215 protein-coding genes, 2 tRNA genes and 1 riboswitch (2 of these 218 running past the window's edge) are annotated in these 227,417 nt (G+C 64.6%); of the genes, 127 read left to right on the top strand and 90 right to left on the bottom strand.

Annotated features, from left to right (window positions below; translation table 11 throughout):
* From BUB39_RS18070 to BUB39_RS18090, 5 genes are all read right to left on the bottom strand, one after another.
* Positions 1–623, bottom strand: the 5' portion of a protein-coding gene (locus BUB39_RS18070) for a hypothetical protein (protein ID WP_139251530.1). The gene continues 85 nt to the left of window position 1, outside the view; 623 of the gene's 708 nt are visible here — the first part of the coding sequence; its start codon is at positions 621–623; its stop codon lies off the left edge, out of view.
* Positions 624–639: 16 nt separating this feature from the next.
* Positions 640–2,298: a glycoside hydrolase family 75 protein gene (locus BUB39_RS18075; RefSeq protein ID WP_073056201.1), complete on the bottom strand. Its 1,659-nt coding sequence runs from the start codon at positions 2,296–2,298 to the stop codon at positions 640–642.
* A gap of 338 nt (positions 2,299–2,636) precedes the next feature.
* Positions 2,637–3,281 carry a ThuA domain-containing protein gene (locus BUB39_RS18080; RefSeq protein ID WP_073056879.1) on the bottom strand — a complete coding sequence of 215 codons (645 nt, stop codon included), beginning with the start codon at positions 3,279–3,281 and terminating at the stop codon, positions 2,637–2,639.
* A 26-nt stretch (positions 3,282–3,307) separates the two neighbouring features.
* On the bottom strand, positions 3,308–4,402 hold the full coding sequence (locus BUB39_RS18085) for a Gfo/Idh/MocA family protein (protein WP_073056204.1): 1,095 nt from the start codon (positions 4,400–4,402) through the stop codon (positions 3,308–3,310).
* Positions 4,403–4,441: 39 nt separating this feature from the next.
* Positions 4,442–5,659: an ROK family transcriptional regulator gene (locus BUB39_RS18090; protein WP_073056206.1), complete on the bottom strand. Its 1,218-nt coding sequence runs from the start codon at positions 5,657–5,659 to the stop codon at positions 4,442–4,444.
* Between the two features lie 198 nt (positions 5,660–5,857).
* On the opposite strand from BUB39_RS18090, the gene BUB39_RS18095 reads away from it, so the two are divergent.
* The 3 genes from BUB39_RS18095 to BUB39_RS18105 all read left to right on the top strand — a co-directional run bounded on the left by BUB39_RS18095 (position 5,858) and on the right by BUB39_RS18105 (position 9,018).
* The gene (locus BUB39_RS18095) at positions 5,858–7,126 is read left to right on the top strand and encodes an ABC transporter substrate-binding protein (protein ID WP_073056208.1); all 1,269 of its coding nucleotides are present in this window, start codon (positions 5,858–5,860) and stop codon (positions 7,124–7,126) included.
* Positions 7,127–7,202: 76 nt separating this feature from the next.
* Positions 7,203–8,108: a carbohydrate ABC transporter permease gene (locus tag BUB39_RS18100; RefSeq protein WP_073056210.1), complete on the top strand. Its 906-nt coding sequence runs from the start codon at positions 7,203–7,205 to the stop codon at positions 8,106–8,108.
* Between the two features lie 88 nt (positions 8,109–8,196).
* The gene (locus BUB39_RS18105; protein ID WP_073056880.1) at positions 8,197–9,018 is read left to right on the top strand and encodes a carbohydrate ABC transporter permease; all 822 of its coding nucleotides are present in this window, start codon (positions 8,197–8,199) and stop codon (positions 9,016–9,018) included.
* A 10-nt stretch (positions 9,019–9,028) separates the two neighbouring features.
* On the opposite strand, the gene BUB39_RS18110 is transcribed toward BUB39_RS18105, so the two are convergent.
* Positions 9,029–9,307: a helix-turn-helix domain-containing protein gene (locus BUB39_RS18110; protein WP_073056212.1), complete on the bottom strand. Its 279-nt coding sequence runs from the start codon at positions 9,305–9,307 to the stop codon at positions 9,029–9,031.
* 188 nt (positions 9,308–9,495) lie between these two features.
* On the opposite strand from BUB39_RS18110, the gene BUB39_RS18115 reads away from it, so the two are divergent.
* Entirely contained in the window at positions 9,496–11,490 is a 1,995-nt protein-coding gene (locus tag BUB39_RS18115; protein ID WP_073056222.1) for an autotransporter family protein, read from the top strand.
* Here BUB39_RS18115 and BUB39_RS18120 read toward each other — a convergent pair.
* From BUB39_RS18120 to BUB39_RS18145, 6 genes are all read right to left on the bottom strand, one after another.
* On the bottom strand, positions 11,487–13,238 hold the full coding sequence (locus tag BUB39_RS18120) for a metallophosphoesterase family protein (protein WP_073056224.1): 1,752 nt from the start codon (positions 13,236–13,238) through the stop codon (positions 11,487–11,489). The two genes, BUB39_RS18115 and BUB39_RS18120, sit on opposite strands and share 4 nt — an antisense overlap.
* 98 nt (positions 13,239–13,336) lie before the next feature.
* Entirely contained in the window at positions 13,337–15,457 is a 2,121-nt protein-coding gene (locus BUB39_RS18125) for an ADP-ribosylglycohydrolase family protein (protein WP_073056226.1), read from the bottom strand.
* Positions 15,458–15,507: 50 nt separating this feature from the next.
* Positions 15,508–16,341, bottom strand: a complete 834-nt coding sequence (locus tag BUB39_RS18130) for a carbohydrate ABC transporter permease (RefSeq protein ID WP_073056228.1) — start codon at positions 16,339–16,341, stop codon at positions 15,508–15,510.
* On the bottom strand, positions 16,341–17,183 hold the full coding sequence (locus BUB39_RS18135; RefSeq protein ID WP_073056230.1) for a carbohydrate ABC transporter permease: 843 nt from the start codon (positions 17,181–17,183) through the stop codon (positions 16,341–16,343). Before BUB39_RS18135 ends, BUB39_RS18130 begins: the two co-directional genes overlap by 1 nt.
* Before the next feature lie 145 nt (positions 17,184–17,328).
* Positions 17,329–18,660 (bottom strand): ABC transporter substrate-binding protein, encoded by a 1,332-nt coding sequence (locus BUB39_RS18140; RefSeq protein ID WP_073056232.1) that lies wholly within the window; start codon positions 18,658–18,660, stop codon positions 17,329–17,331.
* Positions 18,661–18,694: 34 nt separating this feature from the next.
* Positions 18,695–19,711 (bottom strand): LacI family DNA-binding transcriptional regulator, encoded by a 1,017-nt coding sequence (locus tag BUB39_RS18145; protein WP_073056234.1) that lies wholly within the window; start codon positions 19,709–19,711, stop codon positions 18,695–18,697.
* Positions 19,712–19,876: 165 nt separating this feature from the next.
* Here BUB39_RS18145 and BUB39_RS18150 point away from each other — a divergent pair, with 165 nt between their 5' ends.
* The 6 genes from BUB39_RS18150 (at position 19,877) to BUB39_RS18175 (ending at position 24,766) form a co-directional block, all read left to right on the top strand.
* The gene (locus BUB39_RS18150) at positions 19,877–20,776 is read left to right on the top strand and encodes a ribokinase (protein WP_073056236.1); all 900 of its coding nucleotides are present in this window, start codon (positions 19,877–19,879) and stop codon (positions 20,774–20,776) included.
* 108 nt (positions 20,777–20,884) lie between these two features.
* Entirely contained in the window at positions 20,885–21,286 is a 402-nt protein-coding gene (locus BUB39_RS18155) for an AtzH-like domain-containing protein (RefSeq protein WP_073056238.1), read from the top strand.
* 11 nt (positions 21,287–21,297) lie between these two features.
* Positions 21,298–22,470 (top strand): amidase, encoded by a 1,173-nt coding sequence (locus BUB39_RS18160; protein ID WP_084527618.1) that lies wholly within the window; start codon positions 21,298–21,300, stop codon positions 22,468–22,470.
* Entirely contained in the window at positions 22,467–23,894 is a 1,428-nt protein-coding gene (locus tag BUB39_RS18165) for an amidase (protein WP_073056240.1), read from the top strand. Before BUB39_RS18160 ends, BUB39_RS18165 begins: the two co-directional genes overlap by 4 nt.
* 85 nt (positions 23,895–23,979) lie before the next feature.
* Positions 23,980–24,261 (top strand): hypothetical protein, encoded by a 282-nt coding sequence (locus BUB39_RS18170; protein ID WP_073056242.1) that lies wholly within the window; start codon positions 23,980–23,982, stop codon positions 24,259–24,261.
* Positions 24,262–24,418: 157 nt separating this feature from the next.
* The gene (locus BUB39_RS18175; protein ID WP_073056244.1) at positions 24,419–24,766 is read left to right on the top strand and encodes a response regulator; all 348 of its coding nucleotides are present in this window, start codon (positions 24,419–24,421) and stop codon (positions 24,764–24,766) included.
* 21 nt (positions 24,767–24,787) lie between these two features.
* Here the strand turns inward: BUB39_RS18175 and treZ are convergent, their stop codons facing one another.
* Genes treZ through treY form a run of 3 tightly spaced genes read right to left on the bottom strand, consistent with a single transcriptional unit; the run spans position 24,788 to position 29,622 of the window.
* On the bottom strand, positions 24,788–26,755 hold the full coding sequence (treZ, locus tag BUB39_RS18180) for a malto-oligosyltrehalose trehalohydrolase (protein WP_244540298.1): 1,968 nt from the start codon (positions 26,753–26,755) through the stop codon (positions 24,788–24,790).
* 20 nt (positions 26,756–26,775) lie between these two features.
* Positions 26,776–26,964 carry a hypothetical protein gene (locus BUB39_RS18185; RefSeq protein ID WP_073056253.1) on the bottom strand — a complete coding sequence of 63 codons (189 nt, stop codon included), beginning with the start codon at positions 26,962–26,964 and terminating at the stop codon, positions 26,776–26,778.
* A 54-nt stretch (positions 26,965–27,018) separates the two neighbouring features.
* Positions 27,019–29,622: a malto-oligosyltrehalose synthase gene (gene treY / locus BUB39_RS18190; RefSeq protein WP_084527620.1), complete on the bottom strand. Its 2,604-nt coding sequence runs from the start codon at positions 29,620–29,622 to the stop codon at positions 27,019–27,021.
* A gap of 197 nt (positions 29,623–29,819) precedes the next feature.
* Between treY and BUB39_RS18195 the strand changes: the two genes are divergently transcribed.
* The 6 genes from BUB39_RS18195 (at position 29,820) to BUB39_RS18220 (ending at position 37,232) form a co-directional block, all read left to right on the top strand.
* Entirely contained in the window at positions 29,820–30,803 is a 984-nt protein-coding gene (locus BUB39_RS18195; RefSeq protein ID WP_073056257.1) for a BMP family protein, read from the top strand.
* Between the two features lie 145 nt (positions 30,804–30,948).
* Positions 30,949–32,385: an amidase gene (locus tag BUB39_RS25815; protein WP_244540299.1), complete on the top strand. Its 1,437-nt coding sequence runs from the start codon at positions 30,949–30,951 to the stop codon at positions 32,383–32,385.
* Complete coding sequence (locus tag BUB39_RS18205; RefSeq protein WP_073056262.1) at positions 32,382–33,887, top strand: ABC transporter ATP-binding protein; 1,506 nt, start codon at positions 32,382–32,384, stop codon at positions 33,885–33,887. Before BUB39_RS25815 ends, BUB39_RS18205 begins: the two co-directional genes overlap by 4 nt.
* Positions 33,887–34,936, top strand: coding sequence for an ABC transporter permease (locus tag BUB39_RS18210; protein WP_073056889.1), 1,050 nt, complete (start codon positions 33,887–33,889; stop codon positions 34,934–34,936). Before BUB39_RS18205 ends, BUB39_RS18210 begins: the two co-directional genes overlap by 1 nt.
* Entirely contained in the window at positions 34,933–35,877 is a 945-nt protein-coding gene (locus BUB39_RS18215; protein ID WP_073056264.1) for an ABC transporter permease, read from the top strand. The genes BUB39_RS18210 and BUB39_RS18215 overlap by 4 nt, the downstream gene beginning before the upstream one ends.
* 62 nt (positions 35,878–35,939) lie before the next feature.
* Positions 35,940–37,232: a flavin-containing monooxygenase gene (locus BUB39_RS18220; RefSeq protein WP_073056266.1), complete on the top strand. Its 1,293-nt coding sequence runs from the start codon at positions 35,940–35,942 to the stop codon at positions 37,230–37,232.
* 12 nt (positions 37,233–37,244) lie between these two features.
* Here the strand turns inward: BUB39_RS18220 and BUB39_RS18225 are convergent, their stop codons facing one another.
* The 4 genes from BUB39_RS18225 to BUB39_RS18240 form a co-directional block, all read right to left on the bottom strand.
* Positions 37,245–38,288: an NAD-dependent epimerase/dehydratase family protein gene (locus tag BUB39_RS18225; RefSeq protein ID WP_073056268.1), complete on the bottom strand. Its 1,044-nt coding sequence runs from the start codon at positions 38,286–38,288 to the stop codon at positions 37,245–37,247.
* Between the two features lie 38 nt (positions 38,289–38,326).
* The gene (locus BUB39_RS18230) at positions 38,327–39,076 is read right to left on the bottom strand and encodes an alpha/beta fold hydrolase (RefSeq protein WP_139251531.1); all 750 of its coding nucleotides are present in this window, start codon (positions 39,074–39,076) and stop codon (positions 38,327–38,329) included.
* Positions 39,077–39,197: 121 nt separating this feature from the next.
* Positions 39,198–40,040 carry a xylose isomerase gene (locus tag BUB39_RS18235; RefSeq protein ID WP_073056271.1) on the bottom strand — a complete coding sequence of 281 codons (843 nt, stop codon included), beginning with the start codon at positions 40,038–40,040 and terminating at the stop codon, positions 39,198–39,200.
* A gap of 39 nt (positions 40,041–40,079) precedes the next feature.
* Complete coding sequence (locus BUB39_RS18240; protein WP_073056273.1) at positions 40,080–41,333, bottom strand: cation:proton antiporter; 1,254 nt, start codon at positions 41,331–41,333, stop codon at positions 40,080–40,082.
* A 137-nt stretch (positions 41,334–41,470) separates the two neighbouring features.
* Here BUB39_RS18240 and gnd point away from each other — a divergent pair, with 137 nt between their 5' ends.
* Both gnd and BUB39_RS18250 read left to right on the top strand, forming a co-directional pair.
* On the top strand, positions 41,471–42,448 hold the full coding sequence (gene gnd / locus BUB39_RS18245) for a phosphogluconate dehydrogenase (NAD(+)-dependent, decarboxylating) (RefSeq protein ID WP_073056275.1): 978 nt from the start codon (positions 41,471–41,473) through the stop codon (positions 42,446–42,448).
* A 102-nt stretch (positions 42,449–42,550) separates the two neighbouring features.
* Complete coding sequence (locus BUB39_RS18250) at positions 42,551–42,814, top strand: DUF2171 domain-containing protein (RefSeq protein ID WP_073056277.1); 264 nt, start codon at positions 42,551–42,553, stop codon at positions 42,812–42,814.
* Positions 42,815–42,869: 55 nt separating this feature from the next.
* On the opposite strand, the gene BUB39_RS18255 is transcribed toward BUB39_RS18250, so the two are convergent.
* Genes BUB39_RS18255 through ade form a run of 3 tightly spaced genes read right to left on the bottom strand, consistent with a single transcriptional unit; the run spans position 42,870 to position 46,578 of the window.
* Entirely contained in the window at positions 42,870–43,925 is a 1,056-nt protein-coding gene (locus tag BUB39_RS18255) for an ADP-ribosylglycohydrolase family protein (RefSeq protein WP_073056279.1), read from the bottom strand.
* A gap of 26 nt (positions 43,926–43,951) precedes the next feature.
* Positions 43,952–44,851 (bottom strand): carbohydrate kinase family protein, encoded by a 900-nt coding sequence (locus BUB39_RS18260; protein WP_073056281.1) that lies wholly within the window; start codon positions 44,849–44,851, stop codon positions 43,952–43,954.
* 14 nt (positions 44,852–44,865) lie between these two features.
* Positions 44,866–46,578, bottom strand: a complete 1,713-nt coding sequence (gene ade / locus BUB39_RS18265; RefSeq protein ID WP_073056292.1) for an adenine deaminase — start codon at positions 46,576–46,578, stop codon at positions 44,866–44,868.
* A 140-nt stretch (positions 46,579–46,718) separates the two neighbouring features.
* Between ade and BUB39_RS18270 the strand changes: the two genes are divergently transcribed.
* From BUB39_RS18270 to BUB39_RS18305, 8 genes are all read left to right on the top strand, one after another.
* Complete coding sequence (locus BUB39_RS18270) at positions 46,719–47,405, top strand: isochorismatase family protein (RefSeq protein ID WP_073056294.1); 687 nt, start codon at positions 46,719–46,721, stop codon at positions 47,403–47,405.
* A complete protein-coding gene (locus BUB39_RS18275; RefSeq protein ID WP_073056297.1) occupies positions 47,405–49,504 on the top strand; it encodes a hydantoinase/oxoprolinase family protein in 2,100 nt (699 codons plus the stop codon). The genes BUB39_RS18270 and BUB39_RS18275 overlap by 1 nt, the downstream gene beginning before the upstream one ends.
* Positions 49,501–51,258 (top strand): hydantoinase B/oxoprolinase family protein, encoded by a 1,758-nt coding sequence (locus BUB39_RS18280; RefSeq protein ID WP_073056299.1) that lies wholly within the window; start codon positions 49,501–49,503, stop codon positions 51,256–51,258. Before BUB39_RS18275 ends, BUB39_RS18280 begins: the two co-directional genes overlap by 4 nt.
* A complete protein-coding gene (locus BUB39_RS18285) occupies positions 51,255–51,851 on the top strand; it encodes an amino acid synthesis family protein (RefSeq protein WP_073056310.1) in 597 nt (198 codons plus the stop codon). The genes BUB39_RS18280 and BUB39_RS18285 overlap by 4 nt, the downstream gene beginning before the upstream one ends.
* The gene (locus BUB39_RS18290) at positions 51,848–52,549 is read left to right on the top strand and encodes a GntR family transcriptional regulator (protein ID WP_073056312.1); all 702 of its coding nucleotides are present in this window, start codon (positions 51,848–51,850) and stop codon (positions 52,547–52,549) included. Before BUB39_RS18285 ends, BUB39_RS18290 begins: the two co-directional genes overlap by 4 nt.
* Positions 52,546–53,547, top strand: coding sequence for an NAD-dependent epimerase/dehydratase family protein (locus BUB39_RS18295; RefSeq protein WP_073056315.1), 1,002 nt, complete (start codon positions 52,546–52,548; stop codon positions 53,545–53,547). Before BUB39_RS18290 ends, BUB39_RS18295 begins: the two co-directional genes overlap by 4 nt.
* The gene (locus BUB39_RS18300; protein WP_073056317.1) at positions 53,544–54,410 is read left to right on the top strand and encodes an alpha/beta hydrolase; all 867 of its coding nucleotides are present in this window, start codon (positions 53,544–53,546) and stop codon (positions 54,408–54,410) included. Before BUB39_RS18295 ends, BUB39_RS18300 begins: the two co-directional genes overlap by 4 nt.
* A 98-nt stretch (positions 54,411–54,508) precedes the next feature.
* Positions 54,509–54,754 (top strand): hypothetical protein, encoded by a 246-nt coding sequence (locus BUB39_RS18305; protein ID WP_073056319.1) that lies wholly within the window; start codon positions 54,509–54,511, stop codon positions 54,752–54,754.
* 16 nt (positions 54,755–54,770) lie between these two features.
* Here BUB39_RS18305 and BUB39_RS18310 read toward each other — a convergent pair whose 3' ends face one another.
* Positions 54,771–56,300, bottom strand: a complete 1,530-nt coding sequence (locus BUB39_RS18310) for a DUF1254 domain-containing protein (RefSeq protein ID WP_073056320.1) — start codon at positions 56,298–56,300, stop codon at positions 54,771–54,773.
* 226 nt (positions 56,301–56,526) lie between these two features.
* Positions 56,527–57,510, bottom strand: a complete 984-nt coding sequence (locus BUB39_RS18315) for an AraC family transcriptional regulator (RefSeq protein WP_244540300.1) — start codon at positions 57,508–57,510, stop codon at positions 56,527–56,529.
* A gap of 227 nt (positions 57,511–57,737) precedes the next feature.
* Between BUB39_RS18315 and BUB39_RS18320 the strand changes: the two genes are divergently transcribed.
* The 6 genes from BUB39_RS18320 to BUB39_RS18345 all read left to right on the top strand — a co-directional run bounded on the left by BUB39_RS18320 (position 57,738) and on the right by BUB39_RS18345 (position 61,431).
* Positions 57,738–58,508, top strand: a complete 771-nt coding sequence (locus BUB39_RS18320) for an alpha/beta fold hydrolase (RefSeq protein WP_073056324.1) — start codon at positions 57,738–57,740, stop codon at positions 58,506–58,508.
* 340 nt (positions 58,509–58,848) lie between these two features.
* Entirely contained in the window at positions 58,849–59,283 is a 435-nt protein-coding gene (locus BUB39_RS18325; RefSeq protein WP_073056326.1) for a curlin, read from the top strand.
* 91 nt (positions 59,284–59,374) lie between these two features.
* Complete coding sequence (csgH, locus tag BUB39_RS18330; protein ID WP_073056339.1) at positions 59,375–59,770, top strand: curli-like amyloid fiber formation chaperone CsgH; 396 nt, start codon at positions 59,375–59,377, stop codon at positions 59,768–59,770.
* A 44-nt stretch (positions 59,771–59,814) separates the two neighbouring features.
* Positions 59,815–60,228: a curlin gene (locus tag BUB39_RS18335; protein ID WP_073056341.1), complete on the top strand. Its 414-nt coding sequence runs from the start codon at positions 59,815–59,817 to the stop codon at positions 60,226–60,228.
* A 541-nt stretch (positions 60,229–60,769) separates the two neighbouring features.
* Positions 60,770–61,072 carry a hypothetical protein gene (locus BUB39_RS18340; protein WP_073056344.1) on the top strand — a complete coding sequence of 101 codons (303 nt, stop codon included), beginning with the start codon at positions 60,770–60,772 and terminating at the stop codon, positions 61,070–61,072.
* An 89-nt stretch (positions 61,073–61,161) separates the two neighbouring features.
* The gene (locus tag BUB39_RS18345; RefSeq protein WP_139251532.1) at positions 61,162–61,431 is read left to right on the top strand and encodes a hypothetical protein; all 270 of its coding nucleotides are present in this window, start codon (positions 61,162–61,164) and stop codon (positions 61,429–61,431) included.
* Between the two features lie 31 nt (positions 61,432–61,462).
* Here BUB39_RS18345 and BUB39_RS18350 read toward each other — a convergent pair whose 3' ends face one another.
* Together BUB39_RS18350 and BUB39_RS18355 are read right to left on the bottom strand one after the other, a co-directional pair.
* Positions 61,463–62,209 (bottom strand): SDR family NAD(P)-dependent oxidoreductase, encoded by a 747-nt coding sequence (locus tag BUB39_RS18350; protein WP_073056347.1) that lies wholly within the window; start codon positions 62,207–62,209, stop codon positions 61,463–61,465.
* A gap of 10 nt (positions 62,210–62,219) precedes the next feature.
* Entirely contained in the window at positions 62,220–63,017 is a 798-nt protein-coding gene (locus BUB39_RS18355) for a 3-hydroxybutyrate dehydrogenase (RefSeq protein WP_073056349.1), read from the bottom strand.
* Between the two features lie 165 nt (positions 63,018–63,182).
* Between BUB39_RS18355 and BUB39_RS18360 the strand changes: the two genes are divergently transcribed.
* The 4 genes from BUB39_RS18360 (at position 63,183) to BUB39_RS18375 (ending at position 67,479) form a co-directional block, all read left to right on the top strand.
* Positions 63,183–63,725 carry a Fur family transcriptional regulator gene (locus BUB39_RS18360; protein ID WP_073056351.1) on the top strand — a complete coding sequence of 181 codons (543 nt, stop codon included), beginning with the start codon at positions 63,183–63,185 and terminating at the stop codon, positions 63,723–63,725.
* 55 nt (positions 63,726–63,780) lie between these two features.
* Entirely contained in the window at positions 63,781–65,046 is a 1,266-nt protein-coding gene (gene ispG / locus BUB39_RS18365; protein ID WP_073056891.1) for a flavodoxin-dependent (E)-4-hydroxy-3-methylbut-2-enyl-diphosphate synthase, read from the top strand.
* A 22-nt stretch (positions 65,047–65,068) separates the two neighbouring features.
* Positions 65,069–65,632, top strand: a complete 564-nt coding sequence (locus BUB39_RS18370) for an AAA family ATPase (RefSeq protein WP_073056894.1) — start codon at positions 65,069–65,071, stop codon at positions 65,630–65,632.
* A 461-nt stretch (positions 65,633–66,093) separates the two neighbouring features.
* Positions 66,094–67,479: a hypothetical protein gene (locus tag BUB39_RS18375; RefSeq protein WP_139251534.1), complete on the top strand. Its 1,386-nt coding sequence runs from the start codon at positions 66,094–66,096 to the stop codon at positions 67,477–67,479.
* 283 nt (positions 67,480–67,762) lie between these two features.
* Here the strand turns inward: BUB39_RS18375 and BUB39_RS18380 are convergent, their stop codons facing one another.
* On the bottom strand, positions 67,763–68,959 hold the full coding sequence (locus BUB39_RS18380; protein ID WP_073056355.1) for a M14 family metallopeptidase: 1,197 nt from the start codon (positions 68,957–68,959) through the stop codon (positions 67,763–67,765).
* 106 nt (positions 68,960–69,065) lie between these two features.
* The gene (locus BUB39_RS18385) at positions 69,066–69,767 is read right to left on the bottom strand and encodes a L,D-transpeptidase (protein ID WP_073056357.1); all 702 of its coding nucleotides are present in this window, start codon (positions 69,765–69,767) and stop codon (positions 69,066–69,068) included.
* Between the two features lie 689 nt (positions 69,768–70,456).
* On the opposite strand from BUB39_RS18385, the gene BUB39_RS18390 reads away from it, so the two are divergent.
* The 4 genes from BUB39_RS18390 to irrA all read left to right on the top strand — a co-directional run bounded on the left by BUB39_RS18390 (position 70,457) and on the right by irrA (position 74,832).
* Positions 70,457–71,233 (top strand): phosphatase PAP2 family protein, encoded by a 777-nt coding sequence (locus BUB39_RS18390; RefSeq protein WP_073056359.1) that lies wholly within the window; start codon positions 70,457–70,459, stop codon positions 71,231–71,233.
* A gap of 72 nt (positions 71,234–71,305) precedes the next feature.
* Positions 71,306–72,523 carry an argininosuccinate synthase gene (locus tag BUB39_RS18395; RefSeq protein WP_073056361.1) on the top strand — a complete coding sequence of 406 codons (1,218 nt, stop codon included), beginning with the start codon at positions 71,306–71,308 and terminating at the stop codon, positions 72,521–72,523.
* A gap of 98 nt (positions 72,524–72,621) precedes the next feature.
* On the top strand, positions 72,622–74,202 hold the full coding sequence (locus BUB39_RS18400; protein ID WP_073056363.1) for an alkaline phosphatase D family protein: 1,581 nt from the start codon (positions 72,622–72,624) through the stop codon (positions 74,200–74,202).
* A gap of 180 nt (positions 74,203–74,382) precedes the next feature.
* Complete coding sequence (gene irrA, locus BUB39_RS18405; protein WP_073056365.1) at positions 74,383–74,832, top strand: iron response transcriptional regulator IrrA; 450 nt, start codon at positions 74,383–74,385, stop codon at positions 74,830–74,832.
* 110 nt (positions 74,833–74,942) lie between these two features.
* On the opposite strand, the gene BUB39_RS18410 is transcribed toward irrA, so the two are convergent.
* Both BUB39_RS18410 and BUB39_RS18415 read right to left on the bottom strand, forming a co-directional pair.
* A complete protein-coding gene (locus BUB39_RS18410; RefSeq protein WP_084527629.1) occupies positions 74,943–75,365 on the bottom strand; it encodes a GNAT family N-acetyltransferase in 423 nt (140 codons plus the stop codon).
* A 196-nt stretch (positions 75,366–75,561) separates the two neighbouring features.
* The gene (locus BUB39_RS18415; protein ID WP_073056897.1) at positions 75,562–76,071 is read right to left on the bottom strand and encodes an SH3 domain-containing protein; all 510 of its coding nucleotides are present in this window, start codon (positions 76,069–76,071) and stop codon (positions 75,562–75,564) included.
* A gap of 255 nt (positions 76,072–76,326) precedes the next feature.
* On the opposite strand from BUB39_RS18415, the gene BUB39_RS18420 reads away from it, so the two are divergent.
* Positions 76,327–77,322 (top strand): 2-hydroxyacid dehydrogenase, encoded by a 996-nt coding sequence (locus BUB39_RS18420; protein WP_073056369.1) that lies wholly within the window; start codon positions 76,327–76,329, stop codon positions 77,320–77,322.
* A 117-nt stretch (positions 77,323–77,439) separates the two neighbouring features.
* On the opposite strand, the gene BUB39_RS18425 is transcribed toward BUB39_RS18420, so the two are convergent.
* Positions 77,440–78,195: an SDR family NAD(P)-dependent oxidoreductase gene (locus BUB39_RS18425; protein ID WP_073056371.1), complete on the bottom strand. Its 756-nt coding sequence runs from the start codon at positions 78,193–78,195 to the stop codon at positions 77,440–77,442.
* A gap of 73 nt (positions 78,196–78,268) precedes the next feature.
* Between BUB39_RS18425 and BUB39_RS18430 the strand changes: the two genes are divergently transcribed.
* The 15 genes from BUB39_RS18430 (at position 78,269) to BUB39_RS18500 (ending at position 95,055) form a co-directional block, all read left to right on the top strand.
* Positions 78,269–79,306 carry a LacI family DNA-binding transcriptional regulator gene (locus tag BUB39_RS18430; protein WP_073056373.1) on the top strand — a complete coding sequence of 346 codons (1,038 nt, stop codon included), beginning with the start codon at positions 78,269–78,271 and terminating at the stop codon, positions 79,304–79,306.
* Positions 79,307–79,381: 75 nt separating this feature from the next.
* Positions 79,382–81,127, top strand: a complete 1,746-nt coding sequence (locus BUB39_RS18435; protein WP_073056375.1) for an IlvD/Edd family dehydratase — start codon at positions 79,382–79,384, stop codon at positions 81,125–81,127.
* An 11-nt stretch (positions 81,128–81,138) separates the two neighbouring features.
* Positions 81,139–81,825: an RraA family protein gene (locus tag BUB39_RS18440; RefSeq protein WP_084527636.1), complete on the top strand. Its 687-nt coding sequence runs from the start codon at positions 81,139–81,141 to the stop codon at positions 81,823–81,825.
* Complete coding sequence (locus BUB39_RS18445; protein ID WP_073056377.1) at positions 81,825–82,847, top strand: ABC transporter permease; 1,023 nt, start codon at positions 81,825–81,827, stop codon at positions 82,845–82,847. Before BUB39_RS18440 ends, BUB39_RS18445 begins: the two co-directional genes overlap by 1 nt.
* A gap of 31 nt (positions 82,848–82,878) precedes the next feature.
* Entirely contained in the window at positions 82,879–83,856 is a 978-nt protein-coding gene (locus BUB39_RS18450; protein WP_073056379.1) for a substrate-binding domain-containing protein, read from the top strand.
* A gap of 78 nt (positions 83,857–83,934) precedes the next feature.
* Positions 83,935–84,711: an ATP-binding cassette domain-containing protein gene (locus BUB39_RS18455; RefSeq protein ID WP_073056381.1), complete on the top strand. Its 777-nt coding sequence runs from the start codon at positions 83,935–83,937 to the stop codon at positions 84,709–84,711.
* Between the two features lie 17 nt (positions 84,712–84,728).
* Complete coding sequence (locus BUB39_RS18460) at positions 84,729–85,601, top strand: amidohydrolase family protein (RefSeq protein WP_073056383.1); 873 nt, start codon at positions 84,729–84,731, stop codon at positions 85,599–85,601.
* Positions 85,602–85,749: 148 nt separating this feature from the next.
* Entirely contained in the window at positions 85,750–86,517 is a 768-nt protein-coding gene (locus BUB39_RS18465) for a FadR/GntR family transcriptional regulator (RefSeq protein ID WP_073056385.1), read from the top strand.
* Positions 86,518–86,586: 69 nt separating this feature from the next.
* Entirely contained in the window at positions 86,587–87,570 is a 984-nt protein-coding gene (locus tag BUB39_RS18470) for a substrate-binding domain-containing protein (protein ID WP_073056387.1), read from the top strand.
* 74 nt (positions 87,571–87,644) lie between these two features.
* Positions 87,645–89,552, top strand: a complete 1,908-nt coding sequence (locus BUB39_RS18475) for a sugar ABC transporter ATP-binding protein (RefSeq protein WP_244540301.1) — start codon at positions 87,645–87,647, stop codon at positions 89,550–89,552.
* A gap of 17 nt (positions 89,553–89,569) precedes the next feature.
* Positions 89,570–90,550 carry an ABC transporter permease gene (locus BUB39_RS18480; RefSeq protein WP_073056390.1) on the top strand — a complete coding sequence of 327 codons (981 nt, stop codon included), beginning with the start codon at positions 89,570–89,572 and terminating at the stop codon, positions 90,548–90,550.
* Complete coding sequence (locus tag BUB39_RS18485; protein ID WP_073056392.1) at positions 90,547–92,484, top strand: D-apionate lactonase family protein; 1,938 nt, start codon at positions 90,547–90,549, stop codon at positions 92,482–92,484. Before BUB39_RS18480 ends, BUB39_RS18485 begins: the two co-directional genes overlap by 4 nt.
* 27 nt (positions 92,485–92,511) lie before the next feature.
* Positions 92,512–93,501, top strand: coding sequence for a D-erythronate dehydrogenase (gene denD / locus BUB39_RS18490; RefSeq protein WP_073056395.1), 990 nt, complete (start codon positions 92,512–92,514; stop codon positions 93,499–93,501).
* Positions 93,502–93,520: 19 nt separating this feature from the next.
* A complete protein-coding gene (locus tag BUB39_RS18495) occupies positions 93,521–94,282 on the top strand; it encodes an SDR family NAD(P)-dependent oxidoreductase (protein ID WP_073056397.1) in 762 nt (253 codons plus the stop codon).
* A 23-nt stretch (positions 94,283–94,305) separates the two neighbouring features.
* On the top strand, positions 94,306–95,055 hold the full coding sequence (locus BUB39_RS18500; protein WP_073056399.1) for an SDR family oxidoreductase: 750 nt from the start codon (positions 94,306–94,308) through the stop codon (positions 95,053–95,055).
* Here the strand turns inward: BUB39_RS18500 and otnC are convergent, their stop codons facing one another.
* Genes otnC through BUB39_RS18515 form a run of 3 tightly spaced genes read right to left on the bottom strand, consistent with a single transcriptional unit; the run spans position 95,056 to position 98,006 of the window.
* On the bottom strand, positions 95,056–95,700 hold the full coding sequence (gene otnC / locus BUB39_RS18505) for a 3-oxo-tetronate 4-phosphate decarboxylase (RefSeq protein WP_073056401.1): 645 nt from the start codon (positions 95,698–95,700) through the stop codon (positions 95,056–95,058). It abuts the gene before it with no gap.
* Positions 95,697–96,962: a 3-oxo-tetronate kinase gene (gene otnK / locus BUB39_RS18510; RefSeq protein WP_073056405.1), complete on the bottom strand. Its 1,266-nt coding sequence runs from the start codon at positions 96,960–96,962 to the stop codon at positions 95,697–95,699. The genes otnC and otnK overlap by 4 nt, the downstream gene beginning before the upstream one ends.
* An 18-nt stretch (positions 96,963–96,980) precedes the next feature.
* On the bottom strand, positions 96,981–98,006 hold the full coding sequence (locus BUB39_RS18515; RefSeq protein ID WP_073056407.1) for a LacI family DNA-binding transcriptional regulator: 1,026 nt from the start codon (positions 98,004–98,006) through the stop codon (positions 96,981–96,983).
* 113 nt (positions 98,007–98,119) lie between these two features.
* On the opposite strand from BUB39_RS18515, the gene ltnD reads away from it, so the two are divergent.
* The 4 genes from ltnD (at position 98,120) to BUB39_RS18540 (ending at position 102,591) form a co-directional block, all read left to right on the top strand.
* Entirely contained in the window at positions 98,120–99,040 is a 921-nt protein-coding gene (gene ltnD, locus BUB39_RS18520) for an L-threonate dehydrogenase (protein ID WP_073056409.1), read from the top strand.
* Positions 99,040–99,816 carry a 2-oxo-tetronate isomerase gene (otnI, locus tag BUB39_RS18525; RefSeq protein ID WP_073056412.1) on the top strand — a complete coding sequence of 259 codons (777 nt, stop codon included), beginning with the start codon at positions 99,040–99,042 and terminating at the stop codon, positions 99,814–99,816. Before ltnD ends, otnI begins: the two co-directional genes overlap by 1 nt.
* A gap of 270 nt (positions 99,817–100,086) precedes the next feature.
* Positions 100,087–101,499 (top strand): site-specific integrase, encoded by a 1,413-nt coding sequence (locus BUB39_RS18530; protein WP_073056415.1) that lies wholly within the window; start codon positions 100,087–100,089, stop codon positions 101,497–101,499.
* 579 nt (positions 101,500–102,078) lie between these two features.
* A complete protein-coding gene (locus tag BUB39_RS18540; protein ID WP_073056419.1) occupies positions 102,079–102,591 on the top strand; it encodes a BRO family protein in 513 nt (170 codons plus the stop codon).
* Positions 102,592–102,767: 176 nt separating this feature from the next.
* On the opposite strand, the gene BUB39_RS18545 is transcribed toward BUB39_RS18540, so the two are convergent.
* Both BUB39_RS18545 and BUB39_RS18550 read right to left on the bottom strand, forming a co-directional pair.
* Positions 102,768–105,077, bottom strand: a complete 2,310-nt coding sequence (locus BUB39_RS18545) for an AAA family ATPase (RefSeq protein ID WP_073056422.1) — start codon at positions 105,075–105,077, stop codon at positions 102,768–102,770.
* 528 nt (positions 105,078–105,605) lie between these two features.
* On the bottom strand, positions 105,606–106,355 hold the full coding sequence (locus BUB39_RS18550) for an AbiU2 domain-containing protein (protein WP_073056424.1): 750 nt from the start codon (positions 106,353–106,355) through the stop codon (positions 105,606–105,608).
* A 183-nt stretch (positions 106,356–106,538) separates the two neighbouring features.
* On the opposite strand from BUB39_RS18550, the gene BUB39_RS18555 reads away from it, so the two are divergent.
* Entirely contained in the window at positions 106,539–107,114 is a 576-nt protein-coding gene (locus BUB39_RS18555) for a recombinase family protein (RefSeq protein WP_073056426.1), read from the top strand.
* 23 nt (positions 107,115–107,137) lie between these two features.
* Here the strand turns inward: BUB39_RS18555 and BUB39_RS18560 are convergent, their stop codons facing one another.
* The gene (locus BUB39_RS18560; RefSeq protein ID WP_073056905.1) at positions 107,138–107,587 is read right to left on the bottom strand and encodes a DpnI domain-containing protein; all 450 of its coding nucleotides are present in this window, start codon (positions 107,585–107,587) and stop codon (positions 107,138–107,140) included.
* A gap of 102 nt (positions 107,588–107,689) precedes the next feature.
* Here BUB39_RS18560 and BUB39_RS18565 point away from each other — a divergent pair, with 102 nt between their 5' ends.
* The 10 genes from BUB39_RS18565 to BUB39_RS18610 all read left to right on the top strand — a co-directional run bounded on the left by BUB39_RS18565 (position 107,690) and on the right by BUB39_RS18610 (position 115,948).
* The gene (locus BUB39_RS18565) at positions 107,690–108,220 is read left to right on the top strand and encodes a Rha family transcriptional regulator (protein WP_280174670.1); all 531 of its coding nucleotides are present in this window, start codon (positions 107,690–107,692) and stop codon (positions 108,218–108,220) included.
* Between the two features lie 63 nt (positions 108,221–108,283).
* Positions 108,284–108,595, top strand: a complete 312-nt coding sequence (locus tag BUB39_RS18570; RefSeq protein WP_073056431.1) for a hypothetical protein — start codon at positions 108,284–108,286, stop codon at positions 108,593–108,595.
* 91 nt (positions 108,596–108,686) lie between these two features.
* The gene (locus BUB39_RS18575; RefSeq protein WP_073056433.1) at positions 108,687–109,040 is read left to right on the top strand and encodes a helix-turn-helix domain-containing protein; all 354 of its coding nucleotides are present in this window, start codon (positions 108,687–108,689) and stop codon (positions 109,038–109,040) included.
* Positions 109,041–109,045: 5 nt separating this feature from the next.
* Positions 109,046–109,372: a hypothetical protein gene (locus tag BUB39_RS18580; protein ID WP_073056446.1), complete on the top strand. Its 327-nt coding sequence runs from the start codon at positions 109,046–109,048 to the stop codon at positions 109,370–109,372.
* A gap of 195 nt (positions 109,373–109,567) precedes the next feature.
* Positions 109,568–109,891 (top strand): hypothetical protein, encoded by a 324-nt coding sequence (locus BUB39_RS18585; protein ID WP_073056448.1) that lies wholly within the window; start codon positions 109,568–109,570, stop codon positions 109,889–109,891.
* Between the two features lie 591 nt (positions 109,892–110,482).
* Positions 110,483–111,592, top strand: a complete 1,110-nt coding sequence (locus BUB39_RS18590; RefSeq protein ID WP_139251535.1) for a hypothetical protein — start codon at positions 110,483–110,485, stop codon at positions 111,590–111,592.
* A 192-nt stretch (positions 111,593–111,784) separates the two neighbouring features.
* Positions 111,785–112,252, top strand: coding sequence for a hypothetical protein (locus tag BUB39_RS18595; protein ID WP_073056452.1), 468 nt, complete (start codon positions 111,785–111,787; stop codon positions 112,250–112,252).
* Positions 112,253–112,400: 148 nt separating this feature from the next.
* Positions 112,401–112,835 carry a hypothetical protein gene (locus tag BUB39_RS18600; protein WP_073056454.1) on the top strand — a complete coding sequence of 145 codons (435 nt, stop codon included), beginning with the start codon at positions 112,401–112,403 and terminating at the stop codon, positions 112,833–112,835.
* On the top strand, positions 112,832–113,161 hold the full coding sequence (locus BUB39_RS18605; RefSeq protein WP_073056456.1) for a hypothetical protein: 330 nt from the start codon (positions 112,832–112,834) through the stop codon (positions 113,159–113,161). Before BUB39_RS18600 ends, BUB39_RS18605 begins: the two co-directional genes overlap by 4 nt.
* 66 nt (positions 113,162–113,227) lie before the next feature.
* Positions 113,228–115,948, top strand: coding sequence for a hypothetical protein (locus BUB39_RS18610; RefSeq protein WP_073056458.1), 2,721 nt, complete (start codon positions 113,228–113,230; stop codon positions 115,946–115,948).
* A 69-nt stretch (positions 115,949–116,017) separates the two neighbouring features.
* Here the strand turns inward: BUB39_RS18610 and socB are convergent, their stop codons facing one another.
* The 3 genes from socB to BUB39_RS18625 form a co-directional block, all read right to left on the bottom strand.
* Entirely contained in the window at positions 116,018–116,746 is a 729-nt protein-coding gene (gene socB, locus BUB39_RS25265) for a type VI toxin-antitoxin system SocB family DNA replication inhibitor toxin (RefSeq protein WP_073056460.1), read from the bottom strand.
* Positions 116,709–117,275, bottom strand: a complete 567-nt coding sequence (socA, locus tag BUB39_RS18620) for a type VI toxin-antitoxin system SocA family antitoxin (protein WP_073056462.1) — start codon at positions 117,273–117,275, stop codon at positions 116,709–116,711. Before socA ends, socB begins: the two co-directional genes overlap by 38 nt.
* A 172-nt stretch (positions 117,276–117,447) precedes the next feature.
* Positions 117,448–117,523, bottom strand: a tRNA-Ala gene (locus tag BUB39_RS18625).
* 145 nt (positions 117,524–117,668) lie between these two features.
* Between BUB39_RS18625 and BUB39_RS18630 the strand changes: the two genes are divergently transcribed.
* Both BUB39_RS18630 and BUB39_RS18635 read left to right on the top strand, forming a co-directional pair.
* Positions 117,669–117,959 carry a YggT family protein gene (locus tag BUB39_RS18630; RefSeq protein ID WP_073056464.1) on the top strand — a complete coding sequence of 97 codons (291 nt, stop codon included), beginning with the start codon at positions 117,669–117,671 and terminating at the stop codon, positions 117,957–117,959.
* Positions 117,956–118,294, top strand: a complete 339-nt coding sequence (locus tag BUB39_RS18635; RefSeq protein ID WP_073056466.1) for a DUF167 family protein — start codon at positions 117,956–117,958, stop codon at positions 118,292–118,294. The genes BUB39_RS18630 and BUB39_RS18635 overlap by 4 nt, the downstream gene beginning before the upstream one ends.
* Here BUB39_RS18635 and BUB39_RS18640 read toward each other — a convergent pair.
* From BUB39_RS18640 to typA, 4 genes are all read right to left on the bottom strand, one after another.
* Positions 118,282–118,782: a YqhG/Tai3 family protein gene (locus BUB39_RS18640; protein WP_073056468.1), complete on the bottom strand. Its 501-nt coding sequence runs from the start codon at positions 118,780–118,782 to the stop codon at positions 118,282–118,284. The genes BUB39_RS18635 and BUB39_RS18640 overlap by 13 nt on opposite strands.
* Before the next feature lie 2 nt (positions 118,783–118,784).
* Positions 118,785–119,315, bottom strand: a complete 531-nt coding sequence (gene ppa, locus BUB39_RS18645) for an inorganic diphosphatase (protein ID WP_073056470.1) — start codon at positions 119,313–119,315, stop codon at positions 118,785–118,787.
* A gap of 134 nt (positions 119,316–119,449) precedes the next feature.
* On the bottom strand, positions 119,450–119,962 hold the full coding sequence (locus tag BUB39_RS18650) for a GNAT family N-acetyltransferase (RefSeq protein WP_073056472.1): 513 nt from the start codon (positions 119,960–119,962) through the stop codon (positions 119,450–119,452).
* Between the two features lie 131 nt (positions 119,963–120,093).
* Entirely contained in the window at positions 120,094–121,917 is a 1,824-nt protein-coding gene (typA, locus tag BUB39_RS18655; RefSeq protein ID WP_073056474.1) for a translational GTPase TypA, read from the bottom strand.
* Between the two features lie 265 nt (positions 121,918–122,182).
* Between typA and BUB39_RS18660 the strand changes: the two genes are divergently transcribed.
* The 3 genes from BUB39_RS18660 (at position 122,183) to moeB (ending at position 124,165) form a co-directional block, all read left to right on the top strand.
* On the top strand, positions 122,183–122,635 hold the full coding sequence (locus tag BUB39_RS18660; RefSeq protein WP_073056476.1) for a MarR family winged helix-turn-helix transcriptional regulator: 453 nt from the start codon (positions 122,183–122,185) through the stop codon (positions 122,633–122,635).
* Positions 122,636–122,763: 128 nt separating this feature from the next.
* Positions 122,764–123,393, top strand: coding sequence for a uracil phosphoribosyltransferase (upp, locus tag BUB39_RS18665; protein ID WP_073056478.1), 630 nt, complete (start codon positions 122,764–122,766; stop codon positions 123,391–123,393).
* Between the two features lie 25 nt (positions 123,394–123,418).
* Positions 123,419–124,165 carry a molybdopterin-synthase adenylyltransferase MoeB gene (gene moeB, locus BUB39_RS18670; RefSeq protein WP_073056480.1) on the top strand — a complete coding sequence of 249 codons (747 nt, stop codon included), beginning with the start codon at positions 123,419–123,421 and terminating at the stop codon, positions 124,163–124,165.
* Here the strand turns inward: moeB and BUB39_RS18675 are convergent.
* Positions 124,147–124,347 (bottom strand): hypothetical protein, encoded by a 201-nt coding sequence (locus tag BUB39_RS18675; protein ID WP_073056482.1) that lies wholly within the window; start codon positions 124,345–124,347, stop codon positions 124,147–124,149. The genes moeB and BUB39_RS18675 overlap by 19 nt on opposite strands.
* A 150-nt stretch (positions 124,348–124,497) precedes the next feature.
* On the opposite strand from BUB39_RS18675, the gene BUB39_RS18680 reads away from it, so the two are divergent.
* Together BUB39_RS18680 and BUB39_RS18685 are read left to right on the top strand one after the other, a co-directional pair.
* Positions 124,498–125,562, top strand: coding sequence for a LacI family DNA-binding transcriptional regulator (locus BUB39_RS18680; RefSeq protein WP_073056484.1), 1,065 nt, complete (start codon positions 124,498–124,500; stop codon positions 125,560–125,562).
* Between the two features lie 332 nt (positions 125,563–125,894).
* Entirely contained in the window at positions 125,895–126,926 is a 1,032-nt protein-coding gene (locus BUB39_RS18685) for an aldo/keto reductase (protein ID WP_073056486.1), read from the top strand.
* Positions 126,927–126,996: 70 nt separating this feature from the next.
* Here the strand turns inward: BUB39_RS18685 and BUB39_RS18690 are convergent, their stop codons facing one another.
* The gene (locus BUB39_RS18690; RefSeq protein ID WP_073056488.1) at positions 126,997–127,398 is read right to left on the bottom strand and encodes a RidA family protein; all 402 of its coding nucleotides are present in this window, start codon (positions 127,396–127,398) and stop codon (positions 126,997–126,999) included.
* A gap of 104 nt (positions 127,399–127,502) precedes the next feature.
* Between BUB39_RS18690 and BUB39_RS18695 the strand changes: the two genes are divergently transcribed.
* Positions 127,503–128,336 carry a transglutaminase-like domain-containing protein gene (locus BUB39_RS18695; RefSeq protein ID WP_073056490.1) on the top strand — a complete coding sequence of 278 codons (834 nt, stop codon included), beginning with the start codon at positions 127,503–127,505 and terminating at the stop codon, positions 128,334–128,336.
* Positions 128,337–128,361: 25 nt separating this feature from the next.
* Here BUB39_RS18695 and BUB39_RS18700 read toward each other — a convergent pair whose 3' ends face one another.
* The gene (locus BUB39_RS18700) at positions 128,362–128,940 is read right to left on the bottom strand and encodes a hypothetical protein (protein WP_084527646.1); all 579 of its coding nucleotides are present in this window, start codon (positions 128,938–128,940) and stop codon (positions 128,362–128,364) included.
* A gap of 430 nt (positions 128,941–129,370) precedes the next feature.
* Here BUB39_RS18700 and BUB39_RS18705 point away from each other — a divergent pair, with 430 nt between their 5' ends.
* The 5 genes from BUB39_RS18705 (at position 129,371) to BUB39_RS18725 (ending at position 134,264) form a co-directional block, all read left to right on the top strand.
* Positions 129,371–130,762: a cytochrome ubiquinol oxidase subunit I gene (locus tag BUB39_RS18705; RefSeq protein WP_073056492.1), complete on the top strand. Its 1,392-nt coding sequence runs from the start codon at positions 129,371–129,373 to the stop codon at positions 130,760–130,762.
* Positions 130,763–130,774: 12 nt separating this feature from the next.
* Complete coding sequence (gene cydB, locus BUB39_RS18710; RefSeq protein ID WP_073056910.1) at positions 130,775–131,785, top strand: cytochrome d ubiquinol oxidase subunit II; 1,011 nt, start codon at positions 130,775–130,777, stop codon at positions 131,783–131,785.
* A 64-nt stretch (positions 131,786–131,849) separates the two neighbouring features.
* Positions 131,850–132,683 carry an alpha/beta fold hydrolase gene (locus BUB39_RS18715; RefSeq protein WP_084527649.1) on the top strand — a complete coding sequence of 278 codons (834 nt, stop codon included), beginning with the start codon at positions 131,850–131,852 and terminating at the stop codon, positions 132,681–132,683.
* Positions 132,684–132,759: 76 nt separating this feature from the next.
* Positions 132,760–133,173, top strand: a complete 414-nt coding sequence (locus tag BUB39_RS18720; RefSeq protein ID WP_073056496.1) for a DoxX family protein — start codon at positions 132,760–132,762, stop codon at positions 133,171–133,173.
* A 74-nt stretch (positions 133,174–133,247) separates the two neighbouring features.
* Positions 133,248–134,264 carry a DNA topoisomerase IB gene (locus BUB39_RS18725; RefSeq protein WP_073056498.1) on the top strand — a complete coding sequence of 339 codons (1,017 nt, stop codon included), beginning with the start codon at positions 133,248–133,250 and terminating at the stop codon, positions 134,262–134,264.
* 4 nt (positions 134,265–134,268) lie between these two features.
* On the opposite strand, the gene BUB39_RS18730 is transcribed toward BUB39_RS18725, so the two are convergent.
* Both BUB39_RS18730 and BUB39_RS18735 read right to left on the bottom strand, forming a co-directional pair.
* Positions 134,269–134,580 (bottom strand): hypothetical protein, encoded by a 312-nt coding sequence (locus BUB39_RS18730; RefSeq protein ID WP_073056500.1) that lies wholly within the window; start codon positions 134,578–134,580, stop codon positions 134,269–134,271.
* Between the two features lie 87 nt (positions 134,581–134,667).
* The gene (locus BUB39_RS18735) at positions 134,668–135,555 is read right to left on the bottom strand and encodes a DUF72 domain-containing protein (protein ID WP_073056501.1); all 888 of its coding nucleotides are present in this window, start codon (positions 135,553–135,555) and stop codon (positions 134,668–134,670) included.
* Between the two features lie 256 nt (positions 135,556–135,811).
* Here BUB39_RS18735 and BUB39_RS18740 point away from each other — a divergent pair, with 256 nt between their 5' ends.
* Entirely contained in the window at positions 135,812–136,159 is a 348-nt protein-coding gene (locus tag BUB39_RS18740) for a con-10 family general stress protein (RefSeq protein ID WP_084527651.1), read from the top strand.
* 64 nt (positions 136,160–136,223) lie between these two features.
* On the top strand, positions 136,224–136,607 hold the full coding sequence (locus tag BUB39_RS18745; protein WP_073056503.1) for a response regulator: 384 nt from the start codon (positions 136,224–136,226) through the stop codon (positions 136,605–136,607).
* Between the two features lie 33 nt (positions 136,608–136,640).
* Here BUB39_RS18745 and BUB39_RS18750 read toward each other — a convergent pair whose 3' ends face one another.
* From BUB39_RS18750 to zwf, 3 genes are all read right to left on the bottom strand, one after another.
* Positions 136,641–137,657, bottom strand: a complete 1,017-nt coding sequence (locus BUB39_RS18750; RefSeq protein ID WP_073056505.1) for a glycosyltransferase family 4 protein — start codon at positions 137,655–137,657, stop codon at positions 136,641–136,643.
* Between the two features lie 106 nt (positions 137,658–137,763).
* Positions 137,764–138,594, bottom strand: coding sequence for a Cof-type HAD-IIB family hydrolase (locus tag BUB39_RS18755; protein WP_073056507.1), 831 nt, complete (start codon positions 138,592–138,594; stop codon positions 137,764–137,766).
* On the bottom strand, positions 138,591–140,135 hold the full coding sequence (gene zwf / locus BUB39_RS18760; RefSeq protein WP_073056509.1) for a glucose-6-phosphate dehydrogenase: 1,545 nt from the start codon (positions 140,133–140,135) through the stop codon (positions 138,591–138,593). The genes BUB39_RS18755 and zwf overlap by 4 nt, the downstream gene beginning before the upstream one ends.
* A gap of 203 nt (positions 140,136–140,338) precedes the next feature.
* Between zwf and BUB39_RS18765 the strand changes: the two genes are divergently transcribed.
* Together BUB39_RS18765 and BUB39_RS18770 are read left to right on the top strand one after the other, a co-directional pair.
* Complete coding sequence (locus tag BUB39_RS18765) at positions 140,339–142,777, top strand: glucan 1,4-alpha-glucosidase (protein WP_073056511.1); 2,439 nt, start codon at positions 140,339–140,341, stop codon at positions 142,775–142,777.
* A gap of 20 nt (positions 142,778–142,797) precedes the next feature.
* Positions 142,798–143,496 carry an ROK family protein gene (locus BUB39_RS18770; RefSeq protein ID WP_244540302.1) on the top strand — a complete coding sequence of 233 codons (699 nt, stop codon included), beginning with the start codon at positions 142,798–142,800 and terminating at the stop codon, positions 143,494–143,496.
* A gap of 12 nt (positions 143,497–143,508) precedes the next feature.
* On the opposite strand, the gene glpD is transcribed toward BUB39_RS18770, so the two are convergent.
* Positions 143,509–145,023 carry a glycerol-3-phosphate dehydrogenase gene (gene glpD / locus BUB39_RS18775; protein ID WP_073056515.1) on the bottom strand — a complete coding sequence of 505 codons (1,515 nt, stop codon included), beginning with the start codon at positions 145,021–145,023 and terminating at the stop codon, positions 143,509–143,511.
* 173 nt (positions 145,024–145,196) lie between these two features.
* Here glpD and BUB39_RS18780 point away from each other — a divergent pair, with 173 nt between their 5' ends.
* On the top strand, positions 145,197–145,529 hold the full coding sequence (locus tag BUB39_RS18780; RefSeq protein ID WP_073056517.1) for a hypothetical protein: 333 nt from the start codon (positions 145,197–145,199) through the stop codon (positions 145,527–145,529).
* A gap of 2 nt (positions 145,530–145,531) precedes the next feature.
* On the opposite strand, the gene BUB39_RS18785 is transcribed toward BUB39_RS18780, so the two are convergent.
* From BUB39_RS18785 to BUB39_RS18810, 6 genes are read right to left on the bottom strand one after another with little or no spacing between them, the layout of a single operon-like run.
* Entirely contained in the window at positions 145,532–146,680 is a 1,149-nt protein-coding gene (locus tag BUB39_RS18785) for a M24 family metallopeptidase (protein ID WP_073056519.1), read from the bottom strand.
* Positions 146,681–146,719: 39 nt separating this feature from the next.
* Positions 146,720–147,673, bottom strand: a complete 954-nt coding sequence (locus BUB39_RS18790) for an oligopeptide/dipeptide ABC transporter ATP-binding protein (RefSeq protein WP_073056521.1) — start codon at positions 147,671–147,673, stop codon at positions 146,720–146,722.
* A complete protein-coding gene (locus tag BUB39_RS18795; RefSeq protein WP_073056523.1) occupies positions 147,670–148,665 on the bottom strand; it encodes an ABC transporter ATP-binding protein in 996 nt (331 codons plus the stop codon). The genes BUB39_RS18790 and BUB39_RS18795 overlap by 4 nt, the downstream gene beginning before the upstream one ends.
* Before the next feature lie 2 nt (positions 148,666–148,667).
* Entirely contained in the window at positions 148,668–149,549 is an 882-nt protein-coding gene (locus BUB39_RS18800) for an ABC transporter permease (RefSeq protein WP_073056525.1), read from the bottom strand.
* Positions 149,546–150,598: an ABC transporter permease gene (locus BUB39_RS18805; protein WP_073056914.1), complete on the bottom strand. Its 1,053-nt coding sequence runs from the start codon at positions 150,596–150,598 to the stop codon at positions 149,546–149,548. Before BUB39_RS18805 ends, BUB39_RS18800 begins: the two co-directional genes overlap by 4 nt.
* A gap of 18 nt (positions 150,599–150,616) precedes the next feature.
* Positions 150,617–152,212, bottom strand: coding sequence for an ABC transporter substrate-binding protein (locus tag BUB39_RS18810; RefSeq protein ID WP_084527654.1), 1,596 nt, complete (start codon positions 152,210–152,212; stop codon positions 150,617–150,619).
* 628 nt (positions 152,213–152,840) lie between these two features.
* Here BUB39_RS18810 and BUB39_RS18815 point away from each other — a divergent pair.
* From BUB39_RS18815 to msrB, 5 genes are all read left to right on the top strand, one after another.
* Entirely contained in the window at positions 152,841–154,118 is a 1,278-nt protein-coding gene (locus BUB39_RS18815; RefSeq protein WP_210187106.1) for a M20 family metallopeptidase, read from the top strand.
* Between the two features lie 145 nt (positions 154,119–154,263).
* Positions 154,264–155,160, top strand: a complete 897-nt coding sequence (locus BUB39_RS18820) for a dihydrodipicolinate synthase family protein (RefSeq protein ID WP_073056529.1) — start codon at positions 154,264–154,266, stop codon at positions 155,158–155,160.
* Positions 155,161–155,162: 2 nt separating this feature from the next.
* The gene (locus tag BUB39_RS18825; RefSeq protein ID WP_073056920.1) at positions 155,163–158,099 is read left to right on the top strand and encodes an FAD-dependent oxidoreductase; all 2,937 of its coding nucleotides are present in this window, start codon (positions 155,163–155,165) and stop codon (positions 158,097–158,099) included.
* An 84-nt stretch (positions 158,100–158,183) separates the two neighbouring features.
* A complete protein-coding gene (locus BUB39_RS18830) occupies positions 158,184–158,510 on the top strand; it encodes an NIPSNAP family protein (protein WP_073056923.1) in 327 nt (108 codons plus the stop codon).
* Positions 158,511–158,624: 114 nt separating this feature from the next.
* Positions 158,625–159,125, top strand: coding sequence for a peptide-methionine (R)-S-oxide reductase MsrB (gene msrB, locus BUB39_RS18835; RefSeq protein ID WP_073056926.1), 501 nt, complete (start codon positions 158,625–158,627; stop codon positions 159,123–159,125).
* A gap of 50 nt (positions 159,126–159,175) precedes the next feature.
* Here the strand turns inward: msrB and msrA are convergent, their stop codons facing one another.
* The 5 genes from msrA to BUB39_RS18860 form a co-directional block, all read right to left on the bottom strand.
* The gene (gene msrA / locus BUB39_RS18840; RefSeq protein ID WP_073056531.1) at positions 159,176–159,880 is read right to left on the bottom strand and encodes a peptide-methionine (S)-S-oxide reductase MsrA; all 705 of its coding nucleotides are present in this window, start codon (positions 159,878–159,880) and stop codon (positions 159,176–159,178) included.
* Between the two features lie 82 nt (positions 159,881–159,962).
* On the bottom strand, positions 159,963–160,739 hold the full coding sequence (locus BUB39_RS18845; RefSeq protein ID WP_073056533.1) for a molybdopterin-binding protein: 777 nt from the start codon (positions 160,737–160,739) through the stop codon (positions 159,963–159,965).
* Positions 160,736–161,617, bottom strand: a complete 882-nt coding sequence (locus tag BUB39_RS18850) for a cytochrome b/b6 domain-containing protein (protein WP_073056535.1) — start codon at positions 161,615–161,617, stop codon at positions 160,736–160,738. The genes BUB39_RS18845 and BUB39_RS18850 overlap by 4 nt, the downstream gene beginning before the upstream one ends.
* 110 nt (positions 161,618–161,727) lie before the next feature.
* Positions 161,728–162,015, bottom strand: coding sequence for a pentapeptide MXKDX repeat protein (locus tag BUB39_RS18855; RefSeq protein WP_073056538.1), 288 nt, complete (start codon positions 162,013–162,015; stop codon positions 161,728–161,730).
* A gap of 349 nt (positions 162,016–162,364) precedes the next feature.
* Complete coding sequence (locus BUB39_RS18860) at positions 162,365–162,847, bottom strand: hypothetical protein (protein WP_073056540.1); 483 nt, start codon at positions 162,845–162,847, stop codon at positions 162,365–162,367.
* A 253-nt stretch (positions 162,848–163,100) separates the two neighbouring features.
* On the opposite strand from BUB39_RS18860, the gene BUB39_RS18865 reads away from it, so the two are divergent.
* Entirely contained in the window at positions 163,101–164,090 is a 990-nt protein-coding gene (locus tag BUB39_RS18865; RefSeq protein WP_073056542.1) for a potassium channel beta subunit family protein, read from the top strand.
* Positions 164,091–164,135: 45 nt separating this feature from the next.
* Here BUB39_RS18865 and BUB39_RS18870 read toward each other — a convergent pair whose 3' ends face one another.
* Positions 164,136–165,293 (bottom strand): MFS transporter, encoded by a 1,158-nt coding sequence (locus BUB39_RS18870; protein WP_084527662.1) that lies wholly within the window; start codon positions 165,291–165,293, stop codon positions 164,136–164,138.
* 80 nt (positions 165,294–165,373) lie between these two features.
* The gene (locus BUB39_RS18875) at positions 165,374–166,384 is read right to left on the bottom strand and encodes a LacI family DNA-binding transcriptional regulator (RefSeq protein ID WP_084527664.1); all 1,011 of its coding nucleotides are present in this window, start codon (positions 166,382–166,384) and stop codon (positions 165,374–165,376) included.
* Between the two features lie 254 nt (positions 166,385–166,638).
* Between BUB39_RS18875 and BUB39_RS18880 the strand changes: the two genes are divergently transcribed.
* The 12 genes from BUB39_RS18880 to BUB39_RS18935 all read left to right on the top strand — a co-directional run bounded on the left by BUB39_RS18880 (position 166,639) and on the right by BUB39_RS18935 (position 178,731).
* Positions 166,639–167,952, top strand: a complete 1,314-nt coding sequence (locus BUB39_RS18880; RefSeq protein ID WP_073056935.1) for an extracellular solute-binding protein — start codon at positions 166,639–166,641, stop codon at positions 167,950–167,952.
* Positions 167,953–168,048: 96 nt separating this feature from the next.
* Positions 168,049–168,999 (top strand): carbohydrate ABC transporter permease, encoded by a 951-nt coding sequence (locus tag BUB39_RS18885; protein ID WP_084527666.1) that lies wholly within the window; start codon positions 168,049–168,051, stop codon positions 168,997–168,999.
* A complete protein-coding gene (locus BUB39_RS18890; protein ID WP_073056544.1) occupies positions 168,992–169,831 on the top strand; it encodes a carbohydrate ABC transporter permease in 840 nt (279 codons plus the stop codon). The genes BUB39_RS18885 and BUB39_RS18890 overlap by 8 nt, the downstream gene beginning before the upstream one ends.
* A gap of 44 nt (positions 169,832–169,875) precedes the next feature.
* Entirely contained in the window at positions 169,876–171,003 is a 1,128-nt protein-coding gene (locus tag BUB39_RS18895; RefSeq protein WP_073056546.1) for a glycoside hydrolase family 172 protein, read from the top strand.
* Between the two features lie 327 nt (positions 171,004–171,330).
* Positions 171,331–171,440, top strand: a riboswitch (guanidine-I (ykkC/yxkD leader).
* 198 nt (positions 171,441–171,638) lie between these two features.
* Entirely contained in the window at positions 171,639–172,481 is an 843-nt protein-coding gene (locus BUB39_RS18900) for an ABC transporter ATP-binding protein (protein WP_084527668.1), read from the top strand.
* Between the two features lie 29 nt (positions 172,482–172,510).
* Entirely contained in the window at positions 172,511–173,392 is an 882-nt protein-coding gene (locus BUB39_RS18905; RefSeq protein WP_073056943.1) for an ABC transporter permease, read from the top strand.
* Positions 173,393–173,445: 53 nt separating this feature from the next.
* Entirely contained in the window at positions 173,446–174,444 is a 999-nt protein-coding gene (locus tag BUB39_RS18910; RefSeq protein ID WP_073056548.1) for an ABC transporter substrate-binding protein, read from the top strand.
* 109 nt (positions 174,445–174,553) lie between these two features.
* Positions 174,554–174,982 (top strand): GlcG/HbpS family heme-binding protein, encoded by a 429-nt coding sequence (locus tag BUB39_RS18915; protein ID WP_073056551.1) that lies wholly within the window; start codon positions 174,554–174,556, stop codon positions 174,980–174,982.
* Positions 174,983–175,028: 46 nt separating this feature from the next.
* The gene (locus tag BUB39_RS18920) at positions 175,029–175,985 is read left to right on the top strand and encodes a nucleoside hydrolase (RefSeq protein WP_073056553.1); all 957 of its coding nucleotides are present in this window, start codon (positions 175,029–175,031) and stop codon (positions 175,983–175,985) included.
* Positions 175,982–176,764, top strand: a complete 783-nt coding sequence (locus BUB39_RS18925; RefSeq protein WP_073056555.1) for an N-acyl homoserine lactonase family protein — start codon at positions 175,982–175,984, stop codon at positions 176,762–176,764. The genes BUB39_RS18920 and BUB39_RS18925 overlap by 4 nt, the downstream gene beginning before the upstream one ends.
* Before the next feature lie 23 nt (positions 176,765–176,787).
* The gene (locus BUB39_RS18930) at positions 176,788–178,383 is read left to right on the top strand and encodes a gamma-glutamyltransferase family protein (protein WP_073056557.1); all 1,596 of its coding nucleotides are present in this window, start codon (positions 176,788–176,790) and stop codon (positions 178,381–178,383) included.
* A 201-nt stretch (positions 178,384–178,584) separates the two neighbouring features.
* Entirely contained in the window at positions 178,585–178,731 is a 147-nt protein-coding gene (locus BUB39_RS18935) for a DUF1127 domain-containing protein (protein ID WP_073056559.1), read from the top strand.
* A gap of 217 nt (positions 178,732–178,948) precedes the next feature.
* On the opposite strand, the gene BUB39_RS18940 is transcribed toward BUB39_RS18935, so the two are convergent.
* From BUB39_RS18940 to BUB39_RS18955, 4 genes are read right to left on the bottom strand one after another with little or no spacing between them, the layout of a single operon-like run.
* Positions 178,949–179,281, bottom strand: coding sequence for a cupin domain-containing protein (locus BUB39_RS18940; RefSeq protein ID WP_073056561.1), 333 nt, complete (start codon positions 179,279–179,281; stop codon positions 178,949–178,951).
* A 38-nt stretch (positions 179,282–179,319) separates the two neighbouring features.
* A complete protein-coding gene (locus BUB39_RS18945) occupies positions 179,320–180,561 on the bottom strand; it encodes a Gfo/Idh/MocA family protein (protein WP_073056577.1) in 1,242 nt (413 codons plus the stop codon).
* Positions 180,558–181,394: a sugar phosphate isomerase/epimerase family protein gene (locus BUB39_RS18950; RefSeq protein ID WP_073056578.1), complete on the bottom strand. Its 837-nt coding sequence runs from the start codon at positions 181,392–181,394 to the stop codon at positions 180,558–180,560. Before BUB39_RS18950 ends, BUB39_RS18945 begins: the two co-directional genes overlap by 4 nt.
* Positions 181,395–181,405: 11 nt before the next feature.
* Entirely contained in the window at positions 181,406–182,530 is a 1,125-nt protein-coding gene (locus BUB39_RS18955; protein WP_244540311.1) for a Gfo/Idh/MocA family protein, read from the bottom strand.
* 147 nt (positions 182,531–182,677) lie between these two features.
* Here BUB39_RS18955 and BUB39_RS18960 point away from each other — a divergent pair, with 147 nt between their 5' ends.
* From BUB39_RS18960 to BUB39_RS18990, 7 genes are all read left to right on the top strand, one after another.
* Entirely contained in the window at positions 182,678–183,364 is a 687-nt protein-coding gene (locus tag BUB39_RS18960; protein ID WP_073056580.1) for a TetR/AcrR family transcriptional regulator, read from the top strand.
* Between the two features lie 147 nt (positions 183,365–183,511).
* Positions 183,512–184,804 carry an ABC transporter substrate-binding protein gene (locus BUB39_RS18965; RefSeq protein WP_073056583.1) on the top strand — a complete coding sequence of 431 codons (1,293 nt, stop codon included), beginning with the start codon at positions 183,512–183,514 and terminating at the stop codon, positions 184,802–184,804.
* A 115-nt stretch (positions 184,805–184,919) separates the two neighbouring features.
* Positions 184,920–185,762: a carbohydrate ABC transporter permease gene (locus BUB39_RS18970; RefSeq protein WP_244540312.1), complete on the top strand. Its 843-nt coding sequence runs from the start codon at positions 184,920–184,922 to the stop codon at positions 185,760–185,762.
* A 109-nt stretch (positions 185,763–185,871) separates the two neighbouring features.
* Positions 185,872–186,645: a carbohydrate ABC transporter permease gene (locus BUB39_RS18975; RefSeq protein ID WP_244540313.1), complete on the top strand. Its 774-nt coding sequence runs from the start codon at positions 185,872–185,874 to the stop codon at positions 186,643–186,645.
* Positions 186,646–186,710: 65 nt separating this feature from the next.
* Positions 186,711–187,727: a Gfo/Idh/MocA family protein gene (locus tag BUB39_RS18980; RefSeq protein ID WP_073056589.1), complete on the top strand. Its 1,017-nt coding sequence runs from the start codon at positions 186,711–186,713 to the stop codon at positions 187,725–187,727.
* Positions 187,724–188,800, top strand: a complete 1,077-nt coding sequence (locus BUB39_RS18985) for a Gfo/Idh/MocA family protein (protein WP_073056591.1) — start codon at positions 187,724–187,726, stop codon at positions 188,798–188,800. Before BUB39_RS18980 ends, BUB39_RS18985 begins: the two co-directional genes overlap by 4 nt.
* A 9-nt stretch (positions 188,801–188,809) precedes the next feature.
* On the top strand, positions 188,810–189,892 hold the full coding sequence (locus tag BUB39_RS18990) for an ABC transporter ATP-binding protein (protein ID WP_073056593.1): 1,083 nt from the start codon (positions 188,810–188,812) through the stop codon (positions 189,890–189,892).
* Between the two features lie 114 nt (positions 189,893–190,006).
* Here BUB39_RS18990 and BUB39_RS18995 read toward each other — a convergent pair whose 3' ends face one another.
* A complete protein-coding gene (locus tag BUB39_RS18995) occupies positions 190,007–190,768 on the bottom strand; it encodes a GntR family transcriptional regulator (protein WP_073056595.1) in 762 nt (253 codons plus the stop codon).
* A 184-nt stretch (positions 190,769–190,952) separates the two neighbouring features.
* On the opposite strand from BUB39_RS18995, the gene BUB39_RS19000 reads away from it, so the two are divergent.
* The 4 genes from BUB39_RS19000 to BUB39_RS19015 all read left to right on the top strand — a co-directional run bounded on the left by BUB39_RS19000 (position 190,953) and on the right by BUB39_RS19015 (position 194,879).
* Positions 190,953–191,921 carry a nucleoside hydrolase gene (locus BUB39_RS19000; RefSeq protein WP_073056598.1) on the top strand — a complete coding sequence of 323 codons (969 nt, stop codon included), beginning with the start codon at positions 190,953–190,955 and terminating at the stop codon, positions 191,919–191,921.
* Between the two features lie 152 nt (positions 191,922–192,073).
* Positions 192,074–193,021 (top strand): NAD-dependent epimerase/dehydratase family protein, encoded by a 948-nt coding sequence (locus BUB39_RS19005; RefSeq protein WP_073056601.1) that lies wholly within the window; start codon positions 192,074–192,076, stop codon positions 193,019–193,021.
* A gap of 4 nt (positions 193,022–193,025) precedes the next feature.
* Positions 193,026–194,312 carry a styrene monooxygenase/indole monooxygenase family protein gene (locus tag BUB39_RS19010; protein ID WP_073056604.1) on the top strand — a complete coding sequence of 429 codons (1,287 nt, stop codon included), beginning with the start codon at positions 193,026–193,028 and terminating at the stop codon, positions 194,310–194,312.
* A gap of 6 nt (positions 194,313–194,318) precedes the next feature.
* Positions 194,319–194,879 (top strand): flavin reductase, encoded by a 561-nt coding sequence (locus tag BUB39_RS19015; RefSeq protein WP_073056607.1) that lies wholly within the window; start codon positions 194,319–194,321, stop codon positions 194,877–194,879.
* Between the two features lie 361 nt (positions 194,880–195,240).
* Here the strand turns inward: BUB39_RS19015 and BUB39_RS19020 are convergent.
* Together BUB39_RS19020 and cpdR are read right to left on the bottom strand one after the other, a co-directional pair.
* Positions 195,241–195,315 (bottom strand) — tRNA-Val (locus BUB39_RS19020).
* A 113-nt stretch (positions 195,316–195,428) separates the two neighbouring features.
* Positions 195,429–195,788 carry a cell cycle two-component system response regulator CpdR gene (gene cpdR / locus BUB39_RS19025; RefSeq protein ID WP_073056609.1) on the bottom strand — a complete coding sequence of 120 codons (360 nt, stop codon included), beginning with the start codon at positions 195,786–195,788 and terminating at the stop codon, positions 195,429–195,431.
* 200 nt (positions 195,789–195,988) lie between these two features.
* Here cpdR and BUB39_RS19030 point away from each other — a divergent pair, with 200 nt between their 5' ends.
* Positions 195,989–196,870: an N-formylglutamate amidohydrolase gene (locus BUB39_RS19030; RefSeq protein WP_073056946.1), complete on the top strand. Its 882-nt coding sequence runs from the start codon at positions 195,989–195,991 to the stop codon at positions 196,868–196,870.
* A gap of 324 nt (positions 196,871–197,194) precedes the next feature.
* Positions 197,195–197,974: a histidinol-phosphatase gene (gene hisN / locus BUB39_RS19035; protein ID WP_073056612.1), complete on the top strand. Its 780-nt coding sequence runs from the start codon at positions 197,195–197,197 to the stop codon at positions 197,972–197,974.
* Here the strand turns inward: hisN and BUB39_RS19040 are convergent.
* The 3 genes from BUB39_RS19040 to BUB39_RS19050 all read right to left on the bottom strand — a co-directional run bounded on the left by BUB39_RS19040 (position 197,971) and on the right by BUB39_RS19050 (position 200,342).
* A complete protein-coding gene (locus BUB39_RS19040) occupies positions 197,971–198,372 on the bottom strand; it encodes a hypothetical protein (RefSeq protein ID WP_139251537.1) in 402 nt (133 codons plus the stop codon). The genes hisN and BUB39_RS19040 overlap by 4 nt on opposite strands.
* 331 nt (positions 198,373–198,703) lie before the next feature.
* On the bottom strand, positions 198,704–199,648 hold the full coding sequence (locus tag BUB39_RS19045; protein ID WP_073056617.1) for an alpha/beta fold hydrolase: 945 nt from the start codon (positions 199,646–199,648) through the stop codon (positions 198,704–198,706).
* Positions 199,649–199,901: 253 nt separating this feature from the next.
* Positions 199,902–200,342: a hypothetical protein gene (locus tag BUB39_RS19050; RefSeq protein WP_073056620.1), complete on the bottom strand. Its 441-nt coding sequence runs from the start codon at positions 200,340–200,342 to the stop codon at positions 199,902–199,904.
* Between the two features lie 259 nt (positions 200,343–200,601).
* Here BUB39_RS19050 and BUB39_RS19055 point away from each other — a divergent pair, with 259 nt between their 5' ends.
* The gene (locus BUB39_RS19055) at positions 200,602–201,066 is read left to right on the top strand and encodes an Hsp20 family protein (protein ID WP_073056623.1); all 465 of its coding nucleotides are present in this window, start codon (positions 200,602–200,604) and stop codon (positions 201,064–201,066) included.
* A gap of 65 nt (positions 201,067–201,131) precedes the next feature.
* Here BUB39_RS19055 and BUB39_RS19060 read toward each other — a convergent pair whose 3' ends face one another.
* Complete coding sequence (locus BUB39_RS19060) at positions 201,132–202,181, bottom strand: threonine aldolase family protein (RefSeq protein WP_073056948.1); 1,050 nt, start codon at positions 202,179–202,181, stop codon at positions 201,132–201,134.
* 399 nt (positions 202,182–202,580) lie between these two features.
* Between BUB39_RS19060 and gltB the strand changes: the two genes are divergently transcribed.
* The 4 genes from gltB to BUB39_RS25640 all read left to right on the top strand — a co-directional run bounded on the left by gltB (position 202,581) and on the right by BUB39_RS25640 (position 212,993).
* Positions 202,581–207,317, top strand: a complete 4,737-nt coding sequence (gene gltB, locus BUB39_RS19065) for a glutamate synthase large subunit (RefSeq protein WP_084527672.1) — start codon at positions 202,581–202,583, stop codon at positions 207,315–207,317.
* Between the two features lie 9 nt (positions 207,318–207,326).
* Positions 207,327–208,748 (top strand): glutamate synthase subunit beta, encoded by a 1,422-nt coding sequence (locus tag BUB39_RS19070; protein WP_073056627.1) that lies wholly within the window; start codon positions 207,327–207,329, stop codon positions 208,746–208,748.
* A 200-nt stretch (positions 208,749–208,948) separates the two neighbouring features.
* Complete coding sequence (locus BUB39_RS19075) at positions 208,949–210,535, top strand: arylsulfatase (protein ID WP_073056951.1); 1,587 nt, start codon at positions 208,949–208,951, stop codon at positions 210,533–210,535.
* A gap of 244 nt (positions 210,536–210,779) precedes the next feature.
* Positions 210,780–212,993, top strand: a complete 2,214-nt coding sequence (locus BUB39_RS25640) for a tetratricopeptide repeat protein (RefSeq protein WP_073056630.1) — start codon at positions 210,780–210,782, stop codon at positions 212,991–212,993.
* A gap of 33 nt (positions 212,994–213,026) precedes the next feature.
* Here the strand turns inward: BUB39_RS25640 and BUB39_RS19085 are convergent, their stop codons facing one another.
* The 3 genes from BUB39_RS19085 to galE form a co-directional block, all read right to left on the bottom strand.
* Positions 213,027–214,268 carry an SGNH/GDSL hydrolase family protein gene (locus BUB39_RS19085; RefSeq protein ID WP_073056632.1) on the bottom strand — a complete coding sequence of 414 codons (1,242 nt, stop codon included), beginning with the start codon at positions 214,266–214,268 and terminating at the stop codon, positions 213,027–213,029.
* A gap of 143 nt (positions 214,269–214,411) precedes the next feature.
* Positions 214,412–215,662 carry a lytic murein transglycosylase gene (locus BUB39_RS19090; protein WP_073056634.1) on the bottom strand — a complete coding sequence of 417 codons (1,251 nt, stop codon included), beginning with the start codon at positions 215,660–215,662 and terminating at the stop codon, positions 214,412–214,414.
* 39 nt (positions 215,663–215,701) lie between these two features.
* Positions 215,702–216,694 carry a UDP-glucose 4-epimerase GalE gene (galE, locus tag BUB39_RS19095; protein WP_073056637.1) on the bottom strand — a complete coding sequence of 331 codons (993 nt, stop codon included), beginning with the start codon at positions 216,692–216,694 and terminating at the stop codon, positions 215,702–215,704.
* A gap of 149 nt (positions 216,695–216,843) precedes the next feature.
* Here galE and galU point away from each other — a divergent pair, with 149 nt between their 5' ends.
* Positions 216,844–217,728 (top strand): UTP--glucose-1-phosphate uridylyltransferase GalU, encoded by an 885-nt coding sequence (galU, locus tag BUB39_RS19100; RefSeq protein ID WP_073056640.1) that lies wholly within the window; start codon positions 216,844–216,846, stop codon positions 217,726–217,728.
* 72 nt (positions 217,729–217,800) lie between these two features.
* On the opposite strand, the gene BUB39_RS19105 is transcribed toward galU, so the two are convergent.
* From BUB39_RS19105 to BUB39_RS19145, 9 genes are all read right to left on the bottom strand, one after another.
* Entirely contained in the window at positions 217,801–219,204 is a 1,404-nt protein-coding gene (locus BUB39_RS19105) for a PepSY-associated TM helix domain-containing protein (RefSeq protein WP_073056644.1), read from the bottom strand.
* Positions 219,205–219,383: 179 nt separating this feature from the next.
* The gene (locus BUB39_RS19110) at positions 219,384–219,764 is read right to left on the bottom strand and encodes a DUF2946 family protein (RefSeq protein ID WP_073056647.1); all 381 of its coding nucleotides are present in this window, start codon (positions 219,762–219,764) and stop codon (positions 219,384–219,386) included.
* A 66-nt stretch (positions 219,765–219,830) separates the two neighbouring features.
* On the bottom strand, positions 219,831–220,418 hold the full coding sequence (locus BUB39_RS19115; protein ID WP_073056650.1) for an NAD(P)H-dependent oxidoreductase: 588 nt from the start codon (positions 220,416–220,418) through the stop codon (positions 219,831–219,833).
* A gap of 1 nt (position 220,419) precedes the next feature.
* Positions 220,420–221,001 carry an NAD(P)H-dependent oxidoreductase gene (locus tag BUB39_RS19120; protein WP_073056653.1) on the bottom strand — a complete coding sequence of 194 codons (582 nt, stop codon included), beginning with the start codon at positions 220,999–221,001 and terminating at the stop codon, positions 220,420–220,422.
* Between the two features lie 18 nt (positions 221,002–221,019).
* Entirely contained in the window at positions 221,020–222,435 is a 1,416-nt protein-coding gene (locus BUB39_RS19125; RefSeq protein WP_244540305.1) for an FAD-binding oxidoreductase, read from the bottom strand.
* Between the two features lie 2 nt (positions 222,436–222,437).
* Positions 222,438–223,754, bottom strand: coding sequence for a cytosine deaminase (locus BUB39_RS19130; protein WP_073056656.1), 1,317 nt, complete (start codon positions 223,752–223,754; stop codon positions 222,438–222,440).
* A gap of 1 nt (position 223,755) precedes the next feature.
* A complete protein-coding gene (locus BUB39_RS19135) occupies positions 223,756–224,616 on the bottom strand; it encodes an ABC transporter permease (protein WP_073056659.1) in 861 nt (286 codons plus the stop codon).
* Entirely contained in the window at positions 224,613–225,437 is an 825-nt protein-coding gene (locus BUB39_RS19140) for an ABC transporter ATP-binding protein (RefSeq protein WP_073056958.1), read from the bottom strand. Before BUB39_RS19140 ends, BUB39_RS19135 begins: the two co-directional genes overlap by 4 nt.
* 65 nt (positions 225,438–225,502) lie before the next feature.
* Positions 225,503–226,516 (bottom strand): ABC transporter substrate-binding protein, encoded by a 1,014-nt coding sequence (locus BUB39_RS19145; protein WP_073056661.1) that lies wholly within the window; start codon positions 226,514–226,516, stop codon positions 225,503–225,505.
* A 324-nt stretch (positions 226,517–226,840) separates the two neighbouring features.
* Between BUB39_RS19145 and BUB39_RS19150 the strand changes: the two genes are divergently transcribed.
* Positions 226,841–227,230: a RidA family protein gene (locus tag BUB39_RS19150; RefSeq protein WP_073056663.1), complete on the top strand. Its 390-nt coding sequence runs from the start codon at positions 226,841–226,843 to the stop codon at positions 227,228–227,230.
* Here BUB39_RS19150 and BUB39_RS19155 read toward each other — a convergent pair.
* Positions 227,175–227,417, bottom strand: the 3' portion of a protein-coding gene (locus BUB39_RS19155; RefSeq protein WP_073056962.1) for a LysR substrate-binding domain-containing protein. 693 nt of this gene lie beyond the right edge of the window; the window shows 243 of its 936 coding nt (coding positions 694–936); the start codon falls outside the window, past its right edge; its stop codon occupies positions 227,175–227,177. The two genes, BUB39_RS19150 and BUB39_RS19155, sit on opposite strands and share 56 nt — an antisense overlap.

The raw sequence follows: 227,417 nt of genomic DNA on the forward strand, positions 1-227,417 counted from the left end.
GTCCTGACCGCCGCGAGCCAAGCGAGGCCCGCGACGTCGCCGGCGCCGCGATAGGAGGTGAACTGCTCCCGTGTCGTGCCGGCGATCCGTGCGAATTTGCGGGCAGCGGTCGGCGCGGCAGTGAGCCCTGCCTCGGTCTCCGCAGGCGTCGGCGGGCCCGCCTTGCCGTTGGTGACGCCAGGAACAACCGCCGTCACACCATCGCGGAAGGCGAACTGGTTGGGGACGCCGTCGCCATCCATATCCTCCAGCACGATGCCGGCCACCGGAAACTGCGCCCCGCTCTGGTCACGGATCTGGCGGGCAAGTTTTCGCGCGCAGAAGATCAGATCATTGGTGCGGGCCGCGCGACAGGCGGAAGCAATCCATCGTGACAGTTGCGCGTCATCGGCATCGAGCAGGACCACCTGGGCCGGACGGCTGGCACCTCTGACGCTGTAGGTGCACAATCTGGTCGGATATCCTGACCATCCGGGTACGGCATGGTCAACGCAGGCACCTTCCATATAGCGTCCGAAGTCAAAACCCCTCAATGCGCCGCGCACCGTGTCGACATCCCCGGCCACGGCATGCCCCGCAGTGAGGAAAAAGGCTGCGACGGCGATCGTGCGAAGTCCGATCATGTTGTCCACCTGACGTTCAACGGCTGTTGGCCGCAAGGAAGCCTGCCGCCTTCGCCGCGCCCTCGCGGGCCGCGACCTCCGCCGCCGTCTGGCTCAACAGGGGGCGTGGCCTCGTTTTCGGAAAGACGACATAGGTAACGCCGGCTGCGATACCGATGCCTGAGCCACCGCGCAGTCTCTTGCAGGGATGTTCGTCCTGACGGGCGCATTGCGGATTGCCGAGATCGGCTTGAGTCCGCATCGAGGCCTCGCCGATCCGGAACCACGGGCCGGAGTCGCCGACCACGCCGAACGAGCATTTGTCACCCTTGATTGCGATGGCAAGATCCCCCGGCCCGATGCCGGTGTCGCGTTGGAACGAAATCTGCCGGTCAGGCGTCCTTTGCGGGACGACAATGAACGGGATTTCCTCCGCGTTGGCGAAGATGAACTCCGAGCCGCGATCGAAATTCAGCCAGGTTTGCACCTGGTTCGGCCAGCCCGAGCCGCCGATGACTGGTGAGCCGTCTGCATCGACCGACGCCTTGGCGGTGAACACAACGGTGCCGTCGCCCCATGTCTTGAGCGCAGCGAGGTTGTTCGGGTCCGTCGAGCATTTGAGCCGACGTCCGTTATAGGTCGGCAACGACCGGCCACCGAAGAGGTTCGTCCGGTCGCAGTCGGCATAGAGCTGCCTGAACGTCTCGCCGCCGCTGTTCGCCGCCACCAGTTCTCTGCCACCCGAAAGCGACGGCAGCCCCGCGACGAGGCGGCGGCACACCGCCTCGGGATCGGCGCCGGTTGCGCCCGTGGTCATCGGATCGACGGCAATGGCCGCCGGAGCCGCGTCGGCGTGCTGCGCGATTGCGGCCTGGACGGAAACGAGGGCCGCCGCGAAGGCCGCCATGTCGAATTTCTGGGGATCATCATGCGCGTCGCTGAGGCCCTCGTCGATGGCGGCATGAAAAGCCGGCACCAGCCAATTGCCCCGGCGCGCGCTCGCCACAGTATAGAGAAGCGCCAGCCGCTCATATTGAACCGGCGTGAAGCCGGGGTCGGGCGCGTCGGCGTCGATCAATGCGCGGCCAATGCGGATGGTCTTGCGCGGCTGCAGCAATTCGATATGCAGGAACAATCCCTTGGATGGCGTGCCGACCACCCGGCTCTCCAGCTTGGTGGCCCGCATCGGCACAGCGAAGCTGTTGGGCGCCTTCAGCGTGCCAATCCGGCCGACAAAGACATGCGCAGCCGTGCTGGAGATGGTGTCGACGGCGCGATCCTCGGGCCAGGGATCGGCCTGCGAAAGCGTCGGCGCGGACGTATCATGGATGACGAAATAGCGCGCCTGCGGCGCGCGGACATCGCCCGCACGCGCATGCGACAACGGATCGGCGAGCGGTCCGCCGACCTCCGTCTCGGTGATATTGCTGCGCGCCAGATAGGCTGCGATATCGGTCTTCGAAAGCGTCGCGGGCTGGCCGATCAGTCCCGCCAGCGATGCCGGAAGCACGGCCGGCGCCGGAGAGACTGCGCCGAGGCGACCAACCTTGCGCAGCAGGCACGCGGCCTGCTGGCTGTCGGTCCCCTGAAACGAAAGTGTCGCGGTATCGAAATGACATTTGCCGACGTTTGCGGCGACGGACGGGACCGGGCAGAGCCCTGCCGCGACCGCTCCGGCTAGAAGCAGCTGTCGCATGGCATTCCCCCAAAAGGGAGGCGCCGCCCCTCGCCCCGTTGCGAGACGTCACGGTACCTCGCGACGCCGATCATGGCATATCCGCAAAGTCCCGCAATAGACGAAATGCCACCACGGCCACCGCCTTGAGTATCTTCGTCGTGACCCCAGTGTCGACGGGAAGGACTATCCCGCCGTGATCTTTCTGGAGCGGCGCGCAGTCCGCAGTCGTTCTTCAGTCGGATCAGTTATCGCTAGACTATCGCTGGAAATTCCGGCCGTGCGCCGGGCAAAATTGCTAAGGAACGCAAAGGAATGTCGCCGCGGGCTTAAATCGTCGCCCGCGGCATGCCGCTCATTCAGCGCGCGGCCCAGAGCAGGCCGCGCCGCACGATCGTCTTCATCTCTGGTACTTCGAACTCGCTCGCGACATGGCCGAGCGAGGAATAGAACACGCGTCCCTCGCCATAACGCCGCTTCCAGACCACCGGCATTACAGTGCCGTCGATCCAGGACGCATGGTCGCCGTTGAACGTTGTCGTCGCGAGCACCTCGTTCGAGGGATCGACATGCATGTAGTACTGCTCGGAGCGATAGGGGAAACGCTTCGGAATGCCTTCCATGATCGGATCATCGGGCTTCACCACGTCGACATGGTAGTCGATGATGTTGCCGGGATGAGCGACCCACTGGCCGCCGACCATGAACTGGTATTCGGTCGCATCCCGGAACGCGTCGCCCATGCCGCCATGATAGCCGCCGAGGCCGACGCCGCCCTTGATCGCGCGGGTGAGGTTCTCGAGCTCTTCCTTCTCGATCTTCGACATGGTGAAGATCGGGACGATCAGCGAAAGATCGGCAATCGAAGGATCCGCGAAGGCTTCGGTCGTGTTTTCCACATAGACCTTGAAACCCTCCTCCTCCAGCATTCCCGAAATCACCTTGGCGCCCTGCTCGGGCTCGTGCCCGCTCCAGCCGCCCCAGACGATCAGTGCCTCGCGCATGGTCTTGTCCTTCCTGTCCGAATCCGTCATCCGAAAATTCCGGGGCCGACCGGCAGCGGTGCAGGCCGCTCCGGCCGGGTCGTCATGGCGATGTGCCGACCCTCGTCCGAGGAGCGCTGGAACGCCTCCATCACCTCGAGCACATGGAACGCCAGATCGCCGCTCGCACGATGCGGCCGGCCGGTGCGGATCGCATCCGCCATGTCCGCGACGCCGATGACGCGGAAATTGCCGTCCGCATAGGCATGCTCGGTCGGAACCGCTTTCCAGTCATCCGACGCCGTCGCCAGCATGATCTCGCCGCCAAAATGGTTCGGATCGGGCACCAGCAGCGAGGCGTCCGAGCCATAGAGTTCGATCGGGCTGTGACGATGGCGCGGCACGTCGAAGCTCATGGCGATCGAGACCACGGCACCCGAAACGAACTTCATCGTACCGGCGACATGGGTCGCGACCTCGACGGGGATCTTCGTGCCCTTCAGCGGCTCAGAGGTCACGAGGCGCTCGTCGCGCAGCTTGGTGGCGACGCCCGCGACGCTCTCGACGGGCCCCAGAAGATTGACGAGGCTCGTCACATAATAGGGGCCCATGTCGAGCATTGGCCCGCCGCCATCGAGATAATAGAAGGCGGGATTGGGATGCCAGCGCTCATGGCCAGGGCACATGAAGAACGCTGTGCCGCCGAGCGGCGTTCCGATGGCGCCCTCATCGACCAGCTTGCGCGAGGTCTGCTGGGCGCCGCCGAAGAAGGTGTCGGGAGCTGCGCCGATGCGAACGCCCTTGGCCTTGGCGGCCTCGACCAGCGTCTTCGCCTCGGCCGTGGCGATGCCGAGCGGCTTTTCGGAATGGACATGCTTGCCGGCGGCGACAGCCCGAAGGCCGACCTCGACATGTGCCTTGGGAATGGTGAGATTGACGATAATCTCGATCGACGGATCAGCCAGCATTGCGTCGATCGACATGGCCGTCAGGCCGAATTCCGACGCACGGGCTTCTGCCGCCGCGCTGTTGAGATCGGCGACGCCCCGCACATCGAGCAGCGGAAAGCCGCGCGCCGCCTTGAGATAGGCGGCGCTGATATTGCCGCAGCCGATGAAGCCGATCCCGACCCGATCCGTCATATCCTATTCCTCCCTCACAAATTCTATCGGCCGGCCGCTCTATCGATGCGGCGCAGGCCCGGTCGTTCCCCAGGGCGCGCCATAGAGATCACGCAGCGTCATCGCCGCCGCTCCCCGCGCCCAGATATCCTCAGTCCATTCATGCACCACCAGATCGGCGACATCGGCAAGGCTCGGCGGCAGCAGCGCCGCCACCGTCTCGCGTAGCGGGCCGACCAGCGCATCGCCGGCAGCAAGCGCCGGCCCGGCCAGGATCACCTTCGGCGGCGCGAACAGGACGATCAGATTGGCAATGGCGAAGCCAAGCGCCTCGCCGGCCGCGCGCAGCAGCGCAACGATCGCCGGATCGCCGGCCTTGGCGCGTTCCAGCACTTTTTCCATGCCGCGGCCGAGGCGGAAGGCATGCTCATGCTCGGTCCCCGCGAGCGCAGCACGCGCATCGGAGAGAAGGCTCTCTTCCGACGCGATCGACGCGAGCCGGACAAGGCCGTTGCCGTTTGGCGGCCGCGCGAGAAGGTCGCCGAGATCCGGGCCGAGCCCGTTGGCGCCACGAAACAGCTCACCCTTGTGAAGAATGCCGAGTCCGAGGCCGAGCTCGACCGAAACCACGAGGAAATCATCGAGACCCCGCGCCTGTCCGAACCAGTGCTCGGCCAGCGTCACCAGATTGACGTCGCTGTCGATGGTCGCGACCACGCCGTCCAGCCGCCGCGTCAGCTCGGCCGCCAGCGGAATGTCGCGCTCGCCGAACAGCGGGCTGGCGCGGCAGATGCCGGCGCCGCGCTCGACGACGCCGGGAAGCCCGACACAGACGCCCGAAATCTGGCTGAGTTCGAGGCCAGCATCGGCGACGCAGCGGCGGATGCCGTCCTCGATGAGGTCGACCGCCACCGGGACCGCATGACGTCCGACGCGCACGGGAAGCGTCAGGCTCGCGCGGACATCGGCACGAAAATTGGTCGTCGCGATCGTAATGCGGTCGGGTGCGATGCGAGCCCCTACGACATGGGCGGCGTCAGGATTGAGGTCGAGCAGTACCCGCGGCCGCCCCCGCGCGGCATCGCGGATGCCGCCGAGCTGTTGCGTGATCACGAGGCCGTCATCGAGCAGAGCGCCTGTGATCGCCGAAACGGTCGTCGCCGACAGATCCGTCCGGTCGCAGATCTCGACACGCGCAATCGGCCCGAAACGACGAATCGCGTCCATCACATGGAAGCGATTGATCGCACGCATCAATTCGGGATCGGCGGTTTTCATCGGGCGGGTGTCATTTAATCCGGGTCAGGCAGTTATTCTCATCCCGCCACGAACGTGTCAACGGCGCATTGCCTTGTTGCAGGGCAGCATTTTGCACCTCCCCTTGACAGCTTGCGGCAAACCAGCACAGATTTAATCCGCATCATTTATTTAAGTGACGCCCGGGTTGAGGAGCCCGGCCAGTCTGGGAGGACCTGCATGAAGCTCAAGAGCCTTTTGGGCGCGTCCGTCGCGCTTGCCATCTCGGCGTCGTCGGCAATGGCCGACGTGACCGTGAAGTGGATGCATCTGAATACCGATCCCGGCATCGGCGCGGCCTGGGACGAAATCGTCAAGAACTACGAGGCGGCGCATCCCGGCGTGAAGATCGAGATGCAGTTCCTCGAGAACGAAGCGTTCAAGGCCAAGCTGCCGACGCTGTTGCAGTCGAACGATCCGCCACATCTGTTCTACACCTGGGGCGGCGGCGTTCTGGCCGCCCAGGCGGCGACTGGCGCGATCAAGGACGTTACCGAGGCGATGGATGCCGACGGCGGCAAGCTGAAGGCCGTCTACAGCCCGGCGCTGGTGAACGGCCTCACCGTCGACGGCAAGATCTACGCCGTCCCCTACCAGACGGGTCTCGTCAGCTTCTATTACAACAAGAAGCTGTTCGAAAAGGCCGGCGTCGATGCCGCTTCGATCAAGACCTGGGACGATTTCCTGGCCGCGGTGAAGAAGCTCAAGGACGCGGGCATCACGCCGATCGCCGGTGGTGGCGGCGACAAGTGGCCGATCCATTTCTACTGGGGCTATCTCGCCATGCGCGAGGGCGGCAAGGCAGCGTTCGACGCGGCCAAGGCCAGCGAGGGTGACGGCTTCAAGTCTGAAGCGTTCGTCAAGGCCGGCGCGGATCTCGCGGCGCTCGGCAAGCTCGAGCCGTTCCAGCAGGGCTATCTCGGCACCAAGTGGCCGGTTCCGGTCGGCATGTTCGCCGATGGCAAGGCGGCGATGCTGCTCGGCTTCGACTCGACGGCCGTCCAGCAGCACACGCTCGCTGCGGATGGCAAGGGTCTCGACGAGAACGATATCGGCATGTTCCCCTTCCCGACCGTTGCGGGTGGCGCGGGCCAGCTGACCGACACGATGGGCGGCATCAATGGCTGGGTTCTGACCAAGAACGCCCCGCCTGAGGCGCTCGACTTCGCGGCTTTCCTGACCAACAAGGAAAACCAGACGATGATGGCGGGCAAGAACCTCATCATCCCGGCTGCGGTCGGCGCCGGCTCTGCGATCGAGCAGCCGCTGGTCAAGTCCGCCGCCGAGCAGCTTGCGGCCTCGACCTGGCACCAGAACTTCCTCGACCAGGATCTCGGTCCGGCGGTTGGTCGCGTCGTCAACGATGTCTCGGTTGAGATCGTTTCGGGCCAGATGTCGCCCGAAGATGCGGCGCAGCAGATCCAGGACGCCTGGGCGCTGGACCACTGACGGGCACACCGTCCTCGCGGGCGCCGCGCCTTCGGGTCCGGCGCCCCTTCTCCCCTCATGTGGAGGTGGCGCCTCGATGAGCTCCGCAATCAGTGCCGTATCGACCGGGCGGCGCATGGGCATCCAGGGCAAACTGCCCGTTCTGATCCTGTTCCTGCCACCCGCCCTTTTGCTGTTCACGCTCTTCGTGATCCTGCCGATGGGCGAGGCAGCGTGGTATTCGTTCTATGACTGGAACGGCTACGGCATTCCGGAGAAGTTCATCGGGTTCAAGAATTTCGAGACGCTGTGGCGCACCTCCGCCTTCGCGACGGCGCTCGGCAACAATTTCCTGATCATTCTCGTCTCCATCGTGATCCAGCTGCCGCTTGCGCTCTGGCTCGCGACGATGGTCTCCAATCGCATTCCAGGCGCAGTTGTCTTCCGCCTGATCTTCTTCATGCCCTATGTGCTGGCCGACGTTGCGGCGGGCCTTATCTGGCGCTTCGTCTATGATGGCGATTATGGTCTCTTCGCCGCCATCGCCAGCATGTTCAACGTCGCCGCGCCCTATGTTCTGGCCGATCGTCACCTTGCAATCTACGCCGTGCTCGCGGTGATCGTCTGGAAGTATTTCGGCTTCCACATGATGCTGTTCATCGCCGGACTGCAGAACATCGATAAGAGCTACTATGAGGCCGCCGAGATTGACGGGGCTTCGCGCTGGCAGCGCTTCCGCAATATTACATTGCCGCTGCTTGCCCCGACGATCCGCCTTTCGGTGTTCTTCTCGGTTGTCGGCTCGCTGCAGCTCTTCGACATGATCATGCCGCTGACCGGGGGCGGGCCATCGAACTCGACCCAGACAATGGTGACGTTTCTTTACTCCTACGGCATCACGCGCATGAAGGTCGGCTTCGGCAGCGCCATTGGCGTCGTGCTCTTCATCATCTGCGTGACTCTGGCCTTCGGCTACAGACGGATCTTCATGCGCAATGACTGACCGGACCCTCGCCCCCGCCGCGCCGAGCGCTCTCGGCGAGCCTGTGACCAAGCCCGCGCGCCGTGGCTCGGCCTTCTCGGCCCACCGGATGAGCTTCGTTACCTGGCTCTATCTCTATGTCAGCCTGTTCTTCGTGGCGGCCATCGTGCTGCTGCCGCTGATCACCACGGCGCTCGGCGGCTTCAAGACGCTCGGCGACCTGCGCGTCCATCCCTTCGGCCTGCCGGGCGAATGGCAGTGGGCCAACTATACGGACATCCTGCTGAGCGGCCGCTATTGGCAGATGCTCGGAAACTCATTCCTGATCGCCACGCTGACAGTGGCGCTGACGCTGGCCGTCGCCGCAATGGCCGCGTTCACCTTCGCGCATGTCACGTTTTTCGGATCGAGCTTCCTGCTCAACTACTTCCTGATCGGGCTGATGTTCCCGGTCGCAACGGCGATCCTGCCGCTGTTCATCCGCATCCGAGATCTCGGACTGCTCGATACCTATTGGGGCGTTGTGCTGCCGCAGGTCGCGTTCGGGCTCGGCATGAGCATCCTGCTGTTCCGCCGCTTCTTCCAGAACGTTCCGAAGGAGCTTTTCGACGCGGCCTTCGTCGATGGCTGCGGCTATCTAGGTTACTTCTGGCACATCACGCTGCCGCTCTCGCGGCCGATCCTCGCCACCGTCGGCATCGTCTCGTTCGTCGGCAGCTGGAACAGCTATCTGCTGCCGCTGATCCTGCTCAATTCCGACGCGAAGTATCCGTGGCCGCTCGGCATCATGGTCTATCAGGGCGAGTATTCGAGCGACTGGCAGCTCATCCTGGCCTTCATCACTCTGACGATCCTGCCGACGATCATCGTGTTCTTCGCGGCGCAGAAGCACATTGTCGCCGGCCTGACGGCCGGCGCGGTCAAGGGCTGACCGGCGTTCCTCAGCCGAGCAGGAGATCGTCGCGGACGCGGAGCGCCCGCGCGAGACAACGCAGGACGGCGGGTGACGTTTCATAACGCCGCTCAGCGCGCGCGATCTGCGTAATCGCGACGCCGGAGCGATCCGCAAGCTCGATCTGGCTGAGACCGCGCCACTCGCGGAGCACCTTCACGGGCGCTTCGCCGCCAGAAACCTTGGCTTCGACATGCGGCGGCAGCGCCCCGATATCGCGGGGACCGAGATTGCCCATATCGCGGACGGTCTGACCCTGGATGGACATAAGGCGTTCCTCCCTCGCTGTGTGCATTGAAGGAGAATGACCGAAGCCGCGTGCGGTTCCTTATTCCATATCAATCATTCGCGCCCGCTACATGCCGGATCACCCGGTGCAAGGCCCAACGCTCTGGACCATCGGCGGGCCCTGTGTTGACTGGGGAGGGCCGTGATTCGGATCGGGGGCGACACGACATGCGAGCGACAAAGCGCTTGACGCAGCTTGGCGCCGCTGTTGCGGCGCTTCTGGGCCTATCACCACCTGACATGGCGTCGGCGCAATCACAGTGGGATGCGACGATCTCCAATACGAACTGGTATGTCCCGGTGCCGCAACTGCTGGCCTATGGGTCCTCCAGTACCAGCTTCGCGAACCCCATCCCGCTGGGTGACCAGACCTTGTGGACACTTGGAACGGCCACCAATGGCGCCTTCACCGGCGCGTCGTCGGCGCAGCTGTCTCTGGGAAAAGCAATCACCACCTCGAGTCTGGCGATGTCCGGGCAAGTCGCGCCAGACGGGTCCGTCGTCATCGTATTCAGCAACCCTGACGGCTCGGACCCCGTCGTCGGTCTCGGCCAGATGAAGACGGTCGACGGCGAGCCGGCAATGCTCATGCAGATGATTACCGGGTCGGAACTGCTGGTCTCGCACTGGGCCTATATGCTGACTTACGACCCCGCGACATTCACGCCGCCTGCCCCACAGGCCATACCGGTCACTTTGTCGTCGTTCCAGTGGACGTGGACGGCAGGAACGCCCTGGCGGATTGTGGATCCCGCGCTTTTCGGGAGTAAAGCGCCGGGAACCTTCGTCATCACCAACTACACCAACGGCTATTTCTGGGGCAAAGGCATCGGCCCCGATGGCGATGCCGGTGTGACCTACACCCTGCTCGGCTCCATCACCCCGGATGGCAAGGTGCTGTACAACACGCTTCTCGATGGCAATCTCTCGAGCCTCTATGGCGACATCGAGGGTGACGCCTCAGCCGCCGAAATGATCCTGTCCGGCTATGGCGTCAACGGCGTGGATGCGATCCCATCCGCCTTCCTGTCGCTCGTTCGGCCCTATGCCGACACGGTGGCGGCAGCCGGCCTTACCGCGGCTGTGCCCGCCGCCCGGACGCTGTATGAGGTCGCGGGAACCGAGGCCGGCCTCACCGGCCCGCTGTCGCCGGCCATCCTCACGCTTAACGATCTCTCCGGCGCAGCTCTGGTCGCGGCCGTCGGCGAAACACTGCCCGTGCTTGCCGGTGCCGGCCCGCGCATCACCGCCGACAACCAGCGCATGCTGCAGCAGATCATCGCCGACCGGCTCGGCGGGATCGCCGGCGGCGCGGGGGATACGGCGCGCATGGGATCGTGGAATGCGTGGCTGCGTCCGCTTGGAGGCGGGCTCGCCCAATCAGGCCGCGACGGCGTTCCGGGCTACAGTGCGAGCACCGGCGGTGTGGCGATTGGATTCGATAAGTCTGTCGCCGCAGGCGTCTCGCTCGGCTCGGCCTTCGCCTATTCGCGTTCCAACGCTTCCGGCGACGCGGTCGATGCACCCGGCAGTCTCTCCATCGACAGCTACGTGTTCGGCCTCTATGGCAGCATGGCGCTGACGCCGTCGCTCGGTCTCGACCTGCAATTGAACGCCGGCATCAACGACAACAGCGCCACCCGCGCCATCAGCTTCATGGGCAGCACGGCCTCAGCCGATTATTCGGGATACACGTTCGAGGCCGGCATGCGGCTGAAGCAGCGCATCGACCTGTCGCCAAAGCTCGTCGTGACGCCCGCCCTCACCGCCAGCTATCTCCATGTCGCCGATGATGCCTATTCCGAGACAGGTGCGGACGGCCTCAACCTCCACGTTGCCTATCAAGCCTATGATGAGCTGCCCGTCGGGGCGGAGGTCGCACTAAGCTATGCGATCGCAACTGACATAGCGATCAACGCACATGGCGGCCTGACCTATAACCCGCTCGATACGGGGACGGCGATCACCGCGAGCTACGAAGGCGGAGGCGACGCCTTCTTGACCGAGGGCGACGATGTCTCGCGCTGGCTCATTTCCGCAGGCCTCGGGCTCGTCGGCCAGCCACGACCGGGATCGAGCCTCGGTCTCTACTATGACATGCAGGCCAGCCCGACCGGCTTTCTCAGCCAGGCCGGCTCGGTGGCGCTGCAGTTGAGCTTCTAGGATCGTCTCAGGCGCGGCTCGCCTGGCACGTCGATGCGGTGCGGCGGGTGCAGCAGGATGCCGCCCGACGTATCGCGGCCGATCTCGTGGATATAGAAATAAGTGGGCTCTTCGTCGGTGGCGTTCATGACCGGCGACGGCGCCGAAACCACGACGAGGCCGCCGCTTCGGCCGATCCAGTCGATATGGCGATGTCCGTGCATCGCAATGGCGGTTCGCGATATTCCCTGCAGCCGTCGCGTGAACCACGAGCCATTGACCAGCGCCGTACCAATCCGCTCCGACAGCGCCTTGGCAGCACGCGGATATTCGACGACATGATGGTGCAGCGCCACGATCCAGATCGCGTCCGGCGTCTCGGCGACGAGCCGCGCCATGGCGGCTTCCTGCTCGCGAGGCACGAAGCCGAGCGCGTTGGTGAAGGAGAAATGCGTCTCGGCGTTTGAATTCAGCATCAGGACGCCGAGCCCGCCCGTTGCCTCGGGCGGCAGCACCATCGGAAAAGCGGCTGCGAAGACGCTGCCGAGCTTCGCGCCGAGCCGCAGGGTGCCGGTGTCGGCGAAGGTTGCGATCTCCGAGGCATGAGGCGCAAGCGCTGCGGAGAGCGTCTGCCCGCGCATCCCCGTTGCAGTATCGACGACATGCACCCGGTCCCCCTGCAGCGCATCGAGCGCCGCCAGCAGCCGCATCTGGCGCAGCCGCTTGTTCGGGCTCATCGGCAGATCGAGACGTGCCGGGTTCGCGCGGTCGACAACATTCAGATCATGATTGCCAGGAATGCCGACCATCTTCCCGGCGAGTTCGGGGAATGCCGCGATAGCGTCGAAGAACTCCGCCCATTCGGCAGCGCGGCCCGCATCGGTCAGGTCGCCGCTGATCAGGATGAGATCGAGGCCCTCGGCCTTGTCGAACGCGTCGAGCGCGACGAGAAGCTGCGTCAGCCGGCCATTGCCGCGCGGGCCGGAGCGGCCGCTCTCGATGCGGAAGCCGTAGCGCTCACCGACGATATGGATGTCTGAAAGATGGGCGACGCGCCAGGTCCGGCCGCCTGGAACCTTGGGGGCGAAGGCGCCGAGATCACGCGGCTGGTCCATGGTCGCGTCCGCGACACCCCAGACGAGCGCCGCAACGGCCACATAGCAGCCGATGAGCACGATACAGTTGAAGAGCCCCGCCAATGCCAGACGGCCCGGCTCGGCAAGATCGCCGAGCGTTCCCGTCCAATGGGTATGCGGAAGGGCGAGCACGACGAACAGCATCGAGAGCCCGCAGACGAGCAACCCCGCCGCCGCGGCCGAGACGGCGCGAATGCGGTCGCGCCGGTCATCGCTCGTTGTCTCGGGCAGGTTGCGCTCGGCCAAATGGCGCAGCCCCTCGCGGGCAAGGGCATAGCCGGGCTGTACGGCCAGCGCGTTCAGCGACCAGAAATTCGCTTCGACGAGACGCAGGAATGGCCGGCCGCCGAACCATGCGGCCGCCACAAGCGCGGCCGCCACCACGAGTGGGATCAGGCCGTTGAAGAGGCGCTCCGCCGACGTCGAGGCGGCGCTGACCCAGATCGAGACCATCAGCGGTCCCAGCCCCAGCACGATCACCGGCAGCGCGACGAGGCTGACCCAGGCCGCGATGAGCTTCGGCAGGCTGATCTCGGCGAGCAGGCTGCCGGCCAGCGATGTCAGCGTGCGCCGCTTGGTGCTGGAGGCATCGTCCTCGATATCGCCACGGCGGGGGTCGAGGATCGGGAACACGCGATGACTCCGGCTGGTCGAGAACGCCGACAATCAGCTGGCAGGCGCGCCGAAGCAAGGGGTGCACCGGCGCGGATAGCGCCGATGCACTGTCGATATCAGGCAAGGGCCGAGATGCGGACCGTGTTGCTGGAGAGCGCCCCCTCATGCACGAGAAGGCCGATGCCGCCGTCGTGCAACGCCTCGGGGCTTTCGTCCGCGGCTGTCAGGCTGGTGTCGCCGATCCGGCAGCGCAGCGTCGTGCCGTCGGCCTCGACTTCCATGTCGTAGAGCGTTTCGAGCGTCCAATCGAAGGGCATTTCGGCGAGGACCGTGCGCGTCTCATCGCGCTGGCGGACGAGGCGGAGCTTGCCGTCGCGGGACAGCAGCGCCGCATAATAGCGCCGCAAGCCTTGCACCCGAACCGCGACGCCGGCCTCGTTGCCGAGATGGACCATCGCATCGGCCGCGACCTTGTAGTCCGTCCATTCGCGCGTGCCATGGATGATGATGCCTTCGCCGCGGTCCTGCGACAGGCGGAAGGATTGCGGGAAGCGCTTCGAGAAGAAACTCGCCCCATTGACCCAGGCCATGCGCCAGAAGTCGCTCGGCTCGTCCGGCCGGCGCAGTTGCAGCTCTGGCGTGCCGCCATAGCGCACATGATCGACAAGCACGGCGCCATCGGCCCGGCTGCCCTCGGCGCGGATGACGAAGCCGATCTCGGCGATCGGCTGGCCGCCGAAATCGGGCAGCACCCAGTCGAGGTGGCCCTCGGCACCGGGCGCGAGGCGGATGGTCGGCCCGTCGACGGTCTGGAGTACATCTTCGGCGCCATAGACCTTGAGACGGAAGCCGACATCGACGGCGCCTAGATTGCCGGCATCAGTGGCGACGGCCGCCTGCAGCTTCTGGCCCGGATAGACGAGCGGCGTCGCCATCAATTCGTAGGTGCGCATGGCAAGCACCTCGGGCGGCGAGAAGGTCGGCGTCGTCGCGGCGGCGATCTGGCCGGGCCCGAGACCGCGATAGGCGATGGCGAGCGCACGGCCGCCCGGCACCACGCGGTTCTCGAGCTCTGTCCGCTCGGCGAGGCCGTGGCCACGCTCTGGCCGGAAGCCCTGCACGCTACCCGGCAGCGAGAAGTGGAACTGCGCGCCGCCTTTCGGCGCCGCGGGCGCCTTGGAGCCGGCAAGGCTGTGCCCGAGCGCTGCCAGCCGGTAGCTGGTCCGCACCGCATCGTTGATGGCATTGCCGCCATCGGCCGAGGAGATCAGCAGCCGGTCGGCAACCGGCCCGCGCCAGTCGGGACCGGCATCGATGCCCTCAAGGCCGAGCTTGATGCCGAGCAGGCAGCCGACATTGCCGGCATTGCAGTCGGTGTCCCAGCCTGACGTATTGACGATCATCTGGGCGCGCTGGAAATCGTCGGGCGCGTAGAGGATCGCCATGATCATCAGCGCATGGTTGGGCACGACATGGCAGTTGCCCGGATATTTGTCATAGCCGTAATGGTCCTCGATCTTCTGCCGCGTGTCGCGCCAGTCCGGGAATTCTTTGTGCCAGCCGCGGATGTCGGCGATCAGCTTCGCAATCAGGCAATCCGCCGGGATGGCCGCGAGGCCGGTTTCGATGAGATGCTCGATATCGCCTGAGACGAAGGCCTCGGCTTCCATCGCGGCCCAGAGCATCGCGGCATAAACGGATTCTCCGTCATGGCTGACAAGGCCCGCCTGCTCGGCGAGCTTCGCCGCAAGCTTCGGCTGGCCCGGCGCCACCATCGCCCAGCCGTCGATGAAGATCTGCGCGCCGATCTGCTCCGCGACCGTCGATCCATTGACCGCGATCGAGCCGGAGGCCGGCGCGGGAACGCCGCGCTTCAGATTCAGCCATGCGGTGTGCTCGGTCGAATTGCCGTTGCCGCCCCACCACAGCACCGTCCGCTGCTCGACGAGATAATTAAGCCAGGCGCGACCGATATCCTCGGCCGAGAGATCTTCCGAGATGCCGTAATCCTCAAGCGCGCGCACGAAGGTGAAGGTGCCGGCGACATCGTCATCGGTGACGACGAGCGGCACGCCGAGACGGTCATGAACGTAATAGTCGACCTCGCCGAGCTCGCTCATGATCTTCTGGTAAGTCCAGCCCTCGAAGGGGCGGCCGACATAGACGCCGATCAGCTTTCCGAGCACGCCGGCATAGACGCGTTCGAGATAATCGTTCGGAAGGGGGGCGTTGCTCATGATGGACCCTTGGTTCCTCGGGATTTTCTTCGGATTTGGCGGGGCGCGGCTCAGCCCTTGACCGAGCCGCCGGCCATGCCCTCGATGAAGCGGCGCTGCAGGAAGACGAAAAGGACGACGATCGGCAGCACGATGATCAGCGCCGCGGCCATGATCTCCCCCCAGTCGGACGAGTACTGGCCGGAGAGCAGGAAGAACGAGACGACGGCGGTCAGCTTGTCCTGCCGTTGCAGGAAGGTCGTGGCGATCAGGAACTCGTTCCACGAATAGAGACCGATGATCAGCGCCACGGTCAGGATGCCCGGCGAGACGATCGGCAGCATCACCCGCGTGAACACCTGCCACGACGAGGCGCCGTCGATGATCGCGGCTTCCTCGATCTCTTTCGGCACGGCAAGGAAATAGGTTCGAAGCAGCATGATCGCGAAGGGCGAGTAGATCGCCGTGTAGACAAGCGAAACGGCGAAGACGTTGTTGATCAGGCCGAGCTTGGCGAAACCGAAATAAAGCGGAAACAGGAAGAGCTGGATCGGCGCGGTCGTGGTCGCCAGCAGGTAGAACGTGACCACCTTCCAGGCCTTGATCTTCTTGCGCGCGAGCACGAAAGCGGCGGCCGAACCGGTGCTGCAGACGAGGATGATCGTGAGCGCCGTCAGCATCGCCGAGTTCCAGAACGTCGTGCTGAAGCGGGCGTCCTTCCAGGCGCGGGCGAAATTGTCGAAGCGTATGACCTGCGGCAGCGCCAGCGGGTTCTGGACGATCTCCTGCGCGGATTTCAGCGAATTGAGGACGAGCAACACGATCGGGAACAGCGCCGTGAACAGGCCGATGCCGAGCACGACATAGGTGATCGTCAGCGTGGCGCGGCTTTCGACGAGCCTCATCAGACGCTCTCCCTCGACTGGATGCGGATATAGAAGAACGTTGCGACAAGGCCGAACAGGCTGATCACCAGCGCCGTTGCGGCCGCCTGGCCGACATTCAGGTCATAAAAGGCCTTGCGATAGGCGAGCGTCGAAAGGACCTCGCTTGAGAAGGCCGGTCCGCCCTGCGTCAGGATGTAGACGAAGTCGAAAACGAGGAACGACCAGATGACCGTCATGATCATCATGAGCATGATGGTCGGCCGGATGCCCGGCAGCAGCACATAACGCATCATCTGCCAGAAGCTGGCGCCCTCGATGCGCGCCGCTTCGATCTGCTCCTGCGGCACCTGGCGGAGCGCGGCGAAGAAGATCACGCAGAGGAAGCCCCACCAGTGCCAGAGATCGACGGTGGCGACGCCGAACAGCGCCGTCGAGGTCTGCGACAGCGGATTGACGATCGGCAGGCCGAGCTTCTGCAGATAGCCAAAGACACCGGTAACGGGGCTGTAGATCATGCCCTGCCAGACCCGCGCGGTGATCGCAGTCGCGATGATCACGGGCAGGAAATAGACGACCTGGAACAGCGTGGAACCGCGCCGGGGCACGACGAGCAGGAGGCTCGCCGCAAGAAGACCCATCCCGATCGGCACGGTCAGGAAAAGCGCCGTCCAGATCAGGTTGTTCTGAAGCGCCGTCCAGAACGGCCCGTCGCTCCAGAGCGCCGCGAAATTGCCGAGGCCGATAAAGACCGGCGCCGAGATGCCGTCCCACTGGAAAAAGGCCAGGGCGACCGTCAGAAGCGCCGGGATCAGGATGATCACGACATTGATGGCGAGCGTCGGCACGAGATAGAGCCACATGGCCGGTGTCCTTGCGGGAAGGAAGGCGTCTTGCGATGCGCGACGGGCTTCGGCCGGTCATCGCCGGAATGGATCCGGCGACGACGTGCCAAGCGCACCGTGTCGCGAAGCGCCCCTCCCCGCGCGGAGAAGGGCGCCCAGAACGTCAGCGCTTCGGAACGGCGGGCACCTTGCCGGCCGCCTTTTCTTCCTTGAAGGTCGCGTCAAGCTTCTCGAGGAACTGCGCCGTGGTGATCTTGCCGAGCCAGACCTCCTCCATGCCCGAGACGAGATAGGTGTCCGTCGCTGGCGGGAGGAACGTCCAGGTGGTGTAGCCATACTGGCCGTCGCTGACCGAGGCGGCGAGATTCTTCATCGTCTCGCCATAGAGCGGCAGGACGTCGGCGCCGATCTGCACCTTAGAAAGGTCTTTCAGCGGCGTGTTCCACTCGCCCTGCCAGACGGTGTTCATGTCGCCATAGAACTTGTCGCTGAAGACGTAGTCGATCACCTCGGCCGCCCCGTCGGGGTTCTGCGAGGAATTGGCGATCGAGAAGGTCGAGCCGATGCCGAGCGCATAGATCGGATAAGGCACGCCCTCAGCGCTTGGGAAGCCAACAAAACCGGGCACCGCGTTGTTCTGCGGGAAGTAGCGCGGCACGTTCTGGAAGTTCCAGGTGCCCGTCGGCGCCATGCCGGCCTGCCCTGTCGCGACCTGCGCAAAGGCCTGCTCGCCGGTCAGCGAGAAGTAGTTCGGGCCGAAATAGCCCTTCTGCCACCAGTTGTTGAGCGTATCGATCGCCTTGACGAAGGGCTCCGCCGTCCAGGGAATCTCGCCGTTCAGAGCCTTGTAGACATTCTCGGGTCCGGCGATCGAGTTGAGCACGATCGAGACATAGTGCTCGTTGCTCGGGCGCCAGTCGGCATTGCCAGCCGCGAAGGGAACGAGGCCTTTCGCCTTCATTGCGTCGGCGAGCGTTTCGAGCTCGGCGATCGTCTTCGGCGGCTGCCAGCCATTCTTCTCGAACAGCGTCTTGTTGTAGAAGAGGCCAAGCGTCTCGTAGGTCTTCGGCAGCGCGTAAAGCTTGCCGTTATATTTGCCGAGCTCCAGGAACACCGGCAGGACGCGGTCGTTCCAGCCGAGCTTCGCCGCATAGTCGTCGAGCGGCAGCAACTGGCCGGCCTGCGCCATCGAGGCGACATAGCTTGGACCTGCCGTATAGACGACATCCGGCCCGGAACCCGAGAGCATCGCGATGCGGAGCTGCTTGTCGAGCTCGGCGCCGCGGAAATCGATCGAGAGGCTCTCGCCCGGATGCGCCGCATTGAACGGCTCGACCAGCAGCTTTTGCAGCGCCTCCTGGTTTTCCGGTGCGGCGGTCTCATACCACCACGTGATCGGCTTCTTTTCCTCGGCCATGGCAGCGGTGACACTGGCCGATGCGCCGAGAGCAACCAGCGCGGCGCCTGCCAGAGCGATTTTTGCTCGATAACCCATTATTTTCCTCCTCCCGTTGGTTCAGCTCGATCGATCAGGTTGAACTGCGCTCGATCAGACGGAACGGCATTGCCTGGCTCGTTCCGGGTCCCGCATTGCCGCGCTGGAGCCGATCGAGCAGGACCCCGGCCGCCGTCGTGCCGAGGTCGTGTTGAAACTGCGAAATGGTCGTGAGCGCCGGCGTCACCAGCCGCGCAGCGAAGATGTCGTCGAAGCCGGCGATCGCAACGTCGCCGGGAACGGCAAGCCCGGCCTCGCGCGCTGCCGCCATGGCGCCGATCGCCATCATGTCGTTGGCCGCGAAGATGGCATCGGGCCGCGCGGACAGCGCGAACAATTGCTGGGCGGCGCGAAAGCCGCCCTCTTCGTTGAAGGCTTCGTCGGCCACGATCAGAGGCTTGCGGCCGGCTTCGAGAAGCGCTGCCTCATAGCCGTTGAGACGGCCTTCCTGCGGGCCGCCAAGGCCGGCGATCATGGCGATGCGGCGATAGCCGCGCCGGATCAGATAGCGCGTGACCTCGCCTGCAGCCGCCTCGTTGTCGATATAGAGATTGTCGACCGGCAGCGGACCGACCTTCTTCTTCGACGATTCGATCCTGACCACGCCGATCCCAGCATCGGTCAGCGGCTGGAAATCGGCGACGCGCAGCGTGAAGAACACCCCGACGACCCCATCGACGCGGCCTTCGAGGCTCCAGTTGAGGAAGCGCTGCTCGCGCTCGGCGGCGCCGTCGGTATTGATCGTGATTACATCATAGCCGGCGTGATCGGCGGCTGACTGCATGCCGCGCAACAGCGAGGGATAGAACGGGTTGGCAATATCCGGAACGACACAGGCGAGCGTCATCGTCTTGTTGGTCTTGAGCGCGCGTGCCCACCGGTTCGGCACATACCCAAGCTCGCGCATCGCTGCCTGCACGCGCTCCAGCGTCTCCGCTGGAATCTGGCTCGTCGGCGCGCCGGAAAGAACCAGCGAAACCGTGGTCTGCGACACGCTCGCCAAGCGCGCGACATCGCGCTGCGTGACCCTGCGAGGCCGTTCGACAGTCATGCCGGGAGTTTCCTGATACGTATTACTGATACGTACCTCTAGCTGATACCTCTCCGGTTGGCAACGTCTCCGATGCTCGTCCACAGGGCACCCAAGTCAGGCGCTTGGCGAAGGCGATGCAGCGCGCGCTATAGTCGTCCGGTCAAAAACGAAGCGGAGCCCTTCATGCGCGTTCTCGTCCTCGGCGCGGTCATGATCGACGAAGCCATGACGGTTGCGACCTTCCCGAACCCCGGCGCCACGGTCATCGCCGGCGCCCCGCAGCGCGACCTCGGCGGCAAGGGCGCCAACCAGGCGATCGTGCTGAAGCGTGCCGCGGTCGATGTCCGCCTGGTCGCGCCGGTCGGCGAGGACGCCGATGCGGAATGGGTAGCCGAGGCGCTGACCTCCGAAGGTATCGAGGTGGCGGACCTCGTTCCGCTCGGCCGGTCGACGGATCGATCGCTGATCTTCGTTGGCCCCGGCGGCGAGAACGCGATCGCCTCCATCATCGGCGCCGCCGAAGCGGTCGATGAACGGCTGGCGCGCGAAAGCGTGGACTTGCTCGGCCCGGGCGACCTTCTGGTCATGCAGGGCAATCTGACGCTCGATGCAACCCGGGCCGCGCTGGACGCCGCACGCGCTCAGGGCGCGGCGACGCTGCTCAACCCCTCGCCGATCCGCGCCGAGATGGCGGCGCTGTTTCCGCTGGTCGACTGCCTCATCGTCAATGAGGGCGAAGCACGGCTCCTCAGCGGCAAGGACACGCCACTCGAGGCCGCCATCGAACTGCGCGAAGACGGCCCCGGAACGGTCGTCGTCACGCTCGGCCGTCTCGGCGCCCTGGCGCTCGGCGACGACGGTCCGGTCGAGATCGCAGGCGAACCGGTGAAGGCGGTCGACAGCACCGGCGCCGGCGACACCTTCGCTGCCGTCTTTGCCGCCGCGCGCTATGACCGTGGCCTTTCGCTTGGCGACAGCCTCGCGGCGGCGACCCGCGCCGCGGCCATCACGGTCTCGCGCAAGGGAACGCGCGCCGCATTTCCGACGCGCGATGAACTAGCCGCGATCCTGCCGGGACGATGAGCGGCCCTGCCGCACCTTTGCGCAGCCTGCCGCTTCAAGCGCGTTTACAGGGTGAGCCGAATACCCCGATCATGCGCGCCGAAAAGCTGTCGAGTGAGGAGTGAGAGCGTGGTCATCAATGATCCCGAAACCGTCGCCGAGGTGACGGAAGCCTTCGGCCGTTACGAACAGGGGTTGATCGACGCCGATGGGCCGGCGCTCGACCACCTTTTCTGGGACAGCCCCTATACGGTCCGCTACGGCGACGGCCAGATCCAGCACGGCCATGCTCCTATCAAGGCCTTCAATGCAAAGCGCCGCAAGACAGGACCCGATCGCGCCTTGACGGAGACGATCGTCACCACCTTCGGCCGCGAATTCGCGACGGTCTCGACGCTCTATGTCGACGTTCCCCCCGGCAAGATCGGGCGCCAGCAGCAGAGCTGGGCCAAAATCGACGGCGACTGGCATGTGGTTGCGGCGCATGTCAGCGTCGTCGACCAGGTCGAGATCGAGCGGCAGCAGGCCTGAGGAACGAAACCATGCCCATCCATGATCCCTACGGCGCCTTCGTGCCCGGAACCGATATTGTCCTGCCGGCAACGGGCAGCGGTCTGCTCGACGGGCTGACCTTCGCCGCCAAGGACCTCTTCGACATCGCCGGCCATGTGACCGGCTGCGGCAATCCCGACTGGGCGCGAACACATCCGCCGGCCCGCCGCTCGGCAAAGGTCGTCGAACAGCTTCTCGCCGCCGGTGCGACACTCGCCGGAAAGACCATCACCGACGAAATCTCGCTCGGCCTGCTCGGGCGCAACCAATTTGACGGCACGCCGATCAATCCGCGCGCCCGCGACCGCTTTCCAGGCGGCTCGTCGAGCGGCTCCGCCGCGGCGGTTGCCGGCGGCCTGGTCGATTTCGCGCTCGGCACCGATTCCGGTGGCTCGGTGCGCGTGCCGTCAAGCTTCTGCGGCCTCTACGGCCTCCGACCGACGCATGGCGCCATCTCGGTCGAAGGGCTGATGATGCAGTCCGCGTCGTTCGACACGGCCGGCTTCTTCGCCGATGACGCCACGATCTTCGGAAAGGTCGGTATCGTGCTGACGCCAGACGCAGCGCCAGCAGCGCCGATCGAGGAGATCCTGATCGCGACGGACGCCTTCGCGATCGCCGACGAGGCGGTGCGCGCGGCGATCGAGCCCGCCCTTGCGCGCCTCGGCGCCATCGCGCCTGTCCGCGAGATCACGCTGGCGCAGGAGGGCCTCAAAACCTGGAACCAGTGCCAGATCACCGCGCAATGCAGCGAGTTCTCGGCAACGTTCCGCGACTGGGTGGACGCCGTCAATCCGCGCTTTTCCTTCGAGGTCGGCGCGACGCTCGCCCATGCCGCCCTGATTTCCGACAGCGCGCGCGCTGACGCCCTGCACTTCCGCGCCGATCTCAGCGCGCGGCTGGACGCCCTGCTCGAAGGCCGCCGCGTCGTGGTCTATCCGGCGGTGCCGATCCTGCCCCCGCATCGCGACGCGCCACTCTCGGTCATGGGCGCCGCCGGCGATCGCATTGTCGATCTGACCTGCATCGCCGGCCTCAGCGGCCTGCCCCAGGCCGGCCTGCCGCTTGGAACTGCGGGCACGATCCCTGTCGGACTCGCCGTGCTCGGCTGGCGCGGCGCCGATCGCACGCTGCTCGCCCTCGCCAAGAAGCTTGCAGCATGACGGATGTCTCCGACGATGCCTTGAGCGGGCTCGACGCGATCGGGATCGCCGAGCAGATCCGCGCCGGGGTTCTGACGCCCGACGAGGCGCTGGACGCCGCGATCGCCCGTGTCGACGCGCTCAACCCGGCGCTGAACGCCGTCGTGCACCGGCATGACGATCTTGGGCGGCGCGCCATTGCCGAGGGCCTTCCGGACGGTCCGTTTCGCGGCGTGCCGTTCCTCCTGAAGGATCTCGACCTCCGCCTCGCCGACAGCGTAACGACCAGCGGCAGCCATCTCTTCGACGGCATCGTCGCGGCGCGGGATTCGACGCTGACGGCGCGCTACAAGGCCGCCGGGCTCGTCATCTTCGGCAAGACGAATGCCGCCGAACTAGGACTGTCCTCGGCAACCGAACCGGCCGCCTTCGGCCCGACGCGGCATCCGCTCGATCCGGCGCTGTCACCGGGCGGCTCGAGCGGCGGCAGCGCTGCCGCGGTCGCCTCGGGGATGGTGACCATGGCCCATGCAACCGATGGCGCCGGCTCGATCCGCATGCCGGCATCGCTCACCGGCATCTTCGGCATGAAGCCGAGCCGGGGCCGCACGCCACCTGGCCCAGATGCCAGCGAGATCTTCTTCGGCATGTCGGTGAACCACGCCCTCACCGTGACGGTCCGCGACAGCGCCGCTCTGCTCGACGCGACCAGTGGGCCGGAACCCGGCGCGCGGCACAGCCTCGCGGCGGATGACCTGTCCTTCCTGGAGCAATCGCGCCGCGATCCGGCACCGCTGCGCATCGCGCTGATGACGGAAGCCTTTGGCGGCGAGCCGGTCGAAGCCGCCTGCTGCGACGCCGCGATCGCGGCGGCCCATCTTGCGGCCGGGCTCGGACACCATGTCGAGGAAGCGCGGCCTTCGCTGGACGGGATCGATCCGGCGCATTGCTTCCGCCGTCTTGCCGCGGCCCTCACCCTCGTCTTCGTCGAGGATGTTGCGGCGGCGCATGGCATCGCTGATCCCCGTTCACTGCTGGAGCCGGTGAATGTCGCCTGGATGGACGAGGCGAAGGGCCTGACGGCCGGCGACCAGATCCGCGCCATCGGCGAGATGCATGCGATGGGGCGCGCCCTCGCCCGCTTCTTCGAGCGCTATGACGTCCTGATCACGCCGGTGACTGCGACGAGCCGGCTGGCGCACGGCCATTTCAACGGGACGGAGACTGACGTCACCCGCTTTGTCGATCGCCTGACGGCCTTCGGGCCCTTCACCTTTCCGTTCAACGCCGCGGGCGCGCCGGCCATGAGCCTGCCTGTCTCACGCGTCGACGGCCTGCCGATCGGAGCCCAGTTCGCATCGGCGCTCGGCCGCGACGGGACATTGTTCGCGCTGGCGGGGCAGATCGAACGCGCGCGGCCCTGGCATCGGCTGACGCGCAGCTGAGCTACGGTGCTTTTCGCCCTGTGGATATCTTGACAGTGAGGCCAAAGAGAACAAAATAAGAACAGAACGAAAGCAGAGGACGCCGATGATGGAAACCGTCCGGGAAATGATCGCGCGGATCGACGCCGAGATGCAGGCTGCAGCCGGCTGGCTGGAGATCGAGCGCCTTGAGGACGGGCCTCATCTGGCAAGCAGCGGCGTGCGCTGCCAGGCCGATGCCGTCGAGTTCGATGACGACGCAGGGTTCACGACGCGGATCCCCTATGGCTCCGTGGTGGCCATTCGCTTCGGCCGTCAGGGCGAGGCGATGCCGCTGGCGACCCTTGCCGCGCCGCGGGTCGTTGTCCCGTTGCGCGCCACGGGCTGACGCCTTGGCGAATGGTCTGATAGGCGACGCTTCCCCCGTTTGGGCATTGCTGTAGGATGCACCCGTCCCGCACCAGTTTGATTGGGGACGTACCACGCCCTATGTGGCATGCGACAACAATCTACGCGCGGATCCTTCCGCCTGAGCGAGGCTGAAGATGCGGCTGCTGGTCTGCGAGGACGACTTCCTGATCCTGATGAACACGGCCGAGATGTTGCGCGAGCTCGGACACGAGGTCGAGGAAGCGGCCGATGGCCGCTCCGCGCTGGCCGCTCTGGCAGACGATGCCTTCGACGTCCTCTTGACCGATGTCGGCCTGCCCGACATGAACGGCGTCGAACTCGCGCACCGAGTCCGCGCCACAACCCCGGACCTGCCGATCATCTTTGCCTCGGGCCTCGGCGACGTCGAGGGATTTGGCGACGATGCCTCTGTCGCCTTCGTGCAGAAGCCCTATACGATGCCGGCGCTGGAAATGGCCCTCGCTGCAGTCACCCGGCGCTAGGTCCTCTCCGAACGCCTGCGGTCACGCCTCGGCAGGCAGAACTGCGATCGCCGCCGACCACGGGCCGAGCACCATCCGCTCGCCTTCGCGCCGGTGTATTCCCGTCGTTGCCATCGGCGCGAAGGCCGGCACTTCGATCGAGCCCTCGTCCGGCGCGGCATTCATCACCATCACAAGCCTTCCGCCGGCGTAGGTCCAGGAGACGGCCACGACCCGGCCGTCCTGATGCGCCTCTGCGCCCTGATAAGGCGCATCGGTCAACGGCCACAGATGCTCCCGGCGCAGCCGCGCCAGTTCGCGGAACCGGTCCAGCGCTTCCGCCCGCTCCGGAGCGGCAAATTCGTTCCAGTCGAGCTTCGCCATCGCCATGGTCTCCGGCGCCATGGGGTCGGGCACCAGTTCGTCAGCATGGTCGGATTCAAAGAACTCCTTCGCCTGCTGCGCCCGCCCCTCCCGGATCTCGGCGCTAAATTCTCCCTTGAGATCGCCGAAGAAGGGGAACGGCGCGCGGATATGCGCCTCCTCTCCCATGAAGAACATCGGAATCTGCGGCGACAGCATGATCACGAAATGCAGGAAATCGAGCCGCTCCGCATCGAGATCCTCGGCAAGCCGCCGCCCGTCTGGCTGGTTGCCGATCTGATCGTGGTTCTGGATGAAGGACACGAAAGCCGAGGGCGGCAGATGCGCCGACGGCTCGCCGCGCTCGATATCGCCGCGCCGCGGTACGGCTTCTCCCTGATAGGCGAAACCTTCGGCCAGCACCCGCCGCGCCTTCTCCACGGTCTCGTCTGCGAAGTCGCGGTAATAGCCGCTCCGCTGGTCGGTCGCGATCACATGCAGGACATGATGGATGTCATCGTTCCACTGCGCGTCAAAATAACGGGGGCGACCCGACGCATCTCGTTCGAGCCAACTGGCTTCATTGTCGAGATTCTCAAGAATCAGCATCGCGTTCGGCTTGATGGCGCGCGCCATCGCCGCCATCTCGCGCTTCATCTGCTGAGCGCCCGACGTGCCGAACTCATGCACCGCGTCGAAGCGGAGCCCGTCCATGTCGTAATCCTCGATCCACATGCGGACATTCTCAAGGAAGAACAGGCGGACCAGGGGATCGGCAAAATTGAGCCCGGCGCCCCAAGGCGTATGGACGTTTTCGTCGAAGAACGGCGCTGCGTAGAGGGGGAGATAGTTATCGACCGGGCCGAAATGATTGTAGACGACGTCCAGGATCACCGCGAGCCCATGCGCATGGGCAGCATCGACCAACGCCCGCAGGTCTTCCGGAGTGCCATAGCTCCGCTCCGGCGCGAAAACCAATACGCCGTCATAGCCCCAATTGTGCGAGCCCGGAAAATCGCCGAGCGGCATCAGTTCGATCGCGGTATAGCCGGCATCGGCGAAATGCCCGATCCGTTGCGCGAGCCCCTTAAACGTCCCCTCGGGGGTTGCGGTGCCGACATGCAGCTCGGCGATCACCGCCTGATGCCAGGGCCGGATTGTGCGCTCGCTCGCCAAGCCGAGCGGACCACGCACGACACTCCATCCACCGGTATCGTCAGCCTGGCCGCGCGAGGCCGGATCGGGGACGTCGATCCCCTTGACGCGGTAGCGATAAAGCGTGCCGGGGCCGGCGCCCGGAACATCAAGGCTGTACCAGCCATCGTCACCGGCCTGCATCGGGGTGGGGGCGCGATCGACTAGCAGAACCTCAACCTGATCTGCCGAGGGTGCGTAAAGCCGGAATCGAACGCCACCCTCGATCAATTCGGGACCGAAACGATAATGGGAGATGCGGTCGAACGACAACGGACCGTGCTCGTACTCTTCCGGCCCGGATCCGACGCGATCGCCGCGCGTCTCATCGGCGATGGCGAGGCTGGACCGCAGGATCGCCGGGTCTCCCGTGGGCGGCTGCCCTTCGACGAGAGAGTCGATGAGGGCGTGCCCGCCTTCGGGCCTGTTATCGGTTCTGTCCTGCATGGTCATGGTCGTCTCCTGAAAATGGGTCAACTGGGTGCGTCGGACTCCTCCGTCGGCAGCGCCCGGCCAAAATCGCGCTCCGCCGAATGACGGCGGCGCAGGCTTTCAATGGCTCTGAACCAGTGGTCGTAGCCGTGCGACCAAAGCGGGCGCCCCTCGGCTTCCCAGAGCAAAAACGCCTCGCGGCGGATGTCCTCATCGCTGAATTCGGTCATGTCGTCTCCCAGCGCTTGGCTGGCCTGTCGCCAGTGGCGGGGATCAACTCAGGGTCACGGGCGAGGTTCCGTGGCGCCGCCTTCGATCGCCCTCGTCAGGACGAGCACCGGTACGGTTGTGTCGATAAGGACGCGGCCGCCTTGAACAGCCGTCTCGCTGTCGCCGCCCATGGGATTTCGCCAGGAGCCATTGAGCTGATGATCGTTGAACACGACACTCTCGGATGCCATCGCCTCAGGCGTCAGCGGCACGGCGACGACGAGTTCCGCGGCGGAGCCGCGCCGGCTGAAGGCAAACCAGCCGTCGGAGACGCGTTCCGCCTGGTAGGGCGATGCGAAGATGTCGGGATTGCGCGCACGCAACGCGAGCAGGCTGCGTGTTGCGCTGAGCTTCGCGGCTCGCTCCTCGTCCTCCGCCATAGGAGGGACGGCCGAAACTGGCGAGGACAGCAGCGCCTCGCGACGCTCCCATGAGACAGGACGCCGATTGTCGGGATCGACAAGGCTGAAATCAGCGAGTTCCGTCCCGCGATAGATGTCCGGAATGCCGGGCAGCGTCAGTTGCAGCAGGGTCTGCGACAGGCTGTTCGTTGCAGCGATAGGGGCGGTTTCCGCGAGGAAAGCCTCGAGCTCTGCGCGGAACGGCGCGCCCTCGCTGCCTGCGATCAGCAGCGCGACGAAGTCGTGCAGCGCAGCCTCATAGGTCTCGTCCGGATCGGTCCAGCCGCTATGCCGCTTTGCCTCGCGCATCGCCTTCTCGAAATAGCCGCGGGCCCGGTCGACCGGCAGCGGCCAGGCCGCGAACAGCGTCTGATAGATGAACCAGAGATCAAGGTCGTCCGGCCCGGCTTCAGCCTTCAAGTCTGCATGCTGCGCTTCCCAGCCCTCGACGAGTCGAATCCAGCGCTCAGGGAAATGCGAGAGAAGATTAAGGCGCGCCCGCGTATCGGCGCCGCGCTTGGTGTCATGCGTCGCAAGCGGCGTCAGACCCCTCGGCCCAAAGGCGGCGAAGGCTGCATGAAGCTCGTCGTCGCTCCGCGGCGGCGCCACGAGATCGGAGCCGACCTCGTTCACCGAGGCGAGCGCGACGCTCCGATAGAGTTCAGTATCCTCGAACCCTTTTGCCATCGCGGGCCCGGAAAGTTGCTGGAACAAGCGGCGGAAGCGTGCGGCGTCGAGCCCGGGCGCCCGGAGTGCGGCTTCGACGAGGCGCACCAGGACCGGAGCCACGCCGGGCGCATCGCGTTTGGCCCGCGCCTCGGCCTCGCGCCAGAGCGCGTCGTCTTCAGGCGAAGCAGGCAGACCGACGAGATAGGACCGATAGACCGGAAACGCCGAGAGCAGCGCCACGACCGCCGCTTCGAGGACACTGGCAACCGGAGCGTCGTCCCCGAGCATCGCGGCAGCGCTTTCAAGGAGACGCGCAAGCTCCGGCTTGAAACTCTTCTCGACGACCTCGGTCTTTGCAGCTGCAATCCGTGCGAGGGGGCTGCCGGAAAGCCAGCCGCGCGCCTCGAGATAGGATTGAAATGCCGTGCGGCCGTTCGCCGAGACGAAGGCCTCGTTGATGAGATTGAGCCGCTCGTAACCAGTAGTTCCGTCGATGGGCCATGGCCGCAGGGCCTCGTCGTGGCCGAGGATCTTCTCGATGAGAATCAATGCCTCGGGGCCCGTGGCCTCGCGCAGCTGGACGCAATAGGCAGCGGGATCGGCGAGACCATCAACGTGATCGACGCGAAGGCCTTGCACCAGCCCTTCGCGCAGCAGCGCCAGCGGCAGGCAGTGAACGATCTCGAACACCGTCTCATCCTCGATGCAGACGCCGAGAAGGTGAGAGACCTCGAAGAAGCGCCGATAGTTGAGCGATTCCGTCTGCCGCCAGGGCACGGCCTGCCAATGCTGCTCGGCATGCACAGCATTGAGATCAGCCTTGTCGAGGGCGCGCTCGAACGAATCCGACATTGCAGCCGCGGCGGCCCTCAGCGCCACGCGCGCCGTATCGATCGCCTCTGGATCGGCCTTGCCACGGTCGACAACTCGCCAGGCCAACGCAGCCTCCATCGCGCCGACCCTGTCGAGCAGAGCGGCTATCGACCGGGGGCGCAGCGGAACGGCGTTGCCAGCAACGATGGCGGTGACGCGGCCCGCGGCCTCGTCATAGGCAAGCTTCTCGATCGCCGCAGCGTCATCGCCGAGCCATGGCAGCGCGATCCGGCGGGAAAAATCGATATCGAAGATCGGTGCAGACACGGCATCGGCGCCGAATTCGAGCACGTCGATCCAGTAGGGGTTGGCACCGTCCGCGGCCATGTGGTTCGGCACGATGTCGAGGATGATGCCGATACCGTTCGCGGCGAGGGTCGCCGCCATGCTGCGAAACCCGGCCTCACCGCCAAGTTCATCGCTGATCTCAGTCGGATCCACCATGTCATAGCCATGCGCCGAACCGGCGCGGGCGCGGAAAATCGGCGAAGCATAAAGATGGCTGATGCCGAGCGCGGAAAAATAGGGCGACAGGCGCTCAGCGTCTTCGAAGGTGAATTCCGCATTGAACTGGACACGATAGGTCGCCCTGACCAGCCCGAGAGGCGAGGCAAAGTCCGGCCCGGCATTGGCCGCGCCGTCCACCGGCCGAGCCCCTTCCATCCTTGACGTCATGAAATCCCTCGCTGATTGCACCCTCCCAACAGACGCGCGCGCCGTCAGTTCCCCTTTGGCGCCGGCAATCCCGAGGCCCAGGGTTTTGCACAGGCGATGGGCTTGACAATTAACTGGGCAAAAGATGGAATTTGACCGCTCAGACAAAAGACCGGCGCCATGCCGGTGCGCCCAGCGCGCTCCAGAGGGGAACAGTCATGTCCACCACGATCTCACGGCGCCGCTTCCTGTTTGCCTCGGCCGCCGGCACGCTCGCTCTCGCCGCTCCTCGCGCCTCCTTTGCCGCGGAGAAGCTGAAGGTTGCCGGCATCCACGCCTCGCCGGTAGAGAACGCCTGGAATTCGCGCCTGCACGAGGCGCTTCAGGCCGCTGCCAAGGATGGCGTGATCGAATACACCTTCTCGGAAGGCGTTTCCGGCACCGACTATCCGCGCGCGATGCGCGAATATGCCGAGGCCGGCAACAAGCTGATCGTCGGCGAATCCTATGCCGTCGAAACGGAAGCGCGCCAGGTCGCGGCCGATTATCCCGGCACCGCCTTCCTGATGGGCTCGTCAGGCGGTCCGGCGGGCGACAATTTCGGCACGTTCGGCACCTGGAACCACGAGGCCGCCTATCTCGCCGGCATGCTCGCGGCGCCGATGTCGAAGACCGGCACCTTCGGCGCGGTCGGCGCCATCCCGATCCCCGAGGTCAACATTCTCATCAACGCCTTCCGCTCCGGCGTGAAGGAAGTGCGCCCCGATGCGAAATTCCTGGTCGGCTTTATCGGCACCTTCTTCGATCCGCCCAAGGCCCGCGAATCCGGCCTCGCGCAGATCGATGCCGGCGCCGACATCCTGTTCGGCGAGCGCATCGGCACCGCCGACGCTGCCAAGGAGAAGGGCATCAAGTCGGTTGGCTCGCTGATCGACTACACGCCGCGCTATCCCGAAACCGTCTTCGCGAATGCGATGTGGTATTTCCGGCCGATCCTCGACGCCGCCATCAAGGACACGCAGGCCGGCGCCAAGACCGGCAAGGATTACAGCCCGTTCTCCTACATGAAGGAAGGCGGCAACGACATCGTCTTCACTGAGAGCATGGTGATCAAGGATTCGGTCCCGGCGATGGAAGCCAAGCGCAAGGCGATCAAGGACGGCACCTTCACCGTACCCGTCGATCCAGCCGAGCCGACCTGAGGATGTGACCACACTGTCATTGCCGGGGCTCGATCCGGCAATCCAGTCTTGCGTCCATCGGCGGCGTTCAGACCGAGCCTCAAAAAGGCTGGATTGCCGGATCGAGCCCCGGCAATGACATCCTTAAATGCATGGAACGCCAGCCGTGACAGAATCGTCTGAACCCGCCGACGGCGCCGCGCTCGCGGATGCGATCCGCACAGGCGCCACCACAGCGGGAGCCGCCATGGATGAAGCGCTCGACCGTCAAGTCGAGCTGCAGTCGCTGGGCGCGATCTCGTTTCTCGCGGCTGATCTTGGACGCGAGGGTGCCGCCGCCATCGACGCCGGCCTGAAACGACGGCCGAAATATTTCCGCCTGAAGCCGTTCACCGGCGTCCCGTTTCTCATGAAAGACCTCGGCGCCGCGGCGGCAGGACTGCCGGTCGTCTGCGCCTCCGCAGCGCTGCCTTCGATCCCGCCGGCAGAGGACGCGGAGCTCGCGCGCCGCTTCAAGGCCGGCGGCCTCGTGCCCTTCGGCGTCACCACCGTGCCCGAATTCGGCCTCTCGCTGTCGAGCGAGCCGGCCATCGGCCCGGTCGCGCGCAATCCGCTCGATCCGGCGCTGACGCCCGGCGGCTCGTCGGGCGGCGCGGCAGCCGCGGTCGCGGCCGGCATCGTCGCGCTCGCCCACGCCACCGATGCAGGCGGTTCGACGCGCGTCCCGGCCGCGTGCTGCGGCCTCGTCGGCCTCAAGCCGACACGCGGCGCCATGCCCGGCGGCCCGGATTTCGGCAATCATATCGGCGGCATCGCAGCCGAACTCGTCGTCTCCAGGTCACTTAGAGACACCGCGCTCGCGCTGGAGCATTTCTCCGGCAGCGGCGAAGGCTATTTCCCCGATCCCGATCTCGATCTGCCGCTCTCCGGGCGGCTCGACGAAGCCGTGACGCCCTTGCGGATCGGCATCGTCCTCGATGTCGCCGAGGGCCGAGCGATCGAGCCAGCACGCCGCGAGGCTGTCGCGCATGCCGGCGAGGTGCTTGGCCGCGCCGGCCACACGCTCGTCACACTCGATCCCGCCCGCCTGGCGCCCCTTCTCGCCGATTCCGAGATGGTCTTCGACCGGATCATCTGCACCAATCTCGCCCGCAACATGCCCGACCTTTCGAAGGTCGAGCGGCTCACCGCCGCCGTGGCGCGGCGCGGGCTTGCGATGACCGCTCGCGATTATCAGGCAGCGGAGTCGACTGCCGTGCGCGTGGCGCATGCGCTGTGGCGGCTGTTCGACGAAGTCGACATCGTGCTGACGCCGATGCTGTCGGGACCGCCACTGCCGATCGGCGCCTTCCCCTTCGATCACGACGATGTCGAACTGCAATGGCGGCGGATGAGCGATTTCGCGCCCTATGCGATGCTCGCCAATGTCGCGGGGACGCCTGCGCTCTCCCTGCCCCATGGCACCGACGGCGCAGGGCTGTCGCTGCCCATCCAGTTGATCGGGCCGATGGCGAGCGACGGGCTGCTGCTCCGCCTCGCCCGCGTCCTGCAACGGGCCGTGCCCTGGTCCTATCGCACGACCATCGCGGGTCTTCCCTCGTGAACGTCCCTGTCGTCCTTCGCCTTGAAGGGATCACCAAGCGCTTCGGGGCGCTCACCGCTAATGACGACATCACGCTGGAACTGCGGCAGGGCGAATTGCTCGCCCTTCTCGGCGAGAACGGCGCCGGCAAGACGACGCTGATGAACATCCTTTTCGGCCACTACACGGCCGATGCGGGGCGGGTGATCGCCTTTAGCCGCGAGTTGCCGCCGGGAAAGCCCCGCGCCGCGATCGAGGCCGGCATCGGCATGGTGCATCAGCATTTCGCGCTCGCCGCCAACCTGACCGTGCTTGAAAACGTCATCGCCGGCACGCGGCCGCTCGGCGCGCTCGGCCTTGGCAGCGCCGCAGCGCGAACGAGGCTTGCGGCGCTCTCGGCGAAATTCGGCCTCGCAGTGCATCCCGATGCCCGCGTCGGCGATCTCTCGGTCGGCGAGCGGCAACGGGTCGAGATCCTCAAATCGCTCTATCGCGACGCCAAGGTGCTGATCCTCGACGAGCCGACCGCCGTCCTGACGCATCAGGAGGCAGAGCAGCTCTATCGGACGCTGCGCGGCATGGCCGAGCTCGGACTTTCGATCATCTTCATCTCGCACAAGCTGCATGAGGTGCTGGCCGCGGCCGACCGCGTCACCGTCCTGCGCGGCGGCAAGGTCGTGGCGGAGCGGCGCGCCAGCGAGACCACCAAGGATGAACTCGCCGAGCTGATGGTCGGCCGCCGCGTCGCACGCCCCCACCGGGAAAGCCAGGCGCCAGGCGCCATCGCGCTCAGGGCCTCGGGCATCGATGTCGGCACGACTCTGAAGGCGATCGATTTCGAGGTCCGCGCGGGCGAGACGCTCGGCATCATCGGCGTCTCCGGCAATGGCCAGCACACGCTCGTCCGCCTCGTCTCCGGCCTCGAGCGGCCGACCGCCGGACAGCTGGAACTCTATGGCGCCCCAGCGCCGCGCCCCTCCCCGCGTGGCTTCGTCGCCGCCGGCATTGGCCGCATCCCGGAGGACCGCCACGCCGACGGCGCCGTCGGCGAGATGGCGGTTTGGGAAAATGCCGTGCTCGAACGGGTACGCGAGCCTCGTTTCTCCGCCGGTGGGCTGGTTCGCCGCGCCGCCGGCCGCGCCTTCGCGCGCGAGATCATCGAGCGCTTCGATGTGCGTGGCGGCTCAGAGGACAGCCCGATCCGCCTCCTCTCGGGCGGCAACATGCAGAAGCTGATCCTCGGCCGCAATCTCGCGGAGAGCCCGCGCATCCTGATCGCCGCCCAGCCGACGCGCGGCCTCGACGAGGGCGCTGTTGCCGCAGTTCACGGCGAGATCCTCGCCGCGCGCCGGGCGGGAACGGCCGTCCTGCTCATCTCCGAGGATCTCGACGAGATCCTGGCGCTTGCCGATCGCGTCCAGGCGATCGTCAAGGGCAGGCTTTCGCCGGCGATCCCGGTCGAGCAGGCCGATCCGCGCCGTCTCGGACTGATGATGGCGGGAAGCTGGGAGGATGCGGCGTGATCCGCTTCGAGCGCCGCACCCATGTGCCGTTCGGCCTGCGCCTCGCCGCGCCGATCGCCGCTGTCCTCGTCGCCCTCGCCTTCGCCGGCATTCTCATCGCCATCGCGGGAGCCCCGGTGCTCGAAGCCTATCGGCGCATGCTGATCGGCGCCTTCGGCTCGCGCCTCGCCATCACCGAGACGCTGACGCGGACCGCGCCGCTGATCCTGACCGGCCTTGCTGCCGCTGTCGCGTTCCGCGCGCGGCTGTGGAACATCGGCGCCGAGGGCCAGTTCCTCGTCGGCGCGCTCGCCGCCGCAGCGCTCGGCTCGCAGCATGGGCTGCATCTGCCGCCTGTGCTGCTGATCCCCGCGCTGATGCTGGCCGGCGCCGTCGCGGGCGCGCTGCTGCTGCTCGGACCGCTCGCGCTCCGCCTTCGCTTCGGCGTCGATGAAGTCGTCACGACGCTGCTGCTCAATTTCGTCGCGCTGTTGTTCGTCTCGATGATGATCGAGGGCGCGCTGAAGGATCCACTCGCTTTCGGCTGGCCGCAATCGGTGCCGGTCGTCGCCGATGCCATGCTGCCAAAGCTTGTGGCGCGGACGCGGCTGCATGTCGGATTGCTGGTGGCGATCGGCCTGGCCGTCGTCATCGCGCTCGTTCAGGCGCGGACCGTCTTCGGGATGGAGAGCCGCGCGGCGGGCCTCAATCCGGCGGCGGCCCGCTTCGCCGGCGTTTCGCTGACCGGTGTTCTCGTCAAGGTCGCCTGCATTTCGGGCGGCCTCGCGGGCCTTGCCGGCGCCATCGAGGTGCTCGGCGTCAAGGCCTACGTCACTACCGACCTCTCGCCCGGCTTTGGCTATACCGGCATCGTCGTCGCCATGCTGGCGGCGCTCAACCCTATCGGCGTCGTCTTCGCCGCGCTCTTCGTCGCCACGATGTTCGTCGGCGCGGATTCGATGAGCCGCGCGCTTGGCGTGCCGAGCTTCATCGCCGATGTGATCGTGGCGATGTCCCTGCTCGCGATGCTGGTCGCGCTCTCGCTCGCCAATTACCGGATCCGCCGATGATGGACGCGCTCGACATCTTCGCCTCGGCCGGCCTTTGGGCAGCGGTCCTGCGCATCGCGACGCCGCTGATCTTCGGCACGCTCGGCGCGCTGATCTCGGAGCGAGCGGGCGTGCTCAATCTCGGCATCGAGGGCATCATGACCTTCGGCGCGATGATCGGCTGGATGACGGTCTATCATGGCGGCGATCTCTGGCTCGGCCTCGCCGTCGCCGCCCTCTCCGGCGCGGTCTTCGGCCTTCTGCATGCCGCGCTCACGGTGCCGCTCGGCCTGTCGCAGCATGTAACCGGGCTCGGCATCACGCTGTTCGCGTCCAGCCTCTCCTATTTCATCTTCCGCCTCGCAATCCCGGTGTCCGGCTCGCCGCCGACCATCGTGCCGTTCCAAGTGATCAAGATCCCCGTGCTGTCCGATCTGCCGTTTCTCGGCGAGGCTGTGTTCAGCCAGACGGCTCCGACCTATCTCGCCATCGCGCTGGCCCTCGTCATCGCCTATGCGCTGGCGCGCACGCCGCTTGGGCTCGCCATCCGCATCGTCGGCGAAAATCCCCATGCAGCCGAGGCGCAGGGCATCGACCCGATCCGGGTCCGCATCGGTGCCGTGGTGTTCGGCAGCGCGCTGATGGCCATGGGCGGCGCCTTCCTGACGCTCGCAGCGTTCAATTCGTTCTTCCCGACCATGGTGCAGGGCCGTGGCTGGGTCTGCATCGCGCTGGTGGTATTCGCCTCGTGGCGGCCGGAACGGGCGCTCGGCGGCGCGCTGCTCTTTGCGCTCTTCGATGCCTATCAGCTTCGCCTGCAGCATGTCGTCGGCAAGGCGATCCCCTACCAGCTCTTCCTGATGATCCCCTACATCATGTCGATCCTGGCGCTGCTCGTCATGGCGCGGCGGGCCCGCGTGCCGCAGGCGCTGATGCAGCCCTTCCGCCGCGGCGAGCGTTGACATCGGCCTGGAGACACGCGAAGCCCTCAGCACGCACGTCGCTCTTGGGAGGGAGCACTGCCATGCCGAAAATCGCCGTCATCGGCGCCGGTCCATCGGGCCTCGCGACCGTCAAGACGCTGGCCGATGCCGGGCTGACGGATATCACCTGTTTCGAGGCGCAGCCGGAGCTGGGCGGCAACTGGGTGTTTCGCGACACCACCGGCCATGCCAGCGTCTATGAGACGACGCACATCATCTCCTCGAAGCGGCTGTCGCAATATTCCGATTTCGCGATGCCGGCCGACTACCCCGACTTCCCCTCGCACAAGCAGATGCTGGCCTATTTCGAGGCCTATGCCGCGCATTTCGGTCTCGCGCGTTTCATCCGCTTCGGAACCCGCGTCCTCCATGCCGCGCCCCTGCCCGAGAACCGTTGGCGACTGTCGCTGGAGGGACCCGACGGCCGCAGCGAGGAGAGTTTCGATCGCCTCGTTGTCTGCTCGGGCCATCACTGGGACCCCCTGATTCCCGAAACGCCGGGCGCGTTCGACGGCCGCGTGATGCATGCGCATGACTATCGCCGCGCCGAGCCCTTCCGCGATCAGCGCGTGCTCGTCGTGGGTGGCGGCAATTCCGCCTGCGATATCGCCGTCGCCCTGTCACGGGTCGCCAACCGGACGGCCATCAGTTTCCGCCGCGGCTATCACATCGTGCCGAAGATCGTGCTCGGCATGCCCGTCGACGTCGCCTATCGCCGCCTGCGTCATCTGCCGAAATGGCCGCGCCAGCGCCTGCTCGCGCTGATGCTGAAGCTGGTCATCGGCCCCTACAAGCGCTACGGCCTGCCGGAGCCGGAACGGCGCGTGCTCGAAATGCATCCGACGCTGAATTCGGAGCTGCTCGATCGGTTGCGCCACGGGACGGTCGCGACGCGGCCGGGCGTGGCCGGTTTCGAGGGCCCGAATGTGCGGTTTGCCGATGGCAGCCTCGAGACCTTCGACACGGTGATCTTCGCCACCGGCTATCGCACCCGCTTCCCCTTCTTCGACCCGGACCTCTTCGATTTCACCGAGGCGCTCGACGTTCCGCTCTATCTGAAGATGATGCCGGAGGCCTTCCCGACGCTCGATTTCGTCGGCCTGTTCCAGCCGATCGGCTGCATCTGGCCGCTCGCCGAACTGCAGGCGCGCATCGTCGCTCTGCAGGCGACCGGCCGCCTGGCGCGCCCGGCCGATCTCGAACGCCGCATCACCCATGAGACCGCCCATCCGCACTGGCAATTCGAGCGCACGCCGCGCCACGCGATCGAGATCGACGTCTATGATTTCGAAAAGGCGCTGCGGAAGGAACTCGCGGAGGCCCGTGCGGCCTAAACCTCGGGCGCTTCAGGCAGCATGTCGGGCATCAGCGCGGCCCGACAGGGACCGCGCCGTTTCGACGATCGTCTCCTCCACCGGGCGCCAGCGCAGCTTCAGCAGCGCCTCGGCCTTGCCCCTGCCGATCCAGCGCTCCTCGCCGATATCGAAGCGGAGATAGCTGAGGATTGAGAAGCTGTCGGCGAGCCGCCGCGCGCGCTCATCGTCGATCGGCCGGGGAACCGGCAGTTGTTCGAAGCCGCTGGCCCGGATGCAGGCGATCAGATCGGCGAGCCAAAGCTGGTCGGCGACGGCGAAGATGCGCTCGCCGACCGCTGCGTCCGAGAGCAGCGCGGCGACATGCAGCCAGGCGACGTCGCGGACATCGACGAGCGGCAGCAGGATGCGCGGCGCGACGATGGCGCGGCCGAGCAGTATCTCGCGGAAGATGTTGAGCGAAGGCGAAATTGAAGAGGTGAGGCCCGGTCCGAAGATGATTCCGGGATTGATCACCGTCGTGGCGAGGCCCCGCGCAGCTGCGACCTCCCACACCGTGCGCTCCGCCACCGTCTTGGCCTCCGCATAGACGGTCATCGGCGCCCGGCCAGGCGTTGACCAATCGGCCTCGGTGACGACGCGCGCGTCGGGGCGGTCCGCGCTATAGAGCGCGGCCATGATGGATGAGGTCATCACCATGCGGCGAATGCCCGCCGCAGCCGCCGCCTCGACCACCCGGCGCGAGCCCTCGCGGGCACAGGCGACGAGCGGCGCCGCATCCTCTGTCAGCACATGCGGCATCGGCGCCGCAACATGAATGAGCGCGTCCTGACCGGCCATGATCTCGGTCCAGCAGGGCTTATCAAGCAGATCGCAGGCAACGACCCTGAGGCGAGCCGGCTGGACACCGGACGCGATGAATTCGGCCGCGAGGCGCTGCGGATCCTCGCCTGGACCTGCCGTTGCGGTTACGTTCACGCCGCCGGAGGCCAGGATCGAGACGATCCAACCGCCGAGATGCCCGCCGGCACCGGTCACCACGACGCGCCTGGGCCAGTGGTCCCCCGGATCGCTCAAGCGATCGGTCCCCAGCGGCGTGGGAGGACGACGCCTCGTCATTTTGCCGAAGACTTGCTGGCTGGGGACTTGCTTGCCGGCGCCTTGCGGCCGAGCGCCTTCAGCACGGCCGTCATGATCTGCTGCTGCACGATGGGATTCTCGTCCATCGTGAAGTGATTGACGCCGGGCCGGTTGAGATCGGGATTGTCGCGGATATTGTCGTTGTCAACGCCGGTGCCCTTGGCGGCCAGCGCCGCACCGAGCCCGTCATTGGCCATGTAGATATTGAGGTAGCGCTTGACCTTGTCGGAGATCGGTCGCGACGAGGTCGGATCGACGGTGACGACGAGATCCACCGGCACGCCATGCTGGCCGAGCACATAGGACGCCTGAAGCGCGGCGTTGCCGCCGAGAGAATGGCCGATGATCACAATCGGCGCCCTCTTGTCCGGATGAAGCGCCGCCTCGGCCGTGATGTCGGCGACGACGCTCGGCCAGCCGGTATGACCGAGGATGCGCGTCTTCACGCCCTGAGCCTTGAGGCTGGCATTGAGGCGGTCCATGCCAAGCGAGAAGACGCCCAGAAAGCCGCGGATGAGATAAACGCTCGCGGCGTGGGTCGGGACCGTCGGCTGCGCAGATTTGCCGACGCGCTTTTGCGTCGCGCGTGGCGCAGTCGAGGCCTTTTGAACCTTCGCCTCGGGCACAGCAGCGCCCGCGGACTGCGGCAAGGGATTTGCTGTGGCGGCGAGGGGCTGAAAAAGCGCCAGGAGGGCGCCGAAGAGGACAAGAATTGGCAAACGCATGCTCTTCACCACCGAAGCGTTCCCTCCCACGCAGCCGTGATTCGACAGTTAAGATAACGATAGCCGGTGAAGAGGTGCAAGCAGGGCGGCGTGAAGGTCTTGCCGGGGCAGAGCCTGCTGCTCAGGCCGTTTCGCGCATGATCCTGTCCCAAAGTGCCGTAACCTCCTCGCGCATCATCAGCGCATCGCTCCAGCGGTCGGACAGATCATTGCCGTCCGGGCCGGCGATCGCATAGGGCTGAGGTCCAAGCTCGCAGACGAAGGATAGTTCCGCGTTGTCGGCCGAGCGGCGTCGCCATGAGCGCATGCCGTAGTCCCACCAGCCGAGGAAGAGGTCGAGCCATTTGCGGTGATGCGGGAATGATATCTCGATCTGAACCTGCTCTCGGCTAGCGACGCGGCCGTGCAGAGCCCATGAATTGTCGAGAACGCGGTGGATATAAGCGTGGTTCTCCGCGCTGACCGGATCGGCGAATTCGCGCCCGACCAGGAAATGCGAGAGATCGGCCAAAAGCTTCAGATCTGGAAAGCGGTCGAGCAGATCGAGCACGAAATAGAGGTCGGTCGTCATCCGGTCGCGATGCGTCTCGATATAGACTGGAAAGTCGACCTCTTCCGCGAGACGCATCCACCCCTCGATCAGCGGCACGCATTCCGCGACCGTCCGCGGGCGAACATCCGGCTGGATATCGAGATGATGCAGTCCGGTCTCGGTCGCGATCTCGAGCACCGGCTTGAGATCGTCGATGGTCTGCGGGAAACACTGCCCTTCCGCGACCATGCCATGCGGCTTCAGCATCGCCGCGATCCGCTTCGAGCGGTCCCGGTCACGCCAGTCGGTCGAGACGCCGTCATAGCGCGCCTCGATGATCATCTCGACATTCTTCTCAAGCGAGCGCTCGAGCCCGTCGGTCTGCCGCCGCTCCATCGCCCAGAGCGACTGCAACACGATCAGTTTCTGCATTCTCGTCCCCTCCCCAGGGTCTTCGTCCTGCTGCCGCCTTCAGTTCCTCGCCCGCAGCACGCGTCGCACGACGGCCGGCGTCGACAACCCCTGCACGATGACGGAGAAGATCACGACCGTGTAGCAGATGGCGGTCAGCGTCTCGCGATACGGGCTGTCTGGCAAGGCCAGCACCAGCGCGATCGAGATGCCGCCGCGAAGTCCGGTCCAGGTCAGCACGCCCACGGCGCGCGCGGTTTCGCCATGCGGCCGGTGTCCGAGAGCGAGCGGCACGGCAACGCTGACGAAGCGCGCCAGGATCGAGAGCGGGATCGCGGCGAGGACCGGCCAGAACCCGGCTGCCCCGATCGGTATCTCCAGGATCTCGAACCCCATCAGCATGAACAGCAGCGTGTTGACGATCTCGTCGACCATCGACCAGAAGTCGTGGATCCGGCGCCGCCAGATGGCATCGAGATCGCGCTTGGCCTGGAAATGGCTGAGCGTCAGTCCCGCCACGACGACCGCGATCGGCCCTGACAGTTCGAGCAGCGCCGCCATGCGATAGGTCGCGAAGACGAGCGCCAGCGAGATCGTGACGACGAGATGTTCCTCGCGGATGTGTTGCATGGCGAAGCGCGCGACGAGCCCGGTCGCGAAGCCGAGCAGCGCGCCGCCGCCGCCATCGACGAGGAATGTCAACAACAGGCGGCCATGGCCGACAACGGCTTCGTCGCCCGTCGCCGTGGCCAGCGCTGCGAAATACAGCACGACGGCGGCGCCATCGTTGAAGAGGCTCTCGCCGGTGATGAGATCGCGGATCTCGGACGGCATCTTCACCTTGGCGAGCAGTTGCTCGACGGCAACGGCGTCGGTCGGCGCGAGAATGGCGCCGAGCACCAGGCACCAGGCGAGCGGCACGGAGAAGCCCGCATAAGCGAGCACCGCTTGGATGCCGAAGGCGAAGATCACCATCGCGATGACCACGCCGAAGGTCACCAGCAGGAAGATGGGCCGCGCGCGCCGCCGCAACCCGGCGGCATCCGTCGTCAGGCTGGTGGCGAAGAGGAGCAGCGCCAGGACACCGTCGAGCAGGACATCAGACAGGTCAGCATTGGCGAGGCGGGCGCCGGTGCGCGCGGCGACATGGATGTGCGGCGTCAGCCAGGAGGCGGCGATCATGCCGAACGAGACGACGAGCGATCCGATCAGCAGCGCGATCACCCGCGGCAGGCGGCCGAACCGCTCATTGATCAGGCCGATACCGGCAGCCAAGACGAAGAGCAGCGAAATATAATCGAAACTCGTCAGCATGCCGCTCCCCTGGCGTCCCCGCTTCGCGCCGCGTTTGCTAGCATGGCGCGTACGAAGTCGTCACATCCCGTCAAGAAATTTGCTCTACTCCTGTTGGAAACACGTCGATCATCGATGTTTTGAGAGGGAACGGACCTATGCAGCTTGGGATCATCGGATTGGGCCGGATGGGCGGCAATATCGCCAAGCGCCTGATGGACGGCGGCCACACGACCGTCGTCTATGACCGCAGCACCGACGCGGTCAAGGCGTCCGTTTCGGCCGGCGCTACCGGCGCATCGAGCCTCGAGGATCTCGTCGCCAAGCTCGCCAAGCCATGCGCGATCTGGGTCATGCTCCCGGCCGGCGCGCCGACGGAGGACACGATCACCGCGCTCGCAGCCATGCTCGCGCCCGGCGATACGCTGATCGACGGCGGCAACAGCTTCTACAAGGACGACATCCGCCGCGCGAAAGCGCTGGCCGAGAAGGGACTTAACTATATTGACGTCGGCACGTCCGGCGGCGTCTGGGGCCTCGAGCGCGGCTATTGCATGATGATCGGCGGCGACGCGGCCGAGGTGATGCGCCTAGACCCGATCTTCGCGACGCTTGCCCCCGGCCTCGGAACCATTGAGCGCACGGCCGGCCGCACCAAGACCGACGACCGCGCCGAGCACGGCTACATCCATGCCGGCCCCGCCGGCGCCGGCCACTTCGTCAAGATGGTCCACAACGGCATCGAATACGGCATGATGCAGGCCTATGCCGAAGGCTTCGACGTGCTGAAGATGAAGAATTCCAACAATCTGCCGCCCGAGGAGCGCTACGACCTCGACATGACCGACATCGCCGAGGTCTGGCGGCGCGGCTCGGTCATCTCCTCCTGGCTGCTCGACCTGACGGCGCTCGCGCTCGCCAGCGACGCCGAGCTTGCGAAATATTCGGGTTCGGTCGCCGACAGCGGCGAGGGCCGCTGGACGGTCGAGGCAGCCATTGAGGAAGCGGTTCCGATCCCGGTCCTCGCCACCGCCCTCTTCGCCCGCTTCCGCTCGCGCGAGGAGCATACCTATGCCGACCGCCTGCTCTCGGCGATGCGCTTCGGCTTCGGCGGCCACGTCGAAATCCCGCAGTAAGCGAGACTTCACGGACGGCGGCCCTCGTCGCCGTCCGTCGATGCGCCTTTGCATCCTTCCATCGTCTGCCACGTTGAGAGGTCCTCAACAGGAGCAGACGTCATGGCCATTGCCACGCAGATCCAGGAACACGCTGACATCATCGGCGCCGACGGCGTTCATGTCGGAACCGTCGACAAGATCGAGGGCGACCGTATCAAGCTGGTCAAGAAGGACAGCGGCGAAGGCCACCATCTCGGCCATCACCACTTCATTCCGCTCGGCCTCGTCGCCGACGTCGAGAACGGCACGGTCCGCCTCTCGGCCAATGCCGACGTCGCCGTGACGCTGGAAGAAGAAGAGGGTGGCAGCTCGGTCGAGCAGTAGCCGCTGCAAGCTTCATTGGGCCCCGCGCTCGCGAGAGCGTGGGGCCCAATGCTGTTCAGGCACTGGCAACTGCGGCGAGATCGGCCGCGATCGCGCCGAGATCGATGCCGTTGACGAGTTCGAGTGTCGCCATGATGTCGTCGGGTGCCTTGAGGCTGTCCGACCAGGCAGCCACCATCGCGCCCGAGATCAGCGCCACCGTGTCGCTGTCGGCGCCCTCATTGGCCGCGGCGACGATGGCCGAGAAAGGGTCTTGTCCCACAGCGACGGCAAGGCCGACGGCGGCGGGGACGGCTTCCGCCATCGGAAGGCCCGCGCCGATCACGGCGCCGAGTTCGGTCATGCAGGCCTCGATATCGCCGCGATAGCGCTCACCGATCGCGACCGCGAGTTCCATCCGCCTGAACACGCTTGGCCCCGGCGCAAGGCGGCCGCGGGTCGCGGCAAGGCGATCACCCGCTTCGGCCCCCGCGAAGGCAGCCTCGGCAAGCGACAGGGTCTTGCCCGCTCGCGACACGCCGCCGGAAAGACCGATCGCCACGACGGCCGCGACCGCGCCGGCGCCGGCATAGGCGATCTGCGTGTTATGGGTCGGCGCCGAGAGTGTCGCCGCGACATCCACGGCCCCGTCGATATCGCCCGGGCGGATGCAGCCAGCGACCGGCGCGCGCATCGCAGCGCCGTTGGTGGTCCCCACCGCGACCGAATAGCGGGCCGGCGTCGCGACGAGACGCGGATCCTCGCCCGCACGCATCCGGTCGATGGCGGCCTGCGTCGAGGGACCCGCAAACTTGCCGAAGCCGCGCGGATCATCGGCCCAGGCGATCAGCGCCTTGGCCGCATGCTCGATCGTCGGATGGCCGCCGGCTTCGATGATCACCTGCGCCATCGCGAGGAGCTGCGTCGCGTCGTCTGTGAGAGATCCCGGAGTGGCACCGTTCGAGAACGGCGCCATCGGCGGCGCCGGCACGAAATGCGTGATGCGCCCACCGAAGACCTTGCGAATCTCGGCTGGGTGCATCGCCTCCGGCGGCGCCCCGAGGGCATCGCCGAGGCAGGCAGCCGCCAGCACGAGTTCGATCCGTTCGGCGAGATTGAGCGAGGCGGTCACGCGTTGATGCTCCTTGGAGAAATGGATCAGAGGCCGAGGCGGTCGCGATCGACCGAGCCGAAGCCGAGGAAATCAGCCGCAACGCGGGTCGCGAGCCGTGCGGCAGCAAAGAGGCTGTCGCCCCGATGGAGGCCGAAGGCGAGCCCGGCGAGGAAGGTGTCGCCGGCGCCGGTCGTGTTGAGCGGCTTCACCGGCACAGCCAGGATGTGCTCGGTCGCTGCACCATCGAACACGAGAACACCCTCAGCGCCGAGCGTGACGCAGACGCGCTGCCCGGAGATGGCGATCGCCCGGGCGAAGCGTTCGGCGCGATCGAGCAACGCGCCCGTGACCGCTTCGCGCGCCGACCATGCGTCGAGCGTCGTCTGGTTGGAGCACACGATGTCGGCCGCCGCCATGACGGCGAGAGCCGCCTCCCAGCCAAACACGCTGATGCCCGTCGCCTCGATATCGACAATCGTGGTGGCACCGCCGGCTCGGGCCCGCGCCAGCACACGCGCCATCTGCGCGGGATCGAAGAAGTTGAGCGTCACGATATCGCCGGGCTCGACGGTGAGCCCCTCGCCGAGGCGACCTCCGAGCTCGGGTGCCGCCGGCGCCAGGACGAGCGCTTTCTCGCCGGTGCGATCGACGAGAATGGCGCAGCTTCCCGTCGCGACGCCGGCAAGGCGCGCGATTTCGACGGAAAGTCCGGCAATGGCGGATAACTCGGCCACCACCGCAGCGCCGGTCGGATCGTCGCCGACTGTGCCGTGATAGGTGACGGCGGCGCCGAGTGCGGCTAGCGCACGAGCGACGAACACGCCCTGCCCGCCTGCGCCTTCATGAAAGGCAGCCGCGAACATCTTTTCGTCATGGACCGGCAGATGGTCGACCTCGAACACGCGGTCCATGTCGGCGGTCGAGAGGCAGTGGATACGCGCCATAATCAGGCAGGGTCCTAATCGGGGATCAGTTCGAAGCGATCGACGTCGAACATGCCGCGATCTGTGATCTTGAGATGGGGAATGACCGGCAGCGGCAGGAAGGCGATCTGCAGGAAAGGCTCGGGCAGTGTGCAGCCGAGCCCATAGGCCGCCTCGCGCAGGTGATGCAATTCCCCCCGCACCGCGTCAAAGGGTAGATCGGATATCAGGCCTGCGATCGGCAGCGTCAGCTCGGCGACGACGCGGCCATCGGCGGCAACGACGAAACCGCCGCCTGTCTTCCGCAGCCGGTTGACTGCGACGGCCATGTCGGAGTCGTCGGCGCCGATGACCGTGATGTTGTGGCTGTCATGCCCGACCGAGGAGGCGATGGCCCCGCGCTTCAGCCCGAAGCCGGTGACGAAGCCGCGGCCGATATTGCCATTCTTGCCGTGCCGCTCGACCACCGCGACCTTGACGATGTCACGGGCGAGATCGGGCACGCTGTTGCCGTCCTCGACCGGGAGGATTGCCCGCTCATGCCGCGTGATGATCAGCCCGGCGGTGACGCCGATGACCGGGCTTTCCTGGTTGCCGCGCCGCCCCGAGATGGCGAAGCTCTCCGCCGTGACTTCGTTCGCCTTGACCGACCCATAGCCGACCGGCGAAACCGTGCCGCGCGCCTCGAACAGCGCGTCTGAAACGAGCCGCCCGGCCGAAACCACATCGGATACGCTGCAGGCTTCGAGATCGTCGACGAGGACGAGATCGGCCCGCCAGCCGGGCGCTACGAGCCCGCGATCATGCAGCCCGAAGGCGCGCGCGGCAGACCAGCTCGCCGCACGATAGACATGGTGCAGCGGCCGCCCGCGCGCGATCAGCATGCGGATCAATCCGTCGAGATGCCCCTCCTCCGCGATATCGAGCGGATTGCGGTCGTCGGTGCAGAGCGCCATGAAGGCCGATGAATTCTCATCGAGAACCTCGGCGAGCGCCGCGAGATCCTTCGAGACCGATCCCTCGCGGATCAGCACCACCATGCCCTTGGCGAGCTTCTCGCGCGCCTCAGCGGCGGTCGTCGCCTCATGGTCGGTGCGGATGCCCGCGGCGAGATAGCCGTTGAGCGCCATGCCGCGCAAAAGCGGCGCATGGCCGTCGATATGCTTGCCCTGGAACGCGACGAGCTTGGCGATGACGTCGGGCGCAGCAGCCAGCACGCCCGGGAAATTCATGAACTCAGCGAGCCCGATGACCTTCGGATGATCGGCGAACGGCAGGAGGTCGTCGATGAGCAGCTCCGCCCCGGCCGTCTCGAACGCCGTAGCCGGGACGCAGGACGAGAGATTGACGCGGAGGTCCATCGCCGTCTGCTCGGCGCAATCGAGAAAATAGCGGATGCCCGCCGCGCCCAGCACATTGGCGATCTCGTGCGGATCGCAGATCGCCGTGGTCACGCCATGCGGCAGTACGCAGCGATCGAATTCGAGCGGCGTCACCAGCGAGGATTCGACATGGAGATGCGTGTCGATGAAACCCGGCACACAGAACCGCCCGCGCCCGTCGATCTCCGTCTGCCCCTGATAGCGGCCATGCGTCCCGACGATCCGGTCCGCGACGATGGCGATGTCGGTCTCACTGATCGCGCCCGTGACGACATCGAGCATGCGGACGTCGCGGATGACGAGGTCGGCCGGCTCCTGACCCTGCCCGGCCTTGATCATTCTCGTCAGTGTGGCCGCGTCCGTCATGCCAATCCGGTTCTCCGTTGCGGCGCCGACCGTAACGCAGCCAGCGCGCCTGTCCAGCGCCGCCGACCGGAGGCCAAGAACGGGCGTTGACTATGTCATACAATATGCCAATGATGAAGAACCGAGCATGAGGAATTTCGATGCAGCAGGACTTCGAACAGGCATTGCAGACCGCGTTTCGCGAATATGCCGCCTTCTACAAGGGCCGAGGCTTCATGCGCCGCCTTGGCTATGGATCGCGTCCGGCCATCGTTAATGTCGATCTCGCCAAGGCTTGGACGACCAAGGGCAGCGCCTTTGCCTGCGACGGCATGGATGTGATCATCCCGTCGACGCAGAAGCTGATTGCCGCCGGCCGCGCGCTCGGCATTCCGATCGTCTACACGACCTGCGCCTATGACATCGTCGAGGGCCCCCATGCCGATACCGGCCTCTGGGGCAAGAAGATCCCGCTCGAACATCTGAAGGCTGGCAGCCCGCTCTGCGAGATCGACGAGCGGCTCGAGCGGCGCGACGACGAATTGCTGATCGTCAAGAAGCGCGCCAGCGCCTTCCAGGGCACCGACCTTGCCGGCTATCTCACCAGCCTCGGCGTCGACACGGTGATCCTGACCGGCGTCACGCTCTCGTCCTGCGTCCGCCTCTCCTGCGAAGATGCGCTCTGGGCCGGCTTCCGGCCGATCGTCGTGCGCGAATGCGTCGGCGACCGGATCGCGGGCGCGGTGGAATGGAACCTCTTCGACATCGATGCCAAGTTCGGCGATGTCGAGCCGCTCGAAGGCGTTCTCGCCTACCTTGCAGGTCTCGCATCGGCGGAGGCACGCTGATGGCCTCGATCGGCGTTGACGTCGGCGGCACCTTCACGGACCTCGTTCTCGAACGCGACGATGACGGTCCGGGCGGCCGCCGCGTCTTCGTGCACAAGGTTCCCTCGACGCCATCGGACCAGTCGATCGGCGTCGTCGCGGGCATTCTCGCGATCTGCCGCATCGCTGGGCTTGATCCGAAGGCCGTACGCCGCGTCGTGCATGGCACGACGGTCGCCACCAACATCACGATCGAGAAGAACGGCGCCGAAGTCGGCATGCTGACCACGCGGGGTTTCCGCGACCTGCTGCACATCGCCCGTCACAAGCGCCCGCATAATTTCTCGCTGCATTTCGACGTGCCGTGGCAGTCGAGCCCGCTGGTCAAGCGCCGTAACCGCATGCCGATCACCGAGCGCATCATGCCGCCGGACGGGCGCATCGAGACACCGATCGATCTCGACGAGGTTCGCGCCGCCGCCCGCGAGCTGAAGGCGCGCGGCGTCGAGGCCGTCATCGTCTGCTTCCTGTTCTCGTTCCTCAACGACGCGCATGAGCGCGCCGCGCTCGAAATCCTGCGCGAGGAAATGCCGGACGCCTTCATTTCCGGCTCGTCCGAAGTCGCCAATGTCATCCGCGAATTCGAGCGCTTCTCGACCACGGCGATGAACGCCTATGTCGGCCCGCGCACGGCGCGCTACCTGCGCAATCTCGAAACCCGCCTCGCCAGCGAAGGCGTCGACGCTGAACTCCGCATCATGCAGTCGAATGGCGGCATCGGCACGGTCGCGACCTGTTCCGAGCGCCCGGTGACGATCCTGATGTCGGGTCCCGCCGGTGGCGTCATCGGCGGCCGCTGGGCCGGCGCGATGTCGGATGTCGACAATGTCATCACGATCGACATCGGCGGCACCTCGGCTGATATCGGCGTCATCGCCGACGGCAATATCCGCATCATGAACCCCCGCGACACGGTGGTCGGCGAGCATCCGGTGCTCGCCCCGATGCTCGATCTCGACACGATCGGCGCCGGCGGCGGCTCGATCGCCTTCCGCGACGAGGGCGGCGCCTTCCGCGTCGGCCCGCGCTCGGCGGGCGCTGCTCCCGGGCCGGCCTGCTACGGCAAGGGCGGCACGGAGCCAACTGTCACCGATGCGCATGTCGTGCTCGGCCGCCTTGACCCCGAACGTTTCCTCGGCGGCGACATGGCGATCGATCCGGCGCTCGCCGAAAGGGCGGTACGTGAGAAGATCGCCGAGCCCTTCGGCATGAGCCTGATCGAAGCGGCGCTCGGCATCGTGACGATCGTCAACGCCAATATGGCCCTCGCCATCCGCTCGAATTCCGTGGCGCGCGGCTTCGACCCGCGCCGCTTCTCGCTGATGCCCTTCGGCGGCGCCGGCCCGCTGCACGGCGTGGCGCTCGCCGAGGCCGTCTCGGCGAAGGACGTCATCGTCCCGCCGGCCCCGGGCATCACCGCCGCCATGGGACTGCTGGCGACGCGCCTCGCCTATGAGTTCACGCGTTCGACCCCGACACTCATCTCCGGTCCCGCCGCCGGGCCGTTCGAGGCCGCCAATGCGACGCTCGAAGATCTGGCGGCACTCGCCGCAGAGCGCCTCGCCGCCGACGGCATTGAGACGGCGGCGCACAAGTTCGAGCGTGTCGCCGAATGCCGCTACCAGGGTCAGGGCTTTGAACTCAGGACGCCCCTTCCCGACGGCCCGATCACGGCCGAAACGGCATCGGCAATCGCCGATGCCTTCCATGCCGTGCATGAGCGCGACTACGGCTATCGCTTCGACGACGCGGTGATCGAGATCGTGACGCTGCGCGTCATCGGCTTCGCCGAGGTGCCGCCGCTGACCTGGCCCGAACTGCCGGACGCGACGTCATCAGACCTTTCGCACGCGCTTCTCTATGTGCGCCCCACCACCTTCGACGACGGCAAGACGGTGGAAACGCCGCGCTATGACCGCGACAAGCTGGCGGCCGGCCATGTCGTTCCCGGCCCGGCGATCATCCAGCAGCATAATTCGACCACGCTGGTGCCGCCCGGATTCACGGCCCGCGTCCACCGGTCCGGCAACATCCATATCGCCCGTGAGGTGACAGCATGAGCATCGATCCCGTCACGCTCCAGGTCATCGGCGGCGCGCTGCACACCATCGCCAAGGAGATGGCCTACGTCCTCTACCGGATGTCCTTTTCCTCGATCATCCGCGAAAGCGAGGATCTCGGTGCCGGTCTCTTCAACCGCGATTTCGCGACGCTGTGCGAGAGCGACAACACCCCGCTGCATATCGGCTCGATCCCCGGCTACCTCCGCGGCATTGACGCCTCGATGACCACGCCCTGGCGCGAGGGTGACGTCGTCATCCACAACCATCCCTATTTCGGTGCCAGCCACTCGCCGGACATCGCGGTCGTGGTGCCCGTATTCTTCGAGGGCCGCCATGTCGGCTTCGCCGCCAACACCGCCCATCACGTCGATATCGGCTCGGCGACGCCCGGCCTCATCGTCGACATTCAGGACATCTTCGGCGAGGGCATGCTGCTGAAGGCGGTGAAGCTCGTCGAGGGCGGCGTCCGCAACGAGACGGTGTGGAACTATCTTCGCAACAACAGCCGCGTCGGCAAGCAATTGCAGGACGACCTCGGCGCGCAGATCGCCTCGGCGGAGCTCGGCGCACGCCGCTTCCAGGAGCTCTATGCGACCTATGGCGCCGCGACGGTGGAGGAAGCCTCCGCCGAACTGATGAACTACACCGAGCGCATGCTGCGCAGAAAGATCGCCGAGATTCCGGACGGCGATTACTACGCCGAAAGCTGGCTCGACGATGACGGCCGCAACCGCAATGTCCGCCTGCCGATCAAGGTCTGCGTGCGCATCCGCGGCGACGAGGCTGAGGTCGACCTGACCGGCTCCTCGCCGCAGGTTCCGACCGCCTTCAACGTGCCCTTCGAGGGCTCGACCAAGGTCGCCTGCTATGTCGCCTTCCGCTCGCTGCTGCTCGACGCCGCGACCTCGGCCGTGCCCGTGCCGGCCAATGAAGGCTCGTTCCGGCCGATCAAGGTGACGGCGCCGAAGGGCACGATCTTCAACCCGATCTTCCCGACCGCCGCTTCGGCCCGCTTCTCCCAATGCAACCGCATGATCGACTGCATCATCCGTGCGCTCTCGCCGGTGCTGCCCGAAACGTCGATCGCCGGTTCCTCGGCCTCGCTCTCCTTCGTCGCCTATTCGGGCCTTCGCCAGAGCGGCGACTATTGGGTGTTCATCGAGGTCAACGAAGGCGCCTATGGCGGCCGCCCGCGCTCGGACGGACCGGATTCGATCGACAACCTCATGGCCAACACCCGCAACAACCCGATCGAGGATCTCGGCATGCATCTGCCGATGATCTGTGACCGCTACGAACTGCGCGACGATGTCGAATGCGGCGCCGGACGCTTCCGCGGCGGCATCGGCGTCGTCAAGGAGCAGCGCCTGCTCGAAGGCGGATGGATGACGCACGAAGCAGAACGCCATACCGACGCCCCCTGGGGCCTTTTCGGCGGCCATGAAGGCGCGCCCGGCCGCGTCGACATCTTCAACCACGCAGACCCCATCGGCACCGCCGAGGCGCAACACGCCAAGATCTCGGGCGTCGTCATGAAGCCCGGCGATACCATGGCCTTCTATTCGCCCTGCGGCGGCGGCTTCGGCGATCCGCTGGAGCGACCGGCGGACCGGGTGCTCGACGATGTGCTCGACGGCTTCTGCAGCCGTGCCTATGCCGAACGTGCCTATGGCGTCGTCATCGACGAGCGCCTGACGCTCGACTCGGATGCAACGGCCGCGAAGCGCGCGGCGATGGTGGCTGCGCGATGACCCTCATTTCGGTTCCCGGCCTGCGTATCCGCCGGCAGTTCGTGCTCGCCGAGACGACGTCCGCCGAGCAGTCCATCGAACGCGATCCGCCGCTGCGCAAGGTCGCGGTGGTCGCGGTGCTCCATAACCCTTATGCCGGCCTGCCGGTCGGCCCGCTCAACGACTTCATCGCGGCCAGCGCCGCGCTGGGCCGCGCCATGGCGGAAGCGGGCGTCGCCGCGATGAAGCCCTTCGGCATCGAGAGCTATGGCAAGGGGGCCGTGATCGGCCTTGCCGGCGAGCAGGAACACGGCATCGCGCTGATCACGACGCCGTTCGGCGACGCGCTGCGCGCCGCGATCGGAGGCGGGCAGGCCTGGATCTCGTCCTTTTCCAAGCGTGCGGCGCCGGGCGCCACGATCGACATTCCGCTCGCCCACAAGGACGCGCTCTATGTCCGCTCGCATTATGATGGCATGACGGTTCATCTGCCCGATGCGCCGCTGCCGGACGAGGTCGCGATCATCTGCTGCTTCGCCAATCGCGGACGCCTCAACCAGCGGCTCGGCGGCCTTGACGCCGCCGCGGTCGCGGGCGTCGACGGGCTGACATGATGAATGGGGGTCTCTCACTCCTTTCCGTGCGCCAACAGGTGTCCGCCGCCATTCGTGCCGCGATCCATGACGGCGAGCTGCCGCCCGGTGCCCGGCTCACCGAGCGTCAGATCTGCGAGCGGGCGGGCGTCAGCCGCACCATCGCGCGCGAGGTGGTGCGCGAACTCGAGGCGGAGCGCCTGATCGAAAGCAATCGGCGCAACGGCTTCGTCGTCGCCTCGATGAGCCTCAAGGAGATCGGCGATCTCTATGACATGCGCATGCTGCTGGAAGCGCGCGCCTGCATGCTCTGCGCTAAAGCGATGACGCCCGACATCGCGCGCCGGCTCGATCTTGCCATGGCGGCGATCGAAAGCGCCGCCGGCGGCGACGACCGCGAGGCGCAGCGCACCAGCAACACGCTTTTCTATGAGACGATCTTCGAGGCCGCCGACAATGTCGTGCTGGGCCAGATCCTGCATTCGCTGCATGGCCGCATCTCGTTCCTGCGCTCGCGCTCGATGTCGCGGCCGGGGCGGCCGCAGGCGAGCCTGCGCGAACTCAAGGCGATCCTCGCGGCGCTGAAGGCCGGCGACGGCGAGGCGGCGGCGCGGCTCAGCACGGCCCATATCGAAGCGGCGCGCGCCGTGGCACTGGCGGCGCTCGGGGAACACGGCCGAAAGGCCCAGGCATCGGCACGAGAGGACGTCGGAGCATGAGCATTCTGGTCACGGGCGCGAGCGGTTTCGTCGGGCTCAACATCGTCGAGCAACTGCTGACGCAAGGCGAGCATGTGGTGGCGCTGGCCGATCGGCCCCTGCCGCCGATCGCCGCCTTCGCCTTTTCCGAGTTACCCGGCCAGCTCACCAGCATCTGCGCCGATATCCGCCATCAGGACGGCATTCGCCGCATCCTCGCCGAACAGCAGGTGACGCGCGTGCTGCACGCAGCCGCGATCACCTCGAATGTGGCGCGCGAGCGCACCGAGAGCGGGCTTGTCGTCGGCGTCAACATGGCCGGGCTTGCCGCGGTCGCCGCCGCCAGCGCCGCTCATGGCGTCGAACGCTTCGTCTTCGTCTCGTCGAATGCCATTTTCGGCGGCGGTACGCCTGACTATGCCATGCTGGACGAGGATTGGCCCAAGGATCCCGGCAATCTCTACGCGCTCTCGAAATGGACCGGCGAGATGATCCTGGACAAGATCGGCAATGCCACCGGTCTCGACTGGGTCGCCGGCCGCCTCGCCGGCGTGTTCGGCCCGTGGGAATATCGCACCGGCATGCGCGACACGATGAACCCGGTCTTCCAGGCGAACAGCCTTGCGCTGGCCGGGAGCCCGGCCTTCCTGCCACGTCCCGGCCGCAGCAACTGGCATTTCTCGCGCGATGCGGCCGCGTCGCTGATCACGCTGCTGACCACTCCTGTCCACCGCCACGCAATCTACAATCTCGGCACGCCCTTCATCTGGTCGATCGGCGACTGGTGCGCACGGCTCACCGAACGCTTCCCCGCCTTCCGCTACCAGATCGGTGGGGAGATCGGCGAAGCGACCGAGATCAATCTCTATGGCGATCACGATGGCGGCATTCTCTCCTGGCAGCGTTTCGCCGAGGAGTTCGGGCCGACCGGCATCGCCGATCTCGACGCCGCTTTCGATCACCTGATGAACTGGCAAGCCGCGCATGACGCCTTCGGCCTTGAGCGGAGCGCCGCATGACCCTCGTCTACCGCGACTACGATCAGGACGGCCTGGACAAGCAATATGAGCGGCTCGTCGCCGACGACAGCTATGCGATCTTCGATCGCTGGCGCGCCCGCAGCGACGCGAGCGCCGCGCTACGCCCTGTCGTGCTCGACATCGCCTATGGACCCTCGGCCACCGAGGGGCTCGATGTCTTCCCGGCGAAAGACCCTCGCGCGCCGATCCTCATCTATATCCATGGCGGCTACTGGATCTGGAAGGACAAGGCGGATTTCCGCTTCGTCGCCGAGGGTGTCGTCGATGCAGGCGCGACGCTCGTCGTCATCAACTATGCGCTGACGCCCGTCCATCACATGGATGAGATCGTGCGGCAGGTCCGCGCCGCCATCGCCTTTGTCTGGAAGAATGCCGGCGCGCTCATCCCGGGTGACCGCGACCGCATCTTCCTCGCGGGCCATTCCGCAGGCGGCCACCTCACCGCCATCGCCGCCGCGACCGACTGGCCGGCCTTCGATCCGGAGCTGCCGGCCGAGATCGTGGCGGGCGGCGTCGCCGTTTCCGGCCTCTATGACCTCGAGCCCATCCGCCTGTCCTATCTGAACGAGACGGTCGGCCTCGACGCAGCCATGGCGGCCCGCAACAGCCCGCTCCACGCCGTCCGCCCGAACATGCCGCCACTCACCCTTGTCGTCGGCGGCGCCGAATCCGACGAATTCAAGCGGCAGCAGGCAAGCTTCGCCGCGGCGCTCGCGGCGGCTGGCAACAGCGTTGAGAGCGAAGAAGTCGCCGGACTTCATCATTTCGCGGTGATCGAAACCATCGCCGATCATGGCAGCCAGCTCCAGCGCGCCGTGCTCCGGCGCATCGGCCTCGGCTGAGGCTGAGGCTCGCGTCCCTTTGTGCGGGGCCGCGTGAGCAACCATCGATTCCGGGTTAAGCTGTCTCTTCCTGGCGACAAGCCGCAGAAAGGGAAGCCATGACCCCGACAGCACGCATCGTCCCTGCCAGAGCGACAGGCGCGAAGGCGCTTGGCGCGTCAGCTATCGGCGCCTCGGCGATCGGTTCCGCTGCAATCGGCGCCGTTGCGCTCGGCGCGATTGCGGTCGGGGCCATCGCCATCGGCGCGCTCGCCATCGGCCGGCTGCGCATTCGCGATGCGCGGATCGACAAGCTCTCGGTCGGCACGCTGACCGTCGACCGCCTCGAAATCCGCAAGCGCTGACGGCAGCCGCCGCGGCCTATTCGACCGGCTCGATGTCGCCCGGCTTCCAGCTCTTGTCGAACCACGGCTCCAGCGGGCCGTAGAGGCGAAGCAGCGTGTTCCAGCCCCGCCCGGGCATAGTTTGCACCCAGTTATTCTCGGCGCCCGCCGGCGCCTTGGGCCCGAACCAGATCGTCACCGAGCCATCGGCATCGGTCTTGAGGCCGGGATGGTGGCTGTCGACGCCGGCGGTCTTCTGGTCGGTCTCGAGAAGCCCGCGGGTCTGGTTGTCATAGACGACGAAGGACCAGAACTCCTTGGCCGGCACCGGGCCGGGCAGCGTCACCTTGTAGGTCTTGCCGCCATCGAGCGCATCGCCCTTGGCATCCTTGAACGAGCCGGCATAGGCCGAGCCCGAGCCGACCTTGGCGAAGGACATCGCCGGCGTGATGCCGGTCGCGTAGTAGAAGAACATCATCTGCGCGTCGAGCAGCCGCTCGGCACCGTCGAGGAACTGGTAGCTGCCGCCGACAAAGGGCGTGAACCACTGCCGGTCGGGATAGAACCTGGTGCGCGGATCGCGGCTGTCGACGAGGTTCGTGCGTGCGGTCGCATTGCCGACCGCCACGGCATCGGTGAGGATCGCCTTCATGCGCGCATCCGGCGCGAAGGGCTGGCCTTTGCGGATGCCGATCGAGGCGAACAGGCCGACCTTGTCGGGATCGAGGAAATCGGCCGGCTCGGCCTGCACCACCTGGTTCAGCTCGTCATAGAAGCTGAAATCGTTGGCGCTGATCGTGTTGAATTTCTTGCCCGAGATATTGACGAACTCAGCCTTCGGCGTCTCGCCGCTCTCGGTGGTGGCGTTCAGCGGATAGACATTCGTACCCGCCTTGGCATGAGCGACCGAGCCGGCGATATCGCCGTCCTTGACGAAGACGCGGAAGAAGACGAGCAGCGTGTTGGTGCGCGGCGCCTTGACGAAGTAGCCTTCGGACGGCAACTCGCCCTTGTAGCCCGGCGGCACGAACAAATATCGGCCGCCGCGCCCGGCATCCGGCCCGGTGAGGCCGACATCGGTGACCCAGCGGAAATAGCCGTCGTCGACCGGGCCGAGCACGCCGGTCGGCACTTCGAGCACCATCGGCCCCGCGCTTAGATCGAGACAGGTGAGCGCATAGACGGTCGTCGTGTTCGGCGTCAGGAACAGCGAGCGGGCGTCTTCGAGATCGTCCGTGATGGCGATGCCCTGGTTGGCCTTGGCGCCGACGCTCTCGACGCCGTTGCACAGGGCGCGCACGGAGGTCGCCGGCATGCCCTGCAGGAACGCCTCGACGCCGCGCGAGAAATCGAGATTGTCATAGACAAGCTTGACGGTCGCCTCATCCGGCACGCCGTTGTGGAAGCGCAGCGTGCCGAGGCGCGTCTCAACGCTGTCAGGCGTCGTGATCTTGGCCGGCACATCGGCCGAATAAGTCGGCGGTTCAGCCGAAGCCGCGCCGGCAGCCGCGATGACGAAACAGGCCGCAAGCGCCACGCGGTTGCGGAAGGTGATCACCAATCCCATCCCAAATCCCCCGAAAACGATGTTGTCCTCCTTCTAGGACGCCGCCCCACCCTTGTCACGGGCGGAGCTGGGGCGGAAAACGACGGTTGAGAAATACACCCGCTCCGGGTTCCCAGGCGGAGCGGAGATGCTGGCTGGTCCGTTCGAAAAGCGCCCGTTTTCGGGGCATCTGTAGCGCGAGCCAGACTCGTCTCTCTGCGCCAAGAGCGGTGATCCGGTTCGACACTCACACCGAAAGAGATCCTAGCCTTTGCGTTCCGATGATCGGCAACCGGGCACCGTGACCGGTTGCCCTGAGATCGACGGGCGGTACACCGAACTGGGATTTAAAGGCGCGGCTGAACGCAGCTTCGGAATTGTATCCGACCTGCCGCGCCACATCCCCGACGCGCGCATTGGCCTGTCGTAGCAACTCGTGCGCCAGCGTCAGGCGCCAGCGGGTCTGGTAGGACAGCGGACCCTCCTTGACCAGCAGCGAGAAGCGGTCGGCAAAGCTGGACCGGGACATTCCGACAGCGTTCGCGAGGTCGGCGACGGTCCACCTCCGAAATGGCTCGTCGTGGATGCACTTGAGGGCCCGGCTGATGCGCGGGTCGGCCAGCGCGCCCAGCCAGCCGGCGTCATCGGGATTTCTCGTCTGCGCCCATGTCCGGATCACGCGGATGATCAGCACATCGATGAGACGGGAGATCATGACCGAAGAGCCCGGATAGACGGTTTGGGCTTCCATCAGCATGAAATGGGAAAGTCCCTCCAGCCATCCACCGGTCTGTCCACCCGACTTTTCGATATGGATGACGGCAGGCAGCGCCGAGACGACCCAAGGCACAGCCGTGCTCTCGAAATGGAACGCACCACCGATGAGCCTCGTAGGCCGCCCGTTGCCGCCATGGCGGAGAGCGAAGCGCTCGTTCGTGAACTGCACATCCATCATGTCGTCGGCGTTCGCCGGATCCGCGCCGCCGCCATCCGTCAGGACGTGGCCGACGCCGCGCGGCAGCATCACCAGGTCTCCCGCGATTGCCTCGACGGACGGTTCCCCGGCCACCTCGACGGTGAGCCCTCCCTCGAGAACCACGAAGAAATAGGCCGATCCCGGTTGGAAGCGCAGCCCCCACGGATGGCCGAGATCAATTGAGAATACCAGTTCGCCGCGCAGTCTCACCAGGTCGAGCATTTGCGACAGCAGGTCGATCCGGGCGGCCAGCATGCTCGCAACTCTGGACGATGGAGCATGCCTTGCGGGGTCTCGGTCATGGTCACTCATGGCACGACATCCTAGGTTACGGGTGTCTTCGGAAACGGATTAAGGCAAACAATTCAATTCATTAATGAGGTTAGCGGGATTTCCGCGACAACGGAAGGCGCTCCTCACGATATTGCAGATAGTCCGAACCGACATCAACCGGCGCTGAAGCGCCCACCTGGAGATTGACGATGAAGACCCTTCTCATGTCCGCCCTGATGCTCTCGACCGCCATGCTGGGCGCCGCCCCGGCCTCCGCCGCGACGACCCTGCCGGCGGGCACCATCAAGAACATCGTTCTCGTGCATGGCGCCTTCGTGGACGAGTCGAGTTGGGATGGCGTCGCCGCCATCCTCAAAGCCAAGGGCTACACGGTCACGGCCGTCAAGAACCCCCTGACCTCGCTGGCCGACGATGTCGCCGCCACCAACGCCGCGATCGACGCACAGGACGGGCCGGTGGTCCTGGTGGGCCATTCCTGGGGCGGCGTCGTGATCGGCGAGGCCGGCGACAACGCCAAGGTCAAAGCGCTTGTCTACGTCTCGGCCTTCGCTCCCGAAAAGGGCGAAAGCGTTTCGGCCTTGGCGGCGAGCGGGCCGGCCACGCCGGGCACCGCGGCGATCCGTCCCGACAGCAAGGGCTATCTGACGATCGACCCGGCCGTGTTCCCGGCCGCCGTCGCCGGCGACCTGCCCAAGGCAATCGGCGAGCATCTGGCGGCTCACCAGATGCCGATCAACCACACCGCCTTCGATGCACCCGCTACCGTCGCGGCATGGCACGACAAGCCGAGCTGGTACGTGCTCAGCACCAAGGACCTCGTTCTCGACCCACATGCCCAGGAATTCTTCGCCGGGCGCATCAAGGCCAAGGTGACGAAGGTCGACGGCAGCCACGCTTCCCTGGCCTCCCATGCCGCCGAGGTCGCCGCGGTCATCGAGACTGCGGCCGCTGCCAAATAACTGCAGCAACCAATGCCGCCGCCGGGAGGCAACGTCGCGCTCCCGGCGGTGGCTCAGGTTGGAAGCCAGCTCCAGTTGTTCAAAAAACGAACATTTTCAACGCATCGATGCTCATTCCGTTGGTCGACAGCGTTCTGATGCCAGAGCATTCGATAACCCTGTCGGAACTCAAATGTCCCGATAGCGCCAGCCGATCGCTGTTCCGGCAATCCCGCAGTGCCCTCCGTTCGGTCTCCCCTGAACGCCAGATAAACACCCCCTTCAGCATCCATTCCCCCTCGCCTCTCTAGAACGAACCTCATCGACAGCGCGGCTCCGGCCGCAATCAAGGAGAGGTTCCATGATCCGTTCGTTCGTGCTCGGCGCCGCCATCGCTGCTGGGGTTGCCTTTGCTGCCGCGCCGGCTTTCGCCAATGACCTCCGCATCGAGCAGTATGGCTGGGCGAATTCTTCCGGCGGCGCCCAGAACGGCTGGCAGAACCGCATCCGCGTCTATCAGGACGGCCGCTTCAACGGCGCGACGGCGCAGCAATATGGCGCGCGCAATCTCTCGGCGATCGGCCAGGAAGGCACGGGGAATTCCGGCGCCACTTACCAACTGGGCAACCGCAATGTCGCGGGTATCGGCCAGTTCGGCTCCGGCCACACCGCTATCCTGACGCAGGACGGCAATGGCAACATCGCCGCCGGCGTGCAGGTCGGCCATGGTTGCGCCGCAGACGTCAACCAGGGCGGCAGCGGCAATGTCGCGGCCTTCGTCCAGGCCTGCCCTTAAGCCCCGGCTCCTGAACGCCAAGGGGCCGGCAGACTGCGCCGGCCCGCCCGCTCTATTCCACCATTCCGGTTGAAAGACGAGGAGACCAGCCATGAAGACAGGAACAATCGCGATCGCGGCCGCGATGACGCTCAGCGCGATGGCAGCCGGCGCGGCGGTGGCGGCGGCGGGCCGGGGCGGCGGCGGAGCGGCGGCTGGGCCGCTTGCCTGTTCGATCGGCCAGAGCCGTTCCGGCGGGCAGATCCTCCTTGAGCCAAGCGTCCGCGCGGCACGCGCCACGGATGGCAGCTACAGCCTCCGCGTCAGCGGCGGCGGTGGCGGCAATGCGTCGGCCATCCGGCAGGGCGGCGATTTCTCGCTCGCGGCGGGAGAAACGGTTCGGCTCGGCAGCCTCAGCCTCAGCGGTGACGCCGCCACCTATGCCGTGACGCTCGACATCACAGCCGGCGCGGCCAGCACGCGTTGCACCGCCGTCATTGGCGGCTGATCGCCGCCGAACCTTGCAATCGCTTTTCCAAAGGACATCGCGCCATGCTTTCCGCCCTGAAGACCATCGCCAGCGTCGTTGCCCTCTCCGGCGCGATCGCCCTGCCCGCCGCGCCGGCGCTTGCCGGCGGCGCGATCGGCTTCACGCTTGCCCCGCGCACGGCCGAGGACGCCCGCGCCATGGATTTTGGCCTCCGCGCCTATGCGCTCTATAACGGGCTGCGCGACGCAGGAGCGCACATCGACCAGCGCGGCCAGAACAACGCCGCCGGCGTCGCGCAGCAGGGCGCTGGCAATGTCGGTGTCGTCACCCAGCGCGGCGACGGCCATGCGGCGACATTGCAGCAGGCCGGCAACGGCAATTCCTACGGCATCTTCCAATTCGGCCGGAACACCGACACCCGCATCGCGCAAGACGGCGATGGCAATACGGGCGCGGCGTTAACCTTCGGCTGGTGAGCCCGGGGGTCGGCGGCGCGGCGCTCATACCGGCGGCGGGAAGTGAGCGCAGCCGGGCCGTGTCCGAAAGCTCAGCAATTTGAAACACTTCGACATCAAATCCAGTGTTACCTCTGCCGCATTGAAACGTTCATCGCACGGGGGCTCATCGCCAATTTGAATTTCGGCTCTGGCTGGGCCGCGGTTCGACCTCGAAATGGAGGCCTTATGAAAAAACGACTTTTGACGGGCGCTGTCCTTGCCTTCGCCCTCGTCGCCACGCCTGTCCTGGCTCAGACGCCGAGAGAGCCCGCGCCGCAAAGCCAGGCGAAACCCGAGGTTGGCGCGCCGTCCAAGGCTCAGACCAAGGACTCCAAAACACACGCCAACGCCAAGTCGCACGCCAAGTCGAAATGCCGGTTGAACGGGAAGCGCTGCCCGGAATCCAAGGCCCGAGCCTCGAAGGCCAGAGGCGCCGAAAATCGCGGTTCCAAGACACACGGCTCCAAAGCGCCGACCTCCAGGAACCCTGCTCCCAACGCCCCCGAGAACCGGTGACCCGATGACGACACCACGCCCCAACTGGACCGCAAAGTTCATCATCGCGCTGGCGACCCTGACGATTGCTGCCTCGCCGGTCCTGGCCCAGACGCCCCCGGGCGACGCGTCGCCGCCGATTGACCAGCGCGACACGCGGCCGCCCAATAGCCAGCCTCACAAGCCGCAGCCCAAGAAAGCTTACAAGCAGCAGCGCAAGAAGTGCCGCGTTCCGCCGCCGCCTGGGCAAAAGGGCTGCGGCAAGCCGCATCGCGCTCACCCAGCGCCCCGCCCGCATGACGGGCCGCCGCCGAGCCCGGCACCGTGAGGCCAGCCTGACCAAACGAAGGGCAGCCAGCCGATAGGTCGGCTGCCCTTCGTACCGCAGCAACGAAGTTCAATCGCAGGAGACGGTGATTGTTCAGGTGTCTTCTAGTTGCCGTGCTGATGCTGGCGGCATGGCCCGCAAGCGTCGCGCTTTCGGCGGATGATTCCACCTTCGAGACGAGCATGCGGCCTGCCGATCGTGGAAGTGGCTATTCGATCTATAGCAGCCTGCCGCTCACATCCGGCAAGCAATATACAGTCTCCTGCAACTGCGCCGACTTTTCGCTCGACCAGAAGACCTGCGCCAACAAGACCTATAGTTGCTATTGCGTGCCGAAAGCTGTGCTGACCTGCCAATAGATCTTTGCCGAGGTGCTGGCGGAACGGGCGCTCACGCCATGACGTCTCCGCCATTCACATTCAGCGTCGCGCCGAGGAAATAGCTGCCCTCGTCGCTGGCGAGCAGCAGCGCCGCGCCGGTGATCTCGTCGACGCGGCCGAAGCGGCCGATCGGCAGGCCGGCGGAAATGCGGGCGCGGATGTCGTCCGGCACGCCTGCGCTCATCGGCGTCTCGATGATGCCCGGCGCGATGGCGTTGACCGTCACGCCCTCGCGGCCGACCTCATGCGCCAAGGCCTTGGTGAATCCGATCAGCCCGGCTTTGGCAGCGACGTAATGCGTCAGCTCCGGCCCGCCCTTCAGCGCCAGTTGCGAGGCGATGTTGATGATGCGGCCAAAGCCGCGCGCGCGCATCGCCGGCAGCACGGCCTGGACTGAGAGGAACGCGCCGCGGAGATTGACGCCCATGACGCGGTCCCATTCCCCGGCGGTCATCGCGGCGATCGGCACATCGCGCAGCACGCCGGCATTGTTCACGAGGATATCGACCGGTCCGAGCGCCTGAACGGCCTCGGCAAAGGCTGCATGGACCGACGCCTCGTCCGAGACGTCGCAGGCGACGGCCGCCGCGCGTCCCCCGGCGGCGATGATCTCTGTTGCCACGCGCGCCGCGGCCGCCGCGTCGCGGTCGAGCACGGCGACGGCCGCGCCCTCTTCGGCGAAGCGGAGCGCGATGCCGCGGCCAATGCCACTCGCCGCGCCGGTGACGGCGGCGACGCGCCCTGCAAGCTTGTCCATGTCGATATCCTCAGGCCGCCGTCCAGCCGCCGTCGATCACCTGCAGCGCGCCGGTGATGTTGCGCGCCGCATCGGTGGTGAGGAACAGCGCCAGCGCCGCGATCTCGTCAACGGTGACGAATTGCCGGGTCGGCTGAGCGGCAAGCAGCACGTCGCGCTTCACCTGCTCCTCGGTCAGCCCGCGCGCCGCCATCGTCGCGGGGATCTGCTTCTCGACCAGCGGCGTCCAGACATAGCCGGGCGAGATCGCGTTCACCGTGATGCCGCTTTCGGCGACCTCGAGGGCCACGGTCTTGGTGAGCCCGGCAATGCCGTGCTTCGCCGCGACATAAGCGGATTTATAGGGCGAGGCGACGAGCGCATGCGCCGAGGCGGTCGAGACGATGCGGCCCCAGCCCTTCTTCTTCATCTGCGGGATGACGAGCCGCATGGCATGGAAGGCGGCCGAGAGATTGAGCGCGATGATGAGGTTCCACTTGTCGACCGGAAACTCATGCACCGGCGCGACATGCTGCACGCCCGCATTGTTGACGAGGAGGTCGATCGCGCCGAATTCGGCCTCGACCTCGGCCACCATCGCCTCGATCGCGGCGACGTCCGTCATGTCGGTCGCGTGATAGCGCACCTCGACATCATGCTCGCCGGCGAGCGTTTTGCGCATCGCCTCGATCTCGTCGGCATCGCCGAAACCGTTGAGCACGACATGCGCGCCGGCCTTGGCATAGGCGCGCGCGATGGCGAGGCCGATGCCGGAGGTCGAGCCGGTGACCAGCGCCGTCTTGCCGCGAAGGTGACGTTCGTTCGACATGGCGAGTACTCCGCGCGACAAGAGGGGTGAGAAGCGGCGCGCCAGCGACTATATTGCAGAGAGGCTGGCGCCGGCGTGAACATGACCGGAAGGCATGGTAGAACGCGACGCTCCAGCATGGGAAGATGGCCCGCGACGACGAGCGGGCAAAATCGGGATCGCGCAATGAACGAGGCGACGACCGGCGAGACGGCAGGCACGGCGACGCCGCATGAGCATGGCGAGCACGACCATGGCCATTGCGAGCGCGACGCGATCGCCCATGCCGAGGCGGTGTCGGCGGCCTCGGGCCTCCGCTTCACCGACCAGCGCCGCAAGGTTCTCGCCGCGCTTGCCGAAAGCCATGTGCCGGCCAGCGCCTATGACGTCATTGACCGCCTCGCCCGCGAGGGGCCGCGCCCGGCGCCGGTCAGCGTCTATCGCGCGCTCGATTTCCTCGTCGAGAACGGCTTCGCCCACCGCATCGAGAGCCGCAACGCCTATATCGCCTGCACGCGCAGCCAGCGTGTCGGGACCAGTGATTCCAGCCACGGCCATGGCGCCGCGACGGTGTTCCTGCTTTGCGAGGCCTGCGGCGCCGCCGCCGAAGCCTCGTCCGAGGCGCTGACCGTCGCGCTCGATGCGCTCACCGAGGCCGCCTCCTTCGCGCCGCGCGCGCCCGTCATCGAGATCCGCGGCCTCTGCGCCCGCTGCCGGGCGAATGCCTGATGCGCATCGCCTGCTTCGCCTTCGCCCCTCTCTCCCTTTGCGGGACGCTTTGCTGATGAACCTCGTCGCTCCCCTCGCCGGTTTCGCCATTCCGGATTTTCCCGCCGGCCCGCTGCCGCGCCGCCAGGCCGTCTCCGTCCGCGTCGGCAAGGTCGATGTCGGCGGCGAAGCGCCCGTCGTCGTCCAGTCGATGACCAACACCGACACCGCCGATATCGACGCGACGGTGGCGCAGGTGGCGAGCCTCGCCATCGCCGGCTCGGAGCTGGTGCGCATCACGGTCGATCGCGACGAGGCCGCCGCCGCCGTGCCATATATCAAGGAAAAGCTGCTGCGCCGGCGCATCGACGTGCCGCTCATCGGCGACTTTCACTATATCGGCCACAAGCTGCTGACCGATCACCCGGCCTGCGCCGAGGCGCTCGACAAATACCGCATCAATCCCGGCAATGTCGGCTTCGGCGAAAAGCGCGACCGCCAGTTCGGCACGCTGATCGAGCTGGCGATCCGCTACGACAAGCCCGTGCGCATCGGCGTCAACTGGGGCTCGCTCGACCAGGAATTGCTGACGACGCTGATGGACGCCAATGCCGCCTCGGCCGCGCCCGTTTCGGCCAATGCCGTGATGCGCGAGGCGATCGTGCGCTCGGCCGTGCTCTCGGCCGCCCGCGCCGAAGAGATCGGCCTCGCGCGCGAAAAGATCATCCTGTCGGCCAAGGTCTCGAATGTGCAGGACCTCATCGCCGTCTATCGCGATCTCGCCCGCCGCAGCCCGCATGCGCTGCATCTCGGCCTCACCGAGGCCGGCATGGGCTCGAAGGGCATCGTCGCCTCCTCGGCCGCGATGGGCATCCTCTTGCAGGAGGGCATCGGCGATACGATCCGCGTCTCGCTGACACCCGAGCCGAATGGCGATCGCACACGCGAAGTCCAGGTGGCGCAGGAACTCTTGCAGACCATGGGCTTCCGCGCCTTCCTACCCGTCGTCGCCGCCTGCCCCGGCTGCGGCCGCACCACCTCGACCGTGTTCCAGGAACTCGCCAAGACGATCGAGGAAGACCTCCGCAAGGCGATGCCGCAGTGGCGCGAACGCTATCCCGGCGTCGAGCAATTGAAGGTCGCCGTCATGGGCTGCATCGTCAACGGCCCCGGCGAATCGAAGCACGCCGATATCGGCATCTCCCTCCCCGGCACCGGCGAAACCCCCACCGCCCCGGTCTTCATCGACGGCAAGAAAGCCGCAACCCTGCGCGGCCCAGCCATCGCCGAGGATTTCCGCCAGATGGTGGCGGCCTATGTCGAGCAGCGGTTCGGCAGCTGACGCGCATCGCCACGACGCCCCGATGCGCATCGCCGTCACCGGAACGCATGGCAGCGGCAAGACCACGCTGATCGAGGATTTCGTCGCCACCCATCCGGCCTATGAGGCCGTCGCCGAACCCTATTGGCGACTGGCCGAGCGCGGCATCGCCTTCAGCGCCAAGCCCACCGTCGCCGATTTCGAGGCGCAACTCGCCGAGAGCTGCCGGCTGATCCTCGACGAAGCCCGCGGCGAGAATGTCATCTTCGACCGCTGCCCGCTCGATTTCCTCGCCTATCTCGACATCGTCAGCACCGACGAAGGCTTCGAATGGCTGCCGCAAGGCAGACTGCTCACCCGCATCACCCGCGCCGTTGAGACCCTCGACCGCATCATCTTCATCCCACTCACCCAGCCCGACGAAATCCCGACCACCATCGAACACCCCATCCTTCGCCGCCGCGTGGATGCGCGGCTGAAGGCGATGATCCGGGGGGATGAGTTCGGGGTTTTGGCGGGAGGGGCGCGGGTCGCGGAGGTGACGGGGACGCGGGAGGAGCGCGTGGAAAGGATGGCGGCCGAGGCTGCGTCGACGCGAAAGCCTTGAGAGGTAGAGAAGCCGGTCGTTACCCTGAAGCCAGAACGGCGAACCAAGAATCTGACGAGTAGCGCTCCGGCCTGGGACGCGCGGCGCTGGCGATTGTCGAGGCGTTCAAGCGGATGGTGGCGGAGTGTGTGGAGCGCTGGTTTGGTGAGTCGTCCAGCATACGGTTTGCAGCTCTGATCTACACCGAATTCGGCGTAGCAGCTTCCACTTCGTCAGTGCATTCTTTGACTTATGAGCATACCGATTAATTCGAACCGTCGGCCCAAGACCATCTGGCATCGCGGCCCTGATCTTTTCCCGCGTTCAACACTGGCTTCGACTTCTATCCGCTGCCGTGTCGGCGTCTCTCAACGACATAGCCGTTGGCACCGGAGAAAGAATGCGTTTGGAGATGAGCTCACGTCTGGCGGACGCTAAACAACAGGGCTACCCTCCAAGGAATCAGAAAATAGGTTCGCCCAATGCCGACGGAAATCGATTCAGCATCACAACTTCCTGAAGCATCCGATGCCGGCATTCAGGCTGCGTTTGACGAGACATTTCCGCGACCACAAAATATCGAAATTAGCTTCTTCTCGCACAAGACCCGCCGTTCGACCTTACTGATAGGCAACGCCTCTCCAGAGAATAATATGAAGGCGCGGCGAGTCTGGCTCGATTTTGATTTTGTGGAGGTCATTTACGTTACAGAAATAATTGTGCATGCTAAAGAATACGAGGGTTATCATGGGATGGAGCTGAGCTATGCTCCATATCTCAGCGATAATGAACAGAAGACTTTTACAGATTATTTCAAAGACGGCCAGTTTAGGTTTTCAGTAAATGACTTTACCAAGGGGTTTGGTCTCCGCCCTACCGAATCCCTTTTCAAGTCAGCCGAACTCCTAAAGGTCGAAGTTTTCGGTGTCGAAAGGCAGCACATCGCCGGCATCATCAGGTTTGTCGACAGCATTGAGGCAGAGAAGGCCTCTGCAATTTCTGAATTCGAACGTTACTTTTTGAAAGCGCTTAAGACTTACGAAGAGATTCAGGAAAGCAAGGCAGAATTGGACAGGACTGAGAAGGAGCTCGAGGAAAGACGCACCGAACTGTCCGATCTTGACACTCAAATCCAATCCAGTGCAGCTGTTCACAAAAAATCCATCGAAGATATTGACGTGGCCGCAACGGTAGCAAAAGAGCAATCTAGTCGTGCAGATAATATTCAGCAGTCTATTGAAAAGATGACTGGGGAGAGGCGGATACTGACCGATTCAATCGTAGATGAGGAGCGGAAATTGGCGGAGATTAAGGCCAACATAAATTTATTCCCAACAGATCTTAATGGCTATGTCCGCCAAGGTGCCCGCAACGTCCGCTTGTATGCCGCACTCTGCATAATTCCGCTTTTAATTATCGTTTGTGTAACATTACGCCTTTTCAGCAATTCAGAACGTCTTTTGGATACGATATCTCAATTGCAAGGGATAAACATATTTGATTTTCTGTTATCAAGATTGCCTTATGTATCTGTTTCTTTGACTGTATTAGCGATATGCTATACGATCGTTAAGTATATGATATTTGAGGTTATTTCAATCAATCGCAGGAGGCAGGAACTATATAAAATAAGTATTATTTCTCAAGACGTTTCTTATGCGTCTCAGGACAATCTTGACCTCTCTGTTGAGGAAAAGTACGAGCTTCGTACGCAGACGAAAATGGAGCTACTTAAGGAGCATTTACGACAAAATGTGGGTGACGAGTACGTATATGCACCCAAGCGAGCATTCTTGGAGCATTTGCAGCGCTTCCCTCGAAGAAAGACTCTGACAGAGACAGGCGGCGAATCGGACCAACCGCTCTAGTATATTTGCGCGAGTGAGGATAATTATTTAATTGAGTTAGTTGGGATTCTGCCCCTTCTCTATTACGCTTCCAGCGGCCGATCAGCAGAGCCGAATGACATCTCGATCTATCAGTATTTACCCCCACTCGACAGCATCGCCACCTTCGTTTCAGCCGGCATCCTGTTGTCTAGGTCGATCATGTCCTGCCTGAGCAGGCCGATAAAGCCGGCGGCGACGCCCCCCCTGCCGATCGCAGCCGACGGACCTCGCGTAGATCGTCTGGAAGCCCTCCTGACGACAATCACTCCGGATACGTCTCACCCCCACCAGCCACATCCTGATGAAACAGAATAAACGCCAGCGGATTACCCGGTTCGGCCATTGCGTCGCTGCGCTGGCCTGTCACCACGCCTGAGACGCCGCTTTTATATTCCGCGACGACTTCGCCAAAGCTGTTGCGCTGGAGGGCGAGTTTCTGGCCGGGCTGCACCCTTTCGTTGAGCTTGACCAGATGCTCGACAAGGCCGCCCTCGGTGGCGAGGATCGGGAAGGCGCTGTTGCCGGTGAAGACGTTCACGTCCTTGCCCGTCCGCCCCATCGGGCCCGCCACGATGCCATGGTGCTTGAGGACGTTCATCGTGCCTTCGACGAAGAGCGCGATCATTTCGAGATCAAGCACGCGGGCGGCGCCGATCTCCGGCGTGAAGGCCGGGATTCCCTCGTCCATGAAGGCATTGTGCAGCACGCCCGGATAGACGTGATTGTCGTAGATCTGGTCGACGGGATAGAGCTCGATCATCGCCTTGACCGCCGGCACATCCAGGCCGCCGATATTGAAGGCCGCAACCTCGAAGCCGGTCGTCCCGGTATGAAAATCGATCGCGGCATCGGCGTTCGGCCGCAGCAAGCGGTTGAACAGCAGCCCGGCATGCCGGCTCGGGGCGGTCAGTCCGTTCTCGTTGCCGGGCCATTCCCGGTTGAGGTCGATCAGGTCGGCGCCGCGGCCGGCATTCGGCCATCGGCGCTGCATGCCCTCCATGGCCGCGCGGGCGATGTCCGTGACGGCCATCACCGTGCCCGACATATCCGCCGGATCGAGCTGGTTCATCACGGTCTGCACCGTGTGGACGGAACTCATCTCGTCGCCATGCACGCCGCTGGTCAGGACGACGCGCTTGCCCGGCTTCGTGCCCCTGGCGACGATGACGGACACATACCAGTGCTGGCCGGTCGGCATCTCGACGCCCTGGAAATAAAGGAGATGCTTCCGCCCCGGCTCGAGATCGTCGACATCGAGGGCGCTGACGACCTTGCGCCCCTCTATGACATCGCCCGTATAAACAGTCGCGCCGGATGCGGGCGGCGCGGCGGCGGCCGCCGGACCCGCCGCGTGGGCGGAAGGCGCCGTGGCCGCGAGCCCGGCCGAGGCGCCGATCGTTGCGACCGAGGCGATCAGGAAGTCGCGGCGACCAAGGCCCTCATCGACTTTGCTAGCCATGGCGCTGATCCCTTCGCTGTGACCGGGCGTCGCCCGAACAGTCCCGGCCGGTCCTGTCCGCCGCAAAAGGCGGGCAAGGCCGCTGCCTCGCCCATGTCGCGCGTCGCTAGGACGGCAGCATCACGACTTTCGTGCCCACCGGCGTCTTGTCGTAGAGGTCGATCATGTCCTGCGTGAGCAGGCCGGTGCAGCCCGAGGTGACGCCCTTGCCGATCGATTCCGGATGGATCGTCGCGTAGATCGTGTAGAGCGTGTAGACGCCGTCTTGGTAGAGATAGAGCGTGCGGGCGCCGAGCGGGTTGCCGAGGCCGCCGGGCATGCCCTTGGCATATTTGGCCGCTTCCGGCTGGCGCGCGATCATTTCCTTCGGCGGCGTCCAGGTTGCCCATTCGCCCTTGCGGCCGACAATGACGTCGCCGTTCCAGCGGAAGCCGTCACGGCCGACATTGGCGCCATAGCGCGTCGCCATGCCGCCCTCCTCGACCCGGTAGACATAGAAGTTCTTCGGATCGATGATGATCGTGCCCGGCGCTTCCTTGGTCTCGTAGCGCACGGTGCGGCGGTAATATTTCGGATCGACCTTCTGGATGGCGACCGCCGGTACGGGGAATTTCTCGTTCGGCAGCGGGCCATAGACGCGCTGCGCCTCGGCAAGGCTCATGCCGCCGGTGACGCAGCCGGCGAGCGAAACGGCAGCAAAGCTCGCGCCCGCGCCGATGAGGAAGGAGCGGCGGCTGACGAAGCCGGCCGGGCGCCGTGAGACGCTGTCCATGGTGCCGGCAGCGGCAGTCAGGCCGTGGATGTTCATGCGTAGGGACCTTCCGAATCGTGCGAGCCGGCGGGAGAATTACTTCAAATTGCGGCCGCTCTGCGTCTTTTCGCGGGGAAATAGCTCCCAGAGGGTGCGCCTTGCAAGGTTCGAACCGTCACGCGGCCAAAAATAACAATCCCCGTCGCTCCGGCCGGCCTTACACTTGGCTCATCCCCGCCTCTCGAAGAGGGCGAACCGGTCGTTCCGTTTGCGGGCGGGGGTGCGAAGGCCTCCAAGTGCCGGCGTCACGAGCCGGCACCAGGAGGCGGCCGAGTCTGAGGCGCCGGTCCGGTACACGCCGGGCAGCGGCGGCGTCCGGCGTTTGCGCCGGGCGTGGGCTTCGTCGTGGGGTGGCCGCAAGCAACGGGAACACCCAAGGTCCCTCGGAAGGAAGCCGTCAAACCTTCGCGCGCGGGGCGCCGGCCGCCATCATGGGCGGTTCGGGCAACTCCCCTCTCCTCCTCTCCGCCGGCGCGCCGCCCGTGCGCCTGGCGAGCCGAGCGCCCCGCGCGCCTCTTCCGCCATGCCATCGCCCGGGGCCCGCGCCGCCCGTCGCGCTGCCATGCCCGCATTTTTCTGGCCATCGCCGGCCGGCGCGTCCGCCTTGTCTTCGCCCGATGGAGCAGGTAGCGACGGGTCATCGGACAGCGGGTGGGATGGCGCGAAGCGTGACGAGGCGGCGGGACATGGCGGACGAGGCGGCCAAAGGCGCAACTGCGGGCGGATGGCGACGCGATCCGCTGATGCTGGTCGCGGTCTATCTCCTCGCCTGTTCGGCGCTGTTCCTGGCCGTCCCGGCGCTCGATATCAGGTTCGCCGGCCTCTTCCATGCGCCGGACGGCTTCCCGGCGGCCAATATCGCTCTGCTCGGCCAGCTCCGCCGCCTTGGCGACCAGTTGGTGATCCTCGTGCTGGTGGTGCTCGCGGCGAGCCTCCTCGGCAAGCTCGTCTGGCCGTTACGGCCGATCGCCATCCGCCCGCGTTCGACCGTGTTCCTGCTGGCGAGCCTGGCGCTCGGTCCCGGCCTCGTGGTCAACGCGCTGTTCAAGACGTTTTCGGGCCGGCCGCGCCCCTATCAGACCGATCTCTTCGGCGGCGCCTGGACCTTCGAGCCGGCCTGGCATTTTGGCGGCGCCTGCGTCTCGAACTGCTCGTTCATCTCGGGCGAGGCCTCGACGGCGATCTGGCTGCTGGCGCCGGTGCTGTTGCTGCCGCGCGAATTGCGTCTGCCGGTCGGTATCCCGGTCGCGCTCACCGGCCTCGCGCTGTCGCTGAACCGCATCGCCTTCGGCGGCCATTATCTGTCGGATGTGATGCTGTCCTGGGGCGTGACGCTCGCCATCGTCCTGGTGCTGCATCGCCTCATCGTTGTGAGCCCGCTGGGGCCGCGCATCGATGCGACGGTCGAAGGCGCGCTCGCCCGCGCCGGGCAGAGGCTGCGCGGGATCGGCGCTCCGAAGTGAGCTGCGGTTGCCGGCCGGAAGCGCGCATATTATAAGCCGGCCAGCCTGAAACCTCCGAAAGCGGCCCGCTCCATGTCCGACATCAAGAAGATCGTGCTCTCCTATTCCGGCGGGCTCGACACCTCGATCATCCTCAAATGGCTGCAGCAGCAATACCAAGCCGAAATCGTCACCTTCACGGCGGATCTCGGCCAGGGCGAGGAGCTCGAGCCGGCCCGCAAGAAGGCCGAGATGATGGGCGTCAAGCAGATCTATATCGACGATCTGCGCGAGGAATTCGTGCGCGACTTCGTGTTCCCGATGTTCCGCGCCAACACGCTGTATGAGGGCACTTATCTGCTCGGCACCTCGATCGCGCGGCCGCTCATCGCCAAGCGCCTCGTCGAGATCGCGCATGAGACGGGCGCCGACGCCGTCGCCCATGGCGCGACCGGCAAGGGCAATGATCAGGTTCGCTTCGAGCTTGCGGTCGCCGCGCTCGATCCGAAGCTGCAGGTGATCGCCCCCTGGCGCATCTGGGATTTCAAGTCGCGCACCGATCTCATCGACTTCGCCGAGAAGAACCAGATCCCGGTCGCCAAGGACAAGCGCGGCGAGGCGCCGTTCTCGGTCGATGCCAACCTGCTGCACTCGTCCTCGGAAGGAAAGGTGCTGGAGGACCCAGCCGTCGAGCCGCCGCCTTATGTCTATATGCGTACCATCGCGCCCGAGGACGCGCCCGACATTGCCACCTATGTCGAGATCGGCTTCGAGAAGGGCGATCCCGTATCGATCGACGGCGTGCATCTCTCGCCCGCAGCGCTCCTGACCAAGCTCAACGACCTCGGCCGCGACAATGGCATCGGCCGGCTCGACCTCGTCGAGAATCGCTATGTCGGCATGAAGTCGCGCGGCGTCTACGAGACGCCGGGCGGCACGATCCTGATCGCCGCCCACCGCGCCATCGAGAGCCTGACGCTCGACCGCGAGGCGGCGCATCTTAAGGATTCGATCATGCCCCGCTATGCGGAGCTGATCTATTATGGCTTCTGGTTCGCGCCGGAAAGGTTGATGCTGCAGGCGCTCATCGACACGAGCCAGACGCATGTCGAGGGGACGGTCCGTCTCAAGCTCTACAAGGGCAATGTCATCGTCGTCGGCCGCTCCTCGCCGAAGTCGCTCTATTCGGACGCCCTCGTCACCTTCGAGGACGATCGTGGCGCCTACGACCAGAAGGACGCGGCCGGCTTCATCAGGCTGAATGCGCTGCGCCTGCGCACGCTCGCCGCGCGCGACCACAAGCGCGACTGATCCTTCGCCGGCGCGTCATCGCTTGGTCACGCGCCGGCCAACCCCCTGTCACCGCGAGGCGGCATGCTGGAAGCATTCCAATCAAAAGGGAATGCGCCATGGGCATCCGCCTCACTGAAAACCGCCTGTCCCGACGGGCCTTCCTTCGATCCACGACGGCCACCGGGCTGCTTGCGCTCGGCGGCGGCCTGGTGCTGCCCGGCATCAGCCGCGCCGCCGATCGTCCGGTCGCCACGCATGGCGTCCAGTCCGGTGATGTCGCGGCCGATCGCGCCGTGCTCTGGTCGCGGACGGACCGTCCGGCGCGTGCCGTCTTCGAATGGTCAACGACCGAGAGTTTCGCCAACCCCACCCGGTTGCCGACGCTGACAGCGCTGCCCGAAAACGACTATGCCGTGAAGATCCTCGCCGAGGGACTGCCATCGGATCAGGAGATCTTCTATCGCGTGCTGTTCGCAGATCTCGCCGACCCGAACGTCGTCGCCGAGCCGGTCACCGGCCATCTCCGCACCGCCCCGGCCGGCCTCCGCGACGTCTCGTTCGTCTGGTCCGGCGACACGGTCGGCCAAGGCTGGGGCATCAATCCTGATGCTGGCGGCATGAAGGGTTACGCGACCATGCTGAAGCATGATCCGGACTTCTTCATCCATTCCGGTGACAACATCTATGCCGACGGCGTCATCAAGGCAGAGGTCGACCTGCCCGACGGCACCAAGTGGAAGAACGTCACGACACCCGAGAAATCGAAGGTCGCCGAGACGCTCGACGAATTCCGCGGCCAGTACCGCTATAACTTCATGGACGAGAACGTCCGCGCCATGTACGCGGCCGTTCCGGTGTTCACCCAGTGGGACGACCACGAGGTCACCAACAACTGGTCGGACTCGAAGGTGCTCGGCGACGCCTACACCGAGAAGAACATCCATGTGCTGGCCGCACGCGCCGCAAAGGCATTCCATGAATGGATGCCGATCGCCACGACGCTGGCCGAGCCACAGCGTGTCTATCGCAAGATTCCCTATGGGCCTTTGCTCGACGTCTTCATGCTGGACATGCGCACCTATCGCGGCCCCAACGGCGACAATCTGGAGCCTGTCGAGGGCGGCGTTGCCGCCTTCCTAGGCGCCGAGCAGCTCGCCTGGCTGAAGCGCGAACTGCTGGCATCCAAGGCGACATGGAAGGTCATCGCCGCCGACATGCCGCTGTCGATCGTCGTCTGGGACAACTTCAAGGACCAGAAGGGTTTCGAGGCCGTTTCCAATAACAATGCCGGCAAGCCGCTCGGCCGCGAGCTTGAATTCGCCGACCTGCTGCGCTTCATCAAGGCGGCCGGCATCCGCAATACGGTCTGGCTGACCGCGGACGTGCATTACACGGCTGCCCACTACTACAATCCCGACAAGGCGGCGTTCCAGGACTTCGAGCCGTTCTGGGAATTCGTCTCGGGCCCGATCCATGCCGGCACCTTCGGCCCCAACGATCTCGACATGACCTTCGGGCCCGAGCTGAAATTCGTGAAGGCGCCGCCTGAGGGCCAGCAGAACCTGCCGCCTTCGGCCGGCCTGCAGTTCTTCGGCCATGTGAAGATCGATGCGCAGAGCCGCGTGATGACCGTGACGCTGATGGACACGGCCGACACCGCGCTCTGGTCGGTCGACCTCGAGCCGAAGCGCGCCTGAACCATCACCAAAAGATAGACCACGGTGGCTGCCGGAGAGATCCGGCGGCCACTCGTCGTTCGCTTGGCGCAACGCGGTTGCTAAACCTGCGTAAGAAAGTTAGGTTAGCGCAGATTGGCTCAAACCCGCGCCATAAAGCTCTATGCTCCTGGCGGCGGACAGACAAATGGACGGCTTTTGATGCGTGTGGATCTGGCGAGGCGTGCAATTCGCACCGACAAGAAGGCGTCGGAGGTCAGGACCATTTTGCGCCATGCCGGCCTGCGCCCGACGCGCCAGCGTCTGGCACTTGCCGAGATCCTTTTCGGCGAGGGACATCGGCATATTTCGGCCGAAGGGCTGCATGAGGAAGCGATGGGCCACCGCGTGCCCGTGTCGCTCGCCACCGTCTACAACACGCTGCACCAGTTCACGGAGGCTGGCCTGCTGCGCGAGGTCGCGGTCGATGGGTCCAAGACCTATTTCGATACCAACACCGACGACCACCATCACTTCTTCATCGAAGGGGAGAACCGGATCGTCGACATCCCCTCCTCTGGTCTGCGCGTCGAAGAGCTTCCTGATCCGCTTGCCGGCATGGAGATCTCGCGTGTCGATATCATTGTCCGCCTGCGCAGCAAGGAAAGCTGAGCGGGGGTCTTCTGGACAACCTCGTCGGTTACCGATGGGGCGACATCGCTGGCGCCATTTTCGTTTTTACGGGCGCTAATCGCGAGCAGGGCTTGATCAACCGGCCAGGATCATCCGGTTTTGAAGCGGTAGATCGTCTCGCCATCGGCGTCGATCCGCTCCACGTCGCGGGCACCGACCTCTGCGATCATCTTCGGCCAGAATCGTTGCGCGGGCTCGTTTCGAGATATGATTCCGAGTTCCCATTGGCCGGAATGCATCAGGAAGATCTTCGCCGCGGCATCACGCCCGATGCCGGACCGCCGCGCGTGTGGCGCGATGTAGAACTCCGCCATCGCGAGATCGGTCCCTTTGCCGGATGGCGACCAGGCATTGATCAACGCAAAGCCACAGATATCCCGGTCCTGCTGCAAGAGATAAGGCCAGCGGCGCTCCTGCGGGTCCCAATAGGCGTCGAAAAAGGGATAGGCGATATCGACCTCGCCCCATTGGGAAAGTTCGGACAGGCAGTTTTCGAGAAGCCTGCGCATCATCGGCCTATCGTCGGCATTTGCTCGAATGATCTGCAGCCGCATCTCTTGGGACCTGTTGGCGGCCGGTCGCCTGGGCACCTGCGACCTGCCCTACCTCAGGCGGGGCAGAACCCGGACGCGGCAGGAGTCTAGGTCGTTTGGATACCTGGAAGCGACGGAATTAACCCGTTGCTGATCACCACGTCGGAGCGACCCGCTAATTGATCGTCTCGTCCGGATAGACGCCCCAGAGCCGATCCTGGCGGATCCAGCCCCTGAAGCGCGGATCGGCAAGCTGGCACCAACCGGCCTCGCACTCGTTGACCTTCGCGACGACCTTAGGCTGCAGATAGGCAGTGATGTCGCCTGTATCCTCAGGCTCGGCCCGAATCGGTAACGGATCGCCCTGCTGCCAGGGCGCCACGACCGCCGTGCGCTTCATGCCGAGCAGGCTGTGGAAGACCCAACCCTCGGTACCATCCGAATCGCGGATGCGGCGCCAGTTGTCGAACTCCTGGATCACCTCGACCGGCAGGCCTGACCGTGTAAACACCCAGGCGATGCGATAGTCGTTGCCCGGGCCGACGCGCACATTGACGCGGCCTGCCTTCAGCGACACGAAGCGGGGCAAAGGCAATCCGCTCGGGCCTAGCTTCGGCGCCGCTCCGGCCGCGCCCTGCGCATGAGCATCCCGACCGCCGGACAGCGGCAAAATGACGAGGGCCATGACCAGCAACGCCGCGGATGCGCCCTTCCAGAAGGCACGCCGGCCCGCTGCTGCGATATTTCCGAGGTTGCGATGATTCATGTCGATGCCCGTTCCGCGCTCGCCGGGGCGTTCTTTCCGCTGGCCGGCCGTGCGGCGGACTTGTCGTCCGGTCGCGTCGGGTAGAAGCTTCTGCGGAAGATGCGCCGTGCCCGGCTGTCAGAACCAAATGTGATGGGTCCGTAGTTAACGGGCCCTCAACGGGAAGGACGAGCGATGAAGAAGAGGCCGCATGTTGTCGTGACGCGCCGCCTGCCGGACGCGGTTGAGACGCGCATGCGCGAATTGTTCGACACCGAGCTCAATATCGACGATATGCCGATGTCGGTCGAGGCGCTCTCGGCGGCGGTACAGCGCGCCGATGTACTCGTCGCAACCGTGACAGACCGGATCGACGCGGCGCTGATCGCGACAGCGGGGCCGCAACTGCGCCTGATCGCGAGCTTCTCGAACGGCTTCGACCATATCGACGTCGAAGCTGCCCTGAAGCGCGGCATCACGGTGACGAACACGCCGGGCGTCCTCACCGAAGATACGGCCGATATGACGATGGCCTTGATTCTTGCGGTACCACGCCGGCTCGTCGAAGGCGCGCGCGTGCTGAGCCTCGAGCACGACTGGACGGGCTGGACCCCGACCTGGATGCTCGGTCGGCGCGTCACCGGCAAGCGGCTCGGCATCGTCGGCATGGGACGGATCGGTCAGGCGGTGGCGCGGCGCGCCAAGGCCTTCGGCGTCGCGATCCATTACCACAACCGCCACCGCGTCGCGCAGGCGACCGAGGATGCCCTCGAGGCGACCTATTGGGACAGCCTCGACCAGATGCTGGCCCGGATGGACATCATCTCCATCAATTGCCCGCGCACGCCCGGCACCTATCACCTGCTGTCGGAGCGCCGGCTAAAGCTGATGCGGCCCGAAGCCTATCTGGTCAATACGGCGCGCGGCGAGATCGTCGACGAGGCGGCGCTGATTCGCCTCATCGCCGGGGGATCGATCGCCGGTGCCGGCCTCGATGTCTACGAGCATGAGCCGATGGTGAACCCGAAGCTCATCCGCCTCGCTGAGGCCGGCAAGGTGGTCCTGTTGCCGCATATGGGGTCCGCGACGATCGAGGGCCGCCTTGAGATGGGCGAGAAGGTGCTGATCAACATCCGCGCCTTCTTCGATGGCCACAAGCCTCCGGACCGCGTCCTGCCCTCGATGCTGTGATCGGGATGGGCAGACCCGAGGCTCCTCAAACGAACAGCCTCACGCTCGTGACTGGCTGAAGCAGCCATGAAACAGTTTCAGCGGGAGACGATTCTGTCGCGAGACCTGCAGCACACATCACGTCCAGCCGCCGTCGACGACGAAGCTCTGCGCCGTACAGTGGCGGCTGTCTTCGGCGGCCAGGAACAGCGCCATGCGGGCGATGTCGTCCGGCACCATCTTCTCTGGCAGGCATTGGCGCTCGGCGATCCGCTTCTCGCCCGCATCGTCGAGCCAGAGCTTGATCTGTCGCTCTGTCATTACCCAGCCGGGAATGAGGCAGTTGACGCGGATCATGTCAGGGCCGAACTCGCGCGCCAGCGCCCGCGTCATTCCGTGAATGGCGCCCTTGGCGGCGACATAGGCGACGCATTCGGCTGCGGCCATCGCCACGACAATCGAGCCGAGATTGATGATCGAGCCGCCGCCAGCCCTCGCCATGCCAGCCCGTACCGCCTGCGCCGCGAAGAAGTGCGGGCGCAGGTTGATTGCCATCCGATCGTCCCAATAGGCCTGATCGACCGCCTCAACCTTGTGGCGATCGTCATTGGCGGCGTTGTTGACGAGAATGTCGACATGTCCCGCCTCTACCTCGAAGCTGGCAATCGTGGCCTGCAGCGCCGGGATGTCGCGCACGTCGCACCGGCGATAGTGAACCGGTAGCGGGAGGGTCTCGATCAGTGCTTGCGCCGCTCCGTCATCGATGTCGATGAAACCGACACGTGCGCCCTGGTGGGCGAAATGGGCCACCATCGCGGCGCCAATCCCCGTAGCGCCTCCAGTGATAAAAGCCGACTTGCCGCGCAGGCTCGGATAGTGAGCATAGGACGACATGATATCGTGATTCCGATCTCGTTTCATTTAACGATATATGCGAGGTATCATTGCTGGACATGGAGATGCAAGCATGACGAGAGAACCGCCGCGGCGACGGGCAACCATCAAGGACGTAGCCAAGGCGGCCGGCGTCTCGGCCATGACTGTCTCCAACGTATTGAACGGGCGGCTGCAATTCGTTAGTCCGGCGACCAAGAAGCGCGTCGAGCGCGAGATCGAGCGCCTCGGCTATCGACGCCAGGCCAATGCGCGCAGCCTGCGCGTTGCCGAGCAGCGGTCGATCGGCATGGTGATCGTCGACGAATCGCCCGCTTTTCTCGCCGATTTCTTCACCTGCCAGGTGGTCGCAGGCCTCGCCAATGTGCTGAATAGTGCCGACTTCACGCTCACGGTTCAGGGCATGCGCGGCGACCAGCTCTCGTCGTCAATGATCATGCGGAATTTCGAGGTGGCCGGCTTCTGCGCAATGATTGCAGGCCCAGATATGGAACGGCATCAGTCGATCCAGAAGCTTGTCGAACTCGACCAGCCGCTTGTGGTCTTTCAGGAGCCCTTCGAGAGCGCCGGCGGTGATCTCTGTATTGTGCGGCAGGATGATCGCGGCGGCGGACAGCTGATCGGGGATCATCTTCTGGCCCGCCGCGTGACGGATTTCCTCGCGATCATACCGGCGCAGGTTTGGCCGGCAATCGAGATGCGGCTTGCTGGCTTGCGGGAAAGCCTCGCTGCCAATGGAGGCGTAGCGCGGCTCACCGTCATCACCTCCAAAAGCGAGAGCTTCGCTGATGTGCAGGAAGTAGTAGCGCAGCATCTGGCCACGCACCCTTTGCCCGGCGCGATCGTCGGCGCCAACGACCCGATTGCCACGGCGGCCATGCTCTATCTGTTCGACCACGACGTCCGCGTTCCCGAGGACGTGCGCATCGTCGGCTTCAACGGCTTCGAGGCACATCGCTATGCGCGGCCGCGGCTGACGACGGTCGATTCCGCAGCCTATGCACTCGGCGAACGAGCAGGCAAGGCCATGCTGGAGCGGCTTGAAAGCGGCCGATTCGAGAGCGCCGAATATGTCCTTCCCGTGCATTTCGATGCCGGCGCGACCACCTGAAAATCGGCCGCGCGGAAGGGCTTGCCGACTTTTCGATTTAACGTTACATGTCATCTCCATTCGAGGAGCTCCCGCATGTCCGATACGTCTGAAGCCAAGCCCGCCAACGCGCAGTCCCGCCGGAGCGCCGAGTGGTTTGCGCGGGCCGGCAAATATGGCTTCATCCCGCGCAGCTGGATGAAGAGCCAGGGCTTCTCGCCCGAGATGTTCGACGGGCGTCCGGTGATCGGCATCTGCAACACCTGGTCGGAACTCACCAACTGCAACCGACATCTGCGTGACCTCGCCGAGCATGTGAAACGCGGCGTGTTGATGGCCGGCGGGTTCCCGCTCGAATTCCCGGTGACGAGCCTTGGCGAACCGCTGATGCGGCCGACGACGATGATGTTCCGCAATCTCGTCGCGATGGATGTCGAGGAGACGATCCGTGCCAATCCGATCGACGGCGTCGTGCTGCTCGCCGGCTGCGACAAGACAACACCGGCGCTGCTGATGGGTGCGGCGAGTTGCGACGTGCCTTCGATCCTCGTCTCCGGCGGTCCGATGCTGAACGGACGCTATCGCGGCCGCGAGCTTGGCTCGGGCACCGACGTCTTCAAGCTCGACGAGGACTATCGCACGGGCAAGATCTCGAAGGCAGATGTCGAGGCCGCCGAGGCGGCGATGAGCCGATCCGCCGGTTCGTGCATGACGATGGGCACTGCGTCGACCATGGCGTTGCTGACCGAGGCGATGGGCATCGGCCTGCCGATGAATGGCACGATCCCTGCGCCGGACAGCCGCCGCGCCGTGCTTGCCGAGCAGGCGGGCAAGCGTGCGGTCCAACTGGTACTGCAGGACATCCGCATCTCCGCGATCCTCACCCGGGCCGCGTTCGAAAACGCCGTGAAAGTCGCGGGCGCGATCGGCGGCTCGACCAATGCGGTGGTGCACCTTCTTGCACTGGCCGGGCGGCTCGGTGTGCCGTTCACGCTCAATGACTGGGACGTGCTCGGTCGCGACGTGCCTTGCCTCGTCGACCTGAAGCCGTCGGGCCGCTTCCTGATGGAGGAATTCTTCGATGCCGGCGGTCTGCCGGTCGTCATGCGCCGGATCTCCGACAGGCTGAACCTCGACGCACCGGCGATCGAGGGCGGCACGATCGGCGAGCGGGTCGCAGAGGCGGAAAGCTGGAACGACGAGGTGATCCGCACGGTGGACAATCCGCTGACTCCGCGGGGCGGCCTCGTTGTACTGCGCGGCAATCTCGCGCCCGACGGCGCCATCCTGAAGCCATCGGCGGCTTCGCCGACGCTGATGCAGCATCGCGGCAAGGCTATCGTGTTCAAGGATGCGGACGACTTCCGGGCCCGGATCGACGATCCCGATCTCGATGTCGATGCGGACAGCGTGCTTGTGCTGCAGAATGCCGGGCCCGTCGGCTATCCCGGGATGCCCGAGGTCGGCAGCATGGCGCTGCCGAAGAAGCTGCTGGCGCAAGGCGTCACCGACATGGTCCGCGTCTCAGATGCGCGCATGAGCGGCACGGCCTTCGGCACGGTCGTCCTGCATGTGGCGCCGGAGGCAGCGCTCGGCGGTCCGCTCGCGCTGGTGCGCACAGGAGACATCATCATCCTCGACACCGAGGCGCGTCGAATCGACGTCGATCTCTCGGCCGATGAGTTCGAGCGGCGGCGCCAGGCTTTTGTACCGCCAAAGCCGGCCTATGACCGCGGCTACGGCAAACTCTTTCTCGATCACGTGCAGCAGGCCGACAAGGGCGTCGATTTCGACTTCCTCGTCGGCGGCAGCGGCACGCCCCCCTCCAAGGTTTCCTTCTGAAGCGAGGCGAAATGTCTGCGAATACAAGCTTCCGGCCGTATCAGAATGCTCCGCTGCCTGCTGGCTGGGAGCAGCTCTATTCGGCGGTCCTTTCCGATGCGCTCGATGCGGTCGGCGTCACCAACCAGGCGTTCCCGCCCTCGATCCGGCCGCTCGACGAGCAGCTCAAGATGTGCGGTCGCGCGCGCACAGGCATCTATATGGAAGTCGCCTATGTCGAGGAGGGGGTGAACCCCTATGAGCTCGAAATCGCGGTCGTCGATGATCTGAAGCCCGGTGATGTCGCAGTCTTCGCCTGCGGCGGATCCTCCCGCATCGCGCCCTGGGGCAGCCTGCTCTCGACCGCAACGACGGTTCGCGGCGCGGCGGGCTGCATCACCGATGGCTTCGTCCGCGATATCCTCGAAATCCGGCGGCTGAAGCTGCCGGTATTCCATGCCGGCATAGCGCCGCTTGATTCCAAAGGGCGCGGTCAGATCCAGGCTGTCGATGTGCCGGTGATCTGCGCTGGCGTCCGCGTCGCCCCCGGCGATCTCGTCTTCGGTGATGCCGACGGCGCAGTGGTTGTTCCGCAGGCGGTCGAGGCGGATGTTCTCAATATCGCCTTCGAGAAGATCCGCGGCGAAGACCATTCCATGGATGAGCTCCGCGCCGGCGGCTATCTCCGCGACGTCTACGCGAAATACGGGGTGCTCTGATGGCGCATGCCGACAAGGGTCCTCCCAACAATCCGATCGCCGCATTCTTCAAGATCGAAGGCACGCCGATTGCCTTCGTGTTCCTGTTGCTGGTGCTGCTGTTCATGTTGACGGCGCCGCGGGCCTTCATGGGCTTCCGCGTCTATATGAGCTTCATGGCCAATGTGCCGCCGCCGATGATCATCGCGCTGGGGCTCACTCTGGTTGTCGTAGCTGGCGAGATGGACCTGTCCTTCCCGTCCGTCGTCGCCTTCGCCAGCTATGTGTTCTGCGCGCTCTACCAGAACTATGACATGACCTGGCTGGCCCTGCTGGCGGCGCTCGCCACCGGCACGGTGATGGGGTTCGTCAACGGCCTCGTCGTGACCAAGCTCGGCATTCCCTCGCTGATCGCGACCTTGGCGATGCTGTTCCTCTGGGGCGGGCTCGTCACGGTGGTCTCGAATGGCGCCTCGCTGGCGATTCCCGATATTGAGGGCGAGCTGATCCACAGCGTCTTCGCCGGCCGCATCGGCGTCTTCCCCGTGCAGTTCCTGTGGGCGCTCGGCGTCGCCGTCCTGATCTGGATGGTGCTGAACCGGCACCGTTTCGGCGAGAGCCTTCTCTTCATCGGCGACAATCTCAAGGTCGCCAAGGTGGTCGGCATCGCGATCGACCGCGAGAAGATCAAGCTGTTCACGCTGATGGGTCTGCTCTCGGCCTTTGCCGGCGTACTGCTGACAATGGAGACGACAACTTATTTCTCCCAGGCCGGCATGGGCTATCTGCTCACGGTCGTCGCGGCGGTGTTCATCGGCGGCACCTCGATCTTCGGCGGCGCTGGCAAGGTGGTCGGCACGGTGTTTGGCTCGCTGATCGTCGCCATCATCGAGGCAGGGCTTGTTGCAAGCGGGGTCGCAGGCTTTTGGACGCGATTCTTCATCGGCCTCGTCTTCATCGTCTCAGTCACCATGAATGCGGCAATCGAGGATCCGGACAAGGTCCCGTTGCTGAAGGATCTCCGCTCGCGCGCGAGAAGATAAATCCACTTCCAAGGAAAAAAAGGGGAACACCATGCGACATCTGATGAAGGGACTAGCCGGCCTTGCTCTTTCGGCGATGCTGGCAGCGCCGGTCGCGGCAATGGCCGCCGAGGCAGTCGATTCCGGCATGACCATCTATTTCCAGATGGGCGGCAATCCCGGCGACACGGCAACGCTCGCCCGGGAGCTCGGCGCCCGCGACGCGGCCCGGGTTCTGAAGGTCAATCTGATCGAGCAGCATGCCGGCTGGGATCCTCAGAAGATGCTGGTCCAGGCGAGCGAGGCGATCGCCGCGCAGCCCGACGCGATGGTGGTGATGGGCCATCCCGGCACCGACGCCATGAAGTCGGTGCTCGAGAAGGCCAAGGCCGACGGCATTGTCGTCGTGGTCAACAACAACGAACTGCCCGGCACCAGCCTCAGCTATTTCGGCCTCGACAATCACGGCGCCGGCCGCAACCTCGCCAATCTCACCATCGACAATGGTAAGCTGAAGTCCGGCAACAAGGTGCTGGTCTATGGCGCCTTCATCGAAGGCGCGCCGGGCGCGGACGTCGCCAAAGGCACCACCGAGGTGCTGAAGGAAAAGGGCATCGACTTCACCACGTTGCAGTGGTCGAACGAGGCTGTGCAGGATCCGGCGCTGTCCGTTCCCGTCCTCGTCGCTTATCTCGAGGCCAATCCCGACACCAAGGCGATCATCGTCCCCGGACATGGCGGCATCACCGCCGTGCTCGACAAGGTGCTGAAGCAGGCCGGCAAGAAGCCAGGCGAGGTCGTGACCTCAGGTTTCGACATCTCCTCGGGGGCGATCCAGGGCGTGCGCGACGGCTACATCACCGTCGTGCTTGACCAGCAGCCCTATCTCCAGGGCTTCATGCCCGTCGTCGCAGCCGTGCTGCAGAAGAAGTACGGCCTCGCCGGCCTGCAGCTCAACACCGGCGGCGGCTATCTGACCAAGGACAATGTCGACGCGCTCGCAGCGCTCGTGAAGGACGGCATCCGCTAAGGCTTTCGGGCGGCGCGGCCTCGCCGCGTCGCCCGATCCTCCGCCCGCTTACTGAAGCCAGGAACTGGATCGCGTTTCATGACCTCAACCCCGATCGTCCGCCTTGAGCATGTCGGCAAGAAATATGGCAAGGTCGTCAGCCTCAAGGACGTGACGCTTGAGATCGGCGCCAACGAGATCGTCGGGCTGATCGGTGACAATGGCGCCGGCAAATCGACGCTGATCAAGGTCCTGACAGGCGTCGAGCCGCCGACGAGCGGCACGCTTTATGTCCGCGGCCTGAAGATCGACGCTTCGTCCTACACGGTGAAGGAAGCGCACAAGCTGCGCATCGAGACCGTTTACCAGGACTCCTCTCTCGGGGAGAAGCAACCGCTCTGGCGCAATTTCTTTGTTGGCCGGCCGATCACCAACCGGTTCGGCTTCATCGACGTCAAGGCCGAGAAAAAGGTCGCCGAGCATATCATGCGCTCGACCATCGGCTTTCGCGGCGTCGGCATCGATGTCGATACGCCGGTCAGTCGTCTCTCGGGCGGCGAGCGGCAGGGCGTCGCCATCGGCCGCGCGATGCATTTCGACAGCGACCTGATCGTCCTCGACGAGCCGACCGTGGCGCTGGCTCTGAAAGAGGTTCAGAAGGTTCTCGACTTCATCCGTTCGATCAAGTCCGGTGGACGCTCCTGCATCTATATCGAGCACAATATCCACCATGTGCACGAAGTCTGCGACCGGCTGGTGGTGCTGGATCGCGGCGAGATCGCGCTCGACGCGCCGACCTCCAGCATGACCTATCTCGAACTCACTAATTTTCTGATGTCGCTGCATGGCCGCCGTCCCGCGGCTGCCGCGCACTGATCGGAGGACACGTCGCCATGACCACGCGCGCTTTTTGCGATTGCCACGTCAACATCTGGAGCGAGGAGCATGTTCTGCCGCTCTATGCGGAGCAACTCGCCCGCGTCCGCGCCGGCGAGATGGCGCCCAAGGCTGATGCCGACACGCTTTATGCAGAGATGGCACATGTCGAGAAAGCCATCGTCTTCGCGCTGCGCTATGGCGACAGCGTCGGTATCGAGAGCAATGACGAGACGACGGCCGCGGCTGTCGGGAAATATCCCGACAAGTTCGTCGGCTTCGCTTATGTCGATCCGCGGCGTGCCGACTGCATGGACATGCTCGTCCACGCCATCGAGGACCTGAAGCTTAAAGGCGTGAAGTTCGGGCCAATCTATAACGGCGTCGCGCTTTCAGATCCGCGGCTCGTGCCGGTCTATGAATATCTGCAGAAGCATAACATCCCGCTGACCATGCATATGGGCACGACCTTCGCCCGCAATGCGCCGATTGACATGGGACGGGCCATCCATGTCGAGCCTATAGCTCAGAAATACAAGGACCTCGTGATGGTGATGGCTCATATGGGCCACCCTTGGTACGAGGAATGCATCGTCGTCTCGCGCAAACAGCCGAATGTCTATTGCGAGGTCTCTGCGCTGAGCTACCGCCCCTGGCAGTACTACAATATCCTGATCTGCGCCCAGGAATACCGCATCGTCGACAAGATCTTCTTTGGGACCGATTTCCCATTTGCCCGTGTCGATGAATCCGTCGATGGCCTTCTCGGCATCAACGACCAGCTCGAAGGCACGAAGCTGCCGCGGGTCAGCCGGGAGACAATGGACCGAATCCTGCAGTCGGATCCCTTCGCTCACTGGTGGCATGGCGACAACCCGCTCGCCCGGTGAAGCCGGCGCGGCCATGCGCTGTGGCCCTTTCTCGCTGCTCTAGTTTCCATCGTGCCGCCTCTCATGGCACCCACAAGCGCGCTTGACAGACTCCATAGGGATCGCTTAGCTCAACTGGCCTTCTGGTCCGACCAGTCAAAGTGTTGCGATGCCACTGCAGCGAAAGTCCGGTGATACTGCGCATCTGACGGAGCTCCCGACCCTTCGGGAAGCGATCGTCAAGCGCCCTATTACGAATGTGATCGCCGACAAGCTTGCCGGGCTCATCGCGTCGGGCATCCTGCAGGTCGGCGACCCGCTGCCAAGCGAGCGGGAATTGTCGGTCGCGCTCAATGTCAGCCGCGACGCGGTGCGCGGCGGCATCCAGATCCTGGCGGCCCAGGGCATTCTCGAAATATCGCAGGGCGCACGAACACGCGTTCGCCGCAGCGACGTCGGGCCCGTGACGGTCGGCTTCGCCACAGCGCGCGCCGTTGACGCCTATAATCTCGATTCCGTTCATGCAGCGCGCCTGCTGGTCGAGCGGCAGGTCGTTGCCGACGCGGCGATCGGCATCGACGCCCGCAGGATCGCGCAGTTGGAGGCACTCCTTGCCTCGCAGAAGAACGCGCTTGACGATCCGGTCCGATTTCTGATCAGCGACCGCGAGTTCCACGTCGCGATCTACCAGGCATCGCCGAACCGGCTTCTCGCCGATTTCAGCACCGATCTCTACGCCTACATGATGGAGTACCGCCGCGAGGCCGTCGGCCGGCCCGGCGCCATCGCAACGAGCTATGCCGATCACGTCGCTATCGTGGAGGCTCTCAAGGCGCGCGACCCCGTCGCTGCCGCCGAGGCCTTTGCCGTCCATACCGGTCGGATCTACGCGACGACCCAACTCCTCATGCAGGGAGAATCCGGACCGTCCGCTTGAGGAAGCGCCGGCCCGTCAACGCACGAACAAACCTCGGCCAACATTGGCTGAACCAACGGGAGGAATTTTATGGAACGCAGGTCATTTCTGAAGCTCGCAGGCGGCACGACACTGGCCCTCGGCACCGGTCTCGCCGGGCTTCGCACCGCAGCGGCTGCTGGCAAGGACATCGTCTATCTGACGCCCGGCCTCGACCTGCCCTTCTGGCGTTATCTGTCGAAGGGCGTCGAGTCGGCTGCGACCAAGGGCGGCTTCGGCTTCCAGGCACTCGATTCTCACAACAGCGCCCAGACTCAGCTCCAGAACGCGCAGGATTCGATCGCCCGCGGCGTCGCCGGCATCGTGATTTCGCCGACCGATTCATCGACGGCGCCGAGCGTGCTCCAGCTTGCCAAGCGCGCCAATATCCCCGTCGTGATCGCCGATATCGGCACGAATTCGGGCGACTTCGTCTCGTTCATCTCGTCCGACAACTATCGCGGCGCGCATGATGTCGGTGTGGCGCTCGCAGCGGCACTGAAGAAGAAGGGCTGGCAAGACGGCTCGGTCGGCATCGTGGCCATCTCGCAGGCCCGCAAGAACGGCCAGGCCCGCACCAAGGGCTTCCTCGATGGCCTTAAGGAAGGCGGCTTCACCGGCAAGGACGCCGGCATGCAGCAGATGCAGAGCTACACCGCCGACGAGACCTTCAAGTTCACGCAGGATCTGCTGACCGCCAACCCGGACATGCGCGGCCTGTTCGTTCAGACCGACCAGCCGGCCATCGGCGCGCTGCGGGCCATCAAGGCCGCACGCCGCAACGGCGAAGTCCTCGTCGCCGCGTTCGACGGCATCCCGGAATTCGTCGACCTGCTGAAGTCGGGCGAACTCGTCGTGTCCGGAATGCAGCAGCCCTTCCTCATGGGCGTCCGCTCTGGTGAGGCCATGGTCGAATCCATCGGCGGTAAGACCCCCGCCAAGGAGATCACCGTCCCGATCCTCGCCATCACCAGCGAGAACATCGAGAAGGAACTGCCGGTCGTGAAGGAAACGGTCTTCGCCAACGAAGTCTGAGCCAATAGGCGCCGCAGTCTCGGACTGCGGCGCCGACCCTTGTTTCGTTCAGGCCGACTTTTGGGGAATGCGCCTTGTCTCTCGCCGCTCTCGACCGTTCACCCGAAACGGTGGTCGCGCCGCTGCTTGTGATGCGCGGCATCACCAAGACATTCGACCGGACGCGCGCCCTGCAGGGCGCCGATTTCGAACTGCGCGAAGGTGAGATCCACGGCCTGCTCGGTGCCAATGGCGCGGGAAAGTCGACCCTATCCAAGGTCATTTCAGGTCATCACGCCTTCGACGAAGGCGAGATGGTCTATCGCGGCCGTGAGATCCGGCTGCGCGGTACCCGAGACGCGCTCAATATCGGCATCGCCATCGTCATGCAGGAGACGAGCCTCGTCCCCGATCTGACTGTCCTCGAGAACATCTTCCTGCCCGAACTCGGCCGACCCGGCCGCCTCAACTATGGAGCACTGCGCCAACGCGGCGAGGAGATCCTGGAATCGCTCGGCCAGCAGGATAGCCTTCCCTTCGACTGGGAGGTCCGCCGGCTTTCATCGGCGCAGAAGCAGTTGGTCGAAATCGCCAAGGCGCTCGGCGTGCGGGCGAAGCTGGTGATCTTCGACGAACCGACAGCCTCGCTGAGCCCTGGCGAGGTGGAGCGACTGTTCGACGTGATGGCGCGCCTGCGCGACTCCGGCCATGGCCTCGTCTTCGTGTCGCACCGCCTCGAAGAGGTATTCGCAATCACCGATCGCGTCACGGTCCTGCGTGAAGGTCGAACGGTGATGAATGCCCGTCCGACGGCCGACCTCTCTCAGGCGGAGCTGATCCGCGCCATGGTCGGTTCCGAGCTTGGAGCGATCTATGCCCGCAACGAGGAAACACCGGAAATCGGCGGTGCCATAGCGCTTGAAGTCAGGCATATCAGCGCCCTGCCCGTCGTCCGCGACGTGTCCTTTTCGGTCCGCAAGGGCGAGATTCTCGGCCTGGGCGGCCTTGTCGGCGCTGGCCGCTCGGAAACGGCCGAGGCGATCTTCGGTCTCCGCCCGCGGACCGGCGGCGAGGTGCTGCTCGGCGGCAAGCCGCTCAAGGGCAACAGCCCGAAGACCGCGATCCGCGCTGGTCTCGGCTTCGTTGCCGAGGATCGGCGGACCCAGAACATCGTGCCGGACCTGTCGGTAAAGGAAAACCTGCTGATCGCCCATCTCGGCGCGCATCGCGGCTTCTTCTGCGGCTATGGCGCACGCACGAAGCGAGTTGATGAACTGCTGGCAAAGCTCGGCCTCCCCGGTGATCGCCTGCTCGATGCCTCGATGCTGAATTTCTCCGGCGGCATGCAGCAGAAGATCATCATCGCCCGCTGGCTGCTGCTGGAGCCGAGTGTGCTCATCCTCGACGAGCCGACCAAAGGCGTCGATATCGGCACGCGCGCGAGCATCTACGCCATGCTGCGCGACATTGCCGCCGAAGGCGTCGCCGTGGTCGTCATCTCCTCGGATTTCGAGGAACTGCTTGGTCTGTCGGATCGTGTGGTTGTGGTGAGCGACGGCCGCTCGATCGCCGACCTGCCCAGCGCGATGCTGGACGAGGAGAAGCTCACGCTCCTGGCCGCGCCCCGTACCTCGATGGCGCGCAACACCGCGCTGCTCAATGACCTGACGCGCGAGCATGGCGGCGCCGGATTCTGGGCGTTGATCGAGAATGACAGCCTGATCTGTCTGAACGCCGTGGTGAACGACCCGGCACTCGATCCGGGCTTTCGCGCCGGCGAGGCGCGGCGGCTGTCGGAGACCCGCCTCCCGACCGCACTGGCGCGGCGGGAAGGCACCTTCGTCGCCGAAGCCAGCGGCGGGCGGACGACGCTCGTCGTGCCGATGACCAGCCCGCGTGGCCACGATCTCGGCTGGGTCGGCATCACCCTACGGGAGGGCGGCACCCTGCCCGCGCCCGAAGCCATCAAAACCCGCATCGACACCATGGCGGCAACGCTATGACCAAGGAACGATCCTCCATGGCCACCACCATCGCCGCTGACCCAGCGACCCGACCGCCCTTCGTCAAGAAGCTGGCGCGACGGCTGGAAGTCCGCATGATCCTGCTGGCGATCGCCATTGCTGCCTGCCTCTCGGTCCTCTCGCCTTATTTCCTGACGCATTCCAACATCTTCAACATGCTCGACCAATCGGTGGTGATCGGCATCATCGCGGTCGGCATGACCTTCGTCATCCTGACCGGGGGTATCGATCTTTCCGTCGGGTCGGTCGCCGGATTGACCGGCATCATCCTGGGCCTCGCCGTGCAACACATGCCGGTCGCGCCGGCCATTGCCGTTGCCGTTGCGGCCGGCGCCTTCATCGGCCTGCTGTCCGGCCTTCTGATCAACGTCTTCGGCCTCGCAGCCTTTGTGGTGACGCTCGGCGTCATGGCGATCGCGCGCAGCCTCGCCTACATCTTCTCCGGCCAGACGGCGATTTCGAACATTCCGGAATCGATGCAGGACATCGTTTACACCAGCGTTCTCGGCATACCTTCCAACGTCCTGTTCCTGCTGGTTCTCTATGCTTTGGCATGGGCCTATCTCACCTATACCAAGGGCGGCAGAACCATCTACGCGGTCGGCTCGAACAAGGAAGCGGCGCGCGCCGCCGGCCTCAACACGCTGTTCTACTCCGTCGTCCCCTACGTGCTCGCGAGCGCGCTCTCCGCTGTCGCCGTCACCTTCTCTATCGCCCAGTTGCTCTCGGCCGATCCGCTGATGGGCAACGCGCTCGAACTCGACGCCATCGCTGCCGTCGTGATCGGCGGTGCCAGTCTCTACGGCGGCCGTGGCTCGATGATTGGCACGCTGATCGGCGTCTTCATCATGGTGATGATCCGCAACGGCTTGAACCTCATGGGCGTCTCGCCGTTCTGGCAGGGCACCGCGATCGGCACGATCATCATCGTTGCGCTCCTCGCCGAGCGGCTCGTCAGTTCGCGAGTGAACCGATGACAGGCGCGCCGTCTCTCGCCATCCGCCTGTTCGGCACCGAAGAGCCGGTCGTCGCGCCTCGCATCCTCGTTGCGGGGGCGCTCTCCGCGGAACTCGACACCGGCAACCTCCGCCATATCCGCTTTGGCGGCGTCGAGATCATCCGCGCCATCTCGTTCATTGTCCGTGACCGCAATTGGGGCACCTACAATCCGGTCATCGAGAACCTTCGGGTCGACGAGCGGCCGGATGGCTTTACGGTCACCTATGAGGCGCGGGCCAGCGACGATCGCCAGGCCTTCCGCTACACGGCCCGGATCGAGGCCGATGCAGCCGGCCGCCTCGACTTCTCGGCAACCGGAATCGCCGAGACCGATTTCCTGACCAACCGCACCGGCTTCGTCGTGCTGCATCCGATCGTCGGCGTTTCCGGCCGTCCCGTCGCGATCGAGCATGTAGACGGCACCGTCGAGCATGGTCATTTCCCGGAGGTCATCGATCCCGTCCAGCCGATGATGGCGCTCCGCGCGCTTACCCATGAGGCGGCGCCGGGCCTTGTCGTCACCTGCCAGATGGAAGGCGACACCTACGAGATGGAGGACCAGCGCAACTGGACCGACGCCTCGTACAAGACCTATGTCCGTCCTCTTGCCCTGCCCTGGCCCTATACGGTGGCCAAGGATGACCGGCTGGAGCAAGCAATCCGGCTGACCGTCGCGGGCGGAGCGCCAGCGCGCGCATCGGGCGCGGCCTCAACGCGGATCCTATTCGGCTCTCCCGGCCGCTCCGTTCCGCGGCTGGGGCTTGGCCTCGATCCGAGCGAGACCGCCAACACGCTGGCCAATGCCGGCCTGCTTCGCTCGGTCGGCGCCTCCGTCTTGGTCGGCTATTACGACCCGCAAAAGGGCCACGACCGCACCACGCTGGAAGGGATCGCCGCCGCTGCGCGCGCGATCGGTGCCGAGGCGTGGCTTGAGGCGGTCATCGTCTCGGTCGATGATTTCGCGGAGGAAGTGGCGGCGCTCGGCCGTACCGTCGCAGCGCTGGGCTCACCTTTCTCGACCGTGCTGGTATCGCCAGCACCCGACCTCAAATGCACGCTGCCGGGCAGCATCTGGCCACCGGCTCCTCCGCCACGCGCCTTGTTCGAAGCGGCGCGGATGGCCTTTCCGGGCTCCCGGCTCGGCGGCGGCATGTTCAGCCTCTTTACCGAGATGAACCGCAAGCGGCCGCCGGTCGATCTCCTCGACCTCGTCTCATTCACCACCACCGCCACGCTGCATGCCGGCGACGACCAGTCGATCGTCGAGGGACTTGAGTCGCTGCCCGCCATAGCGCTTTCGGCCGCCACAATCGCCGGGGACCGGCCTTTCGCGGTCGGACCGAGCGCAATCGGCATGCGCATGAACCCCTATGGCGAAGCGCCGTTCGCCAATCCGAACAACATCCGGCAGGCGATGAACTTCAACGATCCGCGCCACCGTGGCCTGCTCGGCGCTGCATGGGCGCTCGGCTTCTTCGCCCGCTTCGCGGCGGGAGGCGCGGAGACCGTGACGCTCGGCGGCACGACGGGCGCCTTCGGACTCATCTCCGTGGCAAGCGACTGGCCAAAGCCATGGTTCGATACGGTCGGCGGGGTCTTTCCGATGTTTCATGTCCTCTCGGGCCTCGCCCGGCTTTCAGGCCGGCCGATGCGCCCGGTTGAGGCGTCGACCTCAATCGAGGCGATCGCCGCCGAGACAGATACCGGCACCGAACTCTGGCTCGCCAACCGGACGGGCACGCCGCAGCATGTGACGCTGCCAGGCGTTCCCCGCGATGCCTTCGTGCTCGACGCGGAGAGCTTCGTCGCGGCCGGCACCGATCCCGCCGCACTTGACCGTCTCACGCGATCCTTCACCCAAGGCGAAACCACGCTCGCGCCCTATGCGGTCGCCCGCTTTCGCTTCTCCTGAGTCACCACTTTTCCAAGGGGCTTTCCCATGCATATCCTGATCATCGGAGCCGCCGGCATGGTCGGCCGCAAGCTCACCGAGCGCCTCGTGGCCGATGGCGGGCTCGGTGGCCAGCCGGTCGATCGCCTGACGCTCGCCGATGTCGTCGAGCCCGCCTCCCCGGCAGGCTTTACCGGCGCCGTTTCGACACGAATCGCCGATCTCTCGACGCCCGGCACGGCCGAAGGTCTGATCGCCGACCGCCCCGACGTCATCTTTCATCTCGCCGCGATCGTTTCGGGCGAGGCGGAACTCGATTTCGACAAGGGCTATCGGATCAATCTGGATGGAACGCGCTACCTCTTCGATGCCGTCCGTCTCGAAAGCGTAAAGGCGCCATACAAGCCGCGCCTCGTCTTTACCTCGTCGATTGCCGTCTTCGGCGCGCCCTTCCCGGCGACGATACCGGACGAATTCTTCACCACGCCGCTGACCAGCTATGGCACTCAGAAGGCGATCGGCGAACTGCTCTTGTCCGATTATACCCGCCGCGGCTTCTTCGACGGCGTCGGCATCCGCCTGCCGACCATCTGCATTCGCCCCGGCAAGCCCAACAAGGCAGCGTCCGGCTTCTTCTCCAATATCCTGCGCGAACCCCTCGTCGGTCTCGAAGCCGTGCTGCCGGTTGCCGAGACCGTGCGCCACTGGTTCGCCTCGCCGCGTGCCGCCGTCGGCTTCCTGCTGCATGCCGCCACGATCGATGGCGCGTCGATCGGCCCGCGCCGCAACCTCTCCATGCCTGGCCTGTCGGCCACGGTCGGGCAAGAGATCGAAGCGCTGCGCCGGGTCGCGGGCGACCGCGCGGTAGCGCTCATTCGCCGCGAGCCCGACCCTGCCATCGTCCGCATCGTCGATGGCTGGGCTCCCGATTTCGAGCCGAAGCGCGCGATTTCGCTCGGCTTCCAGGCAGATGCCTCGTTCGACGCTATCATCAAGGCCCATATCGACGATGAACTCGGCGGCAAGATCGCCGTCTGACGACAAGGGCAGAACAGCGATGACCAATCATCCCTTCTCGCTCGCGGGCCGCGTCGCTGTCGTTACTGGTGGCGGCAGCGGCATCGGGCTGGCAAGCGCAGTAGCGATGGCACAGGCGGGCGCCCGCGTCGCGCTGCTCGATCGCGCGCCCAACAAGGCCGATGCGCTCGTTCTTTGCGGGAATTCCGCTTTCGGCGTGACGGCCGATGTCGCCGACGAAGCAGAGCTCGAGGCTGCATTCGATGCGGTGATCGCCGAGGCTGGCCGGATCGACATCCTCGTCAACAGCGCCGGCCTCGCCATCCGCAGACCGGCGCTGGAGCTTTCGATCGCCGATTGGGACAAGGTCGTCGCCGTCAACATGACCGGCACCTTCCTCGCCTGCCGGATCGCCGCGCGCCACATGATCGCCGGCGGTCGCGGCGGGGCGATCGTCAACGTTTCGTCGATCATGGGCTTTTCGGGCGGCGGGCTTTACCCGAACATCTCCTACCAGACGACAAAGGGCGCCATCGTCAACATGACGCGCGCGCTCGCCATCGAATGGGCAGGCCTCGGCATTCGCGTCAATGCGGTGGCGCCGACCTATGTCCGCACGCCTTTCATCGCGCCTTTGACATCCGACCCCGTCCTTGTCGGCAGGATCGAGGCGATGACGCCAATGGGACGCCTTGCGGAACCGGAAGAAGTCGCTGCCGCGATCCTTTTCATGGCGAGTCCAGGCGCATCGATGATCACGGGACATACGCTGCCGGTCGATGGCGGCTTCCTTGCACAATGACGCGCATTTCGGAGAGAATCGCCATGTCTGAATCGGGAAAGATCGCGCTCGTCACAGGCGCCGGCTCTGGCATCGGACGGGCAGTAGCCCTCGCTCTATCCGCAGCCGGCTATCACCTGGCCGTCACCGGCAGGCGAGAGGAGCCACTGCAAGCGCTTGCCAGGGAGACCGTCGGCGAGGTGCTGGTCGTACCGGCGGATCTCACCGATCCCGTCTCGGTCTCAACGCTCTTCGACGCCGTGAAGAACCACTTTGGCCGGCTTGACGTGCTCTTCAACAATGCCGGCGTCAACGCGCCGCCGGTCAATATCGAGGACCTGCCCTTCGAGCAGTGGAAAGCGGTCATCGACACCAATGTCACGGGCGTCTTTCTCTGCACGCAGGCGGCCTTCCGCATCATGAAGGACCAGAGCCCGCGCGGCGGCAGGATCATCAACAACGGCTCGATTTCTTCGTCCAAGCCCCGGCCGAACTCCGCGCCTTATACGGCCTCGAAGCACGCCGTGCTCGGCCTCACCCGATCGACGGCGCTGGACGGCCGCAAATACGACATTGCCTGCGGCCAGATCGACATCGGCAATACCGAGACGCCCATGGCCGCCAAGATGAAGAGCGGCGTCCTGCAGCCCGATCTCTCCATCAAGGTCGAGCCGACCTTCGATGTCGCGCATGTCGCAAACGCGGTGGTCCACATGGCCGGACTGCCGCTCGACACCAACATCCTCGAAATGACCATCATGGCGACGAAGATGCCGCTGGTCGGCCGCGGCTGATCATCGCCGCCGCAGCGCCTCGACCTGCTCCGGCGTCAGCGGCCGAGTCTTGTGGCCGTCGAGCAGGAGATGGAGCTTCGCCGTCTCCTCGAGTTCCTCGGTCGCGTACTGCGCCTCGCGCAGCGTCGCGCCCGAAACGACCGGTCCGTGATTGGCGAGCAGCACCGCGCTATGCGCCTTGGCCTGCTCACCGACCGCAATGGCGAGGCTTTCATCGCCCGGCGGATAATAAGGAACGAGCGGCAGCGATCCCACGCGCATGATGTAATAGGCCGTCAGGGGCGGCAGGACGTCGCTCGGATCGACATCGGCGAGAATGCTGACCGCGACCGAATAGGTCGAATGCAGGTGCACGACGGCGCCCGCTTTAGGCCGCTCGCAATACATGCAGCGATGGAGGAAGGCCTCCTTGGTCGGGGCATCGCCCCCGACATGAACGCCCTCCGCCGTGAACCGCGACAGGCGGGCCGGATCGAGATCACCGAGGGAGGCATTGGTCGGCGTCATCAGCATCTCGCCGCTCGGCAGGCGCGCGCTGATATTGCCGGTCGACCCGAATGTCAGCCCTCGATTGAAGATGGAAGCGCCGATCCGGCAGATCTCGTCGCGCAGGCGCGTCTCGTCGGAGATCGTTGCGGTCGTCATGAGAGGAGCGTCCAGGCCTTGAGGAAGAAATCGTCTGTGCCGAAATTACCCGATTTGAGGGCGAGCGCGACCGGCGCCTCGTCGCCGAGGCTCAGCGTCCACGGGACGCCCGGGTCGATCTCGGGCCCGATCATGAGTGCCTTGACGTCAAGCGCCTGAACGACGGCGCCCGACGTCTCGCCGCCGGCGACGAGAAACCGCGTATAGCCGCGGTCGCGCAGTGCGGTCGCAACCTCCGCGAAGAGGTGCTCCACGATCGAGCCGGCGCGCTCGCGGCCGAGCTTCTCCTGGGCGTCCGCTACGGCTGCCGGATCTGCGCTTGCATAGACCAGCGCCGGCCCCTCGCCCGCCGCCTGGATGAAAGCGAGAACCTCGGCAGGCGTCTCCGAGCCATCGGCAATGGCAAGCGGGTCGATCTTGCGGGCAGGCAATCCGGCGGCGATAGCGGCAGCAACCTGACGGCGCGTCGCGGCTGAGCAGGAACCGGCGAGTATCACCGGTCGACCGGCGGGCGTCGCAAGACGCGCGGGGGCACCGCGCCCTCCGATGAGGCCGGCCCGGCGGAAATTCTCCGGCAGGCCGATCGCGATGCCCGACCCGCCCGTGATCAACTTCATGTCCGACGCGGCTTCGCCGATCGCCCGCAAATCGTCATTTTCGATTGCATCGACGATCAACATCCGCGGCCCGTCGGATGCGGCAGCGGCGAAGCTCGACCGGATCGCCTGGGGGCCTTCCGACACCACGTCGCGGGCGACGAGGCCGACCGGGACTTTCGTCTGCGCCTGCAGCACACGAACCAGATTGGCGTCGCGCATCGGCGTCAGCGGGTGATCCTTCATCGGGCTGTCTGAGAGCAGCAGGTCGCCGACGAAGAGATGGCCGCGATAGACGGTCCGCTTGTTGGCAGGAAAAGCGGGACAGGCGATCGTGACCTCCGCCCCCAGCAGTTCCATCAGCGCTTCGCTTACCGGACCGATATTGCCCTCGGGCGTTGAATCGAATGTCGAGCAGTACTTGAAGATGAGCTGCCTTGCGCCGCCGGCGAGTAGCCAATGCGCCGCTTCCAGCGAAAGCGACACCGCCTCTGCGGCCGGAATCGTACGCGATTTCAGCGCGACGACGACCGCCTCGGCATCGCCGGTATCGAAGCCCGACGGCGGCGTGCCCACGACCTGCACGGTCTTCATGCCCTCGCGGGCCAGCATCAGCGCGAGATCCGTCGCGCCGGTCAGATCATCGGCGATCGCGCCAAGCAGCATCTCGTTCCTCTCCTCGCCTCAGGCGGTCTCTCCGGCTTCGATTTCGTAGCCGGTGTTGATGATTGCGGTGTCAGCAGGCCGATCCGGACGCGCGACCAGCGCCTCCGCCGCCAGCTTGCCGATCAGGAAGCGGTTCGAGCGGACCGTGGAGAGCCGGAGCGGCAGGGCAGCGCCGATCTCCAGTCCGTTGAAGCCGAACAGGCCGATGTCGTGTCGTGGAACCAGCCCGGCCGCGAGGCAGTGGAAATAGCCGCCGACCGCCATGTCATCATTGGAGAACACCACAACATCGGGCCGCTCGCCCGTGGCCAGCACGCCGGCAAGCGTTTCGCGACCGGCGAGCGTGGAGCTTGGACCGGCGATGCGCCGCTCAGCGACGAGAGCAAGGCCCTGGGCAGCGAGTTCTTCCGTCAAGCCCTCGAAACGCAGCCGGGCGCGATGGTCACTGTCCCAGTCATGGCCGACATAGCCGAAGCGCCGGTAGCCGCGTGACAGCAGATAGCGGGCGATGTCGCGCCCCGCGCTCCGATGCGACAGGCCAACCGCGACATCGATCGGCGTCGCGTCAATATCCATGATTTCGGCAACGCGAATCCGGCTCGCCGCCAGCATGCGCCGCGTCGCCTCCGTATGTTCGAAGCCTGCGAGAATGATCGCCGCCGGTTGCCAGGCCAAAAGCGAGCGGACCGCCCGCTCCTCCTCGTCCGCATCATATCCGGTCACACCGACCACGGGCTGATAGCCGGCAGGCGCCAGCGCCTCGTGGATGCCGCGCAGAACGTCGGCGAAGACGATGTTGGTTACCGATGGCAGCACGACGCCGACCAACATCGAGTCCGCCGAGGCGAGCGCGCCGGCAAGGCGGTTCGGCACATAGCCGGTCTCGGCGACGGCATGGAGCACGCGCTCGCGCGTCTTGTCCGAGATCGGGCCCTTGTTGCGGATGACGCGCGAGACGGTGATCTCGCTCACGCCGGAAAGCCGCGCCACGTCGGCGAGGACGGGCAGCGCGCGCTGCGGCGGAGCATCCCTTCCAGCTGACATCTGCACCTCTCCATAGTGACGATGACAGCGCTAACACAAAACGATTGCAGGATGCTAGAGGCTATGGCATTCAGGAATGACAGCGCTGTCATTAATTGAACCTGGAGACCTCCATGACGGGAAATCCGCGCAATGTTGCCGTGGTCGGCCTAGGCTCGATGGGCCTCGGCATGGCCCGTTCGCTTATCCGCGCGGGCTTCGATGTCTCCGGGTGCGACCTCTCGGAAACAGCGCGGTCCGCGCTGGCAGGTGCTGGCGGACGCGCTGCGGCGACGCCAGGTCTGGCTGCAAAAGGCGCCGCCGCCGCAGTGATCGTGGTGGTCAACGCGGCCCAGACTGAAGCCGTGCTTTTCGGAGAGGATGGGGTCGCTGCCGCGCTGGCACCGGGAGCGGTGATCGTCTCGTCCGCCACCATGGCGCCCGGCGAAGCTAAGCGCTTTGCCGCCCTGGCCGAAGCGGCCGGCCTGCTCTATCTCGACGCGCCGATCAGCGGTGGAGCCACCAAGGCTGGAAGCGGCGAACTGACCGTGATGGCCTCTGGCGCTCCGGACGCCTTCCGCGCCGCGCGGCCGGTTCTTGATGCCATTGCCGCGCGTGTCCATGAACTCGGACCGGATGTCGGGATCGGCTCCTCGTTCAAGATCGTCAATCAGCTCCTTGCCGGCGTTCATATCGCAGCCGCGTGCGAGGCGATGGTGTTCGCGAAGAGCCTCGATCTTGATCTGGCGCGCGTCTTCGAGGTGATCACGCAATCCGCCGGCACGAGCTGGATGTTCGAGAACCGCGTGCCCCACATCCTTGAAGGCGACTACAGCCCCCGCAGTGCCGTCTCGATCTTCACCAAGGATCTTGGCATCGTCTCGGATATCGGCCGGGGCCAAAACTTCCCGTTGCCGATCGCCAGCGCAGCGCTGCAGCTCTTCCTCGCCACGGCCGCCGCCGGCATGGCACGTGACGATGACGCCTCCGTCGCGCGCCTCTATGCCCAAATCACCGGACTCGAACTCCCTGCCCCGACGGAGGAAACCGCCTGATGCCGCGCTTCGCCGCAAACCTGACGATGATGTTCAACGAGCACGCCTTTCTCGACCGGTTCGAAGCAGCGGCCAATGCGGGCTTTGATGCCGTCGAGTTCCTCTTTCCCTATGACTTTCCGGCCGAGGCGATCGGCGAAAAGCTGTCGGCCAACGGTCTCTCGGTGGTTCTTTTCAACCTGCCGCCGGGCGACTGGTCGAAGGGAGAGCGAGGTCTCGCCGCCCTCGAGGGCCGGCAGGCTGAATTCCGCGCGAGCGTCGAGACCGCCCTCTCCTATGCGAGGATCCTGGGCGTGCCGCGGCTTCACATGATGGCCGGCATTGCCGAACGGACGGACGTCGCGGCCGCCGCGCGCTACCGCGAGGCGCTCGCCCATGCGGCCGACGCGGCCGGCGAGAACGGGCTCGACCTGCTGATCGAGCCGCTCAATCCGCGCGACATGTCGGGCTATTTTCTGAATGACTTCGACCAGGCTGCCGAGCTGATCGCCGCGCTGGATCGCCCCAACCTCAAGCTGCAATTCGACATCTACCACCGCCAGATCCTGCATGGTGACATGCTGAAGGGCCTGGAAAGACTGATGCCGATCACCGGCCATATCCAGACGGCCTCGGTTCCGGGACGCAACGAGCCGGGCACCGGGGAACTGGACGATTTCCGAATCTTCGCCGCGCTCGACGAGCTCGGCTATGCCGGCCATATCGGCTGCGAGTACCGGCCACTTTGCGACACAGTTGCGGGACTGGGCTGGCGCGAGCGGCTCCAAGGGTCATGACGTCATCGCAGATCATGTCCGGCGACAACTCCGATGGGGAGCCGGTCATACAGGCAGTCGCCATCTGACAACGGCCGCGATCCTTCGACAGGGCGAAGACCGCGTTCGAAGTGAGATTCAATAGATATGTAAGCTATGTGGGAACTTGGTGGAGCCGAGGGGAGCCTATCCCTTGTGGATCAAAACCGCAGGAATGGCCTAACTCCTTGCGTTTCAGCCCGTCCGTGGGGTACGCACTTGGGGTACGCAGGCGGGTGCGCAGGGCATTGAATGGGCAGATCATCGGACGCGGACCGTCGTCATCTGGAGCAGCACCACGGGCAATGGCGCGTCGTGGTGGCGGTCCCGCGCGGCCTCCACAGGCAGCTTGGCACGAAGCTGAAGCGGTCCCTTCAAACGGACAGCCTTGCCGTCGCGAACCGGCTCAAATGGCCCGTGGTCGCCGAACTGAAGGCTTTCATCAGCAATGCCGGTGACGACAGCGGCAAGAGCAAGCTGTTGCAGGAGGCCGTGGAAATGGCTCGGCTGCGGCGCCTCGCTCGGGACGACCACGACATCGAGACAATCGATCTCGGGATCGAACTGCGAGCGGAGGAGATCGCGGGCGCGCCGGTCGGCATCGAAACGGACCCTGATACCGGGCGCGAAGAACCTGCTTTCGATCCCGCGCGCTCGCGGGTGGCTGGCCACTATATGGCCGTGGCAAGAGGCGAAGCGACGCCGCTTGACCTGCATCATGCGGCCTACAAGGCGTCCATGTCCGTCAAGGCGAGGACGCTTGCTGACGACGACCGGGCGCTCGACTATCTGACCCAGTGGTGCCGCGCGAACCATCTGCGCCCCGCTGTTGAGGCCATCACGCCGAAGCTTGCCGGGCGCTTCATGGACGAACTGGCGGGCATGACCAAGGGCGTGTCGCCTGTCACCCTCAACAAGTATCTCCGCCGACTATCGCGGTACTGGCAGTGGATGGAGAAGCGGCACTATGCGGCTTCGAACGTTTGGCACGGCAAGACGCTGGAAGAGCCGACGAGCAGGGGCGGCGAGGAGGAGCGGCCCTTCACGGATGCGGAGATGCTTATGCTGTTGGACGGGCCTGCCTCGCCGGTCATGGCAGACTTGATGCGGATCGGCGCACTGACGGGCGCGCGCCTTGATGCCATCGTTTGCCTCTCGGTTGGCGAATGCTCGGACGGTTACTTCCGCTTCAAGCCGCAGAAGAGGGAGAAGGAGGCACGCGCCTGTCCAATCCATCCTGCACTGCTCCGAATCATCGCGCGCCGGACTGAGGGGAAGGACCATTCCGACCCGCTCTTTCCAGAGTGGCCGGGGCCGAAGAAGGCGGGATCCATGCGCGAGAGGTCCTTCAAGGCCTCGAACCAGTTCACCGACTATCGACGGCAAGTTGGCGTTGACGAGGTGATTCCCGGCAAGCGCCGCTCGCTCGTGAACTTCCATTCGTTCCGCCGATGGTTCATCACCAAGGCCGAGCAAGCAGGCCAGCCTGAGCACATCATCGCGTCTGTCGTCGGTCACAAGCGGCAAGGCATGACGCTTGGGCGGTACTCCTCGGGACCGCTGTTCGAACAGGCTCGGCAGTGTGTGGAGGCCGTCAGCCTGCCGACGAGGGAGAGCCTGAGCGGCGCTGCGAGGGGCTTGAAGGAGGTTGCGCGGAGGGGTTAGCCTCCCGCTTCCTAGCAGCAGAAAGACAGGGGATGTCGCCGGCAGAGTATCTACTGGAAATAGTGGCTCCTACCGTCCGGGATGCCAGCGACGACCGAAGATCGCGGCGCAAAGCCTATCTGGCCTGCATCGCAGTCTACCATCTCATCGACTATTTAGCGGTGGACGCAGCAGAAGAGGGGGCCACCGGACGCCGACGCAGGGAGGCTATAGAAGTCAGGCTGAAGGCGCACGCCGAAACTGCCTTGCACGTTGTTCGCGGCGTCACGAATGGCGTCAAGCACTCTGTGCTGGAACGTCCTCACGTCATCCCCTTTGGTCCAGGGCAGGATTACTGGCGTCCGCCTGCCCGCGCGGGTGAGATGGAGTGCGGTGTCTCGCAGTTAGGCGACTTGACCGGAGGGCGACAATTCGAGGACGGCAATCGGCAGTTCGATATCTATTGGGAGACGCGTAGGTTGCTCGTCGCAATGATCGAACTTTACCCGGGCCATCTTCCAAGCTGCGACATTGGGGACTGGTAGGCCTGCTGGAGGTTCGAGCGGAGCGACCGACCAAGGCGCCCGGTTCTCCAATCCCATGACCGAGCTCAACCTGATCTCGAAGGACTTCCAAGGCGCCACCGTACGGGCCGTGAACCATCCCGAACACGGCGAGCTGCTGATGGCGCTCGATACGCTCCGCGCGGCGGGCTACGACCCGAAGAACAATGGATCCCTGCCGGCCCTGAACAGCCTTAAGGTGCCGACCGAGACGCGCGTCCACGTTCCCAAGTCTAACCTGCTTGTTGAGCAGGGTAGCCCATTCCCCAATCGCGGCGCCCTGTTCCTCACCCGCGCAGGCGTCAACTTCGTGCTGATGGCATCTGACAAGCCGAAGGCGCAGGAGTTTCGTCAGTGGCTGGCCGGTGATGTGGTCAACGCCATCGCGGACACCGGGGGCTACCTCCTGAACGAGGCCGCCCGTGACACTGCGAAGGCCGACACCCGCACCTCGGTGCCCCTTCCGACCGAGATCGCCGGCACCTACGCGGCGCTGATCGCCGAGAAGAAGGCCCGCATCGCGGGCGCCTTGTTTCTCCTTGGGGATTGACTATCGGAACCGGTCGTGGACAGGCGGTTCTTCCGTTTGGGCACGGCCAATCAAACAGGCGACTGCGGACCCAGTTCCCTTCGGATGCCGATTTCTAGGACGGGTGCCTGTCGATAGCGCCAGTCTTTCGCGATAACTCAAAAATAAAACAACATACTTACTTGATCAGATGTGAGTCAATTTCTAGAAGCAGCACGGATTAACTCAACCTGTCCCTTTGCATATCTTTCGACAATCGCAATGGCCTCGCCGCATGCTTCACGAATCTCTTCTGGGCTCGGAGTATCTTCGTAGTATGTCCCATGAGATAAGTTGTTTATCAGCACGCTTTTGATGATAACTCCCTCTTCGCCCGCCAGAAACCCGACATACTCGCTTAGTTGACCGCACTTGTCGGGATGACAGAAACGCCCCACAGCCTCCAAGACAGACCTTATCGAGTTCCCAGTTGTATGATCGGGTTCCCGACCGATGGAGACATCAAAAACCTCCTTAAGGTGCTGTTCAAATGGCGCGGCGTATTTTGCATAGGGAAATATCTTGTGCTCTCCGTCTTCCTTAGACAAAAAGAACGCCGACCCCTTCCTAATAACACCATTTGTTATACAAATATTGTAAAAATAGCTGCTATGCGTGAAGATCAATAGATCTGCCGATCCATTCCTCGATTTATCGGCCGGATTGATCGAGATCATTCCGTTCCCATCTATGCTAATATTCTTGAGCGTTTGAGCAATAGAGAATATGAAGTCATATGACATAGATGTAATTGGATCATCAAAAACAAAGAAAAGCTTCAAATAATCAGAAGATGATCGAACTTTCTTATGGGCACAAGCTATGAAATAGCAGAACGCAATTGCAGTCTTCTCGCCGTCGCTCAGTGTCCGGGCAGCCCCCCGGGCCATGCTTCTGCTCTCTCGCTTTAGGACGAAGTTTTCTCGATCAAACGCGTATTTCTTGCCGAACAAGTTCGAAATTAGCATTTCAAATGTCTGAGCGACGCGCTGTTTTGCGCTCGCAGAGAGTTGCGATTTCAGCAGATCGGCCAGTTCGCTCTCAATTCCAAACAATTCCAAGGAAGCAATATGGATAGCCGATATTGCAAGCCAATTTGCGTGCGTGAACTCGGTTACAAAGGCCTGGCAGGCTTCACGCTGCAGCCTGAGCCGCTCGTTGTCAGATGCCTCGACGGCAAAAAACAATTTTTGAAAAGCTGCGTTCGTTTCAAGCACCTCGTAGTGTAGATCACCAAGGTGTTGCTCAATAGATCTATCCGGCAATGCCACCGCAGCCGATGGCGATTTCCCTTTGGCTTCTACAGCTTCCTGGTATTGCATGAGCACACGGTCGAGTCGGCCCGCCGAACCGATTACATCGGGCAACGGCGCGTCTCGCTGAGAAGGAATATGCTTCCGCAAAGCCTCGTACTTCGAGGTTGCTCTAGCCACATCGCCCAACAGGGCCTGAATCGCTGTTCGCACAGCTTTGATTCCAACCCAGGCTTCTCGAAGCTCAGCCTTGTGACGCCCCTCTGCATCAGCAAAGTAGGCGAGATAGAGCTCGATATGTTCCTTCGCGGGCGGGTGGGCCACGCTCTGCCTACAGAATGGACAACGCTCGTCGCCGGCTGCAGCCAGCGCTTCCAGCCCGACCTGAAAGAATTCAGGCGCCTGCGCTAGATGTTGTTTTATCTCGTCAGATATCGTCGATGGCGACGTGATTTTAGCCAATAGTTCGGCAATCTTATGGGTATCCTCTGTCCTAAAGGAAATGTCGCCAATTTTAGAGGGATGATCCGGATCGGATGGCAGAGCCTTGAGTGAATCTAGATCTCCAATGATAGTCTTCAAAGAACGATCTGGGAGAGCTGGCTGTTGGGCGTGATCGACACATCTCGCAATTGTTACGTCGAGAAATTCTCTCAGTCTACGGTTTACCTTAGCCCGATCCACGAGTTCGCTGTCTCTCTGAGCATTCATAGATCGCTGAAGAGTAGTCCATGCCTCTGATATTTGGCTCTCTTTGGCGGATCGCCGTTTCTCAAGGGCTTTTGTGTCTATAAGTTGATGATCGAGTATTATTTCGGTTTCAATATTACCGTCTATCTCGAACTGACGCTGCCGAAGCTCGCTGTTGACGAATTCGTCCGAAAAAACGTGAAATATTCGGCCGTGCGCGTCGGCCTTCACTTGTGCTGCGCGCAGATTGAGAGACAAGGACGCAACCCGACTATCCCCCCTTGTCAGCAAAAACGAGCCTTCACTATCGCTTGCCTCCTCCGAAACAAGGTTAAACGCAGCATCAGAAATATCTTGTCCTTGACCAAAAAGATCAATGTAACGCAGAGCTCGAGTCAAGAACGACTTTCCTGTGCCGTTCCTAGCATAAATCAAATTCTGAGCGTTCTGACTTAGGGACGCTTCAAGCTTGGTCACTGGGCCTAAAGCACGCACGGATAGTTTTAGCCCCGTCTGAGCAGCCATCGGAGTTCCTGGTTGGAATGCTGGAGCAAAAGAAGAGCATATGTTCGTGATTCTGGCGAGTGGTGCGACACGCCCACAATTATCGGTCGCGCAAAAATAAGGTGGCATCGAATCCTGCCAAGCCTCAACAACTCATTGGCGACGTCTCATGCACGTTATATCGAAAACTGGGCGGCGCTTCCTCAACGGCAGCACTTTGAAATCGTGATGGATGACACCTGCTTTCCCGCGCCTCCGTGCTAGTATTGCAGCCATCTTTCGTCACGCTGTACGAGGAGGCGGAAGTTGGGGTCGCCGCATAGACGGATCACTTCAACCAAGGTCAGCGCAGTCCAGGATTGGTAGCCTTGAGGTCATGATGATGGGGGCCGTTTAGTTAGTCGGAAAAATCTGTGCGCCCGCCTCGATAGGAGACGAAGCGACTTCCCCCCTGGTACCCCGGCCTGCGCTCGCAATGACCGCATGCGCGCGCTCACGCGCATAATGCACACCTAGGCGCCGGAACAGGCACGCCCGACGCGCTCGTGCTCAACTTGCCTCGGCCCTGCCGCTGGAGAGGAGCTGCTCAGCGCCGCCTTCATCCGCCGCTATCATGATGGCCGGGAAGGCCCTCGACCAAAAGTCCAAGGCGTCTTCGCGTAGCATCGTTTCGTATTCTCCTAGAACATGGTTCGTACCGCTCACAGCAATAGCGATGGGCTGCATCATCTCCATGGCCACGTCCATCAGATGAAAGAGTTCATTGTAGCGAGGCTTGGTTTTTGGAGGCACGAGGAGCAAGTGGGCCGTTAGTTTGTCGCGATACTCCTTCAGAGTTGTCACAGCATGTCTGCTCTTGCTGGACCGTCTGAATGCGGCCCACCTGCGAGTTGCCTTTGACAGGGCCTCATGAACCTCCGTGGCGGGAAAGCCAGCGCGTGCAGCCAAGGCCGATGAGCATCGCCTTTGCTTCAACAGCCTCACCATCACGGCCAAGGATGCCACGTCCGAACGATTGTGCCTTCTCGCAACCGTCTCTCCCCGGCTGGCGCGAGGCGCTTGGGGATCGAACAGCTTCGCCAGGGAGATGACTAGGTCGACCAACAGCCCATTCTGGATGGTGCGCAGCGTCGATGGGCCATAGATGGCCGCTCCCTTGGCCGACACCGCGCTCTCGTTGAGCACCTCCATCACTGCTTCTGCATGCAGGGCCAGCTTGGTCTGCTCCATCAACAGCGGGAACATATGGTCGACCTTCTCGATGGCCTCTTGCTTGGAGAGCGTCTTCTTGATCGGCACAGTTTTAGTAGCCCCTGAAGGTACTCTGTCAGGATACCAAGCGATGGCTCAACGCCCAATAGGGCAGGGTCTAGCGGACGTGTCCGCCGCATTCGCCAATCTCGTCCAATAGGATGGTATTGACATTTCGGACGCGCGGTGACTCAATGGCTTGGAACCTATTGGACACTTTGGAGCCGTCCCATGCTTATCGGATACGCCCGCACTTCGACCACGGAACAGGAAGCGGGCCTTCAGGCTCAGCAGCGCGACCTTGGAGCTGCCGGCTGTGAGAAGGTCTATGCCGAGCACGTCTCTTCTGTGGCACCTCGGGCGCAGCTTAAGCTGGCCGTCGAGTTCGTCCGGGAGGGGGACACGTTGGTGGTCACCAAGGTGGACCGCTTGGCGCGCTCGACGGTCGGCCTCTGGGACATCGTGCGGGAGCTTGATGCGAAGGGCGTGGGGCTCCGGGTGCTGAACCTTGGCGGGGAGACCGTGGACACCCGCAGCGCCACCGGCCGGCTCATCCTGAACATCTTCGCGGGGTTCGCTCAGTTCGAGCGTGAGATGATGCTAGAGCGCCAACGCGAGGGCATCGCCAAGGCGAAGAGCGAGGGGAAATATAAGGGCCGGAAGCCCACAGCGAGGGCCAAGGCTGATGACGTTCGGGCGCTGCATCGCGAGGGCAAGACGCCGACTGAGATCGCAAAGGCACTCGGCATTGGTCGGGGGAGCGTTTATCGGGCGCTTGAGACCCCAGCGGCGGGGGCGCCATCGTAAGGCGCGCGAGGTCCGGCTATCTGCTAGCTCAACCTCACGAACCTGTCCCGCACGGGCACCAAGTCGTAGTGAAAGCCCTGCCAACCTGCCCGGCGCGCGGTGAGGGACAGCGGCTTGCGAGGCTTGAACATCTCAGGAAGCTGGAGATCCGAGGCGAGGTAGTAGATGGCGTGCCGCTTGAAATCCTCACTCACGAGGACAAGGAACAGCGGGAAGTAGATGGACGCGGCCATCCGCTCGCTCTGCGGTCCCCAGGCGGCACCCATGACCGATTTCGGAACCACGTCGATGTCTTTCACACGGCTGGCCTTCACCTGCGCGAGGTAGCCGCAGAAGTCGCATATCACATCAGCGCACTTGAAGTTGGTTGGGAGCCGGACCAGCGAGCCCGTCCGTTTGCACTTCGGACAGCGACATCCCCTCTTTACAATCGTTTCGCCGAGCGCCCCAAGTTCCTGTCGTGCAGTCGCCATTCCCAGCCCCACCATCGTTCATTTGTGAGCGTGGCACGTGGCCGAACGCAATGAAACATAGCGGCCTCTCATGCGCAGATCCTCGGTGCGGTCGGCGGTAAGGTGTTAGCCAGCAGCCGTGACGTGGCCGAGGAGTTCGAGAAGCGGCATGACCACGTGCTGGCTGACATCGACCATTTGATCGAAACGGCTGGTCGCTCAAATCTGAGCGGCCTGTTCATCGAGAACCAAGTCTTCCACGACAAGGCCCGCAAGGAGGTCCGCCACTTCGACATGGACCGGGACGGCTGTGCGCTCCTCGCCATGGGCTTCACCGGGTCCAAGGCTCTCCACTTCAAGCTGGCCTATATCGCCAGCCGCGCCAGCGGCGCTGAGTTCAACCGGACGGAGGGGAACCGCGGGCCGCTGGGCTTCGGTACGGGTTGCGCAATAATGTCGCAGGGTGGGCCGTTTCCAGCATACTACGATGGATACGTATCCATAAATATCCACCTCGTGGCCGCTCATGCCCCCGCACCGTTGCCTAAAGCTGCCGAGGCGGGTTCGCGGGCCTTCTGCCACACGTGGCACGCGTGTGGCGGACGATCCATCAACGGCGTGACTCGATCACCGCCAATCGAGTCACAGCTTTGATTGGACCGGCGGGAGCGCGCGTGGGTAGCTTCGGTCCCATTCAGCAACCCTATGGAACCACCGATGACCACCGAAGCTGCCGCCTACCTCGCCCCGATCCAGATCACGCACAGCGTATATGTCTCGATCCCGTTTGTTGGCGAGGCCTTCGCTTGCTGCGAGAGGCGAGCGCGTGGGCGGTCGTTCTTCGATACGGATCTTGACTTGCCCGGACGGAAGGAAAGTGCCCGTCTGACCGTGTTCATCGGCCGCTGGGAGGTCGTGATGGACCCGCCAGCATGTTTGCGGAGCCGGGCGGCTCTCATGGTATGGCGGTGCACCGCGATGCCTGCGCTGATGCTGGCCAGCTTCGTCCGCGTGATGTCGCGGCTCTAGAGAGCGTTAGCCGTTTAGGCGCTACCGGACGACGTCCCCCCCGAGGCGCGGGCTTCGGGGAACTCCAGCGACCACCATAGCGGGCAGAAGCGTGACAGAGCAGAATAGCCTCGACAGGCTGATGGAGGTTTTCGAGATTCTCCGCGCGGTCGATGGGTTGATGCCGGTTCAGATCGCGCACAGCTTCGTCGCCATCGCTCTGCATGCCCGGATCACGATGGAGCAGCTCGGCTTGCTGGTGGACCTTTCTCAGTCGGCCTGTTCCCGCAATGTCGGCACGCTTGGGCTGGGACGCAGCGGGGAGAGGCGCGGCCACGGCCTCGTTGACGTTGAGCGCGACCCTGAAGACGCGCGCAGGTTCCTCATGGTGCCTAGCGAAAAGGGTCGGCGGATTGCTCGCGAGTTGGCAAAGGCGGTGGGTGGCGATGTGCCCGAGGGCGCCTAGGGGATATGACTTCCGACGCTACCCCGTTCGATCCGCGATGGGATGGTGCATTCATTCCGGACGATCATTGGCACTTCCTGCGACGGCTTCATGAGCGATACGCGGTCGTGCTTGCGCCGGGGGAGTTCAGCGCCGTACTTGCGGCCATCAAGGCGGGGAAGAGCGTCTACTACCGCAAGGCCGACACGACCGTGCATTGGATTGATCCGCCGGGGTCCGTGTGCCGCATCTTTGTCGCCACGAAGCGCGGACGGATCATCACGGTTCTGGCACCCGGCCACGCGAAGGGCGAACGGGCACGGCTGATAAGAGCGAAGCGCGGGGCGCACTAGCGGTCTTGAAAGATGAGGCGCGCGCGGTTCCTTCAGGAGCCCAACCACTCGGTCGTTATAAAACAGGCTAGAGCCCCAGTTCAAAAATTAAACGGCGCCATTGGCTCTCTCAGTCGCCCTAAACAGCGTGCCGAATACCCCCCACCCCAGCAAACGCAGATTTCCTGCGTCCGACCCATGCCAACGGAACTTACAATGCAGAACAACACCGTCTCCCTACGTTTTTCTGGTCCCGGCCATCGGGCCAGCGCGCTGAACATCCCCCTTGCGGAGATCGACGGACAGTCCGCATTCACACCCGCGAATACTCGAATGGGCATTGAGATCGCCCATGACGGGGACGTTATCAGGATGTTCCTGCTGACAGCCGATCCTGAGGGCGAGAACTTTGAACTCGCCTTGTCGATCCCGTTCCCGGCGGCGCTGCTGATGGAGCTTGCCACCCGTCGTCAGGCGACGACTGCTGAGAGGGTGGAAATGGATGCGGCTGACACTTTTGAAGAGCGGCACGACTGCTAGTTCCCTAGCGTCGTCGCGACATGATCGGCGCGGCCCTCGGCATAACAGCCGGGGCCTCGTCTGGACCACCTCGGCCTCGTTCTCGCTGGCGCTATTGGCCCTTCGAGAGAGCTTTCAGGGCATGTTCGGCGTCGTCCTTGGTGAAGCACGCTGGGGCGATACTGGCGGGTACTTTGCGAGACGCTGAGGGGGCTTCGAGGGGCGCGCTCTTTCTGTGGAGTGCGCCCTGAGACCGGCGGGCTTGGCCGATCTGCACTGCCACGAAAGCGACGCCTATCATCCGGGCTAGCTCGATTACCGCCCACATATGGGCCGCCGAATGCCCCCCACCCCAGGATAACCCGCGCGCCAATTTCAGCGGTCGTTCGCCTGTATCCTCCCGTACCTGTTCTTTTCCCTCGTGTAGCGGAGCCACTTATGCCCCGAGCGCACCCCTCTAGCCGCCACCGCTGGTTCGACGATTGGCGCGGCGCTTGCGGCCCAGCTCTTCGCAACCTTGTCACCCACGTCGCCACCGCTATCGACACCCACGAGTTATCAAGCGGCCTCAGGGCGCGGAAGCGGAAGGCCATCGATCATCAGCATCATTCGTTGGCTGTCGAAGTCGTGGTGGCGAACCTCGCCCATGCGGTCCTCATGCCCCCCGAGACCGGCTGGCTCGCTGTTCTCACCGGCAACGGAACGTGCGGCTTCACTCGCTATGACAACCCTGCCTTCGGGAAGCCGTTCAGGACTCTCCTGAGCCGCCTCGGCGACCTCGGGCATCTCACCCTGCGGCCATCTCCAAAACGCGGCGAGGCGTCCTCTCTGGCGCCCACAGAGTCCTTCTCTGCCTTAGTGCGGGATGCCGGGATATCACTGGCGGACTTTGGTCGGCTGGGCGGTGAGGAGGTTGTCCTTCTGGCTCGGACCTCGGTCATCCATCGCCGCGACGAGCGCGTGCATCATCGTGAAATGATCGACTATCTAGACACGGCCGAGACCATCGCCATGCGGCAGGATATACGGGCGCTGACCGGCTTCCTCGCGGCAGCCGACATTGCCTTCATCGACGATGGAGCCGGCCCTGTCGACCCACATGACCGGTCTATGAGGCGCCACTTCGTTATGGCCGAGGATGACCCTCTTTCCCAACGGTTCGACCGTGGCGGGCGGCTCTTCGGTGGCTTCTGGCAGAACCTGAAGCGGGCAAGAAGAGCTGGCATCAGGGTCGACGGCGAACCCGTGACGGTCCTCGATTATTCCGCGATGTTTCCGAGACTGGCCTACGCGGCGGTTGGAGTGCAGCCGCCCGCCGATGACCCCTACGCCATCCCCGGCCTCGAAGGCCACCGCAAGGCAGTGAAGCTGGCTATGAATACGCTCTTCTTTGACCGGTCGGGACGTCGACCCTCATGGCCAGAGGCCGAAGACCCTGATGCAGAGATGCCCCCCACGTGGACCGTGGGGCGCTTCAGGGCAGCGCTACTCGCTCGCCATCCTGCTCTCAGGAACAGCCTCGGGGCCGGCATCGGCCATCGACTCATGAACACCGAAAGCCGGATCATGGCGGGCGTACTGATGGCCTTGATGGCTGAGGGCATCGTTGCCCTGCCGCTGCATGACGGCCTGATGGTGAAGATGCCGAGGGCGCGAGAGGCGGGGATGATGATGGGGATGATCGCCCGTGAGATCACCACGTTCGAACTCCCGGCAGCATGATCAACCACACGCCAAGGACACCCTGAGTTCCCTCCCCCTTCCACTTATAAGACCCATAAGGTCCGATGCTCTCGATTGAGCCGGATTGCCTGCTGAACTGACCCCCTCCGACATCGCCAAGCCGCCCCAACGTGCGCCATCCGTGGCCGCGAACGGCGCCGTCACGTATCCTCGAAAGGAACCTTCCGAACGATGACCGACCTCATCACGACCAACGCCATGCCGCTCCCGACTTCCGCGGCGGCCACCATTGTCGACATCCAGCTTGCCGAGGCACTCGGCTATCAGCGGCCGACTGACATCCGCAAAATGATCAAGCGAAACAGCGCCATCCTCGAAGCCATGGGATCATTGCGCCACAGTGGCGTGATGATCGAAGCGGGCAAAGGCGCTCGCCGTGAAGTCACCGAATACCACCTGAACCGCGCTCAGGCCGCCTTCATCATCGCCAAGTCGGGCACCAAGCAGGCCGATAACCTCGCGGTGAAGATGGCCGAGGTCTTCGCCCTGTTCTCAGAAGGCGGCCTTGTTGCGGCCGATGCAGCGGCAGAAGCGAAGCTCGCGGGTATCGAAGCGCGCGAGACGGAGCGCCGTGGCCTGATTGCCGCCGAAGAGCGCGAAGGGCGGGACGCCGCCTTCGCCATCTTGAAGCGCCGCTGAGGCCGCCCACACCGCCATCGACTTCATATTAGGATAATACGTTCAGCCCGTCTGAACCGACCTCCCGAACCTCCCGAACCTCCAATCAATCCGCCCAACGTGGTGCCCGCACAGCGGCCCGCGACGGCGAAGCTATGTCGAAAGCTCAATGATCATGACAATTCTCCGCCCGACCACCGCCCGCATCCCGCGCCGCCCAGTCATCCACACGACGGACACGGACGGCCGCCCCATCGTCCTTGTTCCATTGTCGAGCGGCGCCCGAGCCAAGCTCTTCCCGCGCCACTATGAGCGCCTCCAGCGCATGGGCATCGGGCGGAACTGGTTCCTGAACGACAATGGTCAGGGCCTCGCCTACGTGCGAGCCAAGGTTCCAACCGCACTAGGCTGGGGGAACAATGCCCAGGTCGCCCGCCTCATCGCCTGCCCGAGCAAGCGCGGTGCCTCCGTGAGCTATCGCGATGGCGACCGCCTCAATCTCCGGCTCGACAACCTTCAGGTGACCGCCTCGAAGGGGCGCGGCAAGGGGCGGGAACAGTTCCTCCCGGATGACGCCGAGCCCGCCCTTGAGGTGGCCGCATGAGCCCCTCAGAAGCAACCGCTGCCGACGATTGGGACCGGCATCCCTTCCGGGGCGCATTCCGCATCGTTGACGCCGACCAGCCCGAACCGAAACTCTGGCTGGCGGCGATCCGCACCGGAGGGCGCACCGTGCGGCTCGGCTGGTTTGCCGATCCATTCCGGGCCGGCATTGCCCATGACCTCGCTTTGTTGAACCTCGGCCTACCACCTGTGAACTTCAGCAACGCTCACTACCGCGCGGTGCCTGCCGAGCATACCGCCACGGGCTTGCGGACTATCCGTGAGCGCCTCGGCTTGGCCGACGAACCGAGCTGCAACCAGCCTTGAAACGACTCTCAGCGGACCTCCCAGCCAGCCGCAGAGCCCATTTTCTCCAGCACGACAGGAACCCTCATGGTCAAACTTCCCGGCCTCACGCCGTTCGCCGAAGATCGCCCGATGGGCGGTCGCCCTGTTAGCCGCAAAGTCCCGCAACAGGACGTGCGCATCCAAGCTCCCGGGCTGCGCCTCGCAGCATCGCCAGTTGACACGTATTCGCGGCCCGCAGCGCCGCAGCGCGATACGCAGCTCGATCAGTTCATTGACGGCTTGTCGACCATCAACCCCGCGCTCCAGCGCTTCGGCTCCGTTCAGCGGGCCATGGACGAGGACACGGCGGAAACCCGTGCGCGACGTCACCAGCTTGAAGCCATATCTCCCGAAGACTATGCCGCCCGCGTCGAAGCCGATCCGGTTCTGAAGTCGGCTATCGGCCGCGCCGCTGCGCAGCGCGTCTCGGGCATGCAGAACTCGACGCTGGCGCTGGCCGATATCCAGAACGCCTACGTCAACGACTTCGACAAGGCGAACGGGGACTTCGACGCCTTCGTGGCTGAGAAGGTCAAGCCCTACCTCGGCGACCCGGCCAACGACCCGTCCTACGTCAAGTCGTTCATGGCCAGCATCGACCCCTCTCTGCGCCAGCTCAGGGCCGGCTATACCGGCTACAAGGCGCAGGAGCAGTATGCTGCGAACCAGCAGACCTTGCAGGACGCCTTCCTGTCCATCGCGCGCAATGGCGCCGCCGCTGGCGCGACCCCTGAGGAGCAGGCCAAGGCCATTTTCAGGGAGTTCTATGGCAATAAGCGTCTCCTCGGCATGTCCTTTCAGGACCAAGGGAAGGCGGCTGTTCAGCTCGCCGCGACGCTGGCTGAAGAGGGCAACTATGACCTCGTCACGGCGCTCGCCACGATGGACCGAACGGGCGCCGATGGTGCCAAGCTCGGCAAGCTCCTCGACGACAATCAGGTCGGCGGCGACATGGCCAAGGCCGTCCTCCGCGCCAAGGCGATCCGGGACGGCAAGAACCAAGAGGGCGGCATAGACACCCGCCAGTCCCTATTCGACAAGTTCACGCAGGGGCAGGCCAACGATGCCGATGAAGCGGCCCTGAGGCAGCTCGTGAAGGACAAGCCGGGCCTCGTCTCCGAGGGATGGGCGAACGGGATGATCTCCCAGAACCGCAACGAGCGCGAGCGGCTCAAGGCAGCGGCCCAGAAGGCTGCCGCCAAGGACGCCCTCGCGGTGCAGTTCGAGAACCAGGAAGCGGCCCTGACGAACGATGGTATCGAGGCGATGAAATCGGGGAAGCTGTTTAGCCTTGGCCCTAAGGTGGTCATCGACAAGGAGGGCAACGAGAAGACAATTCTCGAGGATGACGTGCGCCAGCGCGCCGTTGATGATTATGCCGTCCGCTCGGCCGCTGTTGCCAAGGAGAAGGGCGAGACGCGGGAACAGACGATCCTCCGAGACTTGCCCATCTATGCCGCCAATGGCGTGCCACCGAAGAGCTGGAGGAGCACCATGGAACGCGGCGTCAACGCCTTGTCGACGCCAGCCGTTCTCGGCGGGGAAATCCCCCAGCAGACGGTTGAAGCCTATTCCCTCTTCAAGCTGCTCCGCACCAACAAGTCTCAGCTTCTGCGCGACCTCCTGCCCAAGGACAAGGCGGACGTATTTGAGACGGCGCGGATCAGCGAGGAGGAACTCGGGATGGACCCGACGAAGGCGCTCTTGGATGCGGTCGACCAGAACGCCGACCCGGCCGGCAGGCCCAACCCGGCGGCTCAGGTCAGCCTTGCTGAAGTCCGCAAGGCCGCAGACACCGGGTCCATGTGGAACTCCATCAAGGGCGTCTTTGGAGGCGGTGTCGAAAGCCTCAACGAGTCGGTCCTTGTCGGGGCCATTCAGAGGCGCGCTGAGGTCATCGCGGGTCGGGGCGTGAACGCAGACAAGGCCATTGAGCTGGCCGCTGAACGTGTCAGGAGCACGCATGTCAATGTGAACGGCTGGTGGATCGATGCCAGCGACAAGCGGCTGCCGCCGAACTTCCCCGACCTCGCGACCGAGATGATCCGGGAGTATGTCGAGAAACACGGCAAGACCGAAGGCATCGAGACCAGCGACCTGACCGTGTTCACGGCTGGCAATGGCGGCAACGCATGGCGCATCGTCGTGAAGGCAGGAGGGTGGCCCGTCGACAACCGCGCGGACAGCGTCTTCACCTCAGACGACCTGATGGCGGCGAACGAGAACCGTATCGCCGAGATCAATCGGATGAAGGCCGAGGACGCGGCCAACGCTGCCAGCACCGCCTATGAGCCGTGGTTCCAGCTCGGGAACCCCGATGGACCCGCAGACATCCACCTCGGGCCGTTCCTCCCGAAGAACTGGCGTGATCCTGCGGTGCAGGAACAGCTCCGTCAGGGGCGTCGCGAGAAGGGCGAGAAGCAACGTGCTGCAGTGGAAGCCTTGGGTTCCGCGCTGGCCAGCGGCGCGCAGGCAGTGACCGAGGCGGCAAAGCAGGGTGCAGCCGATGCCGTCGCACCGATGGTGGACGCGATCAAGAACCGAAAGGAGAAGCGCCGCGCCAAGAGCCAGAGCTGGCGGGCCCAGCAGCAGACGACGGAGCCCGCTGCTGACCAGTCACTTGAGGAAGCCCGTGGCCAGCTTGATCAGGCGAAGGCGCGGCTGCTGAAGAACGCTGAAGGGGCCGTCAAGTCCGGCGCGGACCCGAAGGTCGTCGCGGAAGGCCTCCGCAAGGCGGGGATCGACGAACGGCTTTGGCCGAAATAGGGGCGGCGGCTTACGGCAACACGAAACGCTCTCCCGGCTCTCGCTGGGGGAGCCCGCAACTGGCACCCCTTAGCCAGTGCCGAACAGCGGACCCGCTTCGCCAGAGCCATCGCCACGCCGCTTCGCCTCGCGCTCAGCCAAGATATCCCACCAGATTTCATAGGTGGTCGTTATCATCTGATCGAGTGCCTCGAAATCGTATAGTTCCACATCAGTGTTGACATGAAGCTCAGCCTGCCGAGAGCCATCAGCACGTTTCGGCACCTGCATGATGCCCAGCGTGACCTCGGTGAAATCGGGGTCGGCGAGCCTGATGCGTTGATGCATCACAGAAAACACGAATCGCCGAGAACGCGCGTCCAGTGCGGATGACTTACGAGGGTCGATATGGACAACGGATGGCCGACCATCGATTGATACCACTGCTTGCGACCAGTACCGAAGCTTTGCGAATACTCCGACTGTCAACGGGAAAAACTCTTCGCGGCGCCCGTGGACAGAGTGCTTCTCCGAGAATTGATAGAGCGCGCGTCCGACCGCCAAGTTGGCCGCAATCTCGTCCTCGCCCCGCCTGCAATTACGCTCGATTTCACGGGCAATAATCTGCCATGCAGGACGTGCCGTCGCCCCTAACATGATTGTCGAGATGTTGAGGATATCTCCCGAGACACCTCTAACTGATCCATAGGAGTACGGGGAGAAACTGACCTTAAGATGTTCTAGTTCAGACCGTTGACGATCCCACGGAAGGACCGTGATCCTAGCCAGGTCCGTTTCCGGAATAGGGCGCTTCTTCATCAGGCTCTCCGAAGGCCGGAATTAGTCCGATACTCACTTTATGATATCTAAACCGCGCACGGATCACGTCATCTGGTATTCGCATGCCGAGCGATCCACCAGATTTAGCACGAGTGACAACAAAGTGCCATGGCGCGTCTGTAGCATGCGAGATTTCAACTAGACGGCCGGGGGTCATCGTCCGGTAGGTCAATAGCACCTGCCGAACGCGTACGAGGGCGTCGGTACTATTCAGATGCGGCAACGGAGACATCGTGCCCGACATGGGATCGCGCCGCCCAGCGAGAAAGTCGATTGGGTGTGCACCCGCCGCCTTGAAGGCTTGATAGGCTCCGGGGTGAACGGGGCCGTACTGCCACGCTTCGAAGTACCCTGACACAAGCGGCTCGCCAGTTTCCACGAGATTGAGACCGTGGGCAAAATAAAGCAGCTTCTGCAACGCAAGATTGGTGACAGGTTTCTGCAACTCCCTCGCTTGCTCAAGGAAGAGGTTGCAGACCATTCGAGCGTCGACGGCGCATCCGCTCATGTCAGCCTCTATCGGTATGAAGGGCAGCGTATAGTGATTTGCTTGGCAGATCACCCTACCTCACGCCCCGTCTATGGGGTACGCGACATGGGTACGCATTGGGGTACGCACCGAAAGCGGCGACTCAATCAAGTCATTGATTTTATTGATCTAAACAGGAATTGATCGAACTTGGTGGAGCCGAGGGGAATCGAACCCCTGACCTCTGCAGTGCGATTGCAGCGCTCTCCCATCTGAGCTACGGCCCCGTCGCTGAGCGACGGGGCCTTGTAGGGCGCGGCGGGCGGCGCTGTCAAGCGTCGCCGGCGGGAGGGCGTGGGTTGCGGCTGGGGCAGTCGACAGCTACATGAGGGGGCGGCCCAGAACCTTCGCTCCGCCTCATTCGGGAAACCAATGCGCGCCATCCTCGACGTCGTCATGATCGCCCTGAACCTCTACTGGTATGTCATCATCGCCAGTGCGATCTTCAGCTGGCTGTTCGCCTTCGGCGTGGTCAATCCGCGCAATCAGGTCGTTTCGGCGATCGGCAGCTTTCTTTATCAGGCGACCGAGCCGGTGCTGCGGCCGATACGGCGCGTCGTGCCGACGCTCGGCGCCATCGACATATCGCCCGTCGTCCTGCTGCTCGGCATCATCCTGATCCAGCAGGTGATCATCCTCTACGTCTATCCAAACGTGTTTTGAGCGGGGCCGCCTTCGCCAGAGCCGAGGCGGGCGGCATCCTTCTCGACATCCGCCTGACCCCGCGCGGCGGCCGCGACACGCTCGACGGCATCGCGACTCTTGCCGATGGGCGGATCGTTCTCCTGGCGCGCGTGCGGGCCGTGCCGGAGAAGGGCGCTGCCAACACCGCACTGGCGACCCTCGTCGCCGACCAGTTCGGCCTTCCGAAATCCAGTGTCAGCGTCGTCAGCGGCCATACCGCGCGGCTGAAGACGTTGCGGATTGCGGGCGAACCGGCCGTGCTTCTGGCGCGCGCGGCCGAACTTCCGCCTGAACGCGAGGTTCAGTGGCTGTAGAGGCCGCGCAATGTGCCTTCCGGCCAGTGAATATCGTCGATGCGCCACCCGGCTGGCGTCTCGACCAGAAGAAGATCGATTGCCTTCGGTTCGCCGGAATTGCTGAAGCGGGCATGGCCCATCAGCCGTCCGCCCCCTGCATCCGACACCGTCAGCGCGATGTCGCCGATGTCGCCATCTTGCGCGTCGATGAACGGATCGGCGTCGAGATTGGGCACCTCCCCGTCCGCGGCGGCGCGCGCGTCATCATCCGAAATCATGCCGGCCAGCTCCGGCGTGAAGAAATTCTGCAGAACGGCGTCGTCGCTGCGGTCGATGCCGGCGCCGTTGTTGCGATAGGTGCTGTAGATCGTCTCAAGGAAGGCCAATGCGGCGGCAGAAGGGTCGTCCTCCGCCCGCGCCGCTGATGGCAGCCCGGCGGCGAGCAGGGCGCCCGCCGCCAGGATGAAACCGCGACGATGAAGCAGAGCGACGGTCGCGGACGACATCCTCAGCCCTTCTTGGCGCGTTCAATGGCGTCGAGGATCAGTTGCTCGGCCTCGGCCTTATCGCCCCAGCCCGAAATCTCGACCCACTTGTCCTTCTCGAGATCCTTGTAGTGCTGGAAGAAATGCTCGATCTGGCGCAGCGTGATCTCCGGCAGATCCTTGTAGCTCTCGATCTTCTCATACCGACGCGTGAGCTTGGTCGAGGGAACAGCGATGACCTTCTCGTCCTCGCCACCCTCGTCGCGCATGCGCAGCACGCCGACCGGGCGGCAATTCATGATCGCGCCGGGGATGATCGCGCGCTGATTGGTGACAAGCACGTCGATCGGATCGCCGTCGCCGCAGAGCGTGTGCGGCACGAAGCCGTAATTGCCCGGATAGCGCATCGGCGTGTAGAGGAAGCGGTCGACATAGAGCGCGCCGGCCTCCTTATCCATTTCGTACTTGATCGGCTCGCCGCCCACCGGCACCTCGATGATCACGTTGATGTCGTGCGGAGGATTCTTGCCGATCGGCACTGCGTCGATGCGCATGGAAACATCCCTGGTGCGGAGTTGAGGGCACGGATCGCGAAGGCGCCCTGGAAAGGGCCGCCAAGCGATCCGCTGATCGCGACCCGCTCATAAGCGGACGGCCGTCCGCCCGCAAGGCCGATCTCGCGATTGCGTCAGCCGCGTGCGAATGCGAAGGCGACCTTGGCCAGCGTCACGTCGCCGAAGCGCTCGCTGCCGCGGGCGATCTTGCGGCCGCCGGCATTCTTGTAGAAGCGGCAGGCACCCTCATTGTCGGCGAGCGCCCAGACGACGGCCGAATCGAAGCCGTGCCGCACCAGTTCGCGCCGCGCCGCGAGGAACAGCCGCGTACCGAGGCCGACGCCCTGATATTCGGGACGGAGATAGATTTCGTAGATCTCGCCGCGCTGGACGAGATTGCGGGCACGATTGGGGCCATAGGTCGCATAGCCGGCGATGGTACCGCCCGCCTCGAGCACGAGAATCCCGGTGCCCCGGCGGATGGCCCTGCCCCACCAGGTCTGGCCGCGTCGCGCGATCATCCGGCTCAGCTCGCGCGCCGGAATCAAACCGTCATATGCCTGGCGCCAAGCGCTGTCATGAACCGCGGTGATTGCCACCGCGTCACTCGCTTCAGCCCGGCGGACACCGATCGACAGAGTGCTCATGTCGATGAGGATAGGTCGGGTTTAGCGGAGGGGAAAGCCCTTTTTCACGCGGGCTGTCGCATCAGCGACAGGGAAATGACATCCCTGCCGCAATGCGGTCGACGCGCCGGATAAAAGGCGCGTCGCTTGGCTCAGGCGGTCGCCTTGCTCGAACGGTCGGCGCGCTTGCGCTCGGTCGGATCGAGGATCGTCTTGCGCAGACGGATCGACTTCGGAGTCACCTCGACGAGCTCGTCGTCCGAAATCCAGGACAGCGAACGCTCCAGCGTCATGCGGATCGGCGGCGTCAGGCGGACCGCCTCGTCCTTGCCCGCCGAGCGGACGTTGGACAGCTTCTTGCCCTTGAGCACGTTCACTTCGAGATCGTTGTCGCGCGTGTGCTCGCCGACGATCATGCCCTCATAGACCTTCCAGCCGGGCTCGATCATCATCGGGCCACGATCTTCGAGGTTCCAGAGGGCGAAAGCGACGGCCTCGCCGGATTCGTTGGCGATCAGCACGCCATTGCGGCGGCCGGCGATCACGCCCTTGTAGGGCTGATAGGAATGGAACAGACGGTTCATGATCGCCGTGCCGCGCGTGTCGGTCAGCAATTCGCCCTGATAGCCGATGAGGCCGCGGGTCGGAGCGCGGAAGACGAGGCGCAGGCGATCGCCGCCCGAGGGGCGCATCTCGATCATCTCGGCCTTGCGCTCGGCCATCTTCTGCACGACGACGCCGGAATGCTCCTCGTCAACGTCGATGATGACCTCTTCGATCGGCTCCTCGATCTGGCCGTTCTCGTCCTTCTGGAAGACGACGCGCGGCCGGGAAACGCCGAGTTCATAACCCTCGCGGCGCATATTCTCGATCAGGATCGCGAGCAGGAGCTCGCCGCGGCCCGAAACGATGAAAGCGTCCTTGCCCGAGGATTCCTCGATCTTCAGCGCCACATTACCCTCGGCCTCCTTGAAGAGGCGGTCGCGGATCATGCGGCTCGTCACCTTGTCGCCTTCTGTGCCGGCGAGCGGGCTGTCATTGACCATGAAGGTCATCGACACGGTCGGCGGATCGATCGGCTGCGCCTTGATGGCCTCTGTAATCGTGGGATCGCAGAACGTGTCGGCGACGGTGCCCTTGGTCATGCCGGCAATGGCGACGATGTCGCCCGGCACGCCTTCTTCGATCGGCTGGCGCTCGATGCCGCGGAAGGCCAGGATCTTGGAAACGCGGAAATTCTCGACCGTCGAGCCGTCCTGCGACAGCACCTTCAGCATCTGGGTCGGCTTGACCGTGCCCGAGGTGATACGCCCGGTGATGAGGCGTCCGAGATAGGGATTGGCCTCGAGTAGCGTCCCGAGCATGCGGAACGGACCCTCTTCCACATGCGGCTCCGGCACGTGCTCGAGCACGAGATCGAACAGCGGCGCCATGCCAGCGTCATGCGAAGCGTCGGGCGCGCGGCCCATCCAGCCCTGCTTGGCCGAACCGTAGAGGATCGGGAAATCGAGCTGCTCGTCGGTCGCGTCGAGCGCGGCGAAGAGGTCGAACACCTCGTTCACGACTTCCTCGATGCGCGCATCGGGCTTATCGACCTTATTGATCGCGACGATCGGCTTCAGGCCGACCTTGAGCGCCTTGCCGACCACGAATTTGGTCTGCGGCATCGGGCCCTCGGCGGCGTCGACGAGCACGATCACGCCATCGACCATGTTCAGGATGCGCTCGACCTCGCCGCCGAAATCGGCGTGGCCCGGCGTATCGACGATGTTGATGCGCGTGTCCTTCCAGACGATCGAGGTCGCCTTGGCCAGGATGGTGATGCCACGCTCCTTCTCGATGTCATTCGAGTCCATCACGCGCTCGGCGACGCGCTGGTTGTCGCGGAAGGAGCCCGACTGCTGCAGCAGCTTGTCGACGAGCGTGGTCTTGCCATGATCGACGTGCGCGATGATGGCGATGTTGCGAAGTGACATTTCTCAATCCAAAAAGGCAGCGACACCCCGGGCGGCGTCCTCGGCGCTATGCCCTTGGACGCGACCGAGGGTGCAACAACGCCACCGGGCCATTTTGCGGCGCAAAATGCTTGAAACGGCCCGAAAACGCAACCTCGATCGAGAAATCGTCCGAACTGCGACGATCGGCGCATGGCGCCAGGGACCGCAAAGGCCGCAAGATTGACTCAAAGTACAAAAGTGTTTATTATATGGTAAACATATAATATCTGCAGGAGCTCAGCGTTTGGCAGCTACGGTTGAAGATCCGCTTGGTTTCGTCCTGGTCGACGTCGCGCGACTTCTCCGCCGCCGGTTTGAAAAAGCTCTTGAAAATGCTGGCCTTGGGCTGACGGTCGCTGAGGCCCGCACGCTGGCTTTCGTCAGCCGGCGACCCGGCCTGCGCCAATCCACGCTTGCCGAGGAACTCTGCGTCGAGCCAATGACTCTGGTCGGCTTCCTTGATCGGCTCGAGGCTGCCGGCCTTGTCGAGCGCATCCAGGATCCGGCCGATCGCCGCGCCAAGCTGATCCGCCTGACGCCTACAGCAGCCAACATCGTCCGCCGCATCCGCTCGATCGGCAAGGCGGTCCGCGAGGAAGCGGAGCGCGGCGTCGATCCCGATGTGCTGGAAACCATGCGCCTGACGCTGCTCAAGATGCAGGACAACATCATGAAGGCGCCGGAACCCGTTTCCTGAAGGCCTTAGGCGCGCGTGGGGCGACCCGGATCCAACCTTGATCGGCATCGCATCAAGCCGATACAAGGCGCCGCTTGCGCCACGAGCCGTGTCGGCTAGGTTGTCGGAAGAGACAAGCGAGGCGACGAATGGCGAGCGTAACAGTCATCAACCATCCCCTGGTGCAGCACAAGCTGACCATCATGCGGGATCGGCACACTTCAACGGCGGGATTTCGTCAGCTCCTGCGCGAGATCGCGACCCTGCTGTGCTATGAGGTCACGCGCGACCTCGAGATGACCACCACCACCATCGAGACCCCACTCGCCGAAATGAAGGCGCCGACGCTTGCCGGCAAGAAGCTGGTCTTCGCCTCGGTGCTGCGCGCCGGCAACGGCTTGCTTGAAGGCATGCTCGACCTCGTGCCGGCAGCGCGCGTCGCCCATGTCGGTCTCTACCGGGACCCGAAGACGCTTCAGGCCGTCGAATACTATTTCAAGGCGCCTGACGATCTCGACGAACGCCTGACGATCGTCGTCGATCCCATGCTCGCGACGGCGAACTCCGCCATCGCCGCTGTCGACCGCCTGCAGGAGCGCGGCGCCAAGGACATCCGCTTCGTCTGCCTGCTGGCCGCGCCGGAAGGCATCGACAAGTTCCACGGCACGCACCCGGACGTCCCGATCTTCACCGCGTCGGTCGACAAATATCTGAACGACAAGGGCTATATCGTCCCCGGTCTTGGCGACGCCGGCGACCGGATGTACGGCACCAAGTGACGCCGCGTCGTCAGATGGGGCGAGAATGAGCTTCACGCCGGACGAGATCGAGCGCTACGCCCGCCATCTCGTGCTGCCAGAGGTCGGAGGACCGGGCCAGCAGAGACTGAAGGCGGCGCGCGTACTGGTCATCGGTGCCGGCGGGCTCGGCTCGCCCGTCATCCAATATCTGGCCGCTGCCGGCATCGGCACGATCGGCGTCGTCGACGACGACGTCGTGTCGCTGTCCAACCTGCAGCGCCAGGTGTTGCACGATGAAACCTCGATCGGCACGGCCAAGGCGGCGAGCGCGGCCGCTGCGGTGGCACGACTGAACCCGCACGTCGCCGTTGAAATTCATCCCGTCCGGCTCGCCGTCGACAATGCGGATGCGCTGATCGAAGCCTTCGATATCGTCGTCGACGGCTCAGACAATTTCGAAACCCGCTTTCTGGTGGCGGATCGCGCGGCTGCCCTGCGTCGGCCTGTGGTGACCGCGGCGGTCGGCCGCTTCGACGGTTCGCTTACTGTGCTGAAGCCCTTCGAAGAGACGGATGGTCGCCCGAATCCGGGCTATCGCGACCTCTTTCCCAAACCGCCGCCGGAGGGTCTCGTCCCGAGTTGCGCCGAGGCCGGCATCCTCGGCGCGGTCGTCGGAATCCTCGGAACGCTGCAGACGGCCGAAGTCCTGAAGCTGGTCCTCGGCATCGGCGAACCGCTCGTCGGACGACTTTTGCTCGTCGACGTGCTCCTGATGCGGTTCGAGACGATCAGCTATCGGCGGCGTTCATGACGCGCGACCGGGCTGGCGCCGAGCGTCAAATGGCCGGCTCCATAGGCGAAGCCGAGGATCGCGGCCGTTACCCTGTCGAGCGAAAGCCGGCCAGAAATGAACGGCGGATCCGCCTGGCGCGGTTCGGCCGCCTCGAAATGGTCACGATAAATGCTGCGGAACAGATAGCTTGCGGGGATCATGATTCACTCCCTCATCGTTTTGAAGCGATTCAATCCACATCCAGCGATGTTTGAACCGATTCAAAAATAGCAACTGACTTTCGAATGTCAAGGATTGTTTGAACCGATCCAAGAACCAAGTAGAGTGCTGGAAAGAACGGAGCTGCAGGCTTGAGCCAGGTTGTCAGGCTGTCCGATGTCGCCAAGGCTGCCGGCGTGTCACAGGGGACCGCGTCGAACGTCTTCAACCGCCCGGATATCGTGCGCAAGGAAGTACGGGAACGGGTTGAAGCGGCTGCCCGCGCGCTCGGCTATTCGGGACCGGATCCCCGGGGACGGCTGCTGCGCGCCGGCAAGGTCAACGCGATCGGCGTCGCGACGGCCGAGCCGCTGTCCTATTTCTTCGACGACCCCTATGCGCGCGTGCTGATGACAGGAATCAGCCGGGCCTGCGACCTGCAGGGCGCTGGCATTTCCCTGGTATCGGCGGCAAACGAAGAGAAGCTCGCCTGGAACATCCAGAGTGCGATCGTCGATGGCTTCGTGCTGCTCTGCATCGAGGGCGGCACTCGCCTTGTAGAGCTGACCCGCGAACGCAAGCTGCCTTTCGTCGCGCTGGGACTCGAGCATGACGACGAGACCATATCGATGATCGGGATCGATGATCACGCGGGCGCCCACACCGTCGCAGCCTATGTTGCCGATCTCGGACATCGCCACTTCGCGATCCTGTCGCTACAGCTCGTAGACGGCCATGTCGGCCGTGTCGACGATGCCGCGATTGCGGCGGCGATCTACAAGAGCTCGCGCGAGCGCATAGAAGGCTATCGCGCAGCGCTCGCCGAACGCGGCATTGATCCATCCACGGTGCCGGTGTTCGAAACCGAGAATGACCGGACGAGCGTCATGGCCGCCCTCACTGAGCTTTTCGACAGCGCAGGACCGCCGACTGCGCTGCTCGCAATGTCCGACCGGATCGCCTTGTTTGCGCTGGACTGGCTGGCGGAACGTGGCATCGCGGTTCCTGCCGAGGTCTCTGTCGTCGGCTTCGACGGCGTCCCGGAGAGCGCCTATTCGGAGCCGCCGCTCACCACGGTGTCGCAGCCGATCGAGGAGATCGGGCGCATGGCGGTCGAGCTGATCTTCGACGACGCAAAAGAGACACGTCGCCTGTCGGTGCCGGTCGATCTGACCATCCGCCAATCAGCGGCACCCCCGCCCGCCGACAGGGCATGACGGTCGGGACTTGATCCGACTCTCCGCCCGCCAGTTGCGCGCCCGAGGCAGCGATGAATGACGGCCACAGGGGATTTCGGGGACATTCAGCGCCGCGCGTGATGAGTTCCATCTGAATATTCCATTTGAATGCTGGAAGCCGGTCGACCATTGTGCCCGTGACGCTCGGTGGGCGGCCGATCCGGCCGGCCCGAGGACACCTGGCACGCCCCACGAGAGACGACGATCCCCTCCGCCACCCTTTTCCGCAGGTGGCTCGTCGTTTTGCACTCGCACCGCCGGGCTCGGTCACTTCGCCGATCCGGCCCTCCTCCCCTACATGGAGACTGACCATGGAATATCGGAAGCTTGGCAACAGCGGCACAGTCGTGACCGCCTATTGTCTCGGCACCATGACCTTCGGCGCCGAATCGGACGAGGCCACCTCGTTCGCCCTGCTCGACGACTATGTCGCCGGTGGCGGTAATTTCATCGATACTGCCGATGTCTACAGCGCCGGCGAATCCGAGGCGATCATCGGCCGCTGGCTCAAGACGAAGCCGTCCGCCGTCGACGACCTCGTCATCGCTACGAAGGGGCGCTTCCCGATGGGCGGCGGACCGAACCATGTCGGCCTGTCGCGCAAGCATCTCGGCGCCGCGCTCGACGCATCGCTGAAGCGGCTCGGCGTCGAGCAGATCGACCTCTACCAGATGCATGCCTGGGACGCATTGACGCCGCTCGAGGAGACGCTGCGCTTCCTCGACGATTCCGTCAGCAACGGCAAGATCGCCTATTACGGCTTCTCGAACTTCCTCGGCTGGCATCTCTCCAAGGCCGTCTGGATGGCCAAGGCGAATGGCTATACGGCTCCGGTCACGCTGCAGCCGCAGTATAATCTGCTTGTGCGCGACATCGAACACGAGATCGTTCCCGCCTCGCTCGACGCAGGGATCGGCCTCCTGCCCTGGTCGCCGCTTGGCGGCGGCTGGCTGTCGGGCAAGTACAAGCGCGATCAGATGCCGACCGGCGCGACCCGCCTCGGCGAAAACCCGAAGCGGGGCATGGAGGCCTTTGACGCCCGCAACGCCAATCCGGTGACGTGGGCCGTGATCGGCAAGGTGCAGGACATTGCCGAAGCCCATGGTGTCAGCATGGCACAGGTGGCATTGGCCTGGGTCGCGGCGCAGCCCGCCGTAACATCGGTCATTCTCGGCGCCCGCACGCGCGAGCAGCTCGCCGATAATCTCGGCGCGGCAAAGCTTGTTCTGACCGCCGAGGACCTCGCAGGCCTCGACGCTGTCAGCAAGCCTGAAATGGCCGATTATCCCTATGGCACCGGCGGCATGGGTCAGCGCCATCGCAAGATCGAGGGCGGCCGCTAGCCGAACCAGCATCCACGCTGCGCGGTCGGGGCCTCTGCCCCGGCCGCGCAGTGCGCATACCCGGCCGGAACTAGAATGCCGCCGCGACGGCGTCGATCTCGAACAGCCAGCGCGGGTCGGCCAGCGCGTGCACGAACAGAAACGTCGAGCTCGGCCTGTGGCTGCCGAAGAAGTCGGTGCGGATCCGGTTGAACTCCGCCTGCAGCGACGGCGTCATCTCGACATGGCGAGTGAAGTAAAGACCAGTGCGGACGACATCGGCTGGGGTCAGCCCGGCTGATCGGAGCACCGCACCGACATTGTCGAAGGCGAGCCTCGCCTGCTCCAGAAGTCCTTCCCCGATCCGCCCATCGGCCGCGGCGCCGACCTGACCGGAAACGAAGAGGAACCGCTTCGGCGCAGGAAACTCGAGCCCCCAGCTGAGCGGCCCGACGACCGGCAGCACGTCATCCGGGTTATGTGGTGTGAACATGATCTGACGTCCTTCCGTGGCATCGTTCGTGGCGATCAGGCAATTGGCCGGAACCGACCCTGTTATCGTGAGTTAACCGACCTCATAGCCGAGGTCGTGATCAAATGTTCATCCGTTACGGGTACCGCATCGAATTCGACGTTTTCCAGCCGATGACGATCCTGACGGCGCTCGATCTTTCTGCCGAAAGACAGACCGATGTCATCGACGAGGATTGGCGGATGGGCGGCAGCGGGCTCAGCTGCCAGATCTTCAAGGATGCGTTCGGCAATACCCGGCGCCGCATCGAGGCCGCGCCCGGCACCGTCTCGCTCGAAAGCGTCGGGACGATCTACGACACCGGCTATACCGATCCATGGGCGCCATCGGCCCGCCAGGTTCCGGCAGGCGAGCTGCCGACTGAGGTCCTGCCGTTCCTGCTCGGCAGCCGCTATTGCGAGACCGACCTTCTCGGCAGCGAGGCTTGGATGCGGTTTGGTCATATCGAAGGCGGCTGGGCACGCGTCCAGGCCGTTTGCGATTTCGTCCATTCGCATCTTACCTTCGGTTACGGCTTCGCGCGCCCCACGCGTACGGCCGCTGAAGCCTATCAGGAACGCGTCGGCGTCTGCCGCGACTTCACGCATCTCGCGGTCACGCTTTGCCGTGCTCTGAATATTCCCGCGCGCTATTGCAACGGCTATCTCGGCGATATCGGCGTGCCGTTCAATCCGAGCCCGATGGACTTCAACGCCTGGTTCGAAGCCTATATCGGCGACCAGTGGTATCTCTTCGATGCGCGCCACAACATGCCCCGCATCGGCCGTATCACGGTTGCGCGCGGCCGCGACGCCGCCGACATCCCGATGCTGCACAGCTTTGGCCCGCACAATCTTCGCCGTTTCGAGGTGATGACCGAAGAAGTCGCCGACCCCGCGCTCCGCATCGCCGCCGAGTAGGGCGGCACCAGCTTGCTTGCGGTCCTTACCCAGGTCGGTGGCCGTCAGGAGACTTCGTGGCGCCAGAAAAGGTCATTCCGATTAAAATCAGCAGGCAGGCGGCGCTGATCAGGTTGACCTCGTACAATGCGGCAGCGGCTGACTGGGTCAACGGCACGATCGGCTGCCCGATCAATCCGACGACACATGCGTAGCCGGCGATGGCCAGCGCCACGATGCCATAGCTCCAGGACCGCTCGTCGGTTCTGAAACAAAGGCCAGCCAGCACGAGACAAGGCGCGAGGAACAGCGTCAGCCCGGCATCCGCCCCGAACAACGACAATGCGAGCAGTGAATTGAAGATACCGGCCAGCGGAAGCATCGCTCGGCCCAACGCGGAGTTACGGCGTGCAACGATCGGCGCGCACGCGAAGAATGGCGTCGACAACCAGGTCAGCATTGCTGCCATCCCGCCGCCGCCGGCAACCCACTGCACATAGAGCGGATAAAGGGGCTGGTTGGAAGCGACGATCAGCGCAATCCAATTGCTGGCGACGACAAGTGGATCGGGATGGTCCGCAAAGCGCTGGACACGATGCCAGCCCCTTCCCCACCGATCCATCATCCCGTCACCGCCTGCGCTGATCCGCCCCCCGCTCATCTTGCAGCGGCGACGATCTTTTCAAGGGCGCGGGCCGCGTATGAACGCGACCGTCACTGTTCATTGCCGCAAACCGCGCTCTACCTGGAGGCGAAGACGCCACCTCATGCGAAGGAGCGGCGCGGTTCTGCTGCGCGCGGTATTGACGCATATGCGCGTTCCACCCTGCGCCAGCACGCCAGAGCCCGCGGCCGGATCCACAACATTTCCGCAGCGACGGACGGGTCAGGACGAAAGCGATGACGCGCGCGCTCCTGTCGTCCCCCGGAAATGGGCCCGGATCGCGCCGGCTGCGCATCGACAAGCGCGCCGAACCACCCTAGCTTCGCCACAGAATGGACACGGCTTCGCCATCGACGGGGCAGCGTGGCACTAAAAGCCTTCGGAGGAAGCGATGGAACTCGACGCACTCTTCCTGTCACGCCTGCAATTTGCCTGGGTCATCATCTGGCATGTGATGCTTCCGGCCTTCACGATCGGCACCGCCTCTTATGTCGCCGTGCTCGAGACGTCCTATTTCATCACCAAGCGCGAAATCTATCTGCGGCTTTCGACCTTCTGGATCCGCATCTTCTCGGTCTCCTTCGGCATGGGCGTCGTCAGCGGCATCGTGATGCCGTTCCAGTTCGGCACCAATTGGAGCCGCCTGTCCGACGCCGCGGCCAATGTGATCGCGCCGCTTCTGGCGTATGAGGCACTCACCGCCTTCTTCCTCGAGGCGGCGTTTCTCGGTGTCCTGCTCTTCGGCCGCAACCTCGTGCCCCGCTGGGCCTATCTCGGCGCGACGCTGATGGTCGCCTTGGGCACGCTGATCTCGACCTTCTGGATCCTTTCGGCCAATAGCTGGCTGCAGACGCCGGCAGGCTATGAGGTCGTCGACGGACGCTTCTTCGCAACGTCCTGGCTGCAGGCGATCTTCAACCCATCCTTCCCCTATCGTCTCGCGCATAACGTCATCGGCTTCTACATCACCACCGGCTTCGTCGTGATGGGCGTCAGTGCTTATCTGCTGCGCCGCGGCACCTTTGCCGAGGAGGGCCGCGTCATGATGAAGATGACGCTCTGGCTGCTGACTGTGCTGGTGCCGCTTCAGATGTATGCCGGCGACGCCCAAGGCATCAACACGCTGCAGCATCAGCCGGCCAAGCTGGCCGCACTCGAGGCGATCTGGGAGACGGGCACCGAGATGCCGCTGACCCTGTTCGCCATCCCGGACGAGAAGACGGCAACTAATCTCTTCGCGATCGATATTCCCTATCTCGGCAGCCTGATCTGGACCCATACGCTCGATGGCGAGGTGCAGGGGCTCGACGCCTTCCCGCGCGAGAACTGGCCGCCGGTCGTGATCCCCTTCTTCGCCTTCCGCGCCATGGTGGGGCTCGCCGTGGTCATGCTGGGGCTCGTCGTCTGGGGGAATTGGCTCCGCTACCGAGGACGCCTGACCACTGACACACTCTATCTGAAGGTGCTCCAGATCACGACGCCGATCGGCTTCTTCGCGGTCATCTCGGGCTGGCTGATCAGCGAGGTGGGGCGACAGCCCTGGACCATCTACAACATGCTGCGAACGGCGGATTCTGTTTCGCCGTCGCTGACCGGGCTTGACGTGCTGATCTCGCTCATCGGCTATGTCGCGGTCTATCTCTTCGTTTATCCGACAGGCATCCTGCTGATGTACCGCATCGTGCGGAAGGGACCACGCCTGGCCTCGACAGACGACGACGACAGCCCCGTCAAGGGCGGCCGTCCGGATGCGCCGGTGATCGCCGGCGCCGTCGAGCAGTAAGGGAGCATGGCGATGAATACGGTCCTCGATTTCGTGCCGATCTGGACGGTCATCATTGGGATGGGTGTCTTCTTCTATGTGATGCTGGACGGCTTCGATCTCGGCGTCGGCATGCTCTATGGCTTCGCGCCCGACACGCCCTCCCGCAACCTGATCATGAACTCGGTCGCGCCCATCTGGGACGGCAACGAGACGTGGCTGGTGCTCGGCGGCGTCGCGCTGCTGGCAGCCTTCCCCCTCGCCTTCGCGATCATCATCCCGGCCGTCTATTTCCCGGTGCTGGTGATGCTGCTGTCGCTGGTCTTCCGCGGCCTCGCCTTCGAGTTCCGCTTCCGCGACAGCGAGCACAAGACGTTCTGGGACCATGCCTTCTGCTACGGATCGGCCTCGGCAACCTTCGCGCAGGGCGTCGTGCTCGGCAGCTTCATCCAGGGCTTCGAGGTCAGCGGCCGCACCTTCTCGGGTTCGTCCTTCGATTTCCTGACCCCGTTCTCGATCCTAACCGGAATCGCGCTGATGTTCGGCTATGCGCTCCTCGGCGCCGGCTGGCTGATCCTGAAGACCGAAGGCGCCGTTCAGGCGCTGGCGCGGCGCCAAGGCCGCATCTGCCTCATCGGCGTCGTCATCGCCATCGGCATCGTCAGCCTCTGGACCCCCTTCGCCAGCGCGGAAGTCGCGGCGCGGTGGTTCTCGTTCCCGAACATCATCATCTTCGCGCCGGTGCCGATCGCCGCGCTCGTGGTGGCGTTCCTGACCTGGCGCGCGCTCGGCTCAGCGCGTGAGGCCGCGCCGTTCATCGGCGCAATCTGCCTGTTCGCGCTGTCCTATATCGGCATTGCGATCAGCCTGTTCCCGATGATCGTGCCCTACAAGTATACGCTCTGGGACGCGGCCTCCTCCGAGGCGACGCAGGCCTTCCTGCTGGTCGGCACGCTGGTGCTGCTGCCGGTCGTGCTGATGTACACGGCATGGTCGTACTGGGTGTTCCGCGGCAAGGTGCGCGCCAATATCGGCTATCACTAGGTGCCCGGGAGCGGCCGGCAGCACCCGGCCGCCGACGATCGCGATCCCTGCGGAACGGCTGACCGTGACGGCGCTTGGCGCCGTCTCGCATATCGACCATGGCGAGGGCGCGCCCTTGCTGGCCCTGCATGGCGGCATGGGCGGCGCCGACCAGGCCTTCCTCTTCGCAGCCGCTCTCGCGCCCGATCTCACCCGCTGGCGTCTGATCGCGCCGACGCGTCCCGCCTATGGCGGCGCCCGAGCGACGGCGCCGACGCTCGACGCCGAGGCAGACCGCCTCGCCTCCCTGCTGGACCAACTCGGGATCGGGCGGATCACGGTCGCCGCGCTGTCGGCCGGCGGTCCGGTTGCGATCGCTTTCGCGCTCCGCCACGCGGAGCGTTGCGACAGACTGCTGCTCGCCTCGGCGATCACCGGGCGGATGACCGTCAGGCCCGATCTGCTGCGCGGCCTTCGCTTAGGCCGGCTCGCCGCGCGCCTGCCGTTCATCAAGAGCTTCCTGCGGCGGCGGCTTGCCGCGGATCCTGCCCGCGCCGTCCGCCGCCTCGCCGGCGACGCCGACCTCGCGCGGCGGCTGCTGTCCGATCCGGAAGCATTCGGGCTGCTCCACGCGCTTGAGCAAAGCCTGCTAACACGGTCGGTCGCCCGCATCGACGGGACCTCCGCCGATCTCCACCGCATCGCGCGCCTGCCGCCTTTCCAATTCGAGGCACTCGCAATGCCTGTCCTCGCGATTCACGGGCGCGCCGACCGCGTCGTCCCCTTCGATCATGCTGCATCACTCGCAGCCCGTGCGCCAAATGCCCGTTTGCTGCCGATCGAGCATGGCCGCCACCTAGCGCTCTTCACCCATCTCGCCGAGGCTCGCAGCGCGATCCTGCCCTTTCTGCACGGATGAACCCTGTCGGATTAGTCCCGGCTCAAGCGTCCTTGGGCGAGCAGCCGAGGCTGCTTCGATCAAACAGGAGAAGACCATGGCAAGAACCGCGGCCGTCCTCGTCGCCCGGCTGATCTTCGGCGGCATTTTCGTGATGGCGCTCGTCTTCAAATTCGCCGATATGGGCCAGACAGCCACCTACATCGCCTCAGCGGGCTTCCCATTCGCCCTTCCGCTCGCCTGGATCGCGGCCTTCTTCGAACTGGCGCTCGCCGTCTGCTTCCTCTCGGGCGCCTTCTTCACGGAGGCTTCGATACTCGCGGCGATCTACGTGCTGTTCCTCGCCTTTGCCTTCCACGGTCCGTCGCATTGGACCGCCAATCAGGCCGAGTTCGGCTTCTTCGTCGATCACTTCACATTCTTCGCCGGCCTGCTGTTTGCCGCCGTGCACGGACCGGGCGATCGCCTGGTGCTGCGCACGCCGCCGCTCCTCGGTCGCGCCGCGCGCTGAGATGACGGAACCGGGCGTCGCCATGGCGATTTGAATCATCGGCCGCGCCCTGCGGCGATGTCCGGGAGTTCTCCATGTCCGACAGCGTTAGCGTGCTGCAAGCCGTCCGTGCCGATTCCCTCGACATCGAACGGCGACGGCGCGGTCGCGGCTTTGCCTATTTCGGTGCCGACGGCAAGCAGATCCGCGACCCCGAGACCTTGGCGCGCATTCGCAGCCTCGCCATCCCGCCCGCCTATACCGACGTCCGCATCGCGTCCCTGCAGAGCGCCCATCTCCAGGCCATCGGCCGCGACGTGGCCGGGCGCCTGCAATATCGCTATCACCCCGATTGGGATGTCGAGCGCGAGGCGCGCAAGGCCGAGCGGCTGTCGGAGATCATCAAGGTGCTGCCGCGCGTCAGAGCGGCGGTCCGGCGCGATGTCGCCGGCGCGGCGCTGAGCCGACGCAAGGCGCTCGCCGCCGCGGTTGCGATCATCGATGAAACCCATATCCGGGTCGGCGGGGAGTTCTATCTGGAATCGAGCGGTGCCCATGGCGCAGCAACACTGCTCAAGCGGCAGGTGCGCCTTTCGACCTCCGGGCTGACACTCTGCTTCCGCGGGAAGGGCGGCAGCACCATCCGCTGCGCCGTCATCGACAGGCAATTGGCGCGCGCCATCCGGCGCATCTCGACGCTGCCCGGTCGCCGCCTGTTGCAATATCGCGACGAAGGCGGCGCGGTGAGGACAATCCGCTCCGACGATATCAATGCCTATCTGAAGCGCGTGTCCGGCCGCGACATTTCGGCGAAGGACTTCCGCATGCTGGCGGCAAGTGCCGCCGCGACGGAGCAGTTGGCCAGCATGGCACCCGCTCACTCGGAGCGCATGCGGCGCCGTCAGATCGCCGAGGTCATGCGCCTCGTCGCGGCCGACCTTGCCAACACGCCTGCCGTCGCGCGGAAGAGCTATGTCCACGCGCTGGTGGTCAAGGCCTTCGAGGCCGGCGCCCTCCCCGCCATTCTCCGGCGCGCCCGCACTGGGCAGCATCGCAGCCGCGGCGAGAATGCTCTCGCGCGGCTGATGTCGCTACGCCTCGCCGACGCCTGAGCGGTTACACGCGGTCGAGCGCGGTCTCAGGCGTCAAATCGGTCGGGGCCCATTCGACAGGCTTCAGGCCTGTATCAGTGCGCCATCTGGCCCAATAGGGCGCCGCGCCCTGATCCTCGGCGCCATCTTCTTCCAGCATGCGTGCCTTGCTGCGCCAGCGCATCAGATGGCACGCACCATTCTCCTCCCGCCCGACGACGAGCGTGCCGTCGCGTGGCGCGGTATCCATCGGCTGGAAAGGGCCGAGCTGACCGAGATCGTCATCGGTCGTCTGGTTGGCCTCTCGGCTGCTCTTGTCCGCGAGTGACTCGTTCATCGCTGTCTCCTCTCATTTCAGCAATCCAATGCTCGTCGCCGCGAAAGGCTGCGACGGCTGCTCAGACAGCGGCAAAGCGGACGATCTCTAGCCGTGCCCGACAGCGAGCCCGAGCTTGTGAATCAATGCCCTTGCGTCGTCCGGGGCATGGCGTTTGTCGGTATTGTCGAAATAGACATAAACATCGCGCGGCGCCGGGTGTGCATCGGGCGGCCCGGCCGTGTCGGCATCGGCCGCCGGCTTTCCATCGGCGAAGGCACGGATGAGCCGTGCCCAGCGATCGAGCGCGGCCTCGCTATACCCGCTGCGATAGAGCTCCTCCGAGCCATGCAGGCGGAGATACGCAAAGTCGGCCGTGAGATCCATCAGCCGGGGCCATTCGACCGTGTCCGCACAGACCAGCGCCACGCGGCGGTGGCGCAACATTTCGATGAAGTCGCCGTTTCGGAAGCTGTCATGCCGGATCTCGACGCCGTGGCGGACCCTGTGCGCCGCGACATGATCCGGCAGTTCGATCCCCGGCAGGCGGGAATCGTGCTTCCGCGCGAGCGCCAGCGCGGCCTCGGCGTCGTGCGGCAACTGCGCCAGAAAATCATCAAGGCGCGCGGCGTCGAAAGCGAAGCTGGCCGGAAATTGCCACAGCACCGGCCCGAGCTTGGGGCCGAGCTCAAGCACGCCCGACGCGAAGAAATTGGCAAGCGGAGCCTCCGGCTCGCGCAGGCGCCGCATATGGGTGATGTAGCGCGGGCCCTTCACGGCGAAGACGAAATCGTCCGGGGTTTCGGCAGCCCATCGGCGAAAGGTCTCCGGCCGCTGCAGCCGATAGAAGGTGCCGTTGATTTCGATGCTGGCGAACGCATCGGCCGCAAAGGAGAGTTCGTGCTTATGGGCGAGGCCTTGCGGATAGAAATGGCCGCGCCAGGGCGAATAAGTCCAGCCGGAAACGCCAATCCTGATCGTGCCCTGTCGTCTCATCGCGTCCTTGTCTCCCGGACGACGAAACGCTTCGCGCGGCCATGGGGTTGCGCAGCAACGGCTCTCACCACTCGATCAGGGTATGCGCATTTCTATGCTCCGCTCGACGAAGCTTGGCCTTGGCTATTCCGGAGATGATCCTGTTTTGGGAACGAAATTTCGGGAACGAAGCTTGGCGGGCCGGGATTGGTATGCAGTCGCGCGGCATCACCGCGGCGCGGGCATCCGAATCCATTCCCATTTAAGGAGCACCGCCATGGCTGAGCATTCCAATACTTCTGGCCGCGGCTTCGCCTCGATGGACGGGGACAAGCAGCGGGACATTGCCCGCAAAGGCGGCGAAAGCGTCCCGAACGAGAAGCGCAGCTTCTCGCAGGATCGTCGTCTCGCGGCCGATGCCGGCCGAAAGGGCGGCGAAAGCGTTCCGCATGAAAAGCGCAGCTTTTCGATGAACCGTGAACTCGCCGCGGCAGCGGGCCGCAAAGGGGGCGCGGCCTCGCATGGTGGCGCCAAGAAAACATCGAGTGCACGTTCGAAATCCGACGCACTCACCGAGGACTTGGATCGCTCAGCCGATTCGAGTCGCAAGGGCAGCGCGCATTGATCGGCGGGCACCGCGCTCCCGATCATGCCACTTGCTGCTGCACGTCCGGACATTTCCCACGTCCATGACCACCCTGTCCCAGCTTCTCGCAGGCCTGCACATTCTCATTGTCGAGGACGATGCGCTCATCGCCTTTGATCTGGCGGAGAATTTCACACACGCCGGCGCCGTCGTGATCGGCCCGGTCAATACGGTCGGCAGTGCCTTGCGCGCCATTGCAGAGGCCGACCGTCTCGACGCGGCTGTCGTCGATCTCAACCTTTTCGGCGAACTCGCCTTTCCGGTCGCTGACCTGCTGCTCGAGCGCAGCATACCCTTCGTCTTTGCGACCGGGCTCGATGCCTCCGATATTCCGATGCGCTACGCCGCGATCGGCCATTGCGCCAAACCCGTCGCGCCCGCCAACCTTGCCGAGGCCTTTTCGTGGCTGCAGCGCGACGCTGGATGATCACCTAACGACGCGCTGGCTAGAGGCCTGCCCTCAGCTGCCAATAAGTCCCTGATAGACCTTCACATAATCCTGCGCCATGCGGCGCGCCGTGAAGCGTCGCTCGAATTCCTGGCGGATCCGGTGACGCGGCAGATCGTCGATCGAGCGCACCGCGTCGACGGCCTCATCGAGGCTCTCGACGATTCGCCCGGTAACACCGGGCTCGATGACCTCGGGTACAGAACCGGCCCGCCACGCGACGATCGGCGTTCCCGCAGCCATCGCCTCGATCATCACAAGGCCGAACGGCTCGGGCCAGTCGATCGGGAAGAGTAGTGCCTTCGCCTTGCCGAGCAGGTCCGCCTTCCCACTGTCGTCACGCTCGCCGAGATATTCGACACCCTCGGTTGCCAGCAGCGGTTCGATCTCTTCCCGGAAATAGCGCTCGTCGGCAGCATCGACCTTCGCGGCGATCTTGAGCGTCATGCCGAGCGCTGAGGCGACTTTGATGGCGCGATCCGGTCGCTTGTCCGGAGAAATCCGGCCGAGAAACAACAGATAACCGCCCGATCCGTCGCCTTCGGTGATCAGATCCTCCGGCATGCCATGCGGCACGGTCGCGACATACCGCGCATCCGGTAGCGGCAGGCGCTGGTTGTTCGAAATCGAGACCAGCGGCATCTCCGGATGGGCGGCCACTGCCTCGGCGGCCTCTTCGCGGTCGAGCCGGAGATGCAGGGTCGTCAGGCACTTGTTCTCAGCACCCGGAAAGGCGCCGAAATGCGCGAACTCGGTGTGGAAATGGACAATGTCGAAATCGTCGAGCTGGCTTCGCACATGTGCAAAGACATCGGCGAGCGCCGCGTGATCGCGCCCGGCGCTCCGGCTGGCCTCTGCACGTGTCACGAAATGGCTTGCGCTTGTTTCCGAGTCCCCGGTCGCAAACAGCGTCACCTCATGGCCGTCCTCGACCAACGCCTCGGTCAGCCATGAAATGACGCGCTCCGTCCCGCCATAAAGACGCGGCGGCACCGCCTCAAGCAGCGGCGCAACCTGGGCAATCCGCATCGATCATCCTCCGAAGGCAAGACAGGGTCTCCCTTCAACGGATGGACTGCGGCAACGTTCCAAGGCGCCGGCCAAGCGCACAAGGTCACGGCCGGCGATAGTGCGTCTAAGGCGCGCGGGGCAGGAGCACCGCGTCGATGGCGTGGGCGACACCATCTTCGGCATTGGAAGTCGTCACATAGTCCGCCAGCGCCTTGACCTCGTCGCTGGCATTGCCCATGGCGATCGCGAGGGCACCGACGGAAAACATCGGCAGGTCGTTGACCATGTCGCCGACCACCGCCACCTCGTCGAGCGGAACGCCAAAATGGCTGGCGAGCGCCTTCACCGCATAGCCCTTGTCGGCGCTCGGATGCGTGATGTCGAGATAATAGGTCTGCGATCGCTTGGCCGACGCGCTGGTGCCGAGCAGTTGCTGCAGTTCGACCTCGCAGCGGATGAGCAGTTCCGGGTCCTTGGACGAGCCGACGATCTTGCCGGCGCGCGCGATATGATCGCCGAAATCGGTCACCGCAATCGGCTCGAAGCCCACGGTGTGAACCTCGTGCGCCACATAGGGCCCGTCAATATCGGTGACGAACCACTCGCCGTCTGCAAACACCCAGACATCGACGCCGGCCTTTCGCAATTCGTCGACCGCAAGGCGTGCGGCCGCCTCCGGCACGAAATGCTGCTCGATCGGCGTCAGGTCGGCCGCGACGATCGATGACCCGTTGAAGCCGGCAAACCGGTCGACGCCGAGCGGTCCGGCCACCGACAGCATCCCCCGCGGCGGCCTGCTGGAGACGATCGAAAAGGCGATCCCGGCGGCGCGAAGCTGCGCCACGGCCTCGATCGTCGCCGGCGCCACATGCTTGTTGGGACTCGGTGTGACAATCGTGCCGTCGACGTCGGACACAAGAAGCGAAATCCGCTTTGGAAGGGCGCGGCCGGTCATTTGGGAGCCTTCTCGTCGAGGGAGAACCAGGAGAAGCCATCGCGCTCGATGAGCGCATCGGCAGCGGCCGGCCCGGCCGAGCCGGCCGGATAGTGATAGATCTCGCCGGGCGCATTGGCCCAGGCCTCGAGGATCGGTTCGACCGCCGCCCAGCCGGCCTCGATATTATCGGCGCGCTGGAACAAGGTCGCGTCACCGACGAGACAGTCATAGATCAGCGTCTCGTAGCCTGTGGAAGGCTCGCGCTTGAAATAGTCGGCATAGCGGAAGTCCATGTCGACTTCGGCGAGGCGTACCGCGCGGCCAGGGATCTTGGCGGCGAGACGCAAGGAAATGCCTTCGTCAGGCTGCACCCGCACGACGAGCGCATTCGGCTGCAGGCTGTTGGTGGGCGTGTCCTGAAACAGCGTATGCGGCGGACTCTTGAACTGCACCACAATCTCGGTCTTGCGGACCGACATCGCCTTGCCGGTGCGGATATAGAACGGCACGCCCGACCAGCGCCAGTTCTCGACTTCGAGCTTCAGCGCGACATAGGTCTCGGTCCGGCTGGTCGGCGAGACATCCGCTTCCTCGCGATAATCCTTGACCGCGACTCCCCCGACCTCGCCGGCGGCATATTGCGCGCGCACGGCATAGGCAGTCGCTTCGTCCGGCGTCAGTTTCCTGATCGCCTGGATGACCTTGGCCTTCTCGGTGCGGATCGCATCGGCGTCGAACGAATTCGGCGGCTCCATCGCGATCATCGCGAGCAACTGGAACATGTGGTTCGGCACCATGTCGCGCATCGCGCCAGTCGCATCATAGAAGCCACCGCGCCGCTCGACCGTTACAGTCTCGGCAGCGGTGATTTGGATATGATCGATGAAGTTGCGATTCCAGATCGGCTCGAAGATGCCGTTGCCGAACCGCATCGCCATGACGTTCTGCACCGTCTCCTTGCCGAGAAAGTGGTCGATGCGGAAGATCTGGCTCTCGTCGGCGGCGCGCAGCAGCTGCGCGTTCAGCGCCTGGGCCGAGGCGAGGTCCATGCCGAACGGCTTCTCGACGACGATCCGGCGGAACTCGGTTTCGTCCTCGGCAAGGAGGCCAGCCTTGTCGAGATGATCGGCGATCGGGCCGAAGAAGCGCGGCGCGACGGCGAAATAGAAGACAGCGCCATGCGAAGCCGGCTCATTGGCGGCGATGCGCTCATGGATCGTCTGGTAGGTCGCGGGATCGTCGAAATTGCCGACGACATAGCCGGTGCGCTGCATCAACCAAGCCCACGCGTCCTTATCGACCGTCGCACCCGCAGCCTGCGCCAGGCCCCTGGCTGTCTCGGTCAGATAGGCGCGGTAGTCTTCCTCGCTGTGATCGACGATATCGACGCCGATGACGCTGAAGGCCGGATCGAGCGCGCCGTCGCGCGCAAGATTATAGAGGGAGGGCATCACCAGCCGCTTGGTGAGGTCGCCCGACCCGCCAAAGATGATCATCGTGGAGGGCGGTGCGGGCGTCGCATCCTTCGGCAGCACCGGTTTACCTGGAAACGCTGTCATCGGATGTCCCTTTCTCGAGGTCGATTCACTTTGAGGCAGCCTTTGCTTGCTACGGCTAGCGCTGAGGAAGTGTTAAGTGCGGAGCGAATCAGCGAGATCGGAACGTGGCGTCAGGCTGTCGGCAGGCAATATGCCCTGTCGAACGCATGGATTTACGACGGAACCGAACCTAAGCTGCAAGCCCAAAAAAACCGGAGACGACCATGGATGCATCCGACACCGTGCCGCCGGGGAAGCCCGGCCTGCCGCCGCGCTGGACTTCGAGCGCCAAAAGCGGCGTCGGGACGGCGGGAACCGCGGCGAGCCGGATCTGGTTCACGGTCAGCCATGGCATCCTGAACGAGATCTACTGGCCGCGTGTAGACGCGGCCTGCACGCGCGATTTCGGCTTCATGGTCACCGGACTCGACGGCTACTTCGCCGAGGAAAAGCGCGACGCTGATCATGGCATCGCCATGATCGAGGAAGGCGTTCCCGCGTTCCGCCTCACTAATACCGCGCGCGACGGGCGTTGGCGCATCGAGAAGGAAGTCCTGACCGATCCGAAGCGCGAGACGCTGCTGCAGCGTCTCACTTTCGAGGCGCTGCAGGGATCGGAAAGCGACTATCGCCTGTTCGGGTTGATCGCACCGCATCTTATCAATGGCGGCAGCAACAACACCGCCTGGATCGACGACTACAAGGGCACGCCGATGTTGTTCGCGACCGGCGCCAAGGCCGGCGCGCTCGCGGTCGCCTGCTCGGTGCCGTTCCTGGCGCGCTCGGTCGGCTATGTCGGCGCGTCTGACGGCTGGCAGCAGCTTTCGCGCGATGGCGAACTTAACGAAAGCTGGCGCATGGCCGCCGACGGCAATGTCGCCCTCGCGGCCGAAATCGACCTCGCGGCCGCCAACGAAGCCCTGATCGCGGTCGCCTTCGGTTCACGCTGGGAAGAAGCAGCCTACAAGGCGCTGTCCAGCATCCAGGCCGGCTTCGACGTGGCGCGCCGCGCCTATTCGGCCGGCTGGCGCGCCTACCAGAAGCGGCTGCTGCCGCTGGATAGGCCTGCCGGCGCCAGCAACCTTAACAGCTATCGCATCAGCGCCGCGGTGCTCGCCACGCACCAGCCGGCCTCCTTCCCGGGTGCAGCCATCGCCAGCCTCTCCATTCCCTGGGGCTTCTCCAAGGGAGACGAGGACCTCGGCGGCTATCATCTCGTCTGGCCGCGCGATCTCGTTGAGACGGCCGGCGGCTTTCTCGCCGCCGGCGCGGTCGACGAGGCTAAGGCGGTGCTGGCTTATCTGACGGCCATCCAGGAAGCCGATGGCCACTGGTCGCAGAATGTCTGGCTCGACGGCTCGCCCTATTGGGGCGGCGTGCAGATGGACGAGTGCGCATTCCCGATCATCCTCGCCGATATGCTGCGCCGTCACGGCCATCTCGACAGCATCGAGATCGCCCGCATCAAGCCGATGATCGAAAAGGCGGCGCATTTCATCGTCTGCAACGGTCCGGTGACCGGACAAGACCGCTGGGAGGAAGACGCCGGCTATTCGCCCTTCACGCTCTCCGTCGAAATCGCTGGCCTTCTGGCCGCGGCCGACCTTTTGGAGATCCTCGGCGAGAAGAAGGCCGCACACTATCTGCGGCAGACGGCCGACAGCTGGAACGAGGATATCGAATACTGGACTTACGCCACCGGCACCGAACTCAGCAAGCAGCTCGGAATCGAGGGCTATTACGTGCGGATCGCCACGGCCGACACCGCTGATGGTGCCTCGCCGCTCGATGGCTTCGTGCCGATCAAGAACCGACCGCCGGCGGACATGAGCAAGCACGCAACGATGCTGATCAGTCCCGATGCGCTGGCGCTCGTCCGTTTCGGCCTCCGCGCCGCCGACGATCCGCGCATCGTCGACACGGTCACAGCCATCGATGCGACACTGAAGGCCGAGCTGCCGCAGGGTCCGATCTGGTATCGCTACAATGGAGACGGCTATGGCGAGCATGAGGACGGCCGTCCCTTCAATGGCACGGGGATTGGTCGTCCCTGGCCGCTCCTGACCGGCGAGCGGGCGCATTACGAGATCGCGGCCGGACGAATTCCGCTGGCCGAGCAACTGCTCGACACGCTGGAGCAATCGGCGAGCTCAGGCGGCATGCTCCCCGAACAGGTCTGGGACAGCGCCGACATCCCCCAGCGCGAGCTCTATCACGGCCACCCCTCGGGCAGCGCGATGCCCCTCGTGTGGGCGCATTCCGAGCACATCAAGTTGCTTCGCTCGCTGAGCGACGGCGCCGTGTTCGACATGCCGCCGCAGACGGTCAAGCGCTACCAGCAGGACAAGGTGAAGGCCGAGGTGCGCATCTGGCGCTTCACGCAGAAGATCCGCACCGTGTCGCATGGCCGGGCGCTCCGGATCGAGGTCGAATCCCCGGCCGTCGTGCATTGGTCGAAGGACAATTGGGCGACGACGGAAGACACCCCAACGACGCTCAACGCCTTCGGAATTCATATGCTCGATATCGATACGTCGCGCATTGCCGCCGGCCACATCATCAGATTCACCTTCTTCTGGCCGGATTCGAACCGCTGGGAGAATGTCGATTTCGAAGTCACGGTCGAGCGGGCGCGGCACGACGCGCATCGCGGCAGCCGTTGATCGCAGCAGTGGAGACAGACGTGACAGGCATTCTTGCAATCGATGTCGGCGGCACCGGCCTCAAGGCAGCGGTCATCGACGACAAGGGCGCACTCATCAACGAACGTGCCCGTGTCGAGACGCCGCATCCTTGTCCGCCGTCGCTTTTTCTCGACGCCATCGGCGGATTGGTGAAGGGCTTTCCCGCCTATGACCGCATCGCCGTCGGCTTTCCAGGCGTCGTGCGCAATGGCTGCATCCTGACCGCGCCCAATCTCGGGACCGAAGGCTGGGCCGGCTTCGACCTCGCCGCCGCGCTGGAGAAGCAGCTCGGCCATCCGGTGCGCATCATCAACGATGCGGAGATGCAGGGCATGGCGATCATCAGCGGCAAGGGGCTCGAATTCGTCCTGACTCTTGGCACCGGGGCCGGCACTGCGCTGTTCCGCGACGGCGATCTGATGCCGCATATGGAACTCGCGCATCATCCGATCCACGACGACAAGACCTATGACGAATATCTCGGCAATGCTGCCTTCGAGGACAAAGGCAAGAAGCACTGGAACAAGCGCGTCGAGAAGGCGATCGACCTGATCTTCACGCTGCTGCATTTCGACCAGCTGCATATCGGCGGCGGCAATGCCAAGCATATCGAGACGGACACGCTGCCGAAGAATGTCACCATCGCCTCGAACGAGGCCGGGCTCGAGGGCGGTGCGTTCCTCTGGAAGAAGCGCTGACCCGCAGCGGCGCTAGGTGGCGACCGCGACTGCCGAGATCTCTGCGAGGTAGGCGTCAAGCGACGCCGCCTCGTCGCGGCTGAAGCGGAGCCCGAGCTTGGTGCGGCGCCAGAGAATGTCGTCGGCGCTCGCTGCCCATTCATGGGCCACGAGATAGCGGACCTCCGCCTCGAAGAGGTCCGCGCCGAAGCGACTGCCGAGATCGGAATAGCTGCTGGCGTCACCGAGCATGATGAAGACCCGCGTGCCATAGAGCCGGAGCAGCCGCCGCGCATGCTCCGGCTTCAGGAACGGAAAGGCCGCTGTGAGGCGGGCCAGTTCCTGCTCGAAGCCGGTGGCGGGGAATTCACCGCCGGGCAGTGGCTTCGACGCCGTCCATGGCTCGCCCTTCTTGCCGAGATGATGTTCGATCTTCTCCAGCATCGATTCAGCCAGGCGGCGATAGGTGGTGATCTTGCCGCCGAAGACATTGATCGCCGGCGCGCCCGGGACAGGCTCGTCCTTCAGCACATAGTCGCGCGTCGCCGCCTGCGCCTTGGATGCGCCATCGTCGAACAGGGGGCGAACCCCCGAATAGGTCCAGACGATGTCGGCGCGCCGGACCGGCTCGACGAAATATTCGCTCGCGGCGGCGCAGAGATAATCGATTTCGCCTTCGCTGATGACGACATTGTGCGGGTCGCCGGGATAGTCCTGATCGGTGGTTCCGATGAGGGTGAAATCATCCTCGTACGGAATCGCAAAGATGATTCGCCCATCGCGGTTCTGGAAGAAATAGGCGCGCGGATCGTCGAACTTCTTCTTCACGACGATATGGCTGCCCTGCACCAGGCGGACGTGATGGGCGTCATTGCGACCGAGCGTATCGGTCAGGACGTGATCGACCCACGGGCCGGCGGCATTGACGATCAGCCGTGCCCGCACGGTCTCCTGCACGCCGCTGCGCCGGTCTTCCATCGTGACCAGCCAGGCATCGCCCTCGCGTCGCGCCGAAACAACCTTGGTTCGCACATGCACGGCCGCACCACGATCGGCGGCATCACGCGCATTGAGCACGACGAGCCGGGCATCATTGACCCAGCCGTCCGAATATTCGAACGCCGTGGTGAAGCCCGGCTTCAGCGGCTTGCCGGCAGGATCGCGGCGCATGTCGAGCGTGCGAGTCGCCGGCAGCAACTTGCGGCCACCGATATGATCATAAAGGAAGAGCCCGAGGCGAATGAGCCAGGCCGGGCGGAGGCCCTTCGCATAGGGCAGCACGAACCGCATCGGATGAATGATGTGCGGCGCGAGCGACCACAGCACTTCGCGCTCCATCAGCGCCTCGCGCACCAGGCGGAACTCGTAATATTCGAGATAGCGAAGGCCGCCATGGATCAGCTTGGTCGAGGTCGACGAGGTGCCGCTGGCAAGATCGTTCATCTCGGCAAGGCAGACGCTGTAGCCGCGGCCGACCGCGTCGCGGGCGATGCCACAGCCATTGATGCCGCCACCGATGACGAAGATATCGTAGCTCGGAACGTCCACGCTGGCCTCCAGCCGCCCTTGAATCCGCCCTCCGCGGCGGGCCGCCAAGCTAGTATGAAACACCCCGAGGCGGAAGGCGCGCGATGACAGGCCCGCGATCTGTCGCGTTCGGGGTTGAACCCCGCCGCCCCGGGGACGATAAGGTCAGGATCAGGATGGCAGGAGACCAGACGATGGACGTTCTCGAGCTTCTCGGCGCGCTGCATCATGCGCTCCAGCAGGATGTCACTTTCGCCGATCCGGTCGCCTGGCGCGACGCGCTCGCCATCATCCGGCGCGAAGTCGAGGCTGATCCCGCCACCGACCGCTACGATCGCGAGACGCTCGACGTGATCACGCTGAAGCTCGACACGCTGATCGCCGAGATCGAAAACGGCGTGGCCGACCCCGATTTCAAGCCGGCGCGAACCTGGGTTGCCGCGCTCGGCGCCGCGATCCATCGCCGGAGGACGGCCGAGGCCGCAGCCGCCGACGAAGCCGGTCGGCCGGTCGGCAAGCCGCATTAGCGTCAATCGATGACGATCAGGTCCTGGAAGCCGCGCGTCAGCGGCTCGCCGCCCCCTGGCCGCACCACGATGCAGTCCTCGACCCGTGCGCTGAAGCTGCCGTCCTGTAGGATGCTGGGCTCGACGGTGAAGATCATGCCTTCCTGCACCACGGTGTCGCTGCCCTTGGTCAGGAAAGGCGGCTCGTGCACGTCGGAACCAATGGCATGGCCGAGGCGGTGGCGGAACGCCTTGTCATAGCCGGCCGCCGCGATCACGTCGCGGGCCGCAGAATCGACCTCGGCGCATGTCGCCTCGCCCGCCTTCAAGGCCGCGATCCCGGCCGCCTGCGCGTCCATGATCAGGCGATGCACCTTGATCTGTTCGGCGCTCGGCGTGCCGAAGGAGACCGTGCGGCCATAGTCGTAGCACATGCCGTCAAGCACGGCGCCAAAGTCCAGCAACACCGACACCGGCGGGTTCAGCTTGCGCGGCCAGGTCTTCAAGGGCTGGCCGAGCAGCATCGGATGATTGGTGCCGGTGTTGTAGAGCGAGGTCGTGAAGGACGGTCCGAGCGAACCGTGCCGCTTCATCTGGTAGTCGAGCTCGGCGACGACATCGAGTTCGGTCATGCCGAGCTTGAAGGTCGCGACCGCGTCGGTGAGCGCCGCCTCGGTGATGCGGCCGGCGGCGCGCATCGTCTCGATCTCGTCGGCATCCTTGATGACGCGCAGCTTGCGCAGCAGCGCCGTCGCCGATACGAAGCGCGCATCCGGGATCAGCTTCTGGATCTGGATGAGCGACTCGGCCTCGGCATTCTCGCTGACGGCGATGCGCGGCGAGGCGGGCAGCTTCATCTCATCAATGATGCCCTTGGCCATCACGGCCGGATCGTCCCAATCGCCGAGCACGCGGATCTCGAAGCCCGAAATGCCGCCTTTGCCGCCAAGCTCCGCTGTCATGCGCGGCAGCGTGAGGATGGGCGCCCGTTCCGCCGAAAGCCAGGCGCCTTCAAGCCACGCGCCCGGATGCAGTACCCGGCCATAATTCGGAATGTCGCGGTGGATGCCCGTCAGGTAATCGAGATCCGTGCCGATATGGAAGAAGACGAGGTCGGCCGCGCCGGCGATCAGGTCTTGGAAGCGCTGCATGCGTTGCTGGTAGTTGGGCATCGTGATCTCCAGGGGGTTGGCGGCGGAAGCACGGGCGCGTCACGCAAAGGCCGCGACCGGCTCCGCACGATGACAAGCGGCCGTTCTGCCGGGACCGAGCACGCGTCGTTCCGGAACCTCGACCGCGCAGCGCTGGATGGCGATCGGGCAGCGCGGGTGGAAACGGCAGCCGGGCGGCGGCAAGGCCGGATCGGGCACGTCGCCGGGGAGGTCTGTCGGCATGCGGCCACGGCCATCCGGCTCGGTGATCGCGCCGATGAGGCCGGCCGAATAGGGATGCAGCGGCGCGCGCCACAGTGGCTCGCTCGGCGCGGTCTCGACGATACGGCCGAGATACATGACGGTCGTGATGTCGGCGATGCGCCTGACGATCGAAAGATCGTGCGAAATGAACAACAGCCCGACCTTCAGATCATCGACCAGGGAAACGAGCAGGTTGGCGATCGAGGCCTGCGCCGAGGCATCGAGGGCGGAGATCGGCTCGTCGGCGACGATGCAGCGCGGCTGCGCGGCGAGCGCCCGGGCGATTGCGATGCGCTGGCGCTGGCCGCCGCTGAACTGATGCGGAAAGCGATCCGCAATCCCGGCTGACAGGCCTACCCGCTCCAGACACTCCCCGACCGATAGACGCCGGCCGCCATCCCCTTCTGAAACGCGCAAGCCATCGCCGATGAGATCGGCGATGCGGCGTCGCGGATTGAGCGAGGAGAACGGATCCTGGAACACCATCTGCAGCCGCCGCTGCGCAGCAGGCCGGGCCCGCTGGCCGAGCGGCTCGACCGGCTCGCCGTCGAAGGTGACGCTGCCGGAGGCCGGACGGATCAGGCCGACGGCCGCCTTGCCGAGCGAAGACTTGCCGCAGCCGGATTCGCCGACCAGCGCCACGATCTGCCCTTCCTCGACATCGAGATCGCAGCCGGCAACCGCCGTCACCGTCGCGCCGGAATGGCCGCGATAACGCACGACGAGGTCGCGGATCGACAGGAGGCTCATGCCGGCACCGCCATCAGCGGATCGATGGGACAGGCGATCACGCGGCCCGGCGCCACAGGCATCAGGTCCGGTACATCGGCCCGGCAGATATCCTCGGCGAAGCGACAACGCGGATGAAAGGCGCATCCAACCGGGAAGCGCCCGATCGCCGGCGGCGAGCCCGGCAGAGCACGCAGCGGATGATCGGACGGACTGCCATGCGGCAGGGCATCGAGGAGACCGCGCGTATAAGGATGGCGGGGCAAAGCCAGCACGTCCGAACGCGCGCCACGCTCGACGACGCGGCCGGCATACATGACATAGACCCGGTCGGCGAGCGCCGACATCACGCCGAGATCATGCGTGATCAGCAGCACCGAAAGCTGGAGTTCCCGGCGCAAACCCTCGATCAGCCTGAGAATGCCGGCCTGCACCGTCACATCGAGCGCGGTGGTTGGCTCGTCGGCGATCAGGAGCTTCGGGCCGGCGGCGAGTGCCGACGCGATGGCGATGCGCTGCCGCATGCCGCCGGAGAACTGGTGCGGATAGCGGGTCATCGCCTCGCGCGGGTTCGGGATACGCACCCGGTCGAGCATCTCCACGGCAACGGCGTCGGCCGCATGCTGGCTGAGATGCAGGTGGAAGCGGACATGCTCGGTCATCTGCCGGCCGATGGAGAGCATCGGATGCAGCGCCGTCATCGGGTCCTGGAAGACCATCGCGACTTCGGAGCCGCGCACGGCCCGCGCCGCCCGTCCGCTCGCCAGAAGATCGCGCTCTTCGAAGAAAATGCGCCCGCCGGATCGCGCTCCGCCCGGCAGCAGGCCGAGCACGGACAGCGCCGTCAGCGTCTTGCCGCTGCCGCTCTCCCCGGCAAGGCCGACGATCTCGCCGCGCCCAATGGCCAGATCGACGCCGCGCACGGCCTCGGCACGATGACCCTCGGCGGTCGGCAGCGAGATCGTGAGACCCTCGATCGACAGTAGCGGCGGCTTGGCGAGCTGGCTTGACATGATCAGCGAAAGGCCTTCGCGGTGCGCGGGTCGAGCGCGTCGCGGAGCGTGTCGCCGACGAAATTCGCCGCGAGCACGACCAGGAGGACGGCAAGGCCCGGAAAGACCGAGAGCCACCATTTGTCGAAATATTTCGAGCCGTCCGAGACCATCGAGCCCCACTCGGGCGCCGGAGGCTGCGCGCCGAGGCCGAGGAAGGAAAGGCCGGCAAGGATCAGCACCGCATGGCCGAATTCGAGCGCCGCCAGCACGATCAGCGGGCCGACGACATTCGGCCGCACATCGACCCAGAGCGCCCGCGCCGAGGAGATGCCGAGCAGCCGGCTCGACTGTACATAGGGTTCGTCGCGGATCGTCAGCAGCATCGACCGCACGACGCGGGCATAAATCGGCCAGCTCACCACGACGACCGCCAGCACGGCATTGAAGAGCCCCGGCCCAAGCGCGGCGACGACCGCCATGGCGAGGATGATATCGGGAAAGGCCATCACGAGATCGGCGGCGCGCATGATCACGCCATCGATCCAGCCGCCGAAATAGCCGGCGATCGCACCCGCGATGGTGCCGATGACGCTCGCCATGATGACCAGCTGCAGCGCATAGGGCAGCGATACCCGCGCGCCATAGATGACGCGGGCGAAGACGTCGCGTCCGAGCTGGTCTGTCCCGAACCAATGCTCGGAACTGGGTGCCAGGAAGCGTTTCGCGCCCTGCTCGATCGGCCCATGCGCCGAGAGCCATGGCGCGAACACCGCCATCAGCACGATGGCGACGAGAAGCGCGAGACCGACAAGGCCAAGCGGCTGCGTCCAGGCCGAGCGGCGCAGAAAGCGCCGCCGCGGCAGCACGACCAGTTCGGGAACAGAAAGGCTGCTGTCGCTCATCCGAGGCGGATCCGCGGGTCAATGAGCGCGTAGATCAGATCCACGGCCATGTTGACGACGATATAGATGACGGCGACCACGAGGCTGACGCCCATGATGGCGCGCAGGTCAAGGGCAAGCGCGCTCTTGTAGGCATATTGACCGATGCCCGGCCAGGAAAACACGGATTCCACCAGCACCGTACCGGAGAGCATCCGGCCGAATGCCATGCCGGCGACCGTGACAATCGCCGCCAGCGCCGGCCGCATCGCATGGCGAAGGATCACCGTCCGCTCCGGCAGGCCCTTGGCGCGGGCCGAGCGGACATAGTCCTGATTGAGCGATTCCAGCATCGCCGCGCGCGTGAAGCGGGTGATCGAACCGACCGTGTAGATCGCCAGCACCAGCGCCGGCAGGACGATATGGCTGACGGCGGTGCCGAATGTCGCCCATTGCCCCGTGAGCAGCGAGTCGATCGTGAACATGTTGGTAATCGCCGGCGGCGCCTTGCCGCCTGGATTGAGCCGGCCGACGCCCGGTGCGATGCCCAGCTTGAAGAAGAAGACATAGAGCGTCACCAGCGCCAGCCAGAAGGTCGGCACCGAGACGCCGGCGAGCGAGACGATGCGGATGACCTGGTCCGGCCAGCCATCCCGCTTGATTGCCGCAATCACGCCGAGCGAGATGCCGAAGACCAGTGCCAGGATCATCGCCGCCGAGGCGAGCTCGATCGTGGCGGGAAGATATTGCGCCAGATCGGTCGTGACCGGGCGGTGGGTCTGCTGCGCTTCGCCGAGATCGCCGTGAAAAAGCCGCTCGACATAGAGCAGATACTGCTCGGGAATGGGCTTATCCAGGCCGTAGCGAGCGCGGAAAGCGGCGACGATTTCGGGATCGCTGGCGGCGCGGTCCCCCAGATTCGCGGAGACAGGGTCGCCCGGCACCACCTGCGTCAGCGCGAAGGAGACGAAGGTGATGCCGAGGCAGAGCAGCGCGCCGACGAAAAGCCGGCGCACCAGAAAGCGGACGAGGTTCGGCAATGCATACCAGGCGGAGCGGAATTTGATCATTGCCGGACCGGGCGACACTTACTTCTTGGCGGGCGAGATCGCCGTGAGGTCGATCGTCCACATCGCATTATATTCGACGGGTTCGAGCGTCTTGGAGCTCGCCATGGAGAAAGCGGGCTGGAACAGACCGGTGAACGGGCCTTCGGCGTTCAGCTTCTTCTGCCATTCGTCATAGAGCTTGGTGCGCGTCGTCTGATCGATCTCGACAGCCGCCTTCTTGGCGATTTCGGTGATCTCCGGCGAGGAACCCGCCTTCCAGCCAGCGCGCAGGCCGACCTTCTCGCCCGGTCCGAACAGGAGATAGTCGCTCGGATCGGGGAAATCCGGACCCCACCACACGATGGTAAAGGGCAGTGTGCCGGCGCGATAGTCGTCGAGGAAGGTCGAGACTGGTGACGGCTTCAACGTGGCCGTGATACCGGCTTCCTTCAGATCAGCCTGCATCTTGGCGGCGACATCGGCAAAGGAAACGCCGTTTTTCGTGATGTCCGACACATAGGTAAGCTCGATGGTCGGATCCTTGATGCCGCTCTTGGCGAGCGCGGCCTTGGCGGCCTCGACATCACGCTTGGGCCCTTCCGATGTCGGCAGCGAGCCCGCGAACATGGTCGGGATGATCGAGCCGGGGCGCACCGCACCCTCGCCCGCGATGTTGACGATGCCGTCATAGTCGATGGCGAGCCGAACTGCCGTCTGAAAGTCCGGATTGGCCGCGACGGGCGAGACATCGGCGTTCGAATTGGTGAACATGAACACGACATCGGCGCTGGGGACCGAGATCGTATAGGCAGCGTCCTTGATGGCGTCGAGCTGGTCGGGGCGCAGGTCGAGCGCGATCTGGCTGTCGCCGCGCATGACATTCATCTGCTGCGCGCTGGTCTCGACATTGCGCACGACGATCTGGTCGTATTTCGGCTTCTCGCCCCAATAGGCGTCGTTCTTCTTCAGCACGACCTCGGCGGCCATGTCGAACTTTTCGAGCAGATAGGGCCCCGAACCGGCCGAGGCCGTGGCGAGGTAGCTGTCGGCGCGGTCGGTCTTGTCGGCGCCTTCGTCGGCCGAGCCCTGATTGGCTTTGACCACCTTGGCATTGACGATGCCGACCGCCGGATTGGCGAGCTTGAAGGGCAGGCCTGGGTCAGGCTGTTCTGTGGTCAGGACGATCTCGCCGTCCTTCGCACCCTTCGTCACTGTCACGCCGTCGAGCAGGAAGGAAGGGCTGCCCTTGACGTTCTTCACGCGGTTCAACGAGAAGATCACGTCGTCAGCGGTGACGGGCGATCCGTCGCTGAACTTGGCGGCCGGGTTGAGCTGGAAGGTGAAGCTCTTGGCGTCCGGCGTGATCACCGGCAGCGCGGAGAGCGACGGGACGACCTTCGTGAGATCGCTGCCCGTGAAGGTCACCAGCGTCTCATAGACCGGGTGCAACACAAGATTGGCCGTCGGCTCGAATTCGCGCGCCGGATCGGCGGTCTTCAGCTGGAAAGCCGTATCGACGACAAGCGTCCCGGCATCCTGAGCCATGGCCCGGCCGATGGGCATCAACGCGCTGGAGGCAAGCGCCGCCGCCATGCCGAGCGACAGCAACCCCGAAACCCGTCTTACATGCATCATCACTGTTCCCTTTGAAATCGTGCTGTTATGCCAGCCTTGTCGATGTCGCCGTGTTGGCCCTTTGTGATCATGACACGGCCGTCCCCGTTGCGCATTCGGCAATCTTGGGCTGAAAGGTGGCACGGTCATTCCGCAACGACGGAACTTGCCGCAAAGGTTCCCGCGCGTTCAGAACTCGCCCCACCGTCCCAGCCAGACCGACCGGCAGCCACTGCATGCCATCGGTACACAGAGGGAGAACACGTCAAAAGCAAATACGACGCAAGCTGATTTTGTCAGCGGCGGGGACGGCTTCTGTCCAGCGATCGGGACAGGTGGATGGCCAAACCTTTGGCGCGTCTCGGTTCTCCTTGCCCTCCCAGCCGCCCGACGGAGAGCCTTGTCACGTGGCCGCCGCCAGACATGATAGCTGCCTCGGAAAGCCAGCAGGTAAGGCCGCAGTTCGCCAACCAGCTTGGAATTCGCGTTGCATTGATGTTGTATACTGTCGGTGTTCAGTTCCGACTCACCTTCGGAGTCGCTTCTTCAATTTCGCTTTTCCGGCCACTCTGCTCGCATGACCCTATCCCCAGATATTTCCGTTCCTCACGCCCTGGCCCGCGCTGTGACCGCTGGCAAGGACGAGGCCGTGGCGTTGCTGGAAGGCTTGGTCGCGTTGCAGCGGGATGGCGAGGAAGCCGTGCTCGGCCGCGTCGCCGATGCGCTCGCCGCGATCGGTGGAGCTGTCGAGCTCATCAGCTACGAGCCGTCCCAGGTGCCGCTCGTCGATGAATTCGCCACAGCTCCGGCGATGGATGCGGGAGAGAGGCGCGCTGTGGTCGCCCGCTTCCCCGGCAGCGGTACCGGCCGCAGCCTGCTGATCTTCGCCCATCCCGATAGCGAGCGAGTCACCAGCGCCGACGGTTGGCAGAACGATCCCTTCTCAGCCACCATCGCCGATGGCCGGATGCATGGCTGGGGCATTGCCGATGACCTCGCCGGCGTCGCGGCGTCGATCTCAGCGCTTGCCGCGCTTCGCCAAGCCGGGCTGTCGCTTGCCGGCGACGTCGTGGTCGCCATCACGCCAAGCAAGCGGCACGCGCGCGGCATCGCGGCGGTTCTCGATCGTGGCATCTCGGCCGATGGCGCGCTCTATCTGCATCCCGCAGAATCCGGTGCCGGCCTTGCCGAGATCAAGGCCTTCGCTTCAGGCGTGCTCGAATTCGAAGTCGAAGTAACCGGGACGCCACCCGACACGCATGAGCCGAGCCACACCGCCTTCGCTCACCAGGCCGTCAACCCGCTCGACAAGGCGATGCTGCTGATCGATGCGCTGCGCCGGCTTGATGCAGGACGCGGCGCGCGCATCCGCCATCCGCGCCTCGAAGCCGCCGTGGGGCGATCGACCAATATCCTCATCGCGTCGATCACGGCCGGCGACCCCGATTTGCGCCAGCGCGCGCCGGGCGCCTTGCGCTTTTCCGGCTCGATCTCGTTTCCACCTTCCGAGAGCATGAAAGCCGTTCAGGCAGAGGTTGCCGTGGCGCTGGCCGCCGCGGCCGCAGACGATGCCTATCTCGCACATCATTCCCCGGTGCTGCGCTGGCTGTCCGGCGTCAGCGGTTCCGACGTTCCCGACCGCCACGCGCTCTATGAGACCGCCGCGCGAACGATCGCCGACGTCGCCGGCATCACGGCACGCGTCAATCCGATGCACACGTCGAGCGACATCCGCAATCCGCTGGTGCAGAAGGGCATTCCCGCGATCGGCCTCGGGCCGCTCTGCGGTGACCTCACCCATGCGGGCGGCCGTGATGAGTGGGTTGATGTCGAGGATCACCTCCGCACCGTGACGGTCGCCGCAACGATGCTGGCCCGCTGGTGCGGAACGGTGTCCGCCGAGCAACCGCCGGGACCTGCTGCATGATGGCCAGCCATGCTTCCCGCGTCTCGCAGACCACGCACGACGCTGCCGCGACCCAACGTATAACGTCGCCGCGCCCGGCGAGAGCGCCCGATGCCAACAGCTTTTTCACCCTGGCGAATTGCCCGGACGATACAGGAAAGTCCCCGTGACCAAGACATTTCGCGGAACCTTCACCGTCATGATCACGCCATTCGATAGAAGCGGCGCGATTGACCTCCCTGCGACAACGGAGATGGTGAACTGGCAGATCGCCGAAGGCATCCACGGGCTGGTGCCGCTCGGCTCGACCGGCGAATTCCTCTCCATGACCGATGAGGAACGCCACGACGTCGCGAAAGCTGTCATTGATACCGCCGCCGGCCGTGTCCCCGTTCTGATTGGAACCGGCGCCGAGCGCACCGAGGACGTCATCCGCTATTCGCGCGAGGCCGAGGCGCTTGGTGCCGACGGCGTCATGATCATCCCGCCCTTCTATTCGACGCCGACCGAGGACGAGCTTTTCGAGCACTACCGCCGCATCGGCGAGGCGCTTTCGATCCCGATCATGATCTACAACAATCCGGCGACGGCGAATGTCGACCTGACGCCCCGCATCGTCGAGCGGCTGAGCCGGATCGACAATGTCCGCTACATCAAGGAATCGACGATGGATGTGACGCGCATTCGCGACATCCTGGAATTCTGCGGCGACCGGATGACCGTGTTCGGCGGCATTATGGGCTTCGAGTCCTTCCTGGCGGGCGCCGAAGGCTGGGTCGCGGTCGGCTCAAACCTGATGCCGCGGGAACTTGCCGGCATCTTCTCGCGCTGGGCCGACCATCGCGATTTCGACGGCGCCCGCGCGCTCTATCAGCAGGCGCTGCCGGTAATCCGCCTCGTCGGCGGCCATCGCTATGTTTCGGCCACCAAGGCGGCGCTGGCGCTGATGGGACGCGACGTCGGCGCGCCGCGGGCGCCAAGGCTGCCTCTGCCCGAAGCCGAATGGCCGATGGTCGAGGCGGCGCTCCTCGCTGCCGGTGTCAGGCTGGCGAGGGCCGCCTGATCATGCCTTCAGGCGATCGGCTGCGCCTTCACGGAGGCGGCATCGAGCCGTCCGGCGCGGCGATCGCCTTCAGCTTCGAGGGCGAGATCGTGGCCGCGCGCGCCGGTGAAAGCCTCGCGGCCAGCCTCGCCGCAGCAGGCCATCTCGGCCTCCGCCAGGCGGGACCGGAGACACAGCGCGGCATCTTCTGCGGCATGGGCGCCTGCCAAGAATGCCTGGTCGAAATCGACGGGCGCGGCGGCCAGCGCGCCTGCATGGTGAAGGCCGAGCCGGGCATGCTTGTCCGACGGCACGATCCCGCGACCACTTCGCTCGCGGCGCTCGGCGTGCCGCCAGCAGGCGCCCCGAAGCCGGAAACACTGGACGTCGTCATCGTCGGTGCCGGCCCGGCCGGTCTCGCAGCGGCGCGGGTGCTGGCGAAAGGCGGCATCAAGCCGATCCTTCTCGATGAGCGTGACCAGCCCGGCGGCCAGTATTTCAAACCGCTCGCGGGATCGCAGCGTTTCGCACGCGGTGGCGAGGATGCGCAGTTCGCCGAAGGCCGCCGCCTTGTCGATGAGGTCGTGTCGCTCGGCGCCGACATCCGGCAGGGCCAGGCCGTTTGGCAGGCGGGCGTTGCAGGCGGCAGCGTCAGCCTCGCCACCATTGGCGCGGCCGGCGCCGGGTTGATCACGGCGAGGACCGTGCTGATCGCCACCGGCGCCTATGAGCGGCCGACACCCGTCCCTGGGTGGACGTTGCCGGGCGTCATGACGACGGGCGCTCTGCAGACCTTGGCGCGCAGCTACCGCGTCGTCCCCGGCGCCCGCATCTTGATCGCCGGCAACGGACCGCTCAACTGGCAGGCGGCGATTGAGATCACGCGCGGCGGCGGCCATGTCGTCGCTGTGCTGGAAAGCGGCTGTCCCTCCGGCATTGGCAAGGCGGGCGCTCTCGCCGGTATGCTGGCCTCCGATCCGTCCCTGACGCTGCAGGGGATCCGGATGCGCCTCGCGCTCGCCCGCGCCGGCATTCCCCTGCATGAGGGCTATCGGATCGCAGCTATCGAAGGTGCCGGCCGCGCCGAGCGCGCGGTGGCCGTTGCTGAGGATGGCATCGGCGCCCCTCTGCGCTTCGACGTCGACACGGTGGCGCTCGGCTATGGCTTCGTGCCTTCGACGACGCTCGTCCGCATGCTCGGCGGCCCGGTCGCGATCGATCCCGATGACGGCTTCCCGAAAGCGGTCCGCGATGCCGATGGCCGTTCGGGCACCCTGCCCGTCTGGATTGCCGGAGATGGTGGCGATGGCGGCGGCCGCAAAGTTGCGACGGCCGAAGGCGCTATCGCCGGTGCCGCGATGCTTGCCGCGCTCGGTCGGCCGATATCCGAAGCCCGGCGCGCTGAAGCCCGCCGTGCAAAAGTCCGGGCGCTGCGGTTCCAGCGGCATCTATGGACAGCCTTCGCAGCGACTGCACCTTCTATGGTGAGCGATGCCGAGACGATCATCTGCCGCTGCGAGAACGTGACAGCCGGCCAGATCTCCGCGATGCACGAAGAAGGCGTGCGCGACCTCGGCAGCCTGAAGCGTCGGACCCGCCTCGGCATGGGCCGCTGCCAGGGGCGCTATTGCGCCGGCGAGGCCCTGCGCATGCTCCGCAGCGGAGATCTATCAGAGGCCGGGCCAGCCGATCTGTTCGCGCCGCAGGCGCCGGAAAAGCCGGTGCCCGCGATCCTGCTCGGCAGCGAAAAGGCAGAATGGGGCGGCCACCGCGAGGTTGATACGCCGCCGCATCCGCCCGCTGCGCCTGTTGCCGATCCGCTGCCCGCAAGCTGCGACCTGCTGGTCATCGGCGCCGGGATCATCGGCGTCTCCACGGCGCTCTATGCGGCGCGCGGCGGCATGGACACGGTCGTCATCGATGCCGGCCCTGCCAACAGTCAAGCCTCCGGAGGCAATGCCGGCAGCCTGCATGTCCAGCTGCTGTCCTGGGATTTTGGCCAGAAGGCCATGGCAGGCGGCAATCCCGCGCTCCAGACGCTGCCGCTCCAGCGCGACGCCGTGCTGCTGTGGAAGGCGCTCGAGACCGAGCTTGGCGCCGATTTCGAGATTACCACCACCGGCGGGCTGATGGTCGCCGAGAACCATGATCAGACCGACTTCCTCCGCCGCAAGGTCGAGGCCGAGCGCAGCGTCGGTATCGATGTCGAGGTGATTGGGCGCGCCGACCTCGCCCGGATCGCCCCGGCGATCTCGGAGCGCATGGTCGTGGCCTCGCACTGCGCGCTCGAAGGCAAGATCAACCCGCTGAAGGCAACCCCGGCCCTCGTCGCAGAGGCGAAGCGTTGCGGTGCCCGCTTCAGCCATGGTCATGCTGTGACGGGTATCAGCCGCGAGGACACGGGGTTCATCGTCAAGACTGCGGCCGGGACGATCAGGGCTCGACGCGTCGTGGTGGCCGCGGGCGGCTGGTCGCGCCATGTCGGGGCGCTCGCGGGCGTCAAATTGCCGATCCATGGCGCACCGCTGCAGATGCTGGTGACCGAGCCGACGCGGCCGATCCTCGGCCAGTTGGTCGCCCATGCCGATCGGCACCTCTCCATGAAGCAGGCGGCCAACGGCAATCTCATCATCGGCGGCGCCTGGACCGCCGGAACCGACCGAGCGACGGGCTTTGCCCGCGTGCTGCGCGAGAGCATCGAGGGCAATCTCTGGGTCGCCGTGCGCACGGTGCCGGCGCTGGCGGGGCTCAGCCTGCTGCGCAGCTGGGCCGCGATGAACGTCAATATCGACGGCGCGCCGCTGATGGGCGAGATCCCGGGTATCCCCGGCCTCTTCATCGCCGCCACCGCCAACGGCTACACGCTCGGCCCCCTCGTCGGACGACTGACCGCTGAGATGGTGCTCGGCCGTCCGCGCCCGCCGTCCCTCGATATCTTCACGCTAGCGCGCTTTGGCTGACAGCCGGGGGTTGTCCGCGTGAGCTGGCCGCTCCATGCTCACCGTCCCACCTTCAACTGCGCCAACAACAACGGATGCATCGACGTGATCTACGAACTCAGGATCTATACCTGCCTGCCCGGCCGCATGCCGAACCTCCTCAACCGCTTCCAGAATGCCACGCTCGGTCTTTGGGAAAAGCACGGCATCCGACAGGCTGGGTTCTGGACCACAATGGTCGGCCCGACCAACAACGACCTCACCTATTTCATAGCCTGGGAAACGCTGGCCGAGCGTGAAGCGAAATGGACGGCGTTCACGACCGATCCAGACTGGATCAAGGCCCGAAACGACAGCGAGAAGGATGGCCCGATCCTCTCCAACGTCTCCAGTCAGTTCCTGACCCCGACGGCATTCTCTTCGGTGAAGTAGCACCCGTTCAACTGTCGGTGATCAGCCGGGCGCGGTGTCACGATCGGGCATCGCGCGCCGTATCTCCCTAGAGGCCCGGCTCCGGGTCTTCAGAGCCCAGGGAGACCGCCCATGATGATGACCCGCAGATTGATGCTTGGCGCCGCCGCGTTCGCGCTCGGCGGCGGCCTGCTTGCCAGGGGCCGTTTCGCCGCCCCGGCAAGAGCCGCAGCCGGTGCCTTCGCCGTCAGCTATTCCGATGCGGAATGGAAGAAGCGCCTGACCGCCGACCAATACGCCGTCCTTCGCCAGGAAGGCACGGAAACGCCGGGATCGAGCCCATTGCTCGATGAACATCGCGCCGGCATCTTCGCCTGCGCGGGATGCGCGCAGCCGCTGTTCTCGTCAAAGACGAAGTTCGAGAGCGGGACGGGCTGGCCGAGCTTCTGGCAGCCGCTGGACGCCGGCGTCGGCACAACCGTCGACACGTCGTTCGGCATGACCCGCACCGAAGTGCATTGCAGCCGCTGCGGCGGCCATCTCGGCCATGTCTTCAATGACGGCCCGAAGCCGACGGGCCTGCGCTACTGCATGAACGGCGTCGCGATGGTTTTCATGCCGGGCGCCGCCGCCTGAGCCACAATCGGAATGTCACCTCGCCCTGACCGGGCGAGGTGACGTTGGCATCAGCCATTCGCAGCCGAAACCAAGACCGGCTTGTCGCGATAGACAGCCGGGAACAACCGCTTCAGGTTTTCGATCTTCGGCAGGTCGTTATAGACGATATAGGGATAGTCAGGATTGAGCGTCAGGAAGTCCTGATGATACGCCTCGGCCGGATAGAACCCCTTGAGAGGCGCGATCTCGGTGACGATCTTGCCGGGATAGACGCTTGCCGCTCCGAGCTGGGCGACATAGGCCTCCGCCACCTTCTTCTGGTCTGCGTTTTCGACAAAGATCGCCGACCGGTATTGCGTCCCAGTGTCCGGGCCCTGCCGGTTCAGCTGGGTCGGATCATGAGCGACCGAGAAATAGATCTGCAGGATCTCGCCATAGCTGATCTGCTTTGGATCAAAGGTCACGGCGACCGACTCGGCATGCCCGGTCGTGCCGGTGCCGACGACATCGTAATGCGCCGTCGAGGCGCCGCCGCCGGCATAGCCGGAGACGGCCCTGCTGACGCCCTTCACATGCTGGAAGACGCCCTGGACGCCCCAGAAGCAGCCACCTGCGATCACCGCCGTCTCGCTTCCCGCCTTTGAAGCCTCGTCGACCTTCGGCGCGGGAATGACAAAGGCACCCTCGGCGGCGGATGCATGTCCGCCGATCGCCGAAGCGACAAACGGTGCCGCAGCGAGCGCGCCAACCAGCCACAATGCGCCGCGCAACATCCGGCTGGATCGTGCCGGTCTGATCAGACTTGCCATGTGAATTCTCCTTCCATGCAGAAAAACTGGAGCGAATGGCCTGCGGTCAGATGCCTGCATACCATTCATAGCCGCGGTCTTCCCAGAAGCCGCCTTTGCCGCGATAGAAACGGGCGAAGCTGTCGACCGCCTCGATGCGCATCAAGTATTTCGCCTGCTTGTAGCCCAGCTGGCGCTCAACGCGCAGGCGAAGAGGCGCGCCATGCGGGATCGCGAGATCTTCGCCATTCATGCCATAGGCGAGGATCGTCTGCGGATGAAATGCATCGACGAGGTCGATGCTCTCGTAATATTGACCGCTGCCGTCGAGCGTCTTCTCGTATTCGTCCGCACAGTGAAACACGAGATAGCGTGCGTCAGGCTTTAGTCCAGCCGTCTGCATCAGCAGTCCGAGCGGGACGCCGGTCCACTTGCCGATCGCACTCCATCCCTCGACGCAGTCATGCCGCGTGATCTGGGTCCGCGACGGCAGCTTTTTCAAGTCGGCGAGCGAGAGGCTCAGCGGCTGTTCGACCAACCCATCGACGATAAGGCGCCAGTCGGCGAAATTATTGTCTGCCAGCGCCGCATAGTCCTCGCTGTCGGGTTCGTGCGTCCCGTTCGACTTGAACACCGGAGAGAGATCCGCCTCGCTGTATTCGCGAGCCAGCGCCTCGTCGGACAGAAGGAACCGTTGGGAACCCATCGTCAGTCGCTCGGCCATGGCGAGCACGCGCTGGACGCTGTCATTTTCGGTGAGCCAGGAGCAGCCTGAAAGCGTCGCCGCGCTGGCGGTGACGCCGACGCCGATCAGGAAGCGGCGGCGGTTGAGGGTGATGGTCATGGCAGATGATCCTTGGCGGCGGCAGGCTGATCGGCGTCGATCGCGTAGCGCCCGGTAATCATCGAGCGAAGATTGTTCAGGACGCCGGAGACGAGCACCATTGCGAGGTGCACAATGACGAACAGGACGAGCAGCGACGCGGCAATGAAGTGAATGCTGCGCGCCGACTGCCTCCCGCCGAAGAGATCGACCAGCCAGGGCAAGGCTGCATCGATGCCCGGCGACATCGTCAGGCCAGTCGCCACCATCAGCGGCAGCAGAATCAGCGCGACAGCGAGATAGGTCAGCTTCTGCAGCACATTGTAACGCCGCGCCGCCTCGCCCTTCGGAAAGCGCAGCCGGGCATGCGCGGCAATCTCATGGGCCAGATGACGCGGCGTCAATTCCGCGGCCGTGGGTGCGAGGTCCCGGCGAAAGTGACCGGCGAGGAAGCCGTAGGCGAGATAGACGAACCCATTGATCACGAATAGCCAGGCGAAGAAGAAGTGCCAGCGCCGGCCGGCGGCGAGATCGCGATAGCTCGGAATGGTGATCCAGGTCGGAAAGCCGCGCGGGCGCAGTTCGCCATTGATGAGAGAGGCGCCGAGCACGCCGGTCGTCGGAATCTCGAGACTGCCGATCCGTGTCACGCCCTTCAGCGCACCGTTCTCGTTGACGGCCTCGAGTGCCAGGAATGAATGATCGGCATCGGCGCCGAACTGGCCCCAATAGAGCTCGGGATGGGCATTGAAGATCTGCAGCCCGCTCATCAGCAGGAAGCTGAGGCAGAGCACATTGATCCAATGCGTCAGACGCACGGCGAGCGAATGGCGGCGTATCAGGATCCGCCGAGCGGGCGGCGACGGAATCATCGAAAGGGAACTGTCGAGCGAGCTCATCGCGGCGCCTTCCGGGAAGGGTGGGCCAGGGAGAGCGACCCCGCAACGCCGTCAGACGGCACCGGGATCGCATTTGTTTGCCGGCAGATGAACCGGCCGGCCGCGATGCGTTACTTGGCAGGAGCCATCGCATCTGGGGCCATTGCGTCGGGCTTCATGGCATCTGGCTTCATCGCATCCGGTTTCATGGCGTCGGGAGCCATAGCATCCGGCTTCATCGCGTCGGGCTTCATGGCGTCGTCGCAGGTCGTGCCCTTGGGGCAGTCCGGCTTCATGGAGTCGGTCGCCATCGTGTCGGGTTTCATCGCATCTTCGGCGGCTGCCGTGCTCATGAAAGCGCCGGTCGCCAGCATGGCGGCGAAGAGCGGCAGGGCCAGCGTCTTGAAGGAAGTTGTCATGGTGTTCTGTCCTCGGTTGGTGAAAAGAGGCGGATCCGTTTGCGGGCAGCCGCAGTCTGACCGTCGCACCGCCCTCGACGGCGCGCGGGTCCTCGAACCGGGCGCAGCCAGTGCCGCATCCGATGATTTCGGTCGGAGCCGGGAGGCCCCTATAGGTCGATTGAACCGCCGCGAGAGCGGATCAGCGCTGCGGACGTGACACCCGGAGCCGCTGCCGGAAGCGCAGATCGAGCGTTCGTTGTGCTGACATTGTCGTCCTCCGCAGCATCTTCGGACGACCGATCGCATCGGCCTCCACTGACACTTACGCAGGCGCTGCGGATTTCGTTACAGCTTCACCATCTCGTGATCAGTCGACTTCGCCGCGCCACGGCTGCGTCGGGCTCGAACCCACCTTTGTTGTGGTCCCGCCGGCGGTCATTGCCTCGACGGGAACCCGGATGGCGCGTGAGCAGGAGACCAGGAAGCTCGTGCTCCAGCCAAAGCTGACGATGCCGCACATCGCGATCAGTGGCCCGGCGACGGCCGCCACGCTGCCGCTCACGGGGGCCGCGAGGCCGACCGTCGTGAAGTTGGCGATGGCAAAATGAAAGGCATGCTCGAACGCGATGCCGCTGCCGCCGGCCATGACCAACAGCGTACAGATCAGCACATTCGTGAAATTGAGGATCACGAGACCGAAGATCGCCAGCGCGAAGGCGATCTCGCTGCCAAGCGCCCTGCGCGCGCCAAGCAGGGCCAGAGTCGTCTCAAACATGCGACGGATCAGGTAGATTCCGAGCCAATGGCAGGCGAGCACCGCAAAGACGCAGAGAATGCCAACGGCGATCATGGTTGGCGGCTCCGGGCTTGCATCATGCGCTCTGAATGGGTTCAATTGGCCGTCGCCGACCACTCGGCCGCGACGCATCGAGTGTGAGCGATTTTGCGGCGGCGGGCAATCCGCGCCGCCGGCTTGGGAGCCCTCCCTGGCCCGCAAGTTTGTGCCGAGAGGCGGCGGAAGACGCAGATCAACAACGAGAGACATGGGACGCCGGCATAGCCGCTTGCGGTCCCTTCCCTTTGAAAACGCAAGGAATGACGACATGCAATATCGTCGATTGGGCAAGTCTGGCCTGCAGGTCAGCGAACTTTCGCTCGGCTCCTGGGTGACCTTCGGCAAGCAGGTGGACCAGAACGACGCGATGAAGATGATGACCCGCGCCTATGACGCCGGCATCAACTTTTTCGACAATGCGGAAGGCTATGAGGCCGGCGTCTCCGAGGCGCTGATGGGCGAGGCGTTGGCTCGCCTCGGCTGGAGCCGCGACAGCTTCATCGTGTCCTCGAAGGTCTTCTGGGGCGGCTCGAAGCCGACCCAGCGCGGCCTGTCACGCAAGCACGTGACGGACGCCTGCCATGCCGCGCTGAAGCGCCTGCAGGTCGAATATCTCGATCTCTATTTCTGCCATCGCCCCGACATCGACACCCCGATCGAAGAGACCGTGCGCGCGATGCACGACCTCGTCGCGCAGGGCAAGGTCCTCTATTGGGGCACGTCGGAATGGACGGCACAGCAGATCACGGAGGCTTACGGCGTTGCCCGCGAGCTCGGTCTGACGCCGCCAACCATGGAGCAGCCCCAATACAACATCTTCGAGCGCCAGAAGGTCGAGGGCGACTACCTCCCGCTCTACAGCCTGACCGGCCTCGGCACGACCATCTGGTCGCCACTCGCCTCGGGCGTGCTCACCGGCAAATATGCCAATGGCATCCCGGACGACAGCCGCCTCAACCTGCCGGGCTATGAGTGGCTGAAGGAAATCTGGCAGAGCGAAGACGGCAAGAAGAAGCTCGGCACCGTCGACAAGCTGGCAGCCCTTGCCAAGGAGCTCGGCCTGCCGCTGACGCACCTTGCTTTGCTCTGGTGCCTCGCCAACCCGCATGTCTCGACCGTCATTCTCGGCGCCTCGAAGCTCTCGCAGCTCGACGACAACCTCGCCTCGCTCGAGAGCCGCGACAAGGTTACGCCGGAGGTCATGGCGAAGATCGACGAGATCGTCGGCAACAAGCCGAAGGGTCCGCAGCGCTACTGATCGCGCCCACGCGACTGAATGGATGGGCGGCGGCAGCGCCGCCCGTCACACCTTGAGCCGCTTGCCGCTCGCCGCGACTCCGAGAAGCAGCACGGCCACGACGGCGAAGGCGACAGGCAGGCTGGCCGCATGCGCGATGAAACCGATCGCCGCCGGGCCGACGAGGATTCCGGCATAGCCGAGCGTCGTGATGGCCGGGACCGCAACCGCCTCGGGCATGGTCTTTTGCCGCCCAACGCTCGTGAACAGCACCGGCACGATGTTGGAGCAACCGACGCCGACCAGCGCGAAGCCGACAAGGGCCGCGGCCGGCGCCGGAACGAAGGTCGCGATCAGCAATCCCACCGCCGCGCAGAGGCCGCCGAACACGATGATCGTCGTGCCGCCGAACCGCGACACGATGCGGTCGCCCGAGAGGCGCCCGATCGTCATGGTGACGGCGAACGCGGCATAGCCGAGCCCGGCGCGATCGGCCGCGACATCGCGCACCGAGGTGAGGAACACCGCGCTCCAGTCGAGCATCGCGCCTTCCGTCAGGAAGGTGATGAAGCAGAGGATGCCGATGAACAGCACGACGCCGCGCGGGATCGCGAAAGCCGGACCATCGCTGCGGCTGCCATAGGGCAGCATGTTGCGGAAGGCCAGCGCGAGGCAGGCGATGACGATCAGCGCGACGGCCGAAGCGGCGACAAGCGGACTAGCCCCGAAGGCGAACAGCGCCGTGACGCCGGCAGCGCCCGTGATGCCGCCAAGGCTGAAGAGCCCGTGAAATCCGGACATGATCGCCCGGCCGTGATCCCGCTCGACGATGATCGCCTGGATGTTCATCGAGACATCCATCGCGCCCACCCCGGCGCCGAAGACGAGAAGCGCCGCCACCAGTATTGGCAGGCTGGTGACACTGGCCAGAAGCGGTAACGCAACGGCGAGCATCATCGTCGAGGCGGTGAAGACCGTACGGCATCCGAAACGCGCCGCAACGGCCCCGGCCAGTGGCATCGTCACCATCGAGCCGGCACCGAGACAGAGCAGCAGCAGGCCGAGCACGCCATCGTCGATGCCGACCCGCGCCTTGGCGAAGGGCACCAGCGGCGCCCAGGCCGCCATGCCGAAGCCGGCGATGAAGAACGCGATCCGTGTCGCGATGCGCTCGGCCCGCCCATGCCGCGGCGCTGCCGCTTCGATCGTCGCTGCCGTGTCCACTTATCCCCTCCCCGCGGGTACATATCTCCCGTACCGCTTGTATGGGGGCGGCACAGCTTTGCAAAGGCGGTGGATCCCGCTCAATCGACCAGCGGCCGCGTCGATTCCCTGACCAGCAGCGTGGGCGGCGAAACCAGCACCTCCGCCGGTCCGGTGATCGCGCCGCTGATGCGTCCGAACAGACGCTGCGCAGCGTGGCGCGCCATATCCGCGATCGGCTGAGCCATCACGGTCATTTTCGGCGAAAACGCCGTCGCCCAGACGAAATCGTCGATGCCAGCGACCGAGATGTCGTTCGGGCAGCGGAAACCCTTGTCGAGCAGCGCCTTCATCACGCCGATCGTCGTGTGATAGCTCGTCGACATGATGGCCGTAGGGCGTCGCCTCAGGGCCAGAAGCCCGGCGGTCGCATGATAGTCCGGCTCCGGCTGGAAACCACCGTGGGCGATATAGGCCGGCTCCACATCGATGTCATGATCCGCCAGAGCCTGCAGATAGCCCTCGAGGCGCTGCTTGGCGATCGAGATCCCCGGCGGCCCGATTACGATGCCGATCCGCCTGTGGCCGCTGCGGACGAAATAGTCGACGAGGCCATGGCTGGCGGCCCGGTTGTCGAGCACCACGGCATCGAAATCGAGGCCGGGCAAGGTCCGGTCGATCAGCACGATGGGAACGGAAACGGCGCGATTGAGCTCGCCGATATAATCCCCGTCGCCGACGCCCGGAACGAGGATGACCCCGTCGACGCGCTGCGTCCGCATCAGGCGAAGGTCGCGCAGTTCCTTGGTCGGATTGTCCATCGTGTTGCAGAGCAGCAGCGAGTAGCCGGCCGCATCGCAGGCAATCTCGATCGCGCCGGCGATCGCCGCGAAATGCGGATTGGTAATGTCCGGCAGGATCAGCCCGATCGTGCGGGTTCGGCCCATCTTGAGACTGCGGGCAACGGCATCCGGCACATAGCCCAGTTCATCGATCGCCAGCAGCACCTTGGCTCGCAAAGCCGGGCTCACAGGGGCCGTGTTGTTGATGACGGTGGAAACCGAGCCGATCGATACTCCGGCGTGGCGGGCGACATCGCGCAGTGTCGTCAATTGTCGGGCGATCCTTGTCAGGCGAAAAGAGCCATGCTAGCGTCTCTGAAACGTTTCGGAGCAACTTTAGCATAGCAAGACACTGAAATTCCACGAGCGCAATGGGACGTGCAATTTTCAGTGGGCTTGTCAGCGGGGTTTTCTCTGAAAGGTTTCAGGATTGGCATGACCGGCAAAGAAGCGGCAGCCTAACGGAGGAAGACGCCTTGACCAAATTCGACCGTCCCGCGGGCTCGCCCCGCTCATCCCTGCTGATGCCGACCCGCCGCTCGCTCCTCGCCGGCGGCGCGGTGCTGGCCGGAAGCGCTGTCTTGTCGGCGCCTTATGTGTCGCGTGCCTATGCGGCCGAGACGCTCAAATTCTGGCAGTTCTATGCGCCCGGCGGTGAAGTGAAGCCGCAGGTCGACTGGTTCACGGCCATGGTGGACAGCTGGAATGCGCAGAACGAGACCAAGGTCGAGCTCGTCTATGTTCCCAATTCGGAATATATGAGCGGCTCCAAGCTCTCGACCGCCTTCGCCTCGGGCCAGGGCCCGGACATTTTCGTCATCTCGCCCGGCGATTTCCTTCGCTACTACAATGGCGGCGTCCTGCTGGACCTGACGCCGTTCATTACGCCTGAGGCGCAGGCCGACTTCCCGGAAGGCGTCATCGCCAGCCGCAAGGTCGACGGCAAGATCTACGGCGTTCCGATGGAACTGGAGCCGATGGCCTTCTACTATTCGAAGAAGGCCTTCGAAGACGCGAAGCTTGGCGAAAGCGACATCCCGAAGACCTGGGACGAACTGCTCGAGGTCGCCAAGAAGCTGACGACCGGCGATCGCTATGGCGTGCTCTTCGAGACCGGCCCCGGCTACTACCAAAACTTCACCTGGTACCCGTTCATGTGGCAGGGCGGCGGTGAATTCCAGGGCGCTGATGGCAAGAGCGCCTTCAATTCGCCCGGCGTCGTGCAGGCGTTGAAGCTCTGGCAGGATGCGATCAATTCAGGAGCCGCGCCGCGCCAGCTGCTCGGCGGCGGCGGCGGCGACATCGCCGCCAATCTCGGCTCCGGCTATTGCGCCATGCAGAATGTCGGCATCTGGGGCATCTCGGCGATGGACAACAACGCCAAAGACGTCCCCTACGGCATCTTCAAGCTGCCTGTTCCGGCCGGCGGCAAATATGTCACCGTCGGCGGCGGCTGGGCCTTCGTCGCCAATGCCAAGGGCGCGAATACTGAAATGTCCGGCAAATTCGTCGCCTGGGCGCTCGCCTCGATGGACAAGGACTCCATCCAGCGAGAAGTGGACTGGTGCACGGTCGCGAAATCCGACATGCCGACCCGCACCAGCGCGCTGAAGCTCGGCGGCGATGCGTTCCAAAAGGGCAATCTCGGCATCTTCAGCCGCGACATCCTGCCGGGAACGCGCGGCGAGCCGCGCCTGCCGCCCGAAGTCTACAAGATCATCTCGGACGCGATCCAGCAGACGCAGCTCGGCGGTGCCGATCCCCAGGCGACGGCAGCCGCAGCCTCGCAGCAACTCGACGCCTTCCTCGCCACCTACAAGGGTGCGCCGATGCTGTGATCCGGACGCAGCCCGGGCTCCCTGTTCCGGGCAGCGCCTGCCTCGCCGGTTTCCCTCCGGCCGGCGAGGCCCCTTTTCTCACATGCCGGAAGAGCCATGTCGGTCGACACCAGCAGCATGACGGTTACCGCTGTGCGGAACCGCCCGCGCCGCCGAAGCTATGACGCCCAGACGCGCGAATGGATCGCCGCGTATCTGTTCATCCTGCCCGATACGCTGGGCCTTCTGGTCTTCGTCGGCCTCCCGATGCTGTTCGCGCTGATCATCGGCGTGTTCGACGTCAACGGCTTCGGCAGTTTCGCCTTTGTCGGCCTTGCCAACTACCGGCGGATGGCCGCCGACCCCCTGTTCTGGCACTGCCTTCGCGTGACGGCCATCTATGTCGTCCTGCTGGTCCCGTCGCTCTATGTCACCGGGCTCGGCCTTGCCCTGCTCGTCCAGCGCACCAACCGCTTCAATGCCGTCATGCGCTCGATGTTCTTCGCGCCACAAATGGTCAGCCTCGTCGTCATCGCCGTGATCTGGCAGTTCCTGAGCGCCGACAAGATCGGACTTTTTGCGCGCATCTTCTCGTTCTTCGGCATCGGCGGGGTTTCGCTGCTCGGGAATCCAAGCCTTGCCCTCATCACCACCGTCTTTGTCACGGTCTGGTTCCTGATGGGCTTCTACATGATGATCTTTCTTGGCGGCCTGCAGGATATCCCCCGGCAATATTATGAGGCCGCGACCATCGATGGAGCCTCGCCGCGCCAGCAATTCTGGCACATCACCATGCCGCTGCTGCGGCCGACCAGCTTCTTCGTGCTGCTGGTATCGCTCGTCGCCGCAGTCGCGGGCTCCCAGGCCTTCGATCTCATCTATGTCATGACGCGCGGCGGACCGGCCAACGCGACCTCGGTGATGATCACCTACATCTACCAGCAGGCCTTCCAGTACAGTGCCTTCGGCTATGCCGCAGCGATGTCGTCGATCCTTGTCGTGGTCCTCATGCTGCTGACGGGCGTGCTGTTCTTCATGACGCGCGGGGGACGCTTCGACTATGAGTAGCGCCGCTTTCCTCGCCCCCCGCCAGGTCACCATCGTTCGCGGCGTCTGGATGGCGGTGACTCTGGTCCTCGCCCTGATGACCATCTTTCCGCTGGTCTACATGGTCTCGATCGCCTTCAAGGGGCAGACCGAGGTTTTCAGTCCCAACCTCATTCCCAAGGCCCCGACCTTTGGCAACGTCATCTATGTCCTGACCGAGGTGCCGTTCCTGCGCTACCTGGCCAACACCTTCGTCGTGTCGATCGTGGTGACCGTGCTGGCGCTCTGGTTCCACACCATGGCCGGCTATGCGCTGGCCCGGCTGCGCTTCCCCGGGCGTGAAACGATCTTCCTCGCGATCTTCTCGACCTTCCTGGTCTCCCTGCCCGTGATCATCGTGCCGTTGTTCATCCTGGTGCGGTGGATGGGCATGCTGAACACCTATGCCGGCCTGATCGTGCCGGCGATCTTCAACGCCTTCGGCATCTTCCTGCTGCGGCAATATTATCTTTCGCTGCCGCGCGAACTGGAGGAGGCGGCCCGGATCGATGGCGCCGGTTATTGGCGGATCTACTGGAGCGTCATCCTGCCGCTCAGCCGGCCGATCGTCGCCTCGCTGGCGATCCTGTTCTTCCTCGCCAACTGGAACTCGTTCCTCTGGCCGCTCACCGTGGCGTCCGACAGCAATCTCTGGGTCGTGCAGGTCGGCATCGCCAATTTCAAGAGCCAGTATTCGGCTTCCTGGAACTACATCATGGCGGCCTCGACCATCGTCGCGGCGCCGATGCTGGTGATCTTCGTCATCTTCCAGCGCCAGATCATGGAATCGATCAAGACCAGCGGCCTCAAATAACGCCGCCGACGGTTCAATCAACTAGAACAGATGGAAACGACACGATGGCAGGCTTTTCCGGTCTCGGCATGCATATGGGCAATCTTGCGCGGCTGTCGAATGCGGTGACGCGCTCGATCAGCCCGGAGAATTTCGACGGTGCCAAGGGAAAAGGCGGCATGGCGACCGAGGGCACCGGGGCGAGCTGCGCCCGCGGCCTCGGCGCCGACGGCTCGGGCCGCGGCTGGAAGGTCTCCCCCTCGATCCGCATGGAGGCGGGCGAGATCAGGACGATCGCCGAGATCGAGGGTTCCGGTGCCATTCAGCAAATCTGGATCACCCCGGCCAATGTGCGCTGGCGCGACCTGATCCTGCGCATCTATTGGGATGGGCAGGAAAATCCCTCGGTGGAGGCCCCGCTCGGCGACTTCTTCTGCTCGGGCTGGAACCAGTATGCGCAGGTGTCCTCGCTTGCCGTCTGCGTCAATCCTGGCCGCGCCTTCAATTGCTACTGGGAGATGCCGTTTCGTCGTCACTGCCGCATCACGCTTGAAAACCGCGACCCAGACGACTTTGCCATCGTCTATTACCAGGTGAACTACACGCTCACCGAAGTGCCCGAGGACGTCGCCTATTTCCATGCACAGTTCCGTCGCACCAATCCCCTGCCCTTCATGGACGACTACACGATCCTCGATGGCGTACAGGGGCGCGGGCAATATGTCGGCACCTACATGGCCTGGGGCACCAACAATTCAGGCTGGTGGGGCGAAGGCGAGATCAAGTTCTTCATGGACGGCGACCGCGACTATCCGACCATCTGCGGCACCGGTACCGAGGACTATTTCTGCGGCGCCTATAATTTCGACGGCGGCGTCATCGACCCGACCATGGTCAGTGCCTATCGCGAATATACGACGGCCTATGCCGGCCTGCCGCAGGTACTGCGCCCGGACGGCGTCTACCGCTCGCAGCAGCGCTTCGGCATGTATCGCTGGCACATCACGGACCCGATCCGCTTCAATTCGGATCTGCGGATCACGATCCAGGCTCTCGGTTGGCGCACCGAAAAGAAGGACCGCCGCTATCTGCCGCTGCAGGACGACATCGCCTCTGTCGCCTTCTGGTACCAGACGCTGCCGCATGCGCCCTTCCCCGCTCTGGCGCATCGCGATTATCTCGAAGTGATCTGACCACAAGCCCCGGCGAGGCGCGGCCGTTCGGCGGCGCCTCGCTTGCTGGCCCGACATCCCCGAGCCTTGGTGCCGCATCCTTAGGCACAGACGCGACCTGAGGCCCAAACCGCGTAATTTGCAGCCATAGCGCTGCCTTCCTGTGCAAGTCGGCGCCACATGGCCCCCCGCGGTCCGCGAGAGTTGCGAGATCGAACATCCCGGCATCTGCGCAATCATTCACGGCAGACCAAACCGGCTTCGGCGGCACACCGCCTGCACGCCGAAACCGTGATCGGCGCAATACGGACGGCATACAGTTGGCACGCAGCTTGCGTATGAATGGGCGAGCTTAGCGGCTAGGGATCCGGCACCGTCATCGGTGCGCAGGACCGAGAGCTGCAGTCGGGGCGGGAGAAATCCGCACCGATGCACGGCGGGATAAAAACCCGGGAGATCTCACAGGATGGGGAAGGCCAGACGGCCGGACCCAGATGGGATCGAGGGTGACGCCATGCTGTCATTTTCATTATCGACGCCAGAAAACCGGTGTTTGGCCCACGCGCCATTCGGCTGGATAGCGACGGTCGCCGCCGGCCGGCGGCTGGCGACATTTGCCCTCTCCCGCAACCGATCCGTTTGAAGGAGGCACGCGCATGTCCCAATCGATCATGACTGAGCCGGCACTGCCGCCGACGGAGCCATCGACGCTTCGGCCCAAATTGCGGCTCGATGGCCTGACGCATGAGTTCCGCACCGGCGGTGCGCCACCCGTCAAGGCGATCGAGGGGATCTCGCTCGATGTCGCGCCCGGCGCCTTCGTCAGCCTCATCGGCCAGTCCGGCTGCGGCAAGTCCACGCTCTTCAATATCATGGCCGGCCTTCTGCAGCCGAGCGCCGGCCGTGTCGTGCTCGATGGCGAAGACATCACCGGCCGCGCCGGTCTCGTCTCCTACATGCTGCAGAAGGATCTGCTGCTTCCCTGGCGGACGATCCTCGACAATGTGATCTTCGGCCTCGAGATCCAGGGCGTCGATCGCCGCGAAGCGCGCGCCGTCGCCGAGCCGCTGATGGATCGCTACGGCCTCGGACGGTTCAAGACACATTATCCGGCGAGCCTGTCCGGCGGCATGCGCCAGCGCGCAGCGCTGCTCCGCACGCTTCTCTGCAACAACGACGTCATCCTGCTCGACGAGCCCTTCGCCGCGCTCGACGCGCAGACGCGCTTCCGCATGCAGGAATGGCTGCTGACGCTCTGGAAGGACTTCGGCCGCACGGTGCTTTTCGTCACGCACGATGTCGACGAGGCGATCTTCCTCTCCGACGAAATCTGCGTGCTCTCGCCACGGCCCGGCCGCATCGCAGATCGTTTCGACGTGTCGCTGCCGCGCCCGCGTGGCCGGAACGTCGTCACCGCCCCTGAATTCATCCGCGCCAAGGAACGCTGTCTCGACCTGCTCTTCTCCGGCGGTCAGCCCGCCGACAGCGAAGCCGCATGAGCGCGACCCATGACCGAAAGGCTCATCCGATGACCGACAACGTCTTGAGCGACATGCCCGCCGCAGCGCAGGCGACGAGTTCGCCGGCCGCGCATCTGAAGCGCCCGCTTCGCCGCAAGGGCGTCGTCATCGCCCATGAGAAGTCCTGGAAGCGCAGCTCGATCTGGACGCTGCAGGTCGGGATCTTCGTCGCCCTGATCGGCGGCTGGGAACTCGCGACCCGGCTCGGGCTGATCGATCCGTTCTTCTGGTCCTCGCCCTCGCGCATCTACAACGCGTTCATCATCGTGATCGGCGAAGGCACGCTGTTCCAGGATACCTGGTTCACCTTCAAGGCGACGATCATCGGCTTCCTGCTCGGCTCGGCGATCGGCGCCGCGATTGGGCTTAGCCTTTGGTGGTCAATCAACGCCGCAGCCGTCGTGCAGCCCTATATCGTCGTCTTCAACGCCGTACCGAAGATCGCGCTCGGACCGCTGATCATCCTGATCTTCGGCATCGGCATCTCGTCGAAGATCGCCCTCGCCGTCGCCTTCACCGCCGTGATCACGGCGCTCGCGGCCTATGCCGGCGTCCGGGCCGTCGACGACGACCTCGTCAAGCTGACGCTGTCGCTTGGCGGGCGCCGGCGCGACGTCTTCCTGAAGATCGTCGTGCCCTCGGCCATGCCGTGGATCACCTCTTCGCTGCACATCAATATCGGTCTGGCTCTCGCCGGTGCGATCGCAGGTGAATTCATCTCGTCCCAGTACGGCCTCGGCAAGATCATCATGTATGCGGGCTCGACCTACGACATGGCTCTGATCTGGGTCGGCATCATTATTCTCGCTCTTCTGGCGATCGTTCTCTACGGCGCCGTCAATTGGCTCGAACACAAGTTCACGAGGGGACAGAACGTCAAGACGATCTAGTACGAGCAACCGATAGACATAACACCACCATCACAAAGACAGGGAACAGCAGCATGGTTCAGTTCAATCGTCGTCAGATACTGGGCGGAGCCGCGGGGCTCGGCGTCGCCAGCCTCGTGGGGGGCATCGGGTCCGCCCGCGCGGATCTCCGCAAGTTCATCGTCACCGAGCCCGGCCATTCGGCCGATTCGCTCCCCTTCTATGTCGGCATCCGCAAGGGCTACTTCAAAGAAGCCGGCCTCGACGTCCAGATCGTGACGTCGGAAGGTGGCGGCAAGGCAATGGCAGCGGTGCAGTCCGGCAATGCCGATGCCTATATCGGCGGCCCGGAGCACATCGCCTTCGCCAATGTGAAGGGCGGCAAGCCGATCCGCGCCATCATCGCGCTGTCAAACCGTGCCAACTCCTTCGTCAGCGCCCGCACAGGCGTGACGATCGATCCGGCCAAGAGCTTCGCCGAGAACATCAAGGGCAAGAAGATCGCCGTCGGCACGCGCGGCTCGACCGACAACTCGATCCTGCTCTATCTCGCCAAGCGCGACGGTCTCGATCCGCGCGCCGATTTCGTGATGCTTGAGATCGCGACCGATGCCGGCCGCGTCGCCGCGATGAAGAATGGCGAGGCGGACCTCGCCATGGTCTACGAGCCGTTCATCGCGCAGGGCGTCAAGGCCGGCATCTGGCAGGAGCCCTTCGCCTCGATGCCGAAGGAACTCGGCCTCTTCGCCTGGACGACCGTCAACCTGCCGGAAGCGACGATCAAGGCTGACCCCGAACTCGCCAAGGCGGTCGTCGCCGCGACCAAGAAGTCGCTCGACCTCGTCTTCACCAACGAAGCCGAAATGCGCGCCATCGCGGCCGAGGAGTTCCCGACGCTGCCGAAGGACGACCTTGACGCCATCCTGACGCGCGCCCGCAACAACGACATGTGGCAGCAGGACGGCTCGATGCCGCCGGAGGCCTGGGAAAAGACCAAGAGCATCATCACCATCTCCGGCGTGCTCAAGGAAGACGTCCCCTACAAGGACGTCTTCGATCCCGAATTCCTCTGAACGGAATGCCTTGGATCAGGCGACGCCTGACGACATGATGGCCCGGGCCGGATTCGCAACGCGGATCCGGCCCGGGCAGACTTCAGAATCCCTAAGGACAGAAACGATCATGGCCGTCACCAGACCGAGCCTCAAGCTCACCCATGCCGCCGCGCTGACGGCTCTGCAAGCCGCTGTCGCAAAGGCGGAAGCAATCGGCTGGCAGGTCAATATCGTCATCGTTGATGAGAGCGGCGTCCTTCTGGCCGCCATCCGCATGGACGGTGCCAAGTTCCTCTCGCTCACCACCGCCACCAACAAGGCAAAGAGCGCCGCCTCGCATCGTCGCCCGACTACCGAGATCGGCGGCGATCTGGCGATGAGCCTGGCGCTCGCCTCGGACGGACAGCTCACCAATATGGCCGGCGGTCTGCCGATCGTCATCGACGGCATCTGCGTCGGCGGCATTGGCATCGGCTCGGCGCCTGATGACGAGGACATTGCCATTGCCCGTGCCGGACTTGCCGCCATCGGCGCCGCCGAGCGCATGCCGGACTGACCGGCCGTCCACATCAACGTTTCAAGTCCATTCTCAGGAGCCAACCTTGCCGCGCAAGCTGATCCTCGACGTCGATACCGGCACGGATGATGCCGTCGCCATCATGCTGGCCGCGCTGCATCCCGCGCTCGATCTCCTGGCCGTCACCACGGTGAACGGCAATGTCGAGATCGGCTATTGCACGGACAATTCGCTGCGGACGCTCGATTTCATCGGCCGCAGCGACATCCCCGTCTATGAGGGCTGCCCGAAGCCGATCCTCCGCGCGGATTTCCCGGTCCCGCGGGCGGTCAAGAAGGACGGCGGCATGCATGTGAACACGCTGCCGGTACCGGAGCCGACAAGCCGCAAGGCTGACAAGAACGCCGTCGAATTCCTGATCGAAACCTTCCGCGCCGCCACCGAGGAGATCGCACTCGTTCCGGTCGGCCCGCTGACCAATATCGCGGCGGCGATCACCGCCGATCCGAACTTCGCCCGCAATGTGCCCGAGCTCGTGATCATGGGCGGCGCGCACTACACGGGCAATGTAACGCCGTCCGCCGAATTCAATATCTGGGCCGATCCCGAAGCTGCAGCCATCGTCTTCGAGGCACCCTTCGCGCGCCGCGTCTTGGTGCCCCTCGACGCCACGTTCCAGGCACTCGTCTCGGGTGCCGATTGCGGCGCGCTGGAGGCGCTTGGAACCAATGCGGGCATCGCCGCCTCCCGCTTCATCAGCCAGCGCATCAAGGGCTATGATTCGACCCAGCCGATGAAGACGCTCGGGTCGGCACCGGTGCATGATGCGGTCTGCGTCGCCTATCTGGCGGAGCCGGACATCATCGAGACGCGGCACATTCACGTCGCCGTCGAGACGGCGGGCATCCACACGGTCGGCCGCACCGTCTTCGACGTCAACAAACGCGGCGATAACGAGGCCAATACCCACGTCGCATTCGGCGCCAACGGCCCGCGCTTCATCGCGCTGCTGAAGGAGATCTTCGGGGGCGCCGCCGCATGACCGACGCGGCGACAGAGATCCGCAAGCTCTATATCTTGCTGGCCGGCTACGAGATCATCCGGAAGTCGGGCTGCATCCGCGGTGAGCAGCCCTACGTCATCCTCGCGGTGCCGATCTGCTGTTATCTCATGGAGACGGCGCGCGGCTATGTGATGTTCGATACCGGCCTCGAGAGCGCGGGGCTTGCCGATCCGGTCGCGGCCGCTGCGCGCTACGTCAACGCCACTTTTCCGAGCCCGCCCGTCGTCTTGCCGGAGCATGAGGTGCTGACGCAGCTTGCCGGGCTCGGTGTCGACCCGGCCGACGTGACCGAGATCGTGCTCAGCCACGCCCATGGCGACCATACCGGGCACCTTCGCGACTTTCCGAACGCCCGCGTGACGATCCAGAAGCTGGAGCATGCGGCGGCGATGGCCGATACCGGACGCATGAACTATGCGGACTATGCCGATCCCGCCATTCGCTGGAACATCGTCGACGGCGACGCGACGCTCATGCCCGGTCTTGACCTTGTGCTGACACGCGGCCACCAGCCGGGCCATCAGTCGGCGGTCGTCCGCCTGCCGCAGGACGGGGTGAAGATCCTGGTCGGCGATGTCGTCGACCTCCTCGAGAATTTCGACCGCGAGGTTCTCGGCTCCAGCATGGACGATCCGGCGGCCCTCGCCAGCATCCGCCGCCTCAAAGCCATCGCGGCGGAGACCGGTGGCGAACTGGTCCCGCTGCATGATCCTGGCTTCGTGCAGCGCGCGCGCCTCGCGCCGCTCTTCTATCACTGACGAAAGAACTTGAGGACAGAGCCATGAAGACGGAACGCGACTTCGTGAAGACGGGCGCCTCCACGGCGGTCGGTGCCGAAGGCATGGTGGCGACCTCGCATCCGGCCGCGACGCTGGCAGCGATCGAGATTCTTCGCGCCGGCGGCAATGCCGTCGACGCCGCGCTTGCAGCCGTCGCCGTCCAATGCGTCGTCGACCCGCTGATGACCGGCATCGGCGGTGATTGCTTCGCGCTCTATTCCGCCAAGGGCGGTCTGCCGATCGCCCTCAACGGGTCGGGCCGCGCTGCAAAGGCCGCCGATCCCGCTTGGTTCAAGGCGCAGGGCATCACGGAAATCGGCGATCGCTCCGTCCATGCCGTCACGGTGCCCGGCGCCGTCGATGCCTGGTGCCGCCTGTCGGAGGACTACGGATCGCTGCCGCTCGCGACCGTTCTCAAGGCGGCCATCGCCGCAGCCGACAACGGCTACCGCGTGACGCCGCGCGTTGCGCATGACTGGGCAGCCAATGTTGGCCGCCTTTCTCATGACGCGGCAGCGATGCAGCGCTTCCTCGTCGAAGGCCGCGCCCCCCGGGCCGGCGAGCGGATGGAGAATCCCGCCCTCGCTGCCTCGCTGCGGGCGATCGGCGCAGAAGGCCGCGCCGCCTTCTATGAGGGGGCGGTCGCCGAGGAGATCGTCGCCCTGCTCGCGGCACGTGGCGGTCTTCTGACGATGGAGGATTTTGCCGCGCAAACGTCCAACTATCTCTCGCCGATCAGCGCCTCTTACCGGGGCTATCGGCTGCATGAGTGTCCGCCGAACGGCCAGGGCATCACAGCGCTCATCATCCTGAGGATTCTCGAAGGCTTTGACCTGTCGGATGTGGCACTCGACGAGGCCGGCCGCGTGCATCTCTTTGCTGAGGCGACAAAGGCAGCCTATCGCCTGCGCGACGCCATGATCGGCGACCCCGACGTCACTCCCGTCGATGTCGAAGCACTCCTGTCCGAGGCGACCATCGCACCGCTCCGCGCGGCGATCCGGGCCGATCGTGCCAGCACACCCCTGCCGCCGACTGACGAGACGCCGCACAAGGACACGGTCTATCTCACGGTCGTCGACCGCGATCGCAATGCGATTTCGCTGATCAACTCGATCTTCTGGGCTTTCGGCAGCGGCCATTATGCCCCGCAGTCCGGCGTCGTGCTGCAGAACCGCGGCGCCAGCTTCCGCGTGACCGAAGGCCACCCGAACACCATCGGCCCGCGCAAGCGGCCGATGCACACCATCATCCCGGGCATGCTGACGCGGGATGATCGCCTGGTGATGTCGTTCGGCGTCATGGGCGGCCAGTACCAGGCGGCCGGTCACGCACATTTCGTCTCGGAAGTGGTCGATCGCGGCAAGGCCCTGCAGGCCGCGTCCGATGCACCGCGAAGCTTCGCCTTCGATGGTGTCCTCAGCCTGGAAAGCACCTTCGATCCAGCCGTGGCGGAGACGCTCGCCGGCTATGGCCACACGGTCGATGTCAGCGATGCCCCGATCGGCGGATGCCAGGCGATTGCCGTTGACGATGAAACAGGCGCGCTTTTCGGCGCCACGGATCATCGCAAGGACGGCATCGCGCTCGGTTATTGACGCGGCGGAATCGCCAGCAGGGGCGGCGCTGCCGCGTCGCACCATGATGAGACGCGCCGCTGCTGCAATGCATCATGCGCAGGCCTGCCATGCGTTTTTTAGCGCTGCTCAACTTAGTTCGCCAAGCGTACATTCGAAATCAAGAAAGGTCGTTCGGCGGATGAGCCGGGCGGCAGTCACCCGATCCGGAAGGATATCGAGATGAACCTCGTGAACGGCTTCAAGAGCTGGCGCAAGTATCGCGAGACCCGCAACGAGCTGTCGCGGCTGACCAAGCGCGAACTCGCGGACCTCGGCATCGACCGCGCCGACATCAACCAGGTTGCCCGTCAGGCAGTCGGTTACTGATTTCAAGAGATTCGCCAGGACGAACCTCCTCCCTCGTCCTCGCGATCCGGCGGCCAGCGAACCTCCTCCCTCGCTTCGCCGCCCTCCATGAGAACGCCCGCCGATCTCCTCCCCGGCGGGCGTTTTTCATTTTCGGCTTTGCCAGGGCCTAGGCTCTCCCTCGCCGACGATGCGTCCGGCCTGAGGCCAAACTGCCAATCCGCCGCTATCGCCTGTCTCACAGAAAATCGTCGCGCCGCGGCGTGAAACTGTCGATGAGTCGGCCAGCCGTCAGCGCCTTGACCCCATGCGTGACGCCGGACGGCACGATATAAGCGCCACCAGCGCCGATCGTTTCGGTCGCCCCGCCGATCGTCACCTCGAATTCTCCTTCCGCGACATAGCTGCTCTGGACATGCGGATGTGCATGCAGGGCGCCGATCCCGCCAGCCTCGAAGCTGAACTCGACGAGCATCAGTTCCGGCAGGCTGAGGATGACCCGGCGTGTGCTGGTCCCAAGCGGAATTGCGCTGCCCTCCCCGGGCTGCGCGAACAGTTTTTCATCTGCCATCGTGGAGACCTCTTGCAGGTGTTGCTTCGACGTTTGGCTCAAGGATGGTCGATTTCGCCAAGCTCGGAAAGCTTGACCATCCTTCCGGTCGTGGCGCTTTGCAGGGCAGCAAGACCGGTCATCACCGACATCGCACCGGCCCGGCTGTCGGCGCGCTGACCGAGCGGATCGGCCCCATCGCGGAAGATCATCGAGCGCATCAGATCATCGCCACCGAAATGGCCGCCGCCGGCATGCGGCACCTTGATCCGTTCAACGCCGCCATCGAACGATCGGACGAGCAGGATTTCGTCATGGTCGGGCGTCGGCCATGGCTGCTTCTCGAACTGGCGCAGCTCGATGCGGCCGCGCGTGCCGTTGAACGCGATGGCATGCCCCTCGATCGGCATGAAGGCGTTGAGCGAATAGGACGCCGTGACGGCATTCTGATAGCGGATCGTCGCCGACATCGTATCGAAGATGTCGATATCCTCACGATAGACGCAGCCGTCCCGCACATAACCGTCGATTTCGGACGGGTCTTCATAAAGCTGGTCCAGGAATTCGTCCGCGCTCATATCGAAGAAATAGTCGCACTCTTCAGCGTGGCTGCAATCGCGGCAACGCGGACCGCGGAAAGGCCCGTTGCGCCCATATTGGCGCAGTTCGCCAAACGCTGCGACGTCGACCGGATCGGCGCCGATATACCAGTTGAGCAGATCGAAGTGATGCGTCGCCTTGTGAACGAACAGGCTACCGGAATTTTTGACATAAGCATGCCAGCGGCGGAAGTAATCCGCGCCGTGCTGGTTGTTCAGATACCAGTGAAAGTCGACCGAGGTCAGCGTGCCGATTTCGCCCGCCATGAGCAGCGATTTCAGCTTGGCTGCAGTTGGGGCGTAGCGATAATTGAAGGAGACATCGATCCGCCGGCCGGTGCGCCGCTCGGCGTCGCGGATGCGGCGGATCTTGTCCATCGACGTCGTCATTGGTTTTTCTGTAATCACGTCGGCCCCGGCTTCAAGCGCGGCCACGATGACGTCGTCATGGTTGGAATCGCGGGTACAGACAATCACCAGTTCGGGCCGCGCTGCGGCAAGGGTTTCCTCGATCGAGGTGTAGATCGGTGCGTTCGACTTGATCATCGCGCGCGCGCGTTCGGCCCGTAGCGGATTGGTGTCGCAGATCGCCACAAGGTCGACCTCCTGCCGCCAGCCCGCGAGCAAATCCCTACCCCACATCGTCGTGCCGCGATTGCCCGTTCCGACCAGTGCATAGCGCTGGCGTTCATGCCCGTTCATGTCCGTCCCTGGCTCTGGAGATTGGCGTGACGCTCGATGCAGGTCGCCAGCACGGTCTCGCCCGGCTGCCGCCACCAGTTGTCGCGCGAAAAGATTTCGACCTCCTCGGGGCCGGTATAGCCGGCCGCCTCGATCATCTGCCTGATACCGGCAAGATCGATCACCCCGTCGCCCATCATGCCCCGGTCGAGCAGCAGGTCACGCGTCGGCACCAGCCAATCGCAGATGTGATGCGCGAGGATGCAGTTCATGCGGCCGGCCCGAGCGATTGCAGTAGGAAGCTTCGGATCCCACCAGACATGATAGACGTCGATCGCAACGCCGACGCCCTCGCCAAAGTACGCGCAGAGATCAAGCGCCTGGTCGAGCGTGTTCACGCACGCGCGGTCGGCGGCATACATCGGATGCAGGGGCTCGATCGCTAGCGGCATGCCGATGCTGCGCGCATGCGGCAGCATCGCGGCTATGCCGTTCTCGACCATGGTCCGGGCAGCGGACAGGTCGCGGCTGGAGCCCGGCAGGCCCCCGACGACCAGGACAAGGCAATCGGCGCCAAGCGCCGCCGCCTCATCGATGGCCCGCCGGTTGTCGTCGATCGCCGCCTGGCGGCCCGATTCCGTTTCGGCCGGAAACATGCCGCCGCGGCAGAGCCCGGTGACCCGCAACCCCTCCGATCGAACGATCCGCGCCGCCTCGGCAAGCCCGACCGCTGCCACCTGATCGCGCCAAGGCGCGATCGCCGAGATCCCGCGCTGCAGGCAGCCGTCGGCAGCTTCGGCAAAACCCCAGCTGCCCCGCGTCGTCGCCAGATTGATCGCCAGTTCGCCTGCCATCCTACGCGTCGTCAGATGTCGAGCGGGGGAACGTCGAGCCAGCGCCGCTCGCGCCATGATTTCAGACCGAGTGTCGCAAGCTGGACGCCTTTGGCGCCCTCCTCCAGCCCGTAGGGCCAAGGTCCATCCTCTGCGACATGGCGAAGGAACATCGCCCACTGCGCCTTGAAGCCGTTCTCCGTCGGCATATTGTCCGGCACCTCGTCCCAGCCGGCCTGGAAATCCATCAGCTGCGGCTGATCGGGATTCCACACAGGCTTCGGTGTGTTGACCCGGTGCTGGGTGAAACAGCGGTGCAGTCCCGCGACCGCGGAGCCGTGCGTGCCATCGACCTGGAAGGTGACGAGGTCATCGCGCTTGACCCGGACCGCCCAGGACGAATTGATCTGCGCGATCACCCCGCCTTCCAGCTCGAAGGTCGCATAAGCTGCGTCGTCGGCATCGGCGGCATAGGGCTCGCCGCGCTCGTCGAAGCGCTCAGGAATATGCGTCGCGCCGAGGCAGGACACGGATCTGACCGCCCCGAACAGATTGTCGAGCACATAGCGCCAGTGGCAGAGCATATCGAGGATGATGCCGCCGCCATCGGCCTTGCGATAGTTCCACGACGGACGCTGCGCGGCCTGCCAGTCGCCTTCGAACACCCAATAGCCGAATTCGCCTCGAACCGAGAGAATCCGGCCGAAAAAACCCGATCGGCGCAACATTGCGAGCTTCAGCAGACCGGGAAGGAACAGCTTGTCCTGAACGACGCCGTGCTTGATGCCGGCCGACCTCGCCTTGCGGGCCAGCGCCACGGCGATGTGCAGATCCTCGGCGACCGGCTTCTCGCAATAGACATGCTTGCCAGCATCGATCGCCCGGCCAAGCAGGCCGGCGCGCATCCGCGTCGTCCCGGCATCGAAGAAGATCGCTGCCGTGGGATCGGCGAGCACCGCGGTCATGTCGGTAGACCAGCGTTCGATCGCATGCCGCTCGGCGATCCGCCTCAGCTTGTCGCCATCGCGGCCGACCAGGATCGGCTCCGGCACGAGGCGGTCGCCATTCGAAAGCACGATGCCACCCTGATCGCGCAGGGCGAGGATGGAACGGACGAGATGCTGGTTGTAGCCCATCCGTCCGGTCGCGCCATGCATGATGACGCCTATGCGTCTGTCAGCCACCAGACAGCCTCCTTGTAACTGTTTGGTTACATAGGTAGACATGGCTAGAATCCCGAGTCAAGCTTGCTGTCTGCGCATGGGGGCGTCGGAGCGGCAACCGACCAAAAGAGCAAATGAGAGATGGACAACGACGGAGAGATCATCCCCGCCGAACCGACGGAGACGCGCCGCGCCGAAATCGGCTCGATACGGCCGCGTGATGCCGAGCGAACCAAAGCGGCGATCCTGAAGGCGGCGCGCGACGAGTTCTGCGAGCAGGGCTTCAACGGCGCGCGCGTCGACGCGATTGCCGAGCGCGCCAAGGCCAACAAGCGGATGCTCTACCACTACTATGGCAACAAGGAAGCGCTCTACAGCGCCGTCCTGCTCGACGCCTATCAGGAAATCCGGCGCGGCGAGCGCGAGCTGTCGCTGGGCGAATACGCGCCGGTCGACGCCATGGACCGGCTGGTCCGGTTCACCTTCCGCCATTTCCTCGCAAATCCGTGGTTTCCACGCCTGCTCGCGGTCGAGAACCTGCAGAACGCCCGCTTCCTGAAGCAGATCAAGGATATTCCGGCGCTGCACTCGCCGCTGGTCAGCGAGATCAGGGCGATCGTTCAGCGGGGGGTATCGAGCGGCGTGTTCCGCAAGGATGTCGATCCGATGCAGCTCTACATTTCGGTCGCCAGCCTCGGCTATTTCTACGTCTCCAACATGAAGACCCTCTCGGTGATCTTCGAGCGCGATCTCGGCCAATTCGCGCTGATCCAGGAGCGCGAAGCCCATGCCGTTCGGATGGTGCTCGATTATCTCTGCACGCGGTGATGGCACCGCAGTGCGCGCGGCGTGGCCGCCGCGACGACTTGACACCCTCCTGCGATTGACCCAAGATTGTAACCAATTGGTTATTTAGCGCCGCCAAGAGCGCAGCGACATCAACCTCGGTCGCAACCAGAACGGGAGGATTGCCACATGACGACGCTTCACCGGCGCCAGTTCCTGCTTGGGAGCGCCGCGGCGCTCGCTGCCGGCGCGATCAGCCCGGCCTTTGCGGCCGACGCCAAGCTTCGCCTGCTCTTCTGGGGCGGCAAGGCGCGCGCGGACCGGACATTTATCGCGACGGACCTGTTCTCGAAGGCCAATCCCGGCGTCACGATCGACGGCGAGTTCATGGCCTTCCAGGACTACTGGGCCAAGCTCGGCACGCAGACCGCCGGCGGCAACGCGCCCGACATCATCCAGATGGACTATCGCTACATCGTCGAATACGCGATCCGGGGCGGCATCGCCCCGCTCGACGAATTCGTCGGCGGCGCGCTGCAGCTGGATGATTTCGACAAGGATCAGCTCGACGGCGGCAAGGTCAACGGCAAGCTTTATGGCATCAGCCTCGGCGCCAATTCCGTCGCGCTTATGGTCAACGAAGCCGCCTTCAAAGAGGCCGGCATCGAACTGCCTGGCCGGGAACTCAGCTATGAGGATCTGCCGGCGCTTGCCGCAAAGTTCAACGCGGCCAACAAGCGCCCCGGCATGAAGCTGTTCCAGGACGGCAGCGGCGTCGAGCCGGCGCTGGAAAACTGGCTGCGCCAGCGCGGCAAGGCGCTCTACACCGCCGACGGCAAGGCCGCCTTCGACGCGCAGGACATGACGGACTGGTTCAAGCTCTGGAGCGATCTGCGCGCGGCGGACGTTATCGTCTCGGCCGAGGACCAGGCGCTCGACGCGACCGACGCAATCGAGAACACCATGATCACGCTCGGCAAGGCGACGACGACCTTCGCCAATTCGAACCAGTTGATCGCCTTCCAGGCGGTCAACAAGGATCCGCTGACCATGACCAATTTCCCGCGTATCAAGGCGGGCAGCGGCGGCGGTCATTATCGCAAGCCCTCGATGTTCTTCTCGATCGGCGGCACCTCCGCCAACAAGGAACTGAGCGCGAAGTTCATCAACTTCTTCATCTCGGATCCCGAGGCGGCCAAGGCGCTGGGCGTCGAGCGCGGCATTCCCTGCAAAGCCTCGACGCGCGAAGTCATTGCGCCAACGCTGGATGCACAGAGCAAGATCGCGCTCGAATTCGTCTCCAATCTCGGCGACCTGCTCGGTCCGCTGCCGCCGGCCCCGCCCGCCAATGCCGGCGAAGTCTCGACGCAGCTTCGCACCACCAGCCAGGAAGTCGCCTTCGGCCAGACATCGCCCGAGGACGCCGGCCCCGCCTTCTTCGACCAGGCCAGCGCCACATTGGCCCGCGCCAAGAAGGGCTGAGGCCTTGGCCTCCGCGCCGTCACACGAGGTCGCGCAAGGCGGATCAGTCGCCGGCGCGGCCGCCCCGTCGTGGTGGGCAGCGGCGCGCAGCAAAAACGGGCCGGGCTACCTCTTCCTGCTGCCCTGGTTCATCGGCTTCTTCGGCCTGACACTCGGCCCGATCCTGATCTCGCTCTATCTGAGCTTCACGGATTTCGACCTCCTGACCGCTCCGCATTGGAACGGCGGCGCCAATTTCGTACGCATCTTCACCGCCGACGCAAAATTCATCCAGTCGATGCGTGTGACGCTCTTCTTCGTCATCGTCTCGGTGCCGCTGAAGCTGGCCTTTGCGCTCGGCGTGGCACTGCTGCTCAATCGCGGCATGCGCGGTCTGCCAATTTACCGGGCAATCTTTTATCTGCCGTCGCTGCTCGGCGCCTCGGTCGCCATCGCCGTGCTGTGGCGCCAACTGTTCGCCGGCAATGGCCTCGTCAACCAGTTCCTCCTCAATTTCGGCATTGTGGGTCCGAGTTGGATTTCCAATCCGCGCTATTCGCTCTGGACGCTGATCGCGCTCGCGGTCTGGCAGTTCGGCTCGCCAATGATCATCTTCCTGGCCGGCCTCCGGCAGATTCCGCTCGACATGTATGAGGCGGCCAGCCTCGACGGGGCCGGCAGATGGCGGATGTTCCGCAAGATCACGCTGCCGCTGCTGACGCCTGTGATCTTCTTCAACGCGATCATCCAGACCATCGAGGGCTTCAAGAGCTTCACGCCGGCCTTCATCATCTCCGGCGGCACTGGCAATCCGATCAACTCGACACTGTTCTATACGCTCTATCTTTATCAGGAGGCGTTCGGATTCTTCCGGATGGGCTATGCATCGGCTCTCGCCTGGATCCTTCTCGTCATCGTCGCGCTGTTCACCAGCTTCTCGTTCCTGACGTCGAAGTACTGGGTGCACTATGATAACTGACGTCCAGCGCCTGACCGTCGTCACCGGCGACAGTGGCGAGACGACCCGGCTCCGCAAGGGTGCGCTGTCGCTGCTGGCACATGGCCTCCTGACCCTCGCCTCGATCCTCATGCTCTATCCGTTGCTGTGGATGCTGTCGGCGTCGTTCAGGCCCGAAAACGAGATCTTCACGGCGACGAGTCTCTGGCCAAGCTCATGGAGCATCCAGTCTTATATCCGCGGCTGGACCGGCCTTCGGATCGGCTTCGACACGTTCTTCCTGAACTCGCTGATCATCGCCGTCCTCGCGATCATCGGCAATCTCGCCACCTGCTCGCTCGCCGCCTTCGCCTTTGCACGGCTCGAATTTCGCGGCCGGCGCTTCTGGTTCGCCATGATGCTCGGCACACTCATGCTGCCCTATCAGGTGACGCTGATCCCGCAATATGTGCTGTTCCATCAGCTCGGCTGGGTGAACACGTTCCTGCCACTGGTCGTGCCGAAGTTCCTCGCCGCCGACAGCTTCTTCATCTTCCTGATGGTGCAGTTTTTCCGCGGCTTGCCGAAGGAACTTGACGAGGCCGCGATGATGGATGGCTGCAGCCCCTGGCGCATCTATTGGAAGATCCTGCTGCCGCTCTCGACGCCGGTTCTCGCCACGGCGGCGATCTTCACCTTCATCTGGACATGGGACGACTTCTTTGCCCCGCTGATCTATCTGTCCGATATCCGAACCTACACCGTCCAGCTGGCGCTCCGCACCTTCGTCGACTCGAGCGCCGAAAGCGATTGGGGCGGCCTCTTCGCGATGTCGACGCTGACGCTGGTCCCGGTGTTCATCTTCTTCCTGGTCTTCCAGCGCCTTCTGATCGAGGGCATCGCGACCACCGGCATGAAGCGCTAGCCGGCTGACCCCACCAAACCCGACAAGGCACCGCCCCCACGCCGCCAGCAAGAGACTCTTCTGCAATGAGCATTCGATTTTCGGTCATCGGCCTCAACCACAGCCATATCTACGGGCAGGTCAATTGCCTGCTGCGGGCAGGCGCCGAACTGGTCGCCTTCCATGCGCCAGAGGACGAGCTCGCCAAGCCTTTCTTCGAGGCCTATCCCGGCGTCCGGCGTGCTCTGACCGCCGCAGAAATCTATGAGGACGACAGCATCGCCCTCATCACAACCGCCGCGATCCTTGACGAGCGCGCAGGCATCGCCATCGCCGCCATGCGCCATGGCAAGGACGTGATGAGCGACAAGCCGGGCATGATCAGCCTGGACCAGCTGGCTGCCGTCAAAACGGCGCAGCGCGAGACCGGCCGTATCTTCTCCATCTGCTATTCGGAGCATTTCGAGACCCGCTCCACCGTCAAGGCCGGTGAACTCGTCGCCGCCGGCGCGATCGGCGAGGTCATCAATACGGTTGGGCTCGGGCCGCACGCCATTCGCAACAACCAGCGCCCTGGATGGTTCTTCGAGCGTCAGCGCTATGGCGGCATTCTCTGCGATATCGGTTCGCACCAGTGCGAGCAGTTCCTGTTCTTTTCCGGCACGCTCGAGGCCGAGGTGATCTCGGCCAGCGTCGCCAACCGCGCCAATGCCGGCCAGCCCGGCCTGCAGGATTTCGGCGACATGCACCTCAAAACCCCACGCACCACCGGTTATGTCCGCGTCGACTGGTTCACGCCCTCCGGCCTGCCGACCTGGGGTGACGGACGGCTGACGATCCTCGGCACTGACGGCTATATCGAGCTTCGCAAATATATCGACATCGCCGGGCGGCCCGGCACCGATCACCTGTTCCTCGTCAACGGCGAGGGCGTACAGCATATCGACTGCAGCAGCGTCGAACTGCCCTACGGGCCGCAGCTTCTGGCCGATATTCGCGACCGCACCGAGACGGCGATGGGCCAGGACCACTGCTTCAAGGCGATGGAGCTCGCCCTCACCGCCCAGGCGATCGCGGAGCGCGGTACGGAGTGGCAGCAATGAGCGATATCAAGACAGTCGCCGTCGTCGGGGGCGGTATTGGCCGCTCGCACATCGTCGAGGGCTATCTCACCAACAAGGATAAATTCAAGCTGCTGGCGATCTGCGACCTTGATCCTGCACGGATGAACGGCCTCGCGGACGAATTCGGCATCGAGCGGCGGACGGCCCAGTTCGACGACCTGCTGGCCATGGGCGATCTCGACATCATCGATATCTGCACGCCGCCGATGGTGCACTATCCCATGGTGATGGCCGCGCTGGCAGCCGGCAAGCATGTCGTCTGTGAGAAGCCGCTGGTTGGTTCGCTGGCTGAGGTCGATGCCGTCATCGCCGCGGAAAAGCAGGCGCGCGGCCGGCTGATGCCGGTGTTCCAGTATCGCTTCGGCGATGGCGTGCAACAGGCCAAGGCGATCATCGATGCCGGCATCGCCGGCAAGCCCTATGTCGCGACAGTCGAGACGTTGTGGCGGCGCGAGGCTGACTATTATGCCGTGCCCTGGCGCGGCAAATGGCGGACGGAGCTTGGCGGCGTGCTGATGACGCATGCCATCCATCAGCACGACATGCTGACCTATCTGATGGGCCCGTTGAAGAGCCTGTTCGGCCGCGTAGCCACACGCGTCAACCCGATCGAGGTTGAGGACTGCGTTTCGGCGAGTGTGGAACTTGAAAGCGGGGCACTGGCCTCGCTCACCGCCACGCTGGGCGCGGCCGACGAGATCTCGCGCCTCCGCCTCGTTTTCGAGAACGTCACCTTCGAAAGCGACCACGAGGCTTACTCGCCCGGCAACAAGCCCTGGACCATCCTGCCGCGGAACGATGATACCCGCGCGCAGATCGATGCCCTGCTGGAGGGCTGGCAGCATGTACCGCAGCGCTTCGAGACGCAGATGGCGCTGTTCCACGCCGCGCTTGTTTCTGGCGGGCCGCTTCCTGTGACGAGTGCGGATTCGCGGCGAGCGCTCGAGATCGTGACGGCGTTCTACCATTCGTCGGAGACCCATTCCGAAGTGACATGGCCGATCGGTCCCGATCATCCGAAATATGAGAGCTGGCTGCCAGCAGGCGCCTAGGAGGTGACCATGGCCACGCGTGTCATGCTGCAACAGGTCCAGAAGCGCTATGGCGAAGTCGAAGTCATTCACGGCATCGACCTCTCTATCGAGCCGGGCGAGTTCGCCGTCTTCGTCGGCCCCTCTGGCTGTGGCAAGTCGACCCTGTTGCGCATGATCGCCGGCCTCGAACCGATCTCCGGCGGCGACCTGTTGATCGACGGCCAGCGCATGAACGCCGTGCCGGCCGCCAAGCGCGGCATTGCCATGGTGTTCCAATCCTATGCGCTCTACCCGCATATGAGCGTCTACCAGAACCTTGCCTTCGGATTGGAAACGGCGCGGCTGCCCAAGGCCGAGATCGCCACGCGCGTGGCGAGGGCGGCGGAGATCCTGCGCATTGAGCCTTTGCTGAAGCGCAAGCCGAAGCAACTCTCGGGCGGCCAGCGTCAGCGCGTCGCCATCGGCCGCGCCATCGTACGCGAGCCGCGGATTTTCCTGTTCGACGAGCCGCTCAGCAATCTGGATGCCGAGCTGCGTGTTCAGATGCGTGTCGAGATCGCCAAGCTGCACAAGGAGCTCGGCAACACGATGATCTATGTGACGCATGACCAGGTCGAGGCCATGACAATGGCCGACAAGATCGTCGTGCTGAGGGCAGGCAATATCGAACAGGTCGGCGCGCCGCTCGATCTCTACAACACGCCGCGCAACCTCTTCGTCGCCGGATTCATCGGCTCGCCGAAGATGAACATCCTCGCGGCCCGGGTTGAATCAGCCGATGGCGCGGGCGCGAAGCTGCTGGCCGCGGGACAGGCCATCGCTTTGCCGCGGGCGCTGCGGGCGAGCGGTCCGGGCGCCCGCGTCTCGGTCGGCGCGCGGCCTGAACACCTCATGATCGCGCCTGGATCGGGCATTCCCTTCGCCGATGTCACTGTCGATCTGGTCGAGCAGCTCGGCGGCCAGACCATGATCTATGCCACCACGGCGGGCGGCGAGGCGATGACCATCGCCGTCGACGGCCAGCAGAAGATCGCGCTCGGCACAGCGCTCACGACCCATGTCGATCCGGCTCGCCTGCACGTCTTCGACGCGGACGGCCTGGCGATCTGAGGTTCGACGGCCATGGGGGAGAGATCGACAGCGTTGAGCTGTCGCGGTTGGCGATCGTCAATCCGGCTGACCACACGCCCCAATAATTGGCGGAAATCTGCCTGACAGCAGCGTTCAATCGATCGGGCGTAGAGGGCGTAGTCTCGCCGTCGGTCCGTAGCGTTGCAGGACGCTCTCCAGGCTCGGCTTCGCTTCCGCGGGTTTGTCTTGCAGGAGATCGCGCTCGATGTCGTTCAGATGGCGTTCCATCTGTTCGACGGCGGCAACGGCGTCTCGTTTTTGGAGCAGATCCACCAACCGGCGGTGATCATGCGCCTTGCAGCAGGCGGTGACGTCGCTGTAGGTCGCGATCACCAGCGCGGATCGGCAGACGAGATTGAGCAGCGTCGTCTGAATGACGTTGTTGCCAGCGATGCTGCTGAGCAGCAGATGAAACTGGCCCGACAGACGCAGCGCTTCCCGCTGATCGTTGCGGTGATAGGCGTCGTCCTCCCGGTCGACGTGACGCTGCAGCGAGGAGAGGTCGTCTTCGGATGCCGAATCCACCAGCCGCCGCACGACATAGGGCTCAATCGCCTTGCGCGCTCCCAAAATGTCCATGGCTTCCTTGCGATCGGGAACGAGGACGAAGCAGCCCTTGTTCCTCTGCAATTCGACCAGCCGGTCCTGCTGAAGGCGGTGTATGGCGACACGGACGATCGTCCGGCTGACGCCATAGTGATGGCAGAACACGTCCTCGGGGAGCTTGGTGCCGGGATCGAGCGCCCGGTCCAGGATGGCGGAGACGACCGTGTCGTAGATCTCGTCGGGAACGCTCTCGACAGTGCCGGGTTCGGATCGCAGCTCCGGCCGGTCCAGATCCAAGGCTTCACTCATCGTCCAACACCCTTTCGTTCCCGGATTGATATCCAACAGCGGCGCCGCACGCAACACGTCTCGGATCAAGACGTCTTGTATTTACGATACGATCAGCACTCATTTCGTATTGACTGATGATGGATGTTTGCCCAAGCTTGGCGGCACCGAAGCCGGGTGGCATGCCCAAAGTCTGGAGTTCTTGATGGTCCGCAAACTCATTCTCGACGTCGATACCGGGACCGACGATGCGGTCGCGATCATGCTGGCCGCCCTGCATCCAGCGCTCGACCTCCTGGCCTGTACTACGGTCAACGGCAACATCCCGGTCGATCGATGCACCGACAACACGCTCCGCACGCTCGAATGGATCGGCCGCGGCGATATTCCCGTCTATGAGGGCCTGCCAACCCCGATCGTCCGCCCTGATTTCCCGACTCCGCGGGCGACGAAGCGGGATCCTAAAGTCCATATGAACGTGTTGCCGCTGCCCGCGCCGAAGGGTCAGCAGCAGCCGAAATCCGCGCCGGTCTTCCTGTCCGAAGCCTTTGCCGCGCAGCCGGGCAACATCACGCTGATCGCGGTCGGCCCGCTCTCCAATGTCGCGGCGGCGATCGCCATTGATCCGGCCTTCGCGTCGAATGTGGATGAGCTGATCATCATGGGCGGGGCGATCAACAAGTCAAACATAACGCCGTCCGCGGAGTTCAATATCTGGGCCGATCCCGAGGCGGCCGCCCAGGTCTTTCGCGCGGGCTTCCGCAAGGTGACCCTTGTCCCGCTCGATGCGACGCATGAAGCACTCGTCTCCCGCGAGCAGTGCGAGGCCCTTCGGAATCTCGGAACCGCCGCCGGCGTCGCCGCTGCCGATATCGTCGAGCACCGCATCCAGGGATACGAGGCCAATCAGCCGACGGGCACGCCTTCGACGGCGCCGGTCCACGATGCGGTTTGCGTCGCAGCGCTGGTCCAGCCAGGCATCATCGAGACGAAATTCGTCAATGTCGTCATCGAGACCATTGGCGAATACACAATTGGCAGGACCGTCGTGGATCACGAGACGCGCACGACCCGTCCGCCCAATTGCCATGTCGCCTTCCACGCCAACCGCACGGCCTTCCTGGCGATGCTGTCGGAGATTTTCTCAGGCGGACCCAAGGCCGGACCGCGATAGGCGGGCGGCCCCGCGGGCATCGTTCGATACAATCTTCAACAAGATTGTATCATTAATATCGCCGACCATGCCGGAGTCGCGATCCCCGCGACGCGTGCCGAAAGGTCGAGAGTTCGCGCCCATTCAGGGCGACCACGAGACGAGGGATCGCGATGATCAGCAAATCCACGCTTGTGACCGGCGCCAACGGCCTTCTCGGCTATGAGGTCGTTCGCCGCCTCGTTGCCGAGAGCCGCACCGTCGTCGCCGTCGATCGCAGCATCGGCGAAGTCGCGACGCTGACGGACCAGGCCTTCGAGCTCGAAATCGGCGATGTGCACAAGCTGCACGAGATCGCCGCGCGCTACGAGATCGACGCCATTGTCCATTGCGGCGGTTTCTCGGGCCCGATGGTGGGGCGCGACAACCCGGCCCTGATGTTCAAGGTCAATGTCGGCGGGACACTGGACATCGCCGAACTGGCCAGGCAGATCGCGCTTCGATCGGGCCGCTGCCGACTGGTGTTCTGCTCGTCCCTGACGGTCTATGGCGACCAGCCGGCTGACGACATCACCGAGGATTTTCCGCTCAGCCCGCGGCAGAGCTACCCGTCAAGCAAGATCGCCGGCGAGGCCATCCTTTCCGCCTATGCCGCGGAGCATGGCGTCGACGCGATCGTACTGCGCATCGCCGGAGTTTACGGCCCCCGCCGCAAGACCAGTTGCGTCCTGCGGCGGATGATCACCGACGCCCTTCAGGGGCGCCCGACCCATCTGCCCTACGGCATGGGTTTCCCGCGGCAATGGGTCTATGTCGACGACGTCGTCGCGGGCATCCTGCTGGCGCTCGATGTCGAGACGCGACCGAGCCGAACCTTCAACATCAGCGCCGGCGTCAATCCGACGATCGACGAAGCAGCCGCGATCATCCACGAGTTGATCCCGACCGCCGACATCACGCTTGATGAGGGGCCGGATCCGGAAGACGTCACGCTCGGCCGCCTGAGCATCGCGGCAGCGCAAAGGGAACTCGGCTTCAAACCCGGCGTCCCGCTTCGCCAAGGCATCGCGCGTCTCGTCGAGGCCATCACGGAACCACACCGCACGGAGAGGGACCGATAAGCTCATGACGAAAATCGCAATCATCGGCGCCGGCCAGGCCGGCTGCATCCTCGCCTACGCCCTCGTCAAAAGCGGATATCAGGTCACCCTGTATTCGGACAGGACACCGGAGCAGTGGCTGAACCATTCGGCGCCGACCGGGAGCGCGTGCCTCTACGCCGAAGTAATCGACATCGAGCGCGAACTGGGCATGGATTTCTGGTCACACGATATATTTCCGGCCGAAGGCGTCCTCCTGGAAAGCGCCCGCCATGCCAGCGATCCAGACGCGACGGTGTTGAAAGGCCGGCTCGAATATGGCCGCAAGGGCGGCGCCATAGACCAGCGGATGCGTATCCATCGCTGGCTGGAGGATTTCGAGGCGCTCGGCGGCACGCTGGTGATCGAGGGAGTCAGTCCTGAACGCGCCGACAAGATTGCTCTAGCCAACGATCTCACGGTCCTTGCCGCGGGTAAGGCCGATCTCGGGCGGCTGATCCCACGCGACGCCCATCGCAGCGTCTATGACCGTCCGCAGCGCAACCTGGCCATGACGATCGTCCGCAGCAAGTCTGGCCAGCATGTGAAGGACTGGTTCTCGGACCGCATCCCCTACAGTTCGACCAAATTCGATTTCTTCGCGGATTCAGGCGAGTATTTCGCCGTCCCCTATAACCACAAGACCGCCGGCCCGACCTATGCCTATCTGTTCGAGGCCAAGGAAGGCAGCCGGCTCGACCGGTTCGCGGGCGCCAGGTCCGGCGAAGAAGTGACCCAGCACGCACGCGACATCATTCGCGAATTCGCGCCCTGGGAGCATCACATGGTCGACGACATGGAATATGTGTCGGAAGATCCGCATGGATGGCTCGTCGGCCGCTTCGCGCCGATGGTCCGCCGGCCCTTTGGCCGTCTCCCATCAGGCGGACTCATCATGCCTGTCGGCGATACGGCGATCACCTTTGATCCGATCTGCGGGCAAGGCGGTAACTTCGCCAGCCGGAGCGCGAAATATCTGGCGGACGAGATTGTCCGTCATGGCGACCAGCCGTTCGACGAACTCTGGATGACGGAAGTCAATCTCGGCATGTGGGAAAAATATGGTCGCGGCAGCTGCGAGCTGACCCGGCTCTTCCTCGAGCCGCCATCACCGGCCACCCAGATCGTGCTCGATGTGGCGCGGAACGATCCGAGGGCGGCGGACGCCTACTATTACGGGTTCCCGCGTCCTGGCAGCATCATCTCCGCGCTGACCGACATCAATGTCGCGCGGTCGTTTGCGGGCCAGTTTGATATCCAGCAGACCGGCTAGGCCAAGATGACACCATCCGATCCGGCCCATATTGCCGCCGAGAATGCTGTGTCGTTGCAGACCTTTCGCGAGGGCATGAGCCGCCTCGGCGCCGCCGTGAACATCATCACGTCGGACGGGCCGAACGGACAGCTCGGCTTCACCGCAACCGCGGTCTGCAGCCTCAGCGCCGAGCCGCCTTCGCTGCTTGTCTGCATGAACCGGCAGAGCCAGCAGAATGCACCCTTGAAGGCCAACGGCGTCCTTTGCGTCAACACACTGGCATCGCACCACGAGCCGCTCTCGGGCGTCTTCTCAGGCGTCGGAAAGCTCGAAATGGCTGAACGATTTCGGCGGGCGCAATGGTCGACGATGATCACCGGCTCTCCGGCGCTGGACGATGCCGTGGTGTCGTTCGATTGCCGGATCGATCAGGTTGTCGAGATCAATACCCATAGCCTCCTGATCGCCCATGTGCTCGGCATCAAGATCGGCCATGAAATACGCAGTCTGATGTATTTGAACAGGACCTATCACGAACTCGGGACGGCATTTTCCTACCCGGAGAGTTCCCGACCCTGGTTGTGATGGCAGCTGGGCTCGACGTCGAAGAGTGTCGCGGCCGTCTCCAGGAATGTGCTCCGGTCGTACTGACAGGTCCGGTGGCGCAACCGGAGGGATCGGCGTCGTGTTCGTGCGTCCTCGATCGAATCCACCCGTCCTCAATGAACGCCACATCCGGGCCCGTGACTGCCGCGCCTGTGCTGAATCGCCGACCGCCGAAGCATTCCGTCGAGAACCGAGCGGCCGAGCCGAATCTCTGGCTCAACTGAGGTCGCACGATCAGCTCGAAGAAGCCAGATCATGTCGATGGGCAGTGGCGACCTGGGTTCGACAGTTATCGAACGCGCGATTTCAACAATATCGATTGGCTGCGTTTTGAGAAGGATGGTGGGCGTGACAGGGATTGAACCTGTGACCCCTACGATGTCAACGTAGTGCTCTCCCGCTGAGCTACACGCCCATCCTATTCCGTGCCGGGCGGGACCGGCTGCGTGGCGAGGGTATAGAGGATCGGTTCGCCGCGTTCAAGCCCGTCTATGCATGCCTTTTCGGGGCCTGTTGACAAGCTCCGTTTCAGGCTGCCAGCAGACGCTCCACTTCGGTGACCAGTTCGCGCAGGTGGAAAGGCTTGGACAGAACCTTGGCATCGCGCGGCGCGTTCGAATCCGGATTGAGGGCCACGGCGGCGAAGCCGGTGATGAACATGACCTTGAGATCGGGATCGAGCTCCGTGGCGCGGCGCGCCAACTCGATGCCGTCCATCTCCGGCATGACGATATCTGTGAGAAGGAGCGTAAACGGCTCTTCGCGGATCCGCTCATAAGCGCTGCGGCCATTGTCGAACGACACAACGTCGTAACCCGCGTTCTGCAGCGCCTTGGCCAGGAAGCGGCGCATGTCGTTGTCGTCTTCGGCGAGAAGGATGCGGTTCATCAGAATTCCATGCCAGGCAGGCGATCCGGTCGGAAGGCGGTCAGGCGCTGTGCGCCGCGCGCGAATCTTAAGTCCCGATGCGGTAAAGATCGAATGAATGGCGGCACGAAGCCGCTGGACCGGTTCGGTTGTGGACTTCACCGTACCATATTGGCAACATGCCGGCAGCCTAACCCGCCGCAGTCTTGTGGAGCAATCCAATCCCTTCCGATGCCGCCCAGCCACCGTTCGAGGTCGTCGCGCCCGCCGACCAGCGGCTTCCGTTCGTGTTCAATTCCCCGCATAGCGGCCGCGCCTACCCGGCCGACTTCCTCGCCGCGTCCCGCCTCGATGAGCGCGCGATACGCCGCTCTGAAGACACCTATGTCGACGAACTCTTCCTGTCGGTGGTGCCGCTCGGCGCGCCGCTGATGCGCGCCCACTTCCCGCGCGCCTGGCTCGACGTCAACCGTGAGCCCTATGAACTCGATCCCGGCATGTTCGACGGCGAACTGCCGCCCTATGCCAATGTCCGCTCGATGCGGGTTGCCGGCGGGCTCGGCACCATCGCCCGAGTCGTCTCGGAAAATGTCGAGATCTATGCGCACCCGCTGCAGGTGGCCGAAGCGCTCGACCGGATCGAGGGTGTCTACAAGCCATATCACGCGGCCCTGGACACCCTGCTCCAGGCGACACGGCAACGCTTCGGCTTCGCCGTCCTGGTCGATTGCCATTCGATGCCGTCCTCGGTGCGGACGGCGCCTGGCCGCGTCCGCGCCGATTTCGTGCTCGGCGACCGCTACGGCGCGAGCTGCGCGCCGGAGATCGCCGATGCCGCGGCCACCGTCCTGACCGAGTTGGGCTACACGGTTGCGCGCAACAAGCCTTATGCGGGCGGCTATATCACCGAGCACTACGGGCGGCCCGCCGAGGGGCTGCATGCCCTTCAGGTCGAGATCAATCGCGGGCTCTACATGAATGAGCGCAACTTCCAGCCCACGGCCGATTTCATCCGCGTGGCCGCCGACATCGTTGCCTTCGCGCGGGCGCTGTCGGAGCTGCCCGACGGCGGACTTTGGCCGCTCGGCTTGGCGGCGGAATAGACGCCGCTAGATCGGAGAGCTGGAGACAAGAAAAAGGGCCGCTCGCAAGGCGAGGCGGCCCAAGTCTAGGGAGGAAACGCCCAAGGAGGGCAGCGGGAACTCGACGCCAATCGAGCTACCGCATTGCAATAATTTGCTCGTGCACTGCAAAAATATCAAGAGGGAATTTCAACTTTCTTGCAATGCGGATCGGAAGGCGCTTTATGCGATCGACCGCGCTGGCCGACTGGTCATAAAGATGAAGACAATCAATGCTTTGATCGGCGGCGCCTGCGAACGCCTGCAAGGCCGAAACTGACTCGACGGCCGCTGGAGAACCTACCGATGATCGATCCCGCACTGCTTCCTTTCCTCGATCGCCTCGCTGATTCTGCCACTGAAGCAATCATGCCGCATTTCCGGGCATCGGGTCAGGTCGACAACAAGGCGACCTCGGGCTTCGATCCCGTGACCGCCGGAGACCGGGCTGCGGAGGCCGCCCTGCGACGCCTCATCAACGAGACTTTTCCCGCGCATGGCATCATGGGCGAAGAATATGGCGACGAGAACCTGGACGCGGAGCATGTCTGGGTGCTCGATCCGATCGACGGAACCCGCGCCTTCATCTCGGGCCTGCCCGTCTGGGGCACGCTGATCGGGCTCCTGTCAGGCGGCAGACCGGCGCTGGGAATGATGGCGCAGCCGTTTACCGGCGAGCGCTTTTCTGGCGATGGCTTATCGGCTCGTTATACGGGCCCCGGTGGTCCGCGCGCCTTGAGGACGCGCGCCTGCGACGGGCTTCGGAACGCCGTCTTGTCGACGACGACACCGGCCCTTTTCAAAGGCGCGGAACGCGAGGCTTATCTGCGCGTCGAGGAACAGGTGCGCCTCGTGCGCTATGGCTATGATTGTTACGCCTACTGCATGGTCGCAGCCGGCTTCATGGACGCCGTGATCGAGACCGGACTGCACGCTTACGACATCGTCGCACTGATCCCGGTGATCGAGGGGGCCGGCGGCCGTGTCACCAATTGGGAAGGCGGGCCAGCCTCTGCCGGCGGCCGCGTCGTGGCCGCGGGGGATCTCCGCTTGCACGCGGAGATCCTTGATGCAATCAACCGTTAGCGGCTGATCGAAATCAATTCGTTGTCGCTCGCGCTGTCCTTCGAGGCAAACGCCGCGATCGTGACGATCGTCGCCGTGCCGCCGATGACGACCGCGGGAACGACGAACGAAGACGCAGGAGCCTGGCCGGCGACCTGCGCCGGCGCATTGCAAGCACCCGAACCGGCCACCGTCGTGATGGTGTTCGCGCCGAGCGTCTTCGAGCAGCCGTCGGCATAAGCCAAAACAGCCTGGCCACCCTTCGAGATCATCACCCGGCTGCCCGGGGCGACTTCGGCATTCGCCGAAATCTTGACAAAACCCTTGCCGCTGTCGACGAGGACAGGCCCCGAGACACCGGAGAGCGTTGCAGCAGATGCCGCCGACACAAGGCCGACAGCAAGAATCGTACTCGCCATGAGACGAATCATTGATCGCTCCATTGTTGCCAGCCGGCCAACCCACGCGGCTGGCTGATATTAACTCCCCCTTTTACAGGGTAGTCTACCGCGACGCAAACGCAATGCTGTCTTGCAACAACAAAGGCCAAAACCTGCGCTCGCCCTATCGATTTACTGTCCAGCGTCGCGAATGTGCCACCTTTTCAACCTGAAGCAGCAGCCAAGCCTCCACCCGACTCGAAGCGGGGCACTTGAGCTCTCTCGATGGACAACCTTAAGAGGCGCCGTGCGAGAGCACACCTGCACCATTGATAAAGTCTACCATAAGCAAGCATATCAGTAAAACGTGTCAGTCCTTGGTCGCCGGAATGAAAGCATCGAAGGCCGCCCAGAATGCCGCGCGGATCGAATCCCGCTCCATGAGGATCTCATGCCGGGCTCCGGCAAGGACGATCTCACTGCCAAGCCGCATATTGCGGACGAAACGCTCCGTCGCCAGCGGACGCACGACCTTGTCTGCGCCGGCTGTCATGACCAGCGTCGGGACCGCGATTGCTGCGGCGAACGTCGGATCGGCCGCGTCGCGCATGGCGTGGCAGGCGGCGTTGAGCCAGCCGATGGTGGGCGGGCCGATGCAGAGCTCCGGACGGCTGGCCGCGATGGCCCGCATGCGCGCGAAGCGACGCGCGTCGCCGGTGAGCGGATTGGTATAGAAGCTGCGTTCCTCGAGCCGCACGAGGCCGGCGCCCGGAGGATAAAAGTCGCCGAGCCCCAGCGAAGCAAGCGTCGCGGAAGCCGAGCGGACGAACCAGCGTGGCGGGTTCATCGAACCAAGCTCGAGCAGCGGCGATGTCAGCACAATGCGCGAGAATGTGAGTCCCGAGCGGCGCACATGGCGGAGAAGAATCAGGCCCCCCGTTGAATGAGCCAGCGCGAAATGCGGCGCTGGACAATCCGGCAGGACGAACTCGCGCAGGAACGTTTCGAGGTCGCGGTCATAATCCGAGAAATCCTCGACATGGCCCTTGCGCGGGTCGGGCAGCGGCCGGTCGGAACCACCTTGGCCGCGCCAGTCCATGGTCGCGACGGCAAAGCCCCGCTGCAGCAATTCGCCGATGACCTCGAAATACTTCTCGATCGTCTCGGCCCGCCCGTGCAGCAGCGAGACTGTTCCTTTCACCGCGCCCGCCGGTCGCCAGCGAGCGACACGCAGGCGAACGCCATCTTGCGTCGTCACGACTGTCTCGTGAACGCCTTCAGGCAGGGGATTGTCAGGCAGCGAGATGAAGCTCATCGGCCGAACGGGAACACCACGAACGCATCAGGCCGAGTGCGGCAGGGGCAACGGCGACGGGCAGGATTACCCGGCCGCACGATAGCGACGCGGCCGCGGGATGGCTAGGCTCGTGCGTTAGCAAGCCCGACGATCGGCCGTGACGGCAGCAGCCCTCTTGAGCCTTGAAGAATCGAGACCGGCGGCATCGCTCTCGATGCCGCCGGCCCCGCACCTCCGGTCGCGGGCGGGCGGATAGCGACCGGCGGGAGAATTACCAGCGACGCCAGTCCTGGCCCCAGCCACGACCCTGACCCCAATCGTCAGCCGGACGCTGGCGCAGCACATCGCCCGAGCGGGCGTCGACCACGAGGATCACGTCCTGGCCACGGGCACCGGCGCGGACGATTGTGACGTCCCGACGCTCGCGAATGATCTGGACGTCGTAATAGCCGCGGTGGCGAAGGGTTCTGACCAACTGTCCTGGAGGCATGCGCCAGTCCGGCGCAGGCGCATAGACGGGCGGGGGGCCGAAGCGCCCGGGCGGTGGGGGCGGCGGAAAGAAGCCGCCATCATCGCCGCGCCAGCCGCTCTCGCCTGCTTCCTGATAGCCATAGGTTCCGCCACCGACGGGGCGGTAGTCGAGATCACCGGCTACGGCCGGCAGGGTCAGGGCGCTGACAACGAGGCTGGATGCGAGAAGGGCCTTGAACATGACCGGGTCTCCGAAAACCCGGCGGGCAAGGATCGCCGCCGGAATGATCGAACCCTAGCGGGACTGGCCTGAACCGGATCCGAACCGGCCGTTCATCCGCTGTTCAGGTCGGAATTCAGCCCTCTTGACGCCCGCGAAGCACTCCCCATATCGAGGCTGCGGGCGCCATCAGGGCCCGCCGAAGGACGCCGGAAACCGGGCCGTTTGGCCGGTTTCAAAGCGATGTTCGAAACCCCTGTCGCTCTCAGGAGGACTTGTCATGCGCACGTTTGATCTCACCCCCCTCTATCGCTCCACCGTCGGCTTTGACCGTCTCTTCTCGCTGCTCGACCAGACCGCTGGTGTTGAGAACGGCGTTCCCGGCTATCCGCCCTATAATATCGAGCGGACCGGCGAAAACGCCTATCGCATCACCATGGCCGTCGCCGGTTTCAGCGATAAGGAGCTCTCGATCGAGTCGCGCCAGAACGCGCTGACCGTCAAGGGCGAGAAGAAGGTCGAGGAAGGCCAGAACGCCGAGGTGCTCTATCGCGGCATTGCTGGCCGCAGCTTCGAGCGCCGGTTCCAGTTGGCCGACCATGTCGAGGTACGCGGCGCGAGCCTTGAGAACGGCCTGCTCCATGTCGATCTTGTCCGCGAGATTCCCGAGGCGATGAAGCCCCGGCAGATCGCGATTGCCAATGCCAACACGGCTGGCAAGCAGATCGAGCAGCAGGCCGCGTAAGGCGGCCGCATCTGAAAGAGTGGGACTTCGAGCGCCCCGCCGATCGGCGGGGCGCTTTTTAATGCTCAGTCGATGAGCCCTACAAACTGGTCGATTTCATTGGGAGCGGTGCGAAAGCTCGTCACGAGGCGAACGAGAACCTCGCCCTCCCCCGCCTCTCCGACACCGAGCCCGCTCGCCGGCCAAGGATAATAAAGAGCGCCCGCCGATTTCAGCCGTTGATCGGCGTCACGCGACAGGAAGGCGAACACTTCATTGCCATCAGGCGACAGAGCGAGGCGCGCCTCGCGCGCGGCCTCGATCCCGTCCGCCAGCAACCGCGCCATGTCATTGGCATGCCGGGCGAGGTCGAGCCAGTGATCCCGGGCGAGATAGGCCGCAAACTGCGCGGCGATAAAGCGGCTCTTCGAGAAGACGTGGCCGGCGCGTTTGCGCTGGAAATCGAAACCCTTCGCCTTCTCGGGGTCGAAGAAGATCACCGCCTCTGCGGCGAAGCAGCCATTCTTCGAGCCCCCGAATGAGAGCATGTCGACTCCGGCCCTCCAGGTGATGTCTGCTGGCGTGACCCCGAGCCCGACGACGGCATTGGCAAAGCGCGCTCCATCCATGTGAAGCGGCAACCCGGCCGCCTTAGCCACGACTGCAATGGCTGACACCTCGTCGGCTGAATAGGCCGTCCCCGCTTCGGTCAGTTGGCTGATCGAAACCGATGCCGGCTGGCCGTGAAAGACGGCTTCAGGCGGATAGAGACCGATCGCAGCTTCGAGCATTTCCGGCGTCAGCTTGCCCTTTGCGCCGGTGATCCCATGCAGCCGGCCGCCACCTGAAAGGAATTCAGGCGCGCCGGCCTCGTCCGCCGCGATATGGGCGGTGCTATGACAGAAGATGACACCCGCCGGCCTTGCCACGTGGGCGAGAGCCAGCGCATTGGCAGCCGTGCCAGTCCCAACAAAGGAGACGGATACCTCGCGTTCGAAAAGCCTCGACATCGCGGCTGCGACATCGGCCGAAAGCGGGTCGCCGCCATAGGCGGGCGCATATCCTCCAGCCGCCACAAGCAGCGCTTCGGCCACCTGAGGCGAGGCACCGGTCCAATTGTCGCTTGCGAAGATCATGCTCATCCTGTGCTGTTATGCGGTCGCCGCCGCACGATCTCCCGGTCGCGTCGCGCAAGAAAACTGCGTCGACGCTGGCACGGCGGTTCGGAAAGATCGATTGCCTCGGTGCCGCCGAAACAAACATAATGAATTGCCTCGTCCGGCGCTTGCGCGGTGAGGTGAAGTCTGGCATTTTGGCGCGCTTTTAATAGGACAGGATTGCTGTCCCATTTTATAAGCTGCGACACGACGCTGCGTGGCATGCGTCGCGCAGCCATGCAAGCTTCGGGAACGAAACTTGCTAGAAGAAATCCGGGGCTCACGCATCTGCGTGGCAACCGGTGAAGGGGGAAGACCGGTCTGGGCGACAAGCGCCGCGATCGGACGGTTCACGCGAGAACGAGCGAGGGCATCGAGATGCCGATGGCGAAGAGCGAAACGGAAATGCGGTTGGCGGAAGCGGGTTCGAACCGCGCGACCAAAAGCACGGTCGCTCGCGCCGATATCGCGCCGCCGAGCATGCCGCTCGCGCCCGGAAAGCAGGGGCTTTACGACCCGCGCAACGAGCACGACGCCTGCGGCGTCGGCTTCATCGCCAATCTGAAGAACGAGAAGTCGCACCGCATCGTCCGGAGCGGCCTCGAGATCGTGCAGAACCTCACCCATCGCGGTGCCGTCGGCGCGGATCCGCTGATGGGCGACGGCGCGGGCATGCTCGTCCAGATTCCGCATCGCTTCTTCATCGACGAGGCCGCGCGCCTCGGCTTCGATCTGGGCGAGCCCGGCTCCTATGCCGTCGGCTTCCTGTTCCTGCCGAAGGACCCGGAAATCCGTGCCGGAATGGCGAAGCTCGTCGAGGAAGTCGTTGCAGAGGAGGGCCAGGTTCTGCTCGGCTGGCGCGACGTGCCGGTCGACAACTCGTCGCTCTCCAAGGCACCCGACATCGCGGCGACCGAGCCATTTCATCGCCAGGTCTTCATCGGCCGCGGCAAGCTGATCGAGAGCGAGGCCGAATTCGAGCGGCGGCTCTTCATCATCCGCAAGGTCATCTCGAACCGCATCTATGCGGCCTATTCCGGCCTCGACAACGACTTCTATGTTGTGTCGCTGTCGGCGCGGACCATCGTCTACAAGGGCATGTTCCTCGCCTATCAGCTCGGCGACTATTATCTCGACTTCCACGATGAGCGTTTCGAGAGCGCGCTGGCCCTCGTACATCAGCGTTTCTCGACCAACACGTTCCCGTCCTGGCGCCTCGCCCATCCCTACCGGATGGTGGCCCATAACGGCGAGATCAACACGGTCCGTGGCAACGTCAACTGGATGGCGGCGCGGCAGGCCTCGGTCGATTCGGAGCTCTACGGCAACGACATCTCGAAGCTGTGGCCGATCTCCTATGAGGGGCAGTCGGACACCGCCTGCTTCGACAACGCGCTCGAATTCCTCGTGCAGGGCGGCTATTCGCTGCCCCATGCCGCGATGATGCTCATTCCCGAAGCTTGGGCAGGCAACCCGCTGATGGATGAGGAGCGGCGTGCCTTCTACGAGTACCATGCCGCATTGATGGAGCCGTGGGACGGGCCTGCTGCGGTCGCCTTCACCGACGGCATCCGCATCGGCGCGACGCTCGACCGCAACGGCCTGCGTCCGGCGCGCTATCTGGTCACCGAGGATGGCGATGTCGTCCTTTCCTCGGAAGCCGGCGTGCTGCCGATTCCCGAAGAGAAGATCATCACCAAGTGGCGGCTGCAGCCCGGCAAGATGCTGCTGATCGACCTCGAGGAAGGCCGCATCGTCTCCGACGAGGAGATCAAGCACCAGCTTGCCTCCAAGCTGCCCTACCAGGCTTGGCTCTCGCGCACCCAGATCGTGCTCGAGGACCTGCCGCCCGTGCCGCCGCGCGCCCCGCGCACGGATGTGAGCCTGCTCGATCGTCAGCAGGCCTTCGGCTACACCACCGAGGACCTTCGCCTTCTGATGGCGCCGATGGCGACCACCGGCCAGGAAGCGGTCGGCTCGATGGGCACGGACACACCGATCTCCGTCCTCTCGGACAAGTCGAAGCTGCTCTACACCTATTTCAAGCAGAACTTCGCGCAGGTCACCAACCCGCCGATCGATCCGATCCGTGAAGAGCTCGTCATGAGCCTCGTCTCGTTCATCGGGCCGCGGCCGAACCTTTTCGATTTGCAGGGTGCAGGCCGCCGCAAGCGGCTCGAAGTGCGCCAGCCGATCCTGGAGAATGGCGATCTCGAGAAGATCCGTGCCATCGGCGAGCTGGACGACAACCCGTTCCAGTCGAAGACGCTCGACATCACCTATGCGGCCGACAAGGGCGCCGACGGCATGGTCGACGCGCTAGAGCGGCTCTGTGAGCGCGCCGAGGCGGCGGTGCATGGCGGCTACAACATCATCATCCTCTCGGACCGCATGGTCGGGCCGGAGCGGATTCCGATTCCGGCGCTGCTCGCCACCGCCGGCGTGCACCATCACCTGATCCGCAAGGGCCTCAGGACCTCGGTCGGCCTCGTCGTCGAGACCGGCGAGGCGCGCGAGGTGCATCATTTCTGCGTGCTGGCCGGCTACGGCGCCGAGGCGATCAATCCCTATCTCGCCTTCGAGACGCTGACCGACATGAAGAAGGACTTCCCCGAGGAAGTCGACGCGGAGGAACTCGTCCACCGCTACGTCAAGTCGATCGACAAGGGCATCCTGAAGGTCATGTCCAAGATGGGCATTTCGACCTACCAGTCCTATTGCGGCGCGCAAATCTTCGATGCGATCGGCCTCTCCTCGGCTTTCGTCGACCGCTATTTCTTCGGCACCGCCACCACCATCGAAGGTGTCGGCCTCGCCGAGATCGCGGCCGAGACCGTACGGCGCCATTCCGAAGCCTTCGGCAATGTCGCGGTGCTGCGTTCGGCGCTCGACATCGGCGGGGAGTATAACTTCCGCAAGCGTGGCGAACGCCATGCCTGGACGCCGGATTCGGTCGCGAACCTGCAGCATGCGGTCCGCGTCGGCTCCTGGTCGCGCTATGAAGACTATGCCCGGGAGATGAACGAGCAGTCGAAGGCGCTGCTCACCATCCGCGGCCTGTTCGACATCAAGTTGGCGGAGGATGTCGGCGCGGCCGCCGTGCCGCTCGACGAGGTCGAGTCGGCCGCCGAGATCGTCAAGCGCTTCGTCACCGGCGCGATGAGCTTTGGCTCGATTTCGCGCGAGGCGCATACGACGCTCGCGATCGCCATGAACCGGATCGGCGGCAAGTCGAACACCGGCGAGGGCGGCGAGGAAGCGGAACGCTTCGTGCCGATGGCGAATGGCGACACCATGCGCTCGGCGATCAAGCAGGTTGCCTCGGGCCGTTTCGGCGTCACCACGGAATATCTCGTCAACTCCGACGTGATGCAGATCAAGGTGGCGCAGGGTGCCAAGCCCGGCGAAGGCGGCCAGTTGCCCGGCCACAAGGTCGACGCGACGATCGCCAAGGTTCGTCACTCGACGCCGGGCGTCGGCCTCATCTCGCCGCCGCCGCATCACGACATCTATTCGATCGAGGACCTCGCGCAGCTCATCTTCGACCTTAAGAACGTCAACCCGGCGGCCGACGTCTCGGTGAAGCTCGTGTCGGAAGTCGGTGTCGGCACGGTTGCGGCCGGCGTCGCCAAGGCGCGTGCCGACCACATCACCGTCTCGGGCTTCGAAGGTGGCACGGGTGCATCGCCGCTGACCTCGCTGAAGCATGCCGGGTCGCCGTGGGAAATCGGCCTTGCCGAAACGCAACAGACGCTCGTCCTGAACGGGCTCCGCTCGCGTGTCGCGCTCCAGGTTGATGGTGGCTTCCGTACCGGCCGCGACGTCGTCATCGGCGCGCTGCTCGGCGCGGACGAGTTCGCCTTCTCGACAGCACCGCTGATCGCGGCCGGCTGCGTGATGATGCGCAAGTGTCACCTGAACACCTGCCCGGTCGGAATCGCGACGCAGGACCCGGTGCTCCGCAAGCGCTTCAAGGGCACGCCCGAGGACGTCATCAACTTCTTCTTCTTCGTCGCCGAGGAAGTGCGCCAGTTGATGGCCGCCATGGGCATCCGCCGCTTCGAGGAGTTGATCGGCCAGTCCGACCGGCTGGAGAAGCGGCGCGTGATAGAGCATTGGAAGGCGCACGGCATCGACTTCACCAAGCTGTTCTTCAAGCCGGACGCCCCGCGCGATGCGATCCGTCACACCGAGCGGCAGAAGCACCCGATCGACGCTGTTCTCGATCGGCGCCTGATCGCGGAAGCGTTGCCGGCTCTCGAAAGCGGGACGCCGGTCAAGATCAGCGCGATGATCAAGAACACCGATCGTTCGGCCGGCGCGATGCTTTCCGGCGAGGTGGCGAAGCGCTATGGCGGCGATGGCCTGCCGGACGACACGATCGCCGTGACGCTGACCGGCACAGCCGGCCAGAGCTTCGGCGCGTTCCTGGCCCGCGGCGTCTCGATCGAGCTGATCGGCGAAGGCAACGACTATGTCGGCAAGGGTCTCTCGGGCGGGCGCCTCGTCGTGCGCCCGGCGCCGGAAAGCCGCGTCGTGCCTGAGCAGTCGATCATCGTCGGCAACACGGTTCTCTATGGCGCCACCGAGGGCGAAGCCTATTTCCGCGGCGTCGCCGGCGAGCGCTTCTCCGTGCGCAATTCGGGCGCCATCGCCGTGGTCGAAGGCTGCGGCGATCATGGCTGCGAATACATGACCGGCGGCATCGTCGTCGTCATCGGCCAGACCGGGCGCAACTTCGCGGCCGGCATGTCCGGCGGCATCGCTTATGTGCTCGACGAGGACGACAGCTTCTCCTCGCGCTGCAACCTGTCGATGGTCGAGATCCAGCCTGTCCAGGAAGAGGACGACCTGCTCGAGAAGCTGCACCATCATGGCGGCGATATCGAGCACAAGGGCCGGATCGACATCTCGTCCAACATGAACCGCTTCGACGACGAGCGGCTGCACCGCCTGATCTCGCAGCATCTTCACTATACGGGCTCCGAGCGCGCCCGGACGATCCTCGACAACTGGGCCGCCTATCGGCCGAAGTTCAGGAAGGTCATGCCGGTCGAATACCGGCGCGCGCTTATCGAAATGGAACGCGCCCGCTACGGCGTGGCGGCCGAGTAGGGGACGGGCATGGGAAAGGTTACAGGCTTCCTCGAGATCGACCGCCAGGATCAGAAGTACCAGCCGGCTTCAGACCGGATCCGGCACTTCCGGGAATTCACCCTGCGCCTCACCGATCACGAGGTGAAGCAGCAGGCGGCGCGCTGCATGGATTGCGGCATCCCCTATTGCCATGGCGATACGGGCTGTCCGGTGCATAACCAGATTCCGGACTGGAACGATCTCGTTTATTCCGGCGACTGGCAGGAAGCCTCGCGCAACCTGCACTCGACCAACAACTTCCCGGAGTTCACCGGCCGCATCTGCCCCGCCCCGTGTGAGGAAGCCTGCACGCTGAACCTCGAAAACGTGCCGGTCGCGATCAAGTCTGTCGAGCAGACGATCGCCGACAAGGGCTGGGAAAACGGCTGGATCAAGCCGGAAATCTCGGTCACGCGGACAGGCAAGAAGGTCGCCGTGGTCGGCTCGGGCCCGGCGGGCCTCGCCGCCGCGCAGCAGCTCGCCCGCGCCGGCCATGACGTGCATGTCTATGAGCGCGAGCCCAAGGCCGGCGGCCTGCTCCGCTATGGCATTCCCGACTTCAAGATGGAGAAGCACCTCATCGACCGACGGGTCGCGCAGATCGAGGCCGAGGGCGCGACATTCCATTATGGGGCCGACGTCGGCCGCACCCTGCCGGTCGACGAATTGATCGCTGGCCATGACGCGGTGCTGCTCACCGCGGGCGCGGAAGATCCGCGCGATCCCAAGCTCCCGGGCGTCGAGCTGGAAGGCGTGCATTACGCGATGCCGTTCCTCGTCCAGCAGAACCGCCGGGTCGGTCGCGAGGACGTCACCGAAGAGCCGATCATCGCCACCGGCCGCCGCATCGTCGTCATTGGCGGCGGTGACACCGCTTCTGACTGCGTCGGTACGGCGTTCCGCCAGGGCGCCTTGGCCGTGACGCAGCTCGACATCCGCCCGATGCCGCCGCTGCGCGAGGACAAACTGAATGTCTGGCCCTATTGGCCGACCAAGTTCCGCACCTCCTCCTCGCAAGCCGAAGGCGCCGAGCGCGAGTTCGCCTGCGCAACGCTGCGCGTCGTCGGCAAGAACGGCAAGGTCACGGGCGTCGAATGCGCCCGCGTCGACGAAAAGCGTCGGCCGATCGAAGGCACGGAATTCATCATCCGCGCCGATCTCGTCTTCGTCGCCATCGGCTTTGCCGGCCCGAAGAAGGAAGGTCTCGTCGCCGAACTCGGCCCCGAGCTCGACCGGCGCGGCAATGTAAAGGCCGATACCGAGCGCTATGCCACTTCGGTCGACAAGGTCTATGTGGCCGGCGACATGCGTCGTGGCCAGTCACTGGTGGTCTGGGCTATCCGTGAAGGCCGCCAGGCGGCCCATGCCATCGATAAGGACCTGATGGGCGCCACTAGTCTCGCCTGGTGAATCCCCCAAAGGCGTATGGCCCAATAGCGGCCAACACGCCTTTGGACTTATACATCACGCCGAAAGTAGGTTGATCGCGATCAACTGAACTCTCGGCGCACGTGATAATTTTCGCTCCTGCCGCGGCAGACTTTGCTTGCGGTGGGAGGGATGTCATCATGCATAAGCACCTACGCCCATCGCGGGTCGTGTGGGCCGCCATGGCCTGCGCGACGATGCTGGCCGGGGCATTGTCTGCGGCCAGCGCCGTAGAACCGGCCAAGAAGCCCAACATAGTCGTCATCATGGGCGACGACATCGGCTGGTCCAATATCGGCGTTTATAATCAGGGCATCATGTCGGGGCGCACGCCGCATCTCGACCAGATCGCCAATGAAGGCATGCGCTTCACGGACTATTATGCCGAGGCGAGCTGCACGGCAGGCCGCGCCAATTTCATCACCGGCGAATTGCCCATTCGAACCGGAATGACGACGGTAGGCCAGGCAGGTGCATCGATCGGCATTCCCGCGGAGGCGGTGACGATCGCACAGGCGCTCAAGGGAGAAGGGTATGCGACGGGCCAGTTCGGCAAGAACCATCTTGGCGATCTGAACAAGTTCCTGCCGACGGTGCACGGCTTCGACGAGTTCTTCGGCTACCTTTATCATCTCGATGCGATGGAAGATCCGTCGCACCCCAACTATCCGCAAAATCTGCTCGACGTCGTCGGCCCGCGCAACATGATCCATTCATGGGCGACGAACGTCGATGATCCGACGGTCCAGCCGCGCTGGGGCGCCATCGGCAAGCAGAAGATCGAGGATGCCGGCCCGCTTTATCCCCCTCGTATGGAAACGGTCGACGACGAGATTCTGAGCAACGCGCTGCAATTCGTCGACAAGGCCAAGGCGGCGAAAAAGCCATTCTTCCTGTGGCTGAACCCGACGCGTATGCACGTCGTCACGCATCTCTCCGAGAAATACGAGAAGATGCGGACTGCCGAGAACGGCTGGTCGGAAGAAGAGGCCGGCATGGCCCAGCTCGACGATATCGTCGGTTCCGTCATGACCTATCTGAAGACCAACGGCCTCGATGACAACACCATTGTCGTCTTCACCACCGACAACGGCGCCGAGAACTTCACCTGGCCCGATGGCGGCCAGACGCCGTTCGCGGGCGGCAAGGGAACCGCGCTCGAGGGCGGCTTTCGCGTGCCGGCTCTTGTGCGCTGGCCCGGCCATGTTCCGGCCGGCAAGGTGGAAAACAGCATCATCTCCGGCCTCGACTGGTTCCCGACCTTCCTGGCGGCCGCCGGCAGTCCCGACATCTCCAGCAAGCTTCTTGAGGGCACCAAGATCGGCGACCAGACCTTCAAGGTGCATCTCGACGGCTACAACCAGCTTGACCTGATCACGGGCAAGGGCCCCTCGAACCGACATGAAATCTACTATTTCACGGAAAGCACGCTCGGCGCCGTCCGCATCGACGACTACAAGTATCGCTTCACCGATCAGCCGAATGGCTGGATCGGCGCGACCGAGAAGGTCGACTGGCCGATCCTGACCAATCTCCGGCTCGACCCCTATGAGCGCACGGGCTTGTCGGACGGCAAGTCGGGTTCGCTCGCTTACTACAACTGGTTTGCCTACCAGTTCTGGCGCTTTGTCTTCGTGCAGCAGGAAGTTGCCAGGGAGGCGCAGACCTTCATCGACTTCCCACCGATGCAGGCCGGCGCCAGCTTCAACATGTCGGCGGTGAAGGCGCAGATCGACGCCGCCATCGCATCCCAGTCTGCGGGAAAATAGCCGCCCAAGCCGTGTCGCGCCGCTCTTTATGGCGGCGCGACGACCTTGGTGGAGGTGGTCGCAGAACCGGGCAGCTAAGTGCTAGTCTCCCGCTCGGAAGTTCACGCCATCGGGGGAGGCGTCGATCCGCTTCGTTCGTTTTCTTCTTGCAGCCCTCTTCGCCGGTATCCTCTTCTCTGCCGCCATCGCGGATGGCCCGATAGCGGATGACGACCATGCGCTCGACGCAGGGACCGTCGGCGCGTTGCAGGCCTTTGCGCCGGCCGGCTTTGTCGGCTCGAAGGCGTGCAGCGCATGCCACAGCGCCGAATTCAACGCCTGGAAGACCTCCGATCACGCCAAGGCGATGATGGTCGTGACGCCCGCGACGGTGTCGGGAGATTTCGACGACGTCTCGGTCGAGCATCTCGGCTCAAAGGCGCGTTTCTACCGCGACGGCGACCGCTTCATCGTCGAAACGGACGACCGGGACGGGAAGCCACAGAGCTTCACCGTCAGCCACACCTTCGGCGTCTATCCGCTGCAGCAATATCTCGTCACGTTTCCGGATGGCCGCCTGCAGGCCCTCCCCTTCGCCTGGGACACGCGACCAAAGGCCGAGGGCGGTCAGCGCTGGTTCCATCTCTACCAGAACCAGCCGATGCCTGCCTCAGACCCGCTGCACTGGACCCGGGGCCAGCAGAACTGGAACTTCATGTGCGCCGAATGCCATTCGACCGCACTCAAGAAGGGCTACGACGCGCCGACCGACAGCTTCCATACGACCTTCTCGGAAATCAGCGTCGGCTGCGAGAGTTGCCATGGCGCCGGCGCCGCGCATGTTTCCTGGGCGAGTTCTGGTGCGGATACGGCCGTTGCCAATCATGGATTTGCCAGCGTCGCGACCGTCAGGCCGCCCGCGGACTGGACGCCGGACCCCAAGACAGGCAGTCCGGCGCATGGCGTGACCCGGCCGGTCGGCGACGTGGTCGAGACCTGCGCCCGCTGCCATGCCCGGCGGGGCACTTTGTCGGAGAACTGGCAGCCCGGCCGCGCGCTCGCCGATACTCATATGGAATCCCTGCTTGCTTCGGGTCTTTTCGAGGACGACGGGCAGATGAAAGACGAGGTCTTCAACGACCAGTCCTTCAAGCAGAGCCTGATGTTCGCACGCGGTGTCACCTGCAACGACTGCCACGACCCGCACAGCGACAGGCTGAAAGCAGAGGGCTCTGCCGTCTGTAGCCAGTGCCACATGCCGGAAAAGTTCGCGACACGCGAACATAGCGGCCATGCGCCCGGCCCAACGGCGCCGGACTGCATTTCCTGTCACATGCCAGCACGCACCTATATGGTTGTCGACCGTCGCCACGATCATTCGTTCCGCATTCCACGCCCAGACCTTTCAGCGGCCTTCGGCACACCGAATGCCTGCAACGACTGCCATGCCGACAAGACCGCGCAATGGGCCGCCGACGCCGTAGCACGCTGGCATGGCCCGGAGCGGATGGGCCACCAGACCTGGACAGAAGCTCTTCATCGCGGCCGAGCCGGCGAACCCGCCGCCCGCGCCCTGTTGATTGATCTCGTGAGCCAGCCGGCAGTGCCCGGAGTTGCCCGTGCGACCGCCCTCTCGGAATTGCAGCACTTCCCCTCCGCCGCCACGGCGATCACAACGACTGCCGCGCTCACCGATCCCGATCCGTTGGTGCGGGCCACGGCACTTCGCAACCTCGCTGGCGCGCCCCTCGACGCGCGGTGGCGGCTGGGCAGTCCCCTTCTCGCCGATCCCAGCCTTTCCGTGCGCATCGAGGCAGCGACGCTCCTCGCCGACCAGCCCCTCGCAAATCTGGCTCCCGACGACCGCAAGCGGACCGAAGCTGCTTTTGCGGACTATGAGGCAACGCAGCGTTTGAATGCCGACCGGCCGGAAGGCCGCGCCAATCTCGCAACCTTCTTGATGCGGCGCGGCCAACCCGATGCCGCGGAAAAGGAACTGCTCGCCGGGTTGAAACTCGAGCCCGCCGCCGCACCCCTCTCGGTCAATCTCGCCGACCTTTATCGCGCCGAGGGCCGTGAGGCGGATGCTGAGCGCGTCCTGCGCCAGGCGATCGCGTTGTCGCCGGAAGTCGCGGCGCCGCACTTTGCGCTCGGGCTCGGTCTCGTCCGCCAAAAGCGCTATCCGGAAGCGCTCGCCGAGCTTGAACGCGCGACGCGCCTGCAGCCGGACGACGCCCATTACGCCTATGTCTATGCCGTAGCTCTGCAGTCGACGGGTCAGCCTGAAGCTGCGAAGGCAGAGATCGGCATGGCGCTGGCGCGGCTACCCTATGATGCCGAATTGCTCGGGTTCGCTCTCAATAATGCGCTCGAGGCACGCGACGCGGCGCTGGCCGCACCGCTCGCCAGAACGCTCTCGGCGGTAACACCGGACGATCCCGATGTCGCACGGCTCGCCAGGCAGCTTCAGCAGCCCTGATCACATCGCGCTCAATCGCGGGACAGATTTCGGTCACTTCGCCGGCTGGCCCTCCCCTAGGACGCCCGCGACCGGCACGATAATGATGCCATCGACCACGCTGCCGCTGGCGGCTGCCGTGGTGGGCCGCGGCGCTTTCCATGTGAAATCGTCGGCCCTCCCGGGCGGGGCCGGCGCCGCGATCCCCTCGACAGTCAGCTTGTAGACCGGATCGGCGGTATTGGTTGGAGCTGCGACCGGGGCGGCCCCGGCAAGCGTCGCATCGACGGCAGCCGGCGGCGGATCGGTGAGCGAGACGACAGGGCCAACCGTCCGCGCCTTGCCATCGGCGCCGATCTCGACCGTCTCGTTCGGATTGAGCGGCGCGGCGGTTCCGATCGCATCGCCCGTGCCGGCGGGCCCGAGTTCGCGCTCGACATAGAAGGCAAGCTTGCGGCGGCCAGACTTGGTGAAATTGATGCCGTCGCCTGAGCGCAGCTGCCGCGCCTGGCCATCCATGTCCGGGCCGCGCGCGACGAACTTGCCATCTTCGTCGGCGAAGCCGTCCCAAATATCGACGAAGCGCATGCCCGCCGCCTCCGCCTTCTCCTTGAACACCGTGTTGAGGAAGGCCATGTCGGCCGAGCCGTCGGCGGAACGAAGCGGCGGCTCGCCGACCCAGATCACCGGCTTACCGGCCGCCTTCAAGGCTGCGACGAACCGCTCGACGCGCGCCGTATAGGCCGCATCCCATCGATCCGATCGGACCGCGAGACTACCATCCGCGGCCCGGATCGGCTGGCGGTCATTGATGCCGATCATCACGACGATTGCATCCGGCCTCGTTTCTGCGAGGAGGTCCGGCAGGCTGGCCGTCCAGTCGTAGTGGTCATCCCGAACCAGCCCGGACGACCCATCGGTATTGTCGAGGACAGCGAGTTTCGGATTGTCCGCGAACGCTTGGTCGAGCCCCCATGCGAGCCCACCGGCGACGAAGTCGCCGATCACGAGGACGCGGCGCGCATCGGTCTCCTTGGGTTCGATGTCGGCAACCGGATACACCGGTTCTGCCGCCGCCGCAGTCGCCGCCTGCTTCTTGCGCTGGACGGGCGCCGCGCGGCCGGGTTGGCCGGCTCTCGGCGCATTGGGAATAACTCCGGGCGGCGGCGGCACCTCTCGGTCGCCGCCAAAGAGGCGCTCGAAGAAACCGCCGCGAGATTGCGCGATCGCGTCACCCATCGGCACGGCAATGGCGACGGCGAGGAAGAGCATGAACCGAACGAGGCTGAGCGGCATCGGACCCCCTCCACTGTCAGAGCAGTCACATGACCGAGGGCGTCGCAACGCTTCGCCTTAGTCCGGCAATGCTAGACCATTTCAGCGCCTGTATGAATTGCCGAACGCCAGGGGGCCCTCCCCGGAGGGTAGCAGCGACCGCCTTATCCGCCGGCGCGCAATTGTTCCAGCAGGCCTGTCGAGGCATAGCCATCCGGAATCTGGCCCAGCCGCTGCTGGTAAGAGCGGATGGCCTGCCGGGTTCCCGCCCCGAGCTTGCCGTCGATCGTGCCGTCATAAAAGCCTTGCCGGGCGAGCAGCGACTGAACTTCGACGCGCTCGTCGCTGGTCAGCGGGCGGACGCCACGTGGCCATCCGGCAACGAATTCGCCCGAGCCCTTCAGCCGATCCGCGAGGTGGCCAACCGCAAGAGCATAGGCATCGGCATTGTTGTAGCGCTTGATGACACGGAAATTCGGCAGAAGCAGAAAGGCCGGCCCGTTCGCGCCGGCAGGCGCGTAAAGCCGCGCCGCCTCGTCGCTGGCGGGGAACGCACGGCCGGCAACGCGCTGCACGCCGATCTTGCGCCAGGCCGAGAGGGGCGCGGTCTTGCCGCCATCCGCAAGCCGCCAGTCGATCCCACGTGGCAAAACGACCTCGTATCCCCATGTCTCGCCCATCCGCCACCCCATCTTGGACAGATAGTTGGCGGTGGATGCCAGCGCGTCGACCTCCGAATTCCAGATGTCGCGCCGCCCATCGCCATCGAAATCGACCGCATAGGCCTGATAGGTGGTCGGGATGAACTGGGTATGGCCCATGGCACCGGCCCACGAGCCCGTCATGCCGCGCACGCCGATATCGCCGCGCTGCAGAATCTTCAGCGCCGCAATCAGCTGCTGGCGACCATATTTGGCGCGCGAGCCGCCCTGATAGGCGAGTGTCGCCAGCGAGCGGATGGTGCCCTTGACGATCTTGTCGTTCTGCAGCACCGCGCCATAGGATGATTCCATGCCCCAGATGGCGACGACAACGGAGCGATCGACACCGTAAGCCGCCTCGATGCTGGCCAGCTGGCGTCCATATTGACGGAGCGCGGCCTTGCCGTTCTCCATCCGCTTCTCCGATACCGCGCCGTCGAGATAATCCCAAAGCGGCTTGACGAACTCGGCCTGGTTGCTGGCTTTTGCGAGCACATCGGGATCCGGTGTGAAATTGCCGAGCGCGTTCATATAGACTTGGCGCGAAATGCCGGCCTTCTGTGCGGTCGGCCAGAACTGCGCGACGAAACGCTGCCCGGCGGCATCAGCCATCGCCGCGGGAATCGCGAGAATGACGAGGGCAAGGCCGAGCACGACAATCCCGGCAAGGCGCGCGAAAGCATTGGCTGGCGTCGGTTCGGTTCGTGTCGGCATCGTCTTCTCCCAATCGGTGCCGCCGCGATGGCGACGGCACTATTCCACGTGATTGCGGCGCGAAAGCGCCGCCTCCCAGGCCAGCGCGGTGCTGACGCAGGTGTCGAGATCGTCATGCTGCGGCGTCCAGCCAAGCTGCGCCCGCGCCACGGAAGCGTTGGCGACGACCGCCGGCACGTCGCCAGCCCGGCGCGGCCCCTCGACGACCGTAAAGTCGACGCCGGAAACGCGGCGCACGGATTCGATAACCTCGCGCACTGAGAAGCCCCGGCTGTAACCGCAATTCGCGACGAGGCTCGGCGCCCCGCGCCGAAGATAAGCCAGCGCATCGGCATGGGCGTTGGCGAGGTCGCTGACATGGATGTAGTCGCGCACGCAGGTACCGTCGGGCGTGTCGTAGTCGGTGCCGAGGATCTCGATCTTCGGCCGTTTGCCGAGCGCGGTCTCGCAGGCGACCTTGATCAGGTGGGTCGCGCCCTTGGTCGACTGACCCGTACGACCGCGCGGATCGGCGCCGGCGACGTTGAAATAGCGCAGCGCCACATAGCGGAAATCATGCGCGCGCGAAGCGTCGTCGAGCATCCACTCGGTCATCAGCTTGGAGCGGCCATAGGGCGAGAGCGGCGCTGTCGGCGCGCTTTCGACCACCGGCTCCGTGCCGGCGTCGCCATAGACAGCGGCTGTCGAGGAGAAGATGAAATTCTTGATGCCGCACTTGATCGCCGTTGCGATCAGCGTGCGCGATTTGACGGTGTTGTTGAGATAGTAGCCAAGCGGATCGGCGACCGATTCCGGCACGACGATCGATCCGGCAAAGTGGATGACGGCATCGATCTCATTGTCGAGGATCAGCTGCTCGACAAGTGTCTCGTCACCAATATCGCCGACGACCAGTTTAGCCTCGGGGGCGACCGCCCAGGCGAAACCCGTCGACAGCCTATCGAGCACGACGACGCGCTCGCCGGCATCGACGAGCCGCCACACCATATGGCTGCCGATATAGCCAGCGCCGCCTGTGACCAGAACCGTCATATGATCCTCATGCAATGTTCATCATTAATAGGGGGTAAAGGAAGGCGCGCACCGCAGTGCGGGATGTCGTGCATCTTCTGGATTTCGTTAGCGTTGTTCTTAGGATTGGGGCGATACTGTCCCCAGCGAATTTCGACCGAGAGGTGTTTATGAGCGCTCCCATTCGTAAGGCCGTGTTCCCCGTGGCGGGCCTTGGCACGCGTTTCCTGCCGGCCACCAAGGCTATGCCCAAGGAGATGCTGACCGTCGTCGACCGGCCCCTCATTCAGTACGCGGTTGACGAGGCGCGCGAGGCCGGCATCGAGCATTTCATCTTCGTCACCGGCCGCAACAAGGCCGTCATCGAAGATCATTTCGACGTTCAGTATGAACTTGAGGCGACACTGTCCGGAAGAGGCAAAAACGAGGCCCTGGCACTGCTCGCCAAGGATCTGCCGAAGCCAGGCTCGACGAGCTTCACGCGCCAGCAGGTTCCGCTCGGTCTCGGCCACGCCGTCTGGTGTGCACGCGAGCTCGTCGGCAACGAACCTTTCGCGGTGCTCCTGCCCGACATGGTGATGAAGGGCGAGCCGAGCTGCCTGCGCCAGATGGTCGAAGCCTATAACGAGACCGGCGGCAATGTGCTCGCCGTCAGCGAATGCGATCCGGCCGAGACGAACCAGTATGGCGTCGTCGGCATCGGTGCGGAACTCTCCAACGCGGCCTTCCGCATCAATGCGATGGTCGAGAAGCCGAAACCGGAGGTCGCGCCGTCCAATCTCTACATCAACGGCCGCTATATCCTGCAGCCGCAGATCTTCGACCTCTTGTCCAAGCAGGAGCGCGGCGCCGGCAACGAGATTCAGCTTACCGACGCTATGCTGAAGCTGATGGAGAAGCAGTATTTCTACGGCTGCCGGTTCGACGGCGAGGTCTATGACTGCGGCAACAAGGTCGGCTTCCTTGCAGCCAATGTCGCCTTCGCGCTTGAGCGCGCCGATATCGCGGCAGAATTCCGCCCCGAACTCGACCGGCTGCTCGCCCGACAAGGCTGAGCCAGCCGTTTCCGACTGGAGTTGTGACGGGCCGCGGCCGCCAGATGGCGCCGCGGCCCATTGCTGTTTGCGTCAGGAGAAGGCGCGTTTCAACGCCGGCACGCGGGCGATCAGCACGAGGTCGACCAGCGAGATCACGAGGATCGACACGCCCGCCATCGGGAATGCCAGCGAGACGGCAAGACCCACCACCACCGCGCCCTTCCAGAGGCCTAGATCGCGCGGCATCGGCGGCGCGGCGAGGCGAAGCGCGCCGGCGGGCCTCCGCTTCCACCACATGACGGCGCCTGAGACACACAGAAGCAGCACGAGGGCGAGCGCGACGAGGTTGAACGCGAAATTCACCGGCCCCGCCATGCCCTTGTGCAGCCCGATCCCCCACGCCATCAGCTTCGCGACCGGCGAATAATCCGCATAGCCCACATCTGCGAGGACATTGCCGGTGTAGCGGTCGATGTGAACGAAGCGATCGCCGGACGGCGAAACGCCGTCCTGGTTGCGCCCGTCGAGCGACACGCTGTAGACGCCGGTATCGCTCTGCGGGACCGCCAGCTTGTACTGGCCGTGGAAGCCGTGAGCGGCCGCCCACAGTGCCACGCTGTCGAGCGATACCGGACCCTCGACACCCGGTCCGCCAGCATCCGAGCCGGAGGCCGGCAGCGGCGTCTGCTCGAGCCCCCATGGCACCTCATGCAGTACGCCATGGTCCAATGCGGCATGGGTCAGATCCGACAGCGGCACCTGGTTCCATTTTTCGGCCGGAAAGGACGACCAGGGCTGTACGAGCTTATCGCCCCAGACGCCGGCCCAGGCGAGGCCCGACAGCAGGAACAAGAGCAGCACGAACGACATCCACATTCCCGTCGCCCGGTGCAGGTCCTTCCAGAGCGCCCGGCCGCGGCGCTTCAGGTGGGGAAACAGCGCCTGCGTGAGGCCGTCCCGCCGTGGCCAAGCCATATAGAGGCCGGTCGCGATCAGCACGATGGTCAGCGAAGCGGCAGCCTCGATCAATCGATCGCCGATCGTACCGATCAATAAAGTGCCGTGGATTTTCTCCGCCAGAGCCCGGATCGTCCGGGATTCATCGCCCGAAGTCAGCACCGTTCCGCGATAGGGATCGACGGCGACGGCGATCGTGGCGTCGTCACGGGCAATCTCGAAATAGGCCGGCCGGTTCGGTGCGGCGGGCGCCACATAGGTGGACAGCGCGCCACTGTGTACCGCTGCGAGTGCCGCCCGAGCCTGCGCCGAGACAGGCAGCGCCTGACCGGCCGGCGCGATGTTCGGAGCATAGCCAAGCTCGTTGCCAACACCCGAATAGATCATCATCACGCCGCCGGTGAGCGCCAGCATGATCAGGAAGGGTATGACGAACAGCCCCGCATAGAAATGCCATCGCCAGGCGGCGAAATAGCGCGCGTCGATGGCCGGCGGGGCCGCCGCTACCGATGCGGAGGAGATGGAAGAGGACGACATGAAGGTTCTCGCATTCTGGCCACCGCTCGCGCTGGCGGCACATCGCTGAATATCGGCGGTCACCACGGCTCAGCGGCCGAACGGGCGCCGGCCCGAAATGGGCGACGTCGTCCTGGCTCAGTCGAGGGACCACAATCGGATGGAGGGAGGCCAGCTAAGGCCGGCCCGACATTCGGACTTCAGGCGGGAGGAGGTGCCCGTGCGACGAGAGGCGCGAGTTCCGAGCGAGCGGGGAGACGCCAGATTTCCGGCTGGCGCTTCGATAGCGCGATGACAACGCGGGACGACGGCGCTGGCGCTGCGACCGGCTGCGGCGTGAGGCCGCCCAGCATCGGGCAGCCCAGCGTGCAGCAATCGACCAGGTGGGCGACGCCGCCGGCTGGTGCCGAGGCGTCGGAGCGATCCACAGCGGCGGTGCTGCAGAGGATCGCAAGCGGATCGGGCGAGGCAGCGCGCGCGCCAAGGGCGGCGCCGCTGATAAACGCCTGGACGGCTAGGAACAACGCGACCACGAAGGCCACGTCGACCGAATACCGCCTGCGTTCGAAAGCCCCGCTCATCCGCTGCCCCGGCTCACCCGCAGCCTTGATAGCATCGGTCGCATGCCGCGCCTACCTTGTGTCTCGCTACAAGCGCTCGATGCGCCGCCGGACCTTGTCGAGGTAGCGCGTTCGCTCGCCGGCACTGACGGTGTCCATGCGGTAGATCGCCATATAGGTGGTCCGGCACAGCGGATGACACAGAGGCCGAATGCCGCGCAGCAGCGTCCGCTTGCCCGGCTCGCCCACCCATTTCGACAGCCACCAGGTCGCGCCGCAACTCGTCACTGCCACGATCCTGCGGATATGCTGCATATTGGGGCGGATGCCCTGCGTCTCCGTCGGCATGATGAACGCCACATGCGGCACCCAGACCCGGTCGAGCCAGCCCTTCAGGATGGCCGGCAATCCGTACCACCAGGTCGGATAGACGAAGACCAGCATCTCGCACCACTTGATATGGGCGATCTGATCGGCAACCGGAATCTCGTTCACGCCGGTATCGTGATAGTGCCGACGCTCGTCGGCGCTCATCACCGGGTCGAAGCCGATCGCATTGAGATCGACGAGGCGGACCTCGTGTCCGCCTCGCTCCAGCGCCGCGATCACCGTGTCGCGCAGTGCCGCGCCGAAGCTCTCGGGCACTGGATGGGCGTAGACGACCAATGCCCGCATGTCAGAACCGCTCCATTTCCGCCGCGACCTTGGCTAGGAATGCCGATCGCGTGGCCTCGGTCGAGCGGTTCATGTCGTAATGGGCGAGATAGTCGACGGGCGCCAGCGGCTTGATCTGTGCCCGCAATACCCGCCTGACGATCTTTCGCGGCGGATCGCCGACTCCGAGCGCCCGCCACCGCGCCCCGCCATACGTGACCACGGCCGTGAGCTTGGTGATGTGATGGAGATTGGGCTTCACTTTGCCGTTCTCCATGCGGAACGAAACACCCGGCAGGAAGACGCGGTCGAAAAAACCCTTGAGAATCGCCGGCAGGCCGAAATTCCAGACAGGATGGACGAGGACCAGCGCCTCCGCCGCCAGAAGGCGTTGCACATAGGGCTCTACATTGGCCCGGTTGGCCGGAATGTCGTGATAGTGCAGCCGCTCCTCCCGCGACAGGACCGGATTGAAGCCTTCGGCATAGAGGTCGCAATCATCGACCTCATGGCCAGCCTTCCTCAGCGAGGCGACGACCGTCTTGTGCAGGGCCGCCTGGAAGCTTGTTTCGACGGGATGGGCAAAGACGACCAGAATTCGCATGTCAGCGTCGCGCCTCAGTCACGAAGCGACCCTGAGGCCCGGAAAAAGATAGGTCTTCTGCGCCGCGAAATCGAAATCCGGGTCTTCAAAAGCGATCATCTTGCCGGGATTGAGCAGGCCCTTCGGATCGGCTTCATGCTTGAAGGCGAGCTGGATCGCGTCGGTCTGCTTCATGCCGCCCTCCTCCAGCGTGTAGCGATGCGGATTGAACACCGGACAGCCATTGTCCTCATGCAGCCGCACGATCTCGTCGAGCCGCGCCTCGGTGGTGAAGCGCAGCATCGGCAGGCCCATCGGGGTGATCTTGCCGTCGAATCGGACGAATTCGAGATGACCGGGGACTTCATCGCCGAGAAGCGCCGTCATGCGCGCGATCTTCTCGAGATGGTGCGGGGGCGCATACATCGTCTGCAGATAGGTGATCGCGGGATCGACCCGCAGCGCCCGCAGCGTCGTGTGGTTCCAAGCCAACTCGAAATTCGGCGGGATGCCCTTGAGATCGCTGGCCGTGTCCGAACGGAAGATCACGTCGCCCTTCTCGCGCTCCGTGAGTGCCAGGAACGCGTCGAGCGACTGCGGCGCGACCATCAGGATGGCGAGCGACTGGCCCATCTTGATGAATTTCTGATGCCGCAAGAAATAGGTCTCGGGCACCGGCGCCGCGACGGTGGCGATCTCTTTGAGGAGCAGCCCGTCGGAATTGCCGAGGAGATCGGCATAGCGAACGCTGTCCATATAGTCGTCGAAGCCGACGAGAACGTCGACCCAGTCATAGGCCGCCGTCAGGGGCATCTCGACTTCGGTGATGATACCATTGGTGCCATAGGCATGCATCACCTTGTGCAGCTCCCAGCCGCTGAGATCGAGCACGCGTGGCGCAGCTTCCATCGTGACGACCCGCAGGCGGATGACATTGCCGAGATCGCGAAGGCCGCCCCAGCGGATCGAGCCGACACCGCCCGAACCGCCGGCGATGAAGCCGCCGATCGTCGCCGTATTGGCCGTCGAAGGATGCAGGCGCAGTTCCTGGCCGGAATGCGCCCGCGTCTCACGATCGAGCTGCGCCATGATGACGCCGGGCTCGGCGATGACGCGGCCGGGAAGGATCGCCTTGACCTTGTTCATCGCCGTGAGATTGAGGATCAGCCCGCCTGACAGCGGCATCGCCTGGCCGTAATTGCCGGTACCAGCGCCGCGCGGCGTGACAGGGACGTCATGCTTGAACGCCGCCGCAAGGATGCGGATCACCTCATCCTCGTCCTTCGGCGTCGCAACGAGATCGCCCGTCACATCGTCGAGCTGACGCTTCAGAACCGGAGAATACCAGAAGAAGTCCCGGCTCTTCTGCTTCACCAGTGCCGGATTGTCCTCGAGCTCGATGCCGTCGAGGTCGCGCTTCAGCGCGTCGAGATCAAAGGAGAAGGTGCGGGCCACGGTCAGCCTCCAAAGAGAGGGTCGAGTTCACGATAATCGGGCAGCGTGCGGTCGATCGCCTTTCCGCCGCGCAGCACGGTGCGGTCAGCCTGCGGCCGCGACAGGAATTCGGTCCAGGTCCGCGCTCGGAACAGCACGAGGTCGGCTGGTCCGCCGACGGCGATGCGACCGACATCGGAACGCCGCAGGATATCGGCCGGCGACGTCGTGACCACATGGGGCGCCTCGTCCAGCGGATGATCGAGCTGGAGGATGCGAACCGCCTCGCGCAGCACCTCGACGGCATCGAGGTCGCCATAGGCGTAGAACGGATCGCGGGTGTTGTCGGAAGCGACGGCCACCTTGATCCCGCGCGCCCGCATTTCATGCAGAAGCGTCACGCCCCGCCAGCGCGGCGTGCGGCCCGGGAAGCGATCCTGCAGATACATGTTGCACATCGGCAGCGAGACGATCGCGAGACCGGCCTCCGAAACGAGATCCATCGTCCGATCAGCTTCGCTCTCCTCCTGACGCGCCAGCGAGCAGCAATGACCGACGGTGACCTGGCCCTCGAACCCGATCCGCAGTGCCGCCTCGGCAATGGCTCGCAGCGAGCGGGCGTTCGGATCTGCGGTCTCGTCGACATGCAGGTCGATATCGAGGCCGCGCTCAGATGCTTCAAAGAACAGCCTGTCGAGCGCAGCCGGCAACTCCGGGATCATGAAGGTGACGCCGCCGATGATGCCCTCCGCGGCAACGACCGTTTCGAAGAGCCGGGTCGCAAAGGCATCGTTCAGAAAATTGTTGATCGGCGTCAGCGCGACGCCTTGGAGATCCACTTTGCCGGCCCATGCCTCTCGCGCTTCCACGAAGGCCGGCCAGGACGCCGGAAACTGCGGCGGCACGGAATCGATGTGCGTCCGGATGAGGCGGGTGCCATGCGCATAAGCGGATTTCAGGGAGAATTCCATGCGCGCGCGGACATCGGCCGTCGTCCAATGGGCATCGCGGTCCGCCTCGACAGCGGCAAGCGCGCCGGGGAAGGTACCGTCCGGATTGGCGTGGCGCGGCAGGATGTGGCCCTTGTCGAGATGCGTGTGCATGTCGACGAAGCAGGGCCAGACCTGCCCATGATCGAGATCAAACGCCGGCAGGCCTTCAATGCTGCCCGCCCTCGCGATCGCAGCAACGCGCCCGTCGTCGATGACGAGATCGACGCGCGAGAGGCCTTCGCCGACATCGACGCCGCCGCCATTGCCGGCCAAGGTCGCGGCCGGCACGGTGGCATTGGAGAGCACATAGCGCCCGGCATCGGGCAGGTTGGCAAAGCCGAAGGTCACGTCAATTCTCCCTGCGGATGGCGCTTTCGTGCCAGCGCCGCAGCAGCAGATGCGAAAGAAGGCTCGTCGCCCCGAAGATCGCGACGCCGGTGGCGCAGAGAAGGATCAGGGCCGCGAACAGGCGGGGGATGTTGAGGCGGTATTGCGATTCGAGCAGGCGGAAGGCGAGACCGGAGCCGGCACCGGCCGAGCCGGCAGCGAATTCGGCAACGACCGCCGCGATCAAAGCGAGGCCGCCAGCAATCCGGAGGCCGGTCAGGAAGTAAGGCAGGGCAGCCGGAAGCTTCAGGAGAAACAGCGTCTGCCAGCGAGAGGCGCCATAGAGCTCATAGAGATTGAGCAGGTTGTGATCCGTACTCTTGAGGCCCTGGGTGGTGTTGGAAAGGACAGGGAAGAAGGCGACGATCCACGCGCAGATCAGCAGCGCTTGCTGCGTCGTCGAGGTGTAGATCAGGATCAGCGGTGCGATGGCGATGATCGGCGTCACCTGCAGGATCACCATATAAGGCGACAGCGCGATCTCGACCCAGCGCGATGAGGCGAACAGGATCGCTATGAGGACGCCGCCGACCAGCGCGATGAGCAGGGCCTCAAACGTGATGGTCAACGTCACGAGAAGCGCCGGCCCGAGCACGCCCCAATCCCTGACCATCGCCTGTGCGACGAGATCGGGCCCCGGCAATATATAATGCGGCACGTTGTAGGCCTTGACGTACCAAGCCCACAACGCGATCAGCCCGCCGAGCATCACAAGCGGTATGACGACCCTCAAAATACGTTCATGAGCAGGCGGCCCGCCGTCTGCCTGCGGCTGGGTGTCGTGGGCATCGCCTGCCGCAAGGCCCTGCTGCAGCTCGGTCATAGATGATCATTGGCGCCGAGCGCCGAATGGAGGGATTGCGAGGTCCGGCGCGTCAGCTCGCTGTATTCGGGCGAGGTCCGGAAGGCGAGATCGCGCGGCGACGGCGCCGCCACGGCGATCTCGTCGATGACACGGCCAGGGCGCGGCGCCATGACGACGATCCGCGTCGAAAGATAGACGGATTCGAACACGGAATGCGTCACGAACACGACGGTCCAGCCAAACTGTGCCCAAAGCCGCAGCAGATCGTCATTCAGCTTCTGTCGCGTGATCTCGTCGAGCGCCGCGAACGGCTCGTCCATCAGCAGCACGCGCGGCCGCGTCACCAGCGCGCGGGCGATCGACACGCGCATCTTCATGCCGCCAGACAACTCGCGCGGATAGGCGTCGGCGAAGCTCGCGAGGCCCACCATGTCGAGCGCCTCCATGACCCGCGCCCGCGCCGCCTGCTTGGAGATACCGGCGAGGCGGAGCGGCAGCCAGACATTCTTGAATACGGTCGCCCAGGGCATCAGCGTCGGCTCCTGGAACACGAAGCCGATGGCGCGCTCGACCTTGCCGGTGGCGTCATGCGCCATCGTCGGCCATTCAACGCGGCCCGTCGTCGCCTCACCGAGGCCGGCGATGATCCTCAGCGCCGTCGACTTGCCGCAGCCCGAAGGGCCGAGAAGGCTGACGAACTCGCCTTCGCCGATCGTGAGCGTCATGTCCTTCAACGCGACTGTTCCGTTCGAGAACGTCTTCGAGACGTGCTCGAGTTGCACGATCGGCCGACCGGGCACCAGTTGCGGCGCCATACTGATTGCTGAGGACACGGGCATCATCGCTGGGGGAGCATGGAAAAGGCAGCCGGCGCGCGAGAGCCGGCTGCCTGAGCGAAAACGGCTTACTTCTTGAGATCCTTGCCGACGCCCTTGCAGACGAACTGGGTGTCGTAGGATTTGGAGATATCGAGATCGGCCTTCACGACGCCCGCCTTCACCATCTTGTCGTAGAACGACTTAATGTGGTCGCCGGTCATGCAACCGATGCCCTTTTCGAGCGTATCGCCGGAATCGACGATGCCATATTCCTTCATCGTCTTGATCGAGAAGGCGATCTGGTCGTCGGTCATCTCGGGATTGTCGGCCTTGATCAGGTCATTGGCGGCCTTGTTGTCACCGTAGAGGTAGTTGTACCAGCCGACGATCGATGCTTCGACGAAGCGCTTCACCACATCGGGATTGGTAGCCAGATAGTCCTGCGTCGTCTCGATAAGCGTCGAATAGGTATCGAAACCGCTGTCGGCCAGAAGGAACAGCTTCGGCTTGAAGCCGCCCTGGCGTTCGATCTCGAACGGCTCCGAGGTGATATAACCCTGCTGCGCCGAGTTCTTGTCGGCGAGGAACGGTGCCGGATTGAAGGTATAGGGCTTGTACTGCTCATCCTTGAAGCCCGGATAGGCGGACTTCATCCATTGGAAGAAGGATGAAAATCCATCCTTCCCCATGAAGATGGTCGGCAGCTTGGCGAGATCGTCGAACTTCTCGATGCCCGTGTCAGGATGCGCGATGAGGACCTGCGGCTCCTTCTGGAAGATCGCCGCGACCTCGACCAGCGGCACGCCCTGCTCGACCGACGAGAACGGCTCCAGAAGGTTGCCCGCCATGTAGAAATTGGCCTTGCCGGCAAGGAGGAGAGCCCGGTTCGCAGCCTGCGGCCCACCCTGCAGGATCTTCACCTTCAGGCCGTACTTCTCGTAAGTGCCGTCCGCGACCGCCTGATAGAAGCCGCCATGCTCGGCCTGGGCCAGCCAGTTGGTACCGAAGCTCACCTCGTCGAGCGCAAGAGCCTGGCCCGCAGCGACAAACGCCGCGATGCCGGCCAACGCGCCTGCGATGCCGTTCTTGAACGATCTCATGCTCCCAGCCTTCCTTTTCCCCTCGGCGTCCACGGGCGCCGCCAAGCTCACCGACCGTGCCCCGGGAACCATCGAAGATCCAAGTCGCGGCCGGCGCAATGCCATGACGTCGCAAGAGCCATGCCACCAAGATCGCCGGCCCGTCGCCTCTGCCTCTCCGAAAGCCCGATTGGCCAATCCTAGGACAGGATTGTTGCACAGCATAGCGGCATATCATCGACCCACTACTGCCGAGCGACAGCTCTGCCCAATCGCTGTGCGAAAAGTCGCTTGCGAGCCGCGGAGGCCGGACGCAAGGTTGTCCCATCGCGAGAGGAGCCCCCCTTGAACACGCCCCTGACCCCGGCCTCGGTCCGCCCACCCTTCGGCCGTTATCACCACGGCGTCGCCACGCCTGCCGGCAGTCGCTTCATCTTCACGTCCGGCCAGCTCGGCGTTCGCGCCGATGACAGTGTTCCGGAAACGATCGAGGAGCAGGCCGAGGTTTGCTTCGAAGCGATCCGGGCGATCCTCGCCGAGGGCGGCATGAGCCTCGCCGATATCGTCCGCCTCTCGGCTTTCGTAACCAAGCGCGAGGACATGCGCCGCTACATGAGCGTGCGCGACCGCTATGTGAGCGATCCGCCGCCGGCCTCGACGCTGTTCATCGTCTCGGGCTTCACGCGCCCGGAATTCCTCGTCGAGATCGAGGCGGTGGCGGCGCGGGCGGACTGATGCCCGTCACGGCGAGGTCCGCAAAGGCGAGCGCGGCTGTCGTTTGATGCCGCTCCTTGTGGCGCAGCATCAAGAAGGCGCGTGGCGGGAGGGCGCAATCAACGCGCACGAGCCGTCCCGCCGCAATCATCGCTGATGCGGCCGCTTCCGAGACAACGGTGGCCAGCGGCGCCGAAGCCACGGCGGA

The organism is Kaistia soli DSM 19436, from assembly GCF_900129325.1.
GTDB classification, from domain to species: domain Bacteria; phylum Pseudomonadota; class Alphaproteobacteria; order Rhizobiales; family Kaistiaceae; genus Kaistia; species Kaistia soli.

What these genes read in the sequence shown, in the direction of transcription:
- BUB39_RS18075 (WP_073056201.1), bottom strand. Translation starts at nt 2,298, where the DNA reads ATGCGACAGCTGCTTCTAGCCGGAGCGGTCGCGGCAGGGCTCTGCCCG.
- BUB39_RS18080 (WP_073056879.1), bottom strand. Translation starts at nt 3,281, where the DNA reads ATGCGCGAGGCACTGATCGTCTGGGGCGGCTGGAGCGGGCACGAGCCC.
- BUB39_RS18085 (WP_073056204.1), bottom strand. Translation starts at nt 4,402, where the DNA reads ATGACGGATCGGGTCGGGATCGGCTTCATCGGCTGCGGCAATATCAGC.
- BUB39_RS18090 (WP_073056206.1), bottom strand. Translation starts at nt 5,659, where the DNA reads ATGAAAACCGCCGATCCCGAATTGATGCGTGCGATCAATCGCTTCCAT.
- BUB39_RS18095 (WP_073056208.1), top strand. Translation starts at nt 5,858, where the DNA reads ATGAAGCTCAAGAGCCTTTTGGGCGCGTCCGTCGCGCTTGCCATCTCG.
- BUB39_RS18100 (WP_073056210.1), top strand. Translation starts at nt 7,203, where the DNA reads ATGAGCTCCGCAATCAGTGCCGTATCGACCGGGCGGCGCATGGGCATC.
- BUB39_RS18105 (WP_073056880.1), top strand. Translation starts at nt 8,197, where the DNA reads ATGAGCTTCGTTACCTGGCTCTATCTCTATGTCAGCCTGTTCTTCGTG.
- BUB39_RS18110 (WP_073056212.1), bottom strand. Translation starts at nt 9,307, where the DNA reads ATGTCCATCCAGGGTCAGACCGTCCGCGATATGGGCAATCTCGGTCCC.
- BUB39_RS18115 (WP_073056222.1), top strand. Translation starts at nt 9,496, where the DNA reads ATGCGAGCGACAAAGCGCTTGACGCAGCTTGGCGCCGCTGTTGCGGCG.
- BUB39_RS18125 (WP_073056226.1), bottom strand. Translation starts at nt 15,457, where the DNA reads ATGAGCAACGCCCCCCTTCCGAACGATTATCTCGAACGCGTCTATGCC.
- BUB39_RS18130 (WP_073056228.1), bottom strand. Translation starts at nt 16,341, where the DNA reads ATGAGGCTCGTCGAAAGCCGCGCCACGCTGACGATCACCTATGTCGTG.
- BUB39_RS18135 (WP_073056230.1), bottom strand. Translation starts at nt 17,183, where the DNA reads ATGTGGCTCTATCTCGTGCCGACGCTCGCCATCAATGTCGTGATCATC.
- BUB39_RS18140 (WP_073056232.1), bottom strand. Translation starts at nt 18,660, where the DNA reads ATGGGTTATCGAGCAAAAATCGCTCTGGCAGGCGCCGCGCTGGTTGCT.
- BUB39_RS18145 (WP_073056234.1), bottom strand. Translation starts at nt 19,711, where the DNA reads ATGACTGTCGAACGGCCTCGCAGGGTCACGCAGCGCGATGTCGCGCGC.
- BUB39_RS18150 (WP_073056236.1), top strand. Translation starts at nt 19,877, where the DNA reads ATGCGCGTTCTCGTCCTCGGCGCGGTCATGATCGACGAAGCCATGACG.
- BUB39_RS18160 (WP_084527618.1), top strand. Translation starts at nt 21,298, where the DNA reads ATGCCCATCCATGATCCCTACGGCGCCTTCGTGCCCGGAACCGATATT.
- BUB39_RS18165 (WP_073056240.1), top strand. Translation starts at nt 22,467, where the DNA reads ATGACGGATGTCTCCGACGATGCCTTGAGCGGGCTCGACGCGATCGGG.
- BUB39_RS18170 (WP_073056242.1), top strand. Translation starts at nt 23,980, where the DNA reads ATGATGGAAACCGTCCGGGAAATGATCGCGCGGATCGACGCCGAGATG.
- BUB39_RS18175 (WP_073056244.1), top strand. Translation starts at nt 24,419, where the DNA reads ATGCGGCTGCTGGTCTGCGAGGACGACTTCCTGATCCTGATGAACACG.
- treZ (WP_244540298.1), bottom strand. Translation starts at nt 26,755, where the DNA reads ATGACCATGCAGGACAGAACCGATAACAGGCCCGAAGGCGGGCACGCC.
- BUB39_RS18185 (WP_073056253.1), bottom strand. Translation starts at nt 26,964, where the DNA reads ATGACCGAATTCAGCGATGAGGACATCCGCCGCGAGGCGTTTTTGCTC.
- treY (WP_084527620.1), bottom strand. Translation starts at nt 29,622, where the DNA reads ATGACGTCAAGGATGGAAGGGGCTCGGCCGGTGGACGGCGCGGCCAAT.
- BUB39_RS18195 (WP_073056257.1), top strand. Translation starts at nt 29,820, where the DNA reads ATGTCCACCACGATCTCACGGCGCCGCTTCCTGTTTGCCTCGGCCGCC.
- BUB39_RS18215 (WP_073056264.1), top strand. Translation starts at nt 34,933, where the DNA reads ATGATGGACGCGCTCGACATCTTCGCCTCGGCCGGCCTTTGGGCAGCG.
- BUB39_RS18220 (WP_073056266.1), top strand. Translation starts at nt 35,940, where the DNA reads ATGCCGAAAATCGCCGTCATCGGCGCCGGTCCATCGGGCCTCGCGACC.
- BUB39_RS18230 (WP_139251531.1), bottom strand. Translation starts at nt 39,076, where the DNA reads ATGCGTTTGCCAATTCTTGTCCTCTTCGGCGCCCTCCTGGCGCTTTTT.
- BUB39_RS18235 (WP_073056271.1), bottom strand. Translation starts at nt 40,040, where the DNA reads ATGCAGAAACTGATCGTGTTGCAGTCGCTCTGGGCGATGGAGCGGCGG.
- BUB39_RS18240 (WP_073056273.1), bottom strand. Translation starts at nt 41,333, where the DNA reads ATGCTGACGAGTTTCGATTATATTTCGCTGCTCTTCGTCTTGGCTGCC.
- gnd (WP_073056275.1), top strand. Translation starts at nt 41,471, where the DNA reads ATGCAGCTTGGGATCATCGGATTGGGCCGGATGGGCGGCAATATCGCC.
- BUB39_RS18250 (WP_073056277.1), top strand. Translation starts at nt 42,551, where the DNA reads ATGGCCATTGCCACGCAGATCCAGGAACACGCTGACATCATCGGCGCC.
- BUB39_RS18260 (WP_073056281.1), bottom strand. Translation starts at nt 44,851, where the DNA reads ATGGCGCGTATCCACTGCCTCTCGACCGCCGACATGGACCGCGTGTTC.
- ade (WP_073056292.1), bottom strand. Translation starts at nt 46,578, where the DNA reads ATGACGGACGCGGCCACACTGACGAGAATGATCAAGGCCGGGCAGGGT.
- BUB39_RS18270 (WP_073056294.1), top strand. Translation starts at nt 46,719, where the DNA reads ATGCAGCAGGACTTCGAACAGGCATTGCAGACCGCGTTTCGCGAATAT.
- BUB39_RS18275 (WP_073056297.1), top strand. Translation starts at nt 47,405, where the DNA reads ATGGCCTCGATCGGCGTTGACGTCGGCGGCACCTTCACGGACCTCGTT.
- BUB39_RS18280 (WP_073056299.1), top strand. Translation starts at nt 49,501, where the DNA reads ATGAGCATCGATCCCGTCACGCTCCAGGTCATCGGCGGCGCGCTGCAC.
- BUB39_RS18285 (WP_073056310.1), top strand. Translation starts at nt 51,255, where the DNA reads ATGACCCTCATTTCGGTTCCCGGCCTGCGTATCCGCCGGCAGTTCGTG.
- BUB39_RS18290 (WP_073056312.1), top strand. Translation starts at nt 51,848, where the DNA reads ATGATGAATGGGGGTCTCTCACTCCTTTCCGTGCGCCAACAGGTGTCC.
- BUB39_RS18295 (WP_073056315.1), top strand. Translation starts at nt 52,546, where the DNA reads ATGAGCATTCTGGTCACGGGCGCGAGCGGTTTCGTCGGGCTCAACATC.
- BUB39_RS18300 (WP_073056317.1), top strand. Translation starts at nt 53,544, where the DNA reads ATGACCCTCGTCTACCGCGACTACGATCAGGACGGCCTGGACAAGCAA.
- BUB39_RS18305 (WP_073056319.1), top strand. Translation starts at nt 54,509, where the DNA reads ATGACCCCGACAGCACGCATCGTCCCTGCCAGAGCGACAGGCGCGAAG.
- BUB39_RS18310 (WP_073056320.1), bottom strand. Translation starts at nt 56,300, where the DNA reads ATGGGATTGGTGATCACCTTCCGCAACCGCGTGGCGCTTGCGGCCTGT.
- BUB39_RS18315 (WP_244540300.1), bottom strand. Translation starts at nt 57,510, where the DNA reads ATGCTGGCCGCCCGGATCGACCTGCTGTCGCAAATGCTCGACCTGGTG.
- BUB39_RS18320 (WP_073056324.1), top strand. Translation starts at nt 57,738, where the DNA reads ATGAAGACCCTTCTCATGTCCGCCCTGATGCTCTCGACCGCCATGCTG.
- BUB39_RS18325 (WP_073056326.1), top strand. Translation starts at nt 58,849, where the DNA reads ATGATCCGTTCGTTCGTGCTCGGCGCCGCCATCGCTGCTGGGGTTGCC.
- csgH (WP_073056339.1), top strand. Translation starts at nt 59,375, where the DNA reads ATGAAGACAGGAACAATCGCGATCGCGGCCGCGATGACGCTCAGCGCG.
- BUB39_RS18335 (WP_073056341.1), top strand. Translation starts at nt 59,815, where the DNA reads ATGCTTTCCGCCCTGAAGACCATCGCCAGCGTCGTTGCCCTCTCCGGC.
- BUB39_RS18340 (WP_073056344.1), top strand. Translation starts at nt 60,770, where the DNA reads ATGACGACACCACGCCCCAACTGGACCGCAAAGTTCATCATCGCGCTG.
- BUB39_RS18350 (WP_073056347.1), bottom strand. Translation starts at nt 62,209, where the DNA reads ATGGACAAGCTTGCAGGGCGCGTCGCCGCCGTCACCGGCGCGGCGAGT.
- BUB39_RS18355 (WP_073056349.1), bottom strand. Translation starts at nt 63,017, where the DNA reads ATGTCGAACGAACGTCACCTTCGCGGCAAGACGGCGCTGGTCACCGGC.
- BUB39_RS18360 (WP_073056351.1), top strand. Translation starts at nt 63,183, where the DNA reads ATGAACGAGGCGACGACCGGCGAGACGGCAGGCACGGCGACGCCGCAT.
- ispG (WP_073056891.1), top strand. Translation starts at nt 63,781, where the DNA reads ATGAACCTCGTCGCTCCCCTCGCCGGTTTCGCCATTCCGGATTTTCCC.
- BUB39_RS18370 (WP_073056894.1), top strand. Translation starts at nt 65,069, where the DNA reads ATGCGCATCGCCGTCACCGGAACGCATGGCAGCGGCAAGACCACGCTG.
- BUB39_RS18375 (WP_139251534.1), top strand. Translation starts at nt 66,094, where the DNA reads ATGCCGACGGAAATCGATTCAGCATCACAACTTCCTGAAGCATCCGAT.
- BUB39_RS18380 (WP_073056355.1), bottom strand. Translation starts at nt 68,959, where the DNA reads ATGGCTAGCAAAGTCGATGAGGGCCTTGGTCGCCGCGACTTCCTGATC.
- BUB39_RS18385 (WP_073056357.1), bottom strand. Translation starts at nt 69,767, where the DNA reads ATGAACATCCACGGCCTGACTGCCGCTGCCGGCACCATGGACAGCGTC.
- BUB39_RS18390 (WP_073056359.1), top strand. Translation starts at nt 70,457, where the DNA reads ATGGCGGACGAGGCGGCCAAAGGCGCAACTGCGGGCGGATGGCGACGC.
- BUB39_RS18395 (WP_073056361.1), top strand. Translation starts at nt 71,306, where the DNA reads ATGTCCGACATCAAGAAGATCGTGCTCTCCTATTCCGGCGGGCTCGAC.
- BUB39_RS18400 (WP_073056363.1), top strand. Translation starts at nt 72,622, where the DNA reads ATGGGCATCCGCCTCACTGAAAACCGCCTGTCCCGACGGGCCTTCCTT.
- irrA (WP_073056365.1), top strand. Translation starts at nt 74,383, where the DNA reads ATGCGTGTGGATCTGGCGAGGCGTGCAATTCGCACCGACAAGAAGGCG.
- BUB39_RS18410 (WP_084527629.1), bottom strand. Translation starts at nt 75,365, where the DNA reads ATGATGCGCAGGCTTCTCGAAAACTGCCTGTCCGAACTTTCCCAATGG.
- BUB39_RS18415 (WP_073056897.1), bottom strand. Translation starts at nt 76,071, where the DNA reads ATGGCCCTCGTCATTTTGCCGCTGTCCGGCGGTCGGGATGCTCATGCG.
- BUB39_RS18420 (WP_073056369.1), top strand. Translation starts at nt 76,327, where the DNA reads ATGAAGAAGAGGCCGCATGTTGTCGTGACGCGCCGCCTGCCGGACGCG.
- BUB39_RS18425 (WP_073056371.1), bottom strand. Translation starts at nt 78,195, where the DNA reads ATGTCGTCCTATGCTCACTATCCGAGCCTGCGCGGCAAGTCGGCTTTT.
- BUB39_RS18430 (WP_073056373.1), top strand. Translation starts at nt 78,269, where the DNA reads ATGACGAGAGAACCGCCGCGGCGACGGGCAACCATCAAGGACGTAGCC.
- BUB39_RS18435 (WP_073056375.1), top strand. Translation starts at nt 79,382, where the DNA reads ATGTCCGATACGTCTGAAGCCAAGCCCGCCAACGCGCAGTCCCGCCGG.
- BUB39_RS18440 (WP_084527636.1), top strand. Translation starts at nt 81,139, where the DNA reads ATGTCTGCGAATACAAGCTTCCGGCCGTATCAGAATGCTCCGCTGCCT.
- BUB39_RS18445 (WP_073056377.1), top strand. Translation starts at nt 81,825, where the DNA reads ATGGCGCATGCCGACAAGGGTCCTCCCAACAATCCGATCGCCGCATTC.
- BUB39_RS18450 (WP_073056379.1), top strand. Translation starts at nt 82,879, where the DNA reads ATGCGACATCTGATGAAGGGACTAGCCGGCCTTGCTCTTTCGGCGATG.
- BUB39_RS18455 (WP_073056381.1), top strand. Translation starts at nt 83,935, where the DNA reads ATGACCTCAACCCCGATCGTCCGCCTTGAGCATGTCGGCAAGAAATAT.
- BUB39_RS18460 (WP_073056383.1), top strand. Translation starts at nt 84,729, where the DNA reads ATGACCACGCGCGCTTTTTGCGATTGCCACGTCAACATCTGGAGCGAG.
- BUB39_RS18465 (WP_073056385.1), top strand. Translation starts at nt 85,750, where the DNA reads ATGCCACTGCAGCGAAAGTCCGGTGATACTGCGCATCTGACGGAGCTC.
- BUB39_RS18470 (WP_073056387.1), top strand. Translation starts at nt 86,587, where the DNA reads ATGGAACGCAGGTCATTTCTGAAGCTCGCAGGCGGCACGACACTGGCC.
- BUB39_RS18480 (WP_073056390.1), top strand. Translation starts at nt 89,570, where the DNA reads ATGGCCACCACCATCGCCGCTGACCCAGCGACCCGACCGCCCTTCGTC.
- BUB39_RS18485 (WP_073056392.1), top strand. Translation starts at nt 90,547, where the DNA reads ATGACAGGCGCGCCGTCTCTCGCCATCCGCCTGTTCGGCACCGAAGAG.
- denD (WP_073056395.1), top strand. Translation starts at nt 92,512, where the DNA reads ATGCATATCCTGATCATCGGAGCCGCCGGCATGGTCGGCCGCAAGCTC.
- BUB39_RS18495 (WP_073056397.1), top strand. Translation starts at nt 93,521, where the DNA reads ATGACCAATCATCCCTTCTCGCTCGCGGGCCGCGTCGCTGTCGTTACT.
- BUB39_RS18500 (WP_073056399.1), top strand. Translation starts at nt 94,306, where the DNA reads ATGTCTGAATCGGGAAAGATCGCGCTCGTCACAGGCGCCGGCTCTGGC.
- otnC (WP_073056401.1), bottom strand. Translation starts at nt 95,700, where the DNA reads ATGACGACCGCAACGATCTCCGACGAGACGCGCCTGCGCGACGAGATC.
- otnK (WP_073056405.1), bottom strand. Translation starts at nt 96,962, where the DNA reads ATGCTGCTTGGCGCGATCGCCGATGATCTGACCGGCGCGACGGATCTC.
- BUB39_RS18515 (WP_073056407.1), bottom strand. Translation starts at nt 98,006, where the DNA reads ATGTCAGCTGGAAGGGATGCTCCGCCGCAGCGCGCGCTGCCCGTCCTC.
- ltnD (WP_073056409.1), top strand. Translation starts at nt 98,120, where the DNA reads ATGACGGGAAATCCGCGCAATGTTGCCGTGGTCGGCCTAGGCTCGATG.
- otnI (WP_073056412.1), top strand. Translation starts at nt 99,040, where the DNA reads ATGCCGCGCTTCGCCGCAAACCTGACGATGATGTTCAACGAGCACGCC.
- BUB39_RS18530 (WP_073056415.1), top strand. Translation starts at nt 100,087, where the DNA reads ATGGGCAGATCATCGGACGCGGACCGTCGTCATCTGGAGCAGCACCAC.
- BUB39_RS18540 (WP_073056419.1), top strand. Translation starts at nt 102,079, where the DNA reads ATGACCGAGCTCAACCTGATCTCGAAGGACTTCCAAGGCGCCACCGTA.
- BUB39_RS18545 (WP_073056422.1), bottom strand. Translation starts at nt 105,077, where the DNA reads ATGGCTGCTCAGACGGGGCTAAAACTATCCGTGCGTGCTTTAGGCCCA.
- BUB39_RS18555 (WP_073056426.1), top strand. Translation starts at nt 106,539, where the DNA reads ATGCTTATCGGATACGCCCGCACTTCGACCACGGAACAGGAAGCGGGC.
- BUB39_RS18560 (WP_073056905.1), bottom strand. Translation starts at nt 107,587, where the DNA reads ATGGCGACTGCACGACAGGAACTTGGGGCGCTCGGCGAAACGATTGTA.
- BUB39_RS18570 (WP_073056431.1), top strand. Translation starts at nt 108,284, where the DNA reads ATGACCACCGAAGCTGCCGCCTACCTCGCCCCGATCCAGATCACGCAC.
- BUB39_RS18580 (WP_073056446.1), top strand. Translation starts at nt 109,046, where the DNA reads ATGACTTCCGACGCTACCCCGTTCGATCCGCGATGGGATGGTGCATTC.
- BUB39_RS18585 (WP_073056448.1), top strand. Translation starts at nt 109,568, where the DNA reads ATGCAGAACAACACCGTCTCCCTACGTTTTTCTGGTCCCGGCCATCGG.
- BUB39_RS18595 (WP_073056452.1), top strand. Translation starts at nt 111,785, where the DNA reads ATGACCGACCTCATCACGACCAACGCCATGCCGCTCCCGACTTCCGCG.
- BUB39_RS18600 (WP_073056454.1), top strand. Translation starts at nt 112,401, where the DNA reads ATGATCATGACAATTCTCCGCCCGACCACCGCCCGCATCCCGCGCCGC.
- BUB39_RS18605 (WP_073056456.1), top strand. Translation starts at nt 112,832, where the DNA reads ATGAGCCCCTCAGAAGCAACCGCTGCCGACGATTGGGACCGGCATCCC.
- BUB39_RS18610 (WP_073056458.1), top strand. Translation starts at nt 113,228, where the DNA reads ATGGTCAAACTTCCCGGCCTCACGCCGTTCGCCGAAGATCGCCCGATG.
- socB (WP_073056460.1), bottom strand. Translation starts at nt 116,746, where the DNA reads ATGAAGAAGCGCCCTATTCCGGAAACGGACCTGGCTAGGATCACGGTC.
- socA (WP_073056462.1), bottom strand. Translation starts at nt 117,275, where the DNA reads ATGAGCGGATGCGCCGTCGACGCTCGAATGGTCTGCAACCTCTTCCTT.
- BUB39_RS18630 (WP_073056464.1), top strand. Translation starts at nt 117,669, where the DNA reads ATGCGCGCCATCCTCGACGTCGTCATGATCGCCCTGAACCTCTACTGG.
- BUB39_RS18640 (WP_073056468.1), bottom strand. Translation starts at nt 118,782, where the DNA reads ATGTCGTCCGCGACCGTCGCTCTGCTTCATCGTCGCGGTTTCATCCTG.
- ppa (WP_073056470.1), bottom strand. Translation starts at nt 119,315, where the DNA reads ATGCGCATCGACGCAGTGCCGATCGGCAAGAATCCTCCGCACGACATC.
- BUB39_RS18650 (WP_073056472.1), bottom strand. Translation starts at nt 119,962, where the DNA reads ATGAGCACTCTGTCGATCGGTGTCCGCCGGGCTGAAGCGAGTGACGCG.
- typA (WP_073056474.1), bottom strand. Translation starts at nt 121,917, where the DNA reads ATGTCACTTCGCAACATCGCCATCATCGCGCACGTCGATCATGGCAAG.
- upp (WP_073056478.1), top strand. Translation starts at nt 122,764, where the DNA reads ATGGCGAGCGTAACAGTCATCAACCATCCCCTGGTGCAGCACAAGCTG.
- moeB (WP_073056480.1), top strand. Translation starts at nt 123,419, where the DNA reads ATGAGCTTCACGCCGGACGAGATCGAGCGCTACGCCCGCCATCTCGTG.
- BUB39_RS18675 (WP_073056482.1), bottom strand. Translation starts at nt 124,347, where the DNA reads ATGATCCCCGCAAGCTATCTGTTCCGCAGCATTTATCGTGACCATTTC.
- BUB39_RS18685 (WP_073056486.1), top strand. Translation starts at nt 125,895, where the DNA reads ATGGAATATCGGAAGCTTGGCAACAGCGGCACAGTCGTGACCGCCTAT.
- BUB39_RS18690 (WP_073056488.1), bottom strand. Translation starts at nt 127,398, where the DNA reads ATGTTCACACCACATAACCCGGATGACGTGCTGCCGGTCGTCGGGCCG.
- BUB39_RS18695 (WP_073056490.1), top strand. Translation starts at nt 127,503, where the DNA reads ATGTTCATCCGTTACGGGTACCGCATCGAATTCGACGTTTTCCAGCCG.
- BUB39_RS18700 (WP_084527646.1), bottom strand. Translation starts at nt 128,940, where the DNA reads ATGATGGATCGGTGGGGAAGGGGCTGGCATCGTGTCCAGCGCTTTGCG.
- BUB39_RS18705 (WP_073056492.1), top strand. Translation starts at nt 129,371, where the DNA reads ATGGAACTCGACGCACTCTTCCTGTCACGCCTGCAATTTGCCTGGGTC.
- cydB (WP_073056910.1), top strand. Translation starts at nt 130,775, where the DNA reads ATGAATACGGTCCTCGATTTCGTGCCGATCTGGACGGTCATCATTGGG.
- BUB39_RS18720 (WP_073056496.1), top strand. Translation starts at nt 132,760, where the DNA reads ATGGCAAGAACCGCGGCCGTCCTCGTCGCCCGGCTGATCTTCGGCGGC.
- BUB39_RS18725 (WP_073056498.1), top strand. Translation starts at nt 133,248, where the DNA reads ATGTCCGACAGCGTTAGCGTGCTGCAAGCCGTCCGTGCCGATTCCCTC.
- BUB39_RS18730 (WP_073056500.1), bottom strand. Translation starts at nt 134,580, where the DNA reads ATGAACGAGTCACTCGCGGACAAGAGCAGCCGAGAGGCCAACCAGACG.
- BUB39_RS18735 (WP_073056501.1), bottom strand. Translation starts at nt 135,555, where the DNA reads ATGAGACGACAGGGCACGATCAGGATTGGCGTTTCCGGCTGGACTTAT.
- BUB39_RS18740 (WP_084527651.1), top strand. Translation starts at nt 135,812, where the DNA reads ATGGCTGAGCATTCCAATACTTCTGGCCGCGGCTTCGCCTCGATGGAC.
- BUB39_RS18745 (WP_073056503.1), top strand. Translation starts at nt 136,224, where the DNA reads ATGACCACCCTGTCCCAGCTTCTCGCAGGCCTGCACATTCTCATTGTC.
- BUB39_RS18750 (WP_073056505.1), bottom strand. Translation starts at nt 137,657, where the DNA reads ATGCGGATTGCCCAGGTTGCGCCGCTGCTTGAGGCGGTGCCGCCGCGT.
- BUB39_RS18755 (WP_073056507.1), bottom strand. Translation starts at nt 138,594, where the DNA reads ATGACCGGCCGCGCCCTTCCAAAGCGGATTTCGCTTCTTGTGTCCGAC.
- zwf (WP_073056509.1), bottom strand. Translation starts at nt 140,135, where the DNA reads ATGACAGCGTTTCCAGGTAAACCGGTGCTGCCGAAGGATGCGACGCCC.
- BUB39_RS18765 (WP_073056511.1), top strand. Translation starts at nt 140,339, where the DNA reads ATGGATGCATCCGACACCGTGCCGCCGGGGAAGCCCGGCCTGCCGCCG.
- BUB39_RS18780 (WP_073056517.1), top strand. Translation starts at nt 145,197, where the DNA reads ATGGACGTTCTCGAGCTTCTCGGCGCGCTGCATCATGCGCTCCAGCAG.
- BUB39_RS18785 (WP_073056519.1), bottom strand. Translation starts at nt 146,680, where the DNA reads ATGCCCAACTACCAGCAACGCATGCAGCGCTTCCAAGACCTGATCGCC.
- BUB39_RS18790 (WP_073056521.1), bottom strand. Translation starts at nt 147,673, where the DNA reads ATGAGCCTCCTGTCGATCCGCGACCTCGTCGTGCGTTATCGCGGCCAT.
- BUB39_RS18795 (WP_073056523.1), bottom strand. Translation starts at nt 148,665, where the DNA reads ATGTCAAGCCAGCTCGCCAAGCCGCCGCTACTGTCGATCGAGGGTCTC.
- BUB39_RS18800 (WP_073056525.1), bottom strand. Translation starts at nt 149,549, where the DNA reads ATGAGCGACAGCAGCCTTTCTGTTCCCGAACTGGTCGTGCTGCCGCGG.
- BUB39_RS18805 (WP_073056914.1), bottom strand. Translation starts at nt 150,598, where the DNA reads ATGATCAAATTCCGCTCCGCCTGGTATGCATTGCCGAACCTCGTCCGC.
- BUB39_RS18810 (WP_084527654.1), bottom strand. Translation starts at nt 152,212, where the DNA reads ATGATGCATGTAAGACGGGTTTCGGGGTTGCTGTCGCTCGGCATGGCG.
- BUB39_RS18825 (WP_073056920.1), top strand. Translation starts at nt 155,163, where the DNA reads ATGCCTTCAGGCGATCGGCTGCGCCTTCACGGAGGCGGCATCGAGCCG.
- msrB (WP_073056926.1), top strand. Translation starts at nt 158,625, where the DNA reads ATGATGACCCGCAGATTGATGCTTGGCGCCGCCGCGTTCGCGCTCGGC.
- msrA (WP_073056531.1), bottom strand. Translation starts at nt 159,880, where the DNA reads ATGTTGCGCGGCGCATTGTGGCTGGTTGGCGCGCTCGCTGCGGCACCG.
- BUB39_RS18845 (WP_073056533.1), bottom strand. Translation starts at nt 160,739, where the DNA reads ATGACCATCACCCTCAACCGCCGCCGCTTCCTGATCGGCGTCGGCGTC.
- BUB39_RS18850 (WP_073056535.1), bottom strand. Translation starts at nt 161,617, where the DNA reads ATGAGCTCGCTCGACAGTTCCCTTTCGATGATTCCGTCGCCGCCCGCT.
- BUB39_RS18855 (WP_073056538.1), bottom strand. Translation starts at nt 162,015, where the DNA reads ATGACAACTTCCTTCAAGACGCTGGCCCTGCCGCTCTTCGCCGCCATG.
- BUB39_RS18860 (WP_073056540.1), bottom strand. Translation starts at nt 162,847, where the DNA reads ATGATCGCCGTTGGCATTCTCTGCGTCTTTGCGGTGCTCGCCTGCCAT.
- BUB39_RS18865 (WP_073056542.1), top strand. Translation starts at nt 163,101, where the DNA reads ATGCAATATCGTCGATTGGGCAAGTCTGGCCTGCAGGTCAGCGAACTT.
- BUB39_RS18880 (WP_073056935.1), top strand. Translation starts at nt 166,639, where the DNA reads ATGCCGACCCGCCGCTCGCTCCTCGCCGGCGGCGCGGTGCTGGCCGGA.
- BUB39_RS18885 (WP_084527666.1), top strand. Translation starts at nt 168,049, where the DNA reads ATGTCGGTCGACACCAGCAGCATGACGGTTACCGCTGTGCGGAACCGC.
- BUB39_RS18890 (WP_073056544.1), top strand. Translation starts at nt 168,992, where the DNA reads ATGAGTAGCGCCGCTTTCCTCGCCCCCCGCCAGGTCACCATCGTTCGC.
- BUB39_RS18895 (WP_073056546.1), top strand. Translation starts at nt 169,876, where the DNA reads ATGGCAGGCTTTTCCGGTCTCGGCATGCATATGGGCAATCTTGCGCGG.
- BUB39_RS18900 (WP_084527668.1), top strand. Translation starts at nt 171,639, where the DNA reads ATGTCCCAATCGATCATGACTGAGCCGGCACTGCCGCCGACGGAGCCA.
- BUB39_RS18905 (WP_073056943.1), top strand. Translation starts at nt 172,511, where the DNA reads ATGACCGACAACGTCTTGAGCGACATGCCCGCCGCAGCGCAGGCGACG.
- BUB39_RS18910 (WP_073056548.1), top strand. Translation starts at nt 173,446, where the DNA reads ATGGTTCAGTTCAATCGTCGTCAGATACTGGGCGGAGCCGCGGGGCTC.
- BUB39_RS18915 (WP_073056551.1), top strand. Translation starts at nt 174,554, where the DNA reads ATGGCCGTCACCAGACCGAGCCTCAAGCTCACCCATGCCGCCGCGCTG.
- BUB39_RS18925 (WP_073056555.1), top strand. Translation starts at nt 175,982, where the DNA reads ATGACCGACGCGGCGACAGAGATCCGCAAGCTCTATATCTTGCTGGCC.
- BUB39_RS18930 (WP_073056557.1), top strand. Translation starts at nt 176,788, where the DNA reads ATGAAGACGGAACGCGACTTCGTGAAGACGGGCGCCTCCACGGCGGTC.
- BUB39_RS18935 (WP_073056559.1), top strand. Translation starts at nt 178,585, where the DNA reads ATGAACCTCGTGAACGGCTTCAAGAGCTGGCGCAAGTATCGCGAGACC.
- BUB39_RS18940 (WP_073056561.1), bottom strand. Translation starts at nt 179,281, where the DNA reads ATGGCAGATGAAAAACTGTTCGCGCAGCCCGGGGAGGGCAGCGCAATT.
- BUB39_RS18945 (WP_073056577.1), bottom strand. Translation starts at nt 180,561, where the DNA reads ATGAACGGGCATGAACGCCAGCGCTATGCACTGGTCGGAACGGGCAAT.
- BUB39_RS18950 (WP_073056578.1), bottom strand. Translation starts at nt 181,394, where the DNA reads ATGGCAGGCGAACTGGCGATCAATCTGGCGACGACGCGGGGCAGCTGG.
- BUB39_RS18955 (WP_244540311.1), bottom strand. Translation starts at nt 182,530, where the DNA reads ATGCATGGCGCGACCGGACGGATGGGCTACAACCAGCATCTCGTCCGT.
- BUB39_RS18960 (WP_073056580.1), top strand. Translation starts at nt 182,678, where the DNA reads ATGGACAACGACGGAGAGATCATCCCCGCCGAACCGACGGAGACGCGC.
- BUB39_RS18965 (WP_073056583.1), top strand. Translation starts at nt 183,512, where the DNA reads ATGACGACGCTTCACCGGCGCCAGTTCCTGCTTGGGAGCGCCGCGGCG.
- BUB39_RS18975 (WP_244540313.1), top strand. Translation starts at nt 185,872, where the DNA reads ATGCTCTATCCGTTGCTGTGGATGCTGTCGGCGTCGTTCAGGCCCGAA.
- BUB39_RS18980 (WP_073056589.1), top strand. Translation starts at nt 186,711, where the DNA reads ATGAGCATTCGATTTTCGGTCATCGGCCTCAACCACAGCCATATCTAC.
- BUB39_RS18985 (WP_073056591.1), top strand. Translation starts at nt 187,724, where the DNA reads ATGAGCGATATCAAGACAGTCGCCGTCGTCGGGGGCGGTATTGGCCGC.
- BUB39_RS18990 (WP_073056593.1), top strand. Translation starts at nt 188,810, where the DNA reads ATGGCCACGCGTGTCATGCTGCAACAGGTCCAGAAGCGCTATGGCGAA.
- BUB39_RS18995 (WP_073056595.1), bottom strand. Translation starts at nt 190,768, where the DNA reads ATGAGTGAAGCCTTGGATCTGGACCGGCCGGAGCTGCGATCCGAACCC.
- BUB39_RS19000 (WP_073056598.1), top strand. Translation starts at nt 190,953, where the DNA reads ATGGTCCGCAAACTCATTCTCGACGTCGATACCGGGACCGACGATGCG.
- BUB39_RS19005 (WP_073056601.1), top strand. Translation starts at nt 192,074, where the DNA reads ATGATCAGCAAATCCACGCTTGTGACCGGCGCCAACGGCCTTCTCGGC.
- BUB39_RS19010 (WP_073056604.1), top strand. Translation starts at nt 193,026, where the DNA reads ATGACGAAAATCGCAATCATCGGCGCCGGCCAGGCCGGCTGCATCCTC.
- BUB39_RS19015 (WP_073056607.1), top strand. Translation starts at nt 194,319, where the DNA reads ATGACACCATCCGATCCGGCCCATATTGCCGCCGAGAATGCTGTGTCG.
- cpdR (WP_073056609.1), bottom strand. Translation starts at nt 195,788, where the DNA reads ATGAACCGCATCCTTCTCGCCGAAGACGACAACGACATGCGCCGCTTC.
- hisN (WP_073056612.1), top strand. Translation starts at nt 197,195, where the DNA reads ATGATCGATCCCGCACTGCTTCCTTTCCTCGATCGCCTCGCTGATTCT.
- BUB39_RS19040 (WP_139251537.1), bottom strand. Translation starts at nt 198,372, where the DNA reads ATGGCGAGTACGATTCTTGCTGTCGGCCTTGTGTCGGCGGCATCTGCT.
- BUB39_RS19045 (WP_073056617.1), bottom strand. Translation starts at nt 199,648, where the DNA reads ATGAGCTTCATCTCGCTGCCTGACAATCCCCTGCCTGAAGGCGTTCAC.
- BUB39_RS19050 (WP_073056620.1), bottom strand. Translation starts at nt 200,342, where the DNA reads ATGTTCAAGGCCCTTCTCGCATCCAGCCTCGTTGTCAGCGCCCTGACC.
- BUB39_RS19055 (WP_073056623.1), top strand. Translation starts at nt 200,602, where the DNA reads ATGCGCACGTTTGATCTCACCCCCCTCTATCGCTCCACCGTCGGCTTT.
- BUB39_RS19060 (WP_073056948.1), bottom strand. Translation starts at nt 202,181, where the DNA reads ATGATCTTCGCAAGCGACAATTGGACCGGTGCCTCGCCTCAGGTGGCC.
- gltB (WP_084527672.1), top strand. Translation starts at nt 202,581, where the DNA reads ATGCCGATGGCGAAGAGCGAAACGGAAATGCGGTTGGCGGAAGCGGGT.
- BUB39_RS19070 (WP_073056627.1), top strand. Translation starts at nt 207,327, where the DNA reads ATGGGAAAGGTTACAGGCTTCCTCGAGATCGACCGCCAGGATCAGAAG.
- BUB39_RS19075 (WP_073056951.1), top strand. Translation starts at nt 208,949, where the DNA reads ATGGCCTGCGCGACGATGCTGGCCGGGGCATTGTCTGCGGCCAGCGCC.
- BUB39_RS19085 (WP_073056632.1), bottom strand. Translation starts at nt 214,268, where the DNA reads ATGCCGCTCAGCCTCGTTCGGTTCATGCTCTTCCTCGCCGTCGCCATT.
- BUB39_RS19090 (WP_073056634.1), bottom strand. Translation starts at nt 215,662, where the DNA reads ATGCCGACACGAACCGAACCGACGCCAGCCAATGCTTTCGCGCGCCTT.
- galE (WP_073056637.1), bottom strand. Translation starts at nt 216,694, where the DNA reads ATGACGGTTCTGGTCACAGGCGGCGCTGGCTATATCGGCAGCCATATG.
- galU (WP_073056640.1), top strand. Translation starts at nt 216,844, where the DNA reads ATGAGCGCTCCCATTCGTAAGGCCGTGTTCCCCGTGGCGGGCCTTGGC.
- BUB39_RS19105 (WP_073056644.1), bottom strand. Translation starts at nt 219,204, where the DNA reads ATGTCGTCCTCTTCCATCTCCTCCGCATCGGTAGCGGCGGCCCCGCCG.
- BUB39_RS19110 (WP_073056647.1), bottom strand. Translation starts at nt 219,764, where the DNA reads ATGAGCGGGGCTTTCGAACGCAGGCGGTATTCGGTCGACGTGGCCTTC.
- BUB39_RS19115 (WP_073056650.1), bottom strand. Translation starts at nt 220,418, where the DNA reads ATGCGGGCATTGGTCGTCTACGCCCATCCAGTGCCCGAGAGCTTCGGC.
- BUB39_RS19120 (WP_073056653.1), bottom strand. Translation starts at nt 221,001, where the DNA reads ATGCGAATTCTGGTCGTCTTTGCCCATCCCGTCGAAACAAGCTTCCAG.
- BUB39_RS19135 (WP_073056659.1), bottom strand. Translation starts at nt 224,616, where the DNA reads ATGACCGAGCTGCAGCAGGGCCTTGCGGCAGGCGATGCCCACGACACC.
- BUB39_RS19140 (WP_073056958.1), bottom strand. Translation starts at nt 225,437, where the DNA reads ATGCCCGTGTCCTCAGCAATCAGTATGGCGCCGCAACTGGTGCCCGGT.
- BUB39_RS19145 (WP_073056661.1), bottom strand. Translation starts at nt 226,516, where the DNA reads ATGAGATCGTTCAAGAACGGCATCGCAGGCGCGTTGGCCGGCATCGCG.